The organism is Maribacter litoralis (assembly GCF_003075045.1).
Taxonomy (GTDB): Bacteria; Bacteroidota; Bacteroidia; order Flavobacteriales; family Flavobacteriaceae; genus Maribacter; species Maribacter litoralis.
In genome coordinates this window covers 57672-288357 of record NZ_QCZD01000004.1, presented here as the reverse complement: position 1 = coordinate 288357, position 230686 = coordinate 57672, and the positions used below count along the sequence as shown (strand labels likewise).

Below are 230686 nucleotides of genomic sequence, written 5' to 3'. Positions count from 1 at the left end.
TCTCTTCGTGATGAAATTTACATTTCTAACGGAATAGACCGATTGGTATTGCCTTTGGAATGGTCAGAAACTACCGATTTAGAAGCGATTAACGCAGATATGCTTGAACAGGCACAGCAAAAATCTGTATTTAAAAGTAGATGGAATCATGCCATTGAAAAAGGAAATGTTTTGGTGAGAGAACTGAAAATACCTTCAGCTAGCGATCAACCTTTTGCAAAAACAAAGAAACTACATGCTTTAAATGCCGGGAAGTATGTAATGCTAGAGGTCGTCTTAGGAGTTTCTATGTTTGTTCCTGAATTTTTGATTAAAAATATGGGCGCCGTAATAGGCAAAGGGGTTATACAGGTGATCTATTTATTTTGTGCCGCCCTAATTCTTGGTTTTGGTCCAAAAACATTTAAAGCCTTGAAACTGTACTTTTTGTTCGGCAATCAATACAAGAAAACAAAGAAAATTGGCAAGGCTCTGTTAGCCTATTTGTTAGATGATAAAACTTCGTATTTCGAATCAAAAAATGCCATAATACATGCCGAACAGCATATAAAAGGAACTTTTTCCATTTATTTAAAGGATGCTAGTCAGCATGATAGTAATGTATTTATATCTCTTTTGGAGGAAATCATTGCACCTATAGAAAACCCTAGGTATCTATTGGTCAATAGTAATTGGTGGAAGCGTAAACTAAAAATTAGAAGCTATTATGTTGTGCCAACGGATATAGGTAAAAACAAAAAGGAAGCTTTACTTTTTCAAAAATACTGGAATACTCATGTAGATGGGTCAAAAATTCAGTTCACAAGATCCCTTGAGGGTCGAAAAGTGCTTTTAAAAGCCAGGTTTTCGCATCTCAAATATCAATTTGAGGCAGTGGCAAAAAAGTCCATTACTTGGAAATAGTTTAGATATCAATTTCCCCGATCAAATAGCAAACGGCATTTCCTGAAATCTTTACCCGATCACCAAGGTACTCACATTGAATATTACCGCCACGTTCAGACAGTTGTTTTGCTGATAGGGACTTTTTATTCAATTTTTTCGACCAATAAGGAGTTAATGTGGTATGTGCAGAACCTGTAACAGGGTCTTCCGGAATGCCGCATTGTGGGGCAAAAAAGCGTGATACAAAATCAACGGTATTACCTTTCGCGGTAACGATAACCCCTCTACAATCCAATTCATTTAGCAAATGAAAATTAGGAGTCATAGCCTCAATTTCTATTTGCGTTTCATAGACCAGCATATAATCTGTTTTTCCTTTGTAGGTCTCTAAAGGTTTTTTGCCTATAGCTTCTGTGATTAGTGTCTGTTCAGATACTTTTTTAAGTTCATCTGTAGGGAAGTCCATGGTCAATGTTCCCTTTTCATTCTTTTCAACAATGAGCTCACCACTTCTAGGCGAAATAAACCGTAGAGTATTTTCTTTGAAACCATAGTAATTATAAAGCACAAAGGCAGTTGCCAGCGTTGCATGACCACAAAGGTCTACTTCAATTTCTGGTGTAAACCAACGCAGTTCATAATGGTCATCTTTCTGTACGGCATATGCTGTTTCAGCCAAATTATTTTCGGCTGCAATTTTTTGCATCAAATTGGTATCTAACCATGATTCTAGGATACAAACGGCAGCAGGATTGCCACCAAACAATTCTTTGGTAAAGGCATCGATCTGATATATTTTTTGCTTCATGGCATTAAGATTTATTCAATCCCTAATTTACGACTTATCTCATCTGCTTTGGCGATCCATTTTTTAGGAGCGTCAAATCGGTATCCTACGTAAAATTCCAAAAAACTGATGGAGTCATCCAAAATAAAATTCTCATCGGAAGTATGACTCAGTAATTGGGTGTTGATATTTACACCTCCAAAAAATGATTCGGAGTTATAGCCACCGGTCATTCTAAAAACTAGTTGTGCCAATCCATTAAATGAGTTTTTTCCGTCGGTGCTTGAATAATTAAATCCTAAACCACCAGTTGCTCCTGCAGAAAGTAAGTAGTTCTCGTCAAAAACCCAATTATAATAGTAACCAGGTCCTAGAGCCACCTTAAACGATTTTTCCAGTTGATTTTCAATTAGCGGGTCTTCTAATTTAAACTTGGTGTAGTAATACGAGATACTGGGTATAAAACTGCCCACGCTCTGGGTCTGCCATTCATTTTGGAAACCGATAGCGCGAAACGAAAAATCGGGATTGAAGATGTAACTAGAGCTGCCACCTATTTTTAGGGTTTTCAAGTCATCTACGGGCAAAGTAATGTCTTGGGTACGAACAAAGAATCCTTTTTGTTTGTAATAATCTACAGTCTGCATGAACTGCCTAAAAAACGTTCTAATATTGAACGTAATTAGTTTAGAATCGCCATTATCCTTGTTTTCGGACAAGAAATTGGGTGCATACCCCAAATCAATCTCTAAAAACCGAAATAGAATAGAAAGCCCCAGGTAGCTTTTATCGTTGGGTATGAACTCTGTTTTATTACGTGTAATCTTATCTCTAAGGGTAAAATTATTTGAGGTAGTCTGTAATGCCAGTCTCAACGTAATTTTATCAGGAAAGTCTTCTTTATATTGTGAATTTTGAGCAGTACAAAGGCTAATTGAGCAAAACATACCCAAAACAAGCAGTACTCTTATACCCATTCTTTTGGTGCTTTTAAAATATTCAATAAGCGCTCTTCTTCACTGCCTTCTTCGGGTTGGTGATCATAACGCCATTGCACATGAGGTGGTAAGCTCATTAATATACTTTCAATGCGCCCGTTGGTCTTTAAGCCGAACAAAGTGCCTTTGTCGTGAACGAGATTAAATTCTACATACCTACCTCTTCTTATCTCTTGCCAATCCCTTTGTTCATTGGTATAATCAAGGTCTTTTCTTTTTGTAACAATCGGTACATAACTGTTCAGAAAGCTATTTCCTACTTCGGTAACAAAGTTGTACCAATCTGGCATGTCCATTTCCGGTGTTGCTTTGCAATAATCAAAAAAGAGTCCGCCAACACCTCTGGCCTCGTTTCTGTGGGTGTTCCAAAAGTATTCATCACACCTTTTTTTGTAGGTGTCATAAAATGTGGGTTGATGTTTATCGCAAGCGGTTTTACATACTTGGTGAAAGTGAACGGCATCTTCGTCAAACAGGTAGTACGGCGTTAAATCTTGACCGCCGCCAAACCACTGATCTACAATTTCGCCATCTTTACCGTACAATTCAAAATAACGCCAATTGGCATGAACGGTGGGCACCATAGGATTTTTTGGATGTAAGACCAAACTGAGTCCGCATGCAAAAAAGTTCCCTTCCTTTACCTTGAAATAAGCTTTCATACTTTCGGGAAGTTCCCCATGAACGCCCGATATATTTACGCCCCCTTTTTCAAAAACTGCTCCGTTTTCAATAACTCGGGTTCTACCTCCGCCGCCTTCAGGGCGTTTCCAAATATCTTCTTGAAAAGTAGCTTTGCCGTCTACCTCTTCCAATTTAGAGGTAATCGTATCTTGAAGTTGTTGTATGTAAGCGTAAAATTTATCTTTCATTTTCTAAGATGTAAAGTTCCATATCTAACGGGTCTTCGTTAGGCGGGGTATGTTCTTTTAAAAGTGTTTCTTTCCAAATATAACCACAATTTTCTGCTACCTTAATACTGCTAGGGTTAGATTTGTGTACTATGATTCTAAGTTGGTTGATGTCTTGCTGTTTAAATCCCCATTCAGAAATCATTTTAACGGCTAGTGTTGCAAAACCTTTGTTTTTATGGGTGTATGCAATGCAATAGGCTATTTCTGCTTCTTGAGTTTCCTTTTTTAATTCCTTGAGAAAAATGAGCCCTATAATTTTTCTGTTTTCCGGTTCTTTTAGGGTAAACAAATACTCTTTTCCTGCTAGGAATTCCGCTATTTTTTCCAACACAAAAATGTTGGATAAAGTTGGGTTCAGATTTGCCGCTACTGTTTTTGGAAAATATCTTTTAATATGATCGGCATTTGCACAGACAAAGTCGCACAACCGCCACCCATCTCGTTCTGAAATGGGATTTATTTCGAAATCTGGTAGTTGAAATGAATTCATATAGCTACTGTAATTTCGGAAATTCTACAAGAATGCTGAAATAATCGACGGAATTTAAGCTGGCTTGTATTCTTTCACCGCATCAATAAACGCTTTTGCATTTTCAACCGGCACATTTGGTAAAATACCGTGACCTAGGTTTACAACGTAGCTGTCCTTGCCAAATTCATTGATCATTTGGTGTACCATTTTCTTAATCTCTGCTGGTGGTGAAAGCAAACGTGCAGGGTCAAAGTTACCTTGTAGGGTAATTTTACCACCACTTAAGTAACGTGCATTTCTAGCAGAGCAAGTCCAATCGACACCTAATGCAGATGCACCTGATTTTGCCATATCGCCCAAGGCGAACCAGCATCCTTTTCCAAAAACAATTACCGGAGCTTCGTCCTTTAATGCATCAATAATTTGCTGAATATATTTCCAAGAGAATTCTTGATAATCCGTTGGTGATAACATGCCTCCCCAAGAATCGAACACTTGTACGGCATTTACACCTGCAGCAACTTTTGCTTTTAAGTACGCGATGGTAGTATCTGTAATTTTCTGAAGTAATTCATGAGCTACGACCGGTTGTGTAAAGCATAATTCTTTAGCCTTATCAAATGTTTTGCTTCCTTGACCTTGTACACAATAGCATAAAATGGTCCATGGAGAACCTGCAAAACCTATTAAAGGGACTTCGTCGTTCAGTTTCTCTTTGGTCGCTTTAATAGCGTCCATAACGTAACCTAATGTCTCATGAACATCTGGTACAATTACGCTATCCAAATCTTTCTGATTTCTTATTGGATTAGGTAGATACGGACCAAAATTCGGCTTCATTTCCACATGAATATTCATTGCCTGCGGAATCACTAGTATATCGCTGAATAATATGGCGGCATCCATACCGTATCTTCGGATGGGTTGCACCGTTATTTCTGATGCTAATTCTGGAGTCTGACATCTAGTGAAGAAGTCATATTTTTCTTTGATTGCCATGAATTCAGGTAAATATCTACCTGCTTGGCGCATCATCCATACTGGAGGTCTTTCTACCGTTTCACCTTTTAATGCTTTTAGAAATAGGTCGTTTTTTAAGCTCATATTCTTGTAATAGCTTTTAGCTACTAGCCCTTGGCTTTTAGCTATTTTTTATTTTACTAATTAGACTATTAATCATTTTAGATTCTATTGAAATCAATTCTAAAATTGTCTTCAACTCGTCACTATCTAAAAATTTCAATTCTTCTGATATTATTAATTGAGTTTCAACTTCAAAAAGAGAGCCTAGTGCAATCTCTAAAAATCGTTTAAATTCAACTTCACTATTTCGGCTGCATCCTTCTGCAATATTTGAAGGTACTGATATTGCGGCTCTAGAAAGTTGACTTTTAAGTCCGAATTTTTCTTCGCTTGGCAACTTTTGAACTAAACTATAAACATGCTTAACTATGGTGATTCCATTTTTCCATATTTCAAGCTTTTTAAAGTCCCTCATAATTTATTAAAAAAGCCAAAGGCTAGCAGCCAACAGCTAAAGGCAATTTATTGATCTTCATAATCCGCATTCACCAATTCAATTACACTTTCTACGGTTGGTATTTTGGCTACTTTTACTGCTGTGAAATGTTCTCTAGCTGCTTTTGCAGTGGTTTCTCCAATACAATACGCCACCTTATCTGCTGAGTTTTCTTTTAAATAACTTTCAACATTTGATGGACTAAAGAACATGATGCCTTTTACAGATTCTGGTATGGACTTTCCAGATAATTTTGTTCTATATGCTTCAACAGCATTGACCGTAATATTGTTTTCCTCTAAAATAGTGGGCAATTCTTCTAAACTTAGATTTCCATGAAAATAAGTCACCTCTGTACCGTCTATGAATTCTACTAGGTGATTGGCCAAATCTTTAGCATTGTTCTCATAATGCGTTATTTTACCAAACTTATTCTTTATAAACCGTCTGGTTTTTCTGCCAACACAATAGATATTCTCAAAATCCAATTCTGACACATCTCTACTTGCCAATACTGCTTCAACTGCATTTTTGCTAGTAAAGACTACATTCTTGTGCTCCTTTTTAAGAACAATAGGTGAAATACGATTAAAATTGATTTTTATGAAATCATCTGAATCGGCATTTACGGATAAATTAAGGCTAAGTTGCTGTTGTGGTGTAAGCTTTTTTGTAGAAAAAATATTTATTTCGGTACCGGCACTTGCCAATTCCGTCATTAAACGTCTTCCACCACGTGCTAAAATCGTCTTGGCACAGTCAATACCTAAATTTTGATGTTTGCCCAGTGGTGCAGTTAGCTCTGTTTCCAGTTTTTTACTTCCATCAACATTTAACAATACGCCTTTTAGCGTTACAATATTTTCTTTGTTGATATAGGCTAGTGCTCCAATAGGTGCACTACAGCCACCTTCCAATTCCCTAAGAAATTCTCTTTCAAGCGTAACACAAGTATCCGTTTCTTCATGGTTTAATTGTGCGCAGGCTTCTCGAACTTCTTCATTGTCTTCCATAGCAACAACCATGATCGCCCCTTGCGCAGGTGCGGGTAACATCCATGTAAGTCCGATCGTGTTTTCAGGTTCCAAACCAATACGTTCCAAACCGGCAGCGGCAAAAATAGCACCGTTCCATTCGTTGTTGTACAACTTTTCTAAACGACTATTTACATTCCCTCTTAAATCTACTACGGTATGTGTTGGGTATCTGTTGAGCCATTGCGCCTGTCTGCGTAAACTACCGGTAGCAATAACGGCGTCGCGTGACCCTAAGAACTCCTCATTGTCTTTAAACGCCATGATATCCATATAGTTGCCACGTTTTAAAACAGCGGCTTTAACGATACCTTTTGGTAATGCTGTGGGTACATCTTTCATGGAATGTACCGCAATATCGATATCGCCATTAATCATGGCAACATCAAGGGTTTTTGTGAAAACACCGGTTATGCCCAGTTCATAAAGGGGCTTGTCTAAAATTAAGTCGCCGGTAGATTTTACCGGAACTAATTTTACAGTATGGCCTAATGCTTGTAGTTGATCTTTTACGGTATTTGCCTGCCATAGCGCTAGCTCGCTATCGCGTGTGCCTAATCGTATTACTTTACTCATTTTTCGTCCAATTCTAATTGAAATACTTTTTGGATAAATTCTAAACTTGAATTGGAATCTACCGAGTCATCCTTAAGATGATTTGCAAATTGTTTGGTTATTTTTTGAATGATGCGATTCGTTACCAAATCGGCTTGATGCGGATTGAAATCTACCGTTTTTTTAGATTGGTAGTCTAATTCTTCATCCTTTATCGTCTTTAATTTCTTCTTTAAAGCCTTAATGACAGGAGCAAATTTTCTGGTTTCTAACCATTGGTTAAAATCATGTTTTACCTCTTCGTTTATAGCTTCGGCATCTGGTATAAATTGCTTTCTACGCTCTAAAGTCTCATCGGTCATTTGAGACAAATGATCTAAATGAATTACCGTAACATTGTCCATTTCAGAAACAGAAGCATCAACGTTCTTAGGTACCGATAGGTCTAAAATCAATAACGGTTTATTGGTATAGATCAGCTCTTTGGTAATTGTGGGTTTTTGTGCGCCAGTGGCAACCACCAAAATATCGGACTTTCTAATTTCTGATTGTAGATCCCCATAATCTTTAACCATTAGATTGAACTTACCTGCAATTTGCTCAGCTTTGCCCTTGGTTCTATTGATTAAAGTAATGTGTGGATTCTTGGTGTGCTTAATTAAATTTTCGCACGTATTACGACCAATTTTTCCAGTTCCGAACAGCAAAATGTTCTTTTCAGATACATTTTCTACATTTCGCAAAATGTATTGAACAGATGCAAATGCTACCGAAGTTGCACCAGAAGAAATTTCGGTTTCGTTCTTAATACGCTTACTTGCTTGAATGATACTGTTACAAAGACGTTCTATAAAAGGATTTGCAATGCCCAATTCTTTTGAGCGTTTAAAACTTTGCTTTAACTGACTTATAATTTCAAAGTCGCCCAATATTTGACTGTCCAAACCTGTTCCTACGCGAAATAGGTGATTGATAGCTTCTTTATTTTTATATACATATGCCACTTCTTGGAACGCTTCAACGGTTCCGTTAGAATGATCGCATAATAATTTTATGAGTTGAAAAGGATGTTTTGCAAAACCGTGTAACTCTGTGCGGTTACAGGTAGAGGTAGCTAGCAAACCATCAATGCCTTGATTTTTAGCTTCTACAAGTAATTTGTTTACCGCTACTTCGTCTAAACTAAATTTACCACGAGCTTCAGCATCGGCCTTTTTGTAGTTAAGTCCGATGGTATAAAAGGAGTCGTGTTTAGAAATGTGATAGTCCTTCATAAAGCGGGTACAAAAATATGTGCATACATTCAATAAAAACAACGCTAGAGGTACAATTAATGTCGTCTGCCGAATTTTTGGACAAAATATGACAAATATCAGTTTATTAACCATAATTTTATGGAGGTTTCAGCGAATGGACAACATTTTATTTAGATGCTTTCTAAATAGATAAAAAATCGATTTAAGAAAATGGACATAAAAAGTAACGCTCAAGGGTCATACGAAGAAGTTCTGATTGAAGACGGATTTTACGTGCTAAAGTTTCAGAACGAAGAAGATACGGTAACGCAGTACCACCGTGAAATCAATAAACGATTTATACAGTTTCACTTCTGTTTAAAGGGTAGTGGTACTTATAATTTTAATCAAGGAAATTATAGTTTGGATGTTAAGGAAGAGAACTCATTATTGTTGTATAACACGCAGTTAGACCTTCCGCTGAATTTAGATCTTAACCCGAAATCATCATTGGTTTCTGTGGTAATGACCTTGAGAAAGTTTCATTCGTTATTTACGGCAGAGGCAGATTACATTCCGTTTCTGAGTTCAGATAACAAGGAGAAAAAGTATTATGCACAAGAACCTTTTTCACCATCTATTGCTGTTATTTTGAGTCAGATTGTAAACTATAATCTGCATCCATCTATAAAATCGCTATATGTAAAAGGTAAGATTTACGAATTGATAGCCTTGTACTTTAATAGAAGTCCTAATGCAGATATTGAACAATGCCCGTATTTGGCAGATGAAGAGAATGTTAAAAAGATAAAGAAAGCCAAAGAAATTATTTTGGCGAATATGGCTGAGCCACCAACTTTAGCTGAACTTTCGAGTGAAGTGGGATTAAGTTTAAAGCGATTAAAAGAAGGATTTAAACAAATTTACGGTGATTCTGTTTACAGCTTTTTGTTTGATCATAAGATGGATTATGCAAAGCGCCTTTTAGAAACCGGTCAGTATAATGTCAATGAAATTGGGCTAAGAATAGGGTATAGTACGTCTAGCCATTTTATTGCGGCGTTTAAGAAAAAGTATAATACAACACCTAAGAAATATTTATTGGCATTAGCAAGTAGTTAATCTTTATAATGGTCTTGCCACCATTATACCGGTATTGCTTTTTATGTTCTTAAGATAATCTGCTAGCGGCTTTTTTGATACCTCTACTTCCATAGATCCGGTAGATGCGTGGAGTAAATGAATTCTACCATCTTTTTCCCTAGTGGCAATTCCCGTATGGGTGACATCTAAGCCGTTAATAGAAGTGGCCAAAGCAATAATGTCTCCAGATTGAATTAAATGTTCGTTTTCGGCAATCTTATCTTGTGCAAGTACACAAATAGCCTGATTGTTCAGATAGTTTTCTGAAGCCTTAATTTTTGAGTTATTAGTATCGTCCGTCAAAAACGGATATAGGTCTCTATGGGTGCTCATAAAATCTATGTTTTTGGTGATTTCGGTACCACCAATTTCACCGGTAATATCTTTAAGAAGCCCTTTTTCAGCATTGTTGGCAATCCATTCAGAAAAGTAATGTAAACGAGAAGCGTAGCCAACTAATTCGCCGTTTTTATATCGTATAATTTCAAGATTTTTTAAATAAGCGTCAAAGGACATTTCTTGCTGACGGAGTAGGAGGGAAAAAGCAAGCACGTTCTCAACAAATGTGGTGCAGTCCAAGCCTTGTAGATTAACCACCAAAGTTTCAGTATCACCAATTTCTAGGGTTTTGGCAACATATGGGGTTTGCATAAACGTTTTACCAACGATCACCATAGTTTCACCGAAATTGCCATCATACATTCCATCGATTTCTACTAGCTTGTTTTCAACTGCAGCTTTGTCTTTTGGAGAGCAGGTGATTTGTTGGGCTAACAAATTCTGACTGGTAAAAATCAATAATGCAATTATATATTTTGAAAGCATTTAGTTATGGTATATTATTATTCCATCGAATGTTGGATAAGTTTGATTATAGTTTATTTCACTTAAATTTAAGTGAGTAGTATAAGGTTCAATTTTGTCAAGATTAATATTTGGGAATTTTTCCAATATCTCTACGGGAATATCTCCCACGGTTTTTATTTTATTTTTAGGAGTTTCTACGCTCCATGAAGTAATTACATAATTACCATATGGGTAATTTCCTTCAACATATCGCCAGGTATTTTTATAAGACTTATAGTCGCTTGATGTACTAAAATCGAAATTTTGGATGGAAGATTCATTTATAATGACGAAGTTTGGGTCATCTGGAAATTCTAAAAAATCCAACTTACTTCCAAATTGAGTTTTTAAATATCTGTAATTTGATGTTTCTAAAATAATGCGTGAGCGATAATTTGAAAATTTATTTAGATATCCAAATGAAATTACATTTGCATCGATTTGATCACTATATAGAGAGATATCTAGCAATTTGTACCCTCCAAAGAAATTTAAATTTTCATCAATATCAAATCCTCCTATATCTATTAGGTAATTTGAATCTGTTGGCACTTCTAATTCAATATAAGTGTCAAATAAATTGAATTCTGAGTAATTTAATATTAAATCTTGATTTTCTAGATTTGAAAAAGTGAAATATTTATGAGTGTTATTTCCATCGAGTATAGAGATTAAATATTCTTCTTCACCTTGATATTGTACTAACTTCTGACTGTAATCTATTAATTCATTGCCATTGTCAGAAATTGAATACCCATATGGTATGGTGCCATTTTTTGTTGAGATATTTAAATTTTTAATTTGGGGAATGTCTTCTATTGTCAAATTGAACTCGCCAATTTTAGTTCGATTTTGGGGCTCATTTAACACACTTGAGTTGATATTAAAAATATCTCCTTTTTTAAGACCGTTAGTTGTTGCAATTTCATATCTTTTACCTACTTCAGAGCGGGTCTGTGGGCTTGTCCCATCATTTAAATCATTTACATAATCTATAACTTGACTAAATTTTGTTATACTCAATGAGGATGTTATTGAATCGGTATAAGCACTGAAAGTTATTTCGTCTCCACTCTCATAGGATTTATAATCAACTAAATTGTTATTGTCATCGTGAATAATTAGCCAATCTTCACTGTCAGTAGTATTTTTGTTTGTGTCAATATTAACTGTTAAATATATTTCCTCTTCAATAAATTCTATAGGAGAGGCTGGTTTTTCTGCTTCAATAACTTCTGGTTGTATGATTGGTTCCTTTGTGTCTTCGTTTTTTGAACAATTAATTAATAATAATATTATAATACTTAAATAGACGAATTTTAAAACTTTCATTTCATAAATTTACTACATAATTAACGACTATAAACAGTTAATATTTTACCATATTTGGGATACTTTTTATTTAGAATGGATATCAGTCTCCTGCTCCAACAAAACCCTATTCCTTGGAATACTGTCCGGGTAATTTTGTTGCAAGAAGGTTATTAGTTTTTCACGAACATGAACTCGAAGATCCCATGAAGTTGGCGAGTCTTTGGCACTCATTAAGGCTCTTATTTCCACACAATTTTGTTTGCTGTCTGTTACTTGTAATACATTAACTTCTTTATCCCAAAGGTCTGTATTTTCCAGAATTTTGGTCATTTCCTCACGAATGGCATCAAAAGGTACATTGTAATCGGTATATAAAAATACCGTTCCTAGAATATCTGAAGATGTCTTGGTCCAATTCTGAAACGGCTTTTCAATAAAATATGGTGTGGGTACAATCAATCTTCGTTTATCCCATATTTTAACGACAACATATGTAAGGGTGATTTCCTCTATGCGTCCCCATTCTCCTTCAACAATTACCACATCATCTATTTTTATAGGTTGGGCTATTGCAATTTGAATACCTGCCAAAACGGTACCGATCATTTTTTGAGCGGAGAAACCAATAATGATACCCGCGACACCGGCAGATGCAAAAATACTTACCCCAAGTTCCCTTATATTTTCAAAACTCATGAGTATGGCACCAATAGCCAGTATGACTATAGCGAAAATAAAAATGCGTTCAAGAATATTAAATTGGGTATAAATCTTACGCGCCTTTAGATTATTTTCTACATGTACGTCGTAATTACTAACGATTACCGTTTTTATAATCTTCAATAAATTAAGTAATAACCATGTGATAGATAATATAAAAAGAATGGTACTTGTCTTTTTAAACCAATATGCGTAATCTTCTAATTGTAATAGTGTTCGTATCGACTCCGATCGAATCCAAATAGATATGATAATTAAAAAAATAGGACGGCTAATTTTTTTAAAGGCTCCGCGTGGTAATAAATATTTGGGGTCTTTGCCATATTTTTTAATGAAATATGATATGATCCAGTAAGCTATTAAAACGCCTAGGGTAGATGCTATAAAGAAGTAAAGTGCACTTCTGGGTACCGTATCAAATAATGTGTTCATGTATAAGGTATTATAGTTCTTTATGAATTACAACTTACTAAAATTAAACAGCACTTAAAACTTATTCGGGCTGTAATTGGTTTGCTTTATGGAAGTATAGAAAAACTATTGCCAAAAATTAAAATAGTATCTACGTTCAAGTGTTATTTTTGCAAATGAATAACAAACACATACGCTATGAAAGGAGTATTATTGGTTAATTTAGGTTCACCCGATAGCCCAACACCAAAGGATGTTAAACCGTATTTAGATGAATTTTTAATGGACGAACGCGTCATTGATGCTCCTAAATGGTTAAGAACAATATTGGTAAGAGGAATTATTTTACAGACCAGACCAAAAAAATCTGCAGAGGCTTACGCCAAGATTTGGTGGGAAGAAGGCTCTCCTTTAATCGTAATCTCCGAGCGTTTTACGAATAAAATGAAAACACAGACCGAAATGCCGGTTGCCTTAGGTATGCGTTATGGAACCATGACCATTAAAAATGCCATGCAAGAGTTAAAGAATAAAGGTGTTGATGATGTGCTTTTAGTGCCTTTATACCCACATTACGCAATGTCTAGTTTTGAAACGGTAGTGGTTAAGGTACTGGAGGAACAAAAAGCTTCTTTTCCCGGCATGAAAATAACGACATTGCCTGCTTTTTATAAACATCCAGAGTTTATAAAAGTACTTTCTGAAAGTATTAAGGACGGACTAGAAGGTTTTGATTATGACCATGTATTATTTTCATACCATGGTATTCCAGAACGTCATATTCGTAAGAACGACCCAACCAGTTTCCATTGTAAAATTGATGGTACGTGCTGTAATGTGAATTCTGTTGCACATAACACGTGTTACAGACATCAAGTGTATGATACCACAAAAATGGTAAAGGAATATTTAGGGTTGAAAGAAGAACAGGTCAGCACTTCATTTCAATCGCGTTTGGCGGGTGACCCATGGCTAAAACCTTATACCGATTATGAGTTTGAACGTTTGGCTAAAGAAGGCAAGAAAAAATTGGCTGTAATTACACCTGCATTTGTTAGTGATTGCCTTGAAACTCTAGAGGAAATTGCAATGGAAGGCAAAGAACAATTTTTAGAAGCAGGTGGAGAAGATTACAAGCATATATCTTGTTTGAACGATAGCGACGCATGGGTTAAAGTAATGGCAAAATGGGTCAACGATTGGCAAACTACAGATGCCTTGGATGTAGTGCCAAGTACATAAATACACTATTAAATCTTAGAAATCACCGCTATGAAAATCGAAGAAATAGAAATTATATTACAACCGTTAAGAGAGGAATTAAGAAATCATGCCCTATATAAGGAGCTGAAATCGGTATCTGATATACAGGTATTCATGGAAAACCATGTGTATGCCGTGTGGGATTTTATGTCACTTTTAAAGGCCTTGCAAGTAAACCTAACGTGTACCACTTTACCGTGGAAACCGGTAAAGAATACAAATACCGCTCGGTTTATTAATGAAATCGTTTTGGAGGAAGAAACAGATGTCAATGAATTGGGCGTTTTAAAAAGTCATTACGAAATGTACTTGGATGCGATGGTTGAAGTAGGTGCCGATACCAATAAAATAACCGATTTTCTTAAAGGAATACATTCTCTTGATACTGTATTATCAGCTATTGAAAATGCTGATTTAAACGATGCCGTTAAGTCGTTTTTGAATTTCACTTTTGAAACGATACAAACACAAGAACCACATAAAATTGCAGCAGCTTTTACTTTTGGTAGAGAAGATTTGATACCCGATATGTTTTTAAAAATTGTGGAACAGGCAGGGGAAGATGCATATCCTAAACTAGAGTATTACCTAAGAAGGCATATTGAATTGGATGGAGATGAACACGGTCCGCTTGCTTTAAAAATGATACAAGAACTGTGTGGTGATAGTGAAGCTAAGTGGCATGAAGTATTGGAATGTTCAGAAAAAGCTTTGAAAGAACGCATTAATTTGTGGAGCCATATTGAAGCATCTATAAGACAAACTTCAGAAGTATCGGGTTAAACATCGTAATTTATATGAGTATCAATTTCAACAAATAAACTACACACATGGCAAACGTTTCCGCAGAACAATTAGGAACGGAATCAATATCAAGTTTGCTTATTAAACAGGCATTACCAGCTAGTATCGGCATATTGGTGATGTCGCTCAATGTGCTGGTAGATTCTATTTTTGTTGGAAATTGGATCGGGTCTATTGCCATTGCTGCAATCAACGTTGTACTACCTATTTCATTTTTTATAGGGGCTTTGGGTATGGCTATTGGTATTGGTGGCGCCAGTATTATTTCGCGCGCGTTAGGTGCCAATAATAAGGAAAAAGCACTGCGAACATTTGGTAATCAGATATCATTTACCATTTTGATTACCACTTCAATGGTAGCCGTAGGGCTCACTTTTGTTGACACTTTAATACCTGCATTTGGCGGTAAAGGCTCCATTTTTGAGTTGGCTAAAATCTATTATGTCATTGTATTGTACGGAGTACCTTTTTTGGGTCTCAATATGATGGGCAATAATGTTATTCGATCGGAAGGCAAGCCCAAATTTGCTATGATTGCTATGATTATACCGTCAATTGGGAATTTAATTTTGGATTATTTGTTCATTAATGTGATGGATTATGGCATGGAAGGTGCTGCATGGGCAACCACTATCAGTTACTTATTGTGCTTCTGTTATGTCGTTTATTTTTTCTTATCGAATAACTCAGAATTAAAGCTAAAGTCCAAGTATTTACGAATTAAGTTTTCTATTCTAAAAGAAATAAGCTCACTTGGCGTAGTTACTCTTTCTAGACAAGCTGTAGTGAGCGTTATTTACCTGTTGATGAATAATATTTTATTCGATTTGGGAGGAGAAGCTATGGTAGCGGTATATGCCATTATCGGTAGAATGTTGATGTTTGCGCTTTTTCCGGTATTTGGTGTTACGCAAGGTTTCTTGCCAATTGCCGGTTTTAATTACGGTGCCGAAAAATTCGATAGGGTAAAAGAATCTATTTATACTGCAATAAAATATGCAGCAATATTGGCAACCATAGTTTTCGCCGGACTCATGATTTTTCCCGCGGAAATTGCCGGACTCTTTTTGAGCCATAAACCAGATATGAGCGCATTGGAGATTGAAACAAACGCCTTTGTTCTAGAAAACACACCGTCTGCTATGCGTTGGGTGTTTGCCGCTACTCCCATTATTGCACTTCAGCTTATAGGTGCAGCATATTTTCAAGCTATCGGTAAAGCTGTGCCGGCATTGTTATTGACCTTATGCCGACAAGGGTTCTTCTTTATTCCTTTAATACTGATCCTACCAAATTTTCTAGGCGAACTAGGCGTTTGGATTTCTTTTCCCATAGCAGATGTGCTTGCAACTATAGTTACTGGATATTTTTTAAGGAAAGAGATTAATAAAACTTTGGTGGGCTAATTTCTGATGTAAAACCAAACCCTAGACCAAATCCTTCGTAAGTAGCTTTAGAACGCTAAAAAACACGAATATGAATTTCATTTTATCACAATTAATTGCCGTTGCCATATTTCTATTAGCATGGAAACTTAAAGAGTTAGTAAACAATCAAAATAGATATATGAAGCTGCTAGAGGAAGAGACTCCTAAAGCAGCTAAATTTAAAAATTAAGTTAGTTAGCGGGTTGTGCATGTAACAACTCCATCCCGGTAGAAGATCTTGGTTTAAAACCTGTCCAGTCTTTTTCATTTGAATTTTCCTGAACGTCCAAAAACTTGGCGCTGTCTTGGTTTTTAAGATGCTTGCCTATAAATGCAGTTACAAAATGTTGGTTAACGTTGTTTATTTTACGCTGATCCCAAGATGGCTCTGCATATCTGTAGTACTCATCTATATGTAAACCAGGAGCTAACGCTTCTGCTGGTGGTGGGTTGGGTGCTACATTATGTCTTGCGTTTTTATAAGTCAATAAGTACCGGTCTGCATTTACCGCACCTTCATAAATTGCTTTAATTCCTTTTTCGTAACCGGAAATATCATCTTGGCTTCCAGCAATAAAGAATGTGGGAGTTTTTAATCCTTTTAATCCTTCCGCATCCCAAACTCCTCGTTCCATTCCCCATGGAGCAAATGCTACGATAGCTTTTATTCTAGAATCAGCCGATTTTTCGTATTCCGCATTTCCAGCAAGATTTACTGAGATTGCAGAACTACCACCAGTCATTCCGGTAAAAAATTGACCTAAACCGTCGCTATATCCAGCTCCACCAACGTTTAATACTCCGTATCCACCCATAGAATATCCTATGATTGCCGTGTTATTGGCATCTACTAGTCCGGCTATTTTATTTTTAGAGCCTTTTGCTCCTAGTTTTTCCATTTCATTGATTACAAAACGAATGTCTTTAGGTCTATTGAGTAAAGTACTTTGAAATGCGTTCGCATCCTTAAAAGTTGAATCTGTATGGTCAATAGCTGCTACGATATACCCTTTAGATGCTAGGTTTTCCGTTAAATAGGTCATTAAATATCTAGAACCAACATAACCGTGAGATACTACCACTAAAGGAAATTTATTCCCTTTTAATGCATTGGCATCTCTGTAAGCTCTTCCTTTAAAGGTAAATGGTGTTAATGGTCTAAGCGTATCGCCTCTTGTTCCCATGACTTCATCATACACCACGGTTTTAGCATCATTTTTTACGCTGGCAGGATACCAAACTTCAATAGTAATTGGTCTGTCATAGGTTGGGTCTTTGCCTTCTTTCGAATTTAAAATATCTACTTGATCAGGGTTAACCAGATTTACGGTCTGTACGCCAACTTTATATTCGCCCCTTGCACTAAGTTCAGGAGCATCGGGCAATTGGTCTCCGTATAAAAAATCTTTGGTTTGGGCATTTACGGTATTAATTGTCAATCCGTTGAATAGGAGTGTAATTAACGATGCTGAAAATAAAAGTGTTCTAAATTTCATAATTGTTAGTTTGTTGGCTTAAATATAAGAATACTTTAATCATTTATCGATTTCGTTGTATAACCTTGAATTGCTGTTTTCTTTAAAGGATTAGTTATCGGTCCATTTAATGATACTTAGAAATTTAAATATTGATTGAAGATTGTCTATGTAATGGACAGCGGAATTCATAATGTGATAATTAAGCTTCTTAAGAGATGCTAATAAAATCTTAAAATCAACATTTGCGTAACAAAATGTTTAATTTTAGAGAAGACTAATACCAAACTATCAAAATGAAAAAGCACCTTACCAATGCTGGCATACTCATGCTGGCATGTTTTCTATTACCATTATCATTATTATCTCAAAGAAAGAAAAAATCACAAACTGTTACTCCTACGTATCCAGAAGAGCTATACTCTAGCTTGGATTATAGATTGATCGGTCCGTTTCGTGGTGGTAGATCTGCTGCGGTAACCGGTGTGCCCGGCGAGCCTAATTTGTTTTACTTTGGCGCTGCAGGTGGCGGAGTATGGAAAACATTGGACGGTGGTCGTACTTGGGACAATATTTCCGATGGATATTTCGGTGGAAGTATAGGTGCCGTTGAGGTAGCCAAAAGTGACCCTAATGTTATATACGTTGGTGGCGGAGAAAAAACCTTAAGAGGTAACGTATCATCAGGTTACGGAGTTTGGAAAACCGAGGATGGAGGTAAAACTTGGGCTACGGCTGGGTTGGAAAAAAGTAAACATGTACCACGACTTCGTGTGCATCCTACTGATTATAATACGGTATATGCAGCGGTTCTAGGCGATATTTATAAGCCGACTAAAGACCGTGGTATTTATAAAAGTACAGATGGGGGTAAAAATTGGAAACAAGTGCTATTTGTAAATGAACAAGCTGGTGCGGTAGATTTAACTTTTGACCCCAACAATCCAAGAATTTTATATGCTTCTACATGGCATGCACAACGAACGCCTTACAGTTTAATAAGTGGTGGTGACGGCTCTGCACTTTGGAAGAGTATGGACAGTGGTGAAACCTGGACTGAGATTTCAAAAAATGAAGGTTTCCCTACGGATACTTTGGGTATTATTGGTGTAGCCGTTTCTCCTAAGAATTCAGAAAAGGTTTGGGCTATAGTAGAGAATAAGGAAAAAGGTGGTTTGTACCGATCCGAAAATGGAGGTAAAACTTGGTCAATAGTTAATTCCGAAAGAAAGCTAAGACAACGTGCTTGGTATTACACAAGAGTATATGCCGATACGCAAGATGAAGATGTTGTGTATGTATTAAATGTGAACTACCACAAGTCGACCGACGGAGGTAAATCTTTTAATACATTCAATGCACCTCATGGTGATCATCATGATTTATGGATTTCCCCTGAAGACTCGCAACGCATGATTATTGGTGACGATGGTGGTGCTCAAATATCTTACGATGGTGGTGAAACATGGAGTACATATTACAATCAGCCTACGGCACAATTTTATCGTGTAACAACAGATAACTCTTTTCCATATAGAATTTATGTAGCACAACAAGATAATTCAACTTTAAGAATAGACCACAGAAGTGATGGGCGTACCATAGATGATAGCAATTGGGAAGAAACTGCCGGTGGTGAATCTGCTTGGATTGCTGTTGACCCAAAAGATAATGATATTGTGTATGGTGGTAGTTATGACGGATTTTTAACCAGGGTCAATCATAAAAATAAAACGGTAAGAGGTATCAATGTATGGCCAGACAACCCAATGGGTGCTGGTGCGGAAGCTATGAAGTATCGTTTTCAGTGGAATTTCCCCATTCTATTTAGTAGACATAACCCGAAGAAATTATATACATTTTCTAATTACGTACATGTTTCAGAAAATGAGGGTCAGAGCTGGGAGGTTTTAAGTGGCGACCTAACACGAAACGACCCAACTAAATTGGGTTCTAGTGGCGGACCAATAACTCAAGATAATACCAGTGTAGAATATTACTGTACTATTTTTACGGCAAATGAGAGTCCGTTGAAAGAAGGCCTGTTATGGGTAGGTAGTGATGACGGATTAATTCATGTTTCTAAAGATTCTGGTACAACATGGGAAAATGTTACACCGTCTAACATGCCAGAGTGGAATATGATAAACAGTATAGAGCCATCAAACTTTGATGAGGGAACATGTTACGTAGCCGCAACAAGATATAAATTAGGTGATTTTCAGCCTTATCTTTATAAAACCACGGATTACGGTAAAACGTGGACAAAAATAACGAACGGTATCCCTTCCGAACATTTTACAAGAGTAGTTCGTGAAGACCCAAAAAAGAAGGGATTGCTATATGCAGGTACCGAAACGGGCATGTACGTTTCTTTTAATGACGGAGCTAGTTGGTCTCCTTTTCAAATGAACTTACCTATTGTTCCAATTACAGATTTGACTATTAAAGATGATAATTTAATTGTAGCAACACAAGGTCGTAGCCTTTGGATAATAGATGATTTAACGGTTTTGCATCAATTAGATGAAAGCAAGAAGAAAGCGAATACCATATTGTTCAAACCAAAAGATTCATACCGTACAAAAGGTAGGGCAGCTAAGAAGCCATCAAAAACTTCAGGTCAAAATTTGGAGAACGGCGTCATTACCCACTTTCTTTTGAAGAACTATTCTGAAAAAGACACCGTGCAATTAACGTATACTAATATGGCTGGTGATACATTGGCTAACTATAGTTCTACGGCAAAGAAAAAAGACAAGAAGTTAGACCTTAAAAAAGGGGGCAACACTTTTGTTTGGGATACGCGCGGTAAAGGAGCTACGAAACTCGAAGGAATGATTTTCTGGTGGGCTAGTTTTGATGGTGCCAAAGCTGTGCCTGGAGATTACAAAGTACATTTAAATGTGAACGGAACTAATAACAGCGAAACGTTTACCATTTTGCCAGACCCAAGAGCAGAAAGTTCTGTAGCGGAAATGCAGCAACAGTATGATTTTATTACCGATATCAATACTACTATTGAAAATGCGCATCAATCTATAAAAAAGATTAGAGATGTTACGGCACAATTGAATGCATTTACCGAGCAGTATAAAGATGATGAAAGAACTACCGAGTTGATTGAAAAAGCCAAAAAAATGAAAGAAAAGCTTGGCGAGGTAGAGAAGGCGCTGTATCAAACAAAAAACAGAAGTAGACAGGATCCATTGAACTTCCCTATAAAATTGACCAATAAGTTAGGTCATTTGAACAGTTTGGTTTCTATAGACGATTTTCCACCTACGGAGCAAGATATTGCGGTGAAGAACGAGTTGACAGCTAAAATAAACAAGGAGCTTCAAATTTTTAATAACGTTATATCATCTGAACTTCAAGAATTCAATAAAGAGTTTAACGAATTGAACTTAAACTATTTGTTTGTTGAAGACGGAAAGTAAAAATCCATGAATAAAAACCTCTCTATTCTTTAGAGAGGTTTTTACTTTTTAGATAAAACTCAACCATCACACATGAAAAAACAACTACTCTTTTTTATGGCGGTACTGGCAACTTCCATAACTTTTGCCCAATCTGCCAACGATTATTTTCAGCCTTTAAAATTCAGAAATATTGGTCCGTTTAGAGGTGGGCGTTCGGTAACTGCAACAGGGGTTATCGGTGAACCTATGACCTACTATATGGGTACTACTGGTGGCGGAGTTTGGAAAACAGAATCTGCCGGACAACGTTGGGAAAATATATCGGATGGATATTTTGAACTGGGCTCTGTTGGTGCGGTTTCCGTTTCGGCTTCCAATCCTAATATTGTTTATGTGGGTATGGGAGAACATGCACCACGTGGTGTTATGACATCTTACGGTGACGGTATATATAAGTCTACTGATGCGGGTAAAACTTGGAAGAAAATGGGACTTGAAAAAACCCAACATATTTCAAGAATCATCATTCACCCTACAAATCCTGATATTGTTTATGTGGCAGCGCAAGGAGCTCTTTTTGAAGGTAATGCAGAACGTGGTATCTATAAATCTGTTGATGGGGGTAAGACTTGGAAAAACACGCTCTTCGTAAATGAATTAACAGGTGCTTCTGAACTTTCTATGGATGCCAATTATCCTGAAATTATGTATGCCGCCATGTGGGAACATCAACGTAAACCAAATATGGTGGTAAGTGGTGGTGCAGGTAGTGGTCTCTATAAATCTACGGATGCCGGAGAAACTTGGCAGAAAATACATAAAGGACTTCCGGAGGAAAAAGGAAAAATGGCGATAGCTGTGAGTCCTTCAAATTCTAACAAAGTTTATGCTCTTATTGAAAGTGATTCCGACGCAGATAAAGGCGGACTTTTCGTTTCAAATGATGCTGGTGGATCTTGGAGCATGGTCAGTGGAGATAATAGATTGGTACAGCGTGCTTGGTATTATATTGAGGTTTTTGTAGATCCTAATGATGAAGATACCGTGTATGTTTTAAGTGCACCTGCGCTACGTTCTGAAGATGGTGGAAAAACATGGGAAACGCTTTCAGGAACCCATGGGGATTATCATAACCTATGGATAAATCCAAATAATTCTAAGAATATGGTGATTGCCAATGATGGTGGGGCTGCCGTTTCATTCGATTATGCAAAAACTTGGTCTACACAAGATAATATGCCTACCGCTCAGTTTTATCGTATTAATGTAGATAATCTGTTTCCTTATAATATTTATGCCGGTCAGCAAGATAATACTGCGGTCAAAATTGCTAGTGCCTCTATGGGTAGAAGAAGTATAACAGAACAAGATTGGACATATACTGCCGGAGGTGAAAGTGCTTTTTTAGCTTTTGATCCAGATAATCCCCGCTATGTTTTAGGTGGTAGTTACCTTGGTACTATTGAAGTCTTGGATATGGAATCAAAGGCATCGACCAAAATTATGGCGGCACCCATTCAATATTTGGGTAGGGAAGCTAGAAATATGAAGTACCTGTATAATTGGAATGCACCTATAATTGGTTCTAAACATGAGCCTGGTACATACTATCACGGTGCACAATTGGTTTTGCGTACTAAGGATATGGGTGTAACCTGGGAAGAAATATCGCCTGACCTTACACGCGATATCGATGCAAAACAAGGTAATGGCGGTGGTCCTTATACCAATGAAGCAGTTGGTGCAGAGAATTACGGAACATTGGCATATATGCTAGAATCGCCACATGAAAAAGGACATATTTGGACAGGTAGTGATGACGGATTGGTTTACTTGACCAAAAATGGTGGGGAAACTTGGGAGAATGTAACCCCTAAAGGATTGAAAGAATGTTTGATCAATGCCATAGAGGTTTCTCCTCATGACCCGGCTACGGCATACATTGCAACGACCAGGTATAAGTTTAATGATTATACGCCAGGTTTCTATAAAACAACAGATTATGGTAAAACATGGACGGCTATAAATTCAGGGATACCTTATGGAGCTTTTACCCGTGTAGTTCGTGAAGATGAGTTCAAAAAGGATTTACTTTACGCCGGTACGGAGAAAGGTATCTATGCATCATGGAACGGTGGTAAATCTTGGGAGCCTTTTCAACTGAATTTGCCTAATACCCCAATTACAGATTTAAAAGTACATCAGGGCGATTTAGTGGTGGCAACATCGGGGCGTTCATTTTGGATATTAGATGATATTATTGCGCTGTCTCAGTATCAACCGTCTAAGAAAGGACTTCAAATATTAAAACCAAAAGATGCTTATAATGGCTCTTGGGGCAGTCCGCTAAGTGGTAATTCTAGTTCATTTACGGGTAGCGATGCGTTTAACGGTATTAACCCTGCCAATGGGGTGGTATTATATTATGAGCTCCCAAAATTAGCAGATAGTACGGCAATTACTCTAGAGATTTTTGATGCTAATGGGAAAATGATAAGAACTATCAGTTCAGAAAAGGATCCTACGTACAAACCACACAATGGTGGCGGTGCTCCTCCGGCACCAGTGTTGAGTAAAGAAGAAGGACTAAACCGTTTTGTATGGGATATGAAATACCCAATTATGCCAGGAGTACCTGATGTATATATTGAAGCAGGATTTAGCGGACATAAAGTTTCCCCTGGTACATATACTTTTACATTAAAAGTTGATGGGCAAACAGTATCCACCACAGGTGTAATAAAAGAGGTGCCTAACTATGAGACAAAACCTGGTCAGTATGAAGAGTTTGATGCTTTTATGACCGATGCAGAAGCCGAGTTGACCGAAATGCATAATATGGTGAATTTGTTGTACAAAGCACAACAAGATTTGGCAGAAGTGTTGAAAAAGGTAACCGATGTAGAAGCCAAATCTAAAGGTGAAAAGTTGCTGGCTGATTTGAAAGCTTGGGATGCCGATATGGTACAACGAAAATCTCAGGCGTATGATGACGTAGAAAATTTTCCAAATAAATTCACGGCAGAATATCTGTTCATGATCAATCAGACCAATAGTAGTATCGCAAGATTGAATAAATCTAATAAAGACCGAAAGGCTGAATTGGATAAGAAATGGGAGACATTAAAAGCAAAAGGAAATCAGTTGAAGAATACGGAAATACCAGCCTACAATAAAACCTTATGGGATGTAGGAGTAGGTGCAATAAGATTATAAGGTAAGTTCTATCCGCTTTTGCTAACTTTGAACTTGTTTAAGACTGGAAAAGAGAAAAGAGAACTGAGAAATTAGTTTTGCACTTGCACTTGTTTCTTGCACTTGAGTTTGAGTTTTGAATTTGAATTTGAATTTGCACTTGAACTTGTTTCTTGCTTTTGAGCTTTCCTCTTGAACTTGAGTTTGTTTTTATAAGCGCTATGACAGAATATTACAATTATATAAAATCCCTGCATCTCATCTTCGTAATAACGTGGTTTGCAGGGCTTTTTTATATTCCTAGATTATTCATTTATCATATAGAAGCGCACCTAAAACCATCACCAGAAAAAGAAATTCTTTCAAAACAATTAAAGTTGATGACCAAACGCTTGTGGTATATTATCACCTGGCCATCGGCTGTATTAGCAGTGTTTTTTGCTATTTGGTTGCTAATTATTTACCCAGGATGGTTGACCCAAGCTTGGATGCACATAAAACTTGGTTTTGTAGTGTTACTGATATTATATCATCTAAAAAACCATCAAATTTTCAAAAAGTTTCAACAAGATGATATTCAATATACCTCTAAATTTATGCGTATATGGAATGAGGGTGCTACCTTAATTTTGTTCGCAGTTGTGTTCTTGGTGATTTTGAAGAGTTCTTTTAATTGGATTTTTGGAGTAGTAGGCATTATAGTTTTAGGGATACTTTTAATGCTGGGTATAAAACTCTACAAAAGAATAAGGAGCAATAATCCCGAAGAATAATTCAAGCTTTATGCTAGAAATAATGAGCGAGGTTGAATTACAGCTCAACTTATATCAAGCAAGTATTATTTTAATCTAACTACCAGGTGAAGGCCAACAAGTCACGGTCCTATTTTAAATCCCACTCTTAGTTTAATTGTTATAATTTTTGTGTTTTACAGTTAAAAAGGCTGCTACAGCTTTATTAATTTTAGATAATCATAAAAATATGTAGATGAGAAATATAATGATGTTAGGGTTAATTAGTGTGTTTGTTCAATTTTTATTTGCACAGACAAACAACCTGAAATGGCTTGATATTGAATTGGCGAACTATGAATATCCTTTTGATGTTTCTGAGTTGAATTTAAAAGTTCAAGGTCAAGATCTGCAAATGTCTTACATGGATGTAAAACCTTCTAACTTTAACGGCAAGAGCATTGTGCTTTTTCACGGTAAAAACTTCAATGGAGCCTATTGGAAAACTACAATCGAAGCACTGACTGAAGAAGGCTATCGCGTAATTGTACCGGATCAAATAGGCTTTGGTAAATCTTCTAAACCTGCATATTTTCATTATACATTTCAACAATTGGCTCGCAATACAAAAGAGTTGCTTGATACCTTGAAGGTAACTAAAACAACTATTTTAGGGCATTCTATGGGAGGCATGTTGGCTACTCGATTTGCGCTAATGTACCCTAAAACAACAGAGAAGTTGGTTTTAGAAAACCCCATCGGACTTGAAGATTGGAAATTAAAAGTGCCTTACAAGCCTGTTGAATGGTGGTATGCCAATGAACTTAAGAAAAGTTATGAAGGCATTAAAAATTACCAATTGAAAAATTATTATGATAATAAGTGGAAAAGCGACTATGATCAATGGGTAAATTTATTGGCCGGTTGGACATTGAATTCAGATTATGATAGAATTGCCTGGAATGCTGCGCTAACCTATGACATGATTTTTACACAACCTGTAGTGTATGAATTTAAAAATATTAATGTGCCTACTTTATTAATTATAGGAACACGAGATAGAACGGCGCTTGGTAAACCATTAGTTTCTGATGAGGTGAGAAAAACAATGGGACTTTATAATCAATTAGGTAAAACAACACAGCAGCGCATACAGAATTCTCAATTGGTGGAAATAGATAATATTGGTCATTTACCACATATTGAAAAATTTGAAAGCTTTATTACCTCATTGATTAAGTTTTTAAAAGAATAAGTATTGGTTATACAAAGCTTGTTGGGGTATATTTTTTAATATGTAGATATGCCTAATTTATTCAATTAAGACTTCAAGTAGTTTTTGGCTTTCTTAGCGGCAATTTTCGCTTTTGGCAAAATAAGTTTAAAAGTAGTTCCTTCTCCTTTTCCTGCAGATTCGGCGGCAATAGTACCACCATGAGAAATTGCAATTTTTTTAACCATATAAAGCCCCAAGCCTGTACCTTCAATGTTCTGATGAAAACGTTCAAAAGGTGTAAATAATTTTTTCAGGTCCGCTTGGCTGATACCTAAACCATTGTCACGTACCAAAAAAGTATTGGTTTTTCCCGTATCTTCAAAATCTACGGTTATTTGAGGATTTGGTTGGTCTCCCATATACTTGACCGCATTATCTAAAAAGTTGCCAAAAACCTGAATAATCCTGTTTCGGTCGCCAAAAATGTCGGGTAGGTTATCTGCAATGGTAAGATGTATGTTTTTCTTGTCTAGTTTACTTTTAATAAGTTTTCTTGATAAATCTAATATCTCATTGGTATTCAATAGCTCATTCTTATTTTCTATTTTTCCAAGTCTTGCTATTTCGGTGATGTCAGATATCAACTCGTTCATATTATTGCATGAAACATCTATTAAACCAAGATATTCGGCTACCAGCGGATGCTCTTCTATTGGCATTTCTGTAGGAATAAGGCTAGCAAGGCCTTTAATATTGCTCAGTGGACTTTTTAAGTCGTGTGAAACCGCAAAAGTAAATCGTTGTATTTCTTGATTCTTCGTTTCTAAATCGTCTGCGGCCTTTAAAAGTTTGTCCTTTTGATCTTGTAGTTCAGTGGTACGTTCTGCTACCTTTAATTCTAACCTACGTTGGTTTTTCTTAATGGTTCTAAGCTTAATGTAATATGCAACATAGAATAGCAAAAGCAATAGGGCGACCATTAATAAATTAAACCACCAAGTTTGCCAATATGGGGGAGTGATAATTAGGGTTAAGTCAATTTCATTATCGGTCCATACACCATCAGAATTGGTAGATTTCATTTTTAAGGTATATTCTCCGGCATTAAGATTGGTATAGGTCGCTGTAGGTGTGTTTCCTACATAATTCCATTCTTTTTCAAATCCACCCAAATAAAAAGCATAATTAACACTTTCTGGATGTCTAAACGTTAGCGCTTTAAAGTCAATATTGATAACGGACTGGTCATAGCTAAAAGTTAAGGTATCTACTTGACTAATATTTTTTTTCAATACACCAAATTCATCGTTAGGAAGCACTGGTTTATTAAAGATTTTAAGTCCGGAAACATATAAGGTAAGGGTGTCTTTACGTTTTTCTACATCATTGGCGGTGAAAATGTTAAATCCGTTTATACCACCAAAAACGTACTCACCTTTACTAGTGGTCAAGGTAGAACTAGCTATGAATTCTTTAGCTTGAAGTCCTTCATCAACATCATAATTTATAAAATCGCCTGTGCAGGTGTTGTACCGTGTAATTCCGTTTTCAGTACTTAGCCATAGATGGTTGTAGGTGTCATCTATAATTCCTTTTATTGCATCATTTCTAAGACCTTCTGATTTGGTAATTGCCTCAAAAGAATCGGTTTCAGCATTGTATTTGTTAAGTCCGCCTTGCGTGCCAACCCATAATGTACCCTCACTATCTTGAATGATAGTATTGACAAAGTTGTTGCTTAATGAATTATGAGTGCTATAATGTGTAGTTGTCCAAGTACCATTGTTTTTGGTCAATTTGAATAGACCGGAGTTTAAAGTGCCAATCCACATTTGACCTAGGTTGTCTTCGAATATTTGATAGATTGAATTGATTTCTACTCCATCAACATCTGAATTTAGTATTACATTTTTATGTACATGTGTATTTGGATCATACACTTGCACACCCGCAAAATAATTTATGATCCAAATATGCCCTTTTTTATCTTTTATAAAATCGATTACAATGTTCGAGTTTAAAAAAGAGTTTTCTGTATTTAATTCCTTAAACTTTTTTGTTTTGGTATTAAATACGGTGATTCCATTGGTCCACGTGCCTAGCCATAATTCATCTTCTTTATTCTGTAATATAGATAGAACAACATTGGTATTAAGGGTTTTATTTTTTAATGCATAATGTTCAAAGGTGTCTAATGCTCTGTTCCAATAATTGAGACCTCCACCATCTGTGCCTATCCAAAAGTTTCCATTTGCGTCTTCAATAAAACAATTGACTAGTTTATTACTTAAAGACTTGGGGTTAAAAGGGTCTGAATTAATATGCCTAAACTTAAAATATTCGGGGTCATAAAAATTTAATCCACTTTTGTATGGGGCTACCCACATGGTACCATTTCGAGTACATAATATGGTCCAAATTGAATTACCGGAAATGGAATTGGGTTTAGAAACATTGTACTCTAAATGACGAATAAATTCAAGTTCGGTAGAGTATATGTATAAACCATTGTTTTCAGTGCCGATCCAAAATTCATTATTTAGATTTTTAGCTAACGAAAGAATGCCAAAGCCTGGACTAACCTGTTTTTTTTCCTTATCAATTTTAGAGGTAAGGCTTACGTTTAAACGAATTAGTGAGCCATTATTTGTACCAAGTAAAAAGTTATTGTCTTTCAATGAAATGGCAGATATGATATTTTCTATTTCTTGAACTTCGTTTAATATCTCTAAATTATTGTTGGTGACAATAATATTGTATGATGAAATAATAAGTACCCTGTTAGCATCTAAAGGAATTATCTTAAGTATCCTGTTTATTCTAGGATTAACAACTTCTAGTTTATCGTTGTCGAGGGCCAAGTGACTTATCTTGCCTGTATTTTCATTGTATTTATAAAGACCAGCCGATTCTGTACCTAACCATAATTCTCCATTTATTCTTGCTACCGATTGAAAGCTGCGATCTTTTATATGTAATCCTTCATTTTTAAAAGGAAAGGGGGCTACAATATTTAAACTTCGGTCATATAGATTTAAACCTTCGTTTGTGCCAATAAGTAAGTTCTCGTCATCTTCATACAATTCAACTACGTATTCATGGCTAAGCCCAGTTTTATTATCAGTACTTTTTCTGAATATTTCAAAATCCTTACCATCATATTTGTTCAGTCCATTTCGTGTGCCTACCCATATAAACCCATAACGATCTTCTAGTAATTTTGTAGCAGAGCTTTGAGACATACCATCTTGAATATGATGAAATTTTAGGGGCTCTAAGCTTTGAGAGTAAGCGCTAAATGAAATTAGAATGAATAGTAAAAAGGCAAGATTTTTAGACAAAGTATTGAAAAGCATATCAGACCTATAAGGGGCGTACTAAGATTTAACGCATTTAAATATAAGAAATTACTTTCAAAATGAACTAATTGCAATATGAGCTAAAATGTTTAAAACATTAGTATCTTTTTTGTGTAACAATGAGTTAGTTGGTACAAGGTTGCCAACTGAAAAACTTCTTATAGCTACTAATTATGTATATAAAAGAGTGGACATTAAGTTTGTTAATGCTTTTTGGTGTGATATTTGCTAACTTTAAACAAATAATTGAAGCTTGTTAACAAGAGTATCTTTACGGTCACGTATTTTTCTTTCCATGATTTTTTTGGTGTTAATCGCATCTGTTTTAATATTTGGCATTACCGTTTATCAGTTCAAGGAAATCAATATAGATTACCATGAAAACAGAATGGAACGTAAAGAAGAGCAAATACGCCAAAGTATTGATCTTACCATTCAGAAAACAACATACCCCGTTACAACGGAAAATTTGGATCTTATTTTTAAGAATGAAATTTATGAAATTGCCGTAGTGCAAAACATGAATTTTAATATCTATAGTTTGGATGGGGAGCTTATAAAAAGTTCACGACCTAAATTTGCCAATGACTCCATATCTATGTGTTTAGATGCTGAGGTGCTAAATATGCTAGAGATTAGCCCGAACAAACGCTATGTTATGGAAAATGCTTTGGCAGGAGATAATTATCAGGCCTCATTTACTTATATAGCGGATCAAAAATTTAAACCAATAGGTATTTTAAACTTACCTTATTTTGAAGATAATTCGTTCAACGACCATGAATTGAGAGAGTTTTTATGGCGATTATCGGGTGTTTACCTGCTCATGCTATTAATGGCAATATCATTTGCGTTTTTTATTTCAAAATATATAACCCGATCATTGGAGACCATCTCAACCGTGATGGGAAAAACAGAATTGAGTAAGCAGAACAAAAAAATTTATCTAGATAATCCCGGAGAAGAAATAGAAAAACTGATTTCGGCTTACAATGGTATGATTGACGAATTAGGTCAAAGTGCTGTAAAATTAGCCCGTAGCGAACGTGAGCAGGCATGGCGAGAAATGGCAAAACAAGTGGCTCATGAAATTAAGAACCCCCTTACGCCCATGAGATTAAGCGTGCAGAGTTTTGAACGCAAATTTGATCCTAATGATCCAGATATTCATAAAAAGGTAAAGGAGTATTCCAATACCTTAATACAGCAAATAGATACCATGAGCAGTATTGCGTCAGCATTTTCAAATTTTGCCGAAATGCCAGCGCAACAAAATGAAACACTGAATGTTGTAAAAATCGTAAAACTGGCTTTAGATATTTTTAACGAAGATTATATTCATTTCATTGCTGATGAAGAAGAAATTATTGCGAAATTAGATCGTACACAATTAATAAGAGTGGTTACCAATTTGGTAAAAAATGCTATACAAGCTGTGCCAGATGTAGAATCGCCAAGAGTTTTGGTAACTGTAGCGTCTGAAGGAAATATGGTAAAATTATCGGTAGCGGACAATGGTCACGGTATTGAAAAAGAAAATGAAGATAAAATTTTTGAACCTAAGTTTACTACCAAGACCAGTGGAATGGGCTTAGGTTTAGGAATGGTGAAAAATATAGTGGAGACATATAAAGGTACCATTAAGTTTACCTCACAACTTGGTAAGGGAACGGTATTTTGTGTAATGTTTCCAAAGGAAAATGTTTAATGCAACAAATCAACAACAATGTCATACGAAACAATACTTATTGAGAAAGAAGAAACAACTGCAATTGTAATTATCAATAGACCAAGTAAATTAAATGCTTTAAATAAGGAAACAATTAGGGAGTTACATGATGCTTTTAAAGATTTACAAAAAGACAAGACTATTAAGGCCATTATTTTGACAGGTAGTGGTGAAAAGGCTTTTGTAGCTGGTGCAGATATTTCTGAGTTTGCAGATTTTAGTGAAAAGGAAGGGAAAAAATTAGCCGCTAAAGGTCAAAAACAGTTGTTCGATTTTGTTGAAGGCTTAACAACTCCCGTTATTGCAGCAGTTAACGGTTTTGCCCTTGGCGGAGGATTAGAACTAGCTATGGCTTGTCATTTTAGAGTAGCTAGCGATAATGCCAAAATGGGGCTTCCAGAAGTTTCTTTAGGATTAATACCTGGGTATGGAGGTACACAACGTTTGCCTCAGTTGGTCGGTAAAGGCAGGGCTATGGAGATGATCATGACCGCGGGTATGATTTCTGCAGATCAAGCTAAAACTTATGGACTGGTAAACCATGTAACTTCACAAGAAGAATTGCTGCCGTTATGCCATAAAATAATATCAAAAATCACCAATAATTCCTCAGTAGCCATTGCTCATGCAATAAAAGCTGTAAATGCTGGTTTTAAGAATACTGTAAATGGTTATGAGCAGGAAATTGAGGCTTTTGGTGCCTGTTTCGGAACTGATGATTTTACCGAAGGCACAACAGCATTTTTAGAAAAAAGAAAAGCTGATTTTCCGGGTTCATGACATAAACCAATCTGGTTATGTTAAAACGTAGCGTATTCTTATTTTTATTCACAATCAATGTTTTAAGTTCTTTTGCTCAAGAAGAACTGGTTTCATATACTATTGGAGAAAAGTTTCACGACAAATACAGATACTCCAATATGCTGGCAATTGCTGATGACGGCAATAAAGGTACTGTTGTGGTACGTGCATATTACACGGGAATTGTTTTAAGGCCCAAAGGTTATTTTATTGAACATTATAATAAGGACCTAGAACTTGTTTCTGAGTATAATTATAAACTTAAAGGAGCTAATTTTATAGATGCGTATGTACAAAACGGACAAGTATACCTACTATTTTTAGAGTACAACTATAATAGTAGAAGCTATCAATATGAAGTACATAGAAGTCCGTTTTCTCAGTTTCAATTTACTAAGGAGACTATTCTATCCATTGCATCTGATCCCGTAGAACAACCTTTGGATAGAAATTTCTACAACAGAAACTTTTCATCTGGCTTTACAACATCCATCTTGTTCAATGACGATAAATCTGCCTTTGCTATAACTACACATTACAAAAAGAGGAAGGTAGACCAGCATACTATTTATGCTTTTAAATCGAATTTGGATAAAATATTCGAGCATGATTTTTCTGATGAGGTTGAAGAGAAAAACTATGCATTTGAAAATGTGGTCTTTTCGAAAGATCTTCAAAATGTGTATTTAGTAGGTAAGGCGTATTTTAAGAAGAAACGTTTTAACGCGACTGAGAGAAAATTTCAGTATGAAATGGTCAGGGTTTCAAAAAATGGTAGAAGTACACAGTCATTCTTCACCCCAGGAAAATTTCCTGAAGCTTTAAAACCAATTTTTAAGGGAGACGAATTGCTTTGTATCGGTTTTTATGCCGATCGAAAAGATAATCGATATAATGGTATATCTTATTTTAACTTGGCGCCACAATCCCTCACCTTAAAAACCGAAAAATTTAATGCTTTTTCAGAACAGTTTATGTTAGATAAATTCGGTCGTGAAGATGATAAAGCCATTAAGAATCTTGTGTTTAAGGGTATGGATATTACTGCAGAAGGCAATATCTTGTTCAATGCAGAAGAATATTTTACAAGTAATAGTGTACAGTCTAACTCAAGTGGTGGTAGGGTTATGGTGACCAGATATCATCATAACGATATTATAAGCGCTAAACTTAGTGCTACTGGAGATTTGGTATGGGCAAGAAATATTAATAAAACCGAGGTAACCCAAGGTGATGGTGCTTATGCTTCTTATAGCGCGTACACTAAGAATAATTCAACCTATTTCTTTATAAGTACATCTGCAGAAAATCCTCAACAATTAAGCGATGATCGTATTTTGTTCAAGCAAGGATTAAGTAGAAATAGAAATGTCTTTTTAATTCGTTTAGATGAGAATGGGCATATGAAGTATAATAAGGTTATTGATGACACTGAAGCTCGCTTACCACTTATGGTCTCAGCGCCTTATATTGATCGTCAAAATGACGAATTGATGTTCTATGCCAAAAGAGGCACCAAAAAACAATTGGTTCAAGTGGGTGTTAAATAAAATTGTAATTAGGATTATTTCCATAATTTTGGATTAAATCCTAATTAATGAAAGCTCATAGTATTGTAAGGGGTAGAGGTGCCCAAAAGAATACCGACAATAAATTCTCAGCATACAGCTACGAGACTAGAGACGATTTTCTAGAATTTTGTAGTGTAGAAGGTGAGGTTACCGACAAGAATAAAACCCAGTATATACCGGTTTACCCTAAAACTATTGTCAACAAAGTTACTAGTCCAGATGTGGGCATGAATTATTCCATGAACATGTATCAAGGTTGCGAACATGGTTGTATTTATTGTTATGCAAGAAATGCACATGAATTTTGGGGCTATAGTGCAGGGCTGGATTTTGAGCGTAAAATTCTGGTAAAGCATAATGCGCCAAAATTGTTAGAAGAGAAATTGAAAAGTAAAAAATGGCAAGCCAGACCAATTGTACTATCAGGTAATACAGATTGCTACCAACCTGCCGAGCAAGAATTTCAATTAACAAGAAAATGTTTGGAGATTTTCTTGAAATACCGACACCCAGTAGGAATCATAACCAAAAATGCCATGATTTTACGTGATTTGGATATCCTTAAGAAATTGAATGATCACGGGTTAATTGGCGTTAATATTTCGATTACATCGCTATCGGAAGAAACCAGAAGAATTCTTGAGCCTAGAACCACTACTATAAAGAAGCGGTTAGAAGCTATCGAGGTATTATCTAAGAACGGTATACCCGTAAATGCCATGTTGGCTCCAATTATTCCCGGTATCAACAGTCATGAAATTCTAAATTTAGCAAAAGCGGTTGCGGATCGTGGTGCTTTGTCCATGGCGTTTACCGTTGTAAGATTAAATGGGGCCATTGGTGAAATATTCACCGATTGGATTCGAAAAACACTCCCAAACAAAGCAGATAAGGTATTACATCAAATAGAGGAATGCCATGGTGGAACTTTAAATGATAGCCGTTTTGGCATTCGCAGCAGAGGAGAAGGCAAAATAGCTACTCAAATTCATGATATGGTACGTTTGGCTAAACGCACTTATTTCAATAATAGAACTTTCCCAAAGTTAAATACTCGGTTACATGAATCTTATAAAGATGGTCAATTAAAGTTATTTTAAAATAATATGCCACAAACTTGAACATTATAAGATGTTTGATCGTGTGTACTTTTTTAAAAGTGTTGTCATAGATTTTTGTTGGTATTTGAAAATCCGGAGGAAATATGAGCATCAATAAATATGGAAATTTTTTTATTAAAAATTTGGTCGATAATATTTAATAGAGTTAAACAGGTCTAATGTCCAAATGATCAACATAACTGTATGAAAAAGAACTAAATATTGCGTTTAAGTTAAAAATATAAGCATTTGAATTAGTGGCTTAAAATTAAATGTTATGCAGTTTTATAGCGTAAAAAATTTCTTTCGAAAGTTTTGTTAAAATAAAGTCCAAAAGAGAAATCTAAGCGTAGATAGGGTGAATGTAATAAATATTAGAACCATTTATGAAAACCAAGAACACTACCATAAAAAACATGAAAATTTCAAATAAAAATTCGGAAAAAGAAGTAAAAAAATCTTTCTTCTCTAAGATTGCCGACCAGATAGAAAATGCCAACGCATGGGGCATTTTTGTAATGGGCAGTACATTTGTATTAATGTTTGGATCTGCTTATTTAGCTTATATTTTACAAAACGATTTTACAGATTTGCATTTAGAGCGTAGAAGTAGCCTTATCGGCTTTATTTTTATGATTGTAGCTGCAGCTTTCTTCGTTTTCAAATTAAGCTTCTTTATCTACACTTTTGTACGTTTTTTAAAATATAAGGCGATACCATCGGTAACCGATGATGAATTACCGACCGTAACTGTAATTGTACCAGCTTATAATGAAGGTAAACAAGTTTGGGCCACTCTTAAAAGTTTAGCGGATAGTGATTACCCAGAGCATAAAGTACAATTGTTGGCTATTGATGATGGTAGTAAAGACGATACTTGGAACTGGATGCTTGAAGCCAAAAAAGAATTAGGAGATAGGGTTTCTATCTGCCAGCAACCTAAGAATATGGGTAAGCGTCATGCCCTTTACCGAGGATTTAAAGAGGGTACAGGTGAAATTTTCGTTACCGTTGATAGTGATTCTATCGTTGACCCAGATACGTTAAGAAATTTAGTGAGTCCGTTCATTGTTGATGAAAACTGTGGTGCGGTTGCAGGTAATATTCGGGTTTTAAATAACAAGAAAGAAATATTACCTAAAATGCTAGATGTAAGTTTTGCACTTAGTTTTGAGTTTGTGCGTTCATCTGAAAGTACTTTAAAATCGGTTTTATGTACACCAGGGGCATTGGCGGCTTATAGAGCTACAGCGGTATTTGGTTGTTTAGATGAGTGGATCAATCAAACCTTTATGGGGCAACCTTCTGATATTGGTGAAGATAGAGCCATGACCAATATGATATTGAAACAAGGTTTTCATGTATTGTTTCAAAGAAATGCTTTTGCGTATACCAACGTTCCAGAAAAATATAAAGGTCTTTATAAAATGTTTATTAGATGGGGTAGAAGTAATGTTCGTGAGAATATACAAATGTCTAAATATGTATTTACAAACTTTAGAAAAGGACCAAAAGCGGGTACAAGATTATTGTTCTTTAGCCAGTTTTCGAGAATTGTGTTGTGTTACCCATTTGTACTATTTATGCTAGTATTTGTTTTCACGTATCCTTTATTGTTCTTAAGCTCTACATTCTTAAGTATATTGGTACTGTCTACATTTCCAGTGATATTTTATGCAAAAAGATATACGTTTTCAGAGTCTTTCTGGGCATATTCTTACAGTGTACTTTACACATTTGGTTTGTTTTGGATTACCCCTTATGCCATTGCAACCGCAAGCAGAAGAGGATGGCTAACAAGAGAGTTGCCACAGAAATAGGTAAAATTTTAAAAGTAAAAAGGGTCTCAATGAAAAATGAGACCCTTTTTTTATTCGATATAGCTTAGTTTGTTGTCGCTAGCTTAAATTTTTAAGAGGACTCCATTCTTGATAAAATTGCTCTAGAAAATCTATCATATATTGATGTCTTTTTTCTGCCAAACGCTTTCCGGTTTCCGTATTCATTTTGTCTTTTAGTAACAGCAGTTTTTCGTAAAAGTGATTTAAGGTAGGTGCTTGTGATTTCTTGTACTCCTCTTTGCTCATGTTTAAGTTTGGAGGAATGCTTGGATCATAAAGTGCTCTATTTTTAAATCCGCCATAATTAAATGCTCTTGCAATACCTATTGCACCAATAGCATCTAAACGATCGGCATCTTGCACCACTTTTAGTTCTTTAGAGGTAAATGGTTTTTTCTTCATTTTGCCATCGTTCAAACCTGCCTTAAAAGAGCTGTACTTGATAATATTGGTTACATGGTTAATGATTCTTTTAGGCACTTCTAGACTTAATAAAAAATTCTCGGCCATTTTGGGACCTAACGTCTCATCTCCATCATTAAACTTAGCATCTGCAATATCATGAAGTAATGCACCAAGGCTAACCACCAAAATATTTACATCTTCTTCTTTGGCAATGAGCATGGTATTATTGAAAACACGTTCAATATGAAACCAATCATGCCCTCCCTCTGCATTTTGTAATGTTTCTTTGACGAAAATTATGGTTTCTTCTACTATTTCTGAATCGGTCATTTAAAGGAGTTTACGCCGCTAACCACGGATGCTTCAATTTGTTTTACTAGCTCATCAAGATTGCCCTTGTTCTCAATAGGTTGTTGTACTTCTAATCTTACCTTAGATCCCAACCCCATAGGAAACTGTCCGAACCTGACTAATTTCCATGAATTGTTGATACTAATGGGAACGATCAATGCCGATGGTGCTTTTTTAAGAAGCATTTTTAATCCCATAGGTTTAAAAGGTTTTGGATGTCCGTCTCTGCTTCTAGTTCCCTCAGGAAATATAACGGCACTTCTTTTATGTTTTTCAATGTAAGCACCAAGTTTACCTATTTCCATTATTGCCGATTTTCCATCCTTTCGGTCAATAAGTACAGATCCACCGTGAACCAAGTTAAAAGATACACTGGGTATACCTTTGCCTAGCTCTTTTTTACTCACAAATTTTGGATGGTGCTTGCGCATATACCAAATTAAGGGCGGTATATCATACATACTTTGATGATTGGTTACAATGATCAAAGGTTTATCTACTGGAAGGTCAAAATTGTTAGTGAATTTGTAGGTAGTGCCCAAAATATTGGTGCTTCGCATTAAAAAGAAATTCAATTTGCTGACTACGGACTTTAGTCCGTTATATCCAAAGATTTTAAAAGCCGCCCACTGAATTGGATGAAAAATAAGGAGACATAGTGCAAATGCTATGAAAAAAAAGGGGGTTATAATATAGGAAAGCAGTTTCTGCATAGTACAAAAATAAAAAACCGCTCAATTAGAGCGGTTTTTTAATCTATTATTTTATTTGAAAATAACCTATGCTATAGATTTAGCAAAACTCATCGTAAGCCTGTGCTAAATTTTGAGCGATCATTTCAGCAGGTCTACCTTCAATATGGTGACGTTCGATCATATGAACCAATTCACCGTCTTTAAACAATGCCATAGATGGGGAAGATGGAGGGAAAGGAACCATTAAGTTTCTTGCCGCATCAACAGCTTCTTTATCAACACCGGCAAATACCGTAACGGCATGATCAGGTTTTTTATCGTTCTGCAAGCTCATTTTAGCAGCAGGTCTTGCATTGGCTGCTGCACAACCACAAACAGAGTTTACTACAACTAAAGTTGTACCTTCTTTATTTATGGCATTTGTTACTGCATCTGCAGTATATAATTCTTCAAATCCGGCAGAGGCCAGATCATCTCTCATTGGTTTTACTAATTCCGCAGGGTACATATTCTTAATATTTTAATTAATTAGTACAAAGATAATCAATTAGTCGCAGGGGAGCTTAAGACCTTAACTTTTCATTGGCCATACTTTCTATTGGTAATATTTTATCTTTGGCAAAATTGAGAATACGAAAATGATTAAATGGTTAGGGGCCGTAATTGGTTTTTCTTTTAGAGGTTTATCTGGAGCTATTTTGGGCTTCTTTGCCGGTAGTATTATAGATAACTTTTTTGGACCTAGTAAAAGTAGTGCACGTAGTGTATTTGAAGACTATACAAGACCAAATGTTACTGCCGAGGATTTTGAACTGAATTTATTATCCTTATGTTCTATAGTTATAAAGGCAGACGGACAAGTGAGCCAGTCGGAAATGGACTATGTACGTCAGTATTTTGTGAGTACGTACGGTAAGGATAAGGCAAATGCTATTTTTAGAAGGTTCAATGAAATAAATAAAAAAGGGCAAATATCTCCACAAAAGGTATCTGCATTTTTAGCACAACGTACGCGTTATGAGGTCAGGTTACAACTACTTCATTTTTTGTTTGGTATTGCACAATCAGATGGTAGCATAAGTAATCCCGAGATTGAAAAAATCAGGGAAATTGCTGGGTATCTTAGGGTTTCGTTGAACGAATTTGAAAGTATTAAGGCCATGTTCGTAAAATCTGCGAACAACTCATATAAAATTCTTGATATACCAAAAACAGCTACCGATGCAGAGGTGAAAAAAGCGTATAGGAATATGGCGAAAAAATACCACCCAGATAGAGTGAATACTAAAGATGAAGCTATTAAAAAAGGGGCGGAAGAGAAGTTTAAGCAAGTGCAGGAAGCGTACGAAACCATTCAAAAAGAACGCGGATTAAACTAGTTGGTATAATTTAATATTAGAGTTACAATGCAAGAGTTTTGGTTTTATATAGAATTAGGTTTACAACATGTATTGGATATCAATGCTTACGATCATATTCTTTTTTTGACCGCCTTGGCACTGCCATTTACTTTTAAAAGCTGGAAGAATGTATTATTGTTGGCTACAGTTTTCACCATAACCCATTGTTTGGCTTTGGTATTTTCGGTCTATGAGATTATGGTGATTGATGCTACATGGATTGAGTTTTTAATACCAGTAACCATTTTGGCAACAGCATTGTTCAATATTATTGATTTGAAGCTTCAAAAAGAAAACAGAACAATATGGTTTCATGTATTGGCAACAGGTTTTTTCGGACTAGTGCATGGCTTTGGTTTCTCCAATTATTTTAAAATGATGGTTATGGGAGAAGAGGAAAAATTGGCACCATTATTGGGTTTCGCCGGTGGCATTGAATTGTCTCAAGTTGTAATAGTTTTATTGGTATTGATCTTAGCTTATATTATTCAAACTCTATTAAAGGTCAAGCAGCGTATTTTTATAATGGTAGGCAGTATTATTGTAATACTGATAACGATACCGTTGTTATATGAAACATTTCCTTTTTAGATTGTTAAAGTTTAGCCTACAATAATGACTTTACTGATCAAAGCGGGTAACTTAGGGTTATGTGCTTTTCTAAAGCTCACTGTTAATGAAGAAAGAAAAACAATTAAAATATGATAGGGCCTATTTGAGAATGGCCAAAGAATGGGGTAAATTATCGTCATGTATTAGAAAACAGGTAGGTGCAATTATCGTTAAGGATAGAATGATAATTTCTGATGGATATAACGGCACCCCAACTGGTTTTGAGAATTATTGTGAAGATGAAGATGGGTATACCAAGTGGTATGTTTTGCATGCAGAAGCCAATGCTATTCTAAAAGTGGCAAGTTCAACACAATCTTGTCAAGGGGCTACTTTATACATCACGTTATCGCCTTGTAGAGAGTGTAGTAAATTAATACACCAGTCTGGCATTAAACGTGTAGTGTACCAAGTGGGTTATAAAGATGATTCCGGATTAAAATTTTTGGAGAAAGCCGGGGTTGAAATACAACATATGCCAGAAATAAATGTGACAAACTAACGTTAACACTAATGATGAATAAAAAATACAGTGCTCTATTTCCTTTAATTATCGCTTCTGCTCTTGCATTAGGGTTTTTTATTGGTGGAAAACTGAATTTTAATGACTCTCCAGAACGACTTTTCTCAACCAACTCTAAAAAAGACAAATTAAACAGGTTAATTGACTACATCGATTATGAATATGTAGATGATGTCAATACCGATAGTATTGTTGATGTTACCGTAAATAGTATTCTAGAAAAATTGGATCCACATTCGGTTTATATTTCTGAAAAAGAAATGTCTAGTGTGGCAGATAATATGAAGGGCGATTTTGTGGGCATAGGTATCAATTTCTACTCTTATCATGATACCATTGCGGTAATTAAAACCGTAAAAGATGGTCCTAGTTATGTGAAGGGAATTTTACCTGGTGACCGTATATTAATGGCTGGTAAGGATACGCTTTATGGTAAGGATTTTCCAAGTGAGGTCATTGTAGATAAATTAAAGGGTAAAGAAGGCACCACGGTTGATTTAACCGTATATAGAAAATCAGAAGACAAAACGTTCAACGTCAAAGTAAAACGCGGTATAGTTCCCTTAAAAAGTGTAGATGCCTTTTATATGCTTACAAAAGATATTGGCTATATAAAGGTGAACCGTTTTGCGGAGTCAACCTATAAAGAGTTCAAAGAGGCTTTGGGAAGACTACAAAATCGGGGAGCCAAAAAATTGGTTCTGGATCTACGTGATAATCCCGGTGGTTATTTAGGTATGGCCGAAGAAATGGCAGATGAATTTTTAGAAGATGGTAAACTCATTTTATTTACTAAAAACAAAAAAGGTAAGATCAGTAAAAGTTTTGCAACCGATGAAGGTAGTTTCGAAGATAAGCCGATCTACGTTCTGATCAATGAAAGATCAGCCTCTGCCAGTGAAATTGTTGCTGGAGCATTACAGGATAATGACATAGGTACTATAGTTGGGCGTAGGTCTTTTGGTAAAGGTTTGGTACAGCGTGAAATGGCATTAGGCGATGGTTCGGCCGTTAGATTAACGGTTTCAAGATATTATACCCCTACAGGTAGAAGTATTCAAAAAACGTACGCTAATGGCACTAAAGATTACTATCAGCGTTTTACGGATAGGTATCATAGCGGTGAAATGATTTCCGTTGATAGTATAAAAGTGGCAGATTCATTAAAGTTCGTAACCCCTAAAGGAAAGGTAGTTTATGGCGGAGGTGGAATAATTCCTGATGTTTTTGTGCCCATTGGTACTAATGAAGAAGAGGCCGTTGACAGTATGGATAACTTAGGGTTTATTTCCTTTTTCGTATTCGAGCATTTAGACGAAGATCGTGAACGATATGCACAATATACCCAAGAAGAATTCGTAAACGATTTTAGGGTCGATGATATCCTTTTTGAGAAGTTTGTGGAATATTCGGTAGACAGAAACCTTAGAATGAATTTCTACGAACATGAGCAAAGCATCAAGTTATTCTTAAAGGCCAATATTGCAGAACAACTGTTCAATACAAACATACATGCCAAGATAAAGTCTGATGAGGACTTAATGCTGCAAAAAGTTTTGGAATTAGATGGTGGCGGTATAGAACAACAAGAATCTGGCGAAATTAAGACCTATAATTAGTCTTCGTTCATCTTGTCTTGAATCTTCTTACTGGTTACAAATACCAACAGTAGTACAACGGCACATAACGATGCCATTATGCCGATCAAGGCAATAGTACTGTTCTTCTCAAAAGGATCTGCAAAATTCACCAATGTTACGTTATAGGCGATTAAAGCAATTGCAATAACTATGAATATGATGGATAATGTCTTGCTCATAAATTTGTTTTTATAAAAATACAATCTTCTAACGGTCTAGAAAAGTTGATTTATATTGGCAGCGAATAATTTAACGGCTATGGCCATTAGGATAACCCCAAATACTTTTCTAATAACGTTCACCCCATTTTTTCCTAACATTTTTTCAATCTTGCCCGATGATTTCAAGACAATAAATACGAACACAATGTTGACGATTATAGCTACAATAATATTTTCTACGTAATATTCTGCCCTTAAGGAAAGTAAAGAGGTTAGTGTACCTGCACCTGCAATTAATGGAAAAGCTATGGGTACAACAGATGCACTTTCCGGTTCATCGTCTTTATAAAGGGTGATTCCCAATATCATTTCAATTGCTAAAAAGAAAATAATAAAAGCACCGGCCACGGCAAATGAATTTACATCTATGCCGATTAAGTTTAAGATTTCTTCGCCCAGAAACAAAAACGCTACCATTATCACAGCTGCTACTACAGAAGCTTTTTCAGATTGAATGTGGCCTACTTTCTTTCTTAGGCCTATGATAATCGGTATGCTTCCTAAAATATCTATTACGGCAAATAGAACCATACTGGCGGTAGCAATTTCCCTTAAATTAAAATGAAGATCCATCTTTCTAATTTTTTGCAAATTTACGTTTATAAACATGCACTTGGATCTTTATTTATAAAATATTCTAGGATTTATACTTTTTTAAAATATGTATCTTGCGCCCTTTAAACTACGCCATGTTTCAATTAGGAAAAACTATAGTATCCGAGGAAATAATAGAGAATGATTTTGTCTGCAATTTGAGTGCCTGCAAAGGTGGGTGTTGTGTAGATGGAGAGGCAGGTGCACCTGTAGATGATAACGAAACCGAAATTATGGTTGATATCTATGCCAAGGTTAAACCTTTTCTTAGACCGGAAGGAATATCGGTTATCGAAAAAGAAGGTGCCTTTGTAAAGGGCGAAGATGGTGAGTGGGAAACCCCTTTGGTAAACGGTAGCGAATGTGCTTACGTAATTTTTGATGATAAGAAAGTTGCCAAATGCGGTATTGAAGAGGCTTATAACCAAGGTGTAATTGATTGGAAAAAGCCGGTTTCTTGCCATCTGTACCCGGTAAGAGTTAGAGAGTACACAGAATTGACAGCGGTTAATTATCATAAGTGGCATATATGCGATCCTGCCTGTGCCTTAGGAGACGAATTGAAAGTGCCTATTTATAAGTTCGTTAAAGAAGCTTTAATTAGAAAATTTGGTGAAGTTTGGTATAAGGAGTTAGAAGAGGTGGCTGAAGACCATCTTAAATAGTTGGTATGTAGATGACAATTTGGGTGCCAACAGGGTTGGTTTCATCATCAAATTTGTCAATGATATCAACATGGAAATAATTCTCGTAATCTCGGGAAAAGTTGGCTAAACGTTCTTTGGTAATATCAATACCAACTGATTTTCTTTTAAGAACTTTGCTATCCTTTATTTTCTCAGCAGCGTCTCTGCCCACACCGTTATCGGTAATAACAATTTCTATAAAACCGTTTTTTCCTCTTTTGACCTCTAAATCTATATTTTTAGCACCGTCTTTTGAAGATAATCCGTGCCATAAGGCATTCTCTAAAAATGGTTGAAGAATTAGTGAGGGAATTTTAATATTGTGTACATCGATATCATCTTTAATATGAACAGTAAAGTTAATTTCATTAGAAAATCTAATGTTTTCTATGTTCATGTAAAGTTCTACGGTTTCCAATTCCTCAGCTAATGAGATTTCACGCTGCGACGATGCTTCTAAAATCTTCCTTACTAATTTTGAAAACTTGTTTAAATAATGAACGGCATTCTTTTTCTCATTATTTATAATGTATAATTTAATGGAATTTAGAGAGTTGAATAAAAAATGTGGATTCATTTGACTTCGTAACATACTTTGTTCCAAGGTCAATAATTTTTTGTCTGCATTCAGTTGGCTTTGACGGTAAAGAATGTATAAAATACCGATTAATAATATCAACGATATACCAATGATAATCAACATGGTCTTGTTTTTCCTCAGCTTTAAACGAACAGATTCATTTTCTTCTGCCAGGCGTTCCAATTGATTTTCCCTCATTTCAGATTCGTATCGCAGAATCATATCATTAACATACCTTAAGTTTAGGGAGTTTGTAATGCGTTCTTCATATTTTTTAAAATCTTTATAATAACTCATCCCCTTTTGGTAATCATCTTTTTTGATCCAAAGTTCAGATAGAAATTTATTGGCCTCCGCTATTTCTGCATTTATGTTGTTAGATTTGGCCAGGGTCAACCCCGATTCTAGATTAGTCTGTGCCGCTGTGTAATCACCTAGGCGTATAAAAGCCCAACCAAGATTTATGTAGATCGTGGTAATGATATTTTGGTCGTTGATAGCTTTAGCCTTTATTAAATTGGATTGTAGAATATCTATGGCTTCTTGTATTTTTCCTTGATGAACATATACATGGGCAATGTTATAGTTACACATTATTTTACCCTTATTAGAATCTATAATCTCATAATAAACGAGTGATTTTCTAAAATTCGTTAACGCAGGGTCTAGTATGGCTTGTGCCTCATAACATTCGCCAACATTTTTATGGTTAATAGCCAGTCCCAGTTTGTCATCCAACTCTTTTTCAAGAGACATGGATCTTTCATACTTTTCAATCGCTAGTTCATATTGTTCTAGCATTTGATAGGTTGCCCCAATGTTATTTAATGAGGCTATAATACTTCTTTTAAGAGCATCGCTAGGATTGTTGACGGTTTCAGCTAGTTCAAGGGCATTTTGGCTGTAATCCAATGCAGATTTTACAGCATCTGTTCTAGAGTATACACTACTGATGTTATTAAGGCTATACACCCTAAATTCTATGTTATTGGCCTCTACCGATAAATGTAATGCTTGTTGGTATAATTCTAATGCTTGCGAATATAGTTCTTTGTCTCTGTAAATAGAACCTAGTTGATTTAAAGCATAAGCCTGACCTAGGCTATAATTTTTATTGATGGACTTTTCTTGAATATAGCGTAATTGTAAACTGTCGTTCTTAAATGGATGTAGAAGACCATCGATCTCCTTAAAAGTTTTTGGGGTTACTATAAGAAGACTATCCAAATTTTCTTTTAACTCATTAGAGGTACCCTGAGCATAACCGTGTAAAGACAGTGCCAAAGCATAGAGAAAAAAGATATGGAATTTGTACCTGAGTTTATGCACTATTGATTGAGAAAAAGCTTTGAAAAATTCTGTTAGGGGAAAGCCCTATAACATGTCTAAAAAATCTGATTTTTTTTGTCGGGAAACGGGTATTTTATGGTTCGATTTTAAGACTACATAACCATCTGTCTTTAAAAATTCCTTTATCTTATTAAGGTTGATGATATATGAATTATGAATCCTGAAAAAAGAATCGGAAGGTAATAATTCATTAACCTCCTTCAGTTTTTTGGTTAGCACTATTTTTTGACCATCGGTTAAAAAAATGGTACTATAATTACCATCAGATTCGGCATACAATATTTCATCACTCTCTAAAAATAGCAATTTACCGTCTGTATTTAGCGTAATTCGCTTGTGAACGGCTCTAGAGTTATAATTTAAAAGGGCCATTTCTAACTTTTCAACAGAAAAGTTCTTACTGTTAAACTTTTTGATCTTTACAATGGTTTCTTCTAGATCATCGGTATCGATCGGTTTTAAAAGATAATCTAAGGCTTGACTTTTAATAGCTTTTAAGGCATATTGATTGTAAGCGGTGGTTATTACAACAGGAAAATTTTTGTTGGTCAGTTTTCTAATAAATTGAAATCCGTCCATTGTGGGCATTTCTATATCTAAAAATAGGCAATCTGGCGTGTGTGTTTCTAAGTACGATAGTGCTTCGTTCGGATTTGTAAATGAAGCAATTACATTAATTTCATCACTAAAATTAGTGAGCTCCCACGTTAAGCTTTGTAGTGCTTTTATTTCATCATCAACAATTACAGCTTGTAGCATAATGTTAGGGTATCAAGTTAGAAAGTTATGAAAAATTAAGCGTTTGTGCAGTTTTCATATGCTAATTTGTATCAATGGATGAAATTTTAGTGTAATCGGTATATTTTGCGTTAAGGGTGTTAAACCTTTCTAAATCATATCAAAATGAAAGAAAAGACTTACATTTTATATTTTCAGTAAATCTTTTCAATTTTTCATGGTCCGTTTATACATAAAAGAGCACAGATTATACAAAATAGCTATAGGCTATTTAGCCTTAAAATTACCTTTAGCCTAGAGTTCAGTATATTATAAATGAAATAGAAATGAGAAGATGCGGTGTTATGTTGGCATTTTTTATTGTGATCTTGTTGATCGCATCTCATGTAATGGAAGATGAAGAATCTTTTAGTGGAAATATGGAAGTAGCTATTGAACAGAATTTAACTAAAGTGAATAGACCATAATTCAAAGTTTAACTAATGATCTTACAGAGTACTTTACGGTTTGTTGGTAAATCATTGAAATTGATTTGTTTTGGTATAGTTCCATTTATGTTGTTGGCCAGTGGGGCTAAAAGTGAAATAGGAAACGCAAGTTTAGAGAATGGCACTTGTAGTTTTAATATAGGTGGTAGTTCTAGTTTTCACATAGACGGTTCTGCATCTTTTAAAAGAATTACGGAGCTAGATAAGTTTGGCAATAAAGCAGATAAGTTGGTGTTGAGCTTCACAGATTGTGATGCCGGTAAAAAACATAACCTTGAATTTATTATAGCTTCTGATTATAAGAAAACTAAGGGAGTGCCAACGGGTAAACATAAAATAAAGAATATTCACTGTTTGATCAATAGTTTTAACGGTGTTTATGGTTTTGCAGATTTAAAGGAGGTGAGTGAATTACCTTTCTTTATCAAATCTGGAGATATTATAATTACAGAGAGTATTTCTAATAAAGTAGATGGAAAATTAGAAGTACAATTAGAGAATGCAAACGGAGAATCTTTGAAAGTTCAAGGAGTCTTTAAAGCAGGTATAAAAGTTTAAAAATAGTACGGTTCTTTATAAGGTAGTGTATGTTGCCTTATATCTAATGTTTGAGCGCCAAATAGTATTAATACGTTTAGTCGTATGATTACATTCTAAGAAAAGGTTTCGGGGGAACTACCTTTATTAGTCTTGGTGGGCATTTTTCATAATAGAAGCATTAGTGGGGCCGTACATTTTTTATTTTAGATACTAACTTTCACCTTATTTCAAGCTTTCACCAATAAACCATTTAGTATGATTTTTTATACTTTTTGGTTTAAAAAAAACATGTTTAAACTTTACCTAAAATTAACGCTGAGCCCTTATTTCGTTGAGGGTAGTGAACACTTAGAACGAGAGCACATTTCAACATGTTATGTTAAAAACTTTGTAAGGCAAATACCTAAACTAGCTTCATATTTTCAATACAATTTTGAATCTTTGTTAGTACCTTCATGAAAGAAGATTGTATTCTTTTTCACAACTAATTTTAAAAATTTAAATACTATGTCCACAGCTTTAGAGCCTATTTTGGAGCCAAATGATGATCGTTTTGTTATTTTCCCTATTAAACATGATGACCTATGGGAATGGTATAAAAAATGTGAGGCTTGTTTTTGGACAGCAGAGGAAATTGATTTGCATGAAGACTTGAATGACTGGAATAATAAGTTGAATGATGATGAGCGCTACTTTATAAAACATATTCTTGCATTCTTTGCCGCTTCTGACGGAATAGTCAATGAAAACTTGGCCGAAAATTTTGTCAGTGAAGTTCAGTATGCAGAGGCAAAATTCTTTTACGGATTTCAGATTATGATGGAGAACATTCATTCTGAAACCTATTCTTTGTTGATTGATACTTATGTGAAAGATGAAAAGGAAAAAAATGTACTTTTTAAAGCATTAGAAAATTTTCCTGCAATTAAGAAAAAAGCAGATTGGGCTTTAAACTGGATTGAATCTCCAAGTTTTGCCGAACGTTTAATCGCGTTCGCAGCAGTTGAAGGCATATTTTTCTCCGGAGCATTTTGTTCCATATTTTGGTTGAAAAAAAGAGGGTTAATGCCTGGTTTAACTTTTTCAAACGAGCTTATATCACGAGATGAAGGTATGCATTGCGATTATGCCGTTCACTTGCATAACAAGCACTTAATGAATAAAGTGCCGAAAGAACGTATAACGGAGATTTTGACCAATGCCCTAGACATAGAACGCGAGTTTATCACAGAATCATTACCGGTTAGTTTAATTGGTATGAACTCCAAATTAATGACCCAGTATTTAGAATTTGTAACCGATAGACTGTTGGTTGAATTAGAATGTGATAGGGTCTACAATGCTAGTAATCCATTTGACTTTATGGATATGATTTCATTACAGGGTAAGACCAATTTCTTTGAGAAACGTGTATCTGAATATCAGAAAGCAGGTGTTTTGAATAAAGATAAGGATGATGATTCCCAGAAAATCAGCTTCGACGCCGATTTCTAAATAATATACAGTATTAACATTCTTTATGCTAATCATTGGAATGTTGTGCATTTATTTTAAATGTTAAATTTTTAACATTTAAAAATTTTAAAATAGTAGTAACCTAAAATTTTTGTAGCCAATGTTCGTAGTTAAAAGAGATGGAAGAAAAGAAGTGGTCATGTTCGATAAGATCACTGCACGTGTACGTAAATTATGTTATGGTCTAAACGGTCTTGTTGATCCGCTTAAAGTTGCCATGAGAGTCATAGAAGGATTATATGATGGGGTAACAACCTCTGAATTGGATAATCTTGCGGCAGAGATAGCGGCGACCATGACAACTACTCACCCAGATTATGCAAAATTGGCTGCACGTATTTCTGTTTCCAACCTACATAAGAATACAAAAAAGTCGTTTTCTCAAACAATGAACGATTTATATACCTATGTAAACCCAAGAACGGGTAAAAAGGCTCCTTTACTATCGGATGAGGTTCATAAAGTAATTTCTGAAAACTCTGAGAGATTAGATTCTACGATTATATATAACAGGGATTTTAGCTACGACTATTTCGGTTTTAAAACATTAGAGCGTTCTTATTTATTAAAAATTAATGGAAAGATCGCTGAGCGTCCTCAACATATGTTAATGCGTGTATCTGTTGGTATACATTTAAATGATTTAGATGCTGCTATTGAGACATATGAACTTATGTCCAAAAAGTATTTTACCCACGCTACGCCAACATTGTTCAATTCTGGTACTCCAAAACCTCAAATGTCCTCATGTTTTCTTTTGGCTATGAAAGATGACAGTATAGAGGGTATTTACGATACATTAAAACAAACCGCTAAAATTTCACAATCGGCAGGTGGTATCGGTTTGTCTATACATAATATTAGAGCTACAGGATCTTATATAGCAGGTACCAACGGTACTTCAAATGGTATTGTGCCAATGCTGCAAGTTTTTAATGATACGGCAAGGTATGTAGATCAAGGTGGCGGTAAACGAAAAGGTAGTTTTGCTATCTATTTAGAACCTTGGCATGCCGATATTTTTGAGTTTTTGGATCTTAAAAAGAATCATGGTAAAGAAGAAATGCGTGCAAGGGATTTGTTTTATGCCATGTGGATTTCAGATTTGTTCATGAGAAGGGTCGAAGCTAATGAAGATTGGACCTTAATGTGCCCAAATGAATGTCCTGATCTTTATAATAGACATAGTGATGAGTTTGAAAAGCTTTATCTTAAATATGAAGCGGAAGGTAAAGGTAGAAAAACAGTTAAGGCTCGTGAGCTTTGGGAAAAAATACTAGAATCTCAAATAGAGACAGGTACTCCGTATATGCTATACAAAGATGCGGCCAACCGTAAGAGCAATCAACAAAACCTAGGTACTATTCGCTCATCTAATCTTTGTACCGAGATAATGGAATATACTGCACCAGATGAGGTTGCTGTCTGTAATTTGGCGTCTATTGCATTGCCAATGTTCGTTAAAAATGGTGAATTTGATCATAAAGAATTGTTCAAGGTAACAAAAAGGGTAACCAAAAACTTGAACAAGGTTATCGATAGAAATTATTATCCGGTCAAAGAGGCTGAAAACTCCAATATGCGTCATAGACCTGTTGGTTTGGGAGTTCAAGGTTTAGCAGATGCTTTTATAATGCTACGCTTACCATTTACCAGTGATGCCGCTAAAAAACTAAATCAAGAGATTTTTGAAACCTTGTATTTTGCTGCGGTGACAGCTTCTATGGAAATGGCAAAAGAAGAAGGACCATACTCTACTTTTGAAGGTTCGCCAATGGCGAATGGTGAATTTCAATATAATATGTGGGGTATAAAGGATGATGAATTATCTGGAAGATGGGATTGGACGAAGCTTCGTAAAGAAGTAAAGTCTAACGGAGTTAGAAATTCTCTCTTGGTAGCACCTATGCCTACTGCTTCAACTTCGCAAATTCTAGGAAACAACGAGTGTTTTGAACCATATACCTCTAATATTTATACAAGACGTGTACTGTCTGGAGAGTTTATAGTGGTCAACAAGCATCTTTTAGAAGATTTAGTGGAGTTGGGTATGTGGAACGAAAGTATGAAACAAGAGCTAATGAGGGCTAATGGGTCTATACAGCATATAGAAACCATTCCGCAAGACATTAGAGACCTATATAAAACCGTTTGGGAGCTTAGTATGAAAGACATTATTGATATGTCTAGACAAAGAGGTTATTTTATTGATCAAAGTCAATCATTGAATTTGTTCATGGAAAACGCCAACTATTCTAAACTGACCTCAATGCACTTTTATGCATGGAAGAGTGGTTTAAAAACAGGAATGTATTACCTACGTACCAAAGCAGCTGTAGATGCAATCAAGTTTACCTTAGATAATAGCAAGAAAAAAGTAGTTGCTACCGATGAGGTTAAGAAAACCGAAGTAGTTACAGCTATAGATAGTGAAGTTGTGATCACTGAATCTGCAGTTTCTAAAGTGGCGCCTCAGGCAGATTTGGATGTTGAACCGCTATCTCCGCAAGAGATGAAAGAAATGATCGCTAGGGCTAAAGAAGGGCAAGCAGATGATGATTGTTTAATGTGTGGCTCTTAATCATTCGAAATTTTAAAATTAACCATAAAAAAGACCCCACAAAATGGGGTCTTTTTTACATATGGCTAAGCCAGAGGTTAAGTAAGGGGACTTTTATTTGTCGTTCGTGATATATGGCTTTAAAACCGTTGTAAATAACAAGGCAGCTGCATATATCATCAATATTGTGATGTAATTTTCCATAACTTAAGTATTAGGGTATAAGTTATATACGCAGTAAAATTCAATTTGGATTACGGAAATTTAATGGTATCGTTAAAAAGACTATGAAATGTCAATTTTACGGCACTTTTGAAGTTGAACCACTTGTAGGTTAGTTTCATTTGAAATAGTTCAAATGAATTTGATTTTATCTTTTTATAAATATAAAAGGATAATTTTGAGGCCAGTAGAAGACCGGCATAGACGAGTAATGTTAGTAGGTATTGGGACATATACAAAATAACGAATAAGTAAGTTAATTCTTACATTTTAAATATGCATTTCATCGAAAAAATAGAAGCTATTCGATGAAATGCATTTTACATTCTTTTGTTATGCCATTTAAATAGGGGAGATGTTGGTCTTAACTATAAAAAGTCATCTACCTTTTTATACGCTTCAATTACTGCCAATTCCCCTTCTTTACCGTCTCTAGAATTACCATGTTCCATACCAAGAATGCCATTGTACCCTTGTTCATGAATCCATTTAAATACATTATGGTAATTTATTTCTCCGGTAGTAGGTTCTTTTCTGCCAGGGTTATCGCCTATTTGAATGTATGCAATTTCAGACCACGAAGCTTCCATATTCGGTATTAGGTTACCTTCTTGTATTTGCTGATGATATATGTCAAATAAAATTTTACATGAAGGCGAATTGACCGCTCTACAGATTTCAAAAGCTTGTGGAGAATCGGTTAAAAATAGTCCTGGATGATTTCTTAAGTTCAAAGGCTCTAGCACCATTGTGATTTTATGCGGCTCCAACAAAGCTGCTGCTTGCCTTAGGCTTTCTACAACATTTGCAGTTTGGTAGCCCATTCTTAATTTCAGGTCAACATGACCGGGTACAACAGTTACCCATTTGGCATTTACGCGTTTGGCAACTTCTATCGAATTTTTAATATCATTTAAAAATTCTTCTCTTTTTACCTGGTCTCCAGATGCCAAATTAGGCGTTTTCCAATGTATCTCATGAGCAACAAAAACTCCCATTTCCAGACCACGTTCCTTCATGGTCTTTGCCATTTTTTCCTGTTGTTCTACTGGGCGTTTTCGCATTTCATTATCTTCAAATGCGGTATAACCTTGGTCGGCCATAAAGTTCAATTGATCAATAGGGTCTTCGCCAGCAAGATGTTTAAACATACCTAAATGGGGCGCATACTTAAGGTTGTATGTATGAGCCTTTGATTTTGAGTTTAAGGTATTTGCATATGATAAGGTATTTCCTATTGAAATTGCACCTGTAGTCAATGCAGTTTTTTGAATGAAACTTCGTCTTTTCATGAGTGGTTTTTTTAAAGTAAAAAGCCAAGAGCTATAAAAAATATATACTCTTGGCTTTTTACAATTAGAATGTTATTTAGTTATAAAGACCATGCCTGACCAGCTGTAAGTTCTTGCATATCTCCACATGCTATGTACTCACCAGGCACAGGCAAATAAGCCAATACTTCTTCGCCAACATATTCAGAAGCTTTATAGCCCCATATAGTCATACCTCTTAAGTTATTGGCAAATGCAAATCTTGATATTTCATCATCTATTTCTGCAGTAGTGCCTTCAGAGATTGCTTTAGTGTAACTATTTATGGTCTCGAACATTTCTGCTTGCTGCTCTTTAGTATACTTTAAAGAACTAGCTAAAACAGGTTCAAGATCTTCGGTAGTCAAATCTTCAGCTTTTTCCTTACCAGAATCTGCCAATGCTTTATCTATGAATTTATTCATCGACATTTTAAGGAAATCTTGTTGTTCTTTTTCCATTACGTCTTGTGCAAATTTGTCGATAAAAACATCTACCTGTACTTCGGAAGCAGAAGGTGTATCGGTTTTAGGTAAAATAATATCTACCAATTTGGTTAATACGTTTCCTTCGGTTTGAGCTAGAAACTCAGGTGTCCAAGTTACCGCTGGTTCACTTTTACAACTTTGTACGATCGACAATAAGGTTGGGGTGGCCACCATATATCCAAGTGACATGCCCATATTTTTTAAAACGCGTCTTCTATCCATTATATGTTTCCTTTTTTAAGTTCTTGAACTGCATGGTTTGCAGCTCTGGCCGTAAAGGCCATATAGGTTAGGGAAGGGTTTACGCAACTTGCCGAGGTCATAAAAGACCCGTCTGTTACATAAACATTCGGTACATCATGAAGTTGGTTATTACCGTTAAGAACAGATGTTTTTCTGTCTCTACCCATACGGGCGGTACCCATTTCGTGAATACCTAAGCCTAAGGCACTTTCATTATCATACCCTTTAACATCTCTTAATCCTGCTTTTTCAAGCATTTCTACAGCAGATTCAAGCATATCTTTTCTCATTTTTAGCTCGTTCTCCTGTAGTTCAGCATCAAAAGTAACCGTAGGTAATCCCCAATCATCTAATTTATCATAATCTAGGGTAAATCTATTGTTCTCATAAGGTAGTACTTCTCCAAAGCCCATCATACCAAATGTCCATCCACCTGGTTTTAAAACAGCTTCTTTTAAATCTTTACCGTATGATAGCTCGGCAATGGTTTCTTCCCAGTTACCTCTAGAAGCTCCACCTTGGTAGCCAAATCCTCTTTTATAATCTCTGTCAGAATCACCACCTAAATTTCTAAATCTTGGAATATAGATACCACTTGGTTTTCTTCCTTTGTAATATTTATCATCAAAACCATCAAATTTACCCGATGCACCAACTTGTAATTGGTGGTCCATTATGTTACGGCCCAATTGATCAGATGCATTACCCATACCGTTAGGGAATGTATCGGATTTAGATTGCATTAGTATAGATGTAGAAGCAATAGCAGAGGCACATAAGAAAATTACCTTAGCCTTGAACTCAAAAGTTTCTTTCGTATTTGCATCAATCACTTTTACGCCTGTTGCTTTCTTTGTATCTGGATCGTACATTACTTCATGTACAATAGAGTCTGGTCTTAATGTCATATTACCAGTAGCTTCCGCTGCCGGTAAGGTTGATGATAAACTACTGAAGTAAGCCCCAAAAGGACACCCTCTAATACATCTATTTCTAAATTGACATTTACTTCTACCGTCAAATTGTTTGGTGCCTGTAATGTGTGCAGTTCTACCCGCTGTTACCACACGACCGTCGAAATTCTCTGCAACTTTTTCCCTAAACTCTTGTTCAACACAGTTAAGTTCCATCATTGGTAAAAACTTTCCATCGGGTAATTGCTCTAGACCTAAGTTCTCACCACTTACACCTATATACTCCTCTACTTTATCGTACCAAGGTGCTATATCTTTATATCGTACTGGCCAATCTACGGCAATACCTTCTTTTTTGTTTGCCTCAAAATCAATATCGCTTAAACGGTAACTTTGACGCCCCCATTGTAAAGAACGACCACCTAAATGGTAGCCTCTCATCCAATCAAATCGTTTGGTTTCGTTATACGGGTGTTTAAGGTCATTAACGAACCACATATGGCTAGCTTGATTTGTAGTGTAGCCGGTTCTGTTCTGTTTAGGTTGTTGTGCTATGATTTCCTTGGTAGGTTGCCCTGCATTTGGAAAATCCCACGGATCCATATTTGCCGTCTCGTAATCTTCAATATGTTTTACCATACGACCACGTTCTAAAACCAGTGTTTTAAGACCGGCCTCGCATAATTCTTTCGCGGCCCAACCACCACTAATTCCGGTTCCTACAACTATAGCGTCATAGGACTCCTGCTCTTCATTGTAATAAAATTTGCTCATAAAAGTTGTTTAATCTCTAAATTTATTAAATATTAAATTAATTCTATACATTTATTGTCCATTCTTCTTGCGAAATTCGCTAAAATATGCATCTTGCATATGCGATAGATTTAGTCATAATTTTAACGCAAACGATTGAGATTAGAATTCAAACAACAACAAACAACCAAAAATGAAAACAAACAAATTTATTAGAATTGCTGCAGCAGTATGTATTGGAGTCTCGTTATTAGGAATTTACTCCTGTAAGGAAACGAAAAAAGAAAAAGTGGATAACGCAGAAGTAGTAGAAGAAACAAGTAATGCCGAACCCTTTTTTGATTTATCATTAGCACAGTGGTCTATGCACAAAATGATCAGGGAAGATGGTGTAGATCCGTACTCTTTTGCCGAAAAAGCAAAAAATTGGGGTTTTACAGGGTTAGAGTATGTAAGCCAATTGTACAATCCAGAACTTGAAAAAGCAAACTACTCTGAAGAGGCAATGGCTAATTTTGTTGCCAAATCAAATGCCGAGGCTGAAAAACACGGAATGAAGAATGTGTTGATCATGATCGATGGTCAAGGTAATTTAGCGGTCGATGATGAAGCAGAAAGAAATGAAACTGTAGAAAAGCATAAGAAATGGGTAGATGCCGCTGCTGCTATGGGGTGCCATGCCATAAGAGTAAACCTTAATGGAAGTGATGTACCAGAGCAATGGATTAAGAATTCTGTAGACGGATTAACCAAATTAGCCACCTATGCTAAAACCAAGAACATTAATATTTTGGTAGAAAATCATGGGGGACTTTCATCTAACGGTGAGCTTCATGCTGAGGTAATGAAAACCGTTAATATGGATAATTGCGGTAGCCTACCCGATTTTGGTAATTTTTGTATAGAACGTAAACCAGATAGTTGGGATTGCCTAAAGGAGTACGATAAGTATAAAGGCGTTAAAGAGCTAATGCCATACGCAAAAGCAGTTAGTGCAAAATCCAATAATTTTGATGCCAGCGGGTATGATACCGGCATAGACTATGTTCAAATGTTACAAATAGTTAAAGATGCTGGGTATACCGGTTATATCGGTGTAGAATATGAGGGCTCTGAGATAAGCGAAGAAGACGGTATTATTGCGACTAGAGATTTATTGCTTAAAGCTGCAAACGAAATAGAATAATCTTTAGGATATGATTTATGGACGCTTTTTTTAATGAAATTTTCGACTATAATTTTCACTGTAACAAAAAACTGATCGAACAATGTTTGGTGATGAACACGGTACCGCCAAACACCGTTCGGCTGTTCAGTCATATATTAAATGCGCATCATATTTGGAACGCTAGAATTTTGAATAAAGCTAGCGAATTTCAAATTTGGCAAGAGCATGAGGTAAAAGATTGGGCAGATATTCATTACGAAAATCAGCGAACTTCTTTTGATATAGTTTCTAATGCCGATAATTTCGATAAGCGTATTGATTATGAGAATACCGAAGGGCGTTTATTTACAAATACCTTGCAAGATATTCTATTTCATATCATAAATCATTCTACAAATCATCGAGGGCAAATTGCCGTAGATGTAAGAGAAAATGGGGAAGAGCCAATTGGCTTCGATTATGTTTATTATAAAAGATAAATGAAAAATAAAGTCAGGGTACAACTTTGCTTTATGATGTTTTTAGAATTTTTTATTTGGGGTGCTTGGTTTGTTACACTAGGTACTTTTTTAGGAAATAATCTAAGAGCGACAGATGGCGAAATAGCATTGGCATTTTCTACACAATCATGGGGAGCTATTATTGCTCCCTTTGTAATTGGGATAATAGCTGATAGATATTTTAACGCAGAAAGAATTTTAGGAATTTTACATGTTCTTGGGGCTGTTCTAATGTATTTCATGTACCAAAGTACCGCATTCGATGGTTTCTATATTTTGGTATTGGCGTATATGATATTGTATATGCCGACCTTGGCATTGGTTAATTCGGTGTCGTTTAACCAAATGAAGAACCCTGCCAAAGAGTTTTCTATGGTTCGTGTTTTTGGCACTTTAGGGTGGATCATCGCCGGTCTTTCCATTAGTTATATATTCCACTGGGATCAAGGCGAGAATATTGGGCAAGGCTTACTTAGAAATACGTTTTTAATGACTGCTATAGCATCATTAATATTGGGGGTTTTTAGTTTTACCTTACCAAAAACGCCTCCAAGGGCAGCAAGTACCGGAGATGTCAATATTAAAGAAATATTAGGTTTAGATTCTTTGAGTTTATTTAAGGATAAGAACTTTTTTATATTTTTTATTTCTTCGGTCTTAATATGTATTCCATTGGCTTTCTACTATCAGAACGCTAATCCCTTTTTGGTAGAGATTGGTATGAACAATCCCACAGGTAAAATGACATTAGGGCAAGTTTCAGAAATTGCATTTATGTTGTTGCTACCATATTTTTTCACAAAATTCGGGTTCAAGAAAACTATTCTTGTTGCTATGGCAGCTTGGGTCGTTCGTTATTTGTTATTTGCATTTGGCGATGTCGATGAACTTGGTTTTATGCTGATTGTTGGTATTGCACTTCACGGTATATGTTATGATTTTTTCTTTGTTTCCGGACAAATTTATACAGACAGTAAAGCAGGCGATAAATTTAAAAGTTCTGCCCAAGGTCTTATTACATTGGCAACTTATGGAGTAGGTATGCTAATAGGTTTTTGGGTGGCAGGAAAAATATCGACTGCATATCTAATAAATGATGGAGAACATCTTTGGCAAACCATTTGGTTGTATCCTGCTGGTTTTGCGTTAACTGTATTTATTTTATTCGCTATTTTCTTTAAAACGGAAAAAATAGATTACCAGTCTTAGATAAATTCTTTAATTTAAATGCCTCAAATTTTTAATGGTTTAAGAACCTAACAGATTTAATAAATAATATTTTACAATTTAAACAACAACAAAAATGCCAAAGAAAATACGATTAGGAATATTAGGTGGAGGAGGAGATTCTCTTATTGGAGTTTTACATAGAGTAGCTTCTTTTATAAATGATAATTATCAAATTACCGGAGCTGTTTTTAACCCGGATCATGAAGATAGTATAGCTTTTGCTAAAGAAATAGATGTACCTCTTAATAGGATTTACAAAGATTTTGATACGCTTATTGAGGAGGAACTAAAGTTGCCAGAAGATGAACGTATACAGGTGTGTTCTATACTTACCCCCAATTTTTTACACTACCCAATGGCAAAGAAGTTATTGGATAATGGCTTTAGCGTGATTTGTGAAAAACCAATGACCACTACATTGGAAGAAGCTAAAGATCTGCAAGAAGCACATGCCAAAGCAGGAACTGTTTTTGCCCTAACACATACCTATACTGGGTACCCAATGGTACGCCAAATGCGCGAGATGATAAAAGCAGGCGCCTTAGGTAAAATACATAAGGTTGATGCCGTTTATTACCAAGGGTGGATCAATACCATTATACACGATAAAGAGAAAAGATCTTCTGTTTGGAGATTAGATCCTAAGAAAGCGGGTATTAGTTCATGCATGGGAGATATAGGTGTTCATGCTTTTAATATGGTAGAATATACTACGGGATTAAAGGTTAAAGAGTTACTTTGTGATTTCAACTACCTTTATGAAGATAACCAAATGGATGTTGATGGTACCGTGCTTATTCGCATGGGAGATCATGTAAAAGGGGTAATTAGAGGTAGCCAAGTAGCTACAGGTGAAGAAAACGGACTTGCCATTAACATTTATGGCGAAAAAGGAGCGTTTAGATGGGAGCAAGAACGACCTAACTTTTTGTATAAGTTAAGTGATACCGAACCTACGCAAATTTACAAGCCAGGGCACGCATATAATTCTGAATTGTCATTAGATGGTACAAAACTACCAGCTGGTCACCCAGAGGGTATTTTTGATTCTATGGCCAATATTTATAAAGGTGTTGCAAAGGCTATTAGAGGAGAAGATTATAATGATGGTGAATTCCCAACCATGGCAGATGGTGTTCGTGGAATGAACTTTATTGAAGCAACGGTTGAATCTCACAAAAGTGGTAACAATTGGGTCGCATTAGAAAACTAAAATAATAGAAGAGTAAAAAAAAGAGTCGCATTTTGCGGCTCTTTTTTATTTTATTTATTTCTGATCAAGAATGCACTTTTTTAAATTCCTGACATACTACGATCATACTTTCCCTGGGTTCTCTTTCAAATTTTGCCAGCTCTCTGGTAAAAAGCTCCCAATGGTATTTTTTCCAGTAGTCCAATGACTTATCTCCATTTGCTTCCAGTTGGGCATAAGCTGTATCAATACTAAAATAAGGCTTTAGTGTAACTGCCGTTGTTGCAATAATACATTGTGCTTCACCGCTGTAATCTGTTACAACAATATAATCCCCTATTTTCGGTAATGGTTCATGACGGTTCTGTAACCCTAACAATGCATATGAGACAGCCTTTTTGACTCCGCTTTTAATTAGATGTGCATTTTCGTTGGCGTCAATTTCATTATCGCCAAAATACATGGTTTTAGGGGTTTCATGAAAAACATCCTCGAGGTGGTTTTTTAAATAACTTCCCCACATGTTCCTGGCCGATGCATTCTCCATAAATTGATATTTTATTTGTTCTATAGGATTTAGTAAACGCTATTCTTTATAATAAATTTTAGTACAGTTGAAATTTACTCGCTTTATATGTTCTGTACCATGATTTTTGCTTTTTTCAAAATAGGAGGGACATTAAATGTATTCGGTTGTTATTTGATCAAAATTATGTTTTTTGTACGGTATCTTATGATATCACTACAATCCTAAGAATATTCAAGTCTATAATACATTTAAAAATACGGGTGTTTAAGCCCTTCTCTGTTAATTCCTTAGCATTCCAGAGGAAGATAATTTTAGTTTTAACACAATTTGGTCCAATATTTCGCTTTGATTCATAGGCTAATTTTTATCTTTTTCTGATGGTATTCCCTATATTTATGGCAAATCTCTAATGTATTGAGTGGAACTCCGTACAATTCTTAAATATAAGATAATTTGGCACATATAAAGTGTCTTTTTCAACAACTAAATCAAACAACAGATAGTATATTTTTATGAAAACAATTAAAGGACCAGCCGTATTTTTGGCACAGTTTGTAGATAGCAAAGCCCCTTTTAATTCTCTGGACGGAATGTGTAAATGGGCATCTGACCTTGGGTATAAAGGTATTCAGATTCCTACTTGGGAAAGTTTCCTGATCGATTTGGATAAGGCTGCTGAAAGTCAAACCTATTGCGATGAGCTCAAAGCCAAAGTAAACTCTTACGGATTAGAGATAACAGAACTTTCGACACATCTTCAAGGACAATTAGTAGCCGTACACCCTGCATATGATCTAATGTTCGATTCTTTTGCACCTGAAAATGTTCATGGTAACCCAAAAGCTAGAACAGAATGGGCGGTAGAAACGGTAAAAAAAGCTGCTACGGCCAGTAGACGATTAGGGTTAAATGCCCATGCTACTTTTTCTGGATCTCTGTTATGGCATACCATGCATCCTTGGCCACAACGACCAGCAGGTCTAGTGGAAATGGGTTTTGAAGAGTTGGCAAAAAGGTGGACACCGATATTAAATCATTTTGATAAAGAAGGTGTAGATGTTTGTTATGAAATTCACCCAGGTGAAGATTTGCATGATGGTGATACCTTTGAACGTTTTCTAGAAGCTACCGGAAATCATAAAAGAGTAAATATTCTTTATGATCCAAGTCATTTCGTATTACAGCAGTTAGACTACATTACCTATATCGATCATTACCATGAGTTTATAAAATCTTTTCACGTAAAAGATTCAGAGTTTAATCCTACAGGTAAAAAAGGTGCTTTTGGCGGTTATAACGACTGGGGCGATAGAGCCGGTAGATACCGTTCTTTAGGTGATGGGCAAATAGATTTTAAGACGATTTTTTCTAAATTGACCCAATACGGTTGCGACGTTTGGGCAGTTATGGAATGGGAATGTTGCATAAAAAGTCCTGAACAAGGAGCTCGTGAAGGAGCTAAGTTTATACAAGATCATATTATAGAAGCTACAGAAAAAACTTTTGATGATTTTGCCGGTGCAGATATTGATAAGGAAATGTTGAAGAAAATGTTAGGACTTTAAAAACGAGGATATATGAAGAAGTTATTAGTAAGTACCGCTTGTTTATTGGCAGTGGTAGCATGTAAGGAAGAGAAGAAGGAGAAAGTTGAAACCGCTGTGGTAGAAGAGGTTAAAGCGGTTGAAGATGAATGGGAAGTGTTGTTTGACGGTACTTCGTTAGATCAATGGAAAGAGTTTAAAACAGACGGAGTAAGTGATGCTTGGCAAATAGAAGGTGATGCTTTGGTGTATACACCACCAGCTGAAGGTGAAGAGCAAAAGAACCACGATCTTGTAACTAGAAAAGAGTATACCGATTTTGTATTAACACTAGACTGGAAAATCTCTGAAGCAGGCAATAGTGGTGTATTCTGGGGTGTAAGTGAAGATGAAAAATTTGGTACGGGATACCAAACAGGTCCTGAAATACAAATTTTAGATAACGATAAGCACCCAGATGCCAAGGCTGGTACAACACATCAAGCAGGGGCTTTGTATGATATGGTTGCCCCGGCTAAAGATGTCACTAAGCCGGTAGGTGAATGGAATACCATGGTAATTACCGTTAATCATAAAGAAAACAAGGGTAGTGTAACTTTAAATGGTACTGAAACGGTATCATTTCCGGTAGCTAATGATGAGTGGGATGCTATGGTTGCCAAGTCTAAGTTTGCCGGTTGGGACGGATTTGGTAAGTATACTACTGGTAAGATCGGATTGCAAGATCACCACAATGTAGTATCGTTCAGAAATTTAAAAATCAAAGAACTTTAAGAGCGTTTTAATATGAAAAATAAATATACAATATTGGCACTTGTTGCTGCCTTAGGGGTGGTATCATGTCAAGAAAAAGTTCCGGCAGATGTTGTTGGCACTATGGATGCTAAAGTAAAGGATAGTGTAATCGTTTATGAGGAGTACATGGGCGATGAACCTACAAAGCCAGAGGAAACTGAATTTTATGAGCCTAAAGTGCCGGTGGTAAAACCTGGTGAAAAAGGGTCTGCACCTAGTGATGCTATCGTGTTATTTGATGGTACAAGTCTTGATAATTGGATAAGCACTAACGATAGTACGGCAGCCAAATGGCATTTGAACAAAGATGGTAGTATGACGGTTAATGATAAAACCGGAAACATACAGACCAAACAGAATTTTGGCGATATACAATTGCACATTGAATGGAAATCTCCATTACCTGTGCAGAGAGAAGGGCAAAATAGAGCCAATAGTGGTGTGTTTCTAAACGGTATTTATGAAGTACAAGTTCTTGATCAAAATGATAATCCTACTTATGTAAACGGACAAGTAGGTTCCATTTATAAACAACATGTGCCTTTGGCGATGGCTTCGGTACCAACTGGTGAGTGGAACACTTACGATATTATTTATCATGCACCAGAATTCAATAAAGATGGCGGTAAAATTAAATCTGGCGATATTACTGTTATACACAATGGCGTGTTGGTACAGGACCATGTGGAGATAAAAGGTACGACCCCTTACGTGGGCTGGCCAAAAAACCCACCTCATGGTAAAGGTCCTTTAATGTTACAGGATCACGGTGATGACAGCCGTGTAAGTTATCGTAACATCTGGGTAAGGGAACTATAATTAAAAATTGACATTATAATTAAGGGGTAAACAAGAGTTTAGTATTGTTTGCTCCTTCTTTACATATATAGGGTAACAGGTTATATATTAGATTTTTCAATTACCTTACCTTTGTCTTAATCTTAAAAAGTATTTATGATTCAATCCATGACCGGTTTCGGAAAGCATGTAGTTCAGTTACCTAACAAAAAGATTACTGTTGAAATAAAATCTCTTAATAGCAAGAGTATTGATTTAAATGCACGTATGCCTTCCAGTTATCGTGAAAAGGAATTAGAACTAAGAAAACTAGTAGCTAACTCTTTATTGCGTGGTAAGGTAGATTTTAACTTGTACGTTGAGCTTACCGGTAATGAAACTTCTACCCAGGTGAATGAGATAGCCGTAAAACAGTATATGGATCAATTAAAGAATATTGCTTCCGGTGATGACCTTAGATTGTTGGAAATGGCTTTGCGTTTTCCAGATGCTATGAAAACGGATAAAGAGGATATTGATGAAGAGGAGTACAAAGCGATCAAGGAAGCTTTGGTCGGAGCTTTGAAAGAAATCAATGAGTTTAGGTCTGAAGAAGGTAGCGTATTGGAAAAGGATTTTCTTGATAGAATAGCTTCTTTAAAAAAATTATTAGAAGAAGTAATCGCTATTGATCCAGATAGACAAGCTACGATAAGGGAACGCTTAGAGAAAGCCGTGCAAGACATTAAGGCAGATGTTGATGCCAATAGGTTTGAGCAAGAGCTTATTTACTACTTGGAAAAGTATGACATTACCGAAGAAAAAGTACGACTTGCAAATCACTTGGATTATTTTAGTAAAACATTACGTTCAGATGATAGTAATGGTAAAAAACTAGGCTTTATATCTCAAGAAATAGGTCGTGAAATCAATACGATTGGTTCTAAAGCCAACTTTGCCCCAATGCAACAGATTGTGGTACAAATGAAGGACGAGCTAGAAAAGATTAAAGAACAAATGTTAAACGTATTATAGATGAAAGGCGGTAAACTAATCATTTTTTCTGCACCTTCGGGTAGTGGTAAAACCACCATTGTTCGGCATTTATTGTCACAACCTGAGTTGAATTTGGCTTTTTCGGTATCCGCTACTTCCCGTCCAAGAAGAGGAAAAGAAAAAAACAAGGAACATTATTATTTCATGTCGGTATCAGAATTTAAGAATCATATTAAAAATGATGATTTTCTGGAGTGGGAAGAAGTCTATAGAGATAATTTTTATGGTACGCTTAAAAGTGAGGTAGAGCGTTTATGGGCAGAAGGCAAGAATGTTATTTTTGATATTGACGTAGTGGGCGGTTTAAGAATCAAAAAGAAGTTTCCCGAACAAACGTTAGCGGTATTTGTTAAGCCACCTAGTGTAGATGAGCTAAAGATCAGACTTAAAAAACGTAGTACCGAAAGCGAAGATAAAATCAACATGCGTATAGCAAAAGCATCGGTAGAACTGGCCACCGCACCTCAGTTCGATAAAATCATTAAAAATTATGATTTGGATGTAGCCCTAAAAGAAGCTGTTGATTTGGTTGCTGATTTCATTTCTGAAGACAAAGCATAATATGTTATGAAGAAGGTAGGTTTATACTTTGGTACCTTTAACCCTATACATATAGGTCATTTGGTCATTGCGAACCATATGGTAGAGTTTTCAGATTTAGATGAGGTTTGGTTTGTTGTAACTCCTCAAAGTCCGTTTAAGACCAAGAAAACGCTTTTAGACGATCACCAAAGGTTTGATATGGTTTATGAAGCAACAAAAGAGTACGATAAGTTAAAGCCTAGCAATATTGAGTTTAATTTACCGCAACCAAATTATACCGTAAATACACTGGTTCATTTAGAAGAAAAATATCCAAATGGCTATGAGTTTTCCTTAATTATGGGTGAGGATAATTTAAAAAGTCTTCATAAATGGAAAAATTATGAAACCATATTAGAGCACTACAATATTTACGTATATCCAAGAATATCGAATGGTGTAATAGAGCATCAATTTAAAGGGCATGAAAAAATTCATCCGGTGAGTGCGCCTATTATGGAAATCTCTTCAACCTTTATTAGAAAAGCACATAAGATCGGTAAAAATATCAAGCCTTTACTACCGCCAGAAGTTTGGAAGTATATGGATGAAATGAATTTTTATCGATAGAGATTACGATTGATTTACCTGTTAACCGCCGGTACCAAGTTTGCCGGAATTATATTTTTGGTCTTAGCAAATGCAAGTGATAGTTGACCATCTTGTATGTCATCCAACACCCATTGCCCATCGGTATATTCCATCACCCAAATTTTCTCTTCGTCATCATATTTATTACTGCCTTGTACAATTTTATGGGTATCGTTGCTTTTAAGATAATCCATAATGTTTGCAGTTATTAAAAATGCGATTCTAGAGCCTTCAAGATTTTCATGCTCCGAAATTTCGAGGTATAATGGTTTAACCGATTTTATGCCATCTACCTTGCAAACATTCCTCAGGTTCTCTTTTTTCCATTCATCTAAGTGAACCAATTGTTGATTTTGCCAGTACCAATGACTAATATAGCTAGAGGCCTCTTTTAAATCTTGGTTGTTCCAAGCTATATATACTCTGTTGAAAATATTGCGAACATTCTTATCTAAATTAAGCCAAGAGAAATCTTTATTTCTTTTACCTAATTCCAATAATTGCTTTTTACAGTTTTTAACTGCAAAATATTCCCTGAAATATACATAGATGGTTAAAGGAAGAAAGATAATTCCAAATATACTTAAAAGTACTTTCCCCCACCAAGTCTTAAATATTGCTTTAACCACCGTGCCGCCAGGACCGGCGTACATTGGGTCTATATCAAAAAGAACTAGGGCTAACACCAATACTAGAATTATTAAATGACTCTTTCTCATGTTACTATGGAATTAAGGTTCATTAAATAACTCTCAAAGAGTTGAGTTTAGTATGTTTTCATTCAATTAAAGCGAATTCGCTTTGCGTAAGTTGTCCGTAGCAAGATATTTATCTCCTTCATTGTAATACCAAGCGCGTACCTTTGGTATTTTTATGCCGTTAACGGTTATCATTTCCGATAGTAAAATGTACTCCCCGTCATTTTTACTTTCGTCATGGAAGAATTGATATATTTCCATGGCGTACGTTTTGGGGTCAAAATAGAAGTACCAAGTGTCATCGCCCACTTCCTTTTCGTAAGTAGCTTTTAACACTAAATATTCTTTGCCCTTAAATGTCTTTTTAATTACTTTATTATCTATGATGGTGCCTGGATCTTTCAACTTCATAGGTAATCCGTAGAGGTAGGTGTAGTAATTTTTCATCATCTTAGCACGATCGCAGCTAATGTTTAAACTATCTTTTATTCTAGGGAAAATAGAAGTACTTCCATTGAGTTTTAAAGTACAATCACCTTTGTCCAATTCAGATTCAATTGTGTAATTGTCTTTTTTAACGGTAGTTTTAAAGTAATTGTTAGGAAGCTTCATTTCAATTAAAGTGCTTCGCAAACTCCTTTTTGGACTCTCCATTTCAATAAGCATTTTACCTTTAAATGTAGACCAGTTATCATTAGGATCGTGAAATGCAATGGCGCGCTCTAATAATTCAGGTCCCGTAATATCTTGGGCGTAATTAGATACTCCGCAGCATAGTAAAACGGAAAGCAAAAAGTATTTCATAAGTATGTTTTATTCAAAAGGGCACACCCTTTAATCTAATGTAGCCGGTTTAACATCGGCATCATGTTCTTTATAGTACAATTCCAAAAGATTCATGGTGGCCGTCATCAAATCTTTTGTTTCGAGTAAGATAGTGAAATATAACGTAGTGTTTTTAGGACTTGACTCTTCTGATCTAGTACGTTCTACTTGTAAGCTTATCTTTTGGGAAACCAAATCGTACAGCTCTTGCTTATTGTTCAAAATATTACCAATCTTCTCAAAAGACCTTTCATCAAAGGCATGATAGGTGTTGTCTAGAATTTCTGCAAGCTTAATATCTATTTGCTTGAGTTCCTTAATTTGGTTGTACTTTAATTTTTTGTGGTTATTGTTGACATGCTTATGGCTTACCTTACCAATATATTCCAATGATTGGGAAATATCGGTCAAATGACCCATAGCATTTATGTAGAAATTACTTGCGCCTATATGAGCTTCTTCTAAGTTTTTGATAAAATAGAAAGTGTGATTTCTTAAATCTTCAATTTCGTTGGCCAACTTGGCCCCTTGTTTTTTATTTTTATGTAGTGAACTCAAATCTTGTTTGGCAAGACCGTTGATGGAGTTGGAGTATATTTTGTTCGCTCTTTTTACCACATTAGCGATATTCTTGGCGCTTTCTTCAATAACACCTTGAATAGAACTGCTCTCGGCACGTTTTAAAATTTCCTCCTCTTTTGTCTCCTTCAATTTTTTAGTATGAGATAAGTAGTTTTTACCTATCAATATAGATGCAAAAATCAATAATGCACCAATTGCCCAAATACCGCCTAAATGAATTACATAAGCGATAATCGCCGCCGCAACAAATGCTACGATTGCAGTAAAGAACCATCCGCCTATAACATTAAGTACACCTGCAACTCTATACACGGCACTTTCTGATCCCCAAGCTCTATCTGCCAAAGATGTACCCATTGCTACCATAAATGTTACGTAGGTGGTAGATAAAGGTAATTTTAATGATGTCGCCAAAGAAATCAATACACTAGCCACCATTAGGTTTACAGAAGCTCTAATAAGATCGAACGCTGGTTGGTCTTTCGCTTTTGCCTTTAGTGCGTAGGAGGTCGGTTTAATAAACTGGTGGTTAATCTTGTTTTGAATTGATATTGGTATAATTCCGTTTAAGTTTTCCGAAGCTTTAATTGAGAATTTTACAATTTGCCTAGATAGAAAATTTGGTTCGAAACGCTCGTCACCTTCATCTTGCCTAGATAGGTCAACACTGGTTTTTACTACATTCTTTGCTTTAGAGGAGAACCATAAAGTTACCACCATTATGATACCCGATGCCAATAATAAATATGTTGGGGTTTGTACAGCAACTGCCAGACCCTCCATATTGAATTCAGAGGCCAGTTGCCCCGAGTTAGACCAACTTAAAAAAGATTCATAAGCCGCTAAGGGCACCCCTATAAAGTTGACCAAATCATTTCCGGCGAAGGCCATCGCCAATGCAAAAGTTCCTAAAATAATGATAATGGTATAAATGTTCCATTTCATAAATGTAGTAGCCAACCAAGAAAGCGCAAACCATAGAATTAAATTTCCTAAAAGAAATAATTCTGGGTTTTCTGCAATGAACATAGATGCTTCGGGGCTAATAATCGAAGTTCCTTTAAGGCCTTTGATCAAAATGAAATATATAATCGCTGTGATGGCCATACCACCAAAAATGGCACCTACCCATTTTGGCTTCTCATTGAATTTAAAGGATATTAAAACCCGGGTAAAAAATTGAACGATGGCACCAATAGTAAATGCGACGACGACAGATAATAAAATGCCCAATATGATCTCGGTAGCTTTATCTGTATTTATATAATCGTTTAAATGGGTAATGTTACCGTCACCAGAATAGATTTTCACTAGCGATATAGCTACTGCAGCACCCAATAATTCAAAGACGATAGATACCGTTGTAGATGTGGGCATACCAAGGGTATTGAAAAAATCCAATAAGAGAATGTCGGTGATCATAACGGCCATGAAGACAATCATGATTTCCGCAAATACAAACTCCGAAGGATTAAAAATCCCTTTTCTGGCAACTTCCATCATTCCACTAGATGATATTGCACCGAAGGCTATACCAACACTGGCAACGATCATTATAGTTTTAAAGGAAATTGCTTTTGAACCTATTGCTGAATTTAAAAAGTTGACGGCATCATTACTAACACCTACAATTAAATCGGTTATGGCTAACACGGCCAATGCAATAATCATGAATAAATAAATGTTCTCGCCCATCAAAAATTTAAATAAGGAACAAAAATGATATTATAAATTATCATTCAGGTTAACATAAGGTTATGAAGTTAAAATCGTATTTCATGCAATGATGATTAATACTTTCAAAGAAACCAAGTTTTTGATGATGAAAATACTACTATTCTTTTGAAATAGATTTTTATTAAATGGTCTTTGGTCAATTTTAAAAAGAATAAAAATTGGTATTACACCTTAAAACTATTTGGTTTTGTTCGCTGCCAGCCCTAAAGTACCAGTGGTCGATGTAGAAATAGTGCTAACTTTAGTAGAAGATGGCATAGGTAAACTTTTAGCGTAAAGCGTTTCTAAAATAGTTGCCTGCTCTCCATTTTTAACTTCTATTTCTAATCGCATAGGTTCATACCCCATAAATTGAACTAGAATATTATGTTTACCTGGCGCAATGTCGTTAAACTCAAAATTGCCTCTAAAATTGGTTTTTGTAGCTACCGTAGCATCGTCTAAAGAAACAGAGGCCATTAGCAAAGGCTCGTTAAAAAACTCACCGTCTAAAATTTTACCTTTAATAGAACTTGTTTCTTGTGCAAATGACAAGGAAGTTATTACTAGAGCAAATAGAACAAAAAAGACTTTTTTCATTGGTTCAAAAGATTCTCGCGCAAAGAAAGGAGTTCAAGGTTAAGAAAAGGTTACCTAAGAATTATGAATACGTATTTAAAAGGTTAAGATTCTAGTTTGTAATAACTTAGTTGTGCAAAGTTTCACCGGTTAAAAATTGGTAAATGCTGTATCTTGCACTTCGAAAATAATTGATCATAATGAATTGGGAGCAACTACTTTCTTTGCGAAGACAGGGCGATAAAAATAAACGATTACGAAATGAACAAGATGAAACCAGGCTTGGGTTCGATGTTGATTATGACCGCATTATTTTCTCATCTGCTTTTAGAAGTCTTCAAGACAAAACCCAGGTTATTCCATTATCAAAAACCGATTTTGTACATACCAGATTAACACATAGTCTAGAGGTTTCTGTAGTAGGTAGAAGTTTAGGGAGACTTGCTGGAAAAAAAATTATTGAAAAACATCCACATTTAAAAGAAGTGCACGGCTATCAATTCAATGATTTTGGAGGTATAGTTGCTGCCGCAGCCCTAGCTCATGATATTGGAAACCCTCCTTTTGGCCATAGTGGGGAAAAAGCTATAGGTGAGTATTTTAAAACGGGTAACGGACTTAAATTTAGAACGCAATTTACCGATGTTGAATATCAAGATATAATAGATTTTGAAGGAAATGCAAACGGATTTAGATTTTTGACCCAAGATAGGGCAGGGGTTTCTGGAGGATTACGTTTAAGTTATGCCACTTTGGGTGCATTTATGAAATACCCAAAGGAATCATTACCAAAAAAACCTAGCAAACACATTTGTGATAAGAAATTTGGGTTTTTTCAGAGTGAAAAGCACATCTTTGAAGAAATCGCCGAAGATTTAGGGTTGCCAAATAGAAGTTTAAATGGTTCGGTTTCATATGGTAGGCACCCATTAACCTTTTTGGTTGAAGCTGCAGATGATATTTGCTATACTATTATCGACTTTGAAGATGGTATTAACCTCGGATTAATTTCTGAAGATTATGCGCTGGAGTATCTAATAAAACTGGTAAAAGATACCATAAATACCAAAAAGTATAATTCTTTGGAGTATATGGAAGATAGGCTAAGTTATTTACGAGCACTAGCCATAAACACTTTAATACAAGATGCCGTATCTATATTTATAGAATATGAAGAGCAAATTTTAAATGGTAAGTTTGAAGTCTCCCTATTGGACAAAAGTAAGTTCAAAGCTCAAATTGAGGATATTATTAGTTTGAGTGTGCAAAAAATATATCAATCACAAGAAGTAGTGGAAAAAGAGATTGCCGGCTATACCATTATCTCAGATATTTTAGATGTTTATATCAATGCGTTGATTCAGAAGAAAAACAATAACGCCAGTAATTATCACAAATTAATACTGCAAACGTTACCTGGTCTTTACAGGAAAACAGATACCTCTTTATATCAAATTGTATTGAATACATGCTGCTATGTTGCTAGTTTATCGGATAGTGCAGCGGTACATATTCATAATAAGATTAAAGGAAGAACCCTTTAGAAACCATAAAGAATACCCACGCCCAATACTTGTTTAAATTGAATTTTGGGCGTACCTGCATTAGTAACAGTGCCTGTATCGTCTTTGACCACATCAAAAAGAATGTCGTCATCAAAAATTACCTGTGTGCCCAAATTGGTACTTATGTATTTGTTCACCTTCATATTCAAGGTAAGTTCCCAATCAACATCTATGTTACCAAAACTTTTTATGTAATCGGAATACAAGTTTAACCTGCTTTTAAGTTCAACATTATCTGCAATGTTATAGCTTAAGTTGTTGGTGATAAGTATACCAAGTTCCAATAAATGGTTTTTTCCAGGGGTGATGACGTTTCCTTCTGCATCTAAAATGGCTTCGTCAACACCAAAAGCACCACTGTCAGCTAAATCTTGGTCTAAAACAAAAGTCGATTTTTGAGTTAATGGGGATAGGTAAAGATTGAACTTTTCATCTTTGGTAATATAGGAGGTACCTGCACCGAATAATAGATAACCAGGTGCCATAAATCTAGATATGGGCGTATCTCTATCTGGATATTTGTAACCATTGGAAAATTGCGTGTTAAAGTTCAATTGAACGGAATAGAACCACCTACTGTTATTTTCTTTTTTAAAACCTAGGTTAGAGGTAAGCCGAATTACATCTTCTGTTTTTCTTAGCTTTTGACCTTCTTGAGCGTTTAGACCATATCTTAACTCTAAATTATTATCCCATTGAAAATTGCTGAATTTATATTTTCTGGCAAATTTTAGAAATCCTAGTCCGCTTATGGCATTGTCACCACCAGCATTCCAGTTCACAAAGGCTACCTCGCTAATATTAATACCAAAACTGTTTTCGGTTTCCCAAAATGAAGGCACTCTAAAACGTTGAAAGCCTTTTTTTAGCGTTTTGGTTTTTTTAAAATCTATTTTGGGTATTTGAAGATTCACATCCTTTTTAGGTGTAAAGATTTTATTTACCGTTCTACGAATAACGATAGTATCTACGGCTATACTGTCAACGGTAACACTATCAACAATTATTGGTGCGGGAATTGTATCTTGACCGTATGATACTAATGTTACTAGAAAAAGTAACGGAAGCAGAAATTTAAGCGGTTTCAAAGCTATTCTTTTCATAGAAATTGTTGTACATATTTTTTTACGGACATCTTATCTATTCCTGCTTTTTTATACAGTTTCTGGGTATTGCCATGTGTAATAAAATTGTCAGGAACACCAAATATCTTAATTATTTTGTTGATTCCAACATTATTGGCAAATTCTAACACTGCGCTACCAAATCCGTTAATAGATGAACCATCTTCTATCGTAATAATATGCTCAAAATTCTGTAAGATTTCTTTTAATAAAACACTGTCCAAAGGTTTTATAAAAGGAAAATTGTAATGTGCTATTTCATCAGGTTCGTCTAAAGCAATTAACATATCTGATATCATGTTGCCAATTGGTCCGGTGCTGATAATAGCAATTTTTGTGCCTTTTTTTAAAATTTCCCCTTTTCCTATGGTAAGTTTTTTCATAGGCAATTGCCAATTGAGCGTTTTGCCTCTTCCACGAGGGTATCTAATGGCTATAGGATGATCTAAACCTAACTGCGCCGTGTACATTATATTTCGAAGGGCCATTTCGTTCAAAGGAGAGAAAATAGTAAGGTTCGGTATACATCGTAAATAAGCAATATCAAAGACTCCATGATGCGTAGGTCCGTCTTCACCTACCAGACCGGCACGGTCCAAACAAAAAATAACCGGTAGGTTCTGTATGGCAACATCGTGTATTACCTGATCATAGGCACGCTGTAAAAATGTAGAGTATATATTGCAAAAAACAATTAATCCGTCGGCGGCCATACCCGCAGCCAAGGTTACCGCGTGTTGTTCTGCAATACCAACGTCGAATGCTCTTTCTGGAATAGCTTCCATCATATATTTTAAAGAACTACCTGTTGGCATAGCGGGAGTTATGCCAACAATTTTTTCGTTTTTTAATGCAAGCTCTACTATGGTCTTTCCAAAAACATCTTGAAATTTAGGTGCTTCTATAGCTCCATTTTTCTTTTGTAATTCTCCGGTTTGTCTATCAAATTTACCGGGTGCGTGGTAGGTAACCTGGTTTTCTTCTGCCTTTTGTAAGCCTTTGCCCTTAGTGGTAATTACATGTAACAGTTTGGGACCTTCAATTTTTTGCAACCGTTTTAATTGCTGTACAAGTAAAGGTAAATCATGACCATCTATCGGACCTGTGTAATGAAAATTCAAGCACTCAAAAATATTCTCTTCTTTTGCGGTACCTGTTTTTACGTTTGTGAGGTATTTTTTTAAGGCACCTACGCTTGGGTCGATACCCATAGCATTATCATTAAGAACTATTAGAATATTTGCATTGGTAACGCCCGCATGGTTTAACCCCTCAAAAGCCATTCCACTGGCAATAGAAGCATCGCCGATTACGGCAATATGTTGACGTTCTATTTTACCTTGTAATTGTGCAGATATAGCCATACCCAATAAGGCTGATATTGAGGTAGAACTATGACCCGTACCAAAGGCATCAAACTCGCTTTCCTTCATTTTCGGAAATCCGCTTATACCACCAAACTGCCTATTGGTGTCAAAAATATCTTTTCTACCGGTCAGTATTTTATGCCCATAGGCTTGGTGCCCCACATCCCAAATTAATTTGTCTACAGGCGTGTTGAACACATAGTGCAATGCTATGGTAAGTTCTACCACACCTAAACTTGCACCTAAATGACCTTCTTTTACAGAAACAATGTCAATAATAAATTCACGTAATTCAATAGCCAATTGCCCTAAATCTTTCTGATGTAAAGATTTTAGGTCTTTTGGTGAATTTATATGTTCTAGAATCGAATTCAAGTTGTTGGTATAAAGGCACAAAAATACTTTTTTAAAAATGAAACTGTTGTATTTTTGACCTTATGGTTTTACCTTTTGATGATACTTATTTTATGAAAAGAGCGCTTCAAGAAGCTGAGTATGCTCTTGAAGCTGGTGAGGTACCTGTAGGAGCGGTAATTGTTGTACAAGATAAGATTATTGCCAGAGCCCATAATTTAACCGAAAAGCTTAATGATGTTACCGCCCATGCTGAAATGCAAGCAATTACTTCTGCAGCTAATTTTTTAGGAGGAAAGTATTTAAAAGATTGTACTTTGTATGTAACCTTAGAGCCCTGCCAAATGTGTGCAGGTGCCTTGTATTGGAGCCAGATTGGTAAAATAGTTTATGGGGCAAAAGATCCCGAACGAGGTTTTGAGGCGATGGGCACAAAACTTCATCCTAAAACGAAGGTTCTTGGGGGTATTTTAGCTATTGAAGCTGCCAGTTTATTGCAAGAGTTTTTTGCAAAAAGGAGAAAGTAATTTTTTGTAGTAAACGAAAAACCACGCTTTTGCGTGGTTAGTTAATTTTATACTTAAAGAAAAACTATTTATAGTACTTGAATTTGTCCGGCAACCGTACCTTTTCTTCCTTCTTCCTCTTCATAGCTTACTCTATCTCCTTCTCTTATTTCAGTGCCATGTAATGCAGTGGCATGAACAAAAATATCTTTTCCAGTTTCTTCATTGGTTATAAATCCATAACCTTTAGATTCATTGTAAAATTTGACGGTACCGATCATTGTATTGAAATTTTAATATTAACATTCTAATTTAATATATTTTCAGCTTGATTGGTAGAAAAATAGATGATTATTTTTTTGGAGTGTCTTGATTATCAGTGTTTCTAGGTTCTTTTCCCTGCATTTTTCTTACATTTTCATCGGTAAGCATATAATCTTTGAACTTTTTGCCTTTGCTCTCCTTTATTAGAAAAAGTGGCATCGCAAGTAAAAATAGCCCAAGAGTACCTGATCCAATATATCTATGTGATAAGGCTTCTTGGCTGGCATCTAAGGTAAAGCCGTAAATTATGAGTCCGATTGAGATTAAGACTATCAGTGTTATAATGTATTTCATGTCCTTAATTTTATTTTAATCGTCAAAGCTTACTTTGTAAACCTTATAAGTTCTCTTCTGTAGGCGGTCAATAACTTAGATTTTGAAACAAAGCCCATGTATTTTCCATGTTTCACCACAGGTAAGTTCCAAGCGCCGCTGTCTTGAAATTTTTGCATGACTATTTGCATGGTGTCAATACCGTAATATATATGATCGGGTGCTTTATGGGTAAAGGTTTCAACCTTGGTAGTATTATACAATTTTGTATCGAACATAAATTCCCTAATATCATCTAAAAGTATAATACCTAAAAATTTCTGATTGGTGTCAACTACAGGAAATATGTTTCGGGTAGATTTTGCGACCGAATCATGTAGCATTTCTCCCAAGGTCATTTCTGGATGTACGGTTTTAAAATTCGTCTCTATAACGGAATCCAAATCCATTAAGGTTAATACTGCTTGATCCTTGTTATGGGTCAACAACTCACCACTTTCTGCTAATTCTCTTGTGTAAATCGTGTAATCAACGGTGTTTTTGGTGATGATATATGAAATTGATGCGGTAATCATTAATGGAACAAATAAGGAATAACCGCCTGTTATTTCAGCGATGAGGAATATTGCGGTCAAGGGTGCGTGTTGCACACCTGCAATAAGACCGGCCATACCGATCAACGTAAAGTTACTTTCCGATACAGAAAACCCTAAACCAGAATTGTTGATCAACTTTGCTACTACATTACCTAACGCACTGCCCATTACCATGGTGGGTATAAAAATTCCGCCTGCACCACCAGCTGCCAATGTAGTGGTCATCGCCACGGCCTTAAAAATGGTTATGCCGAACAGTAATGCAATTACGACCCAAATATTATCGATATATGCGTCTAACGGTGTTTTTCCTAATGCGCTAATATGATCACCTTTCAAAAGGTCGTTTATAAAGGAAAAACCTTCACCGTATAATGGTGGTATCATATAAAGCATTATACCAATAGCCAACCCACCGACCAAAAGGCGATATTTTGGACTTTTCAACGGTTTGAATAGGTTGATGATACCAAAATACATTTTTGTAAAATAGATAGACGCTACCGCTGTACCTACACCAAGAACAATATAAAATAGTGTATCCTTAACTTGAAATGGTTCATTGATAGAAAAGTTGAACAATATCTCATTACCCATAAAAAAATAGGAGGTAAGTACGCCGCTAATAGAGGCCAATAATAGGGGAAGCATAGATATCATAGTAAGATCTAGGCTAAATACTTCTACCGCAAAAATAATGGCGGCAATGGGTGATTGAAATATTGACGATATCGCACCTGCCGATGCACAGGCAATCAATAGGGAACGGGTTTTACTGTTAATATGAAACAGCCTACCAAGATTTGAACTAATTGCCGCTCCAGTTGCCACTGCTGGTCCCAGTAACCCCACCGAACCACCAAAACCAACCGTTAATGGAGCTATAATCAATTGGGTGTATACTTGCTTAACGTCAATATGACCTTTGTTCTTTGATAAGGAAAATAAGATCGATGATACGGCGTGCTTTAGTTTCTCTTTATGTACAAATTTTACATACAAATAAACCAATGTCAGTCCAATGATAGGGAGGATAAAATACAGCTGATTACTAGAGAAAATGATTCCTTTTTCAAGAGATGCTTCAATGAAATAGGTAATGTTTTTTAGGGTTACCGATGCTAAACCAGCTAAAAGACCCACAACTACACTTAAGATATAAATAAAGGTCTTTTGGGAGATGTTCTTATATCTCCACTTATAAATTCGCTTTAAGAAGTTGTTCGTTTGAATGGGCATGGTTGAGCCATAACATTATTAGGGGTCAAAGGTATTTAATTACTAGCTATGATTTTTGATTTTAGTTCTTCTAAATCTAATAGGTAAATTTGACGGAGTGTTTCAACATAAGCTCTATTGTTATAATAGCCGTTGTTGAAATCTACAATGGTATCTTCGATCATGTTTAAAGCTGCCTTTTTATGGCCTTCATTTAATAATAGCTGTGCTTTGTAATATTTAGCATCTGCAGAGCTGGTAAAGTACTGAATAACTTTGTCAAAATTCTCATTTGCTTTCTTTGTATTACCAGATTCAAAATAGGCTATCCCTCTGTAAAGAAAAGCTTCTAGCTCTACCCAATCTTCACCCGAATCTTCTGTTTCTTTAGTAATGTGTTTGTCCCAATAAGCAATAGAATTATCATAGTCTTTTGCGCCTAAATAGGCTATGCCGCGCCAAAAATCGACACTATGCCCTTGTGGATAATCTAAATATGAGGTAATTGTATCTGATGCATTAAAATCTGCGATAGCCTTTTCATAATCTCTATAAAACCATAAGTAGAGGTAACCCCGCCAAGGTATACGTTGCACAGGATTTAGTTTTACAGCTTTATTATATTGAGGCAACCATTTATGTGGTAATCCACGTTTTAGGTCGGCTACAGAAAGCTCATAAACCCCAGGTTCATATGTTGAGTCTATAGCTACAGCTTCAGCTATACCATTTTGAAAAGCAACTGAGCCTTGTCTAAAAAATATAGCATCTTTAAATCTTTCTTCAGCCAAAGTTCTAGCATCTTTTTCATTACCATTATCTGTGCAAGAAATTGATAATAATAGTATAAAGCAACTAAGGAATAATTTCAACCACTTTTCCATTTTCTATTCGGTATGATAGGTACATGTAATAATTGCCAGGCTCTTCTTTGAATTCTAATGGTTTCCAATTTTTGGATAAAGCCGTAAATGAAAAGAGGGAGTCTACCATATTAGAATCAAGTTCAGTTTCTTCTAAGTCAAGATTCATTTGAATGATTTCAAACCATCCTGGATTTCCTTCACAATTAACCAAAAATCGAAAATTTATATATCCTGAATCATTAAAAGTATCTCCTTGGTAACTCTCCGCTAAGTTTATTCTAAATTGCTTTTGGTATTTGCGTATGCATCTAAACCCGCACTACTATACGTATGATATATACCGCCATCATCACATAATGAATAAACATCATTTAATAGGGCTTTTTCCTGATCAATATATCCTACATAATTTTTATAAGGTCTATCGGTGGTGTCATATGCATTCTCGAACTTGTAGTAAAAATATCCCGCAAAAACCCCTAATATGAGTAGGATACCCAATAAACTAAACAATAAAATTTTAACCCATTTTTTCACAAAGTGAATTTAACAAAAAATACCTTACATGAATAGTGCTTTATTTTAATGAATAAATAGAAACTAGTAGAAAACAAAAAAATCCTGCACAGTGGCAGGATTTTTAATTATAAATTGATCAAGATGAACTATTCTTGAATATCTAACTTTAAATTCAATTCTTTCAGTTGCTCGTTATCAATAGCTGCGGGGGCATCGATCATTACATCACGACCACTATTGTTTTTAGGGAAGGCGATAAAATCTCTAATAGTTTCTTGTCCGCCTAAAATAGCTACGAGTCTATCTAAACCAAATGCTAGTCCGCCATGTGGTGGTGCACCGTATTGGAAGGCATCCATTAAGAACCCGAATTGTGCTTTTGCTTCTTCCGGAGTAAACCCTAAATGCTTAAACATGGTCGCCTGTGTTTCTTTATCGTGAATACGAATAGATCCACCGCCAATTTCGTTACCGTTCAATACCAAATCGTAAGCATTGGCGCGTACTGCACCTGGATCGGTTTCCAATAATTCTAACTGGCCTGGTTTAGGAGAGGTAAACGGGTGGTGCATGGCATGGTAATGACCGGTTTCTTCATCAAGTTCCAATAATGGGAAATCTACTACCCATAATGGTGCAAATTCGTTTGGTTTTCTTAGCCCTAGTCTTGTAGCCATTTCCATACGTAAGGCACTTAACTGTGTTCTTGTTTTATTGGCATCTCCAGAAAGTACACATATAAGGTCCCCTGGTTTAGCACCGGTGATTTCTGCCCATTTAGCCAAATCATCTTGGTCGTAAAACTTATCTACGGTTGATTTATAGCTTCCGTCTTCGTTACATTTTACATAGACCATTCCTTTGGCACCAACTTGTGGACGTTTTACCCAGTTTACCAAGGCATCTAATTCTTTACGTGTGTAAGAGGCTGCACCTGGTACGGCTATACCAACTACAAGTTCAGATGAATTGAAAACTCCGAATTCCTTATGTTGTGCAACGGCATTTAATTCACCGAACTCCATTCCAAAACGAATATCTGGCTTATCGTTACCATATTTGCTCATAGCTTCATCATAGGTCATTCTTGGGAACGACTCGATTTCAAAACCATTTACTTCTTTCAAAAGGTATTTTGTCAAGTTTTCAAATACGTTAAGTATATCTTCTTGCTCAACAAATGCCATTTCACAATCTATTTGTGTAAACTCAGGTTGTCTGTCGGCACGTAAATCTTCATCTCTAAAGCACTTTACAATTTGAAAATACTTATCCATACCACCAACCATTAGCAATTGCTTAAAGGTTTGTGGTGATTGCGGCAAGGCATAAAATTGTCCTTCGTTCATACGACTTGGTACCACAAAATCTCTGGCACCTTCCGGTGTTGATTTTATAAGGTACGGCGTCTCTACTTCTATAAAACCTTCACCAGATAAAAACTTACGAACTTCCATAGTTACCTTACTTCTAAATATAAGGTTGTTCTGTACAGGTTTTCTACGGATGTCTAAATACCTATATTTCATGCGTAGATCTTCACCACCATCGGTTTCGTTTTCGATAGTGAACGGCGGAGTCTTAGATTCGTTTAATATGGTTAATTCAGATACCAAAACTTCAATATTACCCGTTGGGATGTTTGCATTTTTGGAAGCTCTTTCAATAACTTCACCTTTTATTTGAATTACAAACTCCCGACCTAAATTTCTAGCTTGTTCTAAAAGTGTTGCATTAGTACGATCTTCATCAAGTACCAATTGTGTAATACCATAACGATCACGTATATCTACCCAAACAACAAAACCTTTGTCCCTGGTTTTGGAAACCCACCCAGAAAGGGTAACAGTTGTACCAATATGTGATTCTCTTAGTTCCCCGCAGGAATGGCTTCTATACATAACATGTGCTTTAATGAAAGGGCAAATTTAAGAAGTCTATTTCATTATAGGTCTATATAAAAGGTAGGTTTTATTCGATGACCGGTTTTAGGGAAGTCGTATAAGTTAAATATGTAAATATACTGTAAAACAATGTGTTATGCTTTCAATGTAAATTTAATGTTACGTAAAAGTTATCTAAACATTGATTAATTGCAAAATAATTGTATCTTTATCACGTTACAATACTGTAAAACAATAATCCAAAAAAAATATATATCATGAAAAAGATTTTAATTTTAGCCGTAATGGCACTATCGTTAGGAGCGTACGCACAAGTTGATCCCACCTTTGTAAAAGATGGAGATAAAATAAAAGCTACATACTTTCACGCAAATGGAGAGAAGTCTCAAGAAGGTTATTTTGTAAATGAAAAGCTAGATGGACAGTGGAAAATGTTCAACGAAAAAGGAGAAAAAATTGCCATGGGTAATTATGACAACGGGGTAAGAACCGGTAAATGGTTATTTTGGGAAGGCGATGTAATAAACGAAGTAAATTTTGATAACAATAGAATAGCAAGTGTTACACAAGCAAGTGCTAAGGATCCTGTTGTAAGCAATAAATAAGTTAACTAACTCAAATAAAAAGCCCGTATCAATTTTGATACGGGCTTTTTTATGGACTATTATTTAATATACCTATGCTGCACTTTCTATTTGTTCGGTAGTATCAGTACTATTACTGCCCCAATTTCTTAGCTTAATTTTTATACGATAAACTATATTGAAGAGTACCGGTACTATAATAAGGGTTAAAAAGGTGGCTACCAATAAACCGAAGATAACCGTCCATGCCAATGGTCCCCAGAAGACTACATTGTCACCTCCCATGTAAATCTTAGGATTAAATTCCGAGAACAAAGAAAAGAAGTCAATATTTAAACCTATAGCTAGTGGAATCAAGCCTAATACAGTAGTGATCGCTGTTAATATTACTGGTCTAAGCCTTGCTTTACCACCAACGATCATAGAATCGGTAGCGTCATTAATGGTCAATAGGTCACTATCTTCCATATCTAACCTAATCTTTTTACGATCGATCAATATTTGTGTATAGTCTAAGAGGACTACACCGTTGTTCACTACAATACCTGCTAAAGAGATAATACCCATCATGGTCATCATAATTACGAAAGACCATCCGGTAATCATTAAACCTCCAAATACTCCAATGAAGCTTAAGAAAATAGCGATCATAATAATTAATGGTTTAGAAATACCACCAAATTGGAATATTAGAATAAGCATAATCAATCCTAATCCTGAGAAAAAGGCACCTACCAAGAATGCCTGTTGCTTCGCTTGCTCTTCCAACTGACCGGTATAATCTATTTTGACAGTAGCGGGTGTACCATCGAAACTTTCCATTTCATTTTGAATTTCAGCTACAATAGCACCGGCATCGGTAAAGCCAGGTTTTAATCCGGAATAAATAGTTACTACTCGTTTACCATCGCGGTGTTTTATAGCGCTAAAGCCCGACGTGTTTTTTTCCTTGGCTACCGCAGAAATAGGAATTTCTTTTATTTGACCGTTAGAAGGGTCTCTAAAAATGATGTTCTGGTTGAACAAAGCACTTTTATTATACCTTAAATCTTCATTGAAGCGAACATTGATATCATAATCTTCTCCGTCCTCTTTATAAACACCTGCCTTTTCACCAAAAATAGAGCGTCTTAATTGGTTGCCTACTTGACCAACAGCAACGCCAAGTTCACCCGCTTTTTCACGATCTACGATTACTTGCATTGCCGGTTTGCCTTTATTGACATCAATTTTTAGCTCTTCAATACCAGCAATATTTTTGGTATTGATAAAGTTTTTAATGTCTTCGGCGGTGTTGATCAATTCATCATAATCACTACCTTCCAATTCAATATTGATAGGAAAACCAGCTGGTGGACCATTGGCATCTTTTTCTACCGAAATGGCAACACCAGGATAAATACCCTGTAATGCATTTTGCACCCGTGCTCTAATATCTTCGGTATTTAACCCTTCTCTGTATTTGTATTCACTAAAGTTTACGGTAACTTTTCCTTTATGTGGCATTTCTGCAGAAGAACCACCATCTGTTAACGGATTACCTGCACCTTCACCAACAACTGAAACAGCAGAAGCCATCATAAAATTTTCCCCGTTCTTTTTGTATTTAGGGTCATCCATTATGGCGTATACCTGATTTTCTACTTCTTTGGTAATTTCATTGGTTTTTTCAATAGAAGTACCTTCAGGGTATTCTACATACACATAAATTTCATTTGGTTTGTTGTCGGGAAAAAATTCAATTTTGGTACGACCACTACCTACAGACATTCCAAAAAGCATAAAGACACCGATCAACATTAAAAATGTAATACCAAAGTACCAGTACACATTATTGCCTCTAAGGGCATGTTTTAGTCGTTTTTCATACCAGTTTTCAAAACGTACCATGGTTTTACGTTGAAACTTGATTGCGGCACCTTTAATAACGTATTTATATACCCAGAACATGATTCCGGTCAATATCAACACAGAACCCAAGCCACGCATGGCACCACCAGAAATCAGTATTAATATTCCTAGTCCACCTAGAATAATACTCATTCTGATCAATTGCTTTAAGGTCAGTTCTTTTTCATCTGTACTCATGAATTTGGAAACCAACATGGAGTTCATGAAAATTGCCACGAACAATGACGATCCCAATACTACAGAAAGTGTAATTGGAAAATAGATCATAAACTGCCCGAAAATACCAGGCCACAATCCTAAAGGTACAAAGGCTGCTACCGTTGTTGCCGTAGAAATAATAATGGGATAGGCTATTTCGCCAATACCTTTTTTGGCAGCTTCAGTTCTAGAAAGACCTTCGTCCATTAAACGGTATACGTTTTCTACTACCACAATACCATTATCAACCAACATACCTAAGCCCATGATCATACCAAAAAGAATCATGGTATTTAGCGTATAACCGAGCCATGATAAAATTACGAATGACATGAACATTGACATCGGTATGGCAAAACCAACGAAGAGTGCGTTTCTAAATCCTAAAAAGAACATTAATACGGTAACAACAAGAATGATCCCGAAAATGATATTGTTCACCAAATCATCTACTTGGTTCAATGTACGCGTAGAAGAATCATTGGCAATAGAAATATTTAGATCCGATGGAAAGTATTCCGCTTTTTCCTTTTTAACCAGTTCTTTGATCTTATCAGCGGCAGAAATCGCATTTCTACCCGCTCTCTTCTTTACATCGAGCATTACTACATTATTGCCAAACTCACGGGCATAGGTAGTTTTATCTTTAGCATGAAAATTAACCGTAGCGATATCTTTAAGATAAACTGCGCCATTTTCAGATTTGACTACAAAATTGTTCAATTCTTTTGGGTCTTCAATTTCACCAAGAATACGTATGGTACGTCTTTGACCAACTGTTTTCAGGTTACCTGCAGACATGGTCATATTACCATTACTTATGGCGCTGATGACATCTTGGAAACTTATTTTAGCAGCCATCATCTTGTAGACATCCACACCTACTTCAACTTCAAGGTCTTGTGCACCACGTATATCTGCCTGCTTAATTTCTGGTAGATCTTCTACTTCATCTTGTAGATATTCGGCAAACTCCTTCAATTTCTCCACAGGATAGTCTCCCGTAAAATTGATGTTCATGATCGGCACTTCTTCTGAGAAATTTAGATCAAAAACATTGGGTTCTACTTTTGCGCCGTTAAACGTTGGCCAATCTTCACTTGCTTTTTCACTATCTACTTCATCCTTTACCTTTTGTTTGGCTTGTTCTACAGTTATGTCCTCATCAAATTCTACGGTTAAAATGGCGTAATCTTCTTGAGAAGTAGAAACAATCTCTACAACATTGCTAATATTCTTTAGCCTATCTTCTAAAGGGTCGGTTATTAGTTTTTCAATATCCTCTGCGGTGTTACCAGGATATGGGGTACTAATGTATATTTTAGTCTCTATGATTTCAGGAAAGTCTTCTCTGGGCATAGCCATGTACGCACTGAAGCCTAACCAAAGAAAAATGGCTATCATAACATAAATAACCGACGGGTTATCTATGGACCATGATGAAAGACCGAATTCCTTATCGGCGTTCTTTTTTACTTTACTCATCGATCTTTATTTTTTGATTTTAACTTTCTGACCATCTTTAACGCTTCTAGCGCCTTCTTTAATAATATGGTCTCCGTCATTTAAACCAGTTAATACCTCTATTTCTGCACCTTGCGTTTTACCTGTGGTAATAATTGTTCTTTTTACTATCGATTCTCCTTCTGCACTTGCTTCATCTGCAACAAAAACATATTGTTCTCCCTCTGCATTTTCAGAAATGATACTCGTAGGTATTAAAATGGCATTTTCACTGGTATAATCGTTAATGTTCACTTTTGCGGTAAGGTTGGGTTTAATTTTACCTTCCTTATTCGGTACCGGTATCTCAGCTTCAAATGATCGGTTTGCCGGGTTGATGAAATTTCCGGTCTCCCTAATCTTTGTAACCATACTATCACCTAAAACAGGAAAGTAAACCAAGGCTTCCTTACCTTTTGTCACATTACCTATATAGGCCTCTGGTACCTCAACTTCAATGTACATATCAGATAAATTGACAATACGAAATACTTCTGATCCTTGACCTGGGGCTACTACCGTACCTTGATCTTTGATTACATCATCAATAATACCTGAGAAAGGAGCTCTAATGGTAGATTTACCTAATTGGCTTTCTGCTTGTGACACCATGTTTTCTGCCGCCTCATAATTGGTTTTCGCTTGTAGGTATTGAATTTCAGAGCCAATATTCTGGTTCCATAAACGTTCTTGACGCTCAAAAGTGGTTTTAGCCAAAGATGCCTGGGTTTTTAATTGGTTTAACTGGCTAGACAGACCACCATCGTCAATAGTAGCCAAAACTTGTCCTCTGCTTACACGGTCGCCCTCTTTTACATGTACCCTTTGCAAGGTACCTGCCATTTCTGGGTAGATCAGTACATTTTGCTTGGTGCTAACATCTCCCTGTAATTCCAAGTAATGGTTAAACACTTCTTTCTTTGCCGTTAGCGTATTCACCAAAGGCAATTTCTCTTCATTTCCTAAAATAGCAATTGCAGAGTCCAATGATTTAAGTTGGGCATCTATTAGTTTCTGCTGTGTAGTTATTTCATTTTTCTTGGCTCTGATTGCCTCAAGATTTTGTTCCGAAATAATTTCAGCTACCGATTGATCTTTACCACCACATGAGTAAAGGCTTATGACGGCAATTAGTAAAATTGGTAATTTTTTCATGATTGTTTTTTTTATGATTGACTATTTAGGATTTTGTATTTAGTATAATTTCTAATTCGGTCTTTTTATTGATAACCTCAACCATAGACTGTAAAAATTCTTGTTGTGTTGTATATAGTTGGGTTTGTGCCTGTCTAAGCTCAAAACTAGTTGCCAAACCTTCTTTGTATTTAATTTGGTTCTTATTTTCAATACGCTCAGAGAGTAAAAGGTTTTGTTTTGCCGTTTCATAATTATTTATGGCCAACGTATAATTGTTTTTGGCATTCTCTAACTGTAATCTAATTTGTTGTTCTGCTTCGGTCAACTGTGTTTTAGCTTTTTCTAAAGCAATTTTTGCACGTTGAGTACTGGCACTACGTTTTAAAGAACTGAAAATAGGTATATTCAAATCGAAACCTAGTATAGAAGAATCGAACCATTCTTGGTCTCCACTAAAAAAGTCGAAACTTTCTGAATATGCAGAACTGCCGTAGTTTACAAACGCATTTAGGGTTGGTAAAGCACGGCTTCGAGCTAGTTTCCACTCGTAATAGCGTTGTTCGTTTAAATTTTCTGCAAGTTTATAATCTACATTTTCACTGATGTTAAATGCCGTACTTAGAATACCTAGGTCCATTTTAGAAACGGTAAGATCTTCTAGATTTTCTGTTAACTGTGTTGGAGCATTTAAATCTAAGCCCATGCTAACATTCAGCATTTGTAGGGTTATATCTTTTAACCTTAATGCATTTTGTAATTGATTTTCTATGGAAGAAAGTGTAATCTGTAGTTGATCTACGCTTTCTTCATCTCCTAAGCCGTTTTCGTAAAGTTTGCTGGTTTCGTAAAGATTTTTTTCGAGATTGGCCTTGTTCTTTTCTAAAATAGCAACCGATTCTTCTGCCAAAAGTACATTACCATATGCCTCTACTACTTGTTGTCTAACATCTAGTTCTGTTTTTTCCTTGTTATTGGCACTATAACTTAAAAAAGCTTTAGTTGCTTGTACCCCTACAATGTATGAGCCGTCAAAAATCTGTTGGGTCAACGTTGCAGTAGCGGTCATAGACTGTGGTTGCGAGAATACTACGGGAATAAATTCTCCGGCTGCACCACCTACTAATTCCGCAGGTAAAAGCGTAACAGGTTGCTTTAGTTGGTTTTGGTACCCAACTGATCCGTTTATTTGCGGTAAACCACCGGCTATTGTCTCCCATTTTTGCTTTTGGGCATCAATGATGTCCCTGTTGGCATTTATGGCAGTGTAGTTGTTTTCTAAGGCAAATTGAATGGCCTCTTCTAATGTGAAGGTGTACGTCTGCTCTTGTGAATAGCCTAAATTGAGAGCTAGTACCGTGATTAAAATTACTAATTGATTTCGCATTTATTCTTGATTTGAATTGATGATGTTGTTTAATATGGCTTTTCCTTTAGGGGTAACGATTCCTCTTATATGGTATTCTAAAAATGAATCCATAAGTTCAGAGATGGGAAAAAGGTCTAAGGGGAAAATGTTCTGATCTTTAATGGTATTCATACCGCTAAAATATATTCGAGCTACAAATTCAGGATTTACGTTGTCTCTAAAAAGCCCTTGTTCTAAACCGCGTTCTACATTTAAAAGCACACACTTATGCATTTTTTCAAATTGTAGATGCTTTAACGATTTATGAATTTTTGGATAGTATTTCATTAACTGAAACTGTGCGGAGCTTTTTTCGTTGTTTAAATGAGACATTACAAATCTTTTGATCTCGTATAATTCTTCAATAGCATTCTTTTCCATTGCTATTATTAGATCTATACCCTCATTAAGAACGCAAAATTTTGCCATTACGCAATCTTCTACGAGCGATGTCTTATTTTCATATTCGCTGTATATAGTTTTTTTAGACATGCCTATTTCATTGGCAATATCGTCCATGGTTATACTTTTAAAACCACGTTCCAAGAAAAGCTGTGTAGCAGTATCCCTTATTTTTTCTTTCATAACGACTGCAAATATACATCAGGAAACTTTAGAAACTTCAAAAGTTTCCTAAGTTTTACAATTTGTTAATGTTATTTGGAAAGATCATCCGTTGTTTATAGATTCATTTCTAGCAACATAGTCTTTGTAGGCTTGTTCTCCTTCATTTTTCCAGAATTCATCATAATGTTTCCATTTAGAAAAGTCATTTCTTACAGGTTTACATGGGTCAAATTTTGCGAACTTTTTACGCTTGTTCTTTTTCTTGTTACCTGGTCCGTCTCCACCTCCAAAACCAAAGATTATTTTGGAGAAAAGAAGTATTCCCATTGCTTTCCAATAATCTATTTGAGGTAATCCAAAAATATTTGGCATAAGCCAATTCCATAGGCGCATGACAATGTAGCCCACTAAAAAAGCTATAGCGAGACCTAGTAAAACAAAAAAGAGAATTTTAAACGCCTTGTACACGTAATGTTGCACTGATTTTTCCATGTTTTTTTCCAAATTAGATTTCATAATGCTATTTTTTAATTTTCTATACTTTTAAGTAATATTGATAATGCCCTATGTCTCCTAGACATAAGTGTGCCTTGTGGTATGCCGGTTTCAGAGGCAATTTCTTTGTAACTGTAATTTTCAAAATCTACTGCGATGATAACATCCCTATACAAAGGTTTTAGTTCACTAATTGCAATCTTTAGCTTTTCGCGAACATGATGGGGATATTCGTTGGAAGTTTCATCATAGAATAGGTTGGTGAAATCCGTCCAAAGTTCTTCTAGTTGATCTTGGTCATCTAAGCGCGATTTTTTAGTGCGCAATATGTCTGTTATCTTATTTTTAACTGCATTATAGACATAACCGCCAATGTTATGTATAGGTAATGCGTCAATAGGTCTAGAGAAAATACGTAATGCAACATCTTGTATAATGTCTTCTGCATCACTTTCAGATGTTTGTTTAATTTTAGATTGAATATAGTACTTGATCGAGCCATATTCTTCTTCAAAAAAACTATTCAGGTTCTTGTTATCTTTTTGGTTGGATGACATCCAAGAATATTTTCAATTGGTCTTCATATATAAAGACGAAGAAGTTAAAACCTATTGCATTTTTAGGAAAGATTTTTTTAAAAGGGAAATCTAATTGACGGTAAAGATAATATAATCAGGTAGTTGTGTTTATTTTTTGCGATATAAATATATACCAGAAATTATTAAAATAAGCACACCCAGAAGATACCAAACATAAGTTTGATTGTTTTTGGGTTGGGCAATTTCTATGATCTGTAGTTGTTGGTTAGTCTCAACATTAGTTAATACTTGAGTATTGCCACCAGTCCAATCTACAATAACGGAGTCTACTTTTGTATTTGCTCCTAATCCAAAGTGTGCAATGACGGAGTTTTGAGACAAATGGCTGGATCCACCACCATCTATTTCTCTAATTAATCTTTTTCCCTTGGTAATTACCGTTACCCTTGAACCTATTCCGTTCGATTCGGCCTGTACACCTTTTAATGCCACTTTCAACCAGTTTTCGGTGGCTATGTCATTTCTAAAAAGACGTGTTGTAGATGCTATAGGGTAGTTTAAAATAGGTTTTTGGTTTACGACCAATAAGTCCATATCCCCATCGTTGTCCATGTCAAAAATGACTGAACCTCTGCCAATACCATAATCGTTAATGCCAAGTTCCCTGCCTTTTTCGGTATAGGTATTATCATTGTTGTCAAAATAAAAATTGCCCATGGGTGTGCAATTAGGATTTAGATCTCCGTTAGACACAAACAGATCTAAATCTTGATCATGGTCAAAATCTGCAAAATTGGCACCCCAACTAATGGCTAAATTATACGTGCCCAATTCTTTTGCTTTATCTTCAAATGGTCTTCCATTGCCTTGGTTTTCCATGAGCATGTTGAACTTGATATTGGTAATGTAATAATCCATCCACCCATCACCATTAAAGTCTCCAACAGCAGCTCCCATGGCGTTGATCTTCAAATCCATTTCGGTTTGCTTGCTTGCGTCTTCAAAATGCTCATTAGGATATTCATTTTGGTATAGAAAATTCGGTACTGCTTTATACCCAAAATCTTGGTTTACCAAAAGGTCTTGATCTTGATCATTATCAAAGTCGGTGAATACACCACCAAATCCAAATCCTTTATGGCCTAGAGCATAGTCATCATATACATTTTCAAAACTTTTGCCACCTTCGTTTTTTAATAGATAACTTTTAGCTGTTTGGTTGGCACTAACTATGGTAGCGTCTTTTATGATTCCCAATTTACCGGTAAATTCTTGAAAATAGTTGCCCACAAATAAATCTGGGTAACCATCGGCATCAATATCGCCAAAGCTTGGACCTGTACTGAAGGAATTTAAATCTTCTAATCCGTATTCATTAGTAACATCTTTAAAGGTGGAGTCTCCATTATTTAAGAACAATAGATTTTTTGCCCTTGGAATAATATTCTTACCATCGGTAGTAGTGATCGTGGTTATGAATAAATCTCTAAATCCATCTCTATTAACATCGGCACTTACTACGCCTTGTGTAACATACTTACTGGTAACCTCAAGACCAGATCCTTCAAAAACGTTTTTAAAAGTTCCATCGCCGTTGTTCAAGTATAATTTATCATCTTTTATACCGCTGGTGATGTAAAGATCTTCAAAACCATCATTATTGAAATCAAAAACGGTAACACCTCCACCAAAAGTTCCTTCGTATACCTCATATTGGTGATTTATACCCGAGTCTTCTGTAACATCTGTAAATTGTTGTGCATGGCTAACCCATCCAAAGAAAAAAATGGATAAAACTAGGTGGTTTATGAATGTTTTGGTGTTATTGTTCATGAGGTTTTCTCCATTCTAAGTTGTAAATGTTCTTAGCTATTACTTTGCCTTTCTCTAAACCTACTTCATTGTCCAGTTGAGTATGTATACCGCCGTAAAATCTTGAATCAGCTGTTTCTTGTGCGGCTTCCCAAAAAGAATGGAACGTACGAATTACAAAATCAGTTTCCTTCAATTCATCTCTTTCCCTTCCTTCATGAGCTCTGTCGGTAAAAGTGAATTCCTTACCAAAATTATGTTCTAAAACAGTGGCCGCTGCTGCCGCTTGTATCGCATGCCCTGATGGAAAAGAAGGAAACGGCGGGTCGGGCCAAAAAGACTCCCACTCTTCATCAATATATTTTGGTACAAATGTATTAGGTCGCTCGGTAAAGAATTGATATTTCCATTTCCAGCAATTTATAAATGCATCTGCTACCGCCATACCTACTTGTGCAAATACCTGTGTACTTTCAATAAGTGAGATATCATGGCCTTCTACGGCAAGTGCTGTAAAATAATACGAATGACCGGGTGGGGTAAAACTAACATCTGGATCATCTCCCCACCAAATTGCCGCTTCTTTTTCTATTTGGGTTAATTCAAGATCTTTTAGGTATACATTTTCAAATTGTTCATAATAAGGAGAACCTGGTGTAGTGTCATATGGAATCATCTTTGGATCTTCTACTTCTTTATTCATGGAAGCAAATGTTCTATTCTCGCCCCAATGTGGGTGTAAGGGATGATGACTGAATGATTGTGCGAACAGTGGGGGTTTCCATGCACCGGGTCTGTCTGGGTGAATCATGGTTTTGTCAAAATTGAAAAGATACCCTCTATGGCCACCATCTGTTTTAGACCAATCAAAAATTGCATTGGCAATAGCTTTTCCAAAATCTACCGAGCGCTGAACCGTTTCTTTTTCAACTTCTTTTTGAAATTGATTGTAAATAACTTGCTCTAGAGAATCTATTTTTTGAATATTTTCTTCGGATGTTTGAACGTATATATTTTTTAATATTTCTGATTGACCTGCATTTAGGGCCAATACCCAATCATACTCTTTTTTATCGTCAATCGGAGGTAGCTTTTCTAACCCTAACAACTGGCCGTTCATGGTATTGTATTCGGTAAAGCCTGGCACTACAGATTCATACATGGTGAGTCCGGTATATCCAAAAGCTCTGGATGCGAAAGTGGGTGAGTTGGAAGGCGTGTGTCTAGTAATGAACAAAGTCATGTTCGCCCATTTTAATACAACCTCTTTATCGCTCATTTTTTGCTCTTCTTTGGTAGAGCATGCCGTTACTATTAGAAGAAGTAAGATTAAAAGAGATTTACCTATTTTGTTTGTAAAGAATATGGTCATCGTTATTTAGCGTCTAATATATAAGTTTTAGTGGGAGCACCATAACTGGTTAATATCAATTGGTTGCCTATAAGCACAGCATGTGTATTGCTTCCTGTTATGGAGAGACCTGATCGAGTTTGGAGAATGTAATTGTATGTTCCGTTAGTATTACCCATTAACAGCGTACCGTAATTGGCGTCGAACTTACCAATTCTTAATTTATAATTATCATCGTTACCTAAAAGTAAAATGTCCTTGTTGCCATCTTGATTAAAATCTGAGGTTATGATCTCAGACACCGGGGCGTACTGTGCCTGCGTAGGTAATGTTGTGGTTTTAAATTTTTTACTTTCAGTACTTAAGAACAATGTGGTTTCTTGATGATGAACAGTTAATTTTTTCGCTTTTTTCAAATCGGTTTCATTAAATATATCTGTTAAACGTGCATCGGCATATTTCTCATAACTATTGAAAACCTGCCTTTTACTGGCAAGTTGCCCAAGTAGTTCATCTCTTGTAACATAAGGATAGCTAATGCCATCGATGTAGAAATTGAGAATAGGATCTACTGAACCGTTGTTGTCAAAGTCAGAGTAGTACAATTCTGCCGGAGTTTCGGTACTAATTTTAAATTGTGTGTTTGTGCCAATATTTCCAGCAATTATATCGGGTTTACCATCGTTATTAAGGTCTGTAACCTGAAGGCTTGTCCATAATCCAGAGTGAGGTTTTTCAAAAAACTGATCTGTTGCAGGGGTCAACTTTCCATTTTTGTTCAAGTATATACTAATAGGCATCCATTCGCCAACTACAATTAAATCCTCTTTTTGGTCACCATCTATATCTACCCATTGGGAGTCTGTAACCATGCCTATATTTTTTAAACTTGGCTGAATTACATCCGTTTTATCCGAAAAATTTCCCTTTCCATCATTAATGAGAATGTAACTTCTAGGTATTTCGGGAAAACGACCCGGAGTAATATATCCTCCAACAAAAATATCTGGAAATGAGTCATTGTTTATATCTGAGAATGTAACTGAGCCGGTACTTGTGGATATTTTTGGTAAGGATTTTTTCATTTTCAAAAAACCTCCTTGGCCGTCGCCCAAATAAAGTCTGTCTTGCAAGAGAGGATCATTGGCGGTCAAGTGATGGTAGCCGCCACTGCCTACATAAATATCTAAATAACCATCATTATTTACATCAAGCACTGCAATATCGGCATCATAATATGCTTTGTCTTTCTCAAAATCTGTATTCAATTTTTGTTTAAAATTACCTCTGGTATTTTGAAGATATATAGAAGTTGGTTGGTCAACTCCACCGCCGATAATAACATCTTCTAATCCGTCTTTATTTAAATCTGCACTAGCAATTGGTGGTCCGGTATGCGATAGCTGCTTTAGTAAAAGCGACTGTCTTTTAAAGTCATTAACTGTTGAAGGCTGGTGTACAAAATCTATAGCGTTAGAGGCAGGTGAAAATAAAGGCTTTGCTCTTTTATGAGACTTAACATTTGTATTGGCATTGTCCTCATCCAATACAATCAATTGGTTTGTTGAAAGGTCTTTAATAGTTTCGGTTTTTCCAGAATTCCATACTACCACTAAAGAATCTATAGTAGTTGCGTTTGCCAACCCAAAATGTAGAACTGAAGATACGGTAGAGAGATAACCTCTGGTGGGCATTTGCTCTACTACCTGTGTTTTTCCATTGGTAAAAATACTAACCTTTGTACCTATACCTTTTGTGTTTTTGTTATTACCATTTAATTGAATATTTATAAAGTTGTCGGTGTCTTTAGGTGTATCGTTCCTATAAATAAAGGCGGGCTTATTAATATTGTTGATCACTAAGTCTAAATCGCCATCGTTATCTAAATCTGTATAAACGGCACCGTTACTATTGGCAGGCTGATTTGTACCTGCTTCTATGGTCTGATCCGTAAAATTGACGCCATCTTTATTGGAATAATAAAAATTTGTTAGGTTAGAAGCTGGCATTTCTTTAATGAGTTCCAATACATCTTGTCGTTGTAGTCTACCTTTAGATTTTACGTAACTGTCCATGTAATTTATGAAATCTAAATTGGTGTAGTCCCTAAAATATCCGTTGGTAATGAATAGATCCTTAAAACCATCGTTATCGAAATCTGCAAATAGTGGAGCCCAACTCCAATCGGTATTGGATATGCCAGAAAGTTGTCCAATTTCACTGAAGCTATTATCACCATTATTCAATTGTAACATGTTACGCATGTATTGATGGTGAAATCCACTTCTAATGTTTAAATCGAATTTTTCATAATTATCAGGGGATAATAATAACTTTTGACGCTTATTATCCTTAGGGAGCATATCTAAAGTGAAAATATCCTGTAATCCATCATTATTAATATCGGCTACATTATTGCCCATGGAAAAATGACTTGTATGCCCCATTTGATCACCCAGTTGGTCTGTAAATGTGCCATTTTTGTTATTGATATACAGGTAGTCGGGTACGGTGTAATCATTAGATACGTAAAAATCTTGCCACCCGTCATTATTAATATCACTTATACCAATGCCCAAGCCGTAAGTGAGTGCAGACCCACTAATACCCGCTTTTTCGGTAACGTCGACAAACCTGTTATTTGTTTGTTCAAAAAGGCGTATGCCTTGTAATGGATCGTCTTTCTTTAAAAACTTTTTTGTGCTCATTTCGTTTAAAACAGGTAAAGATTTTGGGTTATGATTTAGTAATAGCATATCTAAATCGCCATCTTTATCGTAATCGAAAAAATAGCCTTGATTGCTAAATGCAGCACTAGCTAGACCATATTCTTCCGCTTGTTCTTTGAAAATGGGTATGTTATTGGTGTCGTTACCTTGATTTATAAAAAGTTGATTTTTACGCTTTACATCTGGCAACGCTCCAGAATAACATAAGTATAGATCCAATTTTCCATCACCATTAACATCGGCAGATGTAATACCGGTTTTCCAAGGACCTGGTCTGCCCGAAACTTTAGAAATTGATGTAACATCTTTAAATGATAAATTACCTTCATTTAAATAAAATTTATTTTCACCCATGTTAGAAGTGAAATACAAATCTTGTAAACCATTATTATTAAAATCTCCTGTGGCGACACCACCGCCATTATATAGGTATTCGTATACCAATACATTGGCATTTAAACCTTCTTTTAAGGTGTTTTGAAAAGTTACTTTCGTTTCATCTTCGGATAAAAGAGTGAATAGGGAGGGTTCTTCAATCTTGTTAATTGTTGAAGAGGTTTCATCTTTTTTAACTTTCTCTGTACAGCTTTGATGTAATAAGAAAATTATAAGAATATAGAAGATTAGATTTTTTGTCATTTGTTTAAAAGTAAAAGATCTATTCCAAAAAGGAATAGATCTTTAATTTAACTCAATTTAAACTAAACTAATAACCTGGATTCTGAATCAAAAGGTTATTTCTATTGATCTCATCTCTACTAATAGGCATGAAATACATCTTGTCGTCCCAAGTTCTGGTTTCATTATCATTATTGTCTACAACGGTATAGGTGTAATCATATACAGATGTGTCATACTGATAAGGAGTTCTTGGTGTTGCACCGGCTTTAAGGGTTGCTGTTACTTTCATAACCTTAATGCCCCTGCCCAAAGTTTGATCAGCGATCATCCATCTTCTTGCATCATGGTATCTGTGTTCTTCATATGCCAATTCAACTCTTCTTTCATTGATATAATCTTCTAAAAGCGCTGTGCCTGATGAGGTAATTGCCGGCATACCTGCTCTAAAACGAATTTTGTTCAGCCAATTTCTTGCCTCGCCTTCATCACCTAGGGCAATAGAAGCTTCTACATAATTCAATACGATTTCGGTATATCGAATAAACGGCCAAGGAACCACTTGTGCACTTGATTGATTGTCGACCAATGCTGGGTCTGGATCGATAAACTTGCGTACATAATACCCAGTTCTACTTCCGTTCCAGTTTTCAATTGGCGAATCTCGCATATCTACACCAGGTATAATACCTCCGCTACCATCAGCATAGGTACCAGTTTGTATTTCATCATATGGGTCAATTGACGCTACATCGTCTGGTCTAGGTTTCCATGGGGCACCATCATAAAGGATAGTGGCTGCCAGTCTTGGGTCTCTATTTTCGTATGGTGCAGACGCGTGTTCTTCATTGCTCCAGTCGAAATCAGAACCGTCCATCATTTGATAGTCGTCTACCAATTGTTGAATAGGTGTATTACCCGCCCAGTTATGGTAACCGTTGGGACCGTTGTTGATCCCTTGGTGAATACCACCTAATGGCCAATTACTTTCTTCGGTAAATAATGCTGAATGCGTTCTTTCAAATAAAAGTTCGGATCTTGCGGCAGCATCGCCTACAGCACTTCCACCTCCCATAGCAATAGAGATATATGTCTGTGTAGCTTCTTCTGCACTTGCTGGCTCTGTCAAATCTAATTTATAACCAGTGGTTGCATCTAAAACCGCCTTGGCAGCAGTTTTGGCGGCAGTCCATCTTGCATCTCTGTCCCCAGAAGTGTAAGCCACTAATTCTAAATTTGAATACCCGCTCAATGTAGCTGATTTAGCGCTGGCAGTAGGACCGTCGCGTAAATCACTTGCGGCATATGTTAAAACTCTAGATTTTAACCCCATAGCGCTTAACATCGATGCTCTACCAGGAGTAACTTCTTTACCGTCTAGAAGAGATATAGCTTGTTCAAGGTCGCTAATTACAAAATCTACATTTTCAGCATAAGTGCCTCTTGCAATTGAATAATCGTCGTCTAAGCCGTATGCTACATCAACTAGTGGTGCGCCACCGTAATAACGCATTAGTTGATGGTAATAATATGCTCTTAGAAAATGAGCTTCACCCAATAACCTGTCTTTTAACGTTTGGTCATCGAAAGTTGAATTAGGTAATTCTTGTATGGCAATATTCGCTTTACGTATAGCTGAATATAGCTCGTTCCATTGTGGAATGATATTCACATTTCCTGTACCTGATGGTGAAAGTGAACCTTCTGTGATAACATTTACTCCTCTACCGGAGTGTGTAAACATTGCTTCGTCTGTTAATGAAGCCAAGCCTTCTTCCTCAAACCCTCCATAGCCAAGAGATGCGTATACATTAAATACAAAAGCTTGTGCTAACGTACCATCTGACCAAGTGGCATCTGCCGAAATAGAATCTAATGGTTGCGTTTCTAAAAAATCTTCATTACACGAAATAGGTACTAACGCTAGCGCTAGTAAGCCTAAGAGTACTAATTTTCCTTTTTTCATGATTTTTTTTTAAAATGTTAAACTAAAACCTGTGTTAATAATAGTCTGTTGCGGATAAAACTGACCATCATTACTAGTCGATTCAGGATCATATATATCTTGTGCCGCCCATGTTGCCAAGTTTAGACCGCTCATATATATCTTAAATTTAGATAGACCAAATTGCTCAATCATTTCTGAAGGGAAATTGTAGGCCAACTGAACATTTTTAAGTCTTAAGTAATCTTTACTGAACAAATTATAGGTGTTATTGCCATAATCTCCACCAGTATAATAGGTGTCTCCTCGACTCGCAAGTCTTGGGTGTTCGCTACTTGGGTTGTCTGGACTCCATCTGTTGTCAAAGCTGTACTTTAAGTAGTTTCCGATATCACCAGATTCTGTTTGAATAAATAACTTAGCCCCTGTAGCTCCTTGTAATAATACAGAAAGATCAAAATTCTTATATGAAGCATTGAACGTAACACCATAGTTGAAATTAGGATTAATACTATTTTTAAGTCTTACTTGATCTAAGTCATTGATAGCGCCATCGCCATTAACATCTTTAAATTTCATGTCGCCCGGCTCTAATACAGGTTTAACGGCACTATAGTCTAACTGATTGGCATCTATGGCAGCTTGATCGATAAACACACCATCTGATTCATATACTAAGTAAGAACCAATAGGCTTTCCTTCTTGTAATTGATAGCTAGGTGCACCTGGTATTTCATCTAAAAATTCTACCGTATTCTGCGCGTAACCACCGTTTATGCCAACATCCCATTTGAAGCCGTCTACACTACCGCCAAAGTAATTCAAGGCAAATTCAAAACCTTCGTTATTTACTTTACCTGCATTAACAGGAGGTAATAATTCAGAAATACCTGAGGATCCCGGAGTAGAACCAGTTTTCTGAATAAGAATCTGATCACGCTTGTTCAAGAAATATTCTAAAGTGAAACTTAACTTGCCATCAAGTACAATACCATCTAAACCAACGTTAAAGTTTTTAGCACGTTCCCAAGTAAAACTAGGGTTGGCCAAGAGGTTTTCAAATAAGGTAGTTTGCACTTGTCCATTAATTGGATATTGACCAAACTCATAGATAGATTGGTACGCATATTCTTGTAATTCATCATCTGTAATTTCTCCATCACCATTAGTGTCAAAAGAAACTTGATCATTACCCATTTCACCGTAAGAACCTCTTAATTTTAAATAGCTGATCGAGTCAACATTGAACCAATCTTCATTGTTAATGTTCCAACCAACCAATAAACCAGGGAAGAATCCGAAACGATCATTACCTGGGAAGATGTAAGATCCATCATATCTCCAAATAAATTCTGCTAAGTATTTTTCTTTGTAATTGTACTGCGCACGACCATAGTAGCCTAAACGGGTTCTATTGTAACCGTAACCATCCGTTTCCTGTGCAATTTCACCACCGACACCTAATTGGTCAACAGCGGTAGAAAGGAAATTTCTTCGAAATGCAGAGAAAAATTCTCCTTGGAAGTTTTCACGGGTAACACCGGCCAATAAGTTAATGGTGTGGTCGTCACCAATAGTTTTATCATAACTTAATAAACCGGTAAGGTTAGTGTTTAGTACGTTGTTAGATTCTTGTAATAATCTTGCATCTGTAAAATTAGAACGTATAGATCCTGTAAGTTCTGGAACACCAGTAGCTATATAATTTGCACGATCAAGAGAATAAAGTGTCCAAGGTGTTTGCCATAGTTTTCTACGTAATTGACTTTGGTCAACACCTGCCAATAATGTCAGTTTAAGACCTTCTACCCATGGGTTGGTAATATCCAAAGAACCTGTAAATTGTAGGTAATCTGTTGGTTGTTTATCATACCCTGTAGCGTTGGTTGTAACAACCACTGGTTGCTGTCCGTTTTCAATATCAGGTCCTGGTAAGCCATTTGGCCATATTGCAGGTTCGTTAGGTCTACCTCTCATTAACATTCTGAAAATAGCACCTGCGCCTTCGGTTGGGAAAGTTCTATCTTCTTTTCTATAGGCCATACTTAACTTAGTAGACAGATATTCATTTATTCTAGCATCGGTATTGATTCTAAAATTATATTGTTGATATCTGTTCGCAGAGTTTTTGTAAATAGCTCCTTGGTCTGCATAACCTAAAGAAGCATAATATTTTAAATCTTCACTACCACCACTTATAGATAGGTTATGTCTTTGTTGTTCTGCCCAGTCTTGAAAAGTTGCACCGAACCAATCTGTATCTGGGTATAACCATGGATCAGCATTGGTTCTATGATTATTGATTGTTTCTGGACTAAATGCAGCGTTTACGGTTTCAGCAGGGTCACTACCCGGTATGGTATAGCTACCTGTAGTTTGAAAAGCGGTATTTGCCGCTCCCCATTGAGCTGAAGGAATATTACTATTGTAAATAGCTAATTCATTCATTATAGTTTGATACTCTACCGCACTTGCCATTTCTGGTACTCTTGTAGGTCTGGTTATACCAAAATCAGCCTTATAATTTATTTGCATTTTGCCGGCTTTACCGGTTTTGGTAGTAACGATTATTGCTCCGTTGGCCGCTCTAGCTCCGTATATTGCAGCTGATGCATCTTTAAGTACAGATATATTGGCAATATCATCTGGGTTAATACGGCCTATACCACCATCTCTATCTGGTATTCCGTCAATTACAATCAAAGGTTGGTTGTTTCCTAAGGTATTGGTTCCACGAATACTAATGTTCGATTCGTCATTACCAGGCTCCCCACTGGTCTGAACAATTACTACCCCGGGTAATCTACCAGCTAAAGAGTTTGACACACTAATGGCGGGCGAACTTTCAAGAACCGGACCCTGTACTGCGGTTACCGCACCTGTTACGGTCGCTTTTTTCTGAGTACCGTAACCAACGACTACAACTTCGTCCAAATTGGCTACGTCTTCCTCAAGAGATACATTGATGGTGCTTTGGTTGTTTACGGGAACAACCACAGCTTTAAAACCAATGTAGCTGAATCGTAAACTTGTACTACCATCATCTACGGTGATGGTGAAGTTTCCATCAAAATCCGCTTGTACTCCCGTTGTTGGGTTATTCGCATCTATGACTGATACGCCCGGTAACGGCATGTTGTCTGAAGCTGATGTTACAGTTCCAGAAACGGTTGTCTGTGCGTGGAGATTCATAAAGAGAAATCCACTAAAAAATAAAATCATCGTTAAGCTTACATGATTCCGAATCATGGAAAACTTAGAAAAGTCTGTTTGATAATTCATAAAGTTAGTTCTTACAGTTGTTAGTTAAATATGTTAGCATAGGCATTATAGACTCTTTTGGAAGCTATTTTGAGATGAAGAGACTATGATACACTATGCTACTGTGAACAAATATATAATAAAATGTTAATTTAATAAATTATACTATGATAAATTTTGAAATTGTTATTTAAATCTTAAATTTTTATCAAATTAATATATTATGTCTTTTGTGAATATTTTTATCAGTTCCTATAAAACCTGATACATTACAATGATTTTGCTATATTTTATTTGTGAGGAGAACTAACTTTTATGTATGAATTAAGTATCCCTAGTTGGAATAATTTATAGGTGCTGAAATCTTTTGGCGGTTAGTTTTGTGTTAAAAAATTAAACGGATTTCACTTCAAATTAAGAAGTGAAATTTTGAAGTATTCTTTTAAATTGTATATTGACGGCTGCAAATTTCATTTATAATTTATGCCGGTTATTAGTAAAATTCTAAACCTAACCCACAATAATAACCTTACAAAACATGAGCAATTAGTTCAAGGAGTAATTGAATCTATTGAAGATGGAAATTTAACGGTTGGTGATCAATTACCTTCTATAAACACTATGGTTGAAGAGATTGGTTATGCTAGAAAAACCATCTTTAAAGCCTATGAAGAACTTAAAAATAGAGGCTTAATAGAATCAAGACAATTAAAGGGTTATTTTGTAATTAGCCAGGCTACGAATATTACAAAAAGAATGGCATTGCTGTTGTTTGCCTTTCAAAGTTATCAAGAAGAATTCTATAAAACTTTTCGAAAAGAAATGGGTAAGCGGTTTCAGATCGATGTTTTTTTTCATCATAATAATCTCACCGTTTTTGAAACTATAATTTCTAATATTAATGGAAAATATGGAATGTATGTTATTGCTCCCATACAAAATGAAAAGGTGGAATCATTGCTTAAAGGCATAGAGCCCAAAAAGTTGTTATTGGTTGACCGGTATTTAGATTTAGGAGCATCCTACTCCTATATATCTCAAGAATTTGAAGAAGTTATTTATACCTCTTTAGTAAGATTACTACCTGAAATTAAAAAGTACAAGAAGATTATATTATACTTCAATGAAGAGAGTGATTTTTCCCCTATTTCTATTAAAAATGCATTTCAAAAGTTCATAACGGAGTATGCTATCAATGGAGCCATTAAAAATAACTACACCATAGGGTCGGCTAACAAGGGTAATTTATATTTTGCTTTAGGCGATACGATACTTTGGCAAATTTTAAGGGATGCGGTAAGGAAAAAATATAAAATTGGTGAGGATATTGGTATTCTTTCCCAAAACGATAACGTTTCCAAGGAAATTGTTTTTGGCGGTATTACTACAATTTCCACCGATTTTAATGAAATGGCAAAAAGAGCTGCCCAACATTTAAAAAGTGATGGTGTCACAAAGGTGATCATGCCTTCAAGACTTATTAAGAGAGCATCGTTGTAAGCCGTATTGGTTTATACTATAATCTCTTTTTTCCGGTTATAAATCTCCGGTAAAGTTTTATTTCTTCTCAATTGAAAAGCGGCTTCATTCAGCCATATTTGTTCTATTTTTGTATAAAATTGCTAAGAATGCACACTATCAGTGAATATCGAGATGAGTTTATTACGTATTTAGACTCAATGAAGATTACAAAAGAGCCTAGAAACTTATATGAGCCAATTACTTATATTCTTGGTCTGGGCGGTAAAAGGTTACGGCCTGTATTGGTTTTAATGACTGCCGAAATTTTTAAAACCGATTTCAGAAAAGCTTTGGATGCCGCCGTTGCTGTTGAGGTTTTTCATAATTTTTCTCTAGTTCATGATGATATTATGGATGATGCTCCTGTACGTAGAGGTAAGACCACGGTTCATGAAAAATGGGATATAAATACAGGTATTCTCTCTGGTGACGCAATGTTGATCATGGCCTATCAGCTATTTGAAAATTATGAGCCTAATGTCTTTAGAGACTTGGCCAAATTATTCAGTAAAACTGCATTAGAGGTTTGTGAAGGCCAGCAATACGATGTCGATTTTGAAACTAGGGACGATGTAATGTTGCCCGAGTATCTTAAAATGATCGAATACAAGACTGCTGTTTTAGTTGCTGCCGCCTTGAAAATGGGCGCAATAGTTGCAGGTGCTTCAGATGAAGCTCAAGAACAGATGTATAATTTCGGATTGAATCTTGGTATCGCATTTCAATTACAAGACGATTATTTAGATGTTTTCGGAGACCCTGAAACCTTTGGTAAACAAGTAGGAGGAGATATTATAGAGAATAAAAAAACCTATTTATATCTTAAAGCTCTGAATTCTGGATCAGAGGTAATTTCAAAGGAATTAGAGCACTTATATTCCATTCACCCCAAAGAAGCGGACGCGAAAATCAATGCTGTGCGCTCTATTTTTGAAAAGACCAAAGCGGATCAAGCCACAAAAAGTGCTATTGCCGATTATACGGCGAAGGCTTTTGATGTTCTTGAGGGTATAGACATAGAACAAGAAAATAAAGATTTATTGAGGCAATTTGGCGAAAACCTAATGAACAGAACGGTCTAGAAAATTCGTTTGATCAATGCCTTAATAAACGGTGTTTTGGGGCAAGCGTTTATATATACGATGTCTTCTCTTAGATTTGTTTTTTCATCTAAAAATTTAAAAACCTTTTGTGGTGGTAATGAAGCAAAGATGAATTCGAATATGCGATGCCCATTAGCATTATCATGATGTAATACATCTAAAAACAGCATGTCATAAAACCAGAATTTACCTTTTAGGTTCAATTTTTTCAGGGGACTTCCTTGTTTAATGAATTCAATCAGTTTAGGTGTTTTATTTGCTGTACTCATAAAAGTATAACCTGTACTTGGTTTTGCCCAACCACCTGCTGTACCTATGTAACGTATTCTGTTTGTATGGTGCTCTCGGAAATCATACGCGGTCATGGGTATAGAACCCGATTCTTTTTCTAAAATTTTATAAGCAGTGCATTTATAGCGTTCTAAAACGTACTCTTTTATAGCTTCCTCATACTCGTCTTTTGGCAATAACTTTTCTGAAAATAAAGTGTATTCAATTAATGCGGTATTGTTGGAATAGGGTAGTACATACATAAATCTGGTATTTCCTTTTTGAGGGATGGAAAAATCCATATATGTGACTTCTTCGGTATTGAAAACAGGCTTATCGGTCTGTATAACCCAACCTACAAAATGTTGCTGCAATACCGGATATTTTGTTTGCTGCATGGGCATTTTATAGTCGAAAAGACTATTGAATACGTACTTACCAGAATACATGTTGTTCTCGGTCTTTACCATGGCCTCTTTATCCGTTTCCTCGATTTCTATTACGGCTTCCTGTATGAATGTTATGTTATGGGAAGTATTTACCTTTTGCAAATAATGATTATAGAAGTCTATGCCTCTTATCATCTTATAGGAATAGGGTGCTATTTTGGTTCTTTTGGTAATATTTTCTCCTTGAAAATGAATGGAATCCCATTTTTTGTGGATTATCTCTTCAAATTGACCGTTACCTTTTTCCCAGAAACACCATGTTCTATCATTATTATTTTTTGGAGCTTTATCTAGTAGTAAAATTCTTTTGCTCTTAAAAAACGAATCAGTAATCATAGCATCTGCCAGTAATAAACCAGATGCGCCTGCGCCAATGATGATATAATCGAAATCGTTCATGTATTTACTAGATAGTCCTCCTTTTTTATTTAAGGACGAGAACATCAAAAATACAAAATAGCCTGTGTCTTTAATGTTTAATTCAAAGTATAACGTAGCCCAATAAAAGAACGTATTCCTTGATTTGGACCATAGACATAAGAGGGGTCAAAAGTTAATGCATTTGGATTGTTAGGTGTTGCCAAGGCATTGCCATTTGCGTCAAAGGTTACTTCTTTGTCGAATGGATCGTTGGCGCGGGCAATGATAAAGGGGTTACCACGGTTAGGTGTCCAGTCCAATAAATTTTTAACCCCTCCATAAATTTCAAAATTCTGTAAGCCGCTATATGAAAATTGAATGTTTTGAATACTCCATGCAGGCGAAAAATCTCGTCTAGGGTCAGTTTCTCCCAAGGTGGGCAATCGCATAGGGCCGTATAAATTACCGGTGTAATCTATTTTTAAACTCCAAGGACGAATATGGTAACCCACGCTCCAATTGGCTGAATAACTTTCTGTTAAAATCTGGCGTTGCGTAACCCCGTTTTCGGTATTGCTTACATCTTGCAAAGTTCCACCAAGCATAAATTGGAACCCGTTAAACATAGAAATATCAATATTTGCGCTTATTCCCTTAGAAATGGATTTTCCATCTAAATTATCATATATAATCTGATTGGGGTTGGTGTCATAATCGGGTATTATTACGTTTTGAAAATACGTATAAAATGCCGAAGCGTCTAGACTAATAAAGGTGCCATTGTCACTATAAATCTTCTTTAGAAAGTTAAGATTAACATTAAATGACTCTTCTGGCTCTAATTCTTCAGCAATAATAACGTCTCTTGATCCGGTCAATGCTGCGTGATCTTCTGTGAACAGGTTAACTACCCTAAATCCGGTACCGGCATTAAGACGTATAATGTCGTTATCGGTAAACTTAAATCTATAAGCTGCCCTAGGTGTAAAAATATTACCGTGGCGGCTATCATAATCATATCTGCCCCCTAGAAGTAACGAATGTTTATTGTTGAACATAATCTCATCCTGTAAAAAAAGGCTCGGTATAATTACTTCATCAGGTTCATTGCCCTCTAAATTCGATGTGGCCGGAGTATCATCGTCGTAATAATTGTAACGCAAAGCCGTACCTGCTAAAAGGCTATGTTTACCCATAGTTTTGTCCCATGTCAATTGTGTAAAACCAATGCGCTGATCTGCTAAGTAGGGTACATCGCCATAGACCGAGTTTTGATTGTGGTCATTATAAGAAAAAGAAAGCATCATTTGTTCCGCTACCGGTAATTGGTACTTTCCTAAAATTTCCCATCTTCGGGTGTAAATACTCTCGCCATAAATTTCATCTCCGCCTCTAAATTCTGGAGTCCATTGCATTTCTCCTCCCCATCTGTCTTCATAAAAAATTCTACTTGCCAAAGAAAAAATTCTAGCATCTTTTCTTTCAAAATTCCATTTTTGAAACACCGATATACGATCTTGTAGCGTGAGGTCGGTAAAATTGTCCCCATTATTATCTATAGGGTTGTCATACTTAAAATAGTTTGCGCCCAATAGAACGTTGGCTTTTTTACCTACATTGAATTTTGTGCCAACATCGAGGTTGAATTCCCCCCAATCGGTTACAAAACTATCGACAAAAAAATCGGGTGCCGATAAATTGTCCTTGGTAATAATATTTATGAGTCCGCCAACAGCTTCACTTCCATATAAGGTAGATGCAGGGCCTTTAACGACTTCAATTTGTTCTATAAGTGAATTGGGAATTCCAGATAATCCATACACGGTTCCAAGTCCGCTAACAATGGGCATTCCGTCTATAAGAACCAAAGTGTACGGTCCTTCAAGTCCGTTAATATGAATATCGCCAGTATTACATACATTACAATTTATTTGTGGGCGTACACCATTTACATTTTGTAGCGCCTCAAAAATACTAGGTGTTGGGTTTTTCTTGAAAAAAGTAGGTGTATAAACCTCTACAGGTACCGGGCTCTCCAATCTGCTTACCGGTTTTAAAGTGCCTGTTACTACCATTTCATCAAGGGATTCGGTTGAGGGTTTTAGGTTGATATTTACTACTTGATCTTCACCTTTTAAAATGATAATTGATTTTCTAAACTGTTCAAAACCTATGTTAGAAGCAATAATTGTGTACTTACCTGCAGGAACATTTTTTAGCTCATATCTACCATTTTCGTCTGATGCCGCGCCAAGCTGAGTGCCTTTCAAATAAATATTCACATAGGCCTCTGGCGAACTGTTTGATGATATGGTTCCGGATATGGTAGAATTTTGAGCTTTCACGGTCATACAAGTCAAAATAGAGTAGGCAAAAAATAATATTTTATGCATCTAAAATAAGTTTTAGACAAAACTAAATAATTGTTTTTATATATAAAAATGTATTTTTGTATTAATATTGGTTTTGAAATGACATTATCCGAAGAAGATTACATAAAAGCTATTTATCACTTAAGTGATTTCAACAGTAAATCTGTTGCAACCAATGCTATTGCAGAGCAGATGAAGACTAAGCCGTCTTCGGTTACCGATATGGTGAAAAAATTAGCTGAGAAATCTTTAGTGAACTATAAAAAGTACCAAGGTGTTTCACTATCTGAAAAAGGTAGGTTGGTGGCGCTCTCCATTATTAGAAAGCATAGACTTTGGGAAGTATTTTTAGTTGATAAACTTAATTTCTCTTGGGATGAGGTTCATGTAGTGGCAGAACAACTTGAGCATATAAAAAGCGATGCTTTAATTGATAAACTAGACGCCCATTTAGGATACCCGAAAGTGGATCCGCATGGAGATCCAATACCCAATAAAGATGGGGTGTTTACAAAATCTGTTAAGAAATTGATCAGTGAACTGCCGGTGGGTAGCCAAGGAGTGTGTGTAGGGGTCAACGATTCTTCTGCTGCATTTTTAAAGTTTTTGGATAAGAATAACATTGCTTTGGGCGATACTTTTAAAATATTGGAAATTGAAGAGTTTGATGGTTCCGTTACCATCTCTACTAGATCAGGTTCTATAAGGATATCAAAACAGATTGCAACAAATTTATTTTTGGAGATCGTAGATGAAGAGTAGCATACTAATTATTTAAATTATGGATGAAATTATAGCGTATTTTGAATCAATTGACCCCGTATTGGCTGCATTCTATGCCACATTATTTACATGGGGACTTACAGCTGCGGGTGCCGCTTTGGTTTTTCTCTTTAAAACAATGAACCGTGCTGTTTTAGACGGTATGTTGGGTTTTACCGGCGGAGTAATGGTAGCCGCAAGTTTTTGGAGTCTTTTGGCACCGGGTATAGAAATGAGTCCGGGTGAGGGGTTTGTAAAGGTAATACCGGCAGGAGTTGGCTTTTTGCTGGGAGCCTTGTTTATTTTTGGATTGGATAAGGTCTTGCCCCATTTACATATAAATTTTAAGGAAACGGAAGCTGAGGGTGTAAAAACACCTTGGCGTAGAACGACCTTGTTGACCTTGGCAATTACACTTCATAATATACCGGAAGGTTTAGCGGTAGGTGTGCTTTTTGGTGGTGTTGCCGCTGGTTTTGATGGCGCTTCTATTGGTGGTGCCGTTGCTTTGGCATTGGGTATAGGACTTCAAAATTTTCCGGAAGGTTTTGCCGTTGCCATGCCGTTACGTAGGCATGGGCTTAGTAGAACCAAAAGTTTTATGTTTGGGCAAGCTTCTGCACTGGTAGAACCCGTCGCTGCGGTATTGGGGGCTTGGGCGGTACTTACTTTTCAGCCTATTTTGCCTTATGCACTTTCTTTTGCAGCCGGCGCTATGATATTCGTTGTTGTTGAAGAGGTGATACCTGAAACACAACAAGATAAGTATACCGATATTGCTACCATGGGCTTCATAGGTGGTTTTATCATCATGATGACATTAGATGTTGGGTTAGGTTAATAATTTAGTATGAACTAATAGTAGTAATTTTTAATATGAACAATTAATTGCAAAATGAAGCGTATGGATGTTTTAAAATATGGATTTTTATTTTCGGTGATATTCTTGAAATGCGGTAAAGCTCAGGACGTGGTAAGTCCAGTAAATGAGTTGCAAAATTCTATAGTTGATTCAGTAAACTACAGAGATGAAATGCGCTCCTTTGTTATAAATTTGAGTACATATGCCAAAAATGTAAAACCTAGCTTCAATATTATACCGCAAAATGGAATAGAACTAATTACTGAAAAGGAAGATGCTAAGGGTGGCGTTTACATAGATTATTTAAATGCTATAGACGCACTGGGTCAAGAAAATTTATTTTACGGTTACAAAAGAGATAACGCAAAGACACCTACCTCTGTTTCCGAATATATGGTTAACTATTTAAAAGTATCACAAGATTATAACAATGAGATATTTGTTATTGATTATTGCAAGTCTGATAGTAATGTTGAAGATGCAATAGAGAAAAATTTAGACTTAGATTTTATTCCATTTATAGCACTAGAACGAGATTTAACGGTAATTCCTGAAATTCCTGAATCATTACCAATATCTACAAAAAATATATCCTCTTTAAAAGATGCCAATAACTTTTTATTTTTTGTAAATTATTCTGATTATGATTCAAAAAATGATGTAATTGAAGCAATTTCAGCAACAGATTATGATGTAGTATTTATGGATTTGTTTTTCAATGACGGCTCTGAATTTGGAAGAACTATGATTGAAAGTTTAAAAGTAAAATCAGATGGTACTAAGCGCTTAGTATTATGTTATATGAGTATAGGCGAAGCGGAAGATTACAGGTTTTATTGGAGTACTGTATGGCATAATCAAAAACCAGTTTGGTTAGAGGAAGAGAATCCAAACTGGCCAGGAAACTATAAAGTAAAGTATTGGGATCCGGAATGGCAAAGTATTATTTTCGGTTCGGAAAATGCTTATTTAGACGCTATTTTAGCAGTGAACTTCGATGGTGTTTATTTAGATATTATCGATGGATTTGAGTATTTCGAAAATAAAAATTAGTGCTATTTCTATTAGGTATTTCATCGATCAGCACCTTGCTTTTAACCGTTAATAGATAAAATAAAGAACTTCAACAATTAATAATTAAAAGTCTTTTTATTAGCTTTTTCTTTGAACTTGGGAGCAAAATTTCACTCTCTCAAAAAAAGGTTAATGGATTCTGAAAATTCTAAGAAAGTACTTTTAATTTGTGAAGGAACATATCCCTTTAATACAGGGGGCGTTTCCACTTGGGCAAACGACCTTTGTACTCAAATTAAGGATACGGACTTTGTAATCTACTCTATAAATGCCAATGTAGAAGTACGCACAAAGTACCCAATTGGCGATAATGTAAAAGATATTATTCAGGTACCTATGTGGTCTCCTGAGGAACCTTTAGACTGTGTAGATTACGATATTAAGTACTCGGATATATTACAAAAAAAAGAGCGAACATCACCTAATGTAATTACAGCTCAATTTAAAAGCAATTTTCATTTATTTATTAATGAACTATACAAGCAGGAAACAAATATATCTATTCTAAATAACTGTTTTTATCAGATGTGGTCTTACTTCCAAGAGTACGATTATAAGGCTACCATGTGCAGTAATATCATTTGGGAAACGTTTTGTGATGCTATAAAAGAATCTTTGCCTGAACATGAGTTAAGTGAGGTGACTCTGGAAGATATTACCATTGGCTTAAGATGGATTTATAGGTTCTTAATACCTATGGCGGTCAAAGTACCAAAGGTAAATATTAGTCATGTAACCATTTCTGGAGTAGCGGTTATACCAGCGCTAGCATTAAAGTACCAATATAATACCCCCATTTTAGTTACTGAACATGGCGTTTTTATTAGAGAAAGATTATTGGCTATAAGCTCTAGTGATTATTCTTATTTTTTAAAAGATATGCTTATTAAGTTTTCTGAAGGAATTACCAAATTGGTGTATCAGAATGCTACGAGGATTACCACTGTTAGTAAGTTTAACATGTCTTGGGAAACATATTATGGTGCAGATTACAATAAAATAGAAGTTATTTACAATGGAGTAGACCATAATAAATTTAAGCCTATTCCTAAACCAGAACACTTAAAAGATGTGCCTACTGTTGTAGCAGCTGCAAGAATTTTTGATTTAAAGGATATTATTACGATGATCAAAACTTGTAATGAGGTTAGAAAACAAATACCTAATGTTCAATTTTTGATTTATGGAAATAAAGATGCTGTACCAGAATATACAGAAAAATGTGAAGCCCTTATTGTTGAGCTAGATTTAGCTAAGAATTTTTTCCTCAAAGGTTTTCATAATACACCTCAAGAACTTTTTGCGGAAGGAGATATTTCTATATTAACATCTATTTCAGAAGGTTTCCCTTATACAGTAATAGAATCTATGAGTTGTGGGGTTCCTGTAGTATCTACAGATGTTGGTGGGGTTTCTGAAGCTTTAGATGCTAATTGCGGATTTATTTGCAAACCAAAGGATTACGTTGAAATCGCACAAAAAGTAATAACCTTATTAAACGACAAGACGTTAAGGGAACAGATGGCAATAAATTCTAGAAAAAAGGTTATTGAAAATTTTACACTAGGAAACTTTTTACAAGCTTTTGAGAAAACTTACAATGAACTTAACGCAATAAAAGAACAGTCTCAAGACAGTTTTAAGAAATCTAATTCTACCATTTTAACTGGTATAGTATGCCTGTAAATAGAAAAAACATAAAGGCTGTAGAAATGCAGGTTATAGATAAAGTGGGAAACCCTGTAAGTGTTATGGTGGTAAAAGCCGCCTTAGAGTCCATGGGGGTTAGAGAAAAAGATGTTATAGTAGATTATGGCTATAACACTCTTATGGAATTAGCAGAGCTTGTTTACCAAGACATAAAACAAAGAGACGTTAAGGAAGTTTTAAATATAAATGAGAGAAAACCTAAAAATTTAAATAAATCTATACCTATTTCAGATTACTTGTGGGTAAAGGCAAAGTTGTTTGCTAAATTTTATCCTTTAGGTATTTTCCACTTGATGCCCGTTTTTATTCAAATAGCAAGTATTATAGTCTATGGTTATTCTTTATGGACTTATATGGGCTTTAATATTATACAATCTACCTCTGTTGTATTTGGTGTAATTCTCGGTATAGTTTTATCTGGAGGTTATGTTCAAGTGCTTGGTAGGCAGGCTTCCTTTTATTGGAATCATAAAGAATATTATAAAACTAAAATTGTAACAAAAAGGTTAGTTATATCTGGCATTAAAGGGATGACTGCTGTTTTTGCTTTCCTGTTAATTATTAATTATGTACTAGGTACTTATCCGACTACTTTTGTGCTTGTGACTATTTGCTATGGATTTTTAATAGGCTTATTATTATTGGTTATGGCTCCTTATCATGCAATAAGACAACGTTGGGTAATTTCTGTTGTTATTGTGGTGTCCTCGCTATTTGCTTTAATGCTTCACTTCAATACCTCTTTCCATATTTATATAACGCAATGGCTAAGTATTCTATTGGCCATAAGTCTTTCGCAATTATACCTTTATGTATTTTTTAAATTAAAAATCACAAAGGATACATCAGAAAATCTAAAGCCAAGACAGTTAATGGTTATATATAAAAACTATCCTTATTTCTTTTACGGAATCTTAATTTACGTATTTATTTTTATTGATCGATTTTTGGCTTGGTCTGCAGATATAGAGCTAACCTATAGGTATTTATTTCTCTATGAAAAAAGTTATGAAATAGGTATGGATTTAGCTATTGTCGTATTCTTTATTCTGGTTGGGGTTATGGAATATGCTATCGCTTCGTTTACCAAATTTATGGACTTAAAACAGAGAAGCATAATGGTTGTTGACAAGCATAATTTTGGTAAAAGTCTATATGAAAATTACAAAAAGCATGTATTAATACTATTTGTTATGTTGCTGCTTGTAAGTATGTTTTTGTATTGTTTTATTACAAATTCATGGGGTTATCAAACTAGTTTTGGAGAACAAATAGATGTTTTAAGTATTAGGGTGTGTGTTATTGGTGGTCTAGGATATTTCTTTTTGTCTTGGGCCATGCTAAATGCACTTTACCTTTTTACCTTAAATAGGCCAAATGAAGTGTTAAAAGCTTTAATTGTATCGAGTATAATCAATTTTACAATCGGATTTTTTATAAGTAGGTGGGTTAGCTATGAGTATAGTGTAGTGGGTATGTTAATTGGTTCTGTGGTATTTATGGTATACACAACTAACCATATAAAGGCATATTTTAAACAATTAGATTTCTATTATTATGCAGCTTATTAGTATTCTATTACTGTGGGTGCCTTTTATTAATGCATCATACTTAAAAACAAAAGTTAAGGCGGAACATGACAAGTTTATCGTTTGTTATGGCAAATTAAATCCTATGAATATTAGAGGTTATTCCATGGTAATACTAGAGCCTGAACATTATAATAAAGAAGATATCGAAGTGTTTAAACAAAATAACACCAAAGTAGTAGCTTATATAAGCTTAACAGAAATAAATAAAAATTCAAAGTATTACGAAAGCCTGCTTCCATATGTTTTTGGTAGTAATCAAGTATGGGGTAGTTGTTATATAAATATAAGAGAAAAACAGGCAAGGCAAATAGTGGCTGGTATGGCTAATGATATTTTAAGTAAAGGGTTTAATGGTTTGTTTTTAGATAATCTAGATAATGTATCTGAATGGGGCAAGTTAAAAGGTGCTGAAAACGAATTGGTTTGCATGATTAAATATCTTAAGAAGAATAATAGTGACCTTTTTTTAGTTCAAAATTCTGGTTTTTTCCTTAATGATAAGTTGGTGAATAGTACTGATGCTGTTTTGCTCGAGTCTCTATTTAGCCTATATGATTTTACTACAAATACCTATGGTTATAGAGATGAAATAAGCTTAAAGATAATGCAGAAACGCATAAAAGAAACGCTATCTAAAACAGCAAAAGAAGTGTATGTGATGGAATATGCAAATACACCTAAAATGAAAAAGGTAATCGCCAAGAAACTACAAAAATTGGGTGTACCATATTATATCAGTAACATAAATTTACAAGAGGTTACTAATGATTAATATTTTTAACATAGATGTTGTTTTATTGGGGCCATTTAGATTAATGTTGGTAGTGCTTTGCTTTTTCTTTCTACACCAAGTTGTTACAAGACAAAAGCTTAGAAACTATAATCTCGATTATGTTATTAAACGTGGTGCATTAGCAGGAAGTTTTACACTAGTGTTATTGTTTATTTTGATATTAATTAAAGTGTATGATTCCCTTGCTATTTTTATTTTATCGCTATTGTTTTTTATATGGCAATACCTTGAAATTAGAAAAATACATAAGGTTAATGGTACATTGGCAAAAAAAAGGGTTGCAACTTTAATTCAAGTCTTTCGTTTTGTAGAAAAAAAATGGAGTTATAAGAAGATTTTAAAGAATTTAAAAGAGTTACTTCTCCCTAAAAGGATAAATTATGTATTGTTTGCATCTGTATTTTGTGCATTTGCTACCATGTTCTCTAGATATCAGTTTCTGAAAAATGACTTGTGGGTACTTTCTGGTTTGTGGCTAAATAAATTAAATGCCGTAAAGCTTATAAATAATAACCAATGGTTTAGTGATAATTTAGCTGTTCCAGGAGAACAAATTGCAGTTAATTTTTATTCCAAAATATTAAACATAAGCGAAGAAATGGCACTTCATTCATTTGGCTTGTTAGAGACTTTTGCATTGTCTATGGTCTTATATTGGGTTATTATGCAATTATCGAAATCTAAATTTACTGCGCCGTCTATAGCTTTGTTGATTTTTGGTTTTTTCTATAGATTTTTACCAATGAATATCAATTTGTTGTTGGAGCACAACCCAGTTTATTTAGCGCTTTGTTTTGTATTTCCAGCTACAATTTATACATTAAAACCAAAGTTGTTAACCACTGATAAAAAAAGGTTTTTATTCTTTTTGACAGTTTTATATTTTGCTACGGCACTAACAAACCTCTTTGTGTTTGTTTGGCTCTTGCCTATATTTTTTGTAGTATCCTATTTTACTTGTCGTCGTAATATTGTAGGCTATGTTCGATGGAGTGTTTTGGCATATCTTATTGCAATTGGTGTTTTGTTTGTGCTTTATATTACTATGGGGTGGGTGGCTAATAAGCCCTTTATAAACATCTTGAGAGAAAATTTAATTATCGTAGATATTTATACCTATTTTCCTCAGTTGATAGTATCCTTACCTGAGGTATTAAATTTTTATACGCTACAAGGTATTTTTGTATTTCCTTTAATTGTTCCTCTATATATTAAAAATAATAGAAAATGGGAGGCATTACTTATCTATGCCCTTGTTTTCAATGCGTTTTTATTGCTAAGATATATTCAATGGGAATGGATCGATATGGATATGTTTTATCAAGTATTAACCCCAATGATAATTATTAATTTTGGGATTCTTCTTGGAGTAATACGGGAGTATCTAAAATTTTTATTACCTAGAAATAAACAAGTTAGAAATTTAATTACACCTATTACTTGTATTTTTCTAGTAGTTTTTGCAATAAAATATAACGGATTTATTTCAAAAGAATTTGAACAAAAAGAACCATTAAAAACAGGAGTTCTAATGGCATATAATGAGTTATCCAATGAATATCTTCCATTTTCTTATGCTGTAGTAAACGCTAATTATGGTTATAAAATAAGTAAGAGCGAACATAGTTTTATTGCTTATGATTTGTTTGTGAGAAATTACTTGAAAAATGATTTACACTATTGTAACTATAAAGATGATGAAGAATATATAAATGAGCATCCCGAAGTGGTTTTGCCAAGTAATGTTTTTGTTTTTGTCACTAAAAAAGAAACTGTTGGCAGATCAGAATTTATAAATACCCCGAAACGATTAAAGCAGCCTATAGCAGATGTTTTGGCTACACTTAAAAAAAGAGGTAGGAAGGTTACTATATTCTACCAAGATAAAGGCTTAACAGTGTATCAAATTGTCAATAAAGAAAATGCCTCCAAGATGGATGAGCTTATTTTTAGTTTATGAAAAAAAGGTTTTTTGTAAAATTTTTAAAGTACAGTTTATTAGTACTTTTTTTAGTTGGATGTCAAAATGACTTATATAGGTTTAATTCTAAGTTTAACTTGCCTAAAATCAGTTCAGAGTCTCCTATAGTTCTAGTAGTAATTGATGCTAAAGTACAATCTAATTTTCTAGAAATTGAAAATTTAAAGAAAACCCTTGAGTACACTAAAATACCATATAAGACTAATTTGGTAGACGGTTTTAATCTAAATCCACAAATTCCAAAAACTATAAAGGTATTAAGCTTACAACAAACTATTGGCTTGACGGATGCTAGTATAGATAGTATCACTAATTTCGTTGCTAAAGGAGGTACATTACATATTCCTAAAACGGTAAGAGACCCAAGAATGGCTTTTTTAATGGGTTTAAAACCAGAAGCTAAATTGGAAACTAATACTACCGCAAAAGGCTTTTATTTTAATAAACCTGTTTTTCCTGATAAAATGGGATTAGTCCACGATTATGTAGACCCATTTATTGGGCTAGATAAAGATAATTTTAAAGATAATATTCATGTTTTAGTTTCTGCTGCAAATGATAAAGATTATCCAGTTTTATTAGAAAATAAGGTTGGTGATGGTAAGGTAATATTAATAAACACTTCCTTCAACCTATTAAAAAACATGCGTGGCTTTTTGTTTTCTAGTCTAATATATGGTTTGGAGGGGGTGCCTTACCCAGTTGCAAATGTGGCCACAATTTTTTTAGATGATTACCCATCCCCAACATATAATATTTATAAAGAACCCATTAAATCCGAAATGGATTTAAGTATTTCTGAATATGTGAAAGATGTTTGGTGGCCAGACATGAAAAAACTGGCTAAAAGACATAGAATGAAGTATACTGCCTATGTAACCTTCGATTATAATAGTAATGTTTACCCACCGTTCGGGTTTTTGGAATGGGATCAGAACAGAATAATCACCAATGAAGGTGAGGAAAGTAGTAGTGGTTGGTTAGGTAAGAATATATTAAATAGTGGTCATGAATTAGGTTTTCACGGCTACAATCACGTATCACTATTAAAGGTTGATTGGAAAAACCCTAATTATATTATTACGGCCTTAAATGCTGCTGAAAAAAAATGGAAGGTGCTAGGATTTGAAAACCTACCTATTTCTTATGTGCCACCAAGTAATTATATAGATAGTGTTGGATTACAGAAATTGCATGAAGGAATGCCATCATTACGTTTTATGCAAAGTACTTATTTAGGTAAAGTAAGTGAAGGTGGTGGAAGAGAGTTTGATCCAGATCCACTTAATAGTCACTTTTTTGATTACCCAAGAATTAGCAGTGGATATAATATAGAAGCTGCTTCTGAGTGGGCTATAGAATCTATGTATATCTATACAGGCATTTGGACGCACTTTGTACACCCCGATGATGTTTATCAAATTCCAGATGAGTCCAATGCTACAACTAGTGGACACTTTGAATATAGAAATAAACATAATCTAAACTGGTACTCTTCTTCATCAGAAAAGGGATTGCTAGAAGTTTTTGAAGACTATTTAATAGATTATGAGGCTAGACATCCATTTACTCGTTTTTTAAATGCCACAGATGGATCATATGAAACTATAAACTGGCGTTACGCTGAATATGCCCATACCATTCAAGAAGATATATATGAGGTCGAAAGTTTTAACAGTAGAAATAAAAATGGATTGTACTATTGGTTAATGTATGTTGATAAAGTAAATGATCAGAAAATTAGTGATTTGTTATACGAGCAAAATATAAGATATAAAAAGGTGCCGTATTTAGATGGATACCTTTTCTCTTTGGAAACTAAAAACCCTTCGCTGGCGGTGTTAAATTTGAATCCAACTCAACAAAATAATGTCACTAATATAATAGCAAAAGTAAACAAAGAAAGAGATATTTTTTATGATTTACAGGCTTCCTTAATGTCTTTTGGTGATAAGTTAAAAAGATATGTGGCTAATGATAATTTACCTCAGGCAACACAGTTAATAGAAAATTATCTAAAGGTTAACCCTATGGCAAGTAGTCAAATATTAATGGATTATGCTCAATACATGGTTTGGCAAGGTAAAGAAGATTTGTTTTGGAAAACATTAGATACTTATTATCAAAAAAATTCAAATGAAAAAATAGCATTTTTAGCTCATAATCTAAATCTTATTGTAGGTTATCCTACTACTGAAGTAAGGCGTTTGTGGATGAATAGGCAACTAAAACATAATACAACTAATGTAGTATGTTTAAAAGAATATTATAATCATTTTAATACGTTAGATAATAGTGAAAATATTTCTAAAGTATTAAAGAAGTTATCGGAATTGTCCCCTACTTCTGAAAATACTGAACGTTACTTGGAGCACTTAATCTATTCCAAGGCGAATAATTTAATAGAGGAATTAAACCAAATAGAACCATGTAGCATTTACGATAAAGAATTAGCTACTAGTATTGCATGGACTTACGCAGATGCTTTAATTTTTGAAAAAGCGTTACATTGGCAGAAGTGCAGTTTAGAAATTTCGAATGAAACTATAGAATATTGGACCGTAAATTCTAAAGATTTTATAAAATATAAGCAATCTAATTTCTCATATTACATTGGTTTATTACTAGCGAATGATGAGAGAAAAGCTAGTCAAGAGCTTAGAGGAGTACCAGCATGTAGAGAAGATTTAGTAAAATATGCTAATAAAATTACGAAGGTTTTTGGCGATTTGGAAAACTATAGGAACGCTGTGGCTTGGTCTAAATGTGCCACAGAAATAGATATTAAAAATAAAATGACCTGGCTTTTTGAATTGGGACAGATGCAAAGCCTTACCAACTATTATAACGAATATATGCAAGAACATAGCAACGACTATGAGATAAAAAATTACATGTCCACCTTATATCTGTATGATGGTAAAATAACACAGGCTATTAGAATTGCATTTTCTATTTCCCCTCAGGAAGTTGATCCAAAATTAATACTGGCAATAAATAACGAAGTCAAAGAGATGGAATTAAAACAACAATTAGAAATCTCTAAACTGTATTTGGATATATTGGATCCATCTACGGTGTTGTTAATAGAAAAAAATAAGAGACAGTTTCAAGGTGCTAGTTTGGGGGCGGATTATAATAGTATTAATGATAAACTAGACCCTACAATGTCATCCTTTATTGGGTATTATGAGTTTTATAATCAAAAAGGAAATGTGCATAGATTCTCTTTTTCACATTCTTCTATGTATACTATTAATGTAAAACCCAGATTTGCCAGTAATGTAAATAAAGATTTAATTGGCTTGGGGTATAGATATAAATTAAACCCAGGAGAGAATAGTAATTACTTATTTAAAGGGCGAATAGAGAAAGATAACGATAATGAGCTTTATTTTCAAGCAGGTATTGGGTATAATAAAACTAAAGGAACGAATTATTCTGCCTATCAAGTGGATATTTTTCCGGTACAATCAGGACCTGGTTATGAGCTAAATATTTATAGAACTCTGTTGAATGTGTATAAAGAAATACCACTTAGTAATTTGTTTAAACAAATATTAGCATTGGAAGCAAATTATTACACAGATTCAGGGGCAGATGCAACTTTTGTTGGAAGGTATGAGTATAACTTGATAAGTACTAAAAAGTTAAAATTGAACCCATATATTGAAGGTGCTATTGGTAGAGGTACATTAAATCGTCGTTCTGGTTACCCTTATTGGATGGCCGAAGAGCGAATGTTCGGCGGTGCTGGTATATTATTTACGATAGGTAATAGCACTTCTAAAATTAAGTTGATAGCCGATTTTAGCCTCTTTGCTGAGGATAAAAGACCGGATTTTGAAAGGTATACAGGCTCGATTATCTATCGATTTACAGATTATTTTACTTTTAATGGAGCATATGAATTTTATACAATAGATAATTTTTATTCCAATGTTTTTCAATTAGGTATTAATTATAAGTTTGAATAATACCTAACCATAATTAATTTTCCTAGTACATTCACTGTATAATTTTTTTTATAAATATCAGTTATGGTTATTGATGGTTAAATTTACGTTGTAAAGAAAAATCTTTTACACCCATTTTGGCTATTTTATTTTTTGAGACATGACTGTGAGAAAAACACATTGGTTCTGGAATTTTTTGCTAGTGATAACTTTTATAGTTTGTTTGTCTGTATTAACACTCCACTATAAAAATTGGTTAAGTGTTAAATCAAATCAAATACAAATATATTCTGGTTTTTATACTACCAAAATATCATATATTAAAATAGATAGTTTGAAGTTAGTGCCTAACATTCCGCCTATGGAAAGGTTACATGGGTTTTCTGCGCTAGAGAAGGAAAAAGGTGTTTTTAGAGAATTTAAAGATTCACTTACAAATAAAAAGGTTTATGTATTTTCCGATAATATTCATCAACAAAAAATAAAAATTGTGTATAAAGATTCACAAAAGGTTTATTTAAACTTAAAAGACTCTTTAAAAACCCTAGATTTATATTATACATTAGATAGAAAGTTAAACACCCAAATAACACCAAATTAAAAACTGTATAATTTGAAGCATAGATTTTTATTTTGTGTAGTTATTTTATTATTAGGAAACTTTTGGTCATATGCACAGCATAAAGTAGCCGTAACAGTATATGGGGTACAATCTAATGCTGGGAATGTTTGTTTTGCAGTTTACAAAACAGCAGACAATTTTCTTAAGGACGATAGCGTATATATCTCTGGAAAAGAGAAGGCTTCAATGGGTAAGGTAGATTTTTCAATAAATAATTTACCCGAAGGGAAATATGCCATAGCCATTTTTCATGATGAAAATAATAACGAAAAGTTAGATACTAACCTTTTGGGCATACCAAAGGAAAAGGTAGCCTTTTCTAATGCAAAAATGAGAACTTTTGGTCCACCAAAATTTGACGATTGTGCCTTTAGTGTTAATTCATATACCGAAATTAGGATAGAAATTAATTAAGGGTTTTTTTTAGATACTAAAATTTTATTTAACATGGTACTTGTATCGCAATTAGTTGGAGCTTTATTTGGATTGTTAGCGGTGGTTTTCGGGGCCTTTGGTGCCCATTTATTAAAGAAAAGGTTTACAGCAGATCAGCTTAATAGTTTTGAAACGGGAGTAAAATATCAAATGTACCATGCACTTTTGATATTGATGTTGAGCTTTAACCTTAATCTAGAAACTGGTTTAGAAAAAGCTATTATCTATTGTTTTATTATTGGCACTGTACTTTTCTCGTTTAGTATTTACGGTCTGTGCATATCTGCATCCAAAGGAAATAAAATAAAGTTGTTAGGACCTGTAACTCCGCTTGGCGGACTCTTTCTGGTTGTTGGTTGGTGTCTTTTACTCTATAGTTTTATTAAAAACTACATTTAATTACTCAATTGAAGTTGATTTAAATTCTTTAATTGCCGTATTGGGTTCCATTATGGCATATCCTTCCCAAAATGTGGGATCGTATGAAGGCATATATGTAGGTGATACGGCATTGTTTTCTGTAAAATCATCGAAAGTGCCCTGGGCTATTTTTTCAGATTCAAATACAATCAATTCATTTTTTGCTACGTTTATAAAAACAAAATCCATATCTCCAGATAATTCATTTTGCTTGTTCTTGCCTTTTACGATCTTGTTTTTTTCAATGATTTTTAACGGTCTTCTCACTCCTATACGTTCACCAACTTCAGATTCGTAATAACGTAATCCGTATTTACCATCTGTACCTTTTTGATATATAATTTTTCCTTTAGATAAATAGGTATTTGTTGAAATGCCCAAAAGCTTGAACTTTTTTACTGGCTTAACATTACTATAGTCTACTTGTAATACGGCAAAATCATCGGCATTGATATATAAGGTACCTTCAAAATCTGCCGATCCGTCTGGCGTGAACGTAATTACATAAACGGCATCATTGCCTAAATAGGTAAATTCTAGTAATGTATAATCGTATTTTCTAGATTTTAGAATAAAGTTTAAATCATTATCCTCTTGTGTAGGTATGTTGTTGAAAATGTTGTTCAGTTGATTTTTTTTCCAGCTGGCATAATTTTTCTGTTGTTCCTCTTTGTCTTTTTTCTTTTTCTCTAACTGTTCATTTGCAGCGGCCACATCGGTAGAATCAACATCTTCTTCTAAAAATTCACTAACCTCTTCGGTGTCTATTTTCGTACCGAACAATCCAGATTTTATTTTAAAGTAAGACCCTTCTTTTACATTATCACGAAGTATTTCATTGAATTTTTCTTCGAGTTTTTCGGCATCCAGTTCCTTACTTTTATCAAATAGTTTAGAAGCTTTTAATAGATTTAATTTCAATAGTTCTTTGCTTGGGTTGCCATATAGGTCCCCTACGATTTCAGAATAATAGCTGTTATCTTTAGGTACCGTAGTTATGACGCTATCTAAAAATTTCTGGTTCAGTATATCTATGGATGATTTCTTTACTTTAAAGTCACTTTTTATCCATCTATCAAAATGAGATGATCTATGAAACAATCTCTTTTTGGCTAGGTCGTAGTTGTAGTTTTTATCCAAATTATCAATTACAAAATCCATTATTTCTTCTGCTGAATAATTTTTGTTGGATACTATTACCTCTCTTAGTTCAATAGCTTTAGGTATAAGTAATATTTTGGTGCTGTTGAATTCAGAAATGGGCTTAGACAAGGTTTCATAGCCCATGGAAGATATTATAAGTGAATCTGAAGGTTGTATGGTTTCATTCAATATAAAATTGAAATTTCCGTCTTCATTGGTAATGACCCCTTTTTCTTTTAGTTGAACCGTGGCATAGGGTACTGGTTGCTGTGTAATACTATCCAACACAAAAGCACTTAAATTTTGTGCGCTAATTGGTAATACATTGAAAATTAAAACTGTAAAAAATGTAATGAGAAATGATTTAGTGCTCATGGTATTAGATTAGTCTTACGCAATCTAAACGAACAAAACCAAGAAACGTTACAGTTTTAGAAACTGTTATGAGTCTTTTACATCTTTTTTAACTTAAAAACGGAATTTAATGACAGCCACAATCATTTTGGCCACAAGCTTTAGAAGTACTCTTTTTGTTTGACCAAAGGGACTTGGGAATCAGGAATTTATTTACCAAATATCCCACGGAAATAGTTAGAGTTATGTAAACCAATATGTGTTGAATAATATCCATTCTATTTTAATATTTGATATGCTATTAATGCTACAATATAAGCAAAAAGACTCATGAATACTAGCTGACCGGTAGGCCATTTCCATGAATTGGTCTCTCTTTTTACGACCGCTAAGGTACTCATACATTGCATGGCGAATGCATAAAATAATAATAACGAAATACCGGAAGCCAAATTAAAAATCGGTTTTTTGGTTTTGGGGTCAACCTCTGCTTCCATTCTGTTTTTTATGGTCTCTTCTTCATCATTACCAACGCTATAAATGGTAGCCAATGTACCTACAAAAACTTCTCTGGCGGCGAAAGAGGTCAGTACGGCTATACCAATTTTCCAATCATAACCTAAAGGTCTTACAATTGGCTCTATTGCTTTACCCATATAGCCCATATAAGAATGTTCCAACTTATAACTGGCAATCTCTTGGCTAAGAGCTCTTTCTTGTAGCTCTTGCTGTTGTAAAGCCTCTTCTTCGTTTGTAAGCGTGTTTTCTTGCTCTTCTAATTGGTTTTCAAAATAAACCTCACTGTTGGCGCTATATCCTTTTTCTTCAATTCTTTGAGCTACTATTGTTTCGGCATTTTTGAATTCATAAGAGAATCCGTTGGAGCCTAAAAACCAAAGAACAATAGAGATTGCCAAAATTATTTTACCAGCACCAAAGACAAAACTTTTTGTCTTTTCTAGTACGGTATAAGCAACGTTCTTCACTAGCGGCAATTTATAATTGGGCATTTCTACCACAAAGAAAGACCTACTTTTTATTTGTAGTATTTTATTTAGGATCATGGCAGATAGTATTGCCGCTCCAAAGCCCATTAAATACAATAGCATTAGTGTTAAGGCTTTGAAGCTTAATCCTAAAAAACTGCCTTCTGGTATAACCAAAGCAATAATGATGAGGTAAACCGGCAACCTTGCTGAACACGTTGTAAAAGGTGTTACTAGAATAGTAATTAATCTTTCTTTCCAGTTTTCTATAGTTCTGGTCGCCATTACGGCCGGTATGGCACAAGCTGTACCTGATATTAGCGGAACTACACTTTTGCCACTTAACCCAAACGGGCGCATAATCCTGTCCATTAAAAACACCACCCTGCTCATATAGCCGGTTTCTTCCAACAGGGCTATAAATAAGAATAAGAATGCTATTTGTGGTATAAATATGACTATACCGCCAATACCTGCCAAAATACCTTCAGCTATAAGATTGGTAAATACGCCTGGCGGCAACGTGTTTTTTACCCACTCTGTAGCAGAGGCAAAAAAGCCATCGATCATATCCATTGGGTATTCGCTCCAACCGTAAATGGCCTGAAAGATCATTAGCAGTATTAAAAAGAAAATCGCGTAGCCAAATACTTTATGGGTTAGAACTTTATCTAAAGTAGCCCTAAATCCTTTAGCAGCATTTACATCAACTTTGTATGTTTCTTTTAATATACCATTGATAAACTGATAGCGTAAAATCGTTTCTTTTTGCTGTAAACGCTTAAGCTCAGATTTAGATTTGGTGCTAAATGAAGAAGTGTCTTTAAAAAGCGTTTTCTTCAATGGCATAAAGTTGACATCTTGGGTAATGACCAACCATAGTTTATAAATATCTTCTTTTGGAAAAGCCTCTTTAAGCTGTTCAAAATAATCTGGGGCAATTACAGATATATCTACGTTTTGTGTCTTCTTTAGGTTCTTGTAATCGGCAATTAACTCTTTTAATCTGTCAATACCGGTTTCCTTTCTTGTACTTACCAGAGCAATTTTAGAATTCAGTTTTTGCTCTAACAGATCTATGTCTATGGTAATTCCTTTACGATCCATACGATCGGCCATGTTGATGACCAAAATGGTAGGGATCTTTAAATCTTTAATCTGGGTAAAAAGAAGTAGGTTTCTTTTTAGGTTTTCTACATCAGATACTACAATGGCAACATCTGGATGGTCTTTGTCATTTTTATTGAGCAACAATTCTACGGCAACACTCTCATCTAAAGAAGTGGTGTTTAAACTGTAGGTACCCGGTAAATCTAAAATATGGGCTTTTACACCACGGGGCAACTTGCAAATACCTTCTTTTTTTTCAACGGTAATGCCCGGGTAATTACCTACTTTTTGATTTAATCCTGTAAGTTGATTGAATACCGATGTTTTACCGGTGTTAGGGTTGCCTATTAGGGCTACATTGATTTGTTTGCTCATATAACCGCATTGTCTTCTATAATTTCAAGTGCTATATGAATAGCCATATCTCTTCTAATGGCAATATGTGAACCATTTACGTTGATGTAAATAGGATCTTTTAACGGAGCTACCTGAACCAATTCTACTTCATTACCTGGTAAACAACCCATTTCAAGAAGCTTGATCGGCAATAGGTCTTGAGTAAATTCTTTTATGATTCCTTTTTGACCTCTCTTTAAATGTGCGACGGTAGTTTCCAAACTTTATTTAGATTCATTATAAGTAAGGCAAAAGTAATGGAAAAAATATTATCCCATATACTTTTTAGAATAATTAACTCCTAATTTGCATGCTGCAGCCTAGTTTGTAATACCTACACTGCACCCTATTTTAGAATTAAAATATATTCTAAAATATACCGTTAGTTTTTAGTAACTAACTATATAATTCCATCAACATTAATAATTTACTGAAGTTCTCAATATTATTTCTTCTGTTCTATACAAGCGTATGTTCAGGGCAAAAACCAAATAGTTTTTATCTAAAAATAAGGCAATTCAACTATCCTTCCCATCCTTTGCCAACTGGCTGTGAAGTGTATGGTGTGTCTACAAGTGTAAATAAAAGATCGATCATTACCTACGATTATAGAGGCGATAAGCTAAGGCTTAGCGACTTAAAGATTCGTAACGCGGGTTATAGTGCAATTAACAATCCGTTGGTTCCAAAGCTATTTGCTTTTAGTAAATATCATAAACCTGAAATTCCTTTCGAGAATGGGTTTTTATTAAAAATGGAAATGGATGATGTAGAGCTGTATCATGAGTATACGGGTGAAGATGGTGTCTATAATATAAATACTGCCTACCAGGTTCGTTTATCGGTTTTACATAAAAATGATATAATAGTTAGCGATACGTTACACTATAATGAAACAATCAGCACTTTTACATCTGAATTATCGGGAGAAGATGTTCATATCATAGCTACCAATAAAGCTAACGAATTGGCTTTGACCTTAAACGATCAAGTGTTACCGGCAATCATATCTTCCTTTCACCAGTTTTCTAAAGATTTGGTTGATTTAAGTTTTACCCAAGATTTCATCAAGTTTTACGGAATTTCAAAATCAAAGAAATTAATTACCGGAGAAGAAATAAAGGTCATTGAAAAAAGAATCAAAAAACTAGAAAATCTAGACAAGGATATCTTAAACCGTGATGCCTTTAATAAAGAGCTGGAGGAATTGACCACCATTTTTATAGATTTAAGATCTTCTGATGACTATAAAAACCACGAATCATATCGTTTTTATGTTCATGCCAATTTAGCAAGTCTATACACACTACGCGAAGATTTTGGCAAGGTGCACTATCATTATAATTTGGCACTTACCTATACAGATAAAGCTAGGTTTACAATGATGGTCAATGAGCAGTTGGGTAAGGCAATGCGTCGAAAAGAAAATCAATCGTTACTGTTCGATTCTACTATGGGTTTCAATGAAAGTTATAGCGCAAACTATCTAGAAATTCATAATACTAGAAAAAGAGTAATCAACTAAATTAATTATATAAACAAACCATTATGAAAAAACCATTACTAGTATTGTTCCTTTTTGGAACGGTGTCCATTTTTGCTCAATCAACCAAAAGCAAGATTATTAAAGTGGCTGTACCTAGTTATGCAAAAAAACCAGTTCCCAAGAATGATATTACATATATGGGCGCTTTTGCAAACAGGACTAATGCCGTTTTACCTTTTACGGAAGAGGAATATAAAAATGCATTGCAGTTTCAAGACTTTACAAGGTTTTCGTCAGATACCGGTACGCCAGATTTTCTATTTGCCTTAAGCGGATTAACCGTTAAGGATTTAGATTTAACCATTGCACGTAGTAAGGCAAATGAAACTTATACTGTTTCTATTGTTCCAAAGAAAAGTGCAGACATAAGTGTTCTTACCATGTATAACGGAGAAAGTGTTCATTACAATAGCATACCTATTCTCCCTACCGCAGATTCTCAAGGTAAAGTCATTCCTGAGGTTATAACCTTTAAATTCGATGAAGAAGAAAAGTACTTGGTAACCAATGATAATGATCAAGCTAAAGGAACACCGTATTTGGTGCAAGAATATCTAAAAGAGAGCCTTGGTGATAATTTTTTGACTAAAAAATTGGTACCGATACTGTATAACGATTATGATATTAGGGCAAATGCCGAATTCGAAAAGTTCTACTATATAAAAGATAAAAAAACCGAGGGATTAGAAGATGAGACCAAAGCAAAGGTGATGGCTTTTAAAGAAATGTCTGCTGCCTTTACGAATATTGATCAGTTAAGAGCAGGTAAAGAACAATTACAATCGTTCAGAACCTATTGGGAAGATAAATTAGCCAACTATGACCTATCAAGCAAGTCCGGTAAAAAAGTAGGATGGGGATTATTGATAAACCTTTATAATGTAGCTTTAATGCAAGAAGATTTTGAAGGGGCATCAAAGTACATGAAAATGGCTTTGGAAACAGAAGAAAAGAAGTGGGTAACAAAAGGAAAAAGAAATGCATATAAAAAGCATTATGAAGCCTACACCTTAAATTATGATGAGAATAGCGGTGAACGTATCTACTCAGAAGGCTATACTCCTGATCCAATTTTGGCTACAATCGCCAGTAATAAAGCGGCAGAGGCAAACAATATTACGAAAGCACCGGGTTATGTTGTTAAAAATGGAGGTGAAAAAATGGAAGGTAAAATTTCAATGCGTTTTTCACCTAAAGAGCAAGAAGAGGGCAACATCGTTGATATAAGTGGTGATACTACTGCAAAAAGAGTTACGGTTACTTATGTAAATGAAAAAGGTAAAACCAAAAATGCTTCATTAAAATGCAAAGAGGTGCAAGAAATTGTTATCGAAGAAAGAGTATTTGAGCCTGTAAACCCTAAAAAAGGACTGTTAAAGGTTGGTGATGCCGGTCTTACCGGTTTTAATTTAAACAATAACATTTTTATGGAGCGCGTATACCAAGGGGAGGGTATAAAGTTGTTTAAAGATCTAACCGATGTGGATACTTATTACTTTGGTATAGAGGGTCAAAAAAAGGCGGAAACAGCCAATGCAGAATATTTTGCTAGTTGTCCAACACTTGCAAAACGTATAGAAGATGGTGAATTTGCATCTACACTAGAAGATCAGATAAAAATTGCAAAAGCTTATTCAGAAGAATGTAAATAAATGCTAATGCTATAGAATTTAAAAAGTCTCTTTTACAAATTGTATTGGGGGCTTTTATTTTTCGTAAGATTTTTTAAGAATTTCAATATCGGCTAAAATTTTATCCATATCCTCCTTTTTTGTGCCATCATAAAAACCCCGAATACGTCTATCTTTATCTACTAAAATGAAGTTTTCTGTATGGATCATATCAAATGGTCCGCCATCACCATCTGTCTTTACTGCTAAATAAGACTTTCGTGCCAGTTCGTATATTTGTTTTTTATCACCAGTAACCAAATTCCAGTTGCTATCATCAACGCCTTTTTCAATAGCGTATTTTTTTAATTGGGCAACCGAATCAATTTCTGGCGTAACCGAATGTGAAAGTAACATTACGTCATTATGTTCTCCAAGGGCTTTTTGTAGGTCAACCATATTCTTGGTCATAATAGGGCAAATAGTGGGGCAGGTAGTGAAAAAGAAATCGGCAACATAGATTTTGTCCTTGTAATTATCTTGGGTTATGGTTTCCCCATTTTGGTTGGTCAAAGAAAAATCGGCAATGGTATGGTACTTTCTAACATGTTGAATTTCTTCGGCTACCAATTCAGAATTTACCATTGCAGGGGAGTATACCGGTAAAAGTTTTACGGGCTGTAAGGCATTATAAAAAAGATAAATAATTACTATGGATAGGCATAAAAGTACTATTCCAAAGAGTTTGTAACGAGCGAAGAAAGAACGCATACTTTTTTATACAAAGATAGTCTAGGGGTGGCGAGTTTTCAAGGAAATTTACTGCTTCGCCTGATAAATTATTCATAAAATACCACTAGGTCAGCGGGTTTCTTTTTTTTAGCGGTTGTAAAAATGTACTTTTGTGCGATTTTAATTTTCAGGAAATAAGGATGAGCCCCATTGTAATAAAGACGATTCAATTTTTTTTAAGCCTTTCTATACTAATTGTACTACATGAGTTAGGGCATTTTATACCAGCTAAATATTTTAAGACCAGAGTAGAGAAGTTCTACTTGTTTTTTGATGTAAAGTTTTCACTTTTCAAAAAGAAAATTGGGGAGACCGAATATGGTATTGGTTGGTTGCCACTTGGCGGATACGTAAAAATATCTGGAATGATAGATGAGAGCATGGACAAGGAAGCCATGGCAGAAGAGCCTAAGGAGTGGGAGTTTAGAAGCAAACCGGCTTGGCAACGATTAATCATCATGTTGGGCGGTGTAACGGTAAATTTCATTTTGGCCGTTGTTATTTTCATTGGCTTGGCATATGCCTATGGTGAGACATACATTGCAAACGATAGTCTAAAAGACGGAGTATGGGTTACCGATACTACATTGGGTAATGCCCTTGGAATAGAAACGGGAGATAAGGTCATTGCTGTTGATGGTAAAGAGATTGAATCTTTGAATAATATAGTGCCAGAAGTGGTTTATGGCGAGAATATTACGATTGAACGAGCTGGTAGTACTATAGAGAAAGAAATTCCAGTTGATTTTATAGAAACTATTTCTAACAATAAAGAGAATGTTAGGTTTATTTCATACCGAAATCCGTTTGTTGTTAGAAGTATTCCAGAAGATTCTCCAAATAAAGATAGCGGATTTAAAGAAGGTGATGCTGTAGTAAAAATTGCCGGAACACCTGTGGAGTATCAAGATCAGGTTATTCCTGTATTAGCGGCTAACAAAGGTAAAACTGTTCCTATAGAAGTTATGCGGGAAGGTAATAAAGTATCATTGAATGCAAAAGTTTCTGACGAAGGTAAATTCGGTGTTTATGCGGGATTTAATACCATGGAAGAATATGAGGAAAAGGGCTATTTTAAATTTGAGACACTTAACTATACTTTTCTAGAATCTATCCCGGCTGGATGGAACAAAGGTGTTAAGACCCTTACGGATTATATTAAAGGGATGAAGAAAATCTTTAATCCTGATACTGGCGCCTATAAAGAGGTTGGTGGTTTTGCCGCTATTGGCGGTATGTTCCCAGATACTTGGAACTGGCCGGCATTTTGGGCTACCACTGCTTTTATATCGATTATTCTGGCATTTATGAATATTCTACCGATACCAGCTTTAGATGGTGGTCATGTGATGTTTTTGCTATACGAAATGATTACAGGTAGAAAGCCAAGCGATAAGTTTTTAGAGTACGCACAAATCACCGGATTCTTTATTTTAATAGCACTTTTACTGTTCGCAAACGGTAACGATGTTTATAAGGCGATATTTAAATAAAAAAAATAATTTATTTGTTTGGCGACTTTCAAAAAACTACTATATTTGCACCCGCTTTAGGAAACTAAAACGGGTTATTTTCCTCCTTAGCTCAGTTGGTTAGAGCATCTGACTGTTAATCAGAGGGTCCTTGGTTCGAGCCCAAGAGGGGGAGCAAAAAACGAAATCCAATCTATTTATTTAGGTTGGATTTTTTGTTTTTGGTCAATATTTACGGTGCTTTGCGCTGTTCTGTCCGATATATTTACTTTTCCCCTTAAAAACTATATTTCACTGTAACACCAGAATTTTGGTGTTCCTATCGGTGTACTTTTTTGTAATAATACAAATTCTAATTATTTAAATAATTGGGAGTAATGTCATTTCAAGTCGCTTCAAATTATCGCCAATCTTTTTCAATATCTTTGGTAAACACTCATATTGTTTTATACTATCATATATGGCAGACTATTTAATTACCGTAAACGAAGAAGAGTTAGAATACAAAACTAACGATGCTGAATCTTTAGATTGTATTTCCGTTAATTCACAAACACTTCATGTTTTAAAAAATAATAGGGCTTTTGAGGTAGAAATACTCCATTCCGATTTTTTGAACAAGACGATCTCTCTGTCGGTTAATGGCAATAAATATGATGTTAAACTTGAGGATGAATACGATCAGCAGGTCAAGAAAATGGGATTACTGTCGGTTACTACCCAAAAACTCAATGAGGTTAAGGCTCCAATGCCGGGCCTTATAGTTGAGGTAATGGTTGATGTAGGTGATGAGATTGTTGAAGGTACACCATTGCTAGTGCTGTCCGCCATGAAAATGGAAAACGTTATAATGGCGCAAGGTGAAGGAAAAATTCAATCTATTGAAGTGAAGAAAGATGATGCCGTAGAAAAAGGACAGCTGATTATTAAAATGGAATAGAAAAATACGATAGTAATAGAGAGAAACGCGTAATGTCTAGTGGTAAACCGTTGGGATTTAAATCTCGATTATCGAGTAAATTTAGTTTGAATGAAGAAAATACTAATAGCCAATAGAGGTGAAATAGCTTTAAGAATAATGAAGACTGCCCATAAAATGGGTGTCAAAACAGTTGCCGTTTATTCAGAAGTCGACCGCCATTCACCACACGTAAAATTCGCTGATGAAGCGGTTTTATTAGGTCCAGCGCCATCATCGGAATCTTATTTGGTCATGGAGAAAGTTATCGATGCAGCTAAGGTGACCGGTGCAGAAGGTATTCACCCAGGTTACGGTTTTTTAAGTGAGAATGCTGCTTTTGCACAAATGGTTGAAGATAATGGTATTACGTTTATCGGTCCTAAGCCTCATGCGATTAAAGTGATGGGAAACAAACTAGCGGCAAAAGAAGCAGTTCGCGATTATGACATCCCCATGGTGCCAGGTATAGAAGAGGCCATAACCGATGTTGCTTTAGCTGAAAAGGTAGCTAAGCAAATTGGATTTCCTATTTTAATAAAGGCATCTGCAGGTGGTGGTGGTAAGGGAATGCGCGTTGTAGAGAACTTAAAGGATCTTCCAGAACAAATGGATAGGGCTATCGGGGAAGCACTAGCTGCTTTTGGTGATGGTTCCGTTTTTATAGAAAAGTACGTAGGCTCACCTAGGCATATAGAAATTCAAATTTTAGCCGATACGCATGGTAATACCGTTCATTTATTTGAACGGGAATGTAGTGTGCAAAGAAGACATCAAAAAGTAGTCGAAGAAGCTCCTTCAGCAGTTTTAACTCCAGAAATTAGAAAGAGTATGGGCGAAGCTGCCATCAAAGTAGCAAAAGCATGTGATTATGTAGGTGCAGGTACGGTGGAGTTCTTACTCGATGAAAACAAGAATTTCTACTTCTTGGAAATGAATACGAGGCTGCAAGTAGAACATCCGGTGTCTGAGTTGATATCTGGTATTGATTTGGTAGAGCAGCAAATAAAAGTAGCCAGAGGCGAAGAGTTAGCTTTTACCCAAGACGATTTAAAAATAATAGGTCATGCGCTTGAAGTTCGTGTATATGCAGAAGATCCGTTGGCTAATTTTATGCCGAGTATAGGAAAGCTGTCAACCTACAAAACACCGGTTGGCGAAGGTATTCGTGTAGATGATGGTTTTGAAGAAGGGATGGAAGTGCCCATTTATTATGACCCCATGATTTCTAAGTTGATTACCTACGGTGCAACTAGAGATGAAGCCATACAGTTAATGGTAAAGGCTATTGATAATTATAAAGTAGAAGGTGTTGCCACAACCTTGTCATTTGGAAAATTTGTGTGTGAGCACGAAGCTTTTACATCAGGGAATTTTGATACTCATTTTGTCAAAAACTACTATTCTCCAGAGCATTTAGAAAAGCAATATGCGGAAGAAAGAAGAATAGCAGCTTTAACAGCATTAAAATTGTATTTGGATAACGATAAAATATTAAAAATTCCGTCTGAGGTATCTTCTAACTGGCAGAAGAGTAGAATATAGAAGGCAATTAAGATTTTTTGAACGATTAGAATGAAAGATAATAAAGAGATATTAGCAGAGAAACTGGCATTGGCGAAATTGGGTGGTGGTCAAGAACGTATTGACAAACAGCACGCTAAAGGAAAGTTAACTGCTTATGAACGTATTCATTTTTTGCTGGATGAAGGTTCATTTGAAGAAATGGGTGCCTTGGTTACCCACCGTACCAAAGATTTTGGTATGGACAAGCAAGTCTTTTATGGGGACGGAGTAGTAACGGGTTATGGTACAATCAATGGTAGGCAAGTTTGTGTTTTTGCACAAGATTTTACTGTTTTTGGAGGAGCATTGTCCGAAACGCATGCTGAAAAAATTTGTAAGATCATGGACCTGGCCATGAAAATAGGTGTGCCAATGATCGGGTTAAATGATAGTGGCGGAGCTCGAATTCAAGAGGGAGTACGTTCATTAGGTGGCTATGCCGATATTTTCCATAAAAATGTAATGGCATCGGGGGTTATTCCTCAGATTTCTGCGATAATGGGTCCTTGTGCCGGTGGAGCAGTGTATTCACCTGCAATGACAGATTTTACATTAATGGTAGAGAATTCTAGCTACATGTTCGTTACCGGTCCAAATGTGGTGAAGACGGTAACGAACGAAGAAGTAACCTCAGAAGAACTCGGTGGTGCATTAACGCATGCAACTAAATCTGGTGTAACGCATCTTACGGCAGCTAACGATATTCAATGTATCAATCAGATTAAGCAGATGATTGGTTATATGCCCCAAAATTGTGAGGATAAACCAACCGATATACCATTTGTTGCAGGTAACGAGGTTCGTGATGTACTAGAGGATATTGTTCCTGAAAATGCAAATCAGCCTTATGATATGCGCAACGTTATCAACGGAATTATTGATCAAGATTCATTCTTTGAAATTCACGAAGTGTATGCCGATAACATTGTTGTCGGTTTTGCAAGATTAGGAGGAAAAAGTATTGGTATTGTTGCCAATCAGCCAATTAGTCTCGCAGGTGTACTTGATGTTGATAGCTCTAAAAAGGCAGCTCGTTTTACACGCTTTTGCGATTGTTTTAATATTCCACTCTTGGTATTGGTAGATGTTCCTGGATTTTTGCCTGGTACCGATCAAGAATGGAACGGTATTATCACCAATGGTGCAAAATTACTCTATGCTTTAAGTGAGGCAACAGTGCCTAAGGTAACCGTAATTACCAGAAAAGCATACGGTGGTGCGTATGATGTTATGAATTCTAAACATATTGGGGCCGATTTAAATTATGCTTGGCCAGGTGCAGAAATTGCGGTAATGGGAGCCAAAGGTGCAAGTGAGATCATCTTTAGAAAGGAAATAAGCGCTGCCGATGATCCAGAAGCAAAACTGGCGGAAAAAGAGGCGGAATACGCTAAACTATTTGCAAACCCTTACAGTGCCGCCCAAAGAGGATTTATTGATGAGGTAATTCTACCGAAAGACACTAGAAGAAAGTTGATAAAAGCGTATACTATGCTAGAGAATAAAGTAGCCACCTTGCCAAAGAAGAAGCATGGCAATATTCCATTATAATCTATTCTTGCCTTTTTAAACCATTAGTGAAGAATCCCTAACAATTAAACTAGTTTTAATCTCAACGGTTTTAGTGTTTACTTCGTTCGTAGGGCTTACTATTTCTTCAATTAAGAAACGAACCGCTGTACGTCCAATTTTGTCACCGGGTTGATCTACTGTGGTCAAAGCCGGACTAATAATAGTAGAATTGTTCGAGTTGCTGAAACCTACTACGGCCATTTCGTCCGGTATTTTAATCTTAAACTTATGTAACGCTTTAATCGCTCCAATTGCAGCATTATCGGTAATGGCAAAAATGGCATCGGGTCGTTTTTTCATGCTTATAAGAATATTGGCCAATCGTCTTCCGTTCCCCAATGAGATATCTTCGGTACTTAGTATCAACTTATCTCGTACCGGTATATCATATTGATTTAATGCCCTTAAATAACCAGCGAATCTTTTTTCTGAATTGTATGAGTTTTCGGTTTCTTTAATAATAGCTATTCGTTTCTTACCGAGTTCTATTAAATGTTCAACAGCATTAAATGCAGCCTCTTCTTCATTGATAACTACTTGGGTGCAGGGTATTTTACTTGATACCTTGTCGAATAAAACAATGGGGATACGATTTAAAACCTTTAAAACCTCTTCTACATTTTTTGTTTTTCGTGCCAATGACATTAATACGCCATCAACCCCAAACTGTGTCATGGTATTCAACATTTCTACTTGCTTGGTGTCATCATTATTAGATTCTGATATAATAACACGGTAGCCTCTTAACTCGGCCTCCTCAATAATTCCTTTTATAATGGTAGAAGTGAATAAGTGCGATATGTTGGGTACAATTACCCCAAGAATATGAGTTTCACGAGAGCGAAATCCTCTGGCAAATAAATTGGGTACATAATTCATTTGCTTGGCCAATTTTTTGACCTTCTCCTTAGTAGCAGGGCTGATATCCGGGTGGTCGTTAAGGGCTCTTGAAACTGTTGAAATGGATAAACTAAGTTCTTTAGAAAGCTCTTTTAAAGTGGTGTTTCTTTTTTTGCTCATGGTTGAAAATGAGTAAATTATATGTTTATTGAAGGAATAACAATAATACAAAATAAATTGCAAACGTTTCCGCAAACGTTTGCATTGATATTTCGTTAATTTTTGGTTAATAGAATGCTATATTCACATAATTTGGCTTCAAAATCAACGATTTGATAATTTAAATCGACTCAACTTAAAAAAACTCAAACATTATGAAGAAAATTATTTTTGCGGTAATCGGACTTCTTATCAGTGCAAGCTCCCTTGCACAGACCGATATTTCTGGAACCGTAACAGACAATTTAGGTGAACCAATTCCCGGTGCTAATATTTTAATAGTAGGTAGTACGTCGGGTACAACATCAGATTTTGATGGTAATTTTTCTTTTTCAACAGACCTTACAGGCGAACAAATATTACGTATATCATATATAGGTTTTACTCCGGTAGATAAACCGTTGTCTTTAGACGGTACCGCACAAACAGTAAATGTTGTGCTGCAAGAAGGTGGTCAGTTATTAGATGAGGTAGTTTTAACGGCTTCTAGTACGTTTCGTTCTCAAAAACAGGCTCCTTTATCTATCAGTTCTGTAAAAATGAAAGAAATAACTAAGCTATCCGCTAACAGTCAGGCAGATATTCTTAGAAGTGTCCCAGGTATTACCGCAGAAGGTGGTGGTGGTGAAACGGCAAGTAATATATTTGTTAGAGGTCTTCCATCCGGTGGTCAATATGTGTTTAATCCGCTACAATATGATGGTATGCCTTTGATCAGTTCATTCGGTCTTAACTCTTCTGCGCATGATGTTTATGCTAGACCAGATATAGGTTTTAAAGGTGTAGAATTTGTTCGTGGTGGTGCAGCTGTATTATACGGTGCAGGTTCTGTTGCCGGTATTATTAACTACACTAGTAAAACGGGAGATACCAACCCGGGTAACATTATTAATATAGAAGTAGCCAACCAAGGTAGAATTAAAACCGATTTCTATTCTGGTGGTCAGTTAGGTGGCGAGGATTCTAATACTTACTATGCTTTTACTGGTTTTGTACGTCATGATAGAGGTCCTATAGATGTAGGTTTGCCAACAAAGGGTGTTCAGTTTAGAGGTAATATTAAAAAGAAGTTCGATAACGGATCTTTTACTTTAAGCGGACAGTTTATTGACGATAAGGCTCAGTTTTATCTTCCTATTCCTTTAAGTGGAGGTAGCAGAGAGCGTATAAACGGTAATGACGGTAATCCAGTTGAACAATTGCTATCTGGTGATTTAGCTAATACTTCATTTAATACTCCTGGTGGAACATATAATAGTCCTATTTCAGATGGTGTAGCTACTTCTGGTGGTTACATTATGGGTGATTTCAACTATAGATTTGACGATGATCTTAAATTGACATCTAAAATTAAATATGCAAACTACAAGCACAACTTCGCACTTTACGTTGGTGGTAGCGGAAATAATGGAAACCCTATCACATTAGATAATTATGTAGAAAGTGTTGCTCCCGGTAATTTAGGGTATACTGCAGCCTACCAAAGTGGATCTGGCGCTCAAATTAACGGTAACGACTTGGTAATTGATAACCTTCATGTGGATCGTTTGCGTCCAATGACAGATTACTCTGGTGAGATCAACCTTACCAAATCTATTGAAACTGCAAATGGCGGTAATCATAACATTACCGTAGGTTCTTATATAGCTCGTACAGAAGCAGAAGATGTTAACTATCAATATAGAGTGTTGACAGAGTTCAATAACAATCCGCAATTGGTAAACTTAAATTATACCGATGCTAGTGGTAGTAATGTGGTGTATTCTCAAGGCGGACTTTATGATCGTATTGGTCAGACCGCTAACAATTATCTTTCTCAAAATAGAGTAGCATTATATATTACCGATGAGATGATTTTAGATAGATGGCGTTTTGATGTTGGTTTCAGATGGGAACATACAGATGGTATCAACAGTCGTGGTGGTATTATGAGCGAAACGGTTTATGCCGATCCAGAACTTACTACGGGTTTAAGTGATGTGCAAACTGCAGATGGTACGTTCTTGAGAACTGAAGTAAATGCAAATGCTTGGGCACTTTCTCTAGCAGGTCTTTATGAGTTAACGGAAACTACCAACCTTTACGCAAACTTTTCTAAGGGATATTTCTTTCCACAATTAAGAGGTTTTGCTCCCGTAGCTGGTATTTCTGAAAGTCCGTACGATGCTGAAAATATTATACAATTTGAAGCCGGTGCAAAATTCGGAAATCAAAAATTTTCTGGTTCTGTTGCTGGGTACTATGTAGGTCTTAAAGATCGTATCTCTATTAGACAAGCCATTGTTGGTGGTCAGTTAATAGATGAAACAAGAGCAGAGCAAAATACAAGAACAATAGGTATTGAGGCAACTTGGGATTATAGTCTTGCCCAGTACTTAAACCTTCGTGGTAATGCGACATACCAAAACCATGAGATTACAAAAAATACCGATTTTGATTTGGTGAACGGTACATCTACAGAAGCCAATGTAGGTAACGAATTGGCTAGACAGCCAAACTTGTTGGGCGGCTTAGGATTGTATTATGACAATGCTGCTTTCGATGCCAATTTCGGATTCAACTACACAGGTTCCAAATTTACCGATGATACCAATAATATAGAATTAGATGCTATTACGATAGGTAGATTAGGTGCCGGTTACACATTCTCTAAAGAGGATAACAACAATTCGGTTCGTTTAGGGGTATCGGTCTTTAATTTATTCGATAGTGACGGAATTACAGAAGGGAACCCAAGAGCAGGTTCAGCAGGTCAAACGGAATCTCAATTCTTTGTAGGTAGACCAATTTTACCTAGAAGATTGTTCGTAACGGCTACTTTCAATTTCTAAAAAATTTGTGTTGTTAGTTTAAGTTTAAATGATGAGCACATTGGTGGTTGGAGAATTACCAATGTGTTTTTTTACTCGATAATCGAGATTTAATTGCTCCGACACTTGAGTCGAAGTAATAATTATTTTTCAATTCAAAGCCTAGTGGGTTAGCCCCAAGGTTATTTATGAGATAATATGAAGCAAGAATTATATAAAAAGGCAATTGCAGTATTAGATGCAAATTTTCAAGATGGAGGTTTTACCATACCAAGCGCAGGGCTGTATCCTTTTCAATGGAAGTGGGATTCTGGGTTTATCGCTATCGGTTTTGCCCATTATGATGTAGAAAAGGCAAAAACCGAAATGAGAACATTGTTAGATTCTCAATGGGGTAACGGATTTATACCGCATATCGTTTTTCATACGGATAACGATTCATATTTCCCCGGAGCAGATTTTCATCAATCTGAATTGCACCCATTGTCCTCTAAAAAATATAGGTCTACGGGTATGACGCAACCACCTGTTTCTGGTTTTGTGTTGCAAGAAATGCATCGTATTGCAGAAGATAAAGATGATATGTTGAGCTTTATCAAAGAAGAAATCGATAAGGTTTTTGACAATCACGTGTATTTCTATGAGAATAGAGACCCCAAAGATGAAGGTTTGGTATACATCTATCACAACTGGGAATCTGGTACTGACAACTCACCTGTTTGGGATGATATTTGGGATACCATGAATCCGCCAGAATATAATTTCGTAAGAAAAGATACCACCCATGTAGATGCTTCTCAACGTCCTTCTAAAAGGGAGTATGATCACTACCTCTATATCATAGATATTGCTAAACAGAATAACTATGACGATGGTAAAATAGCGGAATTGTCTCCTTTTTTGGTACAAGATCCATTGTTCAATGCCATGCTAATTAAATCCAATCAAGCTTTAATTGAATTGTATGAATTAATTGGGGGTAATGAAGATAAGATTAAAACCCTAATACAATGGCAATCTAAGAGTATCGCAAGTTTTAACGAGAAGTTATTTGATGTTGAACTTGGTGCCTACGTGCATTATGATTTAAGGAATGAAAAAGCTATTCGCCATATTACGTCTTCATCCTTTTCACCTTTGTTCGCAAATATTCCTTCGCCTGAAAGAGCCAAGGTGCTGGTGAATACCATGATGGATAAATTTGGAGGTGATGAGAGATATCTATGTGCGTCATTCGACCCAACGAACGATCGATTTAATCCCAGAAAATATTGGAGAGGTCCTGTTTGGATCAACATGAACTGGATGCTTTTTCTTGGGCTCAAGAATTACGGATTTATAGATGTAGCGACACAAATGAAAAAAGATAGTATAGAGCTGATCGAGAGATATGGTTTTTACGAATATTTTGACTGTAGAAAGGATACGGGCAATGAGAACCCTACCGGATACGGCGGTAATAATTTTTCTTGGAGCGCCGCTTTATATATTGATATGGTGAATACCGATTAAAACTGATGTGTTATGAATTATATTGATTACTTTTTAATTGTATTCTACCTATTCGGTATTGTTATGGTTGGCTTTTTAATCAAAAAAAATAGAAACTAAGGTATGAACTACGTTGACTATATCATTATTGTTGTTTATTTAGCAGGCTTTTTAGGGTTGGGCTTTATGTTCAAGGAGAACAACTCTGGTGGCGATTACTTTTTGGGTGGTCGTAAAACATCATGGCTGCCGCTAAGCCTTTCGGCAATGGCAACGCAATTATCGGCGATAAGCTTTATTTCCGCACCTGCATTCGTAGGTCTTAAAGATGGTGGAGGCATGCAGTGGCTAACGTACGAGTTTGGCGTGCCCCTGGCAATGGCTTTTTTACTTATTGCAGTATTGCCTACGCTATATAAATCTGGTATTGTTAGTGTATATGAATATCTGGAGAAAAGATTTGACTCGTCTTCCCGTCTTTTAATAAGCTTTGTATTTCAAATTAGCAGATCGGTAGCTACAGGGGTTATGGTGTATACTATGGCTCTAATTCTACAGGCAACCATTGGACTGGATTTTTGGATTTCTATATTAATCATCGGTCTTATCACCATGGTATATTCATTTCAAGGCGGAATGAAAGCGGTTATTTGGGGAGATGTAATTCAGATGAGTATTCTATTTATAGGTATTATCATTTGTCTGTATTTTGGTTTTAGTGAGCTTGGTGGAGTAGATAATTTTCTAACTCATGTGGATACCGATAGAATTACAGCGGTAGACTTTAGTAAATGGGGCTTTAATAATACGGACGGAAATGATGAATTTGGTTTTTGGCCCATGGTCATAGGCGGATTTTTTCTATATGCGTCATACTACGGTACAGATCAAACCCAATCGCAACGATTATTGTCTTCAAGTAGCATGTCTAACCTTAAAAAGCTGATGATGGCAAACGGACTTCTTCGTTTTCCGTTTACATTAACTTACTGCATAATGGGTCTTGTGTTAGGTACGTTATTATTGCAAGATGTAACTTTTCAAGAGCAAATGGAAACTGTTTATCAGGCAAATATTGGCTCTCTAGCGGGTAAAAAGGCAGATTTAATGGTACCGGTTTTTATCATAAAATATTTGCCCAATGGGGTAATAGGAATTTTGATCGTGGCTATAATGTCAGCAGCTATGTCTACATTAAGCTCAACGGTAAATTCACTTTCTGCAGTAACTATGGAAGACTTTGTGAAAAGGTTCAATCCAAATATGCCCGATAAAAAGTACATGACCTATTCTAAGCTCTTGTCCATATTTTGGGGGCTTGTATGCTTGTTCTTCGCTTTTTTTGCAGGTAATATAGAGGGCACGGTTATAGAGGTGATCAATAAGATAAGTTCGGTTTTCTACGGTCCAATTTTGGCAGCTTTTATTTTGGCTATCCTGACCAAGAAAACACATGCGCTTGGTGCAAATATTGGCATAGTGGCAGGTGTTTTGTTCAATGTTTATCTTTGGTTGTATGTACCACAGATCTTTTGGTTCTGGTGGAATGCTCTTGGTTGTTTGGTAACGGTATTGGTGGCACTTGCGGTTAGCTACACTGTTAAAAGAACGGTAAACGAAGGGTTAAAAGTAGAATACTATTCAGGTAAAAAAGAGGTAATGATATTGATTGCCTATTTTGTAGCCATTATAGCGTTCAGTGTTGCACTACCGAATATTTTAAATTAATCTTACATCGATGAAATTTGTAATAGCACCAGATAAGTTTAAAGGCTCCTTAACCGGTTTCGAATTTTGTGATGCCGTGGAAGAAGGACTCCGAATGGTGTTCAACGATGCCGAAATTTTGAAAAGACCGTTGGCAGATGGTGGTGATGGTACAATGGAAGTCGCTAAACATTATATAAAAGGAGAAAAGGTTGCAGTTACGGTAAACGACCCACTTTTTAGACCCATCAGTGCTTCTTATTTATATTCTGATGAAACAAAAATCGCCTACATAGAAATGGCAGAAGCATCAGGAATAAAATTGCTTTCAGAAGATGAGCGAAATTGCATGGAAACCACAACTTCGGGCACAGGAGAATTGATTTATGATGCACTGGAAAAAGGTGCAGTTGAAATTATTTTAGGTATTGGCGGTAGTGCAACCAACGATGGGGGTATGGGCATGGCTAATGCTTTGGGATATCGATTTTTAGATGGGGAAGGACATGAATTATCTCCGGTCGGTAAAAATCTCTCTGAAGTTAAAACAATTGATGACTCCAATAAACACCCGCAACTTGACAAGATAACCGTAAAAGTGGCATGTGATGTTACCAATCCTTTTTACGGGCTTCAAGGTGCCGCTTATATTTATGGAGCACAAAAAGGTGCTTCTGAAAATGAGATTATATTTCTGAATCAAGGTCTATGTAATTTTGCCGAAATTATTAAGAATCGCTATAAAATAGATTTACAAAAAGTAAGTGGCGCCGGTGCAGCTGGCGGAGTAGGAGGTGGTGCCCTTGTTTTTCTAAATGGGGAATTAATTTCAGGAAATAATTTGGTAAAAGAATTGGCAGATTTTGATAATGCCATTAATGGTGCAGATTGGATAATAACCGGCGAAGGTCAGTTAGACGAACAAACACTTTCCGGTAAAACAATAGATGGGGTCGTGAAATCTGCAAAGCTAAAAAAAATTCCTATTGCCGCACTCTGCGGATCGGTAAGTATAACCGTGGCACAACAACAAAAATTCGGACTTGATTATGTAGCCTCTATTGTAAGAGGTGTTTCTACGTTAAAACAAGCTATGGAGCATAGTAAAGACAATCTGGTAAACGCTAGCTTTAATTTTGCAAGCTTGGTTAAGTAGGGTACGAAATATTACTTAACAATTTTAATTTAAATTTGTGTTTATAACTTCAATTTCCTTGATAATCGTTAAAGGCTTACCATAAGTTGTAAATCCGTTCAGCATGATCTCATAGGTGCCTTCAAGGTCAGAAGTATAGAATTCAAAATTGTAATCGCTATCGGTGATGTTAAAAGTTGGTTTCCAGAATAACATTCTTCTGTAATCCGGAATTCTATCATAAGAAACATCCTCCGGTGGATAAGATTGTACAAAATAGTTCTTTTTGGCTACGGGTTGGGTAAACGGTACAACTAGGTTATTTTTAGCAGTATAGGTGTCTAGAAAATTTGCATCGAAAGTTTCAATAGAAATAATACCTTGATACTCTTTTTGACCCAAACGAAATTGATCTCTTGTCAAGCTTATTTTTTCAATGTTTCGGGCATCAAAGGTTCTGATTTTTTCGTGATGAGGTATGAATACCCCGTCTATTAAGACAATGGCAGGAAAATCGTTGTAATCTTCATCATAAGATTTAAAATCTTGACCAATTCTTATATAGGCGTCACTGGTATTCACTTTTCTAAAGCCTGCGAATTTCACTACTTCTACCAAAGTTTCTTCAAGGGTCGGAAAGCGTGTGTATTCATCAAGAATGATAACTTCTGGTATGCCACCGTTAAAAATATCTATGGGATTACTTTGTAAAATAGAATCTGGTTTAGCACCAAAGAACTGATTTTCTATTTGGTTCAATACACTCCTGCCGGTAATATAATCGGCTTGTTCTTTTGATAATCTAAAATTTGCGAATGATAGATCGGTTATATCAATATGCTTAGGTGTTCCTTTTTCTATAGTATACGTTTCGCTTTGATCTTCAACCTGTATTACCGCCATTGGATTTTTACGGTCTTTGCGTATGTAAGAATAGAAATTTCCATTTTGGTCGGTTTTTGAAAACTTCAATAATGATTCTTTCCCAGGAATAGAAATAACAACGGGAAGGTTCTCAGCAGGTAATCCTGTCTTAGTATTTTTTACGGTACCGTAAACTAGCTCTCCTCGTTGTTCTGGTAAAAAAATGCTATCGCCAATAGTTTGTTTGATTTCCTTGTCGGCATTGAAGTAGGCATTGCCATATGTAATGGAGTTTAACGCGGGCGGGACATCAATTTCTTCTTTTCTTTTCACCTTGAGGGTATATGAACCATGACCTAAAGCTCCTTTGTAATTTTTAATGGATAAGTTCACCTTTTCTCTTGGGAGATATGTAGCTTTTGAAGTTTTTAAAGAAATGATCGATGAGTCTGTAACTGATTTTTTGTCTAGATTGTTTTTATCAATGTTAGCTGTGGTTTTGTTCAATAGTAAGGTTTGATCAGCTAAATATGGGTTGATAATGATGATATCGTCTTTAAAAACTTGTGATAGACCAGAGTTTTTCATCCATTGGGTATAGCCTAAAAGTTTATATCTGCCAGAAGGTATATCAGTCGTAATGAAAAAGTCGCCATAACCATGGCCTTTATCCAACTTTATCTTATGTTCAAAAATGAATTCCTTAGCTTCGTTTACCAGTGCTACATAACCAATGGTACTTATGTTGGTAGGCTTATTAGTTTGAGCGTTAAAACAATGTATAGTGTAATACAAGTATTCTCCAGAGAACGATAATGGACCGCTATGATCCACATATGCTTTTTCTTGAGGTACTTTTTTTAGACTCAAAAGGTCGCTACCATCTTTGATTACATATTGGGCGCTACCGAGATTGGCGATTAAAATGATTATTGCGGTAAGTATTTGTGTTGTCTTCATAAGTGTTATTTAATCTACCCAAAAATCTGGTTCAATATTACTACCTAAAGCTGTACAATCTCCGCATACTCTTGGTACAAATATGTGTGGTCCGCCACAATCTTCCTCATTAACATTTGGCTTCACATAACTTATTAAATCAAGATCTACTTGTTGAATTACTGATTGTGGACATGGGTTTGGACCTCTCATTCCACTAAAACAAAAAGAAACATGAGATTCTGGTGCTGTCAATTCACTACAATTAAAAGGGTATGGGGGTAATTCTTCATTCGGATAAAAATCGGTGTAATTGAAAAAGAGCCGATCTTTAGAAACGGATACTACATCAAAAAAACCGATTACAGTACCTTGGGAACCATCGTCTGCAGAAAGGTTACCTTCTAAAAATCCGGGTTGTATTTGAGAAAAAATACTACCGGTTTGGCTGAAGTTATTTAATTGGTCATAGAAACTAAATGATGCCGCGTTAGAGACCAATTGCGCAACTTCGATACTATATCTGTGGCTAATGATAAAGTTTTCTTGGTCAATAAAGCGTACCATAAACTTTGTAATATTGTCACCTAAGTTACCCTGTTGAGCTTGAATGATAGAATTAGAAAGGTTATTGCCATAGCAAACCTGTTGTTCTTCTTCTCGTTCTACAATTTCAAGGTCATAAGTTACTTCTGGTAAGGCGCATGGATCGTAATTGGTAAGCTTAAAAGCTTCTGGAGACCAATTTGGAGCTATTATTTTATACGTTTCATCATAAGTATAGCGTAAGTTTTGAACGGTACCTGACTCTATCGTATTATCTACGAATATGCCAATACCTTGTGCTCCAGATTCACTTGTCGTTTTTTCTGCGTAAAGATTAGAGATAGCTGCTAAACCTTCAATTTGCATATTGGTAGAGGTGTATCTTTTTCCATCTGATGTAATAATATTCAATTGATATACATTGCCCATTTCAGCAGCAAATTCAATATCAGATTCATAAATACCCGGACTTGCTTCATTAAAAGAATAGGTGGTGCCATTACTGTTTTCAATTGAAACCGTAGCATTGGTTTCGTAGCGTACCAAATCTCTATTAATATCTCGTATTGGCGTGTACGGATTGTAAACGGAGTCTATTCCTAAATCTACTAAAGTGTCCATTCTGCTTAATGCTACCGTATGGTTTTTTAGTTCGTTGGTTAGGGTGGCTTCTACAATTAATATTTTTAAGACTTCATCATCTGCGGCTATACCCAAATCAACCTCTTCAATGCATGATGCTAAAGTGGAAATGCAACTTATAAATAGAATTAATTTTTTCATCTATAGTAATTTTCTATTCTTTAAAACTTGAAATTATAGGTAATGGAAGGAATGGGAATGGAGAAAATGGAACTTTGTAGCGCCTTAACTTCACCATCATCTGTTACGAAAAATACCGAATACGGATTATTTCTTCCTAATACATTATAAACGGATATAGTCACAAAACTATGTGCCAATTTATTTTTCTTATGGTTTCCTTCAATGTTTAATCCCAGATCTAAACGATAGAAGTCGGGTATCCTAAACTTGTTTCTATCGCTAAAAGCAACAAAATCTGCGTTATTAAATCTAAATGTGCCTACGGGGTAGGTAATAGGTCTACCAGTTTGGTACACAAAATTTGCAGATATGCTATATCGCTTTGTAAAACGATAGTTGGTAATAACACTTACATCATGGGGCTTATCAAAGTTAGAGGGGAAAAATTCACCGTTGTTAATTCGTTCCTCACTAAACTCGCTGTCAAAACGATATAAAGATCTAGAGTAGGTGTAACTCAACCATCCGTTTAAATCACCACTTTTCTTTTTTAATAAAAATTCTACTCCGTATGCCTTTCCGTCACCTTGTAATATTTGTGTTTCTACATTTTCGTTTAAGAAGAGGTTGGCACCGGTTTTAAAATCGAGCACATTTTCCATCTTCTTGTAATACCCCTCGATACTTAATTCATATTCGTTCTCCTTAAAGTTTTTATAGAAGCCAAGAGAGGCTTGGTAGCCCTTTTGTGCTTCAATATTTAAATCAGAAAGTTTCCAGGTATCAATAGGTGAAACTGTGGTGTTATTTGAAAGGGTATGTAAAAATTGATACGAATTGTTTAGACTGGCTTTTACAGAAAAATCTGGAGTAAATAAATACCTAGCGGAAACCCTAGCTTCTGGTCCGCCATAGGTTTTTATATTTTCATTACTTGAATAGGCTATGGTGTCTTGAACGGTAGATTCATTCTTTGGCATCCCTTCTTCATAGGTTCTTTGCGTAGCCTCGCCCAATGCGGCAAAAAATGCATATCTAACCCCTAAATTGACAGATAGTTTTTCATTGACCGTAATTTCATCCCCTATAAATAGTGAGCCCTCAACAGCTTGTTCTTTATCAATAGTAAATTCGCTGATGTCCGACTCGCTTCCGTCTGGTTCTATGCTTCCGGGGTTAACGGAATAGTATTTGGCTGAACCACCATAGTCTAAAGTGTTTTTATCGTTTAGAGCTGTTCGAAGCTTATATTTTAATTCGGTTTCGTTAATGCTATAATCAAGCTTAAAATCACTGTTCGATTCACCGTCAAAATCAATTCCGAATCCGTAATTACTATTATCGACAATAAGTGCGCTATTGGTTTTATCACTCATTCTATGGTCCCAACGCACAGAAAAAAGACGATTGTCATAATTGTATAATGAATCTGAAGTAATACTAAAAGCATCTCTGCTATAATAGGCAGTCGCTTTCACTTCATTTTTGTCATTTATTTTATTGTGATATTTAACGATGCCGTCAAAAAACGAAGCGTTGCTATTGCTTAACGATTCATCATCTAAAGACCGTAAAATCCAGTCCGCATAAGCACCTCTGCCACCAACGACAAGGGATGATTTTTCTTTTTCTAGCGGAATTTCCAATGCTAAATTTCCGGTCACTGGACCAATAGAACCTTCACCTGAGAATTTTTCTACATTACCATTTTTTGTTCTGATATCGAAGACCGATGAAAGACGGCCGCCAAACTCTACGGGAATAGCACCTTTATAGATATCTACGCCCTTGGTCGTAAATGGATTCAATGCTTGAAAGATTCCGAAAAAATGCTGTGGGTTGTATATAACCGCATCGTCTAACAGTACTAAGTTTTGGTCTGTTTTACCGCCACGAACGTTTAATCCCATTGCACCTTCACCCGCAGATGAAATACCGGGCAATGCCTTGGCGACTGACAAAATATCTCGTTCCCCTAAAACTAGGGGAATGTTCTTAGACTCTTCAGAATCTATTTGCTCACTACCTGTAATAGCTTCCTCTACATTTTTATAAGCATCTGCCTCTACTACAACTTCGTCTAATTGTTGTAGTCCTTCTTCCATCAACAAATCTAAACTACCATTATTGAACATAATGACTTCACGTTCTGTAGATGCAATACCCATGGCACGTATACTTAGCACGTTATTGCCCGAAGGTAATGTTAAAGAGTAATTTCCGTTCGAGTCGGATACAGTAATTCGGTTGGAGCTTTTAACGCGAATAGTTAAATCTGGAATAGGCTCACCTGTTTTAGAATTTATAGCTCTACCAGTTAATTTATAGGATTCTTGTAAGTTATTAGGGTCGCTTTTACCCACTTTTGTAACGTCGTAATTTCGTTTAACCTGATTATTGGTGGTATAAAATGTTGGGGGTGGTGCGTTGACTTTTGTTTGTTTGCCGTTATTTTCTTCAACTACTTCTTCTTGACCAAAAAAGCCATTGGGTAGGTCGTCATATACTATGGTATTCTCTAATAGAATTATTCGTTTATCTGCCTCTAATACATGAAAATTCAATGAGGTTTCAGCAAAAAGTAATTGTAATGCAGTGGTTAAGTTTTCATTTTCAAAATTGGCAGTTACAAAAATGTCTTGAATCCAAGAATCTAAATAGTAAAATTGATAACCTATTTGTTCTTCAACGTCTGTAAGTACAGATGTTAACGGTGTATTAGAATACTGACCGCTTATAGTTGTTGTTTTTTGTGAATAACTAGTACAGAGAGTTAAAAGCAATACAAGGTTAACTACGGTCCTTTTAAAAAGTGTTACCTCGCATACAAACATGCTTGGTGCAATAAAAGTTTTAAATAAACTATTATTTATTGTTCGGTCAGTCATGGTGGTTGGTTGGATCCTTACAAGGTAAGGAAAAGTATATTATTACAAAATGTGATATTTAAAATAATCACATCTATTTATTGAAAAAAATAGAAATAATAGCTTTCTTTCTATCAATATGATTTTTTACTGCTAATGTGTTTATAGAGAAAGCTTTAATTAATGAGTGTATTCATTTTAAACACATTGATATTTTAGTATTTATCAGTATTTTATTACTATTTTTATCATAAATACTTGTTAAAATAAATACGTTGACTCCAATTTCCAATAGAATAGAACTTCAAGAAAGGCATCACCAAATTTTTATAGAACAAGCGCCTACCGCAATTGCAATGTTAGACAAAAACATGGTGTATTTAGCTGTATCTAAACGCTGGTTAAAAGATTATAAGTTAGATGAGCAAGATGTAATAGGTCGTAGTCACTATGATGTTTTTCCAGAAATTGGCGATGATTGGAAAAAAAACCATCAAGATTGCCTAAAAGGAGCAATAAATATTTGCGACGAGGCTCCTTTTAAAAGGGCGGATGGATCCATACATTGGATATATTGGGATGTGCGCCCATGGTATAATTTAGATAGTGAAATTGGGGGCTTGCTTATGCATACCGGCGATATTACCGAGCAAAAGGAAAAGGAACTCGAAAAAAAGCGATTTGAAACTATTTTAAGTGATTGTAGTGAGGTTGCCCGCATAGGTACATGGGAACTCAATTTACTTAATAACGAAGTTACCTGGAGCGATACGGTTTATGATATACATGAAGTTTCAAAAGATTATAAACCTCATTTAGGTAGTACATTAGAATTTTGCGAAGAAGAAGAAAGTCGAAGAATTGCTGAAGAAGCGATTCACGACCTAATGGAAAATAGTAGAGAAGTAGATTTGGAATTCGAAATTAAAACTCCAAAAGGAAATATTAAGTTTCTTAAAGTCGTTGGGAAAATTGAATATGTTGAAGGTGTGGCAACCAGATTATTCGGTATTGCACAAGATCTTACATCAACCAGAGAGTCTGAGCGTCAACTTAATAAAGCTTACAATGAATTGGATGCTATTTTTAGCTCAAGTTCTATTGCTGTGATTTCTACGGATAAAGATGGAGTGATTAATCGCTTTAATAGTGGTGCAGAACATTTACTTGGTTATTCGGCAAAGGAAATGATCGGAATCAAAAAACCTGAAATTTACCTTTTTGAAGAAGAATTGAATGTCTTTAAAAAAGATATGGAACTTGAATTTAAGGGAGATTCTTATGATGCTGACTTTAACTATAGAAATGAAAAGATTTTCAATACCAGGCAATGGACCTTTAAAAGAAAGGATGGATCGACTTTTCCAGGGCTTAAATCATTGACGGCCATACAAGATAAGGATGGGTTAAACGACGGTTTTATAGCGGTCATCACAGATATCTCTAAAATTAAGGAGGTTAAAGATGAACTGCGTAAAAAGAATGAGTTATTGAATTTTGCTGAGCAAATTACCATGATGGGGAATTGGAAGTGGAATGTAATAACTAATGATGTAAAATGGTCCAATAACCTTTATTCCATTTTTGAATTTGATAGTGAACAATCAGAACTTAATTATGATACCTATTTTAGTTTTGTTCACCCAGAGGATAAGGTGATGGTTAGTCAACATGTAGAAACTGCAATCAAAATTAAGAAGTTTGAAAATTTGGTGCATCGTATTATGTTAAAAGATGGTACTGTAAAGACCATTAAGCTTATGAGTGAAATCTTTACTAACAACATAGGAGAGGTAATTGAGCTATTCGGTACTTGTCAAGATATAACCGAATCTAAAAAAGCCGAAGACAAGTTGATCGAAGCAAAGCAGGAATTGGAAATCTTTACCCAAAAATTATCTTTACAAAATCAACAATTGGCAGATTTTACCCATATTACATCGCACAACCTAAGAGCACCCGTTGCCAACCTTAATTCTTTGTTGGAAATTTATTCTTATGCTGAAGATGAAGAAGAACGAACAGATATCTTCAATAAATTCAGTAGCGTTATTGATCATCTTTCTTCTACCCTCAATACGCTGATCGAGGCGTTAAAAGCAAAAGTGGGTGATGCCAATGAGCAAAAAGAACAAATTGAATTTAATGAGGTTTTAGAGAATACAGTTCAAATGTTAAGCGGTGCTATTTTAAAATCTAAAGCTGTTATTAATAGTGACTTCTCTAAGCTTTCAAGTATCTCCTACAACAAAATTTACATGGAAAGCATTTTCCTAAATTTAATAGGGAATGCCATTAAATATAGTGCTGAAGATAGAATACCTCATATTCAAATTAAAACCGAAGTAAGAAACGGTAAGAATATTATTACCTTTAAAGACAATGGCTTAGGTATTGATCTTGATAAACACGGACATAAACTTTTTGGATTGAATAAGGTTTTTCATAGACATCCTGATGCCAAAGGGGTAGGTTTGTACCTAACCAAAACACAAATTGAATCAATGGGCGGTACCATTACCGCTACTAGTGAAGTAAATGTAGGTACTACTTTTACCATAAATTTTAATTAAGCTTATAATGAACGATATTCTAAAGACTTGCATCGTAGATGATGACTCCATATACCAATTTACCATGGTAAAAACCCTAGAATCTACTAAATTACCTTTGGAGATTATGGTCTTTTCAGATGGGGGAGAAGCAATCGATTTTATGTTAGATAACCTAGATCAAGACTCTTTATTCCCAGATGTTATATTCTTGGATATTGATATGCCGGTAATGGATGGTTTCCAGTTCATGGAAGAATACGTGAAAATAAAACCTAGAGTCGGTAAAAAAATTACGATTTACATGGTATCATCATCTCTTGATCCTGTAGATATAGAAAGGGCTAAAAAAATTAGTGCTATATCTGACTATATCGTAAAACCAATTGGTCTTGGTAGGTTAAAAAAAATAATCGAGGGTTTATTAGCGGATAGAAATGACTAGTATTTTTTAAGGCATTTCTTTGGTCAATAAAGTCAAGAAAAACTGGTGTTTATAATTAATTTTGATTGTAAAGGAAATTAGATAAAGATTTTTTTAGAGTGTCGATTATAAGACATTCTTAAATTGAAAATCAATAGTTGTTAAACATATTTTGTCTTGCCTACTTTGTTATGGCAATGACATTTAAAACCGAACAGGTATCAAATTACTGATATCTGTTCGGTTTTTTTATGAAATACTAAAAGTCGGACGCTTCTTTTGTTTACATATTAATCGTCAATGGTATTAACATTTATTATGATTGAAAATCTTCCACTCCGGTTAATTATATAATAACTTTGGTTCGTTAGTAAAAGCTACTTCTTTCGACTACCCTGTCTTAAAAGAGGTGTCAAATTAGTATAAGTGACTCAACTCCAATTTAAATTCGATAAAAATGAATAAGTATTTTAAAATAGCATTTGGCATAGCGTTTTTAACCTTAGTTGGTTGCAAGGAAAATCAGAAAAATGATGAAGCTGGGTCTCCGGAGAATTCTATTTTAAAAAGTGAAGAACATAGTGCAGATGCTATTGTTCAAAAAGCGATAATTGCCCATGGAGGTAATGCTTATGATACAGCTAATTACGAGTTTGTATTTAGAGATAAAATGTACATGTTCAATAATTCTGATGGATATGCCTATCGTGTAAATTTTAGGGACAGTTTGGGGAATAGAATTGAGGACAATTTAATTAACGGAACCTTTAATAGAAAAATAAACGATGAATCGGTTGATCTTTCTAAAGAGGATATTGCCATACATAGTAATGCCTTAAATTCCGTTATATATTTTGCTACGTTGCCCCATAAATTAAATGATAAGGCGGTACATAAAGAAAGTGTAGGTGAAACTGTAATCAAAGGAGAAGATTATGATGTGGTGCGCGTTACTTTTAATAAAGAAGGAGGCGGTACCGATCATGATGATATTTTCATGTACTGGATAAACAAAAAATCTCACTATATAAATTACTTAGCCTACAGTTACAGTGTTAATAATGGTGGAGTGCGTTTTAGAAGTGCTTACAATCCAAGAACTATAGATGGTATCAGATTTCAAGATTATATAAATTGGAAGGCACCCGTAGGTACACCTTTGGAAGAGTTACCGAATTTATTTGAAAACAACCAGTTAAAAGAGCTTTCTAGAATTGAGACTACCCAAGTACGCAATTTAAATACTGCCAAATTACACGATTAATCCGTCGCTTTATAAACCCGATTTACTTATTGTATCTTTGAGAGAATACGCTGAATGTATGTTCATTTGCGTATAATAAAACATGGTGTTTAATTAAACTACGTCTTACTATGAAGGGTGAAACCTTATTTGATAGTTTTAGGGACATTTCTGCCAAAGAGTGGAAGCAAAAAATACAATACAATTTAAAGGGGAAAGATTACAATGAAGAAGTGGTGTGGAATTCACCTGAAGGTATCATAGTAAAACCCTTTTATCATGCTGAAGATCTTGAGCAATTAAAGATCAATTCGGTTAAAAATACCTCTTGGATTATTGGGCAAAGTATTTATGCCGGTAATGCCATTATGGCGAATGAAAGAGCGCTCAAAAGTATACAAAAAGGTGCTGAGGCCATACATTTTAATATTCCTTCAGAGAATATAGATGCAGGTATAGTTTTGAACAATATTGACTTAAAAAAGGTCAATGTGTATTTTGATTTGCAATTTTTGTCTAAAAATTACATAGAAAGTATACTTGATAAAGTTGCAAATGCAAATACAATCCATTGGCAAGTTGACCCTATAGGTCATTTGTCCAGGTCGGGAAATTGGTATAGTAATATGTTTTCGGATATTGCTCTGGTTAACGCGTTATCAACTTTGACTATTGATAATCTTTTAAGCGTAGATGTATCACTTTATGAAAATGCAGGCGCAGATATCGTACAGCAATTGGCTTTCGGGTTGTCTCATGCCAATGAATATTTAAATATACTGGAGCAAAGTGAAAAATTAGATACTTTAAAAAGTATCGATTTTAAAATATCGGTCGGGGGTAATTATTTCTTTGAAATTGCCAAGTTAAAAGCTATACGAAACCTTTGGAATGTTTTGTGCGAAGCCTATAAAATTTCAATTCCGTGTCATATTGTTTCGCAACCTTCAAAACGTAATAAAACTATTTACGACTATAATGTAAATATGCTTAGAACCACTACAGAGTGTATGTCTGCCGTATTGGGCGGTTCTGATGTGGTTTTTAATTTGAATTATAATGCCATTTATAAAAAAGAGAATGATTTTGCCAGTCGTATCGCTTTAAATCAACTTATTTTACTGAAGGAGGAGAGTTATTTTGATAAGGTGGAAAATGCCACCGATGGTAGTTACTATATTGAAACGATTACGCATCAATTGGCAGAGAAAGCTTTACTGCTTTTTAAGGCAATTGAAAAAGATGGTGGTTTTTTAAAGCAATTGAAGAATCATACCATTCAAAACAAAATTGCCGATAGTGCCCGTAAACAGCAAGAGAAGTTTAATGCGAAAAAGACAGTTTTAGTGGGTACAAATGCATTTCAGAATGAAGAGGATAAAATGAAAAAAGAGTTGGAACTGTATCCGTTCATAAAAAAGAACCCTAGAAAAACTTTGATTACTCCCATTATTGAAAAACGCTTGGCAGAAGAACTAGAGCAAAACCGTTTGTCACATGAGTAGAAGAGACTTACAACATATTCAGTTAGCTACTTTAGAAGGTACAGATAACGTTCAAAACAATTTTGAAAAGGACTCCGAAGACGCTTTGTTTACTACTGCGGAAAGTATTCCGTTGAAAAAAAGATATGGCAAAGAAGATTTAATTAATGTTGAGCATTTAAGTTTTGCAGCGGGTATGCCGCCATTTTTACGTGGACCGTACGCAACAATGTACGTGCAACGCCCTTGGACTATAAGACAATATGCTGGTTTTTCCACTGCAAAAGAGAGTAATGAGTTTTATAGGAAGAATTTAAAAGCTGGTCAAAAAGGGTTATCCGTAGCGTTTGATCTGCCAACGCATAGAGGTTATGATAGTGATCATGAGCGTGTGGTCGGTGATGTTGGCAAAGCAGGTGTGGCTATAGATACTGTTGAAGATATGAAAGTGCTCTTTGATGGTATTCCGTTGAATGAAATGTCGGTTTCCATGACCATGAACGGAGCTGTACTTCCTATCATGGCATTTTATATAGTTGCGGCAGAAGAGCAAGGGGTTTCTTTGGATAAATTATCTGGTACGATACAGAACGATATTCTAAAGGAATTTATGGTTCGTAATACCTATATCTATCCACCAAAACCTTCTATGCAACTGGTGGCAGATATTTTTGAATACACGAGTAAACACATGCCTAAATTCAATAGCATCAGTATTTCAGGATATCACATGCACGAAGCTGGCGCACCTGCGCATTTAGAATTGGCGTATACGTTGTCTGACGGATTGGAATATATTAGAACGGGCTTAAAAGCCGGATTACAGATCGATGATTTTGCCCCACGACTTTCCTTTTTCTGGGGTATAGGGATGAATCACTTTATGGAAATTGCCAAAATGCGTGCGGCAAGAATGTTATGGGCTAAAGTGGTGAAAGAATTCAATCCGAAGAACGAGAAATCATTGATGTTGAGAACACATTGTCAAACTAGCGGATGGAGCCTTACGGAACAAGACCCGTTCAATAATGTAGCAAGAACTACAATAGAGGCAGCAGCGGCGGTTTTTGGGGGCACTCAAAGCTTGCACACCAATGCGTTAGATGAAGCGATAGCCTTACCTACAGATTTCTCTGCACGTATAGCAAGGGAAACACAATTGTACCTGCAACATGAAACGAACGTAACTAAAACGGTCGACCCTTGGGCAGGAAGTTATTATGTAGAGAAACTTACGCATGATTTAGTACATAAAGCATGGGAGTTGATGCAAGAAGTGGAGAACCTAGGCGGAATGACCAAAGCTATTGAAACCGGTATACCAAAAACACGTATTGAAGAAGCTGCCGCTAGAAAACAGGCACGTATAGACAGTGAGCAAGATATTATTGTAGGTGTAAATAAATATCAGTTAACAGAAGAGGATGAACTTCAAATTTTAGAAGTTGATAATAAAGAGGTGCGTAGACAACAACTACAGCGTTTAGAAGAAGTAAAAGCAACTAGAAATACCGATGAAGTAATCGAAAAGCTAAAGAATCTAACCACTGTAGCTACAAACAAATTAAAGGGTAGCGAATCGGAAGAAAATTTATTAGCTTTAGCAGTAGCTGCTGCTAGGGAAAGAGCCACTTTAGGCGAAATAAGCAGTGCATTAGAGAAAGCCTATGGCAGGCATAAAGCCATCATTAATTCATTTACGGGCGTGTATTCAAGAGAGATAAAAGAGGACGGAAGTTTTAAGAAAGCGCAAGATCTAGCCGATAAGTTTGCGGAGCAAGATGGTCGTAGACCAAGGATTATGGTTGCTAAAATGGGTCAAGATGGTCATGATCGTGGGGCTAAAGTAGTTGCTACAGGCTATGCCGATTTAGGGTTCGATGTCGATATAGGTCCGCTTTTTCAAACTCCGAAAGAAACCGCAAAACAAGCAGTAGAGAACGATGTTCATATTTTAGGAATTTCATCGCTCGCTGGCGGACATAAAACCTTGGTACCCGAAGTAGTTAAAGAACTGAAAAGTTATGGTCGCGAAGATATTATGGTCATTGTTGGTGGTGTCGTGCCCAAACAAGACTATGACTTTCTAAAAGAAGCAGGAGCTACCGCTGTATTTGGACCAGGAACCAAAATTAGTGATGCTGCCATTCAGTTGTTGGATTTGCTGTTGGAGTAGTATTATATAATTAAGAAAAAAATAAAAAAGCCGAGCAATCAATCAATTGCTCGGCTTTTTTTATATAAAGTATAGTCGTTATGCCGTGGCAATTTCTCCTTTACTCTCCTTGTTCTTTAACCAGAAATAAAGAATGGTGAATAATACAATTAAGATAGCAGGGAAAAGTACCATGGTACTTAAGGTTTCTTGTCCTGAGATTAATTCTAATTCATCACCGGTAAACCCTTGTGCTTCTGCTGCAGCTCTATCGGCATCGATCCAACCCCCAATAATGGGTTGAAATATTGATGTAGAGAACATACCAATTGCACCAATGATCGACATGCCCAACGCTCCGGTTTTTGGAGTTTTAGTAGCTGTTAAACCAATCATGTTAGGCCAGAAATAAGCAACACCCAAAGCGAATATTATAGCAGCAACGTATGCCATTGTACCAGTTTGTGTACTGAACAGATAAATACCTAAGGTGGCAAGAATTGCAGATCCTAAAAGAACACCCGTTTGATTGAATTTGGCTACCATGCTGCCTCCAAAGAAACGTGCAACCGCCATTAATCCGGCAGTCAATGCTAAAATTAATGTAGGCTCGGCACCACTTTTAGATAGTATGAGACCTACCCATTGGTTTGGTCCAAATTCCGAAATAGCAGTCAATGCCATACATACTCCAATGAATAAGAATAACGGAGTAAACATACCTTTTAAGTTTCCGCTAATGGTTGCTGCTTCCTCTATTTTAGCTTTAGGCCATGTTTGACCATAAAATAAGAATGCATAAATAATAGCAGGTATTAATAGTAGCCAAACTTGACTTTGTCCGGTAATTCCAAAATCTGTCATGAAACCAGATAACAAACTACCTACGGCAATACCACCAGGAAACCACATGTGGAATCTGTTTAGCATCGTGCTCATTCTGTTGCCTTTATAAGCATCGGCAATCATGGGGTTACAAGCCGCCTCGGTACATCCGTTACCAAGACCTATTAGTAAATTTGCTATTAAAAGTCCTATATAGTTGCCAGAGAAAATTAAAAGTAAAATACCGATAGAATGTGCAAAAAAAGCAAATTGCATAATTACCTTACCACCTACTTTATGATAGATCAAACCGCCAATAACCATGGCAATTGGGAAACCTAAAAACCACATAGATGTAATTAAGCCGGCCTGACTAGCGCTTAATTCTAATTCTGTTTTTAGCTGGTCTAAAATACCTGCCGCTATGGCAAATGAAAAAGCTGTGGTGATTAGGGCAAAGCAACTGGCATAAAAGAGCCTGTTGGCATTTACTTTAGAAGTCGTTGTAGAACTTTCCATATTTGAATTGATTTAGTTGTTGTTTTGGTTAATTTGCTAAACTAATAAAAATGAAATAATATCAATGCTTTTTTAGTAAAATGATACCTAAACTACGACGGAATGCACAAAAAATAGCATTTACACAATTTTTAGTGTTTTTTATGTAATAGAATACGTAGCTTTTTTTGAGGTATTGTGTTGATAATGAAGTATTAGGTAACTTGTAGCTGAAATAACTCCATTGAAACCTGAAATTATGAAACACTGTATGTATGTCCTTTTAACCTTTTTAGTAATCGGTTGTGCAGATGAAAATAAAGGAAATGAGAATCAAAAAGTACTAGAAACCGAAACGGTAGATAGAAATTATAATCCTGAAGCTAATTTAGAACGTTTGGGTATTGTACTTAGAGATCAAGGAACTCCCGTAGCAAATTATGTACACGCTGCAAGAACGGGCAATCTATTATTTTTAGCGGGTAAAGGACCAAAGCAAGCTAATGGTGAAAATATTGTAGGCAAATTGGGCGATAGTTTAACTGTAGAACAAGGTTACCAAGCGGCAAGAGAAGTGGGGATTAATCAATTATCGGTTTTAAAGGCTGAATTGGGTAATCTTAATAAAGTAAAAAGAATAGTAAGTGTACATGGTATGGTGAATGCTTTACCAGACTTTAAAGACCATTCTAAAGTAATTAACGGCTATTCGGATTTAATGGTTGAAATTTTTGGTGACAATGGCAAGCATGCGCGTGCCGCAGTTGGTATGGGCTCCTTACCTGGCAATATGGCTGTTGAAATAGAAATGGTCGTTGAGGTTTATGAGTAATTTATTTTAAGCTATCTAAATGTTCACCTGTAAGGTGTTGTACATTTGCCGTTATCTTTTCTATAGGCCAGTTCCACCATTTCAATTCAAGAAGTTTGGTTATGTCTACATCAGAAAACCGTTTTCTAATCACTTTGGCAGGATTACCACCAACAACGGCATAAGGCGGTACATCTTTTGTAACCGTAGCATTACTTGCAATAATGGCACCATCTCCAATGTTGATTCCAGGCATAATGGTTGCGTTGAATCCTATCCAAACATCATTGCCAATTACAGTATTTCCTTTGGTAGGGTAGGTTTTTCCATCCATGGCATGTTGCCAATCTTTACCGAAAATGGCAAATGGGTAGGCCGAAATTGATTTACTTAAATGGTTGGCACCATTCATAATAAAAGTAACACCTGAAGCGATCATACAGAACTTACCAATTATGAGTTGGTCACCTACAAAATCAAAATGGTATTTTACGTTTTTCTCAAAGTTGGCAACATCTTCAAAATCATCATAATAGGTATAATCGCCAACAACGATATTTGGGTTTTTGATGATATTTTTTAAGAAACATAATCTATCATAGTTTTCTAATGGAAATAAAGTGTTTTTGTCAGGAATGGTCATAATTTGATTTTGAATGAGAAAAACTTATGAAAGTTATGGTTTTAAAACATCCATTTCATCATGAAAAAATGTAACCAACCGATTGCTGCCATAACGTGGCGCAATAGCATCTTCAGCCATTAAAGTTAAGAAAAACTCTATTGGTCCGTAGGTTTTTGATGAAGTGAATGTTCGAACTAATTTTAGAATCGATTTTCTGATCCAATGGGGTATATGAATAATGTTTATTGGTTTTCCACTGGCCAAAAGAGCCAGTTCTGCTATTTCGTTTTGGGTTAAAATATCCGGACCACCGATATTGATTTCTTCGTTTGATACTCGAATACTATCTACACAAGCAATGGCTAAATCTTTGCCATGGATGGGATTTATTTTTTTCTCTCCACTACCAAAAAGATACACTTTTCCCTTCTTGGCCATATTTAAAAAGTCTTTCATATCTGAAAAGAATCCGTTTGGGCGTATGATGGTATAGTTCAAACCAGAAGCAATCAATTCATCTACAAATAACTCTTTGGCTTCAATAATTTTTAAATTTCTATGTTGTTTTCCGTTTAGGACAGAAACATATACGAACTTTTTAACGCCAGCTTTCTTAGCTTCTTGTAGTAGGTTTTTATTGGCTTGGTAATCAACATCCATATACGTTAATCCATCTTTTTGGCGTGTTATGCCAACAGTTGAGATTACTGTGGTTACTCCTTCAAAATACCCATGCAAAGTTTTGCTATCGGTTACCTCTGATTTTATTATTTTAGTATGGCTATTTGCTAAATGTGCCGCTTTTTTGGTGTTTCTAGCAAGAATTATAGTCTGTATACTACGTTGGTAGAGTTCTTGGGCTATGTAATCGCCTAAATAACCAGTAGCTCCTGCAAGTATTACGGTCTCATCTTTTTCCATTTACTTTGCTTTTTACTTTAGACAGATTTTTTAATTGTGATAAAACAGATACCATAAAATCAACATGCTTTTTTTGATACGCTGTCTGGTTAAAAGTACCCGTTAAATACACGTCTAATTCTGGACAGTAGTACATAAATGAGCCAGAAGTACCCGAATGACCTATGAGCGTTAAGCTTGGTAGATGTTGATATAATTTTTTCAATTGAAACTTTCTAAGTCCGTATCCATACTCTAACCCATAAGATTCATCGGTCCAACTTTGCATTGACTTAAAGCTTTTTTTTGAAATGATTTTAGCATTATATAAAGCGCGATAAAACGTGAGTAACTCTTTTGAGGTCGTTGCTAATCCTCCGCCGGCCCAATCGGCACTTAAGCTTTTAAATAAACTTATATCAGTGTCATCAACATAAAATTCCGATAATTTTCCAGTAGTTGTATTTGCTGGTTTTGACCGTAACGGCATATGGGAATGTTCCATTTTTAAGGGATTAAAAATTTTTTCCGAAATAACTTCATGATATGGTTTACCTGTTAGTTCTTCTATTAATAAACCCAACAGAACATATTCTGTATCACAATAGTTGTAATCAGTACCGGGAACAAAATGAGCTTGTAGCTGGGATTTTGAAAAATCTATTAGCTCTTTAGGTTGCCAAAACCTATCAGGATGTGTAAATAGTTGCTCCATAAAAGGCGAACCTGTTTCTGGGGTATCCATAAAATAATCTGGTAGTCCAGAAGTGTGTTGTAACAGATGCTTTATCAAAATTTGCTTTGAATAATCTATACCGTTATACACGTGTAATGCTTTTATAATATCGCCCGCTAGATATTCGGCAATAGGGTCATCTATATCTAACTTACCATCTTCCTGCAATTGCATTATTAAGACGGCAGTAAACGTCTTGGCAACGCTGGTGCTGTGAAAAGGATTGTTTTTAGTTACTTTTTCTCCGTTTTTAAATGCTCCATTGCTATAATTCCAATCAATTTCTAACTTTTCGGAATACACAGAAAGAAAAGCATTGTGAACTAATTTATCTTGCAGTTGTACACTAAATAGAGAATCTATCTTTGTTTTGACCTGTATCGTTTTTTGACTATAGTTTGATCCGTAAGTAAGAAAAACTATGATCAATAAAATTTTGATTTTCATGATTTTCTGCTTTTTGCTAGCGGTTAATGATGGGGGAACTCATTAAACTTTTTAATTACTCTCTAAATAGACTTGAATGCCTTCTTCTATTTTTTCTTTGACTTGAAGATATTTAGCCTCATTTGCGCCAAATACGGCATCCATATTAGATAATATGGTATACCCCCATGAGCCATCATCAGCTAATTCTATGTATGTTGATACACCTGGGTCATTGCCACCATGTGCCCAATGATTGTTGTACGAATACCAGAACAAACCATGGTTGTCGGCAAAATTGCTAGGAACTATTCCGTCCGCTAATTGGTAATTAAAAAGCATATCGTAAGAAGATGACCCAAATAACGTGGTGGCACCTTCGCTCAAACCTTTGCTCATTTCCAACAAATAGATACCCATATCTTCATTATTGGTGAACAGACCGCCTTCTGGGTAAGAATCAAAGGCGTATTTGGGTAGTGGAATGCCTTTTTCTAAATAACATGTGGCAGTTGCGTTCGTATTTACTTCATCTAGATTAAATGTAGACGCATTCATTTGAAGGGGAGCAAGTATTGTTTGCTTGACATAATCATCAAATGACTGTTCTGTAACGGTTTCAATAATATACCCCATTAATGCGGTGCCGGTGTTAGAATAATTCCAGACCTCTCCGGGTTTTACATTGGCAAAATTAGCGGTACTGTATAAATCTCCATCTTCAAGAAAATAATTTGCTAAAAAATCTTCTAATGATTCACCAGCTCTTTGTTCCAATCCCGTAGCATTTTTTAAAATGTTTGCTCCTGTGGTTGAAGTATTCTCTCCCGGAAGAATATAATAGTTGTGAGCTAAATAGCTTTCTACATTATCAATTAATCCAGAGGTATGTGTTACCAAATGCCTTATTGTAATCACGGCATTAGGTTGTTTTGGATTGGTAATAGGTACAGGCAATAGTTCATTGATATTGGTGTCTAACGTAAAATGCCCGTCTGAAATAGCTTTTGCGGTTGCGGCACCAACAAATGTTTTGCTTAATGATGCTATGAAATTTACAGTTTGGTTTGTGTATGCTACCTCATTTTCAATATTCGCATAACCTACCGCATTTTGATATACGATTGCGCCATCTTTTACAATACTTACAGCAAAGCCAGGTATTTCTGAGTCTTCGGCCAGGGTTTTAAAATAAGTAGTTAATTCTGCACTAGTCATTGCTGCATCTGGTTCTGGAAATGTAGAAATGTCGTCGTCGCTTGAACAAGATGTCAATAGCGTGATAAAGGCTAAAAGTAATATTCCGATGAATCTTGATAATGTTGTCATAGTTGTTTGTTTTTTGATTGATGTTTTAATTATTATTTGATGCAAATATTTGGTATTATGGCGTACCAGTCGTTCTGATTTATGATTCGGTACTTTTTAATTTTACCCCGATTACAAGAAGGTATATGCACAGACTGATTTCTCCTAAATCTGCGGGAGCGGTAATATATTCAGAAAGGTTTTTGCTTGCCCCAGGTGATAAGAAGTAGAGCGCAAAATCTAATAGGTAACCTATACAACCTATCATAAGTAGGTATCCAATAATTTTTGGGAAGCCTTTGTGTTTAAGTATTAAATAGCCTAAAGGAAGTAGGCAGAAGCCAAAGAAAAGTTGCGCAATGTGGTAACCTTGGCTATGCATTTGTACATAGAAGACAATTAAGTTTTTCGTATTTATTGTGGACTCAAAAGTTGCACTTAACAAAAGCAAGGGTGCATAATGGTTCAGCATATTAATACACATTATGGCTACGGCAATACATACACTTAAGAGCATGGTTTTAGCTATCCATTCATTGATGTTCTTTAGGATACGGTAAAGAAACATGGCAAGTAAAAAGTAGGCGAATTGCATACCTAAATCACTTAGAAAACCTAAGCGAAATAAAAACTCGTGCTCAAGAATATTCGATATTGTTTTTTCGTTGTTTTCTATATCTATAAGGCTAGCACGAACATACTTTTCTGCAAATACACCAAATATGATGACCAACAGATACAGTGCGCCTGCAATTCTAGCGGTGTTTTTGTTTGATTTCATGATGAATAAACCCTTAATTAATTGTTCTGTAGTGCAAACGGATTGCTGTCAACGGCTTTCCAAAGAGCTATATCTCTTGTTTTGGCTTTTGATAATGGATTTTGTTTCCATTTTTTAGCCAGTAGTATATTCATATTAAAATACCGGTTGTACATGTCAGTCCCATTGCCCATATCGACCATACCGTAGTGATAGCGGAAATCTAAAAGTAATCGTGATTTTTTCAGTTGAATTTCATAACCTAAGCCAAATTGAAGTCCGGCATCCCAACGGCTATAACTCTCGGCACCGTCTCCAAAATTCATTTTTGTTTTACTTGCTTCCAAAGTTTCAGTGCCTTCTGTTTTTACTCTTCCTCCTAAATTGTAACTTACTACAGGTCCGGCATTCAAGTATATGTCACACAGATGCAAACGAGCTAAAAACGGTACGTCTAAGGTGTTGAAACGTATTCGTGTTTCTTGGTTCGTTAACGGGTTGTTCTGGCTTAATTTGGCACCCTTCATTACAAAGTACATTTCTGGTACTACAGAAAAATAATCTGTAATACCCAGTTGTAAAGATGCGCCGGCTTGTAAACCCCAATACCCTTTTTTAAAGTCTTTTATAGCATCATTGTTGTCCCCAAAACTCATACTGGTAGGGGTGTAATTCAATACAATGTCTAAGTACGTTTCTTGGGCAAATACATTAAATGTCAATAGGCTTATAACTATTAATAAAACTCCTTGTTTTTTCATGATTTGATTATTTTTTGATTGATGTTCTATTATTCGAACCACTTTTTAAATCATCACACTTTTTTTAAAAAAGTAGAAGCAGCTCAATTTCAAGCGCAAATTACTTGTCTTGGCCTTTTTAAAAGTTCGTATACACAGGTGTTGGTTCTAAAAAATAATTCAGAACCTTTTAAAATGAGGAAATGGTTTAATGAATAAAAAAGAAGAAAATGCCGGGCTTATAAATTTGCCTTAACCCATTGTTTAGGTGTTGTACCGGTTTCTTTCTTGAAAAAAGTATTGAAAACGGTTTTAGAATTAAAGCCGCTATCATACGCCAAACCTAATAGTGTAATGTGTTTATTTTCTGGTAAAACTGCCAATTGCTGAAATTCTCTAATTCTATAATGGTTTATAAAGTCGTTGAAATTTTTACCAAAATGATTGTTTAACAACCAAGATAGTTTGTTGGGGTGTAGGTTGATTTCATAAGCTAATTGCTTTAGCGATAATTCAGGATTGCAAAATCGCTTGCTATTTGTCATTGTATTTTCTAATGCTGTAGCAAAATCATTTAATTCTTCGCCTTCAAAGGGAGTTTCAGAATTGTTACTTTTCCCTTTTTCAATATTACTAGGTAAAACCGTGCTGCTAAATAGTTCGCTTACTAGGTCTTTGTAATTAGGTAGTTGGCGTAGCGGAGCTAAAAATGGGTCATTGTAGAAATTTATAAACTGACCAGTTTTTAATTCTGTATGGTGTTTTAATGTGTTTAAAGCACTATTCTTATCCTCATGTATTAAAATATAGAAATTCCAAGGTAAGTGTGTACTGTTTTCGTTTTTAACATCAATTGCTGACCCTATATTTTGGTTTTCAAAATGGTTGCTCCGGTTAACCAAATCGAACAATTTTTTGCAAAGATTGGGTCTTTCTAAATGCTTATTTATTTCAATATACCTAATAAAAGAGCTGTAATTATTTTGGTGTATGTAACAAGCTGTTTTTAGTTCCATTGCAAGAACGAAGGTTGGGTCTATTTTAAGGGATACATCTAATGAAATAATTGCATTATCAAAATCTCCCTGTAAATAATAAATGTTTCCTTTGGTGTAGTGGTGGTTTGGTGATAACGGATTTATTTCCAAAGCCAAATCAATGGTCGTTTTAGCCAAAGTAAACTTGCCTAAAGACGTTAAAATTTCGGATTTTGCTTCTAATGCTTCGGTGTATTTTGGGTTTATGTTTAAACACTTTTCTAAATAGGATAAGCCTTCATTATACAACCAATTTCCCCAAAAACTAATGGTTGCTTTTCCAAAATGACCAACATGGGAAGTTGGGTTTAAACCAACCCCTTTATCTAAATAAAATGCAGCTTTTGCAATTCCTTCTTTGTGGTTAATATATTGCCAGCTTGCCAAAATACCATAACACCAACCAATACCTACATAGGCATCTGCAAATAAAGGGTCAATGACAACACTTTGTTCATAATAAGTAATGGCAGTGTTAATGTCCTCTAAACGCCAATTTAATTGAAAAGAACGTCCTTTTAGAAAAAGTTTATAAGCTTCAATGTTATTGGTTGCCGATGCTACCAGATGTTCTTGTAACTCAAAATGACCGAAATTTTCACGTATTTTATCGGCAATTAGTAAACTAATTTCATCTTGTAGCTCAAAAATATCAGTAAGCTCACGGTCAAAATTTTCAGACCACATATGAAACCCGTTATCGGTGCGTATTAACTGTGCGGTAATCCGTACTCTTTCTTTAATAATACGAACGCTACCTTCCAATAGAGTTTCAACGCCAAGTTCATTTCCTATATGGCGTGCATCTAACGATTTGTTTTTATAGAAAAATGATGAGGTTCTAGCGGTAACTTTTAGCCCATTAATTTTGGTAAGGGCATTGATGATTTCTTCAGAAATACCGTCTGAAAAGTAATCATTTTCAGTACTCCCAATATTTTTAAATGGTAGTACGGCTATCGATTTCGTGTTAAAAACAGCGTGCACGGGTCAATTAATATTTGTTTCTCGGGGATGACTTGGTTATTCGGTATTTTAAAAATACCAAATTTTCATAGAAAACTACAAGGATATGAGATATAGAACTTAGAAATGATAATCAGAACATTTACTTGTAGGATGTAGGCTACATTTATATTGGTAATCAAAGATTTATAAAGATAATTGTTGAAAAGTGTGATTATATTCAGTCAAGTGCGAATCATATAATAAACAATCAAAAAATCAAACAGTCATGAAAAAATTTGTCAATCATCTAATGTTGTTCACCTTTCTGTTTTCGATGCCATTGATTATGGCTCAAGAGAATTGGGAGCAATTTGAAAAAACGCAAAGTGAAGTCACTAAACTGATTCAATTGCCCGACCCTACTTTTAAACCGCAACAACATCAGAAACTTATGGATGCTAAAGCCATGGCTGATTTAGGTATGGAGCAGCTATATAAAAATGAGTCTAGAAAATTTACTGCTAAAGATGGAAAACAATTGTTCGCTTATCAATACAATAGCGATAGTAATACCACCATTCTTCTTTTACACGGAATTTTATCTAGTGCCTATATGATGAATAGAACAGCAGGTTTATTACAAGAAGCTACGCAAAGCGAAATTGTAGCGCTAGATTTTAGAGGTCATGGGCAATCTGAAGGAACTCCGGGCGATGTATCATACATAAACCAATATGTAGATGACGTCATAGTTGTGGTTACGAGTATAAAAAAGGAAAAACCTAATCAAAAAATTATACTCGCCGGGCACTCCATGGGTGGTGGTATTATTCTAAGATATGTTATGGCTAAAGACGCTGTAGCAGTAGACGGGTATTTACTTTTTGCACCGCAATTGGGCGCAAATTCTCCAACAATAAATGTTGCTCCAGTAGAAGGGGATCAAGAACCATTTTTAAAACTGCATTTAAATAGAATTATTGGTATAAAAATGATGAACGCTATTGGTGAAACTAAGTATAATGATTTGCCTGTGCTTTTCTTTAACCTGCCAGAATCTATGCCTGTAACTAAGTATAGTTATCGTGCCAATGAAAGTATGTATCCTGCAGATTATAAGGAAGGATTACAACATATAACCAAACCTTTGCTTGTAGTAGTTGGCGCCAATGATGAGGCATTTGTAGCTGAGAAATACCATAATGCAGTTACTGAAAATAGTAGTGGGAAGGTTTTTGTGATTCCTGATGAAACGCACAACGGAATTCGCCATAATAATAAAGCCATGAAGATTATTGCTAACTGGTTCAATAACCATAACTTACAGTAACCACCAACCAACTCATGGAACCTGCCAAAAAGGAGAAATTTATACGAGTAATAGATGAACATAAACGGATCATCTATAAGATTGTGAACTCTTATTGCCCACAACGTGAAGACCGGAAGGATTTAGAACAAGAGATAATCATTCAATTATGGAATGCTTTTGATAACTATAACCCTAATTACAAGTTTACTACTTGGATGTACCGAATTGCCTTAAACACCGCTATTTCGTTTTATAGAAAAGAAAAAAAATGGTATCAAAGAAATGATTTTTTTAATGATGAATCTGTATTTTGTTTAGAAAATGGTAGTAATGTAGAAGCGTTGGAATTATCTGCAAATGTAAAAATGCTTCAGGGTTTTATTCAAAAACTAAAAGAACTCGATAAGGCAATTATGCTATTGTATTTAGAAGAAAACAGCTATGAAGAAATCGGTGATATATTAGGCATTTCTACCTCCAATGTAGGTACCAAAATTGGTAGAATAAAAGTAAAAATTAAGAAAGAATTTGATAAAATAAAACGTCATGGAAGATAAAGAAATAAGAGAACTTTTTGCAGAATATAATGACAAGTTAGATACTGTTCTAAGTTTGAATAAGGCTTCGATAGAAAAGATAAAGCTTGAAAATACTAAAAAGCAAACACGTAATATCCTTGTAAAAAGAAGTATAGAAGTAATGTTTTTTTTAATGGTGTTGATAGTACTTGGTAAATTTACGGCCGATCATTGGGGTATGTTACATTTGGCTGTTAGCGGTATTATTTTGCATATTTTTGGACTCATAGCACTAATTGGTAGCATAGGACAACTGACTTTAGTAACCCAAATTGATTATGCTAAACCTATTGTAGAAATTAGGGAGAAAATAGAAAAGATAAACGCGCATAGTTTGTTATTTATAAAACTTGCTTTTCTATCAGCGCCGGTGTGGTGGGCTTATCCTATTGTAGCATTGGCCTATTTTTTCGATTTTGATATTTTCCCTCATTTAGATGTCGCTTTTGTAAATAAGTATGTAATTATTAATGCACTATTATTGGTACCATTAGTGTGGTTACTTAAAAAGTTAAGTTATAAGAACATGCACATTAAATGGGTGAAAAGAACTATAAATATTCTAGCAAGTACCAATACCAGAAAAGCAGTTAATTTTTTAAATGATATTGAAGAATTTAAAAAGTAGTTATGGAGAAAAAAACGTATTCTGTAGATAAAAGAAGATTAATAGCCATTAGTTTTGGAGTACTCGCCTTAATTCTTAGTATTGTCTTCTTTTTAAAAGTTGATACCCCGCAACATTTAGGAGATTATTTTACCCAGGCATATTATGGTCAGTTTGGCGCTATTGCTATTTGTGTAGAATTAATTGCGGCAGCGTATTACCTCTATGTAGGTCACAAAAAAACAAATTTTACAATGGCGTTGTTTGCTTTTACTGTGGTATTAAATGGTATTCTTAATTTGTTTGGTGTTGGTACCGTAATAATTCCATTAGCAATTATGATGTTGCTTTTGGTTAGTGGCGGTATCGCTTTTTTTATCGCTTTTTCCAATGCGTTCAATCTCGGTAAGATTTCTATTGGAAATGTAATTTTAAGTTTTGTATTCGGTAATATTATAGCCTTTTACTTCAACTACTTCTAAAAACCGTAAAGAGCTCCATTTTCTCTTCTTTACCTTTTAATTCGGAAACACCCATGGACTTTACCTTAAAACTATGATCTGGTTTTAGCTCTTTAATGAGTTTTTTAGATATTAGTATATCAACATTATGCGAGTTACATAGCCCTTGAATTCTTGCAGTAGTATTTAAAACATCGCCAGTGAATATAATTTCTTTCTTTAGAGTTCCGATTTCACCGGTGGTTACTTCACCTACGTGAAAACCAGATTTAAAAGTGGGCTCTAGTCCAAATTTGTTTTTGTACCAATTGGCTTTGTTGTGCAGGTCTTGCTTCATGGCTAAAAAACAGTTTATCCAGTTGTTGTTCTTTATTCCTTCTTCATACTTCCAAGAGATTATAATCTCATCGCCTACGTATTGGTACACCGAACCAGAATGATTGGTAATTGCATTGGTGAAATCACTATAGTATGCTTTTAGCAGTTTAAAATATTCTATATGCCCCAATTGTTCTGCAATGGTGGTAGAAGATTTCATATCACAAAATAAAAATATGCGCTTTTCTTGAATGGGCTTATGATATTTTCCAGTAAAGAAGTTCATAAACACTGCATCACCTACATGAAAACTAATTTCCGAATAAAAGAGGCTCGCAAAAAGACTCACGGCTATAGATACTAAGGTACTTATAAAGTCTAGACTAATTAAAAAATTAGATAGTTTGTAAATGACCATTTCGCTTAATGGAGGCAACCCGAGCTCAATGGATGCAGCAATAGGATACACGAAAATTATGGCCAGCACTAAGAAAAATGTGTAGAAGCTAAGTTTATAGAATATCTTTTTATAAAAGCTTTTAGTATTGAATAATTTTCCTAACCACATTATTTCTACTGCCCCAACAATAAAACCGATTAGCGTAACCGAAATCATGGCAAATATGAAGACCTTTGGGGTTAGTGTGATAACTACATTAGGGTTTAGGTTTTTATGACTGGTGGCTGCCTCTTGAATAAAAAGCACGAAAAAACCGATAAGGCACCAAATGACACCGAATGGTAGAATTCGTTGTAGTCTTCTTTTTGTTTTTGGTGAAAAACCCATTCAGTTTTTAAGTTTTATCTATTCAATACAAGAATCACTATTCTCTAATGTAATAAAGAATGATTTAAGATCATTGTTTCATATATGAAATATAGTAATTGCTAAAATAATTGGAATTTACTTGAATTAAGGAATCAATAAATCAATTTGGTAACAGAATGTTTACCTATAAATTACTTTACAGCCACTTTGGAGTATTAGTTTTGCTGTGCCCTAAAAAAGGGATACGTTCTTAGTTTGAGTTAGTTTGAAAAAGCCGATTGATAAAATCGGCTTTTTTATGCCATAAAATCATGACTTTTATCTCTTATTTACTATTAAACCATAGTGGGTTTAATTTTTGTTTTCTGTAAAAAAGAAAACCCATAAAAAGGCGATTACCAAACAAATAGCAAAAAATCCGAAAAGGTTAATGTAGTTGGACATAAGTAGGAATTTTCTACTAAACTATAAAAAGTATTGTACGGCTATGTTCATCTAATGTTATTTTCGATAAACGGTGGCCTTTTTATAATCTTACTCTATATCCTTATAATCAGCATCTAAATCGGAGTGGTTTTTAAAATGTAAGTTTGGTCTATCTTATTCGTCTGCCAATGATCTTTTGCTCCATATTTCATACATTGGCTCGCCTTTACTGTTTTTACCCGTGTGGTGCCAATCTTCACCTTCAATACTGTAGTTGAATTCCAAATCAGCACCAACCCTAGAATTATCTTTAGAGAAGAATTCTATAAACTCTTTATAGATTCCGTTTTCAGCGGAATAGGCGCCGCCGCCCGTGCCTGAAAAACGAAAAGATTCAGTGTCATAAGCTATCCATTGAAAAGTATTGTCCATTAAGAGCTTTAATGTCTTTCTTGAATTTTCTTCACCGCGTCTTTCTTGCCCGGTATCTGGTCCTCTAGTGGCAAAAAGCCATGCGCCGTCTAAATCTTGTGCTGTAGCTTTTATATGTTCTAACGTTAATTGTTGTTTCCAGTTCATTTTTAACTTATCATCTTCAACCTCAATAGGAATTGATAGTTCTCTTACAGCATCATTCTTGAAGTCGGAATTAAATTCTAAACGCGCTACCAATAGTTTGCCTGTTGAGGTATCGTCAATTTGAAAAAAGCCGCCCACTGTTTTTATAAATTTTGCAGGTTCAATTTCATATTCATTATAGATAAAATAATCCTGATTAATTTTTACTTGATGCACTCTTTTTACACCGTTATTTTCAATAGTATCAACATAAATTCCGCGCTTAATTTGACCGTAGGAAGCTAAACTTGCGGCAAAAAATAGAATTACTGCGAAATATGGTGTTTTTAAATTATCAATTTTCATTTTCTTAGTTTTAAATTTGTTGTTTTAATGCATTAAAAATAAGATAGTTATATTTTTATTTCAGTATTTTCAGGTCTAATTTTTAAAATTTTTGTCACTGGTCGTAAAAAAAACGAAAAAGCTTGTTTTTTCATTTTTTTTGATTTCATTTGTCCTGTCCTAATATACAACTTTGTATGTTGGAGATTTCAGGCTTTTAGCTGAACATTATGTATCGTTATTCTATGTTCGGGTTTGAGGGAAATTGGAAGTATTTCCCACAAATGGCTTATAAGATAGGTTGCCGATTAGTAAAGCAAACTTCCGCCCTTTATTCTAGTATCATGCAAAGTCAGCATGATTACTTCTTTATTCCTACTACACAACGTCAAATATTGGTGTGATACCCTGTTTCTACATGGTTACGTTTTCTTAACTTTAAGTCACTTGGCTAGTTACTATATTTATAAAATATCATATTTCATTTTAATTCAATTTCATGAATACCAAATACATTGATCTAATTGATCAAACTTATTATTTTCCCCAAGAAGAATTTAATTTAGACGGAGAGCACTTGCAGTTTCACGGCATACCTTTGAACGAGTTGGTGCAGCAATATGGTAGTCCGTTAAAATTCACATATTTACCAAAAATTTCAGAGAATATTTTAAGGGCCAAAAACTGGTTCGCCAATGCTATAGAAAAAAATAATTATAAGGGTAAATACCATTATTGTTATTGTACTAAAAGCTCACATTTTCAGCATGTAATGCACGAGGCTTTAAAGAACAATATTCATATGGAAACCTCTTCGGCCTTCGATATCAATATCATTGAAAAATTAAAAGCAGATGGTAAGTTAACAAATGAAACCTATGTTATCTGTAACGGTTTCAAGCGCGAAAAATATATAGATAATATTGCTCGTTTAATCAATGACGGACACCAAAATTGTGTGCCTATAATCGATAATTACGAAGAGATAGATTTATTGTCAGATGAGATTAACGATACTTTTAAAGTTGGTATTCGTATTGCATCTGAAGAAGAGCCGAAATTCGAGTTCTATACCTCTCGTTTGGGTATCGGTTACAAGAATATTGTTCCTTTTTACGAAAATCAAATTAAAGACAATGATAAGGTAGAACTTAAAATGCTACACTTCTTCATTAATACGGGTATACGTGACAATGCATATTATTGGAACGAGCTTGTAAAATGCTTGAAAGTATATGTTCGTTTAAAGAAGATTTGCCCATCATTAGATAGTTTAAATATTGGAGGCGGTTTTCCAATAAAGAACACGTTGGCGTTTGAGTACGATTACCAATATATGATCAATGAAATTTTAAATCAGATTAATATTACGTGCTCAGAAGCAGATGTACCAGTTCCTCATATTTTCACCGAATTCGGTAGCTTCACGGTAGGTGAGAGTGGCGGTGCAATTTACGAAATTCTATATCAGAAACAACAGAACGATCGTGAGAAATGGAATATGATTGATTCTTCTTTCATAACGACCTTACCAGATACTTGGGCGATCAACAAAAGGTTTATCATGCTGCCAATTAATCGTTGGAACGATGAATATGAGCGCGTTCTGTTGGGCGGTTTAACATGTGATAGTGATGATTACTACAATAGTGAACAGAACATGAACGCTATTTATTTACCAAAGTATAAAAGGGAAAAACCGCTGTACATCGGCTTTTTTAATACAGGTGCTTATCAAGAGACCATTGGTGGGTATGGAGGTTTGCAACACTGTTTGATTCCGCAGCCAAAACACGTATTGATTGATAAAGATGAAAAAGGTAACTTCACTTACAAACTCTTTAGAGCCCAGCAAAAAGCAGAAGACCTGTTAGATATTCTAGGTTATCAAGTAAATGCTTAGCATGAAGAAAAAGAACGGGATAACAAAGACCGATACAAACAGAATTACGTATATAAAATTGAAAATATTACTAAAAAACCACTTAACAATAGCTAATATATCATGAGTACATCTAAGAATTATGCCGGTATTTCCGATGAATTCGCGCAACTAGAAAAATCAAAAATTATCTTGATACCTGTTCCCTATGACGGAACCAGTACATGGGGTAAAGGAGCGGACAAAGGTCCTGATGCTTTTTTGGAAGCTTCAGAAAACATGGAATTGTATGATATTGAAACCGACTCTGAAGTTTACAAACAAGGTATTCATTTAACTGAGCCAATAACTGAGAATAGCTCTCCTGAGGCTATGGTGAATGAAGTGCATAACATTACCAAAGACTTTATTAAACGTAACAAGTTTGTAACTCTTTTTGGTGGTGAACATTCTATATCTATTGGTTCTATACGTGCCTTTAATGAGTGTTTCGATAATTTAACGGTGTTGCAGATAGATGCACATGCAGATCTTAGGGAATCTTACGAAGGTACCAAGTATAACCATGCCTGTGCAGTTTATGAAGCTAGCCAGACCACTAATTTAATTCAAGTAGGTATTCGTTCTATGGATGCCATTGAAAAAACGGTAATGGATGAGGAAAAAACCTTCTTTGCACATGATATGATCGCTGATGAATATTGGTCAGATAAGGTGATCGAAGCCATGACGGACAATGTATTTATTACATTCGACCTAGATGCTTTTGACCCTTCTATAATGCCATCTACCGGCACTCCAGAACCAGGCGGATTACTTTGGTACGAGACCATTGAGTTTTTAAAACAGGTTTTTGAAGATAAGAACGTGGTAGGTTTCGACATTGTTGAGCTTTGCCCTAACGAAAATGATAGATCGTCAGACTTCTTGGCGGCAAAATTATATTACAAGATGCTCAGCTATAAATTTGCGGGGCAAGATTTTGATCAAGAGTATGACAATACTTTTGATGTAGATTATAAAGCAAATACAAATTCAAGATTCGAAGATGACGAAGACTAAAGGTGCGATCACCAATTTTATAGAAAAATACTATTTACATTTTAATGCCGCTGCCTTGGTCGATGCCGCAAAGGGGTATGAAGAACAGTTGGAAAATGGAGCCAAAATGTTGGTTTCGTTGGCTGGTGCTATGTCCACCGCAGAATTAGGTAAAATCTTTGCAGAGGTTATACGTCAAGATAAGGTGCAGATCATTTCCTGTACGGGTGCTAACCTTGAGGAAGATATCATGAATTTGGTAGCACATTCTCATTACAAGCGTGTGCCTAATTACAGAGACTTGACTCCGCAAGATGAGTGGGACCTGTTGGAAAAAGGACTGAATCGTGTTACGGATACCTGTATACCAGAAGAAGAGGCTTTTAGAAGATTACAAGAGCATATTTTTAAAATCTGGAAAGATGCCGATGATAAGGGAGAGCGTTATTTACCACATGAATTTATGTACAAAATGTTGCTTTCGGGTGTCTTGGAAGAATATTATGAAATTGACCTTAAAGATTCGTGGATGTATGCAGCTGCAGAAAAAAACCTGCCTATCATTTGCCCAGGTTGGGAAGATAGTACCATGGGTAACATTTTTGCATCGTATGTAATGAAGGGGGAGTTGAAAGCGAGTACCATGAAATCTGGTATCGAGTACATGACGTTCTTGGCAGATTGGTATACCGATAATTCTGAAAATGGAATCGGATTCTTCCAAATTGGTGGTGGTATCGCGGGCGATTTCCCTATTTGTGTTGTGCCGATGCTATATCAAGATATGGAACGAACCGACACTCCGTTTTGGAGCTATTTCTGTCAAATTAGCGACAGTACAACAAGTTATGGTTCGTACTCAGGTGCAGTGCCAAATGAAAAAATTACCTGGGGAAAATTAGATATCAATACACCCAAATATATTATTGAAAGCGATGCGACGATTGTTGCACCATTAATTTTTGCTTACCTATTAGACATGTAATTATGGACAAGAACGCACACTTAAAAAGAGTAATCGTGGACTTTAAAAAGTTGACGCCAGAAGTTTTAAAACTGTTGGTAGACAAATATCCTGATGGATATGACGACCGTAATATAATCTCCTTTAGAAATGCTCAAGGAGAACGTATTGAAGCGGTTGAGGTTTTAACCGAAGACACCAAGTATTTGGTTAAAATCAGTGCCAAACTTGAGTATACAATGGAGAATTATGATGAAGATGACTATGAAGATTTTGACGATGATGATCCAACAGCGGTAGTAGAGCCAGATCCAGAGGATATGGTTGATGGTGATGATTAAGATTAAATGTATTTTAATCTAAGTTTGATCACGTATATACAAATGATATTTCCGGTCTGCTTTCTGTAGACCGGTGTATATTTTTTTCTCTTACTTGGAGAAAAATATGTTTTTCCGAATACCACTTGGGTTAGCCCAAAAACTGCTTTCCATTTAAAACTATAAACTAATATCGTTGTACTTACAACAGATAAATGAAAATCGACGAAATTGAAAATATTGAATTAAAGTTTTTAGATCTTGATGATTATCAAGAACTGAAAACTGCTATGATTTCTGCCTATACCAATATGCCCGGCTCTTATTGGAAAGAGAAACATATTAAATCTTTGATCGAAAAATTTCCTGAAGGTCAGGTTGTAATTAAGATCAATGGTCAACTTGCAGGTGTAGCCTTATCAATTGTGGTAGATTATGATGCTTTTGATGATACCCATACTTACGAGCAAATTACCGGCAAGTATTCTTTTGACACCCATGATGATGAGGGCGATGTGCTTTATGGTATTGAAGTATTTATAAAACCAAGTTTTAGGGGGTTACGTTTAGGTCGTCGTTTGTACGATTATAGAAAAGAACTTTGTGAAAAGTTAAACTTAAAGAGTATTGTTTTTGGAGGTCGTATGCCTAATTACCATGCCTATGCATCAGAATTGTCTCCAAAAGAATATATAGATAAGGTTCGTAGAAAAGAAATTCAAGATCCAGTTCTAAACTTTCAAATTAGTAATGACTTTCATCCTGCAAAAGTGATGAAAGGGTATTTAGATGGTGACAAGGCTTCTCAAGATTTCGCTATTTTGATGGAGTGGGATAATATCTACTATCAAAAGCCTTCTAAAAAAGCGGCTACAAAGAAAACAGTAATTAGATTAGGGTTGATCCAGTGGCAAATGAGACCTTATAAAGATTTGGACGAGCTATTGGAGCAGGCAGAATATTTTATAGATGCGGTTTCTGGCTATCGTTCAGATTTTGCGTTGTTTCCTGAGTTTTTTAATGCCCCTTTAATGGCAGTGAACAATCACATGTCTACGCCCGATGCCATTCGGGAACTGGCAAAACATACACAGGCAATAGCCCAAAAATTCTCAGAGTTTTCCATATCGTACAACATCAACATTATTACAGGTAGTATGCCCGAGGTAATCGATGGGCGTTTGTACAACGTAGGTTATTTATGTAGACGAGACGGAAGCATGGAGCGTTATGAAAAATTACATGTAACTCCAGATGAAGCCAAAGTTTGGGGTATGCAAGGTGGTAACCAATTAAAGGCTTTTGATACCGATTGTGGTAAAATAGGCGTGTTGGTTTGCTACGATTCAGAATTTCCCGAATTAAGTCGTCTATTGGCAGATGAGGGTATGGATATTTTGTTCGTTCCCTTTTTGACCGATACGCAGAACGGATACTCAAGAGTTCGTCATTGTGCTCAGGCAAGGGCAATAGAAAATGAATGTTACGTTGCTATTGCCGGTAGTGTTGGTAACTTGCCCAATGTACAGAATATGGATATTCAGTTTGCACAATCTATGGTGTTTACACCGTGCGATTTTTCATTCCCGACTAACGGAGTTAAGGCAGAGGCAACACCGAATACAGAAATGATCTTAATTGCCGATGTCGATATTAGTTTGCTTCGTGAACTAAATCAGTTTGGTGCGGTACGTAATCTTCGCGATAGAAGAATAGATTTATTTGAGTTAAAAAAGAAATAAGAAAGCCCCTATATTTAGGGGTCAAAAACAAACAAAATTGGATAATTTAAAGATAATAGGTAGTGAAGAGTGGTGTGTTTTTAATGAATTAGGAATACCGGCAATAAAAGCTAGGGTAGATTCTGGTGCAAAGACGTCTTCTATACAGGCTACAAACATTAAAATAGTATCTAAAGGTGGTCAAGAATGGGTAAAATTTGAGGTAAGTCCGCTACAAGAAAACCGCAGTATAGCCATAGAATGTCAAGCAAGGTTAATTGCCCGCCGTATGGTTAAAAGTTCATCTGGTATTTCAGAAGAACGATTGGTTATTAAAACACCAATAACTTTAGGAGATGCTACTTTTGATATTGAGCTTACATTGGCCAATAGAGATACGATGGAATTTCGTATGCTTTTGGGTAGAGAGGCCTTAAACGAACGTTTTATTGTAAACCCTGCCGTAAACTATCAATTACAATCTTTTGAAGATAAAGAGATCAATACGTTTTATGCACCTTATTTTAAGGAGAAAACAGGGTTAAAAATTGCATTGCTAGCCAGTAATCCTAATCTATATAGTAATAAAAGAATTGTTGAGGCTGCGGAGGCTAGAGGTCATGAAATACATTTTTTAAATGTTGAGCAAGCCTATATGAAGCTCGATGCCCATTCTCCCGAAATAAGATATAGAGGTGGTATCATCTTAAAAGAGTATGATGCCGTAATACCAAGAATTAAACCATCGGTTACGTTTTATGGTTGTGCGTTAATTCGTCAATTTAATAATCTAGGGGTATACTGTCAGAACTCGGCAGAGGCAATTACACAGTCAAGGGATAAGTTGTTCGCCTCTCAATTATTCTCTAATCATGATATTCATATACCGATAACCGGATTTGCAAAATCACCTATGGATACCAAAGACCTGATAAAAATGGTAAACGGTGCGCCGTTGATTATTAAACTTCTGGAAAGTACGCAAGGCAAAGGTGTTGTTTTGGCGGAAACCAACAAGGCGGCAGAAAGTGTTATCAATGCCTTTAAAAGTGTTAATACAAACATTTTGGTACAGGAGTTTATTAAAGAAGCAAACGGGCAAGATATTCGTTGTTTCGTGGTAAACGGTAGGGTAGTTGCCAGTATGCAGCGCCAAGCCCAAAAAGGGGAGTTTAGGGCCAATATTCACCAAGGTGGTAAGGCTTCTATTATCAAAATTACTGCAGACGAGAAAAAGCTGGCGTTAAAGGCAGCCAAGGTATTGAACCTAGCCGTTGCAGGTGTAGATATTATTCGCTCCAATAAAGGACCGTTATTATTAGAAGTCAACTCTTCACCGGGACTAGAAGGTATTGAAAACGCTACGGGTAAAGACATTGCCAATGCTATGATTATGGCAATTGAAAAGCGATTGAAATTTACCAACTAATTTATTTTGAAGAACAGGCTACACCCTGTTCTTCAAATTTTCTAACATTGCTTTTGTTGTTTTTTCAAGGTCAAATTCCGCTTTCCAGTTCCAGTCTTTTTGTGCTTTGCTATCATCTATACTGCTTGGCCACGAATTAGCGATTTCTTGTCTAAAATCCGGTTCGTAGGTTATTTTAAATTCAGGAATAACAGCTTTAATACTTTCCGCCATTTCCTTTGGCGTAAAACTCATAGCAGCTAAATTGTAGGCAGAACGTTCTTTAATGTTTTCTTCAGGTGCTTCCATGATTTGTAAAGTGGCACGTATGGCATCGTCCATGAACATCATGGGTAATTTGGTATCCTCTTCTAAAAAGCAAGTGTATGATTTTTCTGCAAGTGCTTTATGATAAATTTCAACGGCATAATCCGTAGTGCCGCCACCGGGCATGGTTTTCCAACTAATAAGCCCTGGGTAACGTATACTTCTTACATCAACATTGAACTTGTTGAAATAATATTCACACCAACGTTCACCGCTCTGTTTACTTATTCCGTAAACCGTACTTGGTTCCATAATGGTATTTTGAGGAGTGTCATCTTTGGGTGTATTCGGACCAAAAACGGCAATACTGGATGGCCAGAAAATCTTATCTATTTTTTTCTCTTTAGCTAAATTCAATACATTGAACAACGTATTCATATTCAAGTTCCAAGCACGCATGGGGAATTTTTCTGCGGTAGCGCTCAACATGGCCGCCATTAAATACACCTCAGAAATTTCATAGTAGGCGATTACCTCTTCCAAGGCATCATAATTGGTAGCGTCTAAAATTTCAAAAGGTCCAGATTGCATTAATTCATCGTTACCCTCTCTAATATCACTGGCAATAACATGATCACCTCCGTGTTTTTCTCTTAGAGTTAAAGTTAATTCCGTTCCAATTTGACCACAGGCCCCAATAATCAATATATATTTTGGCATTAAATTTTACGTTAAATGAATTTGAGATAAAGATACCTTTTCTTAAAATTTGTACATTCGCTTATGTCCAAAATTATCTATTTTTTATCACTCGTGGTGCTACTTGCCTCTTGTAAGGAGGAAGCAAAAGAACTTGATATTGTCCATGAATCTCTTTGGGAAGGAACAAAAGACAGCCTACCCAATAAAATTGGTGTAAATACTAAGGCAAATGCCATTTTAAAAGATTGGTTGGAATATAATGCCTTGGATAAAAGTTTCGATAAGATGTATACTTCTGAATACATTGAAGATTTTGAGCTTGTAATCGATGAAATTATAGAGAATCAAAAAAAACTAGAAGAAAGTGAATACCCTCCTAAATTTGATATTCAGCAGGTAAAAGGAAGACAAAAACTGTTCAAGACCTATGTTTTAAAAACCAAGGGCGATTTGGAATATAGACAGAATCCTACTGAATCTATGATTCAGATGATTACCGCTTATAATGCACTTAGAAATCAATTTAACGTTGTGGTCAACAATACGTTGCCAGAAGAATTACTCAAAAATGAAGAAAATTAGTCTATTAATAATACTGTTCTCTACCCTTGTCTTTTCTCAAAATGATGATATGGTGCAGATTACCGAAGCGTTGAACAATTGGCATAAAGCTGCAGGTGAAGCGGATTTCGATGCTTATTTCGGACTAATGACAGAGGATGCCGTTTTCATTGGTACCGATGCTACTGAAAATTGGCAGAGAGATGAATTTAAGAGTTTTTCCAAACCTTATTTTGACAAGGGAAAAGCTTGGAATTTTACTGCGATCGAACGCAATATTTATGTAAGTGATACTAGTAATATAGCTTGGTTCGATGAACTATTAGATACTCAAATGAAAATTTGTCGTGGTTCAGGTGTTGTAAAAAAGGTTGATGGTCAATGGAAAGTGGCGCATTATGTGCTTTCTATAGCAGTACCCAATGAATTGGTAAATCAACTTGTTGAACTAAAGAAAGAAAAAGACGACCTTCTCATGAAGGAGCTTAAAATGCAGAAATAAAAAAAGCGAATCAGTAAGATTCGCCTTTTTTATAAAAATTGAATTTTGTTATTTCTTTTCTTCCGGAGCTTCTTTTCTAGAAGTCAAAGCTTGTTTGCTTAAGCTTGCCAAATTAAAGTTCGGATCGATAGCCAAAGCTTCGTCTAAAGTAGCTATCGCTTGATCTATATTGGTTTTGTCCATGTTATACTGTATAAGTGCTTTTACATGTATAAAAGCTGCTTTTAAAGGTACTTCATAAGGTTGTTGACGTTCGTAAAAAGCATATTTCATATCGTCCTTTGCATTGGCAATTCCATATTCCACATGCTTCATGGCACCGGCGTTATCACCTGTTTGTACTTTAAGATCAGCAAGTTCATATGCCAAGTAGGCATTAGGCTCTCTTGCATACAAAGCTTCAAATTGCTCTAAGGCTCTTTTTGGTTGATTCAATGCCTTTAACGAAACCGCTTTTACTTGTATTGCCAAATTGGAGTCAGAATCTAATTTTTCAATACCGATAATATTTAAAGCTTGTAGATGTTGGTTGTCATTCGCATAGATATAAGCTAGGGTATCATTTCTTTCCTTGGATGGCGATAGCACGTTTAAGTGAGTAAGTGCATTAATAACACCATCAACATCACCCTGTAACCTCATTTGGTCATAAAATGCTTCGTAATGTTTAAGTAGTTCTGATTTGGTCTGTGAATATCCATAACTGCCAGATAGTAAAACGGCTGCTACTAATATTAAAACTGATTTTTTCATTTTTCCGATTCTTTTAAAGTGCGCTAAACTATTAAATTATTCTGTATGATCTTGTTAAGGAAAGGTTTAAATGTTCAAAACAAAAAAAGACGCCTATTTAGGCGTCTTTATAATTAAAAATAATACTAGTTCTTAAGCCAATTCAAGCTTGTTTTTCGAAGCTTTAAATGAGTTTATCAATTGGGTGTAAAAACCTAAACTCTTATTATCTTTTTCTAAACAAGAAAGCAGGAAGTTACATAGATTGGTAAACAATAAATTGGTGTAAAAAGTGGGTAAATAGGTATTTACCGTTTTAGGGTCATAAAGACTATCATCTTCTATAGCCTCCATTTGTATTCTGTGGCGGTGATAGTCAATAGTTACGTTCGTTGCATTATAATATTTTTTTAATAGTGCAATATGTAAATCCTTATACTTTTTAGAACTGTTCGGGTTCTTACAACTTAGGGAGATGAGCTTCTCTAATTCAACTAAAACCCTCTCCCGTATTAAATCTTTCTTCATAACATTATGGTTTTTAATTGTTAGACAAAGGTATGTATTACGCCGGTAAGTAGCTGAATGCCAATAGTATATTAACGCTGTTTTTGAGGTTTTGTTGTGAAAGGGTTATTAAGTGTGGTCAATGATCAATTTATAGGGGTAAGGAAATTATACTTATTAATAAGAAAAATACTACAAATTGATATTAATTTTAGATTTTCGCCCGTTGCTATATAAGTTGGAGGTTTAAGCCCCCTTTTCTCTGCTTCTTGGGTATAGTATGTTTTTTTGGTTGGATGCGCTGGATATACGGCGTTCAAGACATCATTAAAATGATTATGTTCTATGATTTTCTTAATTATACCAATGCAATCATCTAAATGAATTAAATTGACCGGAGCATTACCGCCACTTAGATTTTCCTTGCCCGACAGCATCGTAATAGGATGTCTGTTAGGTCCTATTAATCCGCCAAATCTTATGATGACGCTATTTAGTTCGGGATCCCTTTTTAAAAGGTTTTCACACTCCAATAATTGTTTGCCAGATTCGGTTGAGGGTATCGGTTCGGTTTTTTCCGTGACCTCACCTTTTATATCACCATAGACGGCCGTACTACTTGCAAAGATGATATTTTTTACGTTCAACCTTTTAATGGCCTTGTGAAGCAATTTAATTTTTTCAATGTAGCTTTCTTTCGGGCCTTTACCTCTCAATTTGGGGGGTATGTTGATAATTAAGACATCTAAGGACGAAAGAAAAGCATCGATATTTCCACTGATTTCCTTCTCGGATATGGAAATTTGAAATGGTTTGATGCCTTTTTCCTTTAAAACGGATAATTTATCCAGTGATGTGGTAGTGCCGTTCACCTTTAACCCTTCAACAACCAAACTTTCGGCAAGAGGCAAGCCAAGCCATCCGCAACCAATAACGCCTATTCTATTGATCAAAATTTATTTTTTGTACGGTTACTATGGCATCGTTTAACACAAAGGGCATTGGTATTTGGTCTTCTCTACGTGCAGGTATCGAGAACAAATCATTTTCCAGTAAGTCATTAGAAGCTTCGTAGAAGGTAAGCTCCAGTTCGGTTTCTGGTGAAATTTCTAAGGTAATATCAGTATAATTTTTATCGCTGATATAGTTTGTTATTAACCTACCGCCATTTCTATTTTTCAAAAAATACTCATTCAGCTCAATACCATTAACGGTTGCTTTTAAAATGTCAATTTCATTTGTAAATACTTCTAACCGGTTAATGTCTCTATTTGGTGTTATACATACGCTTATAGATCGTACATTGTTCTTTATGGTATCTTTTTGTACTTCAATGGTAGGCTTCGGAATATCCTTTAAGGGAGCTTTATAGGTATATGTGAAATCGGTACCGTATTTACTACTAATAGTTTTGTTTACTGCTGGAGGCACGGCTAGTTTATCTATAATATATTGTGCGGTCCAGTCAGATAATTTACGTTCGTAGGTTGCCCACATAGCAGTATTTTCATCAGTATTTAATACATATAATAAGCTCGTTGGCTTTGGACGGTCTTTTGTAAAACTAGAATCCATATGAGCGGATACCATAAAACCTGCAAACAGCAAGAAACTCAAAAAAGCCAGTGCACCTTTTTTACGGTATTTTGATACCAGTGGAAGTAACAAAAAGAAAATTAACGTGGTAAATATGGTAGTAGCTACCATCATTTTGAGTCCTAAGCCTATCGGAAACATTTGTACGAACGGAGCAAAAATGAACAATGCAGGTATGCCCAAGAATAATAATAAAAAAGGTTCAGGGTTTTTCTGGTTAATGTGCACATAAAAAGCAACCAAAAAGCTATATAGAGGTACAATAAAAAAGGAAGCCCCTTTTAGGTACGTGGCGACCAGGCCACAAATAATAATCCAAATGATAAATGGCGCTACTAATAAATTTGCTGTTTTGACAACTCTAAATCTATAATAAGCATAAAAACAAGTGGCTAAAGAGAAAAGGGTAAATGCAAAAATATATGCATGGCCATTATAAGTGAATCCATGAAGAATATCTTGATATGCCGGGTAGAGCCATTTTAAAAATTGCCAACTAAAATATCCAACAGCTCCATTAATGATTAGGGTGAACAATACGGGTATACATCCTTTTAATATATCCTTTCCGTTCAGTACTTTTTTCTTAAAACCTAAAATCAACAGTACTATAAAAACGACAATGGCAATAATCAGCATGGGCGTTATCCAACTAAACGGATAAGACACCATTTTAAAAAACGGTACATTGAAATACACGCTGTCATCCATACTTTTTAGATTCGTAAGGTCGGCATTGCTAAAATGTGTCAATAATGGCATTAAATAACTGCCTTGGTGCGCCAGGGTATTTCTATCCAGTCTTTCATAGTTGTCAATTTGGGTATGGTAATCAAAATGATCATCAATAAATGCAAAATTGAAACCATCTATGTCGGCATCTTCCCTAAATACAGTAAGATCGGTGTCGTTAGGTAACATTTTATAAATACTATAGGCTAATGAATTTGCTACAGGATATGCCGGATTTGCAGCTATAAATTCGGAAATTAATTTACTGTTCCCTCTGTTGGTTTCCATCAGCATATAACTAGGACCACCACTACCACGTGCCTCAAAATTTAAAACAAGTCCAACATCTTTTAGCCATTCATATTTATTGACAAAAAGAGACGCACCGTTGAGGCCTAATTCCTCCGCATCTGAAATTACTATGATGATGTCGTTTTTTGGAGTGGTATTGTTTTTTAAGAATGCCCGAACACCTTCTAAAATAGTGGCAACTCCACTTGCGGCATCACTAGCACCTAAAGAAGAATGTGGATTACTGTCGTAATGGCTAAGCAGTAACAGTGCCTTGCCCGGTTCTGTACCTTTAATTCTAGCAAGAACATTTTCGGCTTTGCTTAAATTACCCCAATCGCCAGCGGTATAACCTTCTTGTATTGTTGTTTCAAGTCCTAATAACTGAAGTTGGTCTGCAATATAATTACGTACTGTAGTATGTGCCGGAAAACCAACCCCATGAGGTTCTTTAGACATTTCCTTTACATGAACTAGGGCTCTATCTGTTGAAAATTGGGTTTCGTCAATGGTTTCGCCTGCCGTGTACTGTGGTAAAAGAACCCTGAAACTCCAATAAATGGCAAGAATAATAAGAAGTAAAGTTAATACGGTTGGCGTTTTTTTCATAATTACGATATTCTTCTAAAATGTATTAAAATTTTGAGTATAAAATGATATACAACGAATATTTTTAGCAAATCTCATTTTATTTACTATCTTTAGTAATCAACCTCTAAACATACTATCATGGGAATCAAAAGCTTTCAAGGCGTTAGAAAGGTATTTAAAAAAGAATTTGAAGCTCCAATTTTGGTAGCTGATTACATGACCACTAAGTTAATCACTTTTTCGCCAGATGATTCAATTTTAGACGTAATGGAGAAATTTGCCAAGCATCGTATTTCTGGTGGACCTGTTTTAGACAGTAATGGGTTTTTAGTAGGAATCATCTCTGAGGCAGATTGTATGAAACAAATTTCTGAAAGTAGATATTTTAATCAGCCAATTTTAGATAAAAGCGTTGAAAAATTTATGACCAAAACGGTGGAAACAATTCCTCATGATATTTCTATTTTTGATGCTGCGGGTATTTTTGCACAACACAATAGAAGAAGATTACCTGTTATGCGAAACGATATTTTAGTGGGACAAATTAGTAGAAAAGACATTGTTATCGCCGCCCTGAAACTAAGCGGACATAATTGGAAATAGATATTGCTAAGAATGGAGTTGCAAGGTATACGGTGAAAAGTAAAAAGTAAGAAGTTAATTAATAAAAAAGTCTCCTTTCAAGGAGACTTTTTTATGCCTTTATACAGCCAACAGCCAACAGCCAACAGCCAACAGCCAACAGCCAACAGCCAACAGCCAACAGCCAACAGCCAACAGCCAACAGCCAACAGCTATTCGCGTTTTACGATCATGTAATAGTCATTGTCGAGTGGTAAGTATCCTAAGTCATAAAGAAAATAATAGGTGGTACCTTTTTTTGTGGTATATAGGTTGGTGACATAGTTAAAGTCAAACCCCTTATCGATCAAACGGGTGCCGGTAGTTTTTGTTTTACCATCCTTTAAATGGAAACTATCAAGAACACGGTAGTTTTTACGTAACCTATTGTTGATATTACGTATTAACTGCTTGCTAGCAGGGTTCACTTTGTTGTTGTAAATATTACGGCAATGATCATTACAGAATTTTTTATCTATTCTGCCAAAAACTTCAGAACCGCATTCTAAACATTCTCTTTTCATTGCCTATGGTAGTTGAATGTTATTTCATTAGAAGTGCCTTCCTCTTCGCTGACTTCCACATACATATTTATTTCGGTATCGGAAATACGCTCAATGGTGAAATCATCAAAGTAAAATTTATTTTCTTCGACTTTGACAAGTATAAAATCAACGGTTTCATCTTTTTGCTCCCAACCACCTAAATCACCATCAAAATGTTTTAGCTGTAGCAATAATGTGCCATCCATCTCAATTATATGACCAAATTCATAAAAACTTACAGCGCCTTTATCGATGAGGCGGAAAGAAAACATCATGGTGCCATCTGTGGGCGGACTCCAAATTTCTTCGGCTATACCTCCAAAGGCTTCTCCTTTCCAGTGGCCAGCTAACCATTCTAAATCAATGAGGTTTGCATCGGGACTCGCCATACCTTCTTCGTAGGAGATGGTGTTTTGTGCTTGTAAAACACAAGTTGCAGAAAAAAGAAAAAGCAATAAATATTTCATGTACTGGTATTTGTAACAAGATACAAATTAAACGTTTACAAACGCTTCTGCTTATTTTTCATAAAACTCTATGGGTAAATCGTCTGGATCTGCAATAAATGTAAATCGCTTATTGGTAAACTCATCGACCCTTATTGGCTCTGCAATGATATTATTCTTTTTACAATGTATTATAATTTTTTCCAAATCATCTACCTCAAAAGCCAAATGACGTAACCCACATGACTCTGGTCTAGAAGGTCTTTTTGGCGGATTGGGGAAAGAAAATAACTCTATAATATAATCTCCGTTTAAAGCTAAATCTAATTTATACGACTGCCGTTCTTCCCGATACACTTCACGAATTATTTCCAAGCCTAAAATAGTGGTATAGAATTTTTTGGAAATTTCGTAATCTGAGCAAATGATAGCGGTATGGTGTACTTTGTTCATTACTTTAATGCCTTAAGGTTGATGTGATTTTTGAATTTCTAGTTTCCCTTTTTCTCAAACAACTCAATCGCTTTCAAATAATTCATTGCTCCCGTCATTGTCATATCATTTACAAAACCATCTAGTTCTGGGTGATTAACTTTTATCCAATCAACTAAAGAATCTTTCTCTTGATTCCATGCTGTCCAATTAACATCAATGTAATCTAACTCTTCAAGTTTTGTTATTTTGCCTGTTACAAAAGAGACTTTAATGTGCAGTTTTAACGGATTATTCTTTAAAAATCCATTACGGATATTCTTTTGTGTGATAGTTGCGATAATATCATTGTTGTCTTCAGACAATTGAAGTATTTCATATGTCGGTTCAAATATGGAGTCCCATTTATAGAATTCCTTAAAACTTGTTTTGTTGAAAGGCATTACAAAATCTCCGGAAACTAATGTGATGCTATCATGAATTACAGCTTTTATCTTGTTGAAGTCGCCAGAATCAAAAGCATTATAATATGTAGAGACAGTCTCTTTACGGCTTAACTTCTTGGTGCCGCATGCGATGAATAAACTTAGTACTATTAGAATAATTAAGGTATTTCTCATTATTTTTTAGCTTAACGATTTTACCATTTCCTTAATTTTTACCGCTTTTTCAAAATGGTCCAATTTGTTTTCTAAAATCCACCATTGGGCTACTTCCATTAAAAGCTCAGGATTGTCATTCTTATTTTTAAAAAATGCATAGAAAGATACCCCTACGTTTTCACCTTTTGCCGCAATTTTAGTATCACAAACCTTAATGATTTTTGCTTTTATTTCTTTATTCATCATTTAGTATTGATGTAGAAAGGTACTTATTTAAATTTTAGCTTCAAATCAACCTAATTTTATACTGATTTAAACCTGATGATGTTGACCTGAAAAAGTTGAATTTTATCTGTTTACATTGTATAAATAGGGGTTTTTCAGAATTTTCATGGTTATCTGTTAAAGTATTTATAAACAGGTATTTATGATTTAATTTTTCGCTCCGTTGCTATAATTTTGAGAGCAAACCCTTATTATGAAAACAATTCTACATCTACTTGTTTCAACAACATTATTCGTTGGTTGTAACAGTAAAAAGAGTGTATCTGAAAATACAAAAGAGAAATGGAAAAATACTGGAATTACAGTTGTGGAAACTGCTGTTGGACCTTTAGAATTAGTGCCTCCTTATGCTTCTGAATCGGTTACTAAAAACAGTAAAATTATTGCTTGGCCACCAAATAAATTGCCAAAGGCACCAGAGGGGTTTGAAGTAATGAAATTTGCAGAAAACCTAGAGCACCCAAGGTGGACATATGTGGCACCTAATAATGATATTTTTGTGGCGGAATCTAATACCAAAAACAGCGCCGATAGAATTACGTTGTTACGGGATAATGATATGGATGGTGTTGTTGATGAACGTCATGTGTTCAAAGAAGGACTCAACCAAAACTTAGGTATGTTGGTACTAGACGGGTTCTTTTATATCGCTAATACAGACGGACTCTACAGATTCGCCTATGAAGAAGGGCAAAATACCCTTGAGGGAGAAGGCGAAAAAATTGTAGCATTATCTGCTAGTGGCTATAATAATCATTGGACACGTAATGTGATAGCGAACAAAGAAGGCAATAAATTATACATCTCTGTAGGGTCTGCAAGTAATGTAGGGGAACAGGGTATGGATAAAGAAAAAAGACGTGCTGCTATTTTAGAAGTAAACACAGAAGGTACCGATGAAGTTATATATGCAAGTGGTATTCGAAATCCTGTGGGAATGGATTGGAACCCGGTTACAGGTGAGTTATGGACGGCAGTGAACGAACGTGATAAAATTGGCAATAATCTAGTGCCCGATTACCTTACCAGCGTTAAAAAAGGTGGTTGGTACGGATGGCCTTATAGCTATTATGGAAATATAAATGATCCAAGATGGGAAGATGACCCACATCAAAATCTTGTAGATATGGCAATTGTGCCAGATGTTCCATTGGGTAGTCATACAGCTTCTTTAGGGCTTACTTTTTATACTGACTCACAGTTTCCTGAGGAGTATAAGAACGGTGCCTTTGTTGGTCAACATGGTTCATGGAACCGAGCGGAATTTGCCGGGTACAAAGTGGTATTTGTTCCTTTTCAAGACGGGAAACCTAAAAAGCCCGTTGATTTTTTAACTGGTTTTATTGCAGATGAAGAAGCAGGAGAAGTTTACGGTCGCCCAGTTGGTGTAACTGTTGCTCCAGATGGGTCCTTATTAGTAAACGATGATGATGGTGGTGTCATTTGGAGGGTTTTTGCGATTGAATAGTTTTAAAACCCAAGGTCTGTAAAAAAGATAATACCGGCAGAGTAGTCTCTGTCGGTATTATTTTTTATTTCAAAATCTTCAATTTGTGTTTTTGTAATAACCCCGATAAATTATCTTTTGAAAAGATGGCTCCTGCCATAGTGTTATTGTCCGGATCTATACTGAAATTTAATGCGGTACTTAAATCTGCTTTTTCAAGATTGGTTCTTGAGAAAATAGCACGTTCTAAATCACACTCATCAAACTTCGATTTACTTAAATCACAATCGCCAAAATCTACTTCTTCCATTTTGCAAGACATGAAGACTTGACCCACTAGCTTTAAATCAGTAAAAATGGAGAAACTTAAATTGCAGTCAAAAAAAGAAAAATCCATCAAAAAAGTATTACAGGTATTAAAAGCAATACCTATAAGTTTGCAATGCGAAAATTTCACCTCCTTAAAGGTCGTATTTACAATATTCGCATTACTTAAATTACAATCTATAAACTCACACTCTAAAAAGGTTTGGTTGTCAAGGTATCCTTTAGAAAAATCGCAACTTACAAAGGTGCAATTCTCATATTCGGCTCTAGGTAACCGGTCTTCTGTATACTTTTGTCCTTTAAAAGTTTGATCTAGTATTAATTTCTCCAACTCCGTTTTAGTTTTGTTTTTGCGGTAATATAATTGCAGGAATGTTCAGACTTTGAAACATAGTATTATATGCTTTCATTTCAGTATTGATAATGGTATTATGCTCTGTTTTAAAAGTGTTCCAAGTAGCCAATAGATCTCGTAATCTTTCTTTGGCGCCTGCCGTAACCTTGGGTTCCGTTACATCTATATATCCTCTCAAATTCAATAATTGAGCATTTAGTTTATTTTCAAAATTAATAACATCTTGAAAGGTTTTTTGATTGGGTTGAATAAGATTCTCTTCCCAAGCGGTAATACGTTTGATCAATGAATCGCCCTGTTTCAATAGCGCTTCAGCTTTTAAGTTATCTTCAAGTAATTGGCTATACTGTTTTAATTGTGATTTTGCCGATTGCATATCATTTACCGCATTATGTATTTCAACTACGGTAGACTCTATGGTTTTTAACATATTTTGTTGCTCTTCATAGTCTGCCATATTAGCCTTAACCTTTGGCAGCGGTAAAATGGTTACCATGGTTTCTGCCGTTTGATCGCCTAAAGTTAACCTTAGCTTATAATCACCAGGCCCAACAGTAGAACCATCTAATCCCCCAAGTACAAAAACCTTATCTACCGCAGGCAATGGGTCTCTTTTAAAATCCCAGGTAAAACGGTTGTATCCTTTTTTTGAAGCTAAAAGTGCTGGTTTTGATGGTCCGCCTGGCCAAGAACTGAATTTTTTGTCTTTTTGGTTGGTTATGGTTCTAATTACCTCACCGTCCTTTAGTACTTCTAATTTTAACTCTGTGCTGTCTTGCGCTTCACTTAGGTAATAATCAAAAGTAACTCCGCTCTTCGGATTACTGCCTAGTCCGGATACGGGCTTTTCGCTATATCCTCCTATAAATAAATACGTGTCTTTTGGTTTAAAAACATTTAATGCTTGTTTTGGTGTGGTCGCATTTTGCAATGCTGCTAAATCATCTAAAATCCAGAATGCACGACCGGCAGTTGCCGCTACCAAATCATTATCTTGAATGATAAGGTCGTTAATAGGTGTCAAGGGTAAGTTTAGTTGTAAAGGTTGCCAATGCATACCATCATCCAAAGAAATAAACAAGCCTGTTTCCGTGCCTGCATAAAGTAGTCCTTTCACTTTTTTATCTTCACGAACCACTCGGGTAAAGGTATTGTCGCCCGTTATACCGTTAGTAATTTTAGTCCATGTTGCTCCGTAGTCCGTAGTCTTGTAAATGTAGTTATCAAAATCCATCGATTTGTAGCGCATTAATACTATATAGGCAGTGGCAGGATCATGCGGAGATACTTCAATGCTATTAATGATACCGTCTTTAGCGCCTAGGGGAGTAACATTGGTCCAATTTTCACCACCATCTTTGGATATATGTACCAGCCCATCGTCACTACCTGACCAAATTACGCCTTCTTCATGTGGAGACTCGGTTAAATAGGTAAGTGTGTTGTAGATTTCCCCACCTGCGGCTTCATTGGTAAACGGTCTGCCACCAAGTCCGTGCTTATCTTTTTCGTTTCGGGTCAAATCCGGACTAATAACCGACCAGCTTTGACCTTCATCCGTAGATTTAAACACAACGTTACCACCATGGTAAATGGTTTTTCTATCGTGTGGCGATGAAATAATGGGGGCATTCCAATTATAGCGATACTTTGCATTTTCGGGAGATATACTTAAACCCAGTTCTGGGTATTCCTTTATGGGTTTAGATTCTTTGGTGTCCGCATCCCATTTATCAATATTACCTTGGTAGGTACCGCCATAAATTAATTTTGGATTATCTGGGTCAAAAGCTAAAAAAGCACTTTCACCACCGGCAACGGCATACCAATCTTTCCAGTCTATACCACGGTCATTTGTTCTAGAGGCAATTGCAACGGTAGAATTATCTTGCTGACCGCCATAGACATTATAAGGCACCAAATTATCTGTAATTACCCTGTAGAACTGTGCCGTATTTTGATTCTCTTGCGTACTCCAGCTTTTACCTCCATTATTCGAAACATTAGAACCACCATCGTTAGAATTCACCATGCGTTGGTTGTTTAATGGATCAATCCATAAATCGTGGTTGTCACCATGTGGCGTAGGTAACGGTGTAAATGTTCTACCGCCATCTATAGATTTGGTTACCGGGGCATTAAGCACATACACAATATCTTCATTTTGAGTGTCAGCAAAAATTTCCATGTAATACCAAGAGCGGGCAATGTTTATTCTGTCTTTGTTGATAAGCGTCCATTTTTTACCGGCATCGTCAGAACGGTATACACCGCCTTTTTCTCCTTCCGCCTCGATTACTGCGAAAACACGTTCTGGGTTGGCTCTAGATACAGAAATACCTATTTTACCCATTTCTTTGGGTAAGCCCTCGGTTAATTGCTGCCATGTTTCACCACTGTCGGTAGATTTGTAGATGCCCGAGTTTTTACCGCCAGATTCCATCGTCCATGGAAAACGCCTGTGTTGCCACATAGCTGCATATAAAATGGTGGGGTTGGTCATATCCATCGTAAGACCAGATGCTCCGGTATTAGTATCTACAAAAAGTACGTTTTTCCATGATTCGCCACCATCTACAGATTTATAGATACCTCTTTCAGAAGATGCACCGTATTGCGCCCCTTGTGCCGAAACAAAAATAATATTTGGGTTGGTTGGGTCTATGATGATATCAGAAATATGCCTGGTTTTGTCAAGACCCATATGCTTCCAGGTTTTTCCAGCATCGGTAGATTTGTATACACCGTCTCCCATTGAGGTCATTACACCACGGGCAGCATGTTCGCCCATACCTGCAATTACAATATTAGGGTTGCTTTCCGATACAGAAATGGCACCAACTGTCGCGGTTTTTAAAAATCCGTCAGAAATATTCTTCCAAGTAATTCCGTCATCCGTAGTTTTCCATATTCCGCCACCAACGGTTCCCATATAGTATACCATGGGTTGCCCAACCACACCGGTTGAAGCTACACTTCTTCCACCTCTGAACGGACCAATATTTCGCCATTTTAACCCTGTGAAAAGCGAGTCTTTTATTGTGATGGCGGGTTCGGCTATTTTGTTTTTTCTACGTTGAGATTGCATGGCTACCGGTGCCATAATAATAAGCACGAGCAGAAGTCTGATGGTTTTCATGGTGTGGTCTAATTTGTTGTTGAATAGGGAAGATAACAAAAGCCTTTGTAAAAAGATAGCCGGCAAATTAAATTTGGTAATTCTAATTTTAAGGGTGTAAATTTTATGGTTTTAACCAATATCAATTTCTTAAAATGACAAATTGGTTTTAATGTATGCCGGGTTTCTTTTTTCGATTTAATCTAGTTAAGTTAGAAGGCGCATGACACACCAAACTAGACTTTTAAGACAAGAAATACATACTGAAAAACTAAAGGAATATTTTCCTGACGGAGTAATAAAAACATACCAAAAGGGATATGCTATTAGTTACATTCATAAGAAAGTAAACACCTTTAGGTGGCTTATAGAAGGGAGTATTAATTACTATATTTCATTGGATAGCCCAGAGAGCGATATTTTGGTCTGCCAAAATTCAGAACCATTTTCAACTATAGGCTTAAATGGCTTTAATACACCTAAACGTTTTACCTATAAAGCCACGGTAGCTTCTACAAAAGCGACCTTTTTTGAAATTCCGTTCAAAGAGCTTGATGCATACTTGAAAAAAGGGCATCAGAACGTATTATTAAAAAATATTGGTGCCAAATTATATCATGTATTACGTACCGCATTATTAAAACAAACGGAGTTGCTGAGTCCGGTAAGGTTTCAACCTTTCGTAGAGGATCGTCAATTCTTTATCTCTCCCGTATCGGAGCAAGAAGAAATCGTTTCATTGATGCGGCGTTCCCCGTTTTTAGATTATTTTGAAGAGAAAAGTTTGATGGCATTGGCTGCTTTGGCAGAGCGGCGCGAGTATGAACCCGATGAGGTGTTGTATGTGCAAGATGGTTCCAGTAACGGATTGTTCATTCTTATTCATGGGGAAGTGACCATTAAAAGAATTGAAAACACCATTGAAATTAAACAACGCTCTATTAAAAATTCAGGATTTGTTTTCGGATGGTCTTGTTTACTGAAGGAGAAAGATATTTGTTCTGCAATTACCAATACAAAAACATCTGCCTATTTTATACCCGAGTGCGATCTAATGAAATTGTTCCAGAAAGATGATGCTTTCGAAGGTCAATTTTATCAACGGTTACTCTGGCTTATGGGTAATCAACTCAATGCAGCTTTTGTTAGATATGTTGGGTTGTTGGGTAAACATAGCTTACAGGCGGTTTATCAATTGATCAAAAATAATAAGTCACGCTTATTATTGTCCTCGCCATTGCACCAAGTACCGCATCTTTTAAAAAGTATGACGACCAAGCAACTTGCTTATGATGCTCTTTTAAGATTATTGAAAAACGGTACGGCATTAGAAAGGCATATAGCCTCATTAAGTTTAGAATTGTTGGGTGAGGATCAAAAGGAGCACGAATTTGTGAGCGGACTACAGCAGATTTATGAAAATGTTGCAGAAAAGAACAGTGAAGATGTAGAACAGAACAGAAAGGTTTGTGCAGAACTGACAACAAAGGTCTTTAAAAACGTACCGTACATTATTGAAGGTTGGGAAAATCTACCGGAGAATACCGGGAATGTTTTTATTTATAACCATCTTATAAATGACCCACATTATACTTTAAACAATAATTTTCAAATTACCCTAGATTCCCATTTTTTAAGTGCTATGGTGCTCTATAAGAAATATGATGAGCCAGGTATTAGAACGGTGAGAATAGGGCAGGGGCAAGAATACGGACACCAAAATTATTACAACAACCTAGGTTATATAAATGTATATACAAAGGAGTCTGAACAAACTACAAGCAATAAGAAAGAACAAGCCCGTAGCATATTTTATAGTGAGGCTACTAAACACCTGAAACAGAACTATAATTTGATCATAAGTCCTGAAGGCACATCATATAGAACAGAAGAGTCTCCCGGACCTTTTAAAATGGGAGCATTTAAATTAGCCTTGCATACCGAGCCAGAACCTTATATAGTACCGATAGTTATGGTCAATTTTGATCAAAGAATTGGCAAAAATTTGTATTACTGCGTTATTAAAGAACCTTTTTTATTGAGCGATAAGGTGCCTTCTAAAAGTAATACGGATTTGTTCGCGTTTATGGAGCAATATCAAAAACAGTATTCGGGCTACGTAAAGCAAGCCATTGAGAGGGCAGAACAATTGAATGTCTCCTCCTCAGGAACCGATAATCTTGAGGATCCACCTGCTATTTGGTGCAATGAGATAAAACGACTTAAAAGACGGGTTTCCAAATTGCCTACGCAAGAAAATCTAATTGCCTTTTACGGTAGTTCTTCAGTGCGATTGTGGGTAAATATGAAACGTGATCTTAGTCCGTTCAATGTGGTGAACCTAGGTTTTGGAGGGTCAACTTTTGCATGGTGTATTCATTACTTCGATGAGATCTTTACCGAAGCGAATCCGTCTAAAATTGTGCTTTATGCAGGTGAAAACGATCTTAATGATGGTAAAACACCTCAAGAAGTACTTTCAGGATGTATGGAATTGGTAGAGTTGATCAAAAATAAGTATCCAGAGGTAGAATTGGCATTGATTAGCCTTAAACCAAGTGTAGAGCGTGAAGCTTTAATTCCGTTGATCATGGAGACCAATTTAATGTTGTCCAAGTATTTTATTTCAGAACTTAATGCGCAGTACATAAACGTGTTTGCACAAATGATAACTACCGATAATAGACCGATACCAGAATTATACCTTTCTGACGGTTTGCATTTAAATAAGCAAGCCTATGCACTGTGGAGTACTGCTATTAAAAAAGCATTACAAGCAGCGGATAGCCTTGAACTTGAAAATCAAATGTAGATTTATTTAGTCTTGACCACCTTTTCGTTGTGGCTTTCTAGGTGTTGGCCATTCTCCTTTTTTACCAGACCTAGGATTGATGCCCAAAACCGCTTTTTCACGAGATGTTTTTTCTGGGTCTTCACAAGCCATGTAAGTAAGAATTGCAGTTAGTATGGCATTGTTTCGTACATCATCGAAAACAATTTTGTCATACGTATCTAAATTGGTATGCCATGTATAATTCCAATAATCCCAACTAAGAGAACTTAGCGAAAATGCAGGTGCACCGGCAGCTACGAATGAGGCATAGTCAGACCCACCTCTACCAGGTGAACCGGGGAATGTAGTCTCTATTTCATTTTTATAGGTTTCAGGTACAGCTTCTAACCATCGACCTAAATAATCGTATGCATGAAGAAACCCTTGTCCCGACAAACGCACAACGCGACCCGTACCGTTATCTTGGTTAAAAAGGGCTTGAACTCCGTCCACAATTTCTGGATGATCTTCAACAAAAGAGCTAGAACCGTTTAAGCCTTGTTCTTCGCTTCCCCAATGCCCAACTAAAATGGTTCTTTTTGGGTTTGGATATACTTTTTTCAGAATACGTGCGGCTTCTAGCATGGTAATGGTACCTGTACCATTATCGGTTGCTCCTGTGCCGCCATCCCAAGAATCGAAATGGGCAGAAAGTATTACATATTCATCGGGGAACTCGGTTCCCGGTATGGTGGCTATGGTATTAAAAGTTGGCACAACACCTAGGTCTTTTGATTCCGCTACAATTTTTATTTTGGTGTCCTCACCGTGTTCTACCATTCTGTACAACATTCCGTAGTCCTCCAAAGAAATATCTACTGCGGGAATTTTTTCGGTACCGGCACTGAAAATTTTATTGGCACCAAAACCTTCAGACCATCGCGATTGAGCAATACCTACTGCACCCGCTTTTTCAAATGCGGCATTGATGTTTCTACTGGTGTACCCTGTGTTTCGAATATTTTGCCTCCAAATTTTCTCTAAGGAATCGCGTTCGGTTTTCATTTTTTCGAAGGAGGCTTTTGTTGCATATTCTTCCCAGTTTTCATCTGGTCTTCCCGTAGGTTGCAACATACTCACCATTACTATTTTTCCTTTTACATTAGGAAGCCATTTTACAAATGACAATGAATCTGTAAAACTTGGTAGTGTAATTAATGAGGCTGTAACCCCTTTTGAGCTAGTACCGGGGTTCCATGCCAATTGAGTAGCGTGCAATGATGCTACACGAGGCGAAACCATATCTACATGGGTAATTCCTCTTTGCCATCCTTTCCACGTTCCCCATTGTTGGTTCTCGGCAGTAATTCCCCATTTTTTGTAGGTGTTGACCGCCCAGTCATGGGCACTTTTCATTTCTGGTGTGCCCACCAATCGTGGTCCGTTCAGGTCCATTAATTCGTATGCCAATTGCTCTAATTGGGAGTTTTCAATGCCTTCTTTTTCAATGGCTTTGACAATGTCTTCCGTAGTTTGGGAAAACATAAACGTGGTGCATAACAAGTATGCACTAATGAGTAGTACTTTTTTCATGTTCAAGTTAGTTTGTTCCTTGTACTAAGGTACTAATTTAATGACGGATGTACGATGTTAAAACTATCTGGTCGCTAAGAATTTGACTAAGCTTTCTTTAATTAAATACTCCCAGCCAGAAACACCACTTTCTCTTTTGAATTCGGGGATGTCTGTCGGGAAATCTTTTATGATTTTACTGGTAACCGTAAGCAGTGTCTGATGTGCTTTTTTAGAAAGTTCAAAGGTAGAGATACTCTCGCCCGGGTATTCGTCGAACGTCCACCGATAACTAATTTTTGTGGGGAATTCCACTTCCGTAATAAGCCAATTGTGGGTGAAATTTCGTCCTTCATTGGTTATTAAAAAACGGGTCTGAAAAGATGCTTCCGGCTTAAAATCGGGAATTGCCTCAAAATACCATTGTTGCATTTGTTCCACATCTGTCAATGCTTCCCATACTTGTTCCATGGAAGCGTTAAAAAGCTGAGTAACGATTATGGGTTCATTGTTTTTCATGAGGCTGTCCTTTTAGCTGTTATCCAGTTCTTTTTTATTGAAAACACAATTTTCCATAGGTGCTTTATTACGTAAAATTGCCAAGGTATTTTTAACCGTCATGGTGCACATTTTAGTATATGTGGTTTTGGTTAAACTACCTAAATGTGCAGTGATCAGTACGTTTTTTAATTGCAGTAATGGGTCATTTTTTGCGGGTGGTTCTTCTATAAGAACATCGGCTGCGAAACCTGCTATTTTTTTATTTTGCAAGGCTTGGAGCAACTCCTTTTGGTCTATGATCCCCCCTCTGGCAGTATTGATCAATAACGCATTGGTTTTCATTTTTGAAAAGGCAGCCGCATCAATTAGCTTTTCTGTTTTAGAGGTCAAGGGTAAGTGAAGACTTATACTATCCGATGTTTTTAAAAGCGTATCCAAATCGACAAGAGTATAGGGGACATCTTCTTTTTTTGAACTCCAGTAAATAACGTTCATACCTAAGGCTGAAGCAATTTTCGCTACTTTTTTACCAATATTTCCCATACCGACAATCCCCAAAGTTTTGCCGTGGGTTTCATCGCCTACATACGAGCCTCGGTCTTGCCATCTGTTTTCTTTGACCATGGTTACGGCATTGTATAAATTACGTTGGAGCATCAATAAAAGAGCAATGGTATGTTCAGCAATGGTATCGGCATTGGAATTTGGGGCGTTCACTACTTTAATTCCTCTTTTCGTAGCGCTTGATACATCAATATTATCCAAACCAACACCACAACGGGATATAACTTTTAAATTAGGCAATTGTGCCATAAACGAATCACGTACCTGACCTTTTCCCCGTGTAATAATGGCATCTATCGAGTAATTCTGAATCTGGCTGGTTACCGAGGTTTCATCAAACCCTGTTAAAATATTCATATCCGAAGCTTCCTCCAACATGCTCATGGCATCTTCGGCAACGGTTTCCAATAAAAGAATGTTCTTTTTATTCATCGGATTTATGATAAAGGGTAGCATCTTTAGATTTATATCCACGGAAGTCATTTCTTCCCGAGACATAAATACCTTCTTTAAATAATTCGTCTTCAAATATTTTTGGGTCGATATAATCCCCGGGAACAGAAGAAAGTTCAATTAAATTTCCCGATGGGTCACGCACAAACATTTGTATGGCTCCGTCCGGTAATTGACGCACATTGCCCCATGGCTTTATATCAATTACTCCAAGTTCTTTCATTCTAAAAAATAGTGTATTGATATCATCTACCTGCACACATATATGACCTCTAAATGAATAGGCATCTTCCCATTCCGTCAAATGTAATTGCTGTTCTTCGTTGAATTTGAAAAATGCGGTAGGGTAGTCAAAAAGAAATGCGGGAATAGCCTCTAACCCCAATTCTTCTTCATAAAATTTACAAGCTTCCTCTAGGTTGCTTACAACCAATGCAACGTGATTAATATGTACTGCCTTTGCCATGATCTATTGTTTAAAATCGTTTACAAAATCCCAATTAGGGGTCAAGCCCAATCCCGGCTTATCAGGTGCAGTGAGCATTCCCTCGTTATCTACGGTAATATGCTCCTCAACCAAATCATACATCATAGGGTTGCCACCTAACGAAAACTCTATTACATTGGCAGGAGGAGAAGCAAAAGCCACTGAAAGTCCCGCCATAAAAGAAAATGCAGAACCCCAACAATGCGGAGCCAATTCTAACTGATAGGTATGTGCCAATTGCGATACGCGCATAGCTTCGGTGATACCACCAATGATAGCACAATCTGGTTGCAATACATCTAAGGCGCGTTCTGCAATTAAATCGCGAACGTCAAAAGCGGTGTATTCACTTTCACCGGCGGCAATGGGTATAAAGGTATTGGCACGTACTTCTGCGGTGCCTATTTTATTATCTGGACTGATAGGTTCTTCAAACCAATATAGGTTACAGTCTTCAACGCCTTTTGTAAATTGCTTGGCTTCGGGCACACTGAAAGTACCGTGGGCATCGGTCATTAATTTTATGTGATCGGGCAAGGCTTCACGGGCTGCCTTTACACGTTTAATACTTTCGGCAACGGTTTGATCCATAATACCAACGCGCATTTTTACTCCGCCAAATCCTTTTTCGGTATACCCCAACAACTGTTCGCCAATGGTATCGGCTTTTGCCCAGCCACCACTGGCATATGCCGGCATTTTATCGCGACAGCTTCCACCCAATAATTCTACCACGGGTGCACCCAATGCTTTTCCTTTAATGTCCCAAAGAGCAGTGTCGATACCGCTCATGGCAGAAATAGTCAATCCCCTTCTTCCTAAAATCGGAAATTTACGTCCTCTAGAGAGTGAATAATGATCTCTTGTGCCATTGTATACATGTTCCCAAATTCGAGAAATATTACGGGCATCTTTACCAATTAACTGTGGTTTTAGTTCATTTTCTATGCAACTTACAATTGATGCGCAAGACCCAGACGAACCTACTGCAGCTTTTGCCTCGCCAAAACCCTGTAACCCGGTATCTGTAGTTACTACGACCAAGGTCATGTCAAAATTGGTCAATAGACCGTAATCTGAGAAATGTTGTTTTTCTTTAGGGATAGGGCAGCGTAACCAAAAGGCTTCTATGTTGGTAATTTTCATTAAATAAGTTCTTTAAGGGTGTCAATTGATTTTTTGGTCAGCATGGTATAAAATTCATCGGTTACGGCAGAACTACCGTGGTCTTCCAAGAATTTTTTCTGTTCGGCAGTGAGTCCGTCAGGGTTTGTTTCTATGGAATTTGGATACCGGTTGGCAGGTGTTCTATCTAACGGGGAACAAAATTCAACCGACAGTACTTTGTCGTACTCGATTTCTTTAAGCGTAGAAATGATTTTAGACCAGTTTAAATGACCCATACCCGGAGCCATTCTATTATTATCGGCAACATGAAAATTAACCAAACGCTTGCCCACTTTTTTAATGGTGTCGAACATATTAGCTTCTTCTAGATTCATGTGAAAAGTATCTAGGCAAACCCCGCAATTTGGACCCACGGCTTCAGCAAGTGCCAACGCCTGTTCTCCTCTATTGATGAAATAGGTCTCAAATCTGTTGATAGGTTCAATGCCAATTTGCAACCCGTGGTCTTCGGTATATTTATAGATTTCCTGTATGCCTTCTACAGCCCATTCCCATTCTTCCTCTGGTCTTGCATCGGGTACAATTTTACCTACGGTTGCAGGAACCAACGAAATTACTTTTCCGCCCAATTCATACACCATTTTGGCAACATCCTTTACATATTGAACCGACATTTTTCGTTGTACCGGGTCTTTTGCAAGTAAATTACGTTGCTCTAGCATAAGGGTTACAGAGCCCCAACATTTAATTCCATAAAGATCAAAAAGCAACTGGGCTTTTTTAACGTCGTAATCCTCTGGGGTACCTTGTATTTCTATGTGCGTGTAATCTAATTTGTTGATTCTGCTGAGAGTATGCTCGAGCGATTCGGCACGCATCCAATTATGTATGGCTAATTCCATTGATCTGTATTATTGATTTGTTGTTGTTTTATATGATAGTTTGGTTTTCATAATTTAGTCTTCGAAATTACTGCCTTTAAGCACTAATTTGTTCCACTCTGGATGTCTTTTAATATAGGATGCTACAAAAGGACAAAGAGGTACTAAAATTAAGTTCTGTCTTTCTATATCTTCTAAAACTTTTAGGACAAGGGCAGAGCCTATTCCTTTACCAGCCATGGATTTTGGTACTTCGGTATGGGTAAGGTAAATTTTTTCTTTGGCTATGATATAATCAATGAAAGCTGTAGAATCATCAATTATTACTTCATATCTTTTCTTAGATTTTACATTCACCAAATTCAATTCCATCCCCAAAAAATTTTAGAAGTTTTAAGGTAATGAAAATTGTTTCTATAGAGGAATTTTGGTGAATTGAATTTTGTGAAATGAAGTAAAAATCGGCTTAGTTTAAATATGCCCTGCGTTTAAGTTTATATTTATATAAGAAGACTTATTCTTTTAAAAAATCTTTCTTTAAGCGTAAAAACAGTTCGTTTTCGCCATTTATGAGCTTTTTATTGCCTTTGTTATCTTTTTGCAATTCGAAGCTATCGTACAAACTGCCTAGAGGCGTAAATGCTTGGTACTTTATACTGTTGTCGTTTACGGTAATTACTTGAAATAATTGAGTAAACTCACCTCTACGTACCATCCACTCTTGATCTTGTGATTCGTACATTTTTGGTCCGCTGACCGATACGGTGTAAATGGTACCAACATCGGAAATTACTGTTTTACCGTTTTCTTCATTAGATTCATGACCTCTGGCATACGTGTGATCATGCCCCTGTAAGACCAAGTCAACTTTATATTTGTCGATTAATGGCTTCAAAGCTTCACGAAGTTCTGTGTTATCTCTACCTTTTGCAGTAGAGAAGATAGGTAGATGTAGAAATATGGTCGTCCATTTGCTCTCGTTTTTAGAAAGTACGCTTTCTAACCATGCTGTAGCTTCTTTTCGGGTATTAGGGTGTTCGTCAAAATGTTCGGCATCAAAAGAGATCAACTTCATATTTTGATATTCAATGCTGTAATATGTTTCCATGTTTTCAAACTCTGGTCCATTTTCCGGTAGGTTGAATTGTGGTGTCCATAGTTTTGAAAGTTGACCATTGCTATATTCGTGATTTCCTGGTGTCATAACACTTGGTACGGTAGCATGTATATATCCGCCGGCATAAAACCACTCGCCCCACTCCCTATTAGATTCACTGTGGTTGATCAAATCACCTGCGTGTAACATAAAATCAACATTTGGTACCATTTTATAAGATTTACGAATAACCCTAGACCACATTGATTTTACATCGTTTTGCGCGTCTCCGAAGTAAATAAAACTGAACGATTCATCCTTATTTTCATTCGGCATCTTAATTTGAAACCATTCGCTCCACGTACTTGCATTCGGTGCGCCATAACCCACACGATATACATAAGTTTTGCCAGGTTGTAAGTTATTGACCACGGCGGAGTGATAGGCTGCTTTTACTAAGGGTTCATTATCCCTTATATTTTCATTTTCAAAGATCTCAGTATTTGCCAATATGCTTTTTGCCACACCGGGTAATCGTAATTCTGGTCCATGGGTTTCTAAAGCTATTTCCACATATGCCGAATCTACAGATTGCTCGGTTCGCCAATTAACGGCAAAGCTATGTGAAGGGTCTGTGGTTAAGTTGATTATAATTCTATCTGGAACTTCGGATGGGAAGATTAATTTATGGTCTATGACATCTGAATAATTTTTGTAGTGGGTGTGACCATGGTCTTCGTCATTATTTGTTGTTTGAGAAATACCGGTTTGAAGACTAACTATAAATAGTACTAGTATTAAAGTGATTTTGTTGAAATTCATTGGTCATATAATAGGCACAGTAAAGATGATTGATTTATTACGATAAAAGGTTAAGAAATTGTTGCGTTTAGTTAAACAACGAGCTGAATGAACGTTTTAAACCGTCTGATACATTGTAGCTATTCGATGTAATGGCAGATTAATGAATACTTGCGGGTTTTAAATGTAATATTTAAAGGTTTTATTACGTTAAATAAGCTTATGAAATTATACGTAGTCTTTCTTTTGTTATTGGTGAATGTAAATTCATTTTCTCAAGACATTACAATGAATAAAGAAGTGAAAGAAATTGTTGAGCTAGGAAAAGATGCCATTGTAAAAATGGCGTTGGGAATGATCGATGAGGATGTAAGCGCTCAAAATTTTTCAAGAATAAAAGTGATGACCAATGGAGAAACAGTGCAAGTTTCTTTTAGAAATCCGATAAAATATCTGCCAGTGAACTCAGTTTTTTATTCTGATTTTGGAGTAGATGTGTTGAAGAATGTCATTAGCTATGGTAAGGTGTCAAATGAAAATTTTAATGCTGATGATAAAATTTCGCCGTATTATAAAACGGAAGAGATAGAAAACACTATTCAATTTGTAATAGAGTCAATCAATTCAAGTGATAACGTTGGGTCAATAGACATAGATGGTTTTGAAGATGATATGACCATTAAGGAGAGAAAGGACTATTATGATATTTTAGTGGTTTCTGAATTTCAGGAATCAACCTATAAAATATATAAAGAGTCAGGAAATGTTTTTGATGTAAATCATGCAACACTGATGCCTTCTCCAACTTTTGATAATGGTCAAGAAAAAGAATTTGTGGAAGTTAATTAGACAACATATCATCCAATTCATTTGAACTTAATTTGGGTGGTTCTTGCACGGTATTTTTAAATTGTAAAATAAATTCGGTTCCTTTATTAATTTCACTTTTACAGTGTATTATACCATCGTTCATTTCCACGAAATCTTTGGTGATCATTAAACCGAAACCAGTTCCTTTTTCGCCAATGGTACCTTTTCTAATTGTAGGACCATGATTGCTTTCGCTACTATTTTTCCAATCGGTATTCATTCCTAAGCCAAAATCTTTGACTTTAAGTTCTACTATATCGGAAGTGCATTGAGACGACAGGATTATTTTTTTGCCATTTTCACTGAATTTAATGGCATTTGATAAAAGGTTTCGTAAAATAACCTTTAGCATGTTTTGGTCAATAAATATGGTTTGGCACAAAATCTCTTGTTCTATAGAAATGTTTTTGTCTTTTGCTGCCCACTCAAATTCCTTTATAATAGCATTGAATACCTCATTTAAATTGCATTGTTCTTTACTGACTTTAACTCCGTCTATCTGTTTGTAAGACCAATCTAGCAAAGTGTTTACCATAGATACACGGTCGTTAACATCACTTTTTAGTTTTGCGGTAATTTGTTTTAAAGGAGTGTCAACCAGTTCATTTTCTATTAATCCGATTAAAACGCTAACATTGTTTAATGGTCCTCTTACATCATGTGTAAGCAATGAGAATATTTTGTTTTTTAGTTTGTTGACCGTCTCCAGTTCTTTGTTTTGAAATTCGAGTTCGGTTTTTGCCTGTTGTAGTTGTTTGGTTTGGCGATCAACTTCATATACTAGCCTATTATTTGCATCAAGCTGTATTCTTTTGTTGTCATCTACGATTGATTTGAACTTGAAGCCAATTAAGATAGAGAATAAAATTATTTGCAAGGTTACCAAAATAGAGGTAATTAATATTATATAGTCCGTTTTGATATTGAAAAAATAACTAAGTAACCAAGTAACAATATATAAAATAGAAGCTAAAAGATATGGAGTGTAGGAATAGAGATAATATTTGTTGAATTTTTCTGCATGGAATAATTTAATTCCAGAAATGATATTTAAGACCATAGTGGTCAAAGAAGTAATTGCAGCTATTAATTCTAATATTTTACTAAAAGAATTGAACCCAACAAGCATAGAATAAAGAATGTGTATAATGGGTAGTGTAATAGTAACGTACATTAATATTGTATAAGCTTTGTGTAAGCCAGGGCTGTTGTTCTGTGTGATGTTGAGATAAAATTTGGTAAAGATCAGAAACCCGAATGTAGTGATCATTGCCGTGGTCAACGAAGTGTTTTGTACCAGTTGAGAAAAGCTATTGTCGGCATCTAACAATAATAAGTAAAGTGACCAATGAGCCGTTACACCAATCAAAATAATGCAGTAGTAAAGTAATATTTTGAGTCTAAGAACCAGAAAAAGTAAAAGGTGATAAATTGCGAAAACACCGAATATTGCTGCAAAAACAAAAGTTTCAAGATATTTGTAATCGATTACGTTCATAGTTGCAAACGGTGTATAAGTTGATTTTTATAAGCCACAAATGCAACTTATGTTTATACTTGACCATAACATTGTTATGGGGAAATCAGATCATAGGTTTACAAAATCGATGGGGGATATGTAAGAGTATATTTTTCTTTTTTAATATATGAAAAAAAGTTCACTTATCTAGAAATAAGGATAATAGAATCGTTTAGTTTTCTATAAGATTCTATTTATGATATGATGAAATTGTGGTTTTAGATATTATTTATTTTATGCAACTTTACATTTTCCTGTTTATATGTATACAATGGCAAACTTAGAAGAACAACTAAAAAATCCCGTATGGTATTCCCTTACTGAAACCCATAGAAAGTTTGCCGTTGAATTTGACGGAGTACTTTTCTATGAACAGGAGGTATGTACATTTGGAGCTTTTTTTAATGAAGAAAAAACAACCAAAGCATCTAATGATTATCTAGAAACTACCGATAGTTTCTTCTTCGTTTCTGAAAATAAAACACCCTTAGTTGATGATGCCAACGTTTTTTTAGAGAAGAAAATAGATGGTTGCCAAATGGTTTTAAATGAGCTGCCAGATGTTGCTATAACCGAAGAGATAGTTTTGTTGGGCGATGAATATATTGATGAAATTTATAAATTAGTCTGGTTGGTAATGCCCGGTTATTACAGAAGAAAGACTTTTGAAATGGGTAATTATTACGGAATTTTTAAAGAAGGCAAATTAGTGTCAATTACGGGACAACGAATGCAAACCAATTTATTTATTGAGGTAAGTGCTGTAGTTACGCATCCCGATTATACTAGAAGGGGACTCGCCAAACAGCTTATTGCGCACTGTACAAAAGAAATTATAAAGGAGAAAAAGACACCAATTCTTCACACAAACAAAGGCAATGCTGCAATACCGCTTTACGAGAAATTAGGCTACGAATTGACTCGAGATATGAATTGGTGGTTATATCGATGTAAATAAAAGACTTATTTTTTATTTGTTAATCAATTGATATACAGTATTAAAAAAGTTTTTAAACGAATGCAAACGACAACAAATGATAGTAAACGTTTACAAACCGACTATAGTTTCAAAGCTGATATAGGTTTGCAGTGTCGAGTTACGGTAACTTGATAGTATGAACTGTTAAACCATTAAAAATTAGTAAGATGAACGCATTAAAAAACAAAGTACAGTTGATTGGAAATTTAGGGCAGGATCCAGAAATCGTAAACCTAGAAGGAGGAACCAAATTGGCAAAATTCTCTATTGCTACAACAGATAGTTACAAAAACGCCAATGGAGAAAAAGTAGACGATACACAATGGCATAATATTGTTGCTTGGGGTAAAACTGCCGAGATCGTAGAAAATTATTTAATTAAAGGAAAACAAGTAGCCATAGAAGGTAAATTGACCCACCGATCTTATGAAACAAAAGAAGGAGAAAAGAGATACATCACAGAAGTTAGATGTAATGAATTGTTGATGTTGGGGAAATAGGTTAACCTGTTTACAAAAGGAGGAACGATGAAGTAATCTGTTGATTTGGTACACGAATTCGACAGATTGCTTCTTATATGGCAAAGACGTAATAATGTGAAAACAGCTAGCAAAGACAATTCCAAATACTATTTTTGCATTACATGATTACAACAGAACAAGATTTACTTCCCATTTTAAAAAAACACTTTGGTTATGATTCTTTTAAGCCAAATCAATTGGCCATTATCGAAGATGCACTTCAGCATAAGGATGTACTGGCAATAATGCCAACTGGTGGTGGTAAGTCGCTTTGTTATCAACTGACTGCTTTAGCTTTAGAAGGAACTGCAATTGTGATTTCTCCCCTAATTGCTTTAATGAAGGATCAAGTAGATGTTCTAAAAGCTAATGGCATTGCAGCAGAATACTATAATAGTTCCCAGTCTGCAGAAACACAACAAGAGATTTTAAGAAAATTGGAACATGGGGAGTTGAAACTATTTTATGTTGCTCCAGAAAGTTTAGGATTTCTCAACGGAATTTTAGATAGGTTAAAAATTAGCTTGTTTGCCGTTGATGAGGCGCATTGTATTTCTTCATGGGGGCATGATTTTAGACCTGCATATACTCAGCTTGGCGGATTAAAAAGAAGATTTCCCAATATTCCGGTAATGGCACTGACGGCAACGGCCGATAAAACTACTCAAGATGATATCGTTGATCAATTAAGTATACCAAATGCAAAGCGTCACTTGGCTTCTTTTAATAGACCCAACCTGTACTTAGATGTAAAACCTGCCCAAGACCGTATAAAGCATATTTTAGATTTTCTGGATGAAAGACCTTTTGAAAGCGGAATCATCTACTGCCTAAGCCGTAAAAGTACGGAGTCCATCGCAGAGAAATTACGAAATGCGGGCTTTAAGGCGAAAGCATATCACGCAGGAATGTCATCAGAAGAGCGCTCATTGGTGCAGGAAGAATTCATTACCGATAAAGTGCCGATTATTGCTGCAACTATTGCCTTTGGTATGGGGATAGATAAAAGTAATGTACGTTGGGTTATTCACTACAATCTACCAAAAAATATAGAAGGTTATTACCAAGAAATTGGTCGTGGTGGTCGTGACGGACTTCCAGCGCACGCATTATTATTTTACAGTTTTGCCGATGTGGCACAGTTGCGCAGGTTTATTTCTCAAAGTGAAAATGCAGATGTAGAATATGCCAAATTAGAGCGTATGCAGCAGTTTGCCGAAGCATTAAGTTGTCGTAGAATTGCATTGTTGAATTATTTTGGGGAACAAGTAACCGAAGGTTGTGGCAACTGCGATATATGTTCCACACCACCAGCTTATTTTGATGCAACCTTACTTGCGCAGAAAATATGTTCTGGCGTTGCACGGTTAAAGGAGCGTGAGCCAATGGGTATGGTCATAGACGTTTTAAGAGGAGCACAAAACGCACAGGTTTTAGAAAAAGGTTATCAGCATATAAAAACCTTTGGAGTTGTAAAAGATGTCTCTTGGTTAGACTTACAGCAATATGTTATTCAGTTGTTGAATCAAGGAGTGTTGTATATTAACTTTAGGGAAGGAGCAAGGATTGGACTAACTCCTCAGGCTAAAGAAGTGTTGTTTTCAGGAAAGAATGTTCAACTTGCGGTATTGCAAAAGGAAACTGAAAAGAAAAAGGTTGCCGCCAAATCACTGGTTAGGAAGACAGATTTGTTTGAAAAGCTTAGGGTGCTTAGACAACAAATCGCAACTGAACAGAATGTACCGGCTTATGTGGTTTTTGGTGATGCCAGTCTAAAGGACATGGAAGCTAAACTTCCTAAAAATGAAACGGAGTTCATGGATGTTTCCGGGGTAGGGCAGGCTAAATTAGAAAAATATGCAGATGTATTTTTAGCGGAGATAAAAAAGCATATTGGTACAAAAAAATCGAAACGAAAAACTCATGATCAAACTTTTGATTTATTTAAAGATGGTTTAACGGTTTCTGAAATAGCGACACAAAGAAATCTATCTGAAAATACGATTTACGGGCATTTAATGAAAAAACATGCCGAAGGGGAGGAGCTCGATTTAAATCAGTTTGTAAGTGCCAATGAAATATCAAAAATAGAAGCGGCAAAATCCGAATTGACCAACGCTACCGGTTTAAAAGATTACTTCGAGTATTTTGAAGAAAAAATGCCGTATTGGAAAATTAAATTTGCACTGTATATGTTAGATGCTTAAAAATTTACGGTAACACCCATTTGTCCCGGTCCAAAATTTAGATTCCAACTAACCATCTTTTTTTGGTTGTTATATTTCTCATCATACTTTTTATCTAGATATTTATCTATGGACTCAACGGTTGCAATACTAATAGCGAATGCGAAAACCATATCACTTAACCAATGTTGCCCATCCCACACACGAGAAATACCTGGTATGGCACCTAAAGTATAGATACCGGCTTTTACCCACGGATTTTTAAATTGTTTTCCAATCGCATATGCATTAGTAAAAGCAAGCAATGCATGTCCTGAAGGAAATGAATGGAAATTTCTACTTGAATTAAATGGATCAAACGTGTCTTTGCCTAATTCAGCCAGCGGTCTCGCTCTACCCACTACCGATTTTAATACTTGTTGTAAAAGTCCTGCTGAGGTGGCAGATGATATCAGTAAAACCCCGGTTCTTCTTAATTTTTCGTTTTTGGTAATTAATCCTACGGCATATACTCCAGAAGTTGCCATATAGTTATTTGAAGGACTACCGTAAAACTCGCCATAATCTCTTATCAGCTCCGGAACACCCTCTCTATTGTTTCTAATAAACCTAGAAGTATCATCATCAGCTAAATATACCAATGCAGTACCTCCTACCACAGCACCAAATTGAGCCCATTCATTGCCTTCCCAATGCAATGGTCTTGTATATGAATGCCCAACACCTTGAAACATGGTGGCAATATCATATTTGAACATGTTCCATCTTGTTTCGGTAGAATCTTTGCTAGTGTCTTGCGCACTTAAAGAAATACACAAGGTTAAACCTAATAGGGTCATTAATTTGTTCATGGCGCAAATTTAAAGTGTTGGTTGTTTAGAATATAATCAAATTGGAACAATGTTTTGCCCTAAACGTTTTCAATAGGCTTAAAAATATAGATTTTGGGCTATTCTAAAGGTATTGGCATGTGCTTCAACAATAACTTTGATGTCTGGAGAATACCCGCCGCCCATACTACATTGTACTGGAATTTTAAAATTATGACATGTTTTTAGTACATATTCATCGCGTTTTTTACAACCCTCTATAGTCATACCCAAAGTACCTAATTTATCACTTTCAAGAATGTCAACACCACAGAGGTAAAAGATGAAATCTGGTTGAACGCTTTCAATTAGCTTAGGTAATTTCTCTTTAAGTATAGAAAGATATGTTTCATCAGTGGCTCCTTTTGGTAATGGAATATCTAGGTCTGACTTTTCTTTTTTAAACGGATAATTTCCTTCTCCATGCATGGAGAATGTAAATACGGCATCATCATTCTGAAATATTTCTGCAGTTCCGTTTCCTTGATGCACATCTAAATCGACAATTAGAATCTTCTTAGCAAGACCCTTGTTTAATAAATATCTAGCGCCGATTGCTTGGTCGTTTAACATGCAAAATGCTTCACCGTGGTCGCTATAGGCATGGTGGGTTCCGCCGGCTATATTCATTGCTATTCCATATTCTAAGGCAAAATCACATCCTTTTATCGTTCCATCGGCAATAATACGTTCTCGCTCTACTAAATCTTCTGAGAGGGGAAAGCCTATTTTTCGGGCCATTTTGGGCGAAATCATAATATTCAACAAATCATAGAAATACTCAGGGTCGTGAACAGCTACAATATGTTTGTCATTTGGTATTTCTGGCTCAAAGAAATTTTCTTCTGTACAGGTACCTTCATGAATCAATTGCTGTGGTAATAGCTCATATTTTTCCATAGGGAAACGATGCCCCTCTGGTAATGGATGTTTGTATATAGGGTGATAGGCGATTTTTAGCATCGACCTATTTATGAAGTTTCAATTGAATTCTTTTTCGGGCTACATCAACATCCAAGACCTTTACAATAATTTGCTGATGTAAATGAACATGCTCATTTACATCTTTTACAAAAGAATCCGAAAGGTTTGATACATGTATTAAACCACTTTCTTTGATGCCTATATCTACAAAACAGCCGAAGTTGGTAATGTTATTTACAATACCTGGTAACAATTGACCGCTATGCAAGTCGGTGATGGATTTAATGGTCTGGTCAAAAGTGAACACCTTAGCTTTTTCACGACGATCCAACCCTGGTTTTTCCAACTCTGAACGAATATCTTCTAAGGTGGGTAGCCCAACGTCATTGGTGCAATATTTTTTAAGGTCAATTTCTTTAAGAAGCGTTTTGTTTCCGATCAAGGATAAAATTTCTGTTCCCTTATCTTTCGCCATCTGCTTAACAATGCTATAACTTTCTGGGTGTACGGCAGAATCGTCTAGCGGATTTTCAGCATTTTTGATACGTAAAAAAGCTGCACCTTGTTCAAATGCCTTACCGCCTAAACGAGGAACGGCCATAATATCTTTACGACTTTTAAATGCCCCATTTTCTTTTCGTTGGGCAACGATATTCTCTGCCAATTTCGGACCAATACCAGATACATAACTCAATAATGGGACACTGGCGGTATTGATATTTACGCCGACCGAGTTCACACAACTTTCAACCACGGTGTCTAATGAGTTCTTTAATTTAGTTTGGTCAACATCATGTTGATATTGCCCTACCCCAATAGACTTAGGGTCTATTTTAACCAGTTCTGCAAGTGGATCAGCTAAACGTCTACCGATAGATACGGCACCACGAACGGTAACATCATAATTTGGGAATTCTTCACGGGCAATTTTAGAGGCGGAGTAAATAGAGGCTCCTGCTTCACTAACTACATACACTTCAACAGGATTGTAGAAAATGACCTTCTTTACAACCTGCTCTGTTTCTCTAGATGCTGTACCATTACCAATAGCAATTGCTTCTATTTTATATGCATTTGCCAATGAACTTAATTTCTTAATTGCACCAGCAACATCATTTTGTGGTGCATGTGGATAAATTGTTTCATTATGTACCAAATTACCCTGTTCGTCTAAGCAAACCACCTTGCAGCCAGTTCTAAAACCAGGATCTATGGCAAGTATACGTTTTTCTCCTAATGGGGCACCTAACAATAGCTGTCTCAAATTATTGGAGAATACTGCAATGGCCTCATCGTCCGCCTTTTCTTTTGCAGCCTTGAGCAGTTCGTTTGATAAGGACGGAAATAACAATCTCTTATACGCATCTGCAAGAGCCAACTCTATTTGTTTGGCACAGGCATTGTTCGTTTTTATGATTCTATTTTCAATTCTGTCTAATAAACGTTCGTCATCCAATTCAATTTTTACTCGTATGAATTTTTCGGACTCTGCACGTAAAATGGCTAGAAGTCTGTGCGACGGACATTTATTTAAAGGCTCGCTCCAATCAAAATAATCTCGGAATTTCTGTGCCTTTTCATCATCCTTTTTAGTGCCTATTACTTTGGTGGTTATGATAGCAAATCGTGCTAATTGAGATCTTATGGAACTTCTTATATCTGTGCGTTCATTGATCCACTCAGAAATAATATGGCGTGCTCCTTCTAAGGCATCATCTTCATTTTCAATCGTTGCATTAAGGTATTTGGATGCTGTGTAATCAATATTATCATCACGTTGTGCCATAATGATTTTCGCTAAAGGTTCTAGTCCGTTTTTACGGGCAACTTCGGCTTTGGTTTTTTTACTCTTTTTAAAAGGTAGGTAGAGGTCTTCTAATTGCGTTAAATCTTCGGCGTTTTTAAATTTTTGTTTCAATTCAGAAGTTAAAACACCTTGTTCTTCAACAGCTTTAATAATCGCTTTTTTTCGTTTCTCAAGTGCTTCAAACTGTTCTTTATATTGTACTATGGCGCCTACCTGAACTTCATCTAAATTACCGGTTTTTTCTTTTCGATACCTCGAAATAAATGGTATGGTGCAATCGGTATTTAAAAGCTCAATGGTGTTTTGAATGCCTTTTTCAGGTAGTTGGGTATGTTTAAGTATGTAGCCGACAATTTCGGCCGAATTAGAATTTGCCATTTATAAATGTAGTTTTTTTGAGAAGAATCTAGCTAATCCCTTCACCATTACCAACGCCATCTTCATCTGGGTTGACAAACACCAATTTTCCATCGGCGTTTTCGGTCATTAGAATCATGCCTTCACTATCAACACCACGCAATGCTCTTGGTGCTAGGTTGACCAATACGGTTACTTTCTTACCAACAATGTCTTCTGGTTTAAAGCTTTCTGCAATACCAGATACTATGGTTCTGACATCTAAACCGGTATCTACTTTTAAAACTAAAAGTTTTTTGGCTTTCGCCATTTTTTCAGCTTCGATAATAGTACCTACACGCATATCCAATTTAGAAAAATCGTCGAATGTAATGGTGTCTTTTTGTGGCATTGCTTTTTTGTTTTCGTTCTCGTTCGCTTTTTTGGTCGCTTCCAATTTATCTAGCTGAGCTTGAATTTCACTATCCTCAATTTTTCTAAATAGCAATTCTGCTTTGTTTATTTGATGGTCGGGTTTCAACAATTCCTCTTTTAGAGAAACATCGTTCCAACTTTCACCTGGGCTACCCTCAGTAGAAGTTAGATTTAAAATATTCTTAAGTTTACTAGATGTAAATGGTAAAAATGGTTCGCTCAGAACCGCTAATCCGGCAGCAATTTGTAGCGCTACGTTCATAATGGTTTTTACACGTTCTTCGTCAACCTTAATTACCTTCCATGGTTCTGCATCCGCTAAATATTTATTACCTAAGCGAGCTAAGTTCATTAGTTCTTGACCAGCTTCCCTAAAACGATAGCGTTCAATGGAGTTTGAAATTATTTCTGGGTACTTTCTTAATTGTTCAAGTGTCTCGGTATCAACATCGGTTAGGCTTCCTGCAGCGGGTACTTTACCATCGTAATATTTATTGGTCAATACCACCACTCGGTTAATGAAATTACCAAAAATGGCTACTAACTCATTATTGTTTCGTGCTTGAAAATCTTTCCAAGTGAAATCATTATCCTTGGTTTCTGGAGCATTAGCTGTTAATGTGTAGCGCAGCGAATCTTGCATCTCAGGAAAATCAACCAAATACTCATGTAACCATACTGCCCAATTTTTAGAAGTAGAAAGCTTGTTGCCTTCTAAGTTCAAAAACTCGTTTGCGGGCACATTTTCCGGTAAAATATAACTTCCTTCCGCTTTTAGCATAGAAGGGAAAATAATACAGTGAAAAACAATGTTGTCCTTCCCTATAAAGTGCACTAGTTTAGTATTTTCATCTTTCCAGTAGGGTTCCCAGTCTTTGCCTTCACGTGCAGCCCACTCTTTTGTTGATGATATATATCCGATAGGAGCATCGAACCATACGTAAAGTACTTTTCCCTCTCCACCTTCAACGGGTACGGGTATTCCCCAATCTAAATCTCTGGTAACCGCTCTAGGCTCTAAACCACCATCTATCCATGATTTACATTGGCCGTATACATTGGGCTTCCAATCATCTTTATGCCCTTTTAAAATCCAGTCTCTCAAGAACTCTTCATATCGATCTAAAGGTAAAAACCAATGTTTTGTTTCTTTGGTTGTGGGTACGGTACCGGTAATAGTTGATTTCGGATTAATTAAATCCGTCGCATTTAAACTTGATCCACAGTTTTCGCACTGATCACCATATGCTTCTTCATTACCACATTTTGGGCAAGTGCCTATGACGAAGCGGTCTGCTAAAAACTGTTGTGCTTCTTCATCGTACAACTGAGCAGTAGTTTCCTCTATAAAATCTCCTTTTTCATACAAGTTTATAAAGAATTCTGATGCTGTTTTATGGTGTACGGGAGCAGAAGTTCTAGAATAATTATCGAAGGTAATACCAAAATCCATGAAGGACTGCTTAATAATTGCATGGTACTTATCGATGATATCTTTAGGTGTAACGCCTTCTTTTTTTGCTTTCATTGAAATGGCAACACCATGTTCGTCACTACCACAAACAAAGGCGACATCTTTACCTATTGATCTTAAGTAACGAGCGTAAATATCTGCAGGTACATACACACCGGCCAAATGACCTATATGAATTGGACCATTGGTGTATGGTAATGCTGCGGTAATCGTATATCTAGAGGGTGATTTAATATCGGACATCAAAATAAATTAAGCCACAAAAATACTGAATTTGCCGGGAGAATTACTAATAACCATACAATTCAAGTTTGTATTGCCATGAAACTTAAGACAATTTTTGGAGGGAAATAGAAGTATATGATAGCATGGAAAAAGAAAATTATACTAAAACGGGATAATTTCAGTTCTATTGTAAGAAAAAACTTATTTTTTAATTAAAACATAAAAGATATGGCAGTTGGTGATTCAAAAAAAATTAAGCTTAATCAAAGCTTGGAAAAATTGAATGTAGAAAGCGAAAGTACACAGACGAGTAAAGAAGATGTTGTGTTACTCTATAAAGATAAGAACCATAGAATCATTAAAGAATTAAGGTTCGAATCTAAAATGAACAATTCTAAACTTACATAAAAAAAGCCCTATTTATTAAATAGTAAATAGGGCTTTTTCATTTGTGGGAAACAAACTAGGCTACCATAACGGATTTACTCATCTTTTGATTCTGTACAATGATTCTATAGATGTATTTTCCTGTTGATAACTGTTCGGGCATGCGCTCTCGTATATTTATTTCGGTAGAACCCTCAAACATCATTTCGTTGAAAACAGTGCCTACCTTTTGTCCTAAAATATTATATAATTGAATATCTACGTGTGCCGAGAATGGCATTTCTAAATAGATATGCGGGGTTTGATCTGTAGGGTAAAAGGGTTTGTGAACCACAGCATTCAACAAATCTGGAGTAATAGGTGTTTCTGCCTCTTCACCCGGTGGAACCGGTGGAGTAACTTCACCATCGCTATATGCAATATCTGGAAATGGCTCGCCACTACAGCTGAAACCTAAATCTACAGGTACATAAGGTTTATAATTCAATAAATGTGCTTCTACCAAAGGAATATCAACACATAGCCATTCTGCTAGAACGGTTGCATACAAATCTCTAAAGTCCATCGTGTACTCTAAATTTCCTCTTCCATCTGGGTCATCTAGAGTTGGGTGGTCGCCTACAAATGCACTTCCGTTCAAACCTGATCCAAAGAACAAGGTAGGTGTAGCCTTACCATGATCTGTACCATTGGAACCATTCTCAAAAATACGTCGCCCAAATTCAGAAAAAGTCATACTCAACACTTTATCATCTTGTTGTGTAAAGGCAATATCCTCATAAAAGTTGTTTACCGCTACCGATAAATTGGTCATTAACTGTGCATGTGCCTGTGGTTGATTACCATGAGTGTCAAAACCGCCCATTGAAATCATATACACCTTTGTTCCTAAATTTCCTTTGATCAATCTTGCGATAAGGGCTAGTTGACGAGCAAAACCATTGTCTTGGTACTCTACTTGATTTTGACTTCTAGTGTAGGCATCGTGGATAATGCCAGAATATTCATATGTGGTATTCGCGACTCCCCTTAAAAATTTAAGTTGATCACCATACATACAATCATTAAATAAGGTATCATCTAAACCATAAACTACACCAGATTCTGCAATTTCCTCCAATTGATCAACGTTTGAGGTAACGAAAGCATAATTTGTTTCATCGCCTTGAAATACCAAACTACCAAACTGACCAATTTGTATGGCTGCTGGTGCTGCTGGCGGATTTACCAAATAATCTGGATAAATACTTTCAAAATGCCTGCCCATCCAACCAGTATTTAATCCACTAAAACCGGTAGTTTCTATATCTGTATTCGCAAAAATATCCGATCCTGTAAAATGTGATAAACTCTGACCTTCGTAACCTACCCCATGAACGGCTTTAAATTGTCCTTGATCCCACATTGGGGCTATGGAGTTCATGTAAGATGGTACACCAAATTCATCGGTCAATTTAAGTACTTTACTTTCCGGTATATAAATGTTTGGCCTTGCGTTGGCATAGCTATCATATTGCTCAATAGGAATTACGGTACTTAGACCGTCATTACCACCGGACAAACGTATTAGAATTAAAATATTATCTGTTTCCGCCGCTGAAATACCAGCAGATAACGCAGACGGTGCCGAAGCCGTTAGCATATTTGAACCTAACATCATTGAGCCTGATCCAGCAATGCCCATTGCTTGTAAAAATGAGCGTCTGCTCCATGTTTTATGTTCTTCATCATGGCCTTCGTGATGTAGGCCTTTAAATGGGGTGTGGTGTGTATTGCACATAGAAGTAGGTGTTATTTTAATTGAAACTCTGGTTGTCTCGCTAAATATTGATAAAGTAGATATACTTGAAAGGGTCCTTGTGGCCAAGTAGCCAATGTCCACGATTCTTGGTTGCCGCCTTCGTAATAAACATCTTCAACATCACTTCTAAAAATAGTGAATGCCTTGGTATACTCATCTTCGTTCAATAGTCCTTTAGTGAGTATAAAATCTATTATTAGCCTTGCAACTTCATCTGGGTTATTACTGGTTAAGCCTACATTACCAGATATTTCTAGACCTAAGCTTCTAAACTGTTCGTTATCTGCCATGTAGAAATTCTCTAGAATACTTTCAATGGTCAGCCAACGACCGATCATAAAATTAGTATTGATCCAAGATCTGTTTCTTTGCCAACCGGCAACATCAAAAGGTTCAAAAATTTCTTGACTTAATAATGTACTATAATTGACCATTTCGGCCACATTGGTATCGGTATAGGCAAAACTAGATTCTTTCAATGTATTAAAGTAGAAATCTACAGGACTTTTAATGATTACTCCTATAGCTTCGTCATCAAAGAAATGTTGGCTTTTAAATAATAGTCTTAATACCGGAGCCAACTCAAAATCGCTCGATACAAATGTCGCCGCCATACCATCAATAATAACTTGGGCATTATTGGCATCGTCCCTAGAATCTGGGTGTACAAAGAATTCATATAACTTACGGCAAATGAACTCCGCTATCTCGGGTGCTCTTTGTTCAAAAAGAATATCAATGACATCGTCATATCCCCAATTACCTGTTTGCCCTAAAATTGTTTTACTGCCGGCATCATGCTTTGTAGCGTCAAAGGCAACCGGCGAACACCCAACTTCGCCTCGTTCTACATAGCCACTTAACGCTTTTGCGGTTTCTATAATGTCTTCTTCGGTATAGGCGTTGCCTTCACCAAGGGTAAATAACTCATAGAGCTCACGGGCATAATTTTCGTTAGGGTTGTTACCATTGTTGTATACCCCATCTAGGTAATATAACATGGCATTGGTAAGCCCTATCTCCCTTGTAAACGTTCTAAAATTGCCTATTGAATTACGTTGTAAACACTCTATGTATTCATATAAATAAGAGTTGCAATTATAAACATCCAATTCGGTTACGAAATGGTTACTCCAAAAGAAGCTTAATCTATCCCTTAAGTTGTTGTTCAATAAGCTATTGGCATAGGCTAACTGAAACTCATTTTTCTGTTCTCTTTTTAATTGGTTGCTTGCATCACTATCCTCAGGATAATCGTCATTGTTCCAATTTGCCCAAACAGGAGCGGTAATTGTAGGCATGCTCAAAGCTTCATCTATTAAAGTGTCTACCAAATTACCGGCAGGCTGACCTGCTGCTTGATTAATGGTTTCGACCGAGGCACTGAATCCTAACCGTCTGTATAAATGGGATGCTCTCAGCTGATCTAAGTTAGCTGTATACGGAGCAAGAGTAGAAGTATTACAATTAATGAAATATTCCATAGTCTTAAAATAGGCATTTGTGTTACGTTCGTAGAGTTGGGGCTTCTATGCTAAACGTTTCGAAATTTGGTATAGTATTTAAAACTATCTATTTTCGATAATCTGGAATCAAATAACGAGAATTATCCTCATAATGGCGTCGAAATTCCTTTATTTTCGATGAATTACACAATCTACATAGTAATACATGGGAAAACATAATGAATTTGGAAAGGAAGGTGAGCAGTTAGCGGTGGATTACCTTAAAAAGAAAGGATATACCATTACCTATAAAAATTACAGGTACCTTAAAGCAGAAATAGATATTATCGCAAGAAAAGATGATGTTCTTGCCATTGTTGAGGTGCGGTCTAGAAGTTCAAATTTTATTGAGAATATTGCAGAGACCGTAACACCTAAAAAAATAAAGTTGATGGTTATGGCTGCTGATCATTATGTAAGCGAGAATGATATTGATGTAGATGTACGATTTGATATTATAACCATACTCAAAAATAGGAGCAAATTTGAACTGGAACATTTAGAATCTGCCTTTTACCATTTCTAAATAATCTACTTGATTAGTAGATTTATTAAAAAACATTTTGTTTTATTTATAACAAGTTGTTATATTTGCACAACAACCTTATAATAAAATGAAAACAATATCGTCAGTCGTTGAAGAGTACATCAAGAAAAAACCATTTTTGCAAAGTGCTCTTGCTCAAGGAATCATCAACCTTACATCACTTTCTAGAATAGTTAAGCCAGAAATTGAGCATGAACTAGGTAAGGATATTCGTAACGGTGCAATTGTTATGGCACTAAAACGTTTGTCTGATGACTTAGAATTTAGGGCTACCCACAAAATCTTAAAGGTATTGAAGAATATTGGTGAGATTACGGTAAGATCATCGTTGACCGATTATACTTTTTTAGCTTCAGATAAGATATTGGTGCATCAAGCAAAACTACTGGAAGAAATCAACAATAACCAAGATGTGTTTTATACCTCTAGTCGTGGTGTAAACGAAATCAATATTGTCATCAGTAATGTGATGGACAAAACGGTAGAAAAGCTCTTTAAAGATGAGAAATGTACTCAAAAAGCAGAAGACCTTTCTTCGATAACCGTAAAATTACCAGCTGAAAACGTTTCGGTTCCGGGTATTTATTACTTTATTTTTCAGCGTTTAGCTTGGGAGGGTATTGTACTTTACGAAGTAATTTCTACAACCAATGAATTCACTATTCTTGTAAATGACGAACAAGTGGATATGGCATTTAAAACAATCAAAGATTTAAAGTCGCTTTAATTTTCTAATTGTTCAACCACCTCTTTGTCTGATTCTGGTTTAGATAAAAATCGTTTTTCGCTATCTAAGATAAAATAAGTGGGTGTACTTTGTATACCGAATGTTTTGGCATAATCGCTTTCCCATTTGCCTAAGGCTATGGCGTGGTTGAATGAAGGTAGTGTGGCAGAAACTTTTTTCCAGTTGACTGCATCGTCTTCTAAACCAACTGCTATAACTTTTAGATTTTCATAATCCTCTAGCTCTTTATGAAGCGCAGGCAGTTCTTTCAAACAATGTGAACAAGTGCTGCTCCAAAAAACAAGCAAATAATTAGCTGCAGGTTCCATTGTTAAAAGCGATTGTTTTTTGCCGTTTGACTCCCAGGTAATATTAGGAGAGACAGCACCTATTCTTAAGCGAGATGCTATTTCTATTTCATCTACAAGTTTTTGGTCCTTATTGGCTAAGGCCGCTTTTTTTAAATGATTTTTAAAAATATAATCTTGCACTTCTGCCATACCATTGGCACCTGCAATTTTCCATAATTGGTGAAAAGACCTTACTTGAAAACCTAAAGGTGTATTGACAATCTTTTCAGCGGTAACCTTTATATTTTTAATGACCTCTGAGACCAATTGGTCTTTAGTGGTAATAGTTACTGGTAATGCAGAAAAAACGTAGCTAGAAAATTTATCGGTTAAAAAGTTAGAGCTCTGTAGCAATGGGTCTTTGATAGCTAAATGATCAAAATGATGCTGTTTCTTATTTTTTAGGAAGGTCTCAAGATTCTCAAAATCTGAAGGTATATAACTTCTGTTCGCTTTTATAAATTTGTGGGCAATGGTATTAACATGGTTCTCTTCATAGGTAGCTTGTAGTGTTTTCAGCTCATTTAGAATTGCCATATACTCTTTTTTAGATTCCTTACCAAGCTCATAATATTCCAATAAGCGGTCTTGGGCAACCGTTATCTTAGAAAAATACTCATTGTACCATTTGTTCTCTACTGAATTGGTGATAGTTAAACCATCTTGAAGGTCAAAATTAAATTTGACATGTTCTTTTTTGTCATATATGACATCAATATAAAATTCGTCTTGCGGTACTGCATATACAAGCCTATACATACCAGCTTGGGCCGTAATGGGCATTTCTAAGGAAAAAGCCCCGTCTTTAACAGCAGTATCTTTACTATAACGCTCTCCATTCGGAGTAAGCTCATAGGCAATTAACCATTTAAAATCTTTTGCGGGGGAAAAATTTCCGCTTATTGTCCCTTGTGCCTGTATACCAATGGTAATAAAAAGGATACAAAAACGTATAAATATTCTCATGCTGATGTTAAAACAATTATTGGACCAAGAATGGTACTAACACTTTAAAATTGATGATGTTAGCCATCTATTATTCTATATTGGTTATTGATGAAGTGAAGATTTTACCATTCACAGAATAAAAGTAACAATCAAGCTGCAAATGAAAGCTTTAATTTTGAAAAGGTTATGAAAATTCTTTTTGAATTTTCATATGACCTAGCGCTTCAGAAATTTTAAGTAATTCTTTTTCGTGCACGAAACCGTCAGAAATAGCAACTTCTTCCAATAGTTGGGCAAGAGCCCTTTTCTTTGGTAAGGACATTGAATTTAGAATTTTATAGGCTAGGTCTTTATTTAAATTACGTGCTTGGCCAATAAAGAAACTATCAAATGCAAAGCGATCCATAAGTTGGGTAAGGTATTGCATTTCTGCAGGTGCTACTTTGCTATCTGCAAGAATAACATAGTCTACCATTTTTACAACAGCTAATTTCTCTTGTTTTGTATAATTGATCATTAGATTTATTATTCTGTTTCTTCTCCTAAACCAATATTGATAAAAGTATTAATAATTAAATCCATTTCTTTTTTATGGATGGCACCGTCAGATATGGCAACATCATCAAGAATATTGGCCAGGGCTTTCTTTTGCTCATGTGGTAAATTGTAAAGGGTTACCAAAGCATTGTCATATTCTAGCAATCTGGCACGTTTTAAAAATGCATCGTCAAAACCGATTACGCTTTTAAGTTTGTTCAATATTTCCAATTCTGCCGGATGAATTTTCCCATCTGCCTCTATAACTTCGTAAATCATTTTTACAAAGGCCGCTTTTACAAATTCTTCAAACTCCATGCTTTTTATTTTGGAGCTGAAAGATAAGAAAATGACACTATTTTTTATATCATTTTGTAACGAGTTTACTAACAATGGTATAAGTTATAGTTTTTTATTTTAAAATGGGTAATGGCCATACACTGCATCTCTAAATTTTTTATGTAGATCGATCTGGTCATATGGAAATAATTGAACAAATAACACAGCTGTAACTTTATTCACCGGGTCTACCCAGAAAAGAGTAGAAGCGGCACCGTCCCAATAAAATTCACCGACCACGCCGTTATTTTCTTCTGGTGTTTTAGGTGGTGCTATACGAACGGCAAAGTCGATACCAAATCCAACCTGACCTTTGCTAGGTAGCCATGAGCGTTTGGTAACACTATCTGGTAAATGGTTGGTAGCCATTAATTTTACGGTTTCTGGTTGTAAAACCTGTACGGAATCTAAACTTCCTTCATTTACCAACATTTGTGCAAAACGCATATAATCATCTAGGGTAGAAGTAAGACCTGAACCGCCACGTGTTAATGGCCATTGTTCTGTATAATTGCTGTAGGTTATCGAATCTTGCACTAATTGACCTTCACCTGTTCTTATGTATAGTTTTGAAAACCTGTCTCTATCTTCTTCAGGTATAAAATATCTGGTATTATTCATTTGTAATGGAGATAGTATGTGTTTTTGTAGATATTCGGCATAGGGAATACCAGAAATTCTTTCTACCAATAGGGCCTGTACATCTACACTTGGTCCGTATTCCCACTGGGAACCTGGTTGAAACCATAAGGGTACTTCAGCCATTTTTTCTGCCATTTGGGTAAGTGTGTTTTCCCTGTTCATTGCATCTGCGGTTTGGAATAGCTTACTTAAACCGGGAATATTGCCCCTGTTTGGGAAACCTGCAGTATGTCTCGTTAAGTCTCTAATGGTAATTTCTCTATGTAAAGGCACTGTTTTTATAGTGCCATTTGCATCTACACCGTCATATACCTTCATGTCGCCAAATTCAGGAATGTATTTTGATATCGGGTCGTCTAACATAAATTTTCCATCTTCAAATAGGGTCATTAGCGCTGTACCGGTAATCGGTTTTGTCATAGAATATATTTGAACTATGGTGTTTCTCTGTATGGGCGTTTTTGTTTTTATATCTGCGTAACCAAATGCATTGTAGTATACTTCTTTTCCATTTTCAAAAATGAGCGCAGAAGCACCGGCTATATTTCCAGATGTTACAAAAGCATTGAGAACGGAATCTATTCTTGCTTTAGCAATTGAAGTAACTATGTTGTTATCAGTGGATATCTGTTTCTCGACTACCTCATCTTTACTTGTTTCTTTGCAAGAACATATAATGAATAGGAAAGAAAATATGAGCAATAGGTTTTTCATATGTAATAATCTGAAGGTAGGATGGTTAAATGTACGAAATTAAATGAGGTGTATTTTGCCGGTTTATGATAGAAGTTGATGTATTTCTTCCCATATTTCGGTATTGACCTGCATTCCTTCTTTTAAAGATTTTGCTCTTTTTGTCAATGTTCGCTCCCCAGGGTAGAACGTGCGATCTCCTATGGTCATAGGCGTACTATCATGAGTAAACTGAATTATTTCGTTCAGTAGTTTGTCTTGTAATTCTGTATCGGAAAATGTGGTAGGGTCAATACAAAGAAACACTTGAGATAATGAAGTCTCTTTCTCTTCTAACCCTATTTTGTATGAAGAGTTACCGGCGGACAATAATGTGGCTAGCATATCTAAAACCATAGATAGTGCCGACCCTTTCCAATATCCTACTGGTAATGCTCTACCAGAGTCGATAATAGCTTTTGGGTCTTTGCTTAAATTGTTATTGTTGTCCCAGCCTCCTTCAAAAGGAAGTTCTTGATCATTTAATGCCAAGCTCTGCATTTTGCCGAATGAAAATTGTGAAAGTGCCATGTCTAGAATAACATGACCATTTTTTCGTGGTATACCTATAACCAATGGATTATTGCCAATTCTATTTTCTTTTCCTCCCCATGCGGGCATATTGGGTATAGTGTTGGTAAAAAGTATGGAGATACAACCTTGCTCGGCCACTCGCCAAGCATATGTGCCACCGCGCATCCAATGATTTGTATTTCTTAGGGCTACCAAGCCCAATCCATGTGTCTTTGCTAAATCAATCGCCCTGTCTGTACATTTTAAGGCATTGAGCACACCCGATGCTTTATTACCGTTCCATCTTTCTATACTGCCCAAAGATGCAACTTTACTGGCGGTATTATCTATTTTAATTAATCCCTGCTTTACATAATCTATAAAAACGGGCACTCGGTTTATGCCATGTGAGTATATGCCATCAACAGTGCTCTCTGTGTGTATACGCGCCAATGTGTTTGCTTGTTCTTTTGAGAAACCATGTTTGGTGAACAAAGACGCCAGCACTGATCGCATTTCTTGTGAAGAAATTGTAGTATGCTTCAAAACGGTCTATTTAAATTCTACCGTTAAGATACGTAAGATGATCAGGTTAATGAATTTATAATAAATGAATGCACTAAATGTAGATGCTAGTAGTAGTCATTAGGCTTTTTTGGAAATGCCTATTTCTGAAAATACATGGCGTATTACATCACTTTCCTTTTCATGAACATAGCCATCTGAAATAGCTACGTCTTCTAAGATCTTAGCCAATTTACTTTTTTTGATGTTAGTCATTTCTTTCAAAATAAGAACACTTTGATCAATGTCAATTGTACGAGCCTGAATTAAAAAGTTACTGTCAAAATCAATTATGGGCATTAATTTACTGAGTGCATTAATTTCTGCTTCATGTACTTTTCCGTCAGCTACAATAACGGAATCTATAAGATGGACAATTGCTAATTTTTCTGAAATGTCAAATTCCATTTTATATTTTTGTTTTTTCTTTAATTTCAAATGGCTTTAATGCCAAATAAGCCCTGTCAATAGACCTAATATTATCAAATACCAATAAAAGCCTTAAGCCATTACGGGTCTGTTTTTCTTTTATTTTGCATTGTTGTGCATGTGATTGCACATATTGTAATACTTTGGTAAATGTGGCTGTTTGATAAAAAGCCGATTGTTGGTCACTTATAAAATAACCGATCATTTTACCTTGCTTCATTACAATTTTCTCTAAACCAATGCTATTTGCGATCCATTTTATACGAACCGAATTCAGTAAATCTTGAGCTTCATCTGGTAATTCACCAAAACGGTCTACAAGCTGAGCTTCAAATTTCTGAAGCGCTTCTTCATCTTTAACCTGGTTTAGGTCTGTATATAACGTAAGTCTTTCTGTTATATTATTGATATAGTCATCTGGGAAAAGCAATTCAAAATCAGAATCTATCTGTGTTTCCTTCAAAAATACCTTTTCTTGATTGCCTTCTACTTCATCATAAAGGTCTTTAAATTCGTTTTCTTTTAATTCTTCAATAGCTTCTGCAAGAATTTTTTGATAGGTTTCAAAACCAATTTCGTTTATAAATCCGCTTTGCTCACCACCTAAAAGATCACCTGCTCCACGAATCTCTAAATCTTTCATAGCAATATTAAAACCACTGCCCAGTTCGGTAAACTGTTCTAAAGCTTCAATACGTTTACGTGCATCATTTGTCATAACCTCGTATGGCGGAGTAATGAAATAACAGAATGCCTTTTTATTTCCACGACCTACACGACCACGCATTTGGTGCAGATCGCTCAATCCAAAATTGTTGGCGTTATTAATAAAAATGGTATTAGCATTGGTAACATCCAATCCGCTTTCTACAATAGTGGTGGAAACTAGAACATCAAACTCACTGTTCATAAAGCCAAGCATTAAGGCTTCCAGTTTTTTACCATCCATTTGTCCGTGACCTACACCAACTTTGGCATCGGGTACCAAACGCTGAATCATACCGGCAACCTCTTTAATATTTTCAATTCGGTTATGTATGAAGAAAACTTGTCCGCCACGTTCTATTTCATAGCTAACGGCATCCCTAATGGTTTCTTCATTAAAACGTATTACTTGACTTTCAATTGGGTATCTGTTCGGTGGGGCTGTAGTAATTGTAGATAGATCGCGAGCGGCCATTAAGCTAAATTGAAGCGTTCTCGGTATCGGCGTTGCCGTCAAAGTCAAAACATCTACATTCTCCTTGATAGACTTTAATTTATCTTTTACGGCTACACCAAACTTCTGTTCTTCATCTACTATTAAAAGTCCTAAATCTTTGAATTGAACATTTTTATTCACTAGTTGGTGTGTACCAATAATGATATCTACCTTGCCTTCGCCCAACCGTTGAATGGTTTCTTTTTTCTCCTTGGCAGTTCTAAATCTGTTCAGATAATCTACCGTTACCGGCATATCTTTTAAACGCTCGGAGAAAGTTCTATGATGTTGAAAAGCCAAAATGGTGGTGGGTACCAAAACGGCTACTTGTTTGCCATTGTCCACAGCTTTGAACGCGGCACGTATGGCAACTTCAGTTTTACCGAAACCTACATCGCCACAGATTAGGCGATCCATTGGTCGCTCACTTTCCATATCACGCTTTACATCTTCGGTCGCTGAACTTTGATCGGGAGTATCTTCATAAATAAAAGATGCTTCTAACTCGTTCTGCAAATAACTATCCGGGTTGTATTGGAATCCTTTTTCAAGTCTTCTTTTGGCATACACTTTAATAAGGTTAAAGGCAATTTTCTTGACTCTTGATTTGGTCTTGTCCTTAATCTTTTTCCATGCCCCAGAACCTAATTTGTAAATTTTTGGCGGAGCACCATCTTTACCATTGAATTTAGAGATTTTATGCAAAGAATGGATGCTTACATAGAGAATATCGCGTTCGCCGTACATCAACTTAATAGCCTCTTGCTTTTTGCCTTCGACATTAATTTTTTGTAATCCACCAAACTTGCCAATACCATGGTCTATATGGGTAACGTAGTCTCCAATTTCTAATTTATTCAGTTCCTTTAGGGTTATGGCCTGTTTTTTGGCGTAACCGTTCTTTAAATGGAACTTGTGGTAACGTTCAAAAATTTGATGGTCTGTGTAACAAACCAATTTTTGGTCGTCATCTATAAACCCTTGAAATAAAGGAGAAACAATGATTTGGTAGTGAACTTGTTGGTTTACCTCTTCAAAAATATCATGAAAACGTTTTGCCTGCTGTTCGCTAGCACAGAAGATGTAATTGGTGTACCCCTTATCCTTGTAGCCGTTTAAATTTTCAATCAATAAATCGAACTTTTTATTGAAAGATGGCTGAGGTTTAGCATGAAACGCTACTAGATTTGGTGAATCTCTATTTGCATCTTGACTTAGTAACGTAAACCCAGATAATTGTTCTCTAAATTCTTTGCCGCCCATGAAAAGTTCTTCTGGTTCGGCATGTTTTATATCTTTTGATAGCTTGGTAAACGCTTCTTTTGCCTTACTGAAAAAATCATCTAGGCGGTCATATAGCAAATCTGTGTTTTTGGCAAAAACCAATGTTTTAGAAGCTACATAGGTTAAAAAACTTTGACGTTTTTCTACCAGAAACTTATTTGCCATATTTGGCACAATGGTAATTGATTTTACTTTCTCCTTTGATAGTTGCGTTTCTACATCAAAAGTTCTTATGCTATCTATTTCATCTCCAAAAAATTCAATTCTATAAGGTTCGTCATTCGAAAAAGAATAGACATCTACAATACCCCCACGTACCGAAAATTCACCTGGTTCGGTAATAAAATCTACTCGTTTAAACTTATACTCGAAGAGAACTTCGTTTAAAAAATCAAGCGAAAGTGTATCCCCTAATTTCATTTTTAGGGTATTCTTGTCCAGTTCTTTTCGGGTCAATACTTTTTCAAAAAGAGCATCTGGATAAGTAACTATAACCGCAGGTTTTTTTCTTGAATTTATTCTGTTCAATACCTCGGCACGTAAAAGTACATTGGCATTATCGGTTTCTTCAATTTGATACGGTCGTCTATAACTGCCCGGATAAAAAAGAACATGGTCTTCGCCAATAAGACGTTCTAAGTCGTTTAAATAATAGGCAGCCTCTTCCTTGTCATTGAATATTGCCAAGAACGGGCGCTCTTCTTTTTCAAAAATACTCGATAGTACAAAGGATAATGAAGAACCAACTAGCCCTTTAAGTTGAATGTTATTGGTTCCTGAATTTTCAGATTCGGCAATAGTGTTTTGCAGTTTCCCGAGTTGGAGAGACTGATTGTACCGTTGTTGGATTGAAGAATGACTCAACAGTTATAAATTTTTGCAAATATACGGATACGTAATTAATGGATACCACTCATTATTATCATATATGGGTTACACATTGCCCCAAAAAAGTTGGAAATTGTGCTGTAGCAGTTAAAATTTTGATTTATGGAAGAGATAGAGTTTGATGTTTTTGTAATAGGAAGTGGTATTGCTGGGCAAACAGTGGCCAATACATGTGCAGATGCAGGGCTGAAAGTTGGTATTACCGATAACCGTGAGTTTGGTGGTACTTGTGCAAATAGGGGGTGTGATCCAAAGAAGATATTATTGGGCGCGATGGAAGCTAATGAGATCAGTAAAAATCTAAAAGGAAGGGGTATTGCCAAATCCACTAAAATAGATTGGAAAAAATTACAGAAATATAAAAGTAATTTTACGGTTAATGTACCCGTTGCTACAGAACGTGTTTTAAAAGAAAAGGGAATTCATCTTTTTCATCAAGCGCCCAAATTTATTGATGAGCAAACGTTAATGGTGGAAGGTAAGAAGGTTTTTGCGCTAAAAATTATAATTGCAACCGGTCAAATACCTAGAAGTATGGGCATTACCGGTGAAGAGTACTTTATGAATAGTGATGATTTTCTAAACCTTAAAAAGCTGCCTGAAAAAATAGTTTTTGTAGGCGGAGGTTATATCGGGATGGAATTTGCACATATGGCGGCAAGAGCGGGTGCCGATGTTACTATCATTGATACAGGTAAGCGACCGTTACATCCGTTTGATCCTGACTTGGTAAAAGAGCTGCGAAAGTATTCTGAATCTATCGGGATAAAATTCATTTTTGAAGCAAAACCAACTGCACTTAAAAAGAAACAAAAGAAGTTCAAATTAACTTATGAAGTTAAAGGAGAGGAAAAGAAAATTAAAGCTAACGCAGTATTTAATACCGCAGGTCGTGTACCGGCATTGGCAGGTTTAGATCTCGAAAAAGGAAATGTTGCGTTCAATGATAAAGGTATTGTTACAAATGATTATCTGCAAAGTAAAACCAACCCTATAGTGTATGCGTGCGGAGATGTATCTGATAAAAATTTACCGTTAACTCCTCTTTCGGGCAGACAAGGTTATGTGGTGGCTGAAAATATAATAAACGGAAACAAAAAAGAGTTAGAAGTTCCGGTGATACCCTCAGTTGTATTTACGCTGCCAAATTTAGCCACGGTGGGCTATTCTGAAGAGGAGGCAAACGCGAGATATAAGAATATTCGTGTAAATTATGAAATAGCTACAGGGTGGTTTAACGCCAAAAGAATTAATGCTCCGCTATATGCTTATAAAGTGATTCTAAATGAAAGAACCAATGAGATTGTTGGGGCGCATTTGTTAGGGCCGAATGCGGGTGAGACCATAAATATTTTCGCTATGGCAATCAATAATGGTATGACGGAAAACGATATGAAATCTACCATTTTCTCCTACCCATCATGGGTAAACGATATAAAAAGTATGGTTT

Annotated in this window: 192 protein-coding genes and 1 tRNA gene (3 of these 193 cut by a window edge); 90 read left to right on the top strand and 103 right to left on the bottom strand. The window is 35.8% G+C overall.

The annotated features are described in order from the left end of the window. Window positions 1-903, top strand: partial view of a DEAD/DEAH box helicase family protein gene (locus DCS95_RS16865; RefSeq protein ID WP_116771964.1) — the 3' end only. The gene continues 1740 nt to the left of window position 1, outside the view; 903 of the gene's 2643 nt are visible here — the last part of the coding sequence; its start codon lies off the left edge, out of view; the stop codon is at window positions 901-903. Between the two features lies 1 nt (window position 904). Here the strand turns inward: DCS95_RS16865 and DCS95_RS16860 are convergent, their stop codons facing one another. Genes DCS95_RS16860 through hemA form a run of 8 tightly spaced genes read right to left on the bottom strand, consistent with a single transcriptional unit; the run spans window position 905 to window position 8438 of the window. Then, entirely contained in the window at window positions 905-1693 is a 789-nt protein-coding gene (locus DCS95_RS16860) for a PhzF family phenazine biosynthesis protein (RefSeq protein ID WP_116771963.1), read from the bottom strand. 11 nt (window positions 1694-1704) lie between these two features. After that, window positions 1705-2649: a DUF4421 family protein gene (locus DCS95_RS16855; RefSeq protein WP_116771962.1), complete on the bottom strand. Its 945-nt coding sequence runs from the start codon at window positions 2647-2649 to the stop codon at window positions 1705-1707. Beyond that, complete coding sequence (gene hemF / locus DCS95_RS16850; RefSeq protein ID WP_116771961.1) at window positions 2640-3542, bottom strand: oxygen-dependent coproporphyrinogen oxidase; 903 nt, start codon at window positions 3540-3542, stop codon at window positions 2640-2642. The genes DCS95_RS16855 and hemF overlap by 10 nt, the downstream gene beginning before the upstream one ends. Further along, window positions 3532-4074, bottom strand: a complete 543-nt coding sequence (locus DCS95_RS16845) for a GNAT family N-acetyltransferase (RefSeq protein WP_116771960.1) — start codon at window positions 4072-4074, stop codon at window positions 3532-3534. The genes hemF and DCS95_RS16845 overlap by 11 nt, the downstream gene beginning before the upstream one ends. 54 nt (window positions 4075-4128) lie before the next feature. Continuing rightward, a complete protein-coding gene (hemE, locus tag DCS95_RS16840) occupies window positions 4129-5160 on the bottom strand; it encodes a uroporphyrinogen decarboxylase (RefSeq protein WP_116771959.1) in 1032 nt (343 codons plus the stop codon). 37 nt (window positions 5161-5197) lie between these two features. Continuing rightward, on the bottom strand, window positions 5198-5554 hold the full coding sequence (locus tag DCS95_RS16835; protein WP_116771958.1) for a four helix bundle protein: 357 nt from the start codon (window positions 5552-5554) through the stop codon (window positions 5198-5200). Window positions 5555-5601: 47 nt separating this feature from the next. Continuing rightward, a complete protein-coding gene (gene hemC, locus DCS95_RS16830) occupies window positions 5602-7185 on the bottom strand; it encodes a hydroxymethylbilane synthase (protein ID WP_116771957.1) in 1584 nt (527 codons plus the stop codon). Further along, window positions 7182-8438 carry a glutamyl-tRNA reductase gene (hemA, locus tag DCS95_RS16825; protein ID WP_116771956.1) on the bottom strand — a complete coding sequence of 419 codons (1257 nt, stop codon included), beginning with the start codon at window positions 8436-8438 and terminating at the stop codon, window positions 7182-7184. Before hemA ends, hemC begins: the two co-directional genes overlap by 4 nt. 192 nt (window positions 8439-8630) lie before the next feature. Here hemA and DCS95_RS16820 point away from each other — a divergent pair, with 192 nt between their 5' ends. Beyond that, window positions 8631-9521, top strand: a complete 891-nt coding sequence (locus DCS95_RS16820; protein WP_116771955.1) for a helix-turn-helix transcriptional regulator — start codon at window positions 8631-8633, stop codon at window positions 9519-9521. A gap of 3 nt (window positions 9522-9524) precedes the next feature. Here DCS95_RS16820 and DCS95_RS16815 read toward each other — a convergent pair whose 3' ends face one another. The 3 genes from DCS95_RS16815 to DCS95_RS16805 all read right to left on the bottom strand — a co-directional run bounded on the left by DCS95_RS16815 (window position 9525) and on the right by DCS95_RS16805 (window position 12854). Next, window positions 9525-10367 (bottom strand): N-acetylmuramoyl-L-alanine amidase-like domain-containing protein, encoded by an 843-nt coding sequence (locus DCS95_RS16815; protein ID WP_116771954.1) that lies wholly within the window; start codon window positions 10365-10367, stop codon window positions 9525-9527. Then, the gene (locus DCS95_RS16810; protein ID WP_116771953.1) at window positions 10368-11720 is read right to left on the bottom strand and encodes a hypothetical protein; all 1353 of its coding nucleotides are present in this window, start codon (window positions 11718-11720) and stop codon (window positions 10368-10370) included. A gap of 66 nt (window positions 11721-11786) precedes the next feature. Beyond that, window positions 11787-12854, bottom strand: coding sequence for a mechanosensitive ion channel family protein (locus DCS95_RS16805; protein ID WP_116771952.1), 1068 nt, complete (start codon window positions 12852-12854; stop codon window positions 11787-11789). A gap of 177 nt (window positions 12855-13031) precedes the next feature. Between DCS95_RS16805 and hemH the strand changes: the two genes are divergently transcribed. From hemH to DCS95_RS20310, 4 genes are all read left to right on the top strand, one after another. Continuing rightward, complete coding sequence (gene hemH / locus DCS95_RS16800) at window positions 13032-14075, top strand: ferrochelatase (protein WP_116771951.1); 1044 nt, start codon at window positions 13032-13034, stop codon at window positions 14073-14075. 30 nt (window positions 14076-14105) lie between these two features. After that, complete coding sequence (locus DCS95_RS16795; protein WP_116771950.1) at window positions 14106-14879, top strand: DUF3050 domain-containing protein; 774 nt, start codon at window positions 14106-14108, stop codon at window positions 14877-14879. 47 nt (window positions 14880-14926) lie between these two features. Beyond that, window positions 14927-16306 (top strand): MATE family efflux transporter, encoded by a 1380-nt coding sequence (locus DCS95_RS16790; protein ID WP_116771949.1) that lies wholly within the window; start codon window positions 14927-14929, stop codon window positions 16304-16306. 70 nt (window positions 16307-16376) lie between these two features. Beyond that, window positions 16377-16517, top strand: coding sequence for a hypothetical protein (locus DCS95_RS20310; RefSeq protein ID WP_159302710.1), 141 nt, complete (start codon window positions 16377-16379; stop codon window positions 16515-16517). Between the two features lies 1 nt (window position 16518). On the opposite strand, the gene DCS95_RS16785 is transcribed toward DCS95_RS20310, so the two are convergent. Continuing rightward, on the bottom strand, window positions 16519-17823 hold the full coding sequence (locus DCS95_RS16785) for an alpha/beta hydrolase family protein (protein WP_116771948.1): 1305 nt from the start codon (window positions 17821-17823) through the stop codon (window positions 16519-16521). Window positions 17824-18098: 275 nt separating this feature from the next. Here DCS95_RS16785 and DCS95_RS16780 point away from each other — a divergent pair, with 275 nt between their 5' ends. From DCS95_RS16780 to DCS95_RS16765, 4 genes are all read left to right on the top strand, one after another. Further along, complete coding sequence (locus tag DCS95_RS16780) at window positions 18099-21242, top strand: WD40/YVTN/BNR-like repeat-containing protein (RefSeq protein WP_116771947.1); 3144 nt, start codon at window positions 18099-18101, stop codon at window positions 21240-21242. Between the two features lie 72 nt (window positions 21243-21314). Then, on the top strand, window positions 21315-24440 hold the full coding sequence (locus DCS95_RS16775) for a VPS10 domain-containing protein (protein ID WP_116771946.1): 3126 nt from the start codon (window positions 21315-21317) through the stop codon (window positions 24438-24440). A 200-nt stretch (window positions 24441-24640) separates the two neighbouring features. Beyond that, window positions 24641-25192, top strand: a complete 552-nt coding sequence (locus DCS95_RS16770; protein WP_116771982.1) for a CopD family protein — start codon at window positions 24641-24643, stop codon at window positions 25190-25192. Window positions 25193-25406: 214 nt separating this feature from the next. Beyond that, the gene (locus tag DCS95_RS16765) at window positions 25407-26405 is read left to right on the top strand and encodes an alpha/beta fold hydrolase (RefSeq protein WP_116771945.1); all 999 of its coding nucleotides are present in this window, start codon (window positions 25407-25409) and stop codon (window positions 26403-26405) included. A gap of 65 nt (window positions 26406-26470) precedes the next feature. On the opposite strand, the gene DCS95_RS16760 is transcribed toward DCS95_RS16765, so the two are convergent. After that, a complete protein-coding gene (locus DCS95_RS16760; protein ID WP_116771944.1) occupies window positions 26471-29722 on the bottom strand; it encodes a ligand-binding sensor domain-containing protein in 3252 nt (1083 codons plus the stop codon). Between the two features lie 298 nt (window positions 29723-30020). Between DCS95_RS16760 and DCS95_RS16755 the strand changes: the two genes are divergently transcribed. The 5 genes from DCS95_RS16755 (at window position 30021) to DCS95_RS16735 (ending at window position 36746) form a co-directional block, all read left to right on the top strand. Next, entirely contained in the window at window positions 30021-31433 is a 1413-nt protein-coding gene (locus tag DCS95_RS16755) for a sensor histidine kinase (protein WP_116771943.1), read from the top strand. 18 nt (window positions 31434-31451) lie between these two features. Further along, entirely contained in the window at window positions 31452-32234 is a 783-nt protein-coding gene (locus tag DCS95_RS16750) for an enoyl-CoA hydratase/isomerase family protein (protein WP_116771942.1), read from the top strand. Window positions 32235-32251: 17 nt separating this feature from the next. After that, entirely contained in the window at window positions 32252-33805 is a 1554-nt protein-coding gene (locus DCS95_RS16745; protein WP_116771941.1) for a hypothetical protein, read from the top strand. Between the two features lie 47 nt (window positions 33806-33852). Then, complete coding sequence (locus tag DCS95_RS16740; protein ID WP_116771940.1) at window positions 33853-34926, top strand: PA0069 family radical SAM protein; 1074 nt, start codon at window positions 33853-33855, stop codon at window positions 34924-34926. Between the two features lie 386 nt (window positions 34927-35312). Then, the gene (locus tag DCS95_RS16735) at window positions 35313-36746 is read left to right on the top strand and encodes a glycosyltransferase family 2 protein (protein ID WP_116771939.1); all 1434 of its coding nucleotides are present in this window, start codon (window positions 35313-35315) and stop codon (window positions 36744-36746) included. Window positions 36747-36824: 78 nt separating this feature from the next. On the opposite strand, the gene DCS95_RS16730 is transcribed toward DCS95_RS16735, so the two are convergent. From DCS95_RS16730 to DCS95_RS16720, 3 genes are all read right to left on the bottom strand, one after another. Next, window positions 36825-37502, bottom strand: coding sequence for an HD domain-containing protein (locus DCS95_RS16730; RefSeq protein WP_116771938.1), 678 nt, complete (start codon window positions 37500-37502; stop codon window positions 36825-36827). Next, window positions 37499-38083, bottom strand: a complete 585-nt coding sequence (locus DCS95_RS16725; protein WP_341865198.1) for a lysophospholipid acyltransferase family protein — start codon at window positions 38081-38083, stop codon at window positions 37499-37501. The genes DCS95_RS16730 and DCS95_RS16725 overlap by 4 nt, the downstream gene beginning before the upstream one ends. A 232-nt stretch (window positions 38084-38315) precedes the next feature. Beyond that, window positions 38316-38726 carry a BrxA/BrxB family bacilliredoxin gene (locus DCS95_RS16720; protein ID WP_116771936.1) on the bottom strand — a complete coding sequence of 137 codons (411 nt, stop codon included), beginning with the start codon at window positions 38724-38726 and terminating at the stop codon, window positions 38316-38318. Window positions 38727-38856: 130 nt separating this feature from the next. Here DCS95_RS16720 and DCS95_RS16715 point away from each other — a divergent pair, with 130 nt between their 5' ends. The 4 genes from DCS95_RS16715 (at window position 38857) to DCS95_RS16700 (ending at window position 42372) form a co-directional block, all read left to right on the top strand. Then, window positions 38857-39597 carry a TerB family tellurite resistance protein gene (locus DCS95_RS16715; RefSeq protein WP_116771935.1) on the top strand — a complete coding sequence of 247 codons (741 nt, stop codon included), beginning with the start codon at window positions 38857-38859 and terminating at the stop codon, window positions 39595-39597. A 27-nt stretch (window positions 39598-39624) separates the two neighbouring features. After that, window positions 39625-40209, top strand: a complete 585-nt coding sequence (locus DCS95_RS16710; protein WP_116771934.1) for a HupE/UreJ family protein — start codon at window positions 39625-39627, stop codon at window positions 40207-40209. An 85-nt stretch (window positions 40210-40294) separates the two neighbouring features. Beyond that, complete coding sequence (locus DCS95_RS16705; protein WP_116771933.1) at window positions 40295-40732, top strand: deoxycytidylate deaminase; 438 nt, start codon at window positions 40295-40297, stop codon at window positions 40730-40732. A 14-nt stretch (window positions 40733-40746) separates the two neighbouring features. Next, complete coding sequence (locus DCS95_RS16700) at window positions 40747-42372, top strand: S41 family peptidase (RefSeq protein WP_116771981.1); 1626 nt, start codon at window positions 40747-40749, stop codon at window positions 42370-42372. Here DCS95_RS16700 and DCS95_RS16695 read toward each other — a convergent pair. Both DCS95_RS16695 and DCS95_RS16690 read right to left on the bottom strand, forming a co-directional pair. Then, window positions 42369-42572 (bottom strand): hypothetical protein, encoded by a 204-nt coding sequence (locus tag DCS95_RS16695; RefSeq protein WP_116771932.1) that lies wholly within the window; start codon window positions 42570-42572, stop codon window positions 42369-42371. The genes DCS95_RS16700 and DCS95_RS16695 overlap by 4 nt on opposite strands. 36 nt (window positions 42573-42608) lie before the next feature. Continuing rightward, entirely contained in the window at window positions 42609-43187 is a 579-nt protein-coding gene (locus DCS95_RS16690) for a MarC family protein (RefSeq protein WP_116771980.1), read from the bottom strand. A 116-nt stretch (window positions 43188-43303) separates the two neighbouring features. Here DCS95_RS16690 and DCS95_RS16685 point away from each other — a divergent pair, with 116 nt between their 5' ends. Beyond that, complete coding sequence (locus tag DCS95_RS16685) at window positions 43304-43873, top strand: DUF3109 family protein (RefSeq protein ID WP_116771931.1); 570 nt, start codon at window positions 43304-43306, stop codon at window positions 43871-43873. Here the strand turns inward: DCS95_RS16685 and DCS95_RS16680 are convergent. Together DCS95_RS16680 and DCS95_RS16675 are read right to left on the bottom strand one after the other, a co-directional pair. Further along, window positions 43866-45758, bottom strand: a complete 1893-nt coding sequence (locus tag DCS95_RS16680; protein WP_244178479.1) for a tetratricopeptide repeat-containing sensor histidine kinase — start codon at window positions 45756-45758, stop codon at window positions 43866-43868. The two genes, DCS95_RS16685 and DCS95_RS16680, sit on opposite strands and share 8 nt — an antisense overlap. Before the next feature lie 90 nt (window positions 45759-45848). Next, window positions 45849-46583 carry a LytR/AlgR family response regulator transcription factor gene (locus DCS95_RS16675; protein WP_116771930.1) on the bottom strand — a complete coding sequence of 245 codons (735 nt, stop codon included), beginning with the start codon at window positions 46581-46583 and terminating at the stop codon, window positions 45849-45851. A gap of 305 nt (window positions 46584-46888) precedes the next feature. Here DCS95_RS16675 and DCS95_RS20305 point away from each other — a divergent pair, with 305 nt between their 5' ends. From DCS95_RS20305 to DCS95_RS16660, 4 genes are all read left to right on the top strand, one after another. Then, window positions 46889-47029, top strand: coding sequence for a hypothetical protein (locus tag DCS95_RS20305; protein ID WP_164674224.1), 141 nt, complete (start codon window positions 46889-46891; stop codon window positions 47027-47029). A gap of 15 nt (window positions 47030-47044) precedes the next feature. Then, window positions 47045-47608: a hypothetical protein gene (locus DCS95_RS16670; protein ID WP_116771929.1), complete on the top strand. Its 564-nt coding sequence runs from the start codon at window positions 47045-47047 to the stop codon at window positions 47606-47608. Between the two features lie 489 nt (window positions 47609-48097). Continuing rightward, window positions 48098-49084: a ribonucleotide-diphosphate reductase subunit beta gene (locus DCS95_RS16665; RefSeq protein WP_116771928.1), complete on the top strand. Its 987-nt coding sequence runs from the start codon at window positions 48098-48100 to the stop codon at window positions 49082-49084. 121 nt (window positions 49085-49205) lie between these two features. Next, a complete protein-coding gene (locus tag DCS95_RS16660) occupies window positions 49206-51686 on the top strand; it encodes a ribonucleoside-diphosphate reductase subunit alpha (RefSeq protein WP_116771927.1) in 2481 nt (826 codons plus the stop codon). Window positions 51687-52255: 569 nt separating this feature from the next. Here the strand turns inward: DCS95_RS16660 and DCS95_RS16655 are convergent. The 3 genes from DCS95_RS16655 to DCS95_RS16645 form a co-directional block, all read right to left on the bottom strand. Beyond that, entirely contained in the window at window positions 52256-53179 is a 924-nt protein-coding gene (locus tag DCS95_RS16655) for a hydroxypyruvate isomerase family protein (protein ID WP_116771926.1), read from the bottom strand. Between the two features lie 80 nt (window positions 53180-53259). After that, window positions 53260-53907, bottom strand: coding sequence for a gluconate 2-dehydrogenase subunit 3 family protein (locus tag DCS95_RS16650; RefSeq protein ID WP_116771925.1), 648 nt, complete (start codon window positions 53905-53907; stop codon window positions 53260-53262). Beyond that, the gene (locus DCS95_RS16645; RefSeq protein ID WP_116771924.1) at window positions 53907-55616 is read right to left on the bottom strand and encodes a GMC oxidoreductase; all 1710 of its coding nucleotides are present in this window, start codon (window positions 55614-55616) and stop codon (window positions 53907-53909) included. Before DCS95_RS16645 ends, DCS95_RS16650 begins: the two co-directional genes overlap by 1 nt. 172 nt (window positions 55617-55788) lie before the next feature. On the opposite strand from DCS95_RS16645, the gene DCS95_RS16640 reads away from it, so the two are divergent. The 4 genes from DCS95_RS16640 to DCS95_RS16625 all read left to right on the top strand — a co-directional run bounded on the left by DCS95_RS16640 (window position 55789) and on the right by DCS95_RS16625 (window position 59706). Further along, the gene (locus DCS95_RS16640; RefSeq protein ID WP_116771923.1) at window positions 55789-56781 is read left to right on the top strand and encodes a sugar phosphate isomerase/epimerase family protein; all 993 of its coding nucleotides are present in this window, start codon (window positions 55789-55791) and stop codon (window positions 56779-56781) included. A 17-nt stretch (window positions 56782-56798) separates the two neighbouring features. Then, on the top strand, window positions 56799-57242 hold the full coding sequence (locus DCS95_RS16635) for a DinB family protein (RefSeq protein WP_116771922.1): 444 nt from the start codon (window positions 56799-56801) through the stop codon (window positions 57240-57242). Next, window positions 57243-58472: a nucleoside permease gene (locus tag DCS95_RS16630; protein ID WP_116771921.1), complete on the top strand. Its 1230-nt coding sequence runs from the start codon at window positions 57243-57245 to the stop codon at window positions 58470-58472. It abuts the gene before it with no gap. A 94-nt stretch (window positions 58473-58566) separates the two neighbouring features. Continuing rightward, window positions 58567-59706: a Gfo/Idh/MocA family protein gene (locus tag DCS95_RS16625; RefSeq protein ID WP_116771920.1), complete on the top strand. Its 1140-nt coding sequence runs from the start codon at window positions 58567-58569 to the stop codon at window positions 59704-59706. Window positions 59707-59770: 64 nt separating this feature from the next. On the opposite strand, the gene DCS95_RS16620 is transcribed toward DCS95_RS16625, so the two are convergent. After that, window positions 59771-60232: an ASCH domain-containing protein gene (locus DCS95_RS16620; protein WP_116771919.1), complete on the bottom strand. Its 462-nt coding sequence runs from the start codon at window positions 60230-60232 to the stop codon at window positions 59771-59773. A 494-nt stretch (window positions 60233-60726) separates the two neighbouring features. Between DCS95_RS16620 and DCS95_RS16615 the strand changes: the two genes are divergently transcribed. The 6 genes from DCS95_RS16615 to nadD all read left to right on the top strand — a co-directional run bounded on the left by DCS95_RS16615 (window position 60727) and on the right by nadD (window position 65538). Further along, window positions 60727-61779 (top strand): sugar phosphate isomerase/epimerase family protein, encoded by a 1053-nt coding sequence (locus DCS95_RS16615; RefSeq protein ID WP_116771918.1) that lies wholly within the window; start codon window positions 60727-60729, stop codon window positions 61777-61779. 12 nt (window positions 61780-61791) lie between these two features. Further along, window positions 61792-62532 (top strand): 3-keto-disaccharide hydrolase, encoded by a 741-nt coding sequence (locus DCS95_RS16610; RefSeq protein WP_116771917.1) that lies wholly within the window; start codon window positions 61792-61794, stop codon window positions 62530-62532. 12 nt (window positions 62533-62544) lie between these two features. Next, on the top strand, window positions 62545-63372 hold the full coding sequence (locus DCS95_RS16605; RefSeq protein ID WP_116771916.1) for a 3-keto-disaccharide hydrolase: 828 nt from the start codon (window positions 62545-62547) through the stop codon (window positions 63370-63372). 135 nt (window positions 63373-63507) lie between these two features. Further along, window positions 63508-64365: a YicC/YloC family endoribonuclease gene (locus tag DCS95_RS16600; RefSeq protein WP_116771915.1), complete on the top strand. Its 858-nt coding sequence runs from the start codon at window positions 63508-63510 to the stop codon at window positions 64363-64365. Next, window positions 64366-64947 (top strand): guanylate kinase, encoded by a 582-nt coding sequence (gene gmk, locus DCS95_RS16595; protein ID WP_116771914.1) that lies wholly within the window; start codon window positions 64366-64368, stop codon window positions 64945-64947. 6 nt (window positions 64948-64953) lie between these two features. After that, complete coding sequence (nadD, locus tag DCS95_RS16590; RefSeq protein ID WP_116771913.1) at window positions 64954-65538, top strand: nicotinate (nicotinamide) nucleotide adenylyltransferase; 585 nt, start codon at window positions 64954-64956, stop codon at window positions 65536-65538. A gap of 14 nt (window positions 65539-65552) precedes the next feature. Here nadD and DCS95_RS16585 read toward each other — a convergent pair whose 3' ends face one another. The 4 genes from DCS95_RS16585 to DCS95_RS16570 form a co-directional block, all read right to left on the bottom strand. Then, a complete protein-coding gene (locus DCS95_RS16585; RefSeq protein ID WP_116771912.1) occupies window positions 65553-66278 on the bottom strand; it encodes a Tim44 domain-containing protein in 726 nt (241 codons plus the stop codon). A 66-nt stretch (window positions 66279-66344) separates the two neighbouring features. Beyond that, on the bottom strand, window positions 66345-67061 hold the full coding sequence (locus tag DCS95_RS16580; RefSeq protein WP_116771911.1) for a DUF6503 family protein: 717 nt from the start codon (window positions 67059-67061) through the stop codon (window positions 66345-66347). Between the two features lie 30 nt (window positions 67062-67091). Further along, window positions 67092-69359, bottom strand: coding sequence for an inorganic phosphate transporter (locus DCS95_RS16575; protein WP_116771910.1), 2268 nt, complete (start codon window positions 69357-69359; stop codon window positions 67092-67094). Between the two features lie 219 nt (window positions 69360-69578). Next, window positions 69579-69980, bottom strand: coding sequence for a carboxypeptidase-like regulatory domain-containing protein (locus DCS95_RS16570; RefSeq protein WP_116771909.1), 402 nt, complete (start codon window positions 69978-69980; stop codon window positions 69579-69581). 179 nt (window positions 69981-70159) lie between these two features. Between DCS95_RS16570 and DCS95_RS16565 the strand changes: the two genes are divergently transcribed. Further along, window positions 70160-71503, top strand: coding sequence for a deoxyguanosinetriphosphate triphosphohydrolase (locus DCS95_RS16565; RefSeq protein WP_116771908.1), 1344 nt, complete (start codon window positions 70160-70162; stop codon window positions 71501-71503). Here the strand turns inward: DCS95_RS16565 and DCS95_RS16560 are convergent. Then, on the bottom strand, window positions 71500-72627 hold the full coding sequence (locus tag DCS95_RS16560) for a DUF3078 domain-containing protein (protein ID WP_116771907.1): 1128 nt from the start codon (window positions 72625-72627) through the stop codon (window positions 71500-71502). The two genes, DCS95_RS16565 and DCS95_RS16560, sit on opposite strands and share 4 nt — an antisense overlap. Further along, window positions 72624-74390, bottom strand: a complete 1767-nt coding sequence (locus tag DCS95_RS16555) for a 1-deoxy-D-xylulose-5-phosphate synthase (protein ID WP_116771906.1) — start codon at window positions 74388-74390, stop codon at window positions 72624-72626. The genes DCS95_RS16560 and DCS95_RS16555 overlap by 4 nt, the downstream gene beginning before the upstream one ends. Window positions 74391-74452: 62 nt before the next feature. Here DCS95_RS16555 and DCS95_RS16550 point away from each other — a divergent pair, with 62 nt between their 5' ends. Beyond that, the gene (locus DCS95_RS16550) at window positions 74453-74896 is read left to right on the top strand and encodes a nucleoside deaminase (RefSeq protein ID WP_116771905.1); all 444 of its coding nucleotides are present in this window, start codon (window positions 74453-74455) and stop codon (window positions 74894-74896) included. Between the two features lie 68 nt (window positions 74897-74964). On the opposite strand, the gene DCS95_RS16545 is transcribed toward DCS95_RS16550, so the two are convergent. The 7 genes from DCS95_RS16545 to aspS all read right to left on the bottom strand — a co-directional run bounded on the left by DCS95_RS16545 (window position 74965) and on the right by aspS (window position 80572). Next, window positions 74965-75156, bottom strand: coding sequence for a cold-shock protein (locus DCS95_RS16545; protein ID WP_116771904.1), 192 nt, complete (start codon window positions 75154-75156; stop codon window positions 74965-74967). A gap of 70 nt (window positions 75157-75226) precedes the next feature. Further along, on the bottom strand, window positions 75227-75493 hold the full coding sequence (locus DCS95_RS16540) for a hypothetical protein (RefSeq protein WP_116771903.1): 267 nt from the start codon (window positions 75491-75493) through the stop codon (window positions 75227-75229). Window positions 75494-75522: 29 nt separating this feature from the next. After that, entirely contained in the window at window positions 75523-77307 is a 1785-nt protein-coding gene (locus tag DCS95_RS16535) for a chloride channel protein (RefSeq protein WP_116771902.1), read from the bottom strand. 35 nt (window positions 77308-77342) lie between these two features. Further along, window positions 77343-78170: a tetratricopeptide repeat protein gene (locus DCS95_RS16530; RefSeq protein WP_116771901.1), complete on the bottom strand. Its 828-nt coding sequence runs from the start codon at window positions 78168-78170 to the stop codon at window positions 77343-77345. Then, window positions 78142-78318, bottom strand: coding sequence for a hypothetical protein (locus DCS95_RS20300; RefSeq protein ID WP_164674223.1), 177 nt, complete (start codon window positions 78316-78318; stop codon window positions 78142-78144). Before DCS95_RS20300 ends, DCS95_RS16530 begins: the two co-directional genes overlap by 29 nt. Window positions 78319-78425: 107 nt before the next feature. Then, complete coding sequence (locus DCS95_RS16525; RefSeq protein WP_116771900.1) at window positions 78426-78689, bottom strand: hypothetical protein; 264 nt, start codon at window positions 78687-78689, stop codon at window positions 78426-78428. A 128-nt stretch (window positions 78690-78817) separates the two neighbouring features. Beyond that, complete coding sequence (gene aspS / locus DCS95_RS16520) at window positions 78818-80572, bottom strand: aspartate--tRNA ligase (protein WP_116771899.1); 1755 nt, start codon at window positions 80570-80572, stop codon at window positions 78818-78820. A gap of 260 nt (window positions 80573-80832) precedes the next feature. On the opposite strand from aspS, the gene DCS95_RS16515 reads away from it, so the two are divergent. Continuing rightward, window positions 80833-81180 (top strand): toxin-antitoxin system YwqK family antitoxin, encoded by a 348-nt coding sequence (locus DCS95_RS16515; protein WP_116771898.1) that lies wholly within the window; start codon window positions 80833-80835, stop codon window positions 81178-81180. A gap of 72 nt (window positions 81181-81252) precedes the next feature. Here DCS95_RS16515 and DCS95_RS16510 read toward each other — a convergent pair whose 3' ends face one another. The 11 genes from DCS95_RS16510 to DCS95_RS16460 form a co-directional block, all read right to left on the bottom strand. Then, a complete protein-coding gene (locus DCS95_RS16510; RefSeq protein WP_116771897.1) occupies window positions 81253-84753 on the bottom strand; it encodes an efflux RND transporter permease subunit in 3501 nt (1166 codons plus the stop codon). Window positions 84754-84759: 6 nt separating this feature from the next. Next, window positions 84760-85926, bottom strand: a complete 1167-nt coding sequence (locus DCS95_RS16505; RefSeq protein ID WP_116771896.1) for an efflux RND transporter periplasmic adaptor subunit — start codon at window positions 85924-85926, stop codon at window positions 84760-84762. 25 nt (window positions 85927-85951) lie between these two features. After that, complete coding sequence (locus DCS95_RS16500; RefSeq protein WP_116771895.1) at window positions 85952-87292, bottom strand: TolC family protein; 1341 nt, start codon at window positions 87290-87292, stop codon at window positions 85952-85954. Continuing rightward, window positions 87293-87898, bottom strand: coding sequence for a TetR/AcrR family transcriptional regulator (locus tag DCS95_RS16495; RefSeq protein WP_116771894.1), 606 nt, complete (start codon window positions 87896-87898; stop codon window positions 87293-87295). An 84-nt stretch (window positions 87899-87982) separates the two neighbouring features. Beyond that, window positions 87983-88396: a hypothetical protein gene (locus DCS95_RS16490; RefSeq protein WP_116771893.1), complete on the bottom strand. Its 414-nt coding sequence runs from the start codon at window positions 88394-88396 to the stop codon at window positions 87983-87985. A gap of 11 nt (window positions 88397-88407) precedes the next feature. Continuing rightward, window positions 88408-88932 carry an RNA polymerase sigma factor gene (locus tag DCS95_RS16485; protein ID WP_116771892.1) on the bottom strand — a complete coding sequence of 175 codons (525 nt, stop codon included), beginning with the start codon at window positions 88930-88932 and terminating at the stop codon, window positions 88408-88410. A 129-nt stretch (window positions 88933-89061) separates the two neighbouring features. Further along, window positions 89062-90747: a CRTAC1 family protein gene (locus DCS95_RS16480; RefSeq protein WP_116771891.1), complete on the bottom strand. Its 1686-nt coding sequence runs from the start codon at window positions 90745-90747 to the stop codon at window positions 89062-89064. Further along, the gene (locus DCS95_RS16475) at window positions 90737-92098 is read right to left on the bottom strand and encodes a phosphatase PAP2 family protein (RefSeq protein ID WP_116771890.1); all 1362 of its coding nucleotides are present in this window, start codon (window positions 92096-92098) and stop codon (window positions 90737-90739) included. The genes DCS95_RS16480 and DCS95_RS16475 overlap by 11 nt, the downstream gene beginning before the upstream one ends. A 2-nt stretch (window positions 92099-92100) precedes the next feature. Further along, entirely contained in the window at window positions 92101-95445 is a 3345-nt protein-coding gene (locus tag DCS95_RS16470) for a VCBS repeat-containing protein (protein ID WP_116771889.1), read from the bottom strand. A gap of 67 nt (window positions 95446-95512) precedes the next feature. Continuing rightward, window positions 95513-97390: a RagB/SusD family nutrient uptake outer membrane protein gene (locus DCS95_RS16465; protein ID WP_116771888.1), complete on the bottom strand. Its 1878-nt coding sequence runs from the start codon at window positions 97388-97390 to the stop codon at window positions 95513-95515. A gap of 9 nt (window positions 97391-97399) precedes the next feature. After that, window positions 97400-100591: a SusC/RagA family TonB-linked outer membrane protein gene (locus tag DCS95_RS16460; protein WP_244178478.1), complete on the bottom strand. Its 3192-nt coding sequence runs from the start codon at window positions 100589-100591 to the stop codon at window positions 97400-97402. A 522-nt stretch (window positions 100592-101113) separates the two neighbouring features. Between DCS95_RS16460 and DCS95_RS16455 the strand changes: the two genes are divergently transcribed. Next, the gene (locus DCS95_RS16455) at window positions 101114-102130 is read left to right on the top strand and encodes a GntR family transcriptional regulator (protein ID WP_116771886.1); all 1017 of its coding nucleotides are present in this window, start codon (window positions 101114-101116) and stop codon (window positions 102128-102130) included. 128 nt (window positions 102131-102258) lie between these two features. Beyond that, entirely contained in the window at window positions 102259-103233 is a 975-nt protein-coding gene (locus tag DCS95_RS16450) for a polyprenyl synthetase family protein (protein WP_116771885.1), read from the top strand. Here the strand turns inward: DCS95_RS16450 and DCS95_RS16445 are convergent. Both DCS95_RS16445 and DCS95_RS16440 read right to left on the bottom strand, forming a co-directional pair. Then, the gene (locus DCS95_RS16445; RefSeq protein ID WP_116771978.1) at window positions 103230-104372 is read right to left on the bottom strand and encodes a lycopene cyclase family protein; all 1143 of its coding nucleotides are present in this window, start codon (window positions 104370-104372) and stop codon (window positions 103230-103232) included. The two genes, DCS95_RS16450 and DCS95_RS16445, sit on opposite strands and share 4 nt — an antisense overlap. Window positions 104373-104449: 77 nt before the next feature. Continuing rightward, the gene (locus DCS95_RS16440) at window positions 104450-106726 is read right to left on the bottom strand and encodes a TonB-dependent receptor (protein ID WP_116771884.1); all 2277 of its coding nucleotides are present in this window, start codon (window positions 106724-106726) and stop codon (window positions 104450-104452) included. A gap of 78 nt (window positions 106727-106804) precedes the next feature. On the opposite strand from DCS95_RS16440, the gene DCS95_RS16435 reads away from it, so the two are divergent. From DCS95_RS16435 to DCS95_RS16385, 11 genes are all read left to right on the top strand, one after another. Then, on the top strand, window positions 106805-107467 hold the full coding sequence (locus tag DCS95_RS16435) for a metal-dependent transcriptional regulator (protein WP_116771977.1): 663 nt from the start codon (window positions 106805-106807) through the stop codon (window positions 107465-107467). 19 nt (window positions 107468-107486) lie between these two features. Then, entirely contained in the window at window positions 107487-108308 is an 822-nt protein-coding gene (locus tag DCS95_RS16430) for a ZIP family metal transporter (protein ID WP_116771883.1), read from the top strand. A gap of 63 nt (window positions 108309-108371) precedes the next feature. Beyond that, window positions 108372-109382: an endo alpha-1,4 polygalactosaminidase gene (locus tag DCS95_RS16425; protein WP_164674222.1), complete on the top strand. Its 1011-nt coding sequence runs from the start codon at window positions 108372-108374 to the stop codon at window positions 109380-109382. 153 nt (window positions 109383-109535) lie between these two features. Next, window positions 109536-111089 (top strand): GT4 family glycosyltransferase PelF, encoded by a 1554-nt coding sequence (pelF, locus tag DCS95_RS16420; protein ID WP_116771881.1) that lies wholly within the window; start codon window positions 109536-109538, stop codon window positions 111087-111089. Then, window positions 111080-112684 carry a hypothetical protein gene (locus tag DCS95_RS16415; protein ID WP_116771880.1) on the top strand — a complete coding sequence of 535 codons (1605 nt, stop codon included), beginning with the start codon at window positions 111080-111082 and terminating at the stop codon, window positions 112682-112684. Before pelF ends, DCS95_RS16415 begins: the two co-directional genes overlap by 10 nt. Then, window positions 112671-113477 carry an endo alpha-1,4 polygalactosaminidase gene (locus DCS95_RS16410; protein ID WP_116771879.1) on the top strand — a complete coding sequence of 269 codons (807 nt, stop codon included), beginning with the start codon at window positions 112671-112673 and terminating at the stop codon, window positions 113475-113477. The genes DCS95_RS16415 and DCS95_RS16410 overlap by 14 nt, the downstream gene beginning before the upstream one ends. Then, window positions 113470-115458, top strand: a complete 1989-nt coding sequence (locus DCS95_RS16405; protein ID WP_116771878.1) for a hypothetical protein — start codon at window positions 113470-113472, stop codon at window positions 115456-115458. The genes DCS95_RS16410 and DCS95_RS16405 overlap by 8 nt, the downstream gene beginning before the upstream one ends. A gap of 98 nt (window positions 115459-115556) precedes the next feature. Continuing rightward, on the top strand, window positions 115557-119456 hold the full coding sequence (locus tag DCS95_RS16400) for a DUF2194 domain-containing protein (RefSeq protein WP_164674221.1): 3900 nt from the start codon (window positions 115557-115559) through the stop codon (window positions 119454-119456). A gap of 145 nt (window positions 119457-119601) precedes the next feature. Then, window positions 119602-120036 (top strand): hypothetical protein, encoded by a 435-nt coding sequence (locus DCS95_RS16395; RefSeq protein WP_425269165.1) that lies wholly within the window; start codon window positions 119602-119604, stop codon window positions 120034-120036. 12 nt (window positions 120037-120048) lie between these two features. After that, window positions 120049-120471, top strand: a complete 423-nt coding sequence (locus tag DCS95_RS16390) for a DUF2141 domain-containing protein (RefSeq protein WP_116771875.1) — start codon at window positions 120049-120051, stop codon at window positions 120469-120471. A gap of 33 nt (window positions 120472-120504) precedes the next feature. Then, on the top strand, window positions 120505-120891 hold the full coding sequence (locus DCS95_RS16385) for a DUF423 domain-containing protein (protein ID WP_116771874.1): 387 nt from the start codon (window positions 120505-120507) through the stop codon (window positions 120889-120891). Here the strand turns inward: DCS95_RS16385 and DCS95_RS16380 are convergent, their stop codons facing one another. The 3 genes from DCS95_RS16380 to DCS95_RS16370 form a co-directional block, all read right to left on the bottom strand. Further along, entirely contained in the window at window positions 120892-122430 is a 1539-nt protein-coding gene (locus DCS95_RS16380) for a carboxypeptidase-like regulatory domain-containing protein (RefSeq protein WP_116771873.1), read from the bottom strand. It abuts the gene before it with no gap. A 257-nt stretch (window positions 122431-122687) separates the two neighbouring features. Beyond that, window positions 122688-124880: a ferrous iron transport protein B gene (gene feoB, locus DCS95_RS16375; RefSeq protein ID WP_116771872.1), complete on the bottom strand. Its 2193-nt coding sequence runs from the start codon at window positions 124878-124880 to the stop codon at window positions 122688-122690. Next, complete coding sequence (locus DCS95_RS16370; RefSeq protein WP_116771871.1) at window positions 124877-125122, bottom strand: FeoA family protein; 246 nt, start codon at window positions 125120-125122, stop codon at window positions 124877-124879. Before DCS95_RS16370 ends, feoB begins: the two co-directional genes overlap by 4 nt. Window positions 125123-125466: 344 nt before the next feature. Between DCS95_RS16370 and DCS95_RS16365 the strand changes: the two genes are divergently transcribed. Together DCS95_RS16365 and DCS95_RS16360 are read left to right on the top strand one after the other, a co-directional pair. Then, a complete protein-coding gene (locus DCS95_RS16365) occupies window positions 125467-126426 on the top strand; it encodes a hypothetical protein (protein WP_164674220.1) in 960 nt (319 codons plus the stop codon). 23 nt (window positions 126427-126449) lie between these two features. Beyond that, on the top strand, window positions 126450-128099 hold the full coding sequence (locus DCS95_RS16360; protein WP_116771869.1) for a hypothetical protein: 1650 nt from the start codon (window positions 126450-126452) through the stop codon (window positions 128097-128099). A gap of 54 nt (window positions 128100-128153) precedes the next feature. Here DCS95_RS16360 and DCS95_RS16355 read toward each other — a convergent pair whose 3' ends face one another. Further along, complete coding sequence (locus DCS95_RS16355) at window positions 128154-128828, bottom strand: SCO family protein (RefSeq protein ID WP_116771868.1); 675 nt, start codon at window positions 128826-128828, stop codon at window positions 128154-128156. 161 nt (window positions 128829-128989) lie between these two features. Here DCS95_RS16355 and rseP point away from each other — a divergent pair, with 161 nt between their 5' ends. From rseP to DCS95_RS16330, 5 genes are all read left to right on the top strand, one after another. Then, window positions 128990-130342 carry an RIP metalloprotease RseP gene (gene rseP / locus DCS95_RS16350; RefSeq protein WP_116771867.1) on the top strand — a complete coding sequence of 451 codons (1353 nt, stop codon included), beginning with the start codon at window positions 128990-128992 and terminating at the stop codon, window positions 130340-130342. 80 nt (window positions 130343-130422) lie between these two features. Further along, window positions 130423-130496 (top strand) — tRNA-Asn (locus DCS95_RS16345). A gap of 285 nt (window positions 130497-130781) precedes the next feature. Further along, window positions 130782-131261, top strand: a complete 480-nt coding sequence (locus DCS95_RS16340) for a biotin/lipoyl-containing protein (protein ID WP_116771866.1) — start codon at window positions 130782-130784, stop codon at window positions 131259-131261. A gap of 90 nt (window positions 131262-131351) precedes the next feature. Beyond that, window positions 131352-132824 (top strand): acetyl-CoA carboxylase biotin carboxylase subunit, encoded by a 1473-nt coding sequence (gene accC / locus DCS95_RS16335; RefSeq protein WP_116771865.1) that lies wholly within the window; start codon window positions 131352-131354, stop codon window positions 132822-132824. Between the two features lie 30 nt (window positions 132825-132854). Continuing rightward, a complete protein-coding gene (locus DCS95_RS16330) occupies window positions 132855-134396 on the top strand; it encodes an acyl-CoA carboxylase subunit beta (RefSeq protein ID WP_116771864.1) in 1542 nt (513 codons plus the stop codon). A 15-nt stretch (window positions 134397-134411) separates the two neighbouring features. Here the strand turns inward: DCS95_RS16330 and DCS95_RS16325 are convergent, their stop codons facing one another. Next, window positions 134412-135437 (bottom strand): LacI family DNA-binding transcriptional regulator, encoded by a 1026-nt coding sequence (locus DCS95_RS16325; RefSeq protein WP_116771863.1) that lies wholly within the window; start codon window positions 135435-135437, stop codon window positions 134412-134414. Between the two features lie 194 nt (window positions 135438-135631). Between DCS95_RS16325 and DCS95_RS16320 the strand changes: the two genes are divergently transcribed. The 4 genes from DCS95_RS16320 (at window position 135632) to DCS95_RS16305 (ending at window position 142640) form a co-directional block, all read left to right on the top strand. Then, the gene (locus tag DCS95_RS16320; RefSeq protein ID WP_116771862.1) at window positions 135632-138307 is read left to right on the top strand and encodes a TonB-dependent receptor; all 2676 of its coding nucleotides are present in this window, start codon (window positions 135632-135634) and stop codon (window positions 138305-138307) included. A 177-nt stretch (window positions 138308-138484) separates the two neighbouring features. Beyond that, on the top strand, window positions 138485-139798 hold the full coding sequence (locus DCS95_RS16315) for an amylo-alpha-1,6-glucosidase (RefSeq protein ID WP_116771861.1): 1314 nt from the start codon (window positions 138485-138487) through the stop codon (window positions 139796-139798). A gap of 102 nt (window positions 139799-139900) precedes the next feature. Further along, entirely contained in the window at window positions 139901-141505 is a 1605-nt protein-coding gene (locus tag DCS95_RS16310; RefSeq protein WP_116771860.1) for a sodium:solute symporter family protein, read from the top strand. 10 nt (window positions 141506-141515) lie between these two features. Beyond that, complete coding sequence (locus DCS95_RS16305; protein WP_116771859.1) at window positions 141516-142640, top strand: glycerate kinase; 1125 nt, start codon at window positions 141516-141518, stop codon at window positions 142638-142640. 24 nt (window positions 142641-142664) lie between these two features. Here DCS95_RS16305 and DCS95_RS16300 read toward each other — a convergent pair whose 3' ends face one another. The 3 genes from DCS95_RS16300 to DCS95_RS16290 are packed head-to-tail and all read right to left on the bottom strand — an operon-like array spanning window position 142665 to window position 148621. Beyond that, entirely contained in the window at window positions 142665-144443 is a 1779-nt protein-coding gene (locus DCS95_RS16300) for a hypothetical protein (protein WP_116771858.1), read from the bottom strand. A 9-nt stretch (window positions 144444-144452) separates the two neighbouring features. Further along, window positions 144453-145751 carry a DUF4249 domain-containing protein gene (locus tag DCS95_RS16295; RefSeq protein ID WP_116771857.1) on the bottom strand — a complete coding sequence of 433 codons (1299 nt, stop codon included), beginning with the start codon at window positions 145749-145751 and terminating at the stop codon, window positions 144453-144455. Window positions 145752-145771: 20 nt separating this feature from the next. Beyond that, on the bottom strand, window positions 145772-148621 hold the full coding sequence (locus DCS95_RS16290; protein WP_244178477.1) for a TonB-dependent receptor: 2850 nt from the start codon (window positions 148619-148621) through the stop codon (window positions 145772-145774). A 254-nt stretch (window positions 148622-148875) separates the two neighbouring features. Here DCS95_RS16290 and DCS95_RS16285 point away from each other — a divergent pair, with 254 nt between their 5' ends. From DCS95_RS16285 to scpA, 5 genes are all read left to right on the top strand, one after another. After that, the gene (locus DCS95_RS16285; protein ID WP_116771856.1) at window positions 148876-151173 is read left to right on the top strand and encodes a PAS domain S-box protein; all 2298 of its coding nucleotides are present in this window, start codon (window positions 148876-148878) and stop codon (window positions 151171-151173) included. A 7-nt stretch (window positions 151174-151180) separates the two neighbouring features. Beyond that, window positions 151181-151597: a response regulator gene (locus DCS95_RS16280; RefSeq protein ID WP_116771855.1), complete on the top strand. Its 417-nt coding sequence runs from the start codon at window positions 151181-151183 to the stop codon at window positions 151595-151597. 436 nt (window positions 151598-152033) lie between these two features. Next, entirely contained in the window at window positions 152034-152840 is an 807-nt protein-coding gene (locus tag DCS95_RS16275) for a DUF6503 family protein (protein WP_116771854.1), read from the top strand. A 110-nt stretch (window positions 152841-152950) separates the two neighbouring features. Further along, window positions 152951-154324: a methylmalonyl-CoA mutase subunit beta gene (locus tag DCS95_RS16270; RefSeq protein ID WP_116771853.1), complete on the top strand. Its 1374-nt coding sequence runs from the start codon at window positions 152951-152953 to the stop codon at window positions 154322-154324. After that, the gene (gene scpA / locus DCS95_RS16265) at window positions 154317-156479 is read left to right on the top strand and encodes a methylmalonyl-CoA mutase (protein ID WP_116771852.1); all 2163 of its coding nucleotides are present in this window, start codon (window positions 154317-154319) and stop codon (window positions 156477-156479) included. Before DCS95_RS16270 ends, scpA begins: the two co-directional genes overlap by 8 nt. Before the next feature lie 78 nt (window positions 156480-156557). Here the strand turns inward: scpA and DCS95_RS16260 are convergent, their stop codons facing one another. Then, window positions 156558-157802 (bottom strand): MFS transporter, encoded by a 1245-nt coding sequence (locus DCS95_RS16260; RefSeq protein WP_116771851.1) that lies wholly within the window; start codon window positions 157800-157802, stop codon window positions 156558-156560. A 238-nt stretch (window positions 157803-158040) separates the two neighbouring features. Between DCS95_RS16260 and DCS95_RS16255 the strand changes: the two genes are divergently transcribed. Further along, window positions 158041-158613, top strand: coding sequence for a RidA family protein (locus DCS95_RS16255; RefSeq protein ID WP_116771850.1), 573 nt, complete (start codon window positions 158041-158043; stop codon window positions 158611-158613). Between the two features lies 1 nt (window position 158614). Here the strand turns inward: DCS95_RS16255 and DCS95_RS16250 are convergent, their stop codons facing one another. The 7 genes from DCS95_RS16250 to DCS95_RS16220 form a co-directional block, all read right to left on the bottom strand. Then, a complete protein-coding gene (locus tag DCS95_RS16250) occupies window positions 158615-159235 on the bottom strand; it encodes a CatB-related O-acetyltransferase (protein ID WP_116771849.1) in 621 nt (206 codons plus the stop codon). 33 nt (window positions 159236-159268) lie between these two features. Further along, window positions 159269-160138, bottom strand: a complete 870-nt coding sequence (locus DCS95_RS16245; RefSeq protein ID WP_116771848.1) for an SDR family oxidoreductase — start codon at window positions 160136-160138, stop codon at window positions 159269-159271. Beyond that, on the bottom strand, window positions 160125-161300 hold the full coding sequence (locus tag DCS95_RS16240) for a serine hydrolase domain-containing protein (protein ID WP_116771847.1): 1176 nt from the start codon (window positions 161298-161300) through the stop codon (window positions 160125-160127). Before DCS95_RS16240 ends, DCS95_RS16245 begins: the two co-directional genes overlap by 14 nt. A 51-nt stretch (window positions 161301-161351) precedes the next feature. After that, a complete protein-coding gene (locus DCS95_RS16235; protein WP_116771846.1) occupies window positions 161352-162608 on the bottom strand; it encodes a serine hydrolase domain-containing protein in 1257 nt (418 codons plus the stop codon). 79 nt (window positions 162609-162687) lie between these two features. Continuing rightward, window positions 162688-163368 (bottom strand): DUF4386 domain-containing protein, encoded by a 681-nt coding sequence (locus DCS95_RS16230; protein ID WP_116771845.1) that lies wholly within the window; start codon window positions 163366-163368, stop codon window positions 162688-162690. A gap of 17 nt (window positions 163369-163385) precedes the next feature. Continuing rightward, entirely contained in the window at window positions 163386-164108 is a 723-nt protein-coding gene (locus tag DCS95_RS16225) for a porin family protein (protein WP_164674219.1), read from the bottom strand. A 218-nt stretch (window positions 164109-164326) separates the two neighbouring features. Then, window positions 164327-166111, bottom strand: coding sequence for a helix-turn-helix domain-containing protein (locus tag DCS95_RS16220; protein ID WP_116771843.1), 1785 nt, complete (start codon window positions 166109-166111; stop codon window positions 164327-164329). 247 nt (window positions 166112-166358) lie between these two features. Between DCS95_RS16220 and DCS95_RS16215 the strand changes: the two genes are divergently transcribed. Genes DCS95_RS16215 through DCS95_RS16200 form a run of 4 tightly spaced genes read left to right on the top strand, consistent with a single transcriptional unit; the run spans window position 166359 to window position 169051 of the window. Continuing rightward, a complete protein-coding gene (locus DCS95_RS16215) occupies window positions 166359-167402 on the top strand; it encodes an alpha/beta hydrolase (RefSeq protein WP_116771842.1) in 1044 nt (347 codons plus the stop codon). A gap of 14 nt (window positions 167403-167416) precedes the next feature. After that, window positions 167417-167941: an RNA polymerase sigma factor gene (locus DCS95_RS16210; protein WP_116771841.1), complete on the top strand. Its 525-nt coding sequence runs from the start codon at window positions 167417-167419 to the stop codon at window positions 167939-167941. Beyond that, window positions 167931-168590, top strand: a complete 660-nt coding sequence (locus DCS95_RS16205) for a hypothetical protein (RefSeq protein ID WP_116771840.1) — start codon at window positions 167931-167933, stop codon at window positions 168588-168590. Before DCS95_RS16210 ends, DCS95_RS16205 begins: the two co-directional genes overlap by 11 nt. 2 nt (window positions 168591-168592) lie before the next feature. Further along, window positions 168593-169051 carry a hypothetical protein gene (locus DCS95_RS16200; protein WP_116771839.1) on the top strand — a complete coding sequence of 153 codons (459 nt, stop codon included), beginning with the start codon at window positions 168593-168595 and terminating at the stop codon, window positions 169049-169051. On the opposite strand, the gene DCS95_RS16195 is transcribed toward DCS95_RS16200, so the two are convergent. After that, on the bottom strand, window positions 169038-170135 hold the full coding sequence (locus tag DCS95_RS16195; protein WP_116771838.1) for an adenylate/guanylate cyclase domain-containing protein: 1098 nt from the start codon (window positions 170133-170135) through the stop codon (window positions 169038-169040). The genes DCS95_RS16200 and DCS95_RS16195 overlap by 14 nt on opposite strands. A 582-nt stretch (window positions 170136-170717) precedes the next feature. Continuing rightward, a complete protein-coding gene (locus DCS95_RS16190) occupies window positions 170718-171467 on the bottom strand; it encodes a hypothetical protein (protein ID WP_244178476.1) in 750 nt (249 codons plus the stop codon). A gap of 478 nt (window positions 171468-171945) precedes the next feature. On the opposite strand from DCS95_RS16190, the gene DCS95_RS16185 reads away from it, so the two are divergent. The 6 genes from DCS95_RS16185 (at window position 171946) to rimK (ending at window position 178803) form a co-directional block, all read left to right on the top strand. Then, window positions 171946-173349 carry an arginine decarboxylase gene (locus DCS95_RS16185; protein ID WP_116771837.1) on the top strand — a complete coding sequence of 468 codons (1404 nt, stop codon included), beginning with the start codon at window positions 171946-171948 and terminating at the stop codon, window positions 173347-173349. Window positions 173350-173451: 102 nt separating this feature from the next. Continuing rightward, the gene (speB, locus tag DCS95_RS16180) at window positions 173452-174390 is read left to right on the top strand and encodes an agmatinase (RefSeq protein WP_116771836.1); all 939 of its coding nucleotides are present in this window, start codon (window positions 173452-173454) and stop codon (window positions 174388-174390) included. Next, complete coding sequence (locus DCS95_RS16175; RefSeq protein ID WP_116771835.1) at window positions 174377-175354, top strand: deoxyhypusine synthase family protein; 978 nt, start codon at window positions 174377-174379, stop codon at window positions 175352-175354. Before speB ends, DCS95_RS16175 begins: the two co-directional genes overlap by 14 nt. Before the next feature lie 2 nt (window positions 175355-175356). Next, a complete protein-coding gene (locus tag DCS95_RS16170) occupies window positions 175357-175674 on the top strand; it encodes a hypothetical protein (protein ID WP_116771834.1) in 318 nt (105 codons plus the stop codon). Window positions 175675-175868: 194 nt separating this feature from the next. Then, window positions 175869-177395 carry a bifunctional GNAT family N-acetyltransferase/carbon-nitrogen hydrolase family protein gene (locus DCS95_RS16165; protein ID WP_116771833.1) on the top strand — a complete coding sequence of 509 codons (1527 nt, stop codon included), beginning with the start codon at window positions 175869-175871 and terminating at the stop codon, window positions 177393-177395. 37 nt (window positions 177396-177432) lie between these two features. Continuing rightward, window positions 177433-178803 (top strand): 30S ribosomal protein S6--L-glutamate ligase, encoded by a 1371-nt coding sequence (rimK, locus tag DCS95_RS16160; protein ID WP_116771832.1) that lies wholly within the window; start codon window positions 177433-177435, stop codon window positions 178801-178803. Between the two features lie 18 nt (window positions 178804-178821). Here the strand turns inward: rimK and DCS95_RS16155 are convergent, their stop codons facing one another. Next, a complete protein-coding gene (locus DCS95_RS16155; protein ID WP_116771831.1) occupies window positions 178822-179769 on the bottom strand; it encodes an NAD-dependent epimerase/dehydratase family protein in 948 nt (315 codons plus the stop codon). Between the two features lie 63 nt (window positions 179770-179832). Here DCS95_RS16155 and DCS95_RS16150 point away from each other — a divergent pair, with 63 nt between their 5' ends. Both DCS95_RS16150 and DCS95_RS16145 read left to right on the top strand, forming a co-directional pair. Then, window positions 179833-180333, top strand: coding sequence for a hypothetical protein (locus DCS95_RS16150; RefSeq protein WP_116771830.1), 501 nt, complete (start codon window positions 179833-179835; stop codon window positions 180331-180333). After that, on the top strand, window positions 180320-180814 hold the full coding sequence (locus DCS95_RS16145) for a nuclear transport factor 2 family protein (RefSeq protein ID WP_116771829.1): 495 nt from the start codon (window positions 180320-180322) through the stop codon (window positions 180812-180814). Before DCS95_RS16150 ends, DCS95_RS16145 begins: the two co-directional genes overlap by 14 nt. Window positions 180815-180862: 48 nt before the next feature. On the opposite strand, the gene DCS95_RS16140 is transcribed toward DCS95_RS16145, so the two are convergent. The 4 genes from DCS95_RS16140 to DCS95_RS16125 form a co-directional block, all read right to left on the bottom strand. After that, window positions 180863-181567, bottom strand: coding sequence for a tetratricopeptide repeat protein (locus DCS95_RS16140; RefSeq protein ID WP_116771828.1), 705 nt, complete (start codon window positions 181565-181567; stop codon window positions 180863-180865). A gap of 132 nt (window positions 181568-181699) precedes the next feature. Further along, the gene (locus DCS95_RS16135) at window positions 181700-182074 is read right to left on the bottom strand and encodes a hypothetical protein (RefSeq protein ID WP_116771827.1); all 375 of its coding nucleotides are present in this window, start codon (window positions 182072-182074) and stop codon (window positions 181700-181702) included. Window positions 182075-182199: 125 nt separating this feature from the next. After that, window positions 182200-183006 carry an SDR family oxidoreductase gene (locus tag DCS95_RS16130; RefSeq protein WP_116771826.1) on the bottom strand — a complete coding sequence of 269 codons (807 nt, stop codon included), beginning with the start codon at window positions 183004-183006 and terminating at the stop codon, window positions 182200-182202. Further along, a complete protein-coding gene (locus DCS95_RS16125) occupies window positions 182996-185281 on the bottom strand; it encodes a M28 family peptidase (RefSeq protein ID WP_116771825.1) in 2286 nt (761 codons plus the stop codon). Before DCS95_RS16125 ends, DCS95_RS16130 begins: the two co-directional genes overlap by 11 nt. 120 nt (window positions 185282-185401) lie before the next feature. Here DCS95_RS16125 and DCS95_RS16120 point away from each other — a divergent pair, with 120 nt between their 5' ends. Next, window positions 185402-185866, top strand: coding sequence for a CBS domain-containing protein (locus DCS95_RS16120; RefSeq protein WP_116771824.1), 465 nt, complete (start codon window positions 185402-185404; stop codon window positions 185864-185866). A 191-nt stretch (window positions 185867-186057) separates the two neighbouring features. Here DCS95_RS16120 and DCS95_RS16115 read toward each other — a convergent pair whose 3' ends face one another. The 5 genes from DCS95_RS16115 to DCS95_RS16095 are packed head-to-tail and all read right to left on the bottom strand — an operon-like array spanning window position 186058 to window position 188152. Next, complete coding sequence (locus tag DCS95_RS16115; protein ID WP_116771823.1) at window positions 186058-186408, bottom strand: hypothetical protein; 351 nt, start codon at window positions 186406-186408, stop codon at window positions 186058-186060. Continuing rightward, window positions 186405-186896 carry a DUF6265 family protein gene (locus DCS95_RS16110; RefSeq protein ID WP_116771822.1) on the bottom strand — a complete coding sequence of 164 codons (492 nt, stop codon included), beginning with the start codon at window positions 186894-186896 and terminating at the stop codon, window positions 186405-186407. The genes DCS95_RS16115 and DCS95_RS16110 overlap by 4 nt, the downstream gene beginning before the upstream one ends. Window positions 186897-186947: 51 nt before the next feature. Continuing rightward, a complete protein-coding gene (gene gloA2, locus DCS95_RS16105; RefSeq protein ID WP_208630767.1) occupies window positions 186948-187328 on the bottom strand; it encodes an SMU1112c/YaeR family gloxylase I-like metalloprotein in 381 nt (126 codons plus the stop codon). Between the two features lie 38 nt (window positions 187329-187366). Then, window positions 187367-187927: a nuclear transport factor 2-like protein gene (locus DCS95_RS16100; RefSeq protein ID WP_116771820.1), complete on the bottom strand. Its 561-nt coding sequence runs from the start codon at window positions 187925-187927 to the stop codon at window positions 187367-187369. Window positions 187928-187933: 6 nt separating this feature from the next. Then, entirely contained in the window at window positions 187934-188152 is a 219-nt protein-coding gene (locus DCS95_RS16095) for a DUF6500 family protein (RefSeq protein WP_116771974.1), read from the bottom strand. A gap of 235 nt (window positions 188153-188387) precedes the next feature. Between DCS95_RS16095 and DCS95_RS16090 the strand changes: the two genes are divergently transcribed. After that, window positions 188388-189662, top strand: coding sequence for a PQQ-dependent sugar dehydrogenase (locus DCS95_RS16090; RefSeq protein WP_116771819.1), 1275 nt, complete (start codon window positions 188388-188390; stop codon window positions 189660-189662). A gap of 64 nt (window positions 189663-189726) precedes the next feature. Here the strand turns inward: DCS95_RS16090 and DCS95_RS16085 are convergent, their stop codons facing one another. Together DCS95_RS16085 and DCS95_RS16080 are read right to left on the bottom strand one after the other, a co-directional pair. Next, window positions 189727-190299: a pentapeptide repeat-containing protein gene (locus tag DCS95_RS16085; RefSeq protein ID WP_116771818.1), complete on the bottom strand. Its 573-nt coding sequence runs from the start codon at window positions 190297-190299 to the stop codon at window positions 189727-189729. Window positions 190300-190306: 7 nt separating this feature from the next. Then, window positions 190307-193462: a WD40/YVTN/BNR-like repeat-containing protein gene (locus DCS95_RS16080; RefSeq protein ID WP_116771817.1), complete on the bottom strand. Its 3156-nt coding sequence runs from the start codon at window positions 193460-193462 to the stop codon at window positions 190307-190309. Window positions 193463-193664: 202 nt separating this feature from the next. Between DCS95_RS16080 and DCS95_RS16075 the strand changes: the two genes are divergently transcribed. Next, window positions 193665-196253 carry a cyclic nucleotide-binding domain-containing protein gene (locus tag DCS95_RS16075; protein WP_116771816.1) on the top strand — a complete coding sequence of 863 codons (2589 nt, stop codon included), beginning with the start codon at window positions 193665-193667 and terminating at the stop codon, window positions 196251-196253. Window positions 196254-196259: 6 nt separating this feature from the next. On the opposite strand, the gene DCS95_RS16070 is transcribed toward DCS95_RS16075, so the two are convergent. From DCS95_RS16070 to DCS95_RS16035, 8 genes are all read right to left on the bottom strand, one after another. Next, window positions 196260-197807 (bottom strand): M20/M25/M40 family metallo-hydrolase, encoded by a 1548-nt coding sequence (locus tag DCS95_RS16070; protein WP_116771815.1) that lies wholly within the window; start codon window positions 197805-197807, stop codon window positions 196260-196262. Window positions 197808-197870: 63 nt separating this feature from the next. Then, window positions 197871-198305, bottom strand: coding sequence for an SRPBCC family protein (locus DCS95_RS16065; RefSeq protein ID WP_116771814.1), 435 nt, complete (start codon window positions 198303-198305; stop codon window positions 197871-197873). Window positions 198306-198317: 12 nt separating this feature from the next. Then, a complete protein-coding gene (locus DCS95_RS16060; RefSeq protein ID WP_116771813.1) occupies window positions 198318-199283 on the bottom strand; it encodes a 2-hydroxyacid dehydrogenase in 966 nt (321 codons plus the stop codon). Then, window positions 199276-199770 carry a VOC family protein gene (locus tag DCS95_RS16055; protein WP_116771812.1) on the bottom strand — a complete coding sequence of 165 codons (495 nt, stop codon included), beginning with the start codon at window positions 199768-199770 and terminating at the stop codon, window positions 199276-199278. Before DCS95_RS16055 ends, DCS95_RS16060 begins: the two co-directional genes overlap by 8 nt. A 3-nt stretch (window positions 199771-199773) precedes the next feature. Next, window positions 199774-200937, bottom strand: a complete 1164-nt coding sequence (locus DCS95_RS16050) for a mandelate racemase/muconate lactonizing enzyme family protein (protein ID WP_116771811.1) — start codon at window positions 200935-200937, stop codon at window positions 199774-199776. After that, window positions 200937-201821, bottom strand: coding sequence for a sugar phosphate isomerase/epimerase family protein (locus DCS95_RS16045; RefSeq protein ID WP_116771810.1), 885 nt, complete (start codon window positions 201819-201821; stop codon window positions 200937-200939). Before DCS95_RS16045 ends, DCS95_RS16050 begins: the two co-directional genes overlap by 1 nt. 54 nt (window positions 201822-201875) lie before the next feature. After that, on the bottom strand, window positions 201876-202172 hold the full coding sequence (locus DCS95_RS16040; protein ID WP_116771809.1) for a GNAT family N-acetyltransferase: 297 nt from the start codon (window positions 202170-202172) through the stop codon (window positions 201876-201878). Between the two features lie 142 nt (window positions 202173-202314). After that, window positions 202315-203718, bottom strand: coding sequence for a purple acid phosphatase family protein (locus DCS95_RS16035; protein WP_116771808.1), 1404 nt, complete (start codon window positions 203716-203718; stop codon window positions 202315-202317). A 201-nt stretch (window positions 203719-203919) separates the two neighbouring features. Between DCS95_RS16035 and DCS95_RS16030 the strand changes: the two genes are divergently transcribed. Continuing rightward, window positions 203920-204546: a hypothetical protein gene (locus DCS95_RS16030; RefSeq protein WP_116771807.1), complete on the top strand. Its 627-nt coding sequence runs from the start codon at window positions 203920-203922 to the stop codon at window positions 204544-204546. Here DCS95_RS16030 and DCS95_RS16025 read toward each other — a convergent pair. Beyond that, window positions 204539-206065 carry a sensor histidine kinase gene (locus DCS95_RS16025; RefSeq protein ID WP_116771806.1) on the bottom strand — a complete coding sequence of 509 codons (1527 nt, stop codon included), beginning with the start codon at window positions 206063-206065 and terminating at the stop codon, window positions 204539-204541. The two genes, DCS95_RS16030 and DCS95_RS16025, sit on opposite strands and share 8 nt — an antisense overlap. A gap of 292 nt (window positions 206066-206357) precedes the next feature. Between DCS95_RS16025 and DCS95_RS16020 the strand changes: the two genes are divergently transcribed. The 3 genes from DCS95_RS16020 to recQ all read left to right on the top strand — a co-directional run bounded on the left by DCS95_RS16020 (window position 206358) and on the right by recQ (window position 209793). After that, window positions 206358-207044 (top strand): GNAT family N-acetyltransferase, encoded by a 687-nt coding sequence (locus tag DCS95_RS16020; protein WP_116771805.1) that lies wholly within the window; start codon window positions 206358-206360, stop codon window positions 207042-207044. 188 nt (window positions 207045-207232) lie between these two features. After that, on the top strand, window positions 207233-207565 hold the full coding sequence (locus tag DCS95_RS16015) for a single-stranded DNA-binding protein (protein ID WP_116771804.1): 333 nt from the start codon (window positions 207233-207235) through the stop codon (window positions 207563-207565). A gap of 143 nt (window positions 207566-207708) precedes the next feature. Further along, window positions 207709-209793, top strand: coding sequence for a DNA helicase RecQ (gene recQ / locus DCS95_RS16010; protein ID WP_116771803.1), 2085 nt, complete (start codon window positions 207709-207711; stop codon window positions 209791-209793). Here the strand turns inward: recQ and DCS95_RS16005 are convergent. The 4 genes from DCS95_RS16005 to metG all read right to left on the bottom strand — a co-directional run bounded on the left by DCS95_RS16005 (window position 209790) and on the right by metG (window position 215860). Continuing rightward, complete coding sequence (locus tag DCS95_RS16005) at window positions 209790-210623, bottom strand: phosphatase PAP2 family protein (protein ID WP_116771802.1); 834 nt, start codon at window positions 210621-210623, stop codon at window positions 209790-209792. The genes recQ and DCS95_RS16005 overlap by 4 nt on opposite strands. Window positions 210624-210701: 78 nt before the next feature. Next, a complete protein-coding gene (locus DCS95_RS16000; protein ID WP_116771801.1) occupies window positions 210702-211604 on the bottom strand; it encodes a histone deacetylase family protein in 903 nt (300 codons plus the stop codon). 4 nt (window positions 211605-211608) lie between these two features. After that, window positions 211609-213750 (bottom strand): Tex family protein, encoded by a 2142-nt coding sequence (locus tag DCS95_RS15995; protein WP_116771800.1) that lies wholly within the window; start codon window positions 213748-213750, stop codon window positions 211609-211611. Between the two features lie 28 nt (window positions 213751-213778). After that, on the bottom strand, window positions 213779-215860 hold the full coding sequence (metG, locus tag DCS95_RS15990) for a methionine--tRNA ligase (RefSeq protein WP_116771799.1): 2082 nt from the start codon (window positions 215858-215860) through the stop codon (window positions 213779-213781). 210 nt (window positions 215861-216070) lie between these two features. Here metG and DCS95_RS15985 point away from each other — a divergent pair, with 210 nt between their 5' ends. After that, complete coding sequence (locus DCS95_RS15985; protein WP_116771798.1) at window positions 216071-216250, top strand: hypothetical protein; 180 nt, start codon at window positions 216071-216073, stop codon at window positions 216248-216250. A 55-nt stretch (window positions 216251-216305) separates the two neighbouring features. Here DCS95_RS15985 and DCS95_RS15980 read toward each other — a convergent pair whose 3' ends face one another. Together DCS95_RS15980 and DCS95_RS15975 are read right to left on the bottom strand one after the other, a co-directional pair. After that, entirely contained in the window at window positions 216306-218009 is a 1704-nt protein-coding gene (locus DCS95_RS15980; RefSeq protein WP_116771797.1) for a DUF1501 domain-containing protein, read from the bottom strand. Between the two features lie 11 nt (window positions 218010-218020). Beyond that, a complete protein-coding gene (locus DCS95_RS15975) occupies window positions 218021-219514 on the bottom strand; it encodes a DUF1800 domain-containing protein (RefSeq protein WP_116771796.1) in 1494 nt (497 codons plus the stop codon). Window positions 219515-219701: 187 nt separating this feature from the next. Here DCS95_RS15975 and DCS95_RS15970 point away from each other — a divergent pair, with 187 nt between their 5' ends. After that, the gene (locus tag DCS95_RS15970; protein ID WP_116771795.1) at window positions 219702-220061 is read left to right on the top strand and encodes a YraN family protein; all 360 of its coding nucleotides are present in this window, start codon (window positions 219702-219704) and stop codon (window positions 220059-220061) included. Window positions 220062-220149: 88 nt separating this feature from the next. Further along, window positions 220150-220809 carry an aspartate kinase gene (locus tag DCS95_RS15965; RefSeq protein ID WP_116771794.1) on the top strand — a complete coding sequence of 220 codons (660 nt, stop codon included), beginning with the start codon at window positions 220150-220152 and terminating at the stop codon, window positions 220807-220809. On the opposite strand, the gene DCS95_RS15960 is transcribed toward DCS95_RS15965, so the two are convergent. The 7 genes from DCS95_RS15960 to mfd all read right to left on the bottom strand — a co-directional run bounded on the left by DCS95_RS15960 (window position 220806) and on the right by mfd (window position 229212). Beyond that, the gene (locus DCS95_RS15960; RefSeq protein WP_116771793.1) at window positions 220806-222125 is read right to left on the bottom strand and encodes a TlpA disulfide reductase family protein; all 1320 of its coding nucleotides are present in this window, start codon (window positions 222123-222125) and stop codon (window positions 220806-220808) included. The genes DCS95_RS15965 and DCS95_RS15960 overlap by 4 nt on opposite strands. Window positions 222126-222291: 166 nt before the next feature. Then, window positions 222292-222624, bottom strand: a complete 333-nt coding sequence (locus DCS95_RS15955; RefSeq protein ID WP_116771792.1) for a tellurite resistance TerB family protein — start codon at window positions 222622-222624, stop codon at window positions 222292-222294. Window positions 222625-222632: 8 nt separating this feature from the next. After that, window positions 222633-223037: a TerB family tellurite resistance protein gene (locus tag DCS95_RS15950; RefSeq protein ID WP_262885557.1), complete on the bottom strand. Its 405-nt coding sequence runs from the start codon at window positions 223035-223037 to the stop codon at window positions 222633-222635. 24 nt (window positions 223038-223061) lie between these two features. Next, entirely contained in the window at window positions 223062-224339 is a 1278-nt protein-coding gene (locus tag DCS95_RS15945; protein ID WP_116771790.1) for a serine hydrolase domain-containing protein, read from the bottom strand. Between the two features lie 63 nt (window positions 224340-224402). Further along, window positions 224403-225416 (bottom strand): 3-dehydro-L-gulonate 2-dehydrogenase, encoded by a 1014-nt coding sequence (yiaK, locus tag DCS95_RS15940; protein ID WP_164674218.1) that lies wholly within the window; start codon window positions 225414-225416, stop codon window positions 224403-224405. Window positions 225417-225515: 99 nt separating this feature from the next. Beyond that, on the bottom strand, window positions 225516-225842 hold the full coding sequence (locus DCS95_RS15935) for a TerB family tellurite resistance protein (RefSeq protein WP_164674217.1): 327 nt from the start codon (window positions 225840-225842) through the stop codon (window positions 225516-225518). A 1-nt stretch (window position 225843) separates the two neighbouring features. Continuing rightward, window positions 225844-229212, bottom strand: a complete 3369-nt coding sequence (gene mfd, locus DCS95_RS15930; protein ID WP_116771787.1) for a transcription-repair coupling factor — start codon at window positions 229210-229212, stop codon at window positions 225844-225846. A gap of 126 nt (window positions 229213-229338) precedes the next feature. On the opposite strand from mfd, the gene DCS95_RS15925 reads away from it, so the two are divergent. Continuing rightward, window positions 229339-230686: the 5' portion of a dihydrolipoyl dehydrogenase family protein gene (locus DCS95_RS15925; protein ID WP_116771786.1), read on the top strand. 2 nt of this gene lie beyond the right edge of the window; the window shows 1348 of its 1350 coding nt (coding positions 1-1348); the start codon lies at window positions 229339-229341; its stop codon straddles the right edge of the window (only 1 of its three bases is visible, at window position 230686). Then, a protein-coding gene (locus DCS95_RS15920; RefSeq protein WP_116771785.1) for a tryptophan-rich sensory protein crosses the window boundary here: on the bottom strand, window positions 230685-230686 show a 2-nt sliver of it. It continues 802 nt past the right edge of the window; a 2-nt sliver of its 804-nt coding sequence is all that appears in the window; its start codon lies off the right edge, out of view; the stop codon is cut by the window's right edge — 2 of its three bases fall inside, at window positions 230685-230686. The genes DCS95_RS15925 and DCS95_RS15920 overlap by 4 nt on opposite strands.

Coding starts and splice junctions, on each gene's coding strand:
- DCS95_RS16765 (WP_116771945.1), top strand. CDS start 25,407: ATGAGAAATATAATGATGTTAGGGTTAATTAGTGTGTTTGTTCAATTT.
- DCS95_RS16440 (WP_116771884.1), bottom strand. CDS start 106,726: ATGCATAAAATATTATTTTTTGCCTACTCTATTTTGACTTGTATGACC.
- DCS95_RS16100 (WP_116771820.1), bottom strand. CDS start 187,927: ATGAGAAATACCTTAATTATTCTAATAGTACTAAGTTTATTCATCGCA.
- DCS95_RS16835 (WP_116771958.1), bottom strand. CDS start 5,554: ATGAGGGACTTTAAAAAGCTTGAAATATGGAAAAATGGAATCACCATA.
- DCS95_RS16580 (WP_116771911.1), bottom strand. CDS start 67,061: ATGAAATACTTTTTGCTTTCCGTTTTACTATGCTGCGGAGTATCTAAT.
- metG (WP_116771799.1), bottom strand. CDS start 215,860: ATGTCCGATATTAAATCACCCTCTAGATATACGATTACCGCAGCATTA.
- DCS95_RS16320 (WP_116771862.1), top strand. CDS start 135,632: ATGAAGAAAATTATTTTTGCGGTAATCGGACTTCTTATCAGTGCAAGC.
- DCS95_RS16810 (WP_116771953.1), bottom strand. CDS start 11,720: ATGAAAGTTTTAAAATTCGTCTATTTAAGTATTATAATATTATTATTA.
- DCS95_RS16090 (WP_116771819.1), top strand. CDS start 188,388: ATGAAAACAATTCTACATCTACTTGTTTCAACAACATTATTCGTTGGT.
- DCS95_RS16545 (WP_116771904.1), bottom strand. CDS start 75,156: ATGATCGGTACCGTCAAATTTTACAATGAATCTAAAGGTTATGGATTT.
- DCS95_RS15975 (WP_116771796.1), bottom strand. CDS start 219,514: ATGGAATATTTCATTAATTGTAATACTTCTACTCTTGCTCCGTATACA.
- DCS95_RS16055 (WP_116771812.1), bottom strand. CDS start 199,770: ATGGCAAAGGCAGTACATATTAATCACGTTGCATTGGTTGTAAGCAAC.
- DCS95_RS16600 (WP_116771915.1), top strand. CDS start 63,508: ATGATTCAATCCATGACCGGTTTCGGAAAGCATGTAGTTCAGTTACCT.
- DCS95_RS16815 (WP_116771954.1), bottom strand. CDS start 10,367: ATGCTTTCAAAATATATAATTGCATTATTGATTTTTACCAGTCAGAAT.
- DCS95_RS16455 (WP_116771886.1), top strand. CDS start 101,114: ATGCCGGTTATTAGTAAAATTCTAAACCTAACCCACAATAATAACCTT.
- DCS95_RS16790 (WP_116771949.1), top strand. CDS start 14,927: ATGGCAAACGTTTCCGCAGAACAATTAGGAACGGAATCAATATCAAGT.
- DCS95_RS16640 (WP_116771923.1), top strand. CDS start 55,789: ATGAAAACAAACAAATTTATTAGAATTGCTGCAGCAGTATGTATTGGA.
- DCS95_RS16700 (WP_116771981.1), top strand. CDS start 40,747: ATGAATAAAAAATACAGTGCTCTATTTCCTTTAATTATCGCTTCTGCT.
- DCS95_RS16275 (WP_116771854.1), top strand. CDS start 152,034: ATGAATAAGTATTTTAAAATAGCATTTGGCATAGCGTTTTTAACCTTA.
- DCS95_RS16530 (WP_116771901.1), bottom strand. CDS start 78,170: ATGGAAAAGTGGTTGAAATTATTCCTTAGTTGCTTTATACTATTATTA.
- nadD (WP_116771913.1), top strand. CDS start 64,954: ATGAAGAAGGTAGGTTTATACTTTGGTACCTTTAACCCTATACATATA.
- gmk (WP_116771914.1), top strand. CDS start 64,366: ATGAAAGGCGGTAAACTAATCATTTTTTCTGCACCTTCGGGTAGTGGT.
- DCS95_RS15970 (WP_116771795.1), top strand. CDS start 219,702: ATGGGAAAACATAATGAATTTGGAAAGGAAGGTGAGCAGTTAGCGGTG.
- DCS95_RS16715 (WP_116771935.1), top strand. CDS start 38,857: ATGATTAAATGGTTAGGGGCCGTAATTGGTTTTTCTTTTAGAGGTTTA.
- DCS95_RS16330 (WP_116771864.1), top strand. CDS start 132,855: ATGAAAGATAATAAAGAGATATTAGCAGAGAAACTGGCATTGGCGAAA.
- DCS95_RS16785 (WP_116771948.1), bottom strand. CDS start 17,823: ATGAAATTTAGAACACTTTTATTTTCAGCATCGTTAATTACACTCCTA.
- DCS95_RS16315 (WP_116771861.1), top strand. CDS start 138,485: ATGAAGCAAGAATTATATAAAAAGGCAATTGCAGTATTAGATGCAAAT.
- DCS95_RS16250 (WP_116771849.1), bottom strand. CDS start 159,235: ATGACCATTCCTGACAAAAACACTTTATTTCCATTAGAAAACTATGAT.
- DCS95_RS16225 (WP_164674219.1), bottom strand. CDS start 164,108: ATGAAAAAACAAGGAGTTTTATTAATAGTTATAAGCCTATTGACATTT.
- DCS95_RS16150 (WP_116771830.1), top strand. CDS start 179,833: ATGTCCAAAATTATCTATTTTTTATCACTCGTGGTGCTACTTGCCTCT.
- DCS95_RS16140 (WP_116771828.1), bottom strand. CDS start 181,567: ATGAAAAAATCAGTTTTAATATTAGTAGCAGCCGTTTTACTATCTGGC.
- DCS95_RS16000 (WP_116771801.1), bottom strand. CDS start 211,604: ATGCTAAAAATCGCCTATCACCCTATATACAAACATCCATTACCAGAG.
- DCS95_RS16340 (WP_116771866.1), top strand. CDS start 130,782: ATGGCAGACTATTTAATTACCGTAAACGAAGAAGAGTTAGAATACAAA.
- DCS95_RS16540 (WP_116771903.1), bottom strand. CDS start 75,493: ATGAAATACATTATAACACTGATAGTCTTAATCTCAATCGGACTCATA.
- DCS95_RS16470 (WP_116771889.1), bottom strand. CDS start 95,445: ATGACAAAAAATCTAATCTTCTATATTCTTATAATTTTCTTATTACAT.
- DCS95_RS16750 (WP_116771942.1), top strand. CDS start 31,452: ATGTCATACGAAACAATACTTATTGAGAAAGAAGAAACAACTGCAATT.
- DCS95_RS20310 (WP_159302710.1), top strand. CDS start 16,377: ATGAATTTCATTTTATCACAATTAATTGCCGTTGCCATATTTCTATTA.
- DCS95_RS16190 (WP_244178476.1), bottom strand. CDS start 171,467: ATGAAAATTGATAATTTAAAAACACCATATTTCGCAGTAATTCTATTT.
- accC (WP_116771865.1), top strand. CDS start 131,352: ATGAAGAAAATACTAATAGCCAATAGAGGTGAAATAGCTTTAAGAATA.
- DCS95_RS16065 (WP_116771814.1), bottom strand. CDS start 198,305: ATGAAAAACAATGAACCCATAATCGTTACTCAGCTTTTTAACGCTTCC.
- DCS95_RS16485 (WP_116771892.1), bottom strand. CDS start 88,932: ATGTCATCCAACCAAAAAGATAACAAGAACCTGAATAGTTTTTTTGAA.
- DCS95_RS16380 (WP_116771873.1), bottom strand. CDS start 122,430: ATGAGCACTAAATCATTTCTCATTACATTTTTTACAGTTTTAATTTTC.
- DCS95_RS16280 (WP_116771855.1), top strand. CDS start 151,181: ATGAACGATATTCTAAAGACTTGCATCGTAGATGATGACTCCATATAC.
- DCS95_RS16210 (WP_116771841.1), top strand. CDS start 167,417: ATGGAACCTGCCAAAAAGGAGAAATTTATACGAGTAATAGATGAACAT.
- DCS95_RS16735 (WP_116771939.1), top strand. CDS start 35,313: ATGAAAACCAAGAACACTACCATAAAAAACATGAAAATTTCAAATAAA.
- DCS95_RS16500 (WP_116771895.1), bottom strand. CDS start 87,292: ATGCGAAATCAATTAGTAATTTTAATCACGGTACTAGCTCTCAATTTA.
- DCS95_RS16005 (WP_116771802.1), bottom strand. CDS start 210,623: ATGAACAAATTAATGACCCTATTAGGTTTAACCTTGTGTATTTCTTTA.
- DCS95_RS16670 (WP_116771929.1), top strand. CDS start 47,045: ATGATCTTACAGAGTACTTTACGGTTTGTTGGTAAATCATTGAAATTG.
- DCS95_RS16260 (WP_116771851.1), bottom strand. CDS start 157,802: ATGGAAAGTTCTACAACGACTTCTAAAGTAAATGCCAACAGGCTCTTT.
- DCS95_RS16705 (WP_116771933.1), top strand. CDS start 40,295: ATGAAGAAAGAAAAACAATTAAAATATGATAGGGCCTATTTGAGAATG.
- hemC (WP_116771957.1), bottom strand. CDS start 7,185: ATGAGTAAAGTAATACGATTAGGCACACGCGATAGCGAGCTAGCGCTA.
- DCS95_RS16760 (WP_116771944.1), bottom strand. CDS start 29,722: ATGCTTTTCAATACTTTGTCTAAAAATCTTGCCTTTTTACTATTCATT.
- DCS95_RS16625 (WP_116771920.1), top strand. CDS start 58,567: ATGCCAAAGAAAATACGATTAGGAATATTAGGTGGAGGAGGAGATTCT.
- DCS95_RS16095 (WP_116771974.1), bottom strand. CDS start 188,152: ATGAATAAAGAAATAAAAGCAAAAATCATTAAGGTTTGTGATACTAAA.
- DCS95_RS16405 (WP_116771878.1), top strand. CDS start 113,470: ATGATTAATATTTTTAACATAGATGTTGTTTTATTGGGGCCATTTAGA.
- DCS95_RS16255 (WP_116771850.1), top strand. CDS start 158,041: ATGAAACACTGTATGTATGTCCTTTTAACCTTTTTAGTAATCGGTTGT.
- gloA2 (WP_208630767.1), bottom strand. CDS start 187,328: ATGAACAAAGTACACCATACCGCTATCATTTGCTCAGATTACGAAATT.
- rseP (WP_116771867.1), top strand. CDS start 128,990: ATGAGCCCCATTGTAATAAAGACGATTCAATTTTTTTTAAGCCTTTCT.
- speB (WP_116771836.1), top strand. CDS start 173,452: ATGAGTACATCTAAGAATTATGCCGGTATTTCCGATGAATTCGCGCAA.
- aspS (WP_116771899.1), bottom strand. CDS start 80,572: ATGTATAGAAGCCATTCCTGCGGGGAACTAAGAGAATCACATATTGGT.
- DCS95_RS16215 (WP_116771842.1), top strand. CDS start 166,359: ATGAAAAAATTTGTCAATCATCTAATGTTGTTCACCTTTCTGTTTTCG.
- DCS95_RS16325 (WP_116771863.1), bottom strand. CDS start 135,437: ATGAGCAAAAAAAGAAACACCACTTTAAAAGAGCTTTCTAAAGAACTT.
- DCS95_RS16430 (WP_116771883.1), top strand. CDS start 107,487: ATGGATGAAATTATAGCGTATTTTGAATCAATTGACCCCGTATTGGCT.
- DCS95_RS16110 (WP_116771822.1), bottom strand. CDS start 186,896: ATGAAATATTTATTGCTTTTTCTTTTTTCTGCAACTTGTGTTTTACAA.
- DCS95_RS16710 (WP_116771934.1), top strand. CDS start 39,625: ATGCAAGAGTTTTGGTTTTATATAGAATTAGGTTTACAACATGTATTG.
- DCS95_RS16170 (WP_116771834.1), top strand. CDS start 175,357: ATGGACAAGAACGCACACTTAAAAAGAGTAATCGTGGACTTTAAAAAG.
- DCS95_RS16425 (WP_164674222.1), top strand. CDS start 108,372: ATGGATGTTTTAAAATATGGATTTTTATTTTCGGTGATATTCTTGAAA.
- DCS95_RS16355 (WP_116771868.1), bottom strand. CDS start 128,828: ATGCGTTCTTTCTTCGCTCGTTACAAACTCTTTGGAATAGTACTTTTA.
- DCS95_RS16550 (WP_116771905.1), top strand. CDS start 74,453: ATGGTTTTACCTTTTGATGATACTTATTTTATGAAAAGAGCGCTTCAA.
- DCS95_RS16080 (WP_116771817.1), bottom strand. CDS start 193,462: ATGAAAACCATCAGACTTCTGCTCGTGCTTATTATTATGGCACCGGTA.
- DCS95_RS16155 (WP_116771831.1), bottom strand. CDS start 179,769: ATGCCAAAATATATATTGATTATTGGGGCCTGTGGTCAAATTGGAACG.
- DCS95_RS16515 (WP_116771898.1), top strand. CDS start 80,833: ATGAAAAAGATTTTAATTTTAGCCGTAATGGCACTATCGTTAGGAGCG.
- DCS95_RS15985 (WP_116771798.1), top strand. CDS start 216,071: ATGGCAGTTGGTGATTCAAAAAAAATTAAGCTTAATCAAAGCTTGGAA.
- DCS95_RS16050 (WP_116771811.1), bottom strand. CDS start 200,937: ATGAAAATTACCAACATAGAAGCCTTTTGGTTACGCTGCCCTATCCCT.
- DCS95_RS16585 (WP_116771912.1), bottom strand. CDS start 66,278: ATGAGAAAGAGTCATTTAATAATTCTAGTATTGGTGTTAGCCCTAGTT.
- DCS95_RS15955 (WP_116771792.1), bottom strand. CDS start 222,624: ATGATCAATTATACAAAACAAGAGAAATTAGCTGTTGTAAAAATGGTA.
- DCS95_RS16120 (WP_116771824.1), top strand. CDS start 185,402: ATGGGAATCAAAAGCTTTCAAGGCGTTAGAAAGGTATTTAAAAAAGAA.
- DCS95_RS16695 (WP_116771932.1), bottom strand. CDS start 42,572: ATGAGCAAGACATTATCCATCATATTCATAGTTATTGCAATTGCTTTA.
- DCS95_RS16300 (WP_116771858.1), bottom strand. CDS start 144,443: ATGAAGACAACACAAATACTTACCGCAATAATCATTTTAATCGCCAAT.
- DCS95_RS16060 (WP_116771813.1), bottom strand. CDS start 199,283: ATGAATAAAAAGAACATTCTTTTATTGGAAACCGTTGCCGAAGATGCC.
- DCS95_RS16165 (WP_116771833.1), top strand. CDS start 175,869: ATGAAAATCGACGAAATTGAAAATATTGAATTAAAGTTTTTAGATCTT.
- DCS95_RS16295 (WP_116771857.1), bottom strand. CDS start 145,751: ATGAAAAAATTAATTCTATTTATAAGTTGCATTTCCACTTTAGCATCA.
- DCS95_RS16045 (WP_116771810.1), bottom strand. CDS start 201,821: ATGGAATTAGCCATACATAATTGGATGCGTGCCGAATCGCTCGAGCAT.
- DCS95_RS16510 (WP_116771897.1), bottom strand. CDS start 84,753: ATGAGTAAAGTAAAAAAGAACGCCGATAAGGAATTCGGTCTTTCATCA.
- DCS95_RS15995 (WP_116771800.1), bottom strand. CDS start 213,750: ATGGCAAATTCTAATTCGGCCGAAATTGTCGGCTACATACTTAAACAT.
- DCS95_RS16385 (WP_116771874.1), top strand. CDS start 120,505: ATGGTACTTGTATCGCAATTAGTTGGAGCTTTATTTGGATTGTTAGCG.
- DCS95_RS16270 (WP_116771853.1), top strand. CDS start 152,951: ATGAAGGGTGAAACCTTATTTGATAGTTTTAGGGACATTTCTGCCAAA.
- DCS95_RS16645 (WP_116771924.1), bottom strand. CDS start 55,616: ATGAGCAAATTTTATTACAATGAAGAGCAGGAGTCCTATGACGCTATA.
- DCS95_RS15945 (WP_116771790.1), bottom strand. CDS start 224,339: ATGAAAAACCTATTGCTCATATTTTCTTTCCTATTCATTATATGTTCT.
- DCS95_RS16290 (WP_244178477.1), bottom strand. CDS start 148,621: ATGACTGACCGAACAATAAATAATAGTTTATTTAAAACTTTTATTGCA.
- DCS95_RS16040 (WP_116771809.1), bottom strand. CDS start 202,172: ATGGAATTGAATTTGGTGAATGTAAAATCTAAGAAAAGATATGAAGTA.
- hemA (WP_116771956.1), bottom strand. CDS start 8,438: ATGAAGGACTATCACATTTCTAAACACGACTCCTTTTATACCATCGGA.
- DCS95_RS16755 (WP_116771943.1), top strand. CDS start 30,021: ATGATTTTTTTGGTGTTAATCGCATCTGTTTTAATATTTGGCATTACC.
- DCS95_RS16780 (WP_116771947.1), top strand. CDS start 18,099: ATGAAAAAGCACCTTACCAATGCTGGCATACTCATGCTGGCATGTTTT.
- DCS95_RS16770 (WP_116771982.1), top strand. CDS start 24,641: ATGACAGAATATTACAATTATATAAAATCCCTGCATCTCATCTTCGTA.
- DCS95_RS16205 (WP_116771840.1), top strand. CDS start 167,931: ATGGAAGATAAAGAAATAAGAGAACTTTTTGCAGAATATAATGACAAG.
- DCS95_RS16560 (WP_116771907.1), bottom strand. CDS start 72,627: ATGAAAAGAATAGCTTTGAAACCGCTTAAATTTCTGCTTCCGTTACTT.
- DCS95_RS16475 (WP_116771890.1), bottom strand. CDS start 92,098: ATGACCATATTCTTTACAAACAAAATAGGTAAATCTCTTTTAATCTTA.
- DCS95_RS16125 (WP_116771825.1), bottom strand. CDS start 185,281: ATGAAAAAAACGCCAACCGTATTAACTTTACTTCTTATTATTCTTGCC.
- DCS95_RS16450 (WP_116771885.1), top strand. CDS start 102,259: ATGCACACTATCAGTGAATATCGAGATGAGTTTATTACGTATTTAGAC.
- DCS95_RS16575 (WP_116771910.1), bottom strand. CDS start 69,359: ATGGGCGAGAACATTTATTTATTCATGATTATTGCATTGGCCGTGTTA.
- DCS95_RS16015 (WP_116771804.1), top strand. CDS start 207,233: ATGAACGCATTAAAAAACAAAGTACAGTTGATTGGAAATTTAGGGCAG.
- scpA (WP_116771852.1), top strand. CDS start 154,317: ATGAGTAGAAGAGACTTACAACATATTCAGTTAGCTACTTTAGAAGGT.
- DCS95_RS16240 (WP_116771847.1), bottom strand. CDS start 161,300: ATGAAAATCAAAATTTTATTGATCATAGTTTTTCTTACTTACGGATCA.
- DCS95_RS16635 (WP_116771922.1), top strand. CDS start 56,799: ATGGACGCTTTTTTTAATGAAATTTTCGACTATAATTTTCACTGTAAC.
- hemF (WP_116771961.1), bottom strand. CDS start 3,542: ATGAAAGATAAATTTTACGCTTACATACAACAACTTCAAGATACGATT.
- DCS95_RS16665 (WP_116771928.1), top strand. CDS start 48,098: ATGTCCACAGCTTTAGAGCCTATTTTGGAGCCAAATGATGATCGTTTT.
- DCS95_RS16655 (WP_116771926.1), bottom strand. CDS start 53,179: ATGAAAAGACGAAGTTTCATTCAAAAAACTGCATTGACTACAGGTGCA.
- DCS95_RS16775 (WP_116771946.1), top strand. CDS start 21,315: ATGAAAAAACAACTACTCTTTTTTATGGCGGTACTGGCAACTTCCATA.
- DCS95_RS16675 (WP_116771930.1), bottom strand. CDS start 46,583: ATGCTACAAGCTGTAATTGTTGATGATGAAATAAAAGCACTACAAAGC.
- DCS95_RS16605 (WP_116771916.1), top strand. CDS start 62,545: ATGAAAAATAAATATACAATATTGGCACTTGTTGCTGCCTTAGGGGTG.
- DCS95_RS16305 (WP_116771859.1), top strand. CDS start 141,516: ATGAAATTTGTAATAGCACCAGATAAGTTTAAAGGCTCCTTAACCGGT.
- DCS95_RS16845 (WP_116771960.1), bottom strand. CDS start 4,074: ATGAATTCATTTCAACTACCAGATTTCGAAATAAATCCCATTTCAGAA.
- DCS95_RS16505 (WP_116771896.1), bottom strand. CDS start 85,926: ATGAAAAAATTACCAATTTTACTAATTGCCGTCATAAGCCTTTACTCA.
- DCS95_RS16460 (WP_244178478.1), bottom strand. CDS start 100,591: ATGATTTTATTTTTTAGTGGATTTCTCTTTATGAATCTCCACGCACAG.
- DCS95_RS16070 (WP_116771815.1), bottom strand. CDS start 197,807: ATGAAAAAAGTACTACTCATTAGTGCATACTTGTTATGCACCACGTTT.
- DCS95_RS16200 (WP_116771839.1), top strand. CDS start 168,593: ATGGAGAAAAAAACGTATTCTGTAGATAAAAGAAGATTAATAGCCATT.
- DCS95_RS16145 (WP_116771829.1), top strand. CDS start 180,320: ATGAAGAAAATTAGTCTATTAATAATACTGTTCTCTACCCTTGTCTTT.
- DCS95_RS16025 (WP_116771806.1), bottom strand. CDS start 206,065: ATGAACGTAATCGATTACAAATATCTTGAAACTTTTGTTTTTGCAGCA.
- DCS95_RS15960 (WP_116771793.1), bottom strand. CDS start 222,125: ATGAGAATATTTATACGTTTTTGTATCCTTTTTATTACCATTGGTATA.
- DCS95_RS16685 (WP_116771931.1), top strand. CDS start 43,304: ATGTTTCAATTAGGAAAAACTATAGTATCCGAGGAAATAATAGAGAAT.
- DCS95_RS16410 (WP_116771879.1), top strand. CDS start 112,671: ATGCAGCTTATTAGTATTCTATTACTGTGGGTGCCTTTTATTAATGCA.
- DCS95_RS16855 (WP_116771962.1), bottom strand. CDS start 2,649: ATGGGTATAAGAGTACTGCTTGTTTTGGGTATGTTTTGCTCAATTAGC.
- DCS95_RS16745 (WP_116771941.1), top strand. CDS start 32,252: ATGTTAAAACGTAGCGTATTCTTATTTTTATTCACAATCAATGTTTTA.
- DCS95_RS16230 (WP_116771845.1), bottom strand. CDS start 163,368: ATGAAATCAAACAAAAACACCGCTAGAATTGCAGGCGCACTGTATCTG.
- DCS95_RS16795 (WP_116771950.1), top strand. CDS start 14,106: ATGAAAATCGAAGAAATAGAAATTATATTACAACCGTTAAGAGAGGAA.
- DCS95_RS16235 (WP_116771846.1), bottom strand. CDS start 162,608: ATGACAACATTATCAAGATTCATCGGAATATTACTTTTAGCCTTTATC.
- DCS95_RS16860 (WP_116771963.1), bottom strand. CDS start 1,693: ATGAAGCAAAAAATATATCAGATCGATGCCTTTACCAAAGAATTGTTT.
- DCS95_RS16135 (WP_116771827.1), bottom strand. CDS start 182,074: ATGAAGAAAGATTTAATACGGGAGAGGGTTTTAGTTGAATTAGAGAAG.
- DCS95_RS16490 (WP_116771893.1), bottom strand. CDS start 88,396: ATGAAATCTAATTTGGAAAAAAACATGGAAAAATCAGTGCAACATTAC.
- DCS95_RS16020 (WP_116771805.1), top strand. CDS start 206,358: ATGGCAAACTTAGAAGAACAACTAAAAAATCCCGTATGGTATTCCCTT.
- DCS95_RS16195 (WP_116771838.1), bottom strand. CDS start 170,135: ATGGGTTTTTCACCAAAAACAAAAAGAAGACTACAACGAATTCTACCA.
- DCS95_RS16480 (WP_116771891.1), bottom strand. CDS start 90,747: ATGAACAATAACACCAAAACATTCATAAACCACCTAGTTTTATCCATT.
- DCS95_RS16730 (WP_116771938.1), bottom strand. CDS start 37,502: ATGACCGATTCAGAAATAGTAGAAGAAACCATAATTTTCGTCAAAGAA.
- DCS95_RS15935 (WP_164674217.1), bottom strand. CDS start 225,842: ATGGAATTTGACATTTCAGAAAAATTAGCAATTGTCCATCTTATAGAT.
- DCS95_RS16435 (WP_116771977.1), top strand. CDS start 106,805: ATGACATTATCCGAAGAAGATTACATAAAAGCTATTTATCACTTAAGT.
- DCS95_RS16720 (WP_116771936.1), bottom strand. CDS start 38,726: ATGTACCCTGCGGAATTAGTAAAACCAATGAGAGATGATCTGGCCTCT.
- DCS95_RS16445 (WP_116771978.1), bottom strand. CDS start 104,372: ATGAACGATTTCGATTATATCATCATTGGCGCAGGCGCATCTGGTTTA.
- hemE (WP_116771959.1), bottom strand. CDS start 5,160: ATGAGCTTAAAAAACGACCTATTTCTAAAAGCATTAAAAGGTGAAACG.
- feoB (WP_116771872.1), bottom strand. CDS start 124,880: ATGAGCAAACAAATCAATGTAGCCCTAATAGGCAACCCTAACACCGGT.
- DCS95_RS15980 (WP_116771797.1), bottom strand. CDS start 218,009: ATGTGCAATACACACCACACCCCATTTAAAGGCCTACATCACGAAGGC.
- pelF (WP_116771881.1), top strand. CDS start 109,536: ATGGATTCTGAAAATTCTAAGAAAGTACTTTTAATTTGTGAAGGAACA.
- DCS95_RS16175 (WP_116771835.1), top strand. CDS start 174,377: ATGACGAAGACTAAAGGTGCGATCACCAATTTTATAGAAAAATACTAT.
- DCS95_RS16620 (WP_116771919.1), bottom strand. CDS start 60,232: ATGGAGAATGCATCGGCCAGGAACATGTGGGGAAGTTATTTAAAAAAC.
- DCS95_RS16495 (WP_116771894.1), bottom strand. CDS start 87,898: ATGAAAGAAAAAATAAGGGATACTGCTACACAGCTTTTCTTGGAACGT.
- DCS95_RS16465 (WP_116771888.1), bottom strand. CDS start 97,390: ATGAAAAAAGGAAAATTAGTACTCTTAGGCTTACTAGCGCTAGCGTTA.
- DCS95_RS16615 (WP_116771918.1), top strand. CDS start 60,727: ATGAAAACAATTAAAGGACCAGCCGTATTTTTGGCACAGTTTGTAGAT.
- DCS95_RS16650 (WP_116771925.1), bottom strand. CDS start 53,907: ATGGATAGAAGACGCGTTTTAAAAAATATGGGCATGTCACTTGGATAT.
- hemH (WP_116771951.1), top strand. CDS start 13,032: ATGAAAGGAGTATTATTGGTTAATTTAGGTTCACCCGATAGCCCAACA.
- DCS95_RS16570 (WP_116771909.1), bottom strand. CDS start 69,980: ATGAAAAAAGTCTTTTTTGTTCTATTTGCTCTAGTAATAACTTCCTTG.
- DCS95_RS15965 (WP_116771794.1), top strand. CDS start 220,150: ATGAAAACAATATCGTCAGTCGTTGAAGAGTACATCAAGAAAAAACCA.
- DCS95_RS20305 (WP_164674224.1), top strand. CDS start 46,889: ATGAGAAGATGCGGTGTTATGTTGGCATTTTTTATTGTGATCTTGTTG.
- DCS95_RS16725 (WP_341865198.1), bottom strand. CDS start 38,083: ATGCGAAGCACCAATATTTTGGGCACTACCTACAAATTCACTAACAAT.
- DCS95_RS16115 (WP_116771823.1), bottom strand. CDS start 186,408: ATGAAAAGAGAATGTTTAGAATGCGGTTCTGAAGTTTTTGGCAGAATA.
- DCS95_RS16660 (WP_116771927.1), top strand. CDS start 49,206: ATGTTCGTAGTTAAAAGAGATGGAAGAAAAGAAGTGGTCATGTTCGAT.
- DCS95_RS20300 (WP_164674223.1), bottom strand. CDS start 78,318: ATGAATCTTGACTTAGAAGAAACTGAACTTGATTCTAATATGGTAGAC.
- DCS95_RS16565 (WP_116771908.1), top strand. CDS start 70,160: ATGAATTGGGAGCAACTACTTTCTTTGCGAAGACAGGGCGATAAAAAT.
- DCS95_RS16535 (WP_116771902.1), bottom strand. CDS start 77,307: ATGCCCATTCAAACGAACAACTTCTTAAAGCGAATTTATAAGTGGAGA.
- DCS95_RS16035 (WP_116771808.1), bottom strand. CDS start 203,718: ATGAATTTCAACAAAATCACTTTAATACTAGTACTATTTATAGTTAGT.
- DCS95_RS16030 (WP_116771807.1), top strand. CDS start 203,920: ATGAAATTATACGTAGTCTTTCTTTTGTTATTGGTGAATGTAAATTCA.
- DCS95_RS16185 (WP_116771837.1), top strand. CDS start 171,946: ATGAATACCAAATACATTGATCTAATTGATCAAACTTATTATTTTCCC.
- DCS95_RS16630 (WP_116771921.1), top strand. CDS start 57,243: ATGAAAAATAAAGTCAGGGTACAACTTTGCTTTATGATGTTTTTAGAA.
- DCS95_RS16610 (WP_116771917.1), top strand. CDS start 61,792: ATGAAGAAGTTATTAGTAAGTACCGCTTGTTTATTGGCAGTGGTAGCA.
- DCS95_RS16690 (WP_116771980.1), bottom strand. CDS start 43,187: ATGGATCTTCATTTTAATTTAAGGGAAATTGCTACCGCCAGTATGGTT.
- DCS95_RS16820 (WP_116771955.1), top strand. CDS start 8,631: ATGGACATAAAAAGTAACGCTCAAGGGTCATACGAAGAAGTTCTGATT.
- DCS95_RS16805 (WP_116771952.1), bottom strand. CDS start 12,854: ATGAACACATTATTTGATACGGTACCCAGAAGTGCACTTTACTTCTTT.
- DCS95_RS16740 (WP_116771940.1), top strand. CDS start 33,853: ATGAAAGCTCATAGTATTGTAAGGGGTAGAGGTGCCCAAAAGAATACC.
- recQ (WP_116771803.1), top strand. CDS start 207,709: ATGATTACAACAGAACAAGATTTACTTCCCATTTTAAAAAAACACTTT.
- DCS95_RS16310 (WP_116771860.1), top strand. CDS start 139,901: ATGAACTACGTTGACTATATCATTATTGTTGTTTATTTAGCAGGCTTT.
- DCS95_RS16245 (WP_116771848.1), bottom strand. CDS start 160,138: ATGGAAAAAGATGAGACCGTAATACTTGCAGGAGCTACTGGTTATTTA.
- DCS95_RS16415 (WP_116771880.1), top strand. CDS start 111,080: ATGCCTGTAAATAGAAAAAACATAAAGGCTGTAGAAATGCAGGTTATA.
- DCS95_RS16075 (WP_116771816.1), top strand. CDS start 193,665: ATGACACACCAAACTAGACTTTTAAGACAAGAAATACATACTGAAAAA.
- DCS95_RS16360 (WP_116771869.1), top strand. CDS start 126,450: ATGAAAAAACCATTACTAGTATTGTTCCTTTTTGGAACGGTGTCCATT.